The organism is Clostridioides sp. ZZV14-6154, assembly GCF_020657785.1.
Taxonomy (GTDB): domain Bacteria; phylum Bacillota; class Clostridia; order Peptostreptococcales; family Peptostreptococcaceae; genus Clostridioides.
In genome coordinates, this window is the sequence record NZ_JAGWCY010000001.1 from 863,794 (window position 1) to 1,094,479 (window position 230,686).

At 27.8% G+C, this 230,686-nt stretch carries 214 protein-coding genes, 1 pseudogene, 1 riboswitch and 1 other annotated feature (1 of these 217 cut by a window edge); of the genes and pseudogenes, 56 read left to right on the forward strand and 159 right to left on the reverse strand.

What is annotated here, in order from left to right; translation table 11 throughout:
- A protein-coding gene (locus KGF45_RS04295; RefSeq protein ID WP_227841899.1) for a lactate utilization protein crosses the window boundary here: on the forward strand, nucleotides 1-605 show its 3' portion. The gene continues 43 nt to the left of window position 1, outside the view; only the last 605 of its 648 coding nucleotides appear in the window; its start codon lies off the left edge, out of view; it ends in the stop codon at nucleotides 603-605.
- A gap of 371 nt (nucleotides 606-976) precedes the next feature.
- Entirely contained in the window at nucleotides 977-1,819 is an 843-nt protein-coding gene (locus KGF45_RS04300; RefSeq protein WP_227841900.1) for a creatininase family protein, read from the forward strand.
- A gap of 164 nt (nucleotides 1,820-1,983) precedes the next feature.
- On the opposite strand, the gene KGF45_RS04305 is transcribed toward KGF45_RS04300, so the two are convergent.
- From KGF45_RS04305 to KGF45_RS04320, 4 genes are read right to left on the reverse strand one after another with little or no spacing between them, the layout of a single operon-like run.
- On the reverse strand, nucleotides 1,984-2,535 hold the full coding sequence (locus tag KGF45_RS04305) for a hypothetical protein (RefSeq protein WP_227841438.1): 552 nt from the start codon (nucleotides 2,533-2,535) through the stop codon (nucleotides 1,984-1,986).
- Between the two features lie 4 nt (nucleotides 2,536-2,539).
- Nucleotides 2,540-3,439 carry a 4Fe-4S binding protein gene (locus KGF45_RS04310; protein ID WP_227841901.1) on the reverse strand — a complete coding sequence of 300 codons (900 nt, stop codon included), beginning with the start codon at nucleotides 3,437-3,439 and terminating at the stop codon, nucleotides 2,540-2,542.
- A gap of 10 nt (nucleotides 3,440-3,449) precedes the next feature.
- On the reverse strand, nucleotides 3,450-3,599 hold the full coding sequence (locus KGF45_RS04315) for a CD1871A family CXXC motif-containing protein (protein ID WP_227827366.1): 150 nt from the start codon (nucleotides 3,597-3,599) through the stop codon (nucleotides 3,450-3,452).
- Nucleotides 3,592-4,176, reverse strand: coding sequence for a TlpA family protein disulfide reductase (locus KGF45_RS04320; protein WP_227827365.1), 585 nt, complete (start codon nucleotides 4,174-4,176; stop codon nucleotides 3,592-3,594). Before KGF45_RS04320 ends, KGF45_RS04315 begins: the two co-directional genes overlap by 8 nt.
- Before the next feature lie 420 nt (nucleotides 4,177-4,596).
- Between KGF45_RS04320 and KGF45_RS04325 the strand changes: the two genes are divergently transcribed.
- On the forward strand, nucleotides 4,597-5,922 hold the full coding sequence (locus KGF45_RS04325) for an MATE family efflux transporter (RefSeq protein ID WP_227841902.1): 1,326 nt from the start codon (nucleotides 4,597-4,599) through the stop codon (nucleotides 5,920-5,922).
- A 175-nt stretch (nucleotides 5,923-6,097) separates the two neighbouring features.
- Here KGF45_RS04325 and KGF45_RS04330 read toward each other — a convergent pair whose 3' ends face one another.
- The 7 genes from KGF45_RS04330 to KGF45_RS04360 form a co-directional block, all read right to left on the reverse strand.
- Nucleotides 6,098-6,889, reverse strand: coding sequence for an ABC transporter permease (locus tag KGF45_RS04330; RefSeq protein WP_227841303.1), 792 nt, complete (start codon nucleotides 6,887-6,889; stop codon nucleotides 6,098-6,100).
- Complete coding sequence (locus tag KGF45_RS04335) at nucleotides 6,890-7,765, reverse strand: ATP-binding cassette domain-containing protein (protein ID WP_227827362.1); 876 nt, start codon at nucleotides 7,763-7,765, stop codon at nucleotides 6,890-6,892.
- Nucleotides 7,766-7,768: 3 nt separating this feature from the next.
- Nucleotides 7,769-8,137, reverse strand: coding sequence for a GntR family transcriptional regulator (locus tag KGF45_RS04340; protein ID WP_227432872.1), 369 nt, complete (start codon nucleotides 8,135-8,137; stop codon nucleotides 7,769-7,771).
- Between the two features lie 187 nt (nucleotides 8,138-8,324).
- Complete coding sequence (gene deoC / locus KGF45_RS04345) at nucleotides 8,325-8,984, reverse strand: deoxyribose-phosphate aldolase (protein WP_227841903.1); 660 nt, start codon at nucleotides 8,982-8,984, stop codon at nucleotides 8,325-8,327.
- Between the two features lie 35 nt (nucleotides 8,985-9,019).
- On the reverse strand, nucleotides 9,020-10,564 hold the full coding sequence (gene murJ, locus KGF45_RS04350; RefSeq protein WP_227827360.1) for a murein biosynthesis integral membrane protein MurJ: 1,545 nt from the start codon (nucleotides 10,562-10,564) through the stop codon (nucleotides 9,020-9,022).
- 695 nt (nucleotides 10,565-11,259) lie between these two features.
- Entirely contained in the window at nucleotides 11,260-12,144 is an 885-nt protein-coding gene (locus KGF45_RS04355) for an RNA polymerase sigma factor RpoD/SigA (RefSeq protein WP_227841904.1), read from the reverse strand.
- A 290-nt stretch (nucleotides 12,145-12,434) separates the two neighbouring features.
- On the reverse strand, nucleotides 12,435-12,911 hold the full coding sequence (locus KGF45_RS04360; protein WP_227841905.1) for a type I restriction enzyme HsdR N-terminal domain-containing protein: 477 nt from the start codon (nucleotides 12,909-12,911) through the stop codon (nucleotides 12,435-12,437).
- A gap of 266 nt (nucleotides 12,912-13,177) precedes the next feature.
- Between KGF45_RS04360 and KGF45_RS04365 the strand changes: the two genes are divergently transcribed.
- Nucleotides 13,178-14,341, forward strand: a complete 1,164-nt coding sequence (locus tag KGF45_RS04365; RefSeq protein ID WP_227841465.1) for a DUF1002 domain-containing protein — start codon at nucleotides 13,178-13,180, stop codon at nucleotides 14,339-14,341.
- Between the two features lie 78 nt (nucleotides 14,342-14,419).
- Here KGF45_RS04365 and proC read toward each other — a convergent pair whose 3' ends face one another.
- The 8 genes from proC to KGF45_RS04405 all read right to left on the reverse strand — a co-directional run bounded on the left by proC (nucleotide 14,420) and on the right by KGF45_RS04405 (nucleotide 23,930).
- Complete coding sequence (gene proC / locus KGF45_RS04370; protein WP_227827357.1) at nucleotides 14,420-15,223, reverse strand: pyrroline-5-carboxylate reductase; 804 nt, start codon at nucleotides 15,221-15,223, stop codon at nucleotides 14,420-14,422.
- A gap of 36 nt (nucleotides 15,224-15,259) precedes the next feature.
- Complete coding sequence (locus tag KGF45_RS04375) at nucleotides 15,260-15,850, reverse strand: helix-turn-helix domain-containing protein (RefSeq protein WP_413840640.1); 591 nt, start codon at nucleotides 15,848-15,850, stop codon at nucleotides 15,260-15,262.
- 1,077 nt (nucleotides 15,851-16,927) lie between these two features.
- On the reverse strand, nucleotides 16,928-17,536 hold the full coding sequence (locus KGF45_RS04380) for a DNA-3-methyladenine glycosylase (protein WP_227840998.1): 609 nt from the start codon (nucleotides 17,534-17,536) through the stop codon (nucleotides 16,928-16,930).
- Between the two features lie 114 nt (nucleotides 17,537-17,650).
- Nucleotides 17,651-20,389 carry a PAS domain-containing sensor histidine kinase gene (locus KGF45_RS04385; RefSeq protein ID WP_227841906.1) on the reverse strand — a complete coding sequence of 913 codons (2,739 nt, stop codon included), beginning with the start codon at nucleotides 20,387-20,389 and terminating at the stop codon, nucleotides 17,651-17,653.
- Between the two features lie 148 nt (nucleotides 20,390-20,537).
- Nucleotides 20,538-21,329, reverse strand: coding sequence for a MetQ/NlpA family ABC transporter substrate-binding protein (locus KGF45_RS04390; RefSeq protein WP_227827354.1), 792 nt, complete (start codon nucleotides 21,327-21,329; stop codon nucleotides 20,538-20,540).
- Nucleotides 21,330-21,366: 37 nt separating this feature from the next.
- Nucleotides 21,367-22,023 (reverse strand): methionine ABC transporter permease, encoded by a 657-nt coding sequence (locus tag KGF45_RS04395; RefSeq protein ID WP_227432857.1) that lies wholly within the window; start codon nucleotides 22,021-22,023, stop codon nucleotides 21,367-21,369.
- Entirely contained in the window at nucleotides 22,016-22,981 is a 966-nt protein-coding gene (locus KGF45_RS04400) for a methionine ABC transporter ATP-binding protein (RefSeq protein ID WP_227827353.1), read from the reverse strand. The genes KGF45_RS04395 and KGF45_RS04400 overlap by 8 nt, the downstream gene beginning before the upstream one ends.
- A 118-nt stretch (nucleotides 22,982-23,099) precedes the next feature.
- A riboswitch (SAM riboswitch) is annotated at nucleotides 23,100-23,206 on the reverse strand.
- A 124-nt stretch (nucleotides 23,207-23,330) separates the two neighbouring features.
- The gene (locus KGF45_RS04405; RefSeq protein ID WP_227841907.1) at nucleotides 23,331-23,930 is read right to left on the reverse strand and encodes a hypothetical protein; all 600 of its coding nucleotides are present in this window, start codon (nucleotides 23,928-23,930) and stop codon (nucleotides 23,331-23,333) included.
- Nucleotides 23,931-24,175: 245 nt separating this feature from the next.
- Between KGF45_RS04405 and KGF45_RS04410 the strand changes: the two genes are divergently transcribed.
- Nucleotides 24,176-24,772 carry a DUF3793 family protein gene (locus KGF45_RS04410; protein WP_227841908.1) on the forward strand — a complete coding sequence of 199 codons (597 nt, stop codon included), beginning with the start codon at nucleotides 24,176-24,178 and terminating at the stop codon, nucleotides 24,770-24,772.
- A 99-nt stretch (nucleotides 24,773-24,871) separates the two neighbouring features.
- Here KGF45_RS04410 and KGF45_RS04415 read toward each other — a convergent pair whose 3' ends face one another.
- The 14 genes from KGF45_RS04415 to KGF45_RS04480 all read right to left on the reverse strand — a co-directional run bounded on the left by KGF45_RS04415 (nucleotide 24,872) and on the right by KGF45_RS04480 (nucleotide 35,225).
- Nucleotides 24,872-25,834, reverse strand: a complete 963-nt coding sequence (locus KGF45_RS04415; protein WP_255611362.1) for an NrtA/SsuA/CpmA family ABC transporter substrate-binding protein — start codon at nucleotides 25,832-25,834, stop codon at nucleotides 24,872-24,874.
- A 33-nt stretch (nucleotides 25,835-25,867) separates the two neighbouring features.
- Complete coding sequence (locus tag KGF45_RS04420; RefSeq protein WP_227827349.1) at nucleotides 25,868-26,599, reverse strand: ABC transporter ATP-binding protein; 732 nt, start codon at nucleotides 26,597-26,599, stop codon at nucleotides 25,868-25,870.
- Nucleotides 26,592-27,362, reverse strand: coding sequence for an ABC transporter permease (locus tag KGF45_RS04425; RefSeq protein ID WP_227827348.1), 771 nt, complete (start codon nucleotides 27,360-27,362; stop codon nucleotides 26,592-26,594). The genes KGF45_RS04420 and KGF45_RS04425 overlap by 8 nt, the downstream gene beginning before the upstream one ends.
- A gap of 88 nt (nucleotides 27,363-27,450) precedes the next feature.
- A complete protein-coding gene (locus KGF45_RS04430; protein WP_227827347.1) occupies nucleotides 27,451-28,161 on the reverse strand; it encodes an AIM24 family protein in 711 nt (236 codons plus the stop codon).
- 180 nt (nucleotides 28,162-28,341) lie between these two features.
- Entirely contained in the window at nucleotides 28,342-28,494 is a 153-nt protein-coding gene (locus KGF45_RS04435; RefSeq protein WP_227827346.1) for a FeoB-associated Cys-rich membrane protein, read from the reverse strand.
- Between the two features lie 25 nt (nucleotides 28,495-28,519).
- Nucleotides 28,520-30,676: a ferrous iron transport protein B gene (gene feoB / locus KGF45_RS04440; protein WP_227841909.1), complete on the reverse strand. Its 2,157-nt coding sequence runs from the start codon at nucleotides 30,674-30,676 to the stop codon at nucleotides 28,520-28,522.
- Nucleotides 30,677-30,774: 98 nt separating this feature from the next.
- Nucleotides 30,775-30,996 carry a FeoA family protein gene (locus KGF45_RS04445; protein ID WP_227432844.1) on the reverse strand — a complete coding sequence of 74 codons (222 nt, stop codon included), beginning with the start codon at nucleotides 30,994-30,996 and terminating at the stop codon, nucleotides 30,775-30,777.
- A gap of 12 nt (nucleotides 30,997-31,008) precedes the next feature.
- Entirely contained in the window at nucleotides 31,009-31,218 is a 210-nt protein-coding gene (locus KGF45_RS04450; protein ID WP_227432843.1) for a FeoA family protein, read from the reverse strand.
- A gap of 519 nt (nucleotides 31,219-31,737) precedes the next feature.
- Nucleotides 31,738-32,346: a dienelactone hydrolase family protein gene (locus KGF45_RS04455; RefSeq protein WP_227841910.1), complete on the reverse strand. Its 609-nt coding sequence runs from the start codon at nucleotides 32,344-32,346 to the stop codon at nucleotides 31,738-31,740.
- A 324-nt stretch (nucleotides 32,347-32,670) separates the two neighbouring features.
- Nucleotides 32,671-32,820 carry a helix-turn-helix domain-containing protein gene (locus tag KGF45_RS04460; protein WP_227841911.1) on the reverse strand — a complete coding sequence of 50 codons (150 nt, stop codon included), beginning with the start codon at nucleotides 32,818-32,820 and terminating at the stop codon, nucleotides 32,671-32,673.
- 166 nt (nucleotides 32,821-32,986) lie between these two features.
- On the reverse strand, nucleotides 32,987-33,592 hold the full coding sequence (locus KGF45_RS04465) for an ABC-2 transporter permease (protein ID WP_227841912.1): 606 nt from the start codon (nucleotides 33,590-33,592) through the stop codon (nucleotides 32,987-32,989).
- A gap of 1 nt (nucleotide 33,593) precedes the next feature.
- Nucleotides 33,594-34,448: an ABC transporter ATP-binding protein gene (locus tag KGF45_RS04470; RefSeq protein ID WP_227841913.1), complete on the reverse strand. Its 855-nt coding sequence runs from the start codon at nucleotides 34,446-34,448 to the stop codon at nucleotides 33,594-33,596.
- Between the two features lie 4 nt (nucleotides 34,449-34,452).
- Nucleotides 34,453-34,827 carry a GntR family transcriptional regulator gene (locus KGF45_RS04475; protein ID WP_227841244.1) on the reverse strand — a complete coding sequence of 125 codons (375 nt, stop codon included), beginning with the start codon at nucleotides 34,825-34,827 and terminating at the stop codon, nucleotides 34,453-34,455.
- 212 nt (nucleotides 34,828-35,039) lie between these two features.
- A complete protein-coding gene (locus KGF45_RS04480) occupies nucleotides 35,040-35,225 on the reverse strand; it encodes a hypothetical protein (protein WP_227841914.1) in 186 nt (61 codons plus the stop codon).
- Nucleotides 35,226-35,660: 435 nt separating this feature from the next.
- Between KGF45_RS04480 and KGF45_RS04485 the strand changes: the two are divergent.
- A pseudogene (locus tag KGF45_RS04485) lies at nucleotides 35,661-35,993 on the forward strand (tyrosine-type recombinase/integrase); the annotation flags it as partial.
- A gap of 174 nt (nucleotides 35,994-36,167) precedes the next feature.
- On the opposite strand, the gene KGF45_RS04490 reads toward KGF45_RS04485, so the two are convergent.
- The 3 genes from KGF45_RS04490 to KGF45_RS04500 form a co-directional block, all read right to left on the reverse strand.
- Complete coding sequence (locus KGF45_RS04490) at nucleotides 36,168-36,713, reverse strand: NADH peroxidase (RefSeq protein WP_107594844.1); 546 nt, start codon at nucleotides 36,711-36,713, stop codon at nucleotides 36,168-36,170.
- 118 nt (nucleotides 36,714-36,831) lie between these two features.
- Nucleotides 36,832-38,655 carry an ABC transporter ATP-binding protein gene (locus tag KGF45_RS04495; protein WP_227841915.1) on the reverse strand — a complete coding sequence of 608 codons (1,824 nt, stop codon included), beginning with the start codon at nucleotides 38,653-38,655 and terminating at the stop codon, nucleotides 36,832-36,834.
- 12 nt (nucleotides 38,656-38,667) lie between these two features.
- Nucleotides 38,668-40,443 (reverse strand): ABC transporter ATP-binding protein, encoded by a 1,776-nt coding sequence (locus KGF45_RS04500; protein WP_227841916.1) that lies wholly within the window; start codon nucleotides 40,441-40,443, stop codon nucleotides 38,668-38,670.
- 291 nt (nucleotides 40,444-40,734) lie between these two features.
- On the opposite strand from KGF45_RS04500, the gene KGF45_RS04505 reads away from it, so the two are divergent.
- Nucleotides 40,735-42,963, forward strand: coding sequence for a YhgE/Pip domain-containing protein (locus tag KGF45_RS04505; RefSeq protein WP_227841917.1), 2,229 nt, complete (start codon nucleotides 40,735-40,737; stop codon nucleotides 42,961-42,963).
- Between the two features lie 207 nt (nucleotides 42,964-43,170).
- Nucleotides 43,171-43,740: a TetR/AcrR family transcriptional regulator gene (locus tag KGF45_RS04510; protein WP_227841919.1), complete on the forward strand. Its 570-nt coding sequence runs from the start codon at nucleotides 43,171-43,173 to the stop codon at nucleotides 43,738-43,740.
- 284 nt (nucleotides 43,741-44,024) lie between these two features.
- Here KGF45_RS04510 and KGF45_RS04515 read toward each other — a convergent pair whose 3' ends face one another.
- The gene (locus KGF45_RS04515; protein ID WP_227827333.1) at nucleotides 44,025-44,324 is read right to left on the reverse strand and encodes a rhodanese-like domain-containing protein; all 300 of its coding nucleotides are present in this window, start codon (nucleotides 44,322-44,324) and stop codon (nucleotides 44,025-44,027) included.
- Nucleotides 44,325-44,531: 207 nt separating this feature from the next.
- Between KGF45_RS04515 and KGF45_RS04520 the strand changes: the two genes are divergently transcribed.
- Nucleotides 44,532-47,576 (forward strand): serine hydrolase, encoded by a 3,045-nt coding sequence (locus tag KGF45_RS04520; protein WP_227841920.1) that lies wholly within the window; start codon nucleotides 44,532-44,534, stop codon nucleotides 47,574-47,576.
- Between the two features lie 189 nt (nucleotides 47,577-47,765).
- On the opposite strand, the gene KGF45_RS04525 is transcribed toward KGF45_RS04520, so the two are convergent.
- From KGF45_RS04525 to KGF45_RS04550, 6 genes are all read right to left on the reverse strand, one after another.
- Nucleotides 47,766-49,040 (reverse strand): 4Fe-4S dicluster-binding protein, encoded by a 1,275-nt coding sequence (locus tag KGF45_RS04525; RefSeq protein ID WP_227841921.1) that lies wholly within the window; start codon nucleotides 49,038-49,040, stop codon nucleotides 47,766-47,768.
- Between the two features lie 224 nt (nucleotides 49,041-49,264).
- On the reverse strand, nucleotides 49,265-51,829 hold the full coding sequence (locus KGF45_RS04530; protein WP_227841922.1) for an ABC transporter permease: 2,565 nt from the start codon (nucleotides 51,827-51,829) through the stop codon (nucleotides 49,265-49,267).
- On the reverse strand, nucleotides 51,830-52,507 hold the full coding sequence (locus KGF45_RS04535) for an ABC transporter ATP-binding protein (RefSeq protein WP_227827329.1): 678 nt from the start codon (nucleotides 52,505-52,507) through the stop codon (nucleotides 51,830-51,832).
- Nucleotides 52,508-52,586: 79 nt separating this feature from the next.
- Nucleotides 52,587-53,837, reverse strand: a complete 1,251-nt coding sequence (locus KGF45_RS04540; protein WP_227841923.1) for a sensor histidine kinase — start codon at nucleotides 53,835-53,837, stop codon at nucleotides 52,587-52,589.
- Nucleotides 53,824-54,528, reverse strand: coding sequence for a response regulator transcription factor (locus KGF45_RS04545; protein ID WP_227827327.1), 705 nt, complete (start codon nucleotides 54,526-54,528; stop codon nucleotides 53,824-53,826). The genes KGF45_RS04540 and KGF45_RS04545 overlap by 14 nt, the downstream gene beginning before the upstream one ends.
- A 268-nt stretch (nucleotides 54,529-54,796) precedes the next feature.
- Nucleotides 54,797-55,252: a hypothetical protein gene (locus KGF45_RS04550; RefSeq protein ID WP_227432827.1), complete on the reverse strand. Its 456-nt coding sequence runs from the start codon at nucleotides 55,250-55,252 to the stop codon at nucleotides 54,797-54,799.
- A gap of 205 nt (nucleotides 55,253-55,457) precedes the next feature.
- On the opposite strand from KGF45_RS04550, the gene KGF45_RS04555 reads away from it, so the two are divergent.
- The 3 genes from KGF45_RS04555 (at nucleotide 55,458) to KGF45_RS04565 (ending at nucleotide 57,532) form a co-directional block, all read left to right on the forward strand.
- Complete coding sequence (locus KGF45_RS04555; protein WP_227827326.1) at nucleotides 55,458-55,847, forward strand: GntR family transcriptional regulator; 390 nt, start codon at nucleotides 55,458-55,460, stop codon at nucleotides 55,845-55,847.
- Complete coding sequence (locus KGF45_RS04560) at nucleotides 55,840-56,937, forward strand: DUF5808 domain-containing protein (protein ID WP_227827325.1); 1,098 nt, start codon at nucleotides 55,840-55,842, stop codon at nucleotides 56,935-56,937. The genes KGF45_RS04555 and KGF45_RS04560 overlap by 8 nt, the downstream gene beginning before the upstream one ends.
- Before the next feature lie 118 nt (nucleotides 56,938-57,055).
- Nucleotides 57,056-57,532, forward strand: a complete 477-nt coding sequence (locus KGF45_RS04565) for an HD domain-containing protein (protein WP_227827324.1) — start codon at nucleotides 57,056-57,058, stop codon at nucleotides 57,530-57,532.
- A gap of 118 nt (nucleotides 57,533-57,650) precedes the next feature.
- On the opposite strand, the gene KGF45_RS04570 is transcribed toward KGF45_RS04565, so the two are convergent.
- On the reverse strand, nucleotides 57,651-58,202 hold the full coding sequence (locus KGF45_RS04570; protein ID WP_227827323.1) for a tryptophan transporter: 552 nt from the start codon (nucleotides 58,200-58,202) through the stop codon (nucleotides 57,651-57,653).
- A gap of 170 nt (nucleotides 58,203-58,372) precedes the next feature.
- Nucleotides 58,373-58,639, reverse strand: a binding site (T-box leader).
- A 146-nt stretch (nucleotides 58,640-58,785) separates the two neighbouring features.
- Between KGF45_RS04570 and KGF45_RS04575 the strand changes: the two genes are divergently transcribed.
- Nucleotides 58,786-59,253 carry a pyridoxamine 5'-phosphate oxidase family protein gene (locus KGF45_RS04575; protein ID WP_227841924.1) on the forward strand — a complete coding sequence of 156 codons (468 nt, stop codon included), beginning with the start codon at nucleotides 58,786-58,788 and terminating at the stop codon, nucleotides 59,251-59,253.
- Between the two features lie 152 nt (nucleotides 59,254-59,405).
- Nucleotides 59,406-60,125 carry a hypothetical protein gene (locus tag KGF45_RS04580; protein WP_227827321.1) on the forward strand — a complete coding sequence of 240 codons (720 nt, stop codon included), beginning with the start codon at nucleotides 59,406-59,408 and terminating at the stop codon, nucleotides 60,123-60,125.
- Nucleotides 60,126-60,226: 101 nt separating this feature from the next.
- On the opposite strand, the gene KGF45_RS04585 is transcribed toward KGF45_RS04580, so the two are convergent.
- From KGF45_RS04585 to KGF45_RS04710, 26 genes are all read right to left on the reverse strand, one after another.
- Nucleotides 60,227-60,748, reverse strand: coding sequence for a GNAT family N-acetyltransferase (locus KGF45_RS04585; protein ID WP_227841925.1), 522 nt, complete (start codon nucleotides 60,746-60,748; stop codon nucleotides 60,227-60,229).
- A gap of 154 nt (nucleotides 60,749-60,902) precedes the next feature.
- A complete protein-coding gene (locus tag KGF45_RS04590) occupies nucleotides 60,903-61,484 on the reverse strand; it encodes a flavodoxin family protein (RefSeq protein ID WP_227827319.1) in 582 nt (193 codons plus the stop codon).
- Between the two features lie 62 nt (nucleotides 61,485-61,546).
- Nucleotides 61,547-62,644 carry a Nif3-like dinuclear metal center hexameric protein gene (locus tag KGF45_RS04595; RefSeq protein ID WP_227841926.1) on the reverse strand — a complete coding sequence of 366 codons (1,098 nt, stop codon included), beginning with the start codon at nucleotides 62,642-62,644 and terminating at the stop codon, nucleotides 61,547-61,549.
- A gap of 13 nt (nucleotides 62,645-62,657) precedes the next feature.
- Nucleotides 62,658-63,347, reverse strand: coding sequence for a tRNA (adenine(22)-N(1))-methyltransferase (locus KGF45_RS04600; protein ID WP_227827317.1), 690 nt, complete (start codon nucleotides 63,345-63,347; stop codon nucleotides 62,658-62,660).
- A gap of 148 nt (nucleotides 63,348-63,495) precedes the next feature.
- A complete protein-coding gene (gene rpoD / locus KGF45_RS04605; protein WP_227432810.1) occupies nucleotides 63,496-64,662 on the reverse strand; it encodes an RNA polymerase sigma factor RpoD in 1,167 nt (388 codons plus the stop codon).
- A gap of 17 nt (nucleotides 64,663-64,679) precedes the next feature.
- A complete protein-coding gene (dnaG, locus tag KGF45_RS04610) occupies nucleotides 64,680-66,506 on the reverse strand; it encodes a DNA primase (RefSeq protein WP_227827316.1) in 1,827 nt (608 codons plus the stop codon).
- 228 nt (nucleotides 66,507-66,734) lie between these two features.
- The gene (gene aroF / locus KGF45_RS04615) at nucleotides 66,735-67,520 is read right to left on the reverse strand and encodes a 3-deoxy-7-phosphoheptulonate synthase (RefSeq protein WP_227827315.1); all 786 of its coding nucleotides are present in this window, start codon (nucleotides 67,518-67,520) and stop codon (nucleotides 66,735-66,737) included.
- On the reverse strand, nucleotides 67,501-68,007 hold the full coding sequence (folK, locus tag KGF45_RS04620) for a 2-amino-4-hydroxy-6-hydroxymethyldihydropteridine diphosphokinase (protein WP_227827314.1): 507 nt from the start codon (nucleotides 68,005-68,007) through the stop codon (nucleotides 67,501-67,503). The genes aroF and folK overlap by 20 nt, the downstream gene beginning before the upstream one ends.
- Nucleotides 68,000-68,365, reverse strand: a complete 366-nt coding sequence (gene folB / locus KGF45_RS04625; RefSeq protein WP_227432804.1) for a dihydroneopterin aldolase — start codon at nucleotides 68,363-68,365, stop codon at nucleotides 68,000-68,002. Before folB ends, folK begins: the two co-directional genes overlap by 8 nt.
- Nucleotides 68,366-68,375: 10 nt before the next feature.
- On the reverse strand, nucleotides 68,376-69,167 hold the full coding sequence (folP, locus tag KGF45_RS04630) for a dihydropteroate synthase (RefSeq protein WP_227827313.1): 792 nt from the start codon (nucleotides 69,165-69,167) through the stop codon (nucleotides 68,376-68,378).
- 66 nt (nucleotides 69,168-69,233) lie between these two features.
- A complete protein-coding gene (folE, locus tag KGF45_RS04635) occupies nucleotides 69,234-69,806 on the reverse strand; it encodes a GTP cyclohydrolase I FolE (protein WP_003429416.1) in 573 nt (190 codons plus the stop codon).
- Nucleotides 69,807-69,831: 25 nt separating this feature from the next.
- A complete protein-coding gene (locus KGF45_RS04640) occupies nucleotides 69,832-70,533 on the reverse strand; it encodes a hypothetical protein (protein WP_227841927.1) in 702 nt (233 codons plus the stop codon).
- A gap of 36 nt (nucleotides 70,534-70,569) precedes the next feature.
- Nucleotides 70,570-71,310 (reverse strand): aminotransferase class IV, encoded by a 741-nt coding sequence (locus KGF45_RS04645; protein ID WP_227841928.1) that lies wholly within the window; start codon nucleotides 71,308-71,310, stop codon nucleotides 70,570-70,572.
- A complete protein-coding gene (gene pabB / locus KGF45_RS04650) occupies nucleotides 71,300-72,649 on the reverse strand; it encodes an aminodeoxychorismate synthase component I (RefSeq protein WP_227841929.1) in 1,350 nt (449 codons plus the stop codon). Before pabB ends, KGF45_RS04645 begins: the two co-directional genes overlap by 11 nt.
- Before the next feature lies 1 nt (nucleotide 72,650).
- Nucleotides 72,651-73,235 carry an anthranilate synthase component II gene (locus KGF45_RS04655; protein WP_227827309.1) on the reverse strand — a complete coding sequence of 195 codons (585 nt, stop codon included), beginning with the start codon at nucleotides 73,233-73,235 and terminating at the stop codon, nucleotides 72,651-72,653.
- Between the two features lie 26 nt (nucleotides 73,236-73,261).
- The gene (locus KGF45_RS04660; RefSeq protein WP_227827308.1) at nucleotides 73,262-73,981 is read right to left on the reverse strand and encodes a polysaccharide deacetylase family protein; all 720 of its coding nucleotides are present in this window, start codon (nucleotides 73,979-73,981) and stop codon (nucleotides 73,262-73,264) included.
- A gap of 27 nt (nucleotides 73,982-74,008) precedes the next feature.
- Nucleotides 74,009-75,073 carry a CAP domain-containing protein gene (locus KGF45_RS04665; RefSeq protein ID WP_227827307.1) on the reverse strand — a complete coding sequence of 355 codons (1,065 nt, stop codon included), beginning with the start codon at nucleotides 75,071-75,073 and terminating at the stop codon, nucleotides 74,009-74,011.
- A 159-nt stretch (nucleotides 75,074-75,232) separates the two neighbouring features.
- A complete protein-coding gene (locus KGF45_RS04670) occupies nucleotides 75,233-76,042 on the reverse strand; it encodes an MORN repeat-containing protein (RefSeq protein ID WP_227827306.1) in 810 nt (269 codons plus the stop codon).
- Nucleotides 76,043-76,288: 246 nt separating this feature from the next.
- Entirely contained in the window at nucleotides 76,289-77,155 is an 867-nt protein-coding gene (locus KGF45_RS04675) for a YitT family protein (RefSeq protein ID WP_227827305.1), read from the reverse strand.
- A 511-nt stretch (nucleotides 77,156-77,666) separates the two neighbouring features.
- Nucleotides 77,667-78,356 carry an LrgB family protein gene (locus tag KGF45_RS04680; RefSeq protein ID WP_227827304.1) on the reverse strand — a complete coding sequence of 230 codons (690 nt, stop codon included), beginning with the start codon at nucleotides 78,354-78,356 and terminating at the stop codon, nucleotides 77,667-77,669.
- Nucleotides 78,349-78,720: a CidA/LrgA family protein gene (locus tag KGF45_RS04685; protein WP_227827303.1), complete on the reverse strand. Its 372-nt coding sequence runs from the start codon at nucleotides 78,718-78,720 to the stop codon at nucleotides 78,349-78,351. Before KGF45_RS04685 ends, KGF45_RS04680 begins: the two co-directional genes overlap by 8 nt.
- Nucleotides 78,721-78,900: 180 nt before the next feature.
- Entirely contained in the window at nucleotides 78,901-80,247 is a 1,347-nt protein-coding gene (locus tag KGF45_RS04690) for a tetratricopeptide repeat protein (RefSeq protein ID WP_255611364.1), read from the reverse strand.
- Nucleotides 80,248-80,428: 181 nt separating this feature from the next.
- Entirely contained in the window at nucleotides 80,429-81,022 is a 594-nt protein-coding gene (locus tag KGF45_RS04695; protein WP_227432784.1) for a GAF domain-containing protein, read from the reverse strand.
- A 64-nt stretch (nucleotides 81,023-81,086) separates the two neighbouring features.
- Nucleotides 81,087-82,556 (reverse strand): VanW family protein, encoded by a 1,470-nt coding sequence (locus tag KGF45_RS04700; protein WP_227827301.1) that lies wholly within the window; start codon nucleotides 82,554-82,556, stop codon nucleotides 81,087-81,089.
- Nucleotides 82,557-82,679: 123 nt separating this feature from the next.
- Nucleotides 82,680-84,071, reverse strand: a complete 1,392-nt coding sequence (locus tag KGF45_RS04705; protein ID WP_227841932.1) for a UbiD family decarboxylase — start codon at nucleotides 84,069-84,071, stop codon at nucleotides 82,680-82,682.
- Between the two features lie 164 nt (nucleotides 84,072-84,235).
- The gene (locus tag KGF45_RS04710) at nucleotides 84,236-84,484 is read right to left on the reverse strand and encodes a hypothetical protein (protein WP_255612780.1); all 249 of its coding nucleotides are present in this window, start codon (nucleotides 84,482-84,484) and stop codon (nucleotides 84,236-84,238) included.
- 264 nt (nucleotides 84,485-84,748) lie between these two features.
- Here KGF45_RS04710 and KGF45_RS04715 point away from each other — a divergent pair, with 264 nt between their 5' ends.
- A complete protein-coding gene (locus KGF45_RS04715) occupies nucleotides 84,749-86,872 on the forward strand; it encodes a peroxiredoxin (protein ID WP_227827298.1) in 2,124 nt (707 codons plus the stop codon).
- Nucleotides 86,873-87,056: 184 nt separating this feature from the next.
- Here the strand turns inward: KGF45_RS04715 and KGF45_RS04720 are convergent, their stop codons facing one another.
- Complete coding sequence (locus KGF45_RS04720; protein WP_227827297.1) at nucleotides 87,057-87,656, reverse strand: ribonuclease H family protein; 600 nt, start codon at nucleotides 87,654-87,656, stop codon at nucleotides 87,057-87,059.
- A 17-nt stretch (nucleotides 87,657-87,673) separates the two neighbouring features.
- On the reverse strand, nucleotides 87,674-90,793 hold the full coding sequence (locus KGF45_RS04725) for a helicase C-terminal domain-containing protein (RefSeq protein WP_227841933.1): 3,120 nt from the start codon (nucleotides 90,791-90,793) through the stop codon (nucleotides 87,674-87,676).
- 222 nt (nucleotides 90,794-91,015) lie between these two features.
- On the opposite strand from KGF45_RS04725, the gene pdaA reads away from it, so the two are divergent.
- Nucleotides 91,016-91,840 carry a delta-lactam-biosynthetic de-N-acetylase gene (pdaA, locus tag KGF45_RS04730; RefSeq protein ID WP_227827295.1) on the forward strand — a complete coding sequence of 275 codons (825 nt, stop codon included), beginning with the start codon at nucleotides 91,016-91,018 and terminating at the stop codon, nucleotides 91,838-91,840.
- Between the two features lie 95 nt (nucleotides 91,841-91,935).
- On the opposite strand, the gene KGF45_RS04735 is transcribed toward pdaA, so the two are convergent.
- Both KGF45_RS04735 and KGF45_RS20045 read right to left on the reverse strand, forming a co-directional pair.
- Nucleotides 91,936-92,721, reverse strand: a complete 786-nt coding sequence (locus KGF45_RS04735; protein ID WP_227827294.1) for a GNAT family N-acetyltransferase — start codon at nucleotides 92,719-92,721, stop codon at nucleotides 91,936-91,938.
- Between the two features lie 195 nt (nucleotides 92,722-92,916).
- On the reverse strand, nucleotides 92,917-93,051 hold the full coding sequence (locus KGF45_RS20045; RefSeq protein ID WP_255287760.1) for a hypothetical protein: 135 nt from the start codon (nucleotides 93,049-93,051) through the stop codon (nucleotides 92,917-92,919).
- Between the two features lie 312 nt (nucleotides 93,052-93,363).
- Between KGF45_RS20045 and KGF45_RS04740 the strand changes: the two genes are divergently transcribed.
- From KGF45_RS04740 to KGF45_RS04750, 3 genes are all read left to right on the forward strand, one after another.
- The gene (locus tag KGF45_RS04740) at nucleotides 93,364-93,642 is read left to right on the forward strand and encodes a winged helix-turn-helix transcriptional regulator (protein WP_413926581.1); all 279 of its coding nucleotides are present in this window, start codon (nucleotides 93,364-93,366) and stop codon (nucleotides 93,640-93,642) included.
- Nucleotides 93,643-93,720: 78 nt separating this feature from the next.
- On the forward strand, nucleotides 93,721-94,275 hold the full coding sequence (locus tag KGF45_RS04745) for a cysteine hydrolase family protein (RefSeq protein WP_227827293.1): 555 nt from the start codon (nucleotides 93,721-93,723) through the stop codon (nucleotides 94,273-94,275).
- Nucleotides 94,276-94,495: 220 nt separating this feature from the next.
- On the forward strand, nucleotides 94,496-95,170 hold the full coding sequence (locus KGF45_RS04750; protein ID WP_227432770.1) for an MgtC/SapB family protein: 675 nt from the start codon (nucleotides 94,496-94,498) through the stop codon (nucleotides 95,168-95,170).
- A gap of 43 nt (nucleotides 95,171-95,213) precedes the next feature.
- On the opposite strand, the gene KGF45_RS04755 is transcribed toward KGF45_RS04750, so the two are convergent.
- Both KGF45_RS04755 and KGF45_RS04760 read right to left on the reverse strand, forming a co-directional pair.
- Nucleotides 95,214-95,900, reverse strand: a complete 687-nt coding sequence (locus KGF45_RS04755; protein ID WP_227827292.1) for a hypothetical protein — start codon at nucleotides 95,898-95,900, stop codon at nucleotides 95,214-95,216.
- Between the two features lie 447 nt (nucleotides 95,901-96,347).
- Nucleotides 96,348-97,157, reverse strand: a complete 810-nt coding sequence (locus KGF45_RS04760; protein WP_227827291.1) for a MerR family transcriptional regulator — start codon at nucleotides 97,155-97,157, stop codon at nucleotides 96,348-96,350.
- 411 nt (nucleotides 97,158-97,568) lie between these two features.
- On the opposite strand from KGF45_RS04760, the gene KGF45_RS04765 reads away from it, so the two are divergent.
- From KGF45_RS04765 to KGF45_RS04775, 3 genes are all read left to right on the forward strand, one after another.
- A complete protein-coding gene (locus KGF45_RS04765) occupies nucleotides 97,569-99,803 on the forward strand; it encodes an EAL domain-containing protein (protein ID WP_227827290.1) in 2,235 nt (744 codons plus the stop codon).
- Between the two features lie 439 nt (nucleotides 99,804-100,242).
- Nucleotides 100,243-101,976, forward strand: a complete 1,734-nt coding sequence (locus KGF45_RS04770) for a sensor domain-containing diguanylate cyclase (RefSeq protein ID WP_227841934.1) — start codon at nucleotides 100,243-100,245, stop codon at nucleotides 101,974-101,976.
- Nucleotides 101,977-102,311: 335 nt separating this feature from the next.
- Entirely contained in the window at nucleotides 102,312-103,667 is a 1,356-nt protein-coding gene (locus KGF45_RS04775) for an MATE family efflux transporter (RefSeq protein ID WP_227841935.1), read from the forward strand.
- A gap of 108 nt (nucleotides 103,668-103,775) precedes the next feature.
- On the opposite strand, the gene KGF45_RS04780 is transcribed toward KGF45_RS04775, so the two are convergent.
- Together KGF45_RS04780 and KGF45_RS04785 are read right to left on the reverse strand one after the other, a co-directional pair.
- The gene (locus KGF45_RS04780; RefSeq protein ID WP_227434322.1) at nucleotides 103,776-104,426 is read right to left on the reverse strand and encodes a diphthine--ammonia ligase; all 651 of its coding nucleotides are present in this window, start codon (nucleotides 104,424-104,426) and stop codon (nucleotides 103,776-103,778) included.
- Between the two features lie 90 nt (nucleotides 104,427-104,516).
- Nucleotides 104,517-104,945 (reverse strand): DMT family transporter, encoded by a 429-nt coding sequence (locus tag KGF45_RS04785; RefSeq protein WP_227827286.1) that lies wholly within the window; start codon nucleotides 104,943-104,945, stop codon nucleotides 104,517-104,519.
- A 152-nt stretch (nucleotides 104,946-105,097) separates the two neighbouring features.
- Here KGF45_RS04785 and KGF45_RS04790 point away from each other — a divergent pair, with 152 nt between their 5' ends.
- Together KGF45_RS04790 and KGF45_RS04795 are read left to right on the forward strand one after the other, a co-directional pair.
- The gene (locus KGF45_RS04790; RefSeq protein WP_227827285.1) at nucleotides 105,098-105,646 is read left to right on the forward strand and encodes a DUF308 domain-containing protein; all 549 of its coding nucleotides are present in this window, start codon (nucleotides 105,098-105,100) and stop codon (nucleotides 105,644-105,646) included.
- Between the two features lie 118 nt (nucleotides 105,647-105,764).
- Entirely contained in the window at nucleotides 105,765-106,706 is a 942-nt protein-coding gene (locus KGF45_RS04795) for a TIGR01212 family radical SAM protein (protein WP_227827284.1), read from the forward strand.
- 188 nt (nucleotides 106,707-106,894) lie between these two features.
- Here the strand turns inward: KGF45_RS04795 and KGF45_RS04800 are convergent, their stop codons facing one another.
- Complete coding sequence (locus KGF45_RS04800; RefSeq protein ID WP_227841936.1) at nucleotides 106,895-107,839, reverse strand: DMT family transporter; 945 nt, start codon at nucleotides 107,837-107,839, stop codon at nucleotides 106,895-106,897.
- Between the two features lie 325 nt (nucleotides 107,840-108,164).
- On the opposite strand from KGF45_RS04800, the gene KGF45_RS04805 reads away from it, so the two are divergent.
- Both KGF45_RS04805 and KGF45_RS04810 read left to right on the forward strand, forming a co-directional pair.
- Nucleotides 108,165-109,586, forward strand: coding sequence for a sigma 54-interacting transcriptional regulator (locus tag KGF45_RS04805; protein ID WP_227841937.1), 1,422 nt, complete (start codon nucleotides 108,165-108,167; stop codon nucleotides 109,584-109,586).
- A gap of 199 nt (nucleotides 109,587-109,785) precedes the next feature.
- On the forward strand, nucleotides 109,786-110,370 hold the full coding sequence (locus KGF45_RS04810; RefSeq protein ID WP_227827281.1) for a zinc dependent phospholipase C family protein: 585 nt from the start codon (nucleotides 109,786-109,788) through the stop codon (nucleotides 110,368-110,370).
- Between the two features lie 192 nt (nucleotides 110,371-110,562).
- On the opposite strand, the gene KGF45_RS04815 is transcribed toward KGF45_RS04810, so the two are convergent.
- Both KGF45_RS04815 and KGF45_RS04820 read right to left on the reverse strand, forming a co-directional pair.
- Nucleotides 110,563-111,342 (reverse strand): HAD family hydrolase, encoded by a 780-nt coding sequence (locus KGF45_RS04815; protein ID WP_227827280.1) that lies wholly within the window; start codon nucleotides 111,340-111,342, stop codon nucleotides 110,563-110,565.
- Nucleotides 111,343-111,411: 69 nt separating this feature from the next.
- Nucleotides 111,412-112,668, reverse strand: coding sequence for a competence/damage-inducible protein A (locus tag KGF45_RS04820; RefSeq protein WP_227841938.1), 1,257 nt, complete (start codon nucleotides 112,666-112,668; stop codon nucleotides 111,412-111,414).
- Nucleotides 112,669-112,927: 259 nt separating this feature from the next.
- On the opposite strand from KGF45_RS04820, the gene KGF45_RS04825 reads away from it, so the two are divergent.
- The 4 genes from KGF45_RS04825 (at nucleotide 112,928) to KGF45_RS04840 (ending at nucleotide 118,108) form a co-directional block, all read left to right on the forward strand.
- A complete protein-coding gene (locus KGF45_RS04825; RefSeq protein WP_227827278.1) occupies nucleotides 112,928-113,827 on the forward strand; it encodes a D-alanine--D-alanine ligase in 900 nt (299 codons plus the stop codon).
- 23 nt (nucleotides 113,828-113,850) lie between these two features.
- Complete coding sequence (ddlR, locus tag KGF45_RS04830) at nucleotides 113,851-115,299, forward strand: transcriptional regulator DdlR (protein WP_227827277.1); 1,449 nt, start codon at nucleotides 113,851-113,853, stop codon at nucleotides 115,297-115,299.
- An 81-nt stretch (nucleotides 115,300-115,380) separates the two neighbouring features.
- Nucleotides 115,381-116,163 (forward strand): M15 family metallopeptidase, encoded by a 783-nt coding sequence (locus KGF45_RS04835; protein ID WP_227827276.1) that lies wholly within the window; start codon nucleotides 115,381-115,383, stop codon nucleotides 116,161-116,163.
- A 25-nt stretch (nucleotides 116,164-116,188) separates the two neighbouring features.
- The gene (locus KGF45_RS04840) at nucleotides 116,189-118,108 is read left to right on the forward strand and encodes an ABC-F family ATP-binding cassette domain-containing protein (RefSeq protein ID WP_227827480.1); all 1,920 of its coding nucleotides are present in this window, start codon (nucleotides 116,189-116,191) and stop codon (nucleotides 118,106-118,108) included.
- A gap of 146 nt (nucleotides 118,109-118,254) precedes the next feature.
- On the opposite strand, the gene KGF45_RS04845 is transcribed toward KGF45_RS04840, so the two are convergent.
- From KGF45_RS04845 to KGF45_RS04855, 3 genes are all read right to left on the reverse strand, one after another.
- Nucleotides 118,255-118,608 (reverse strand): PqqD family protein, encoded by a 354-nt coding sequence (locus tag KGF45_RS04845; RefSeq protein WP_227827275.1) that lies wholly within the window; start codon nucleotides 118,606-118,608, stop codon nucleotides 118,255-118,257.
- Complete coding sequence (locus KGF45_RS04850; protein WP_227827274.1) at nucleotides 118,595-120,523, reverse strand: OPT family oligopeptide transporter; 1,929 nt, start codon at nucleotides 120,521-120,523, stop codon at nucleotides 118,595-118,597. The genes KGF45_RS04845 and KGF45_RS04850 overlap by 14 nt, the downstream gene beginning before the upstream one ends.
- 410 nt (nucleotides 120,524-120,933) lie before the next feature.
- Nucleotides 120,934-123,123, reverse strand: a complete 2,190-nt coding sequence (locus KGF45_RS04855) for an amino acid adenylation domain-containing protein (protein WP_227841939.1) — start codon at nucleotides 123,121-123,123, stop codon at nucleotides 120,934-120,936.
- 336 nt (nucleotides 123,124-123,459) lie between these two features.
- On the opposite strand from KGF45_RS04855, the gene KGF45_RS04860 reads away from it, so the two are divergent.
- Together KGF45_RS04860 and KGF45_RS04865 are read left to right on the forward strand one after the other, a co-directional pair.
- Nucleotides 123,460-124,191 carry a glycerophosphodiester phosphodiesterase gene (locus KGF45_RS04860; RefSeq protein ID WP_227827272.1) on the forward strand — a complete coding sequence of 244 codons (732 nt, stop codon included), beginning with the start codon at nucleotides 123,460-123,462 and terminating at the stop codon, nucleotides 124,189-124,191.
- Nucleotides 124,192-124,270: 79 nt separating this feature from the next.
- Entirely contained in the window at nucleotides 124,271-124,909 is a 639-nt protein-coding gene (locus tag KGF45_RS04865) for an isochorismatase family cysteine hydrolase (RefSeq protein ID WP_227827271.1), read from the forward strand.
- Between the two features lie 222 nt (nucleotides 124,910-125,131).
- Here the strand turns inward: KGF45_RS04865 and KGF45_RS04870 are convergent, their stop codons facing one another.
- Together KGF45_RS04870 and KGF45_RS04875 are read right to left on the reverse strand one after the other, a co-directional pair.
- Nucleotides 125,132-125,725 carry a DUF3867 domain-containing protein gene (locus KGF45_RS04870; protein WP_227434304.1) on the reverse strand — a complete coding sequence of 198 codons (594 nt, stop codon included), beginning with the start codon at nucleotides 125,723-125,725 and terminating at the stop codon, nucleotides 125,132-125,134.
- A gap of 70 nt (nucleotides 125,726-125,795) precedes the next feature.
- Complete coding sequence (locus tag KGF45_RS04875; RefSeq protein ID WP_227827270.1) at nucleotides 125,796-126,659, reverse strand: S66 peptidase family protein; 864 nt, start codon at nucleotides 126,657-126,659, stop codon at nucleotides 125,796-125,798.
- Nucleotides 126,660-126,826: 167 nt separating this feature from the next.
- Between KGF45_RS04875 and KGF45_RS04880 the strand changes: the two genes are divergently transcribed.
- The 5 genes from KGF45_RS04880 to KGF45_RS04900 all read left to right on the forward strand — a co-directional run bounded on the left by KGF45_RS04880 (nucleotide 126,827) and on the right by KGF45_RS04900 (nucleotide 130,808).
- The gene (locus KGF45_RS04880; protein WP_227841940.1) at nucleotides 126,827-127,996 is read left to right on the forward strand and encodes a M20 metallopeptidase family protein; all 1,170 of its coding nucleotides are present in this window, start codon (nucleotides 126,827-126,829) and stop codon (nucleotides 127,994-127,996) included.
- A 97-nt stretch (nucleotides 127,997-128,093) separates the two neighbouring features.
- On the forward strand, nucleotides 128,094-128,570 hold the full coding sequence (locus KGF45_RS04885; protein ID WP_227827268.1) for an SAM-dependent methyltransferase: 477 nt from the start codon (nucleotides 128,094-128,096) through the stop codon (nucleotides 128,568-128,570).
- A gap of 182 nt (nucleotides 128,571-128,752) precedes the next feature.
- Nucleotides 128,753-129,115, forward strand: coding sequence for a hypothetical protein (locus KGF45_RS04890; protein WP_227827267.1), 363 nt, complete (start codon nucleotides 128,753-128,755; stop codon nucleotides 129,113-129,115).
- 432 nt (nucleotides 129,116-129,547) lie between these two features.
- The gene (locus KGF45_RS04895) at nucleotides 129,548-130,342 is read left to right on the forward strand and encodes a M55 family metallopeptidase (protein WP_227827266.1); all 795 of its coding nucleotides are present in this window, start codon (nucleotides 129,548-129,550) and stop codon (nucleotides 130,340-130,342) included.
- A 22-nt stretch (nucleotides 130,343-130,364) separates the two neighbouring features.
- Complete coding sequence (locus KGF45_RS04900; RefSeq protein WP_227827265.1) at nucleotides 130,365-130,808, forward strand: regulatory YrvL family protein; 444 nt, start codon at nucleotides 130,365-130,367, stop codon at nucleotides 130,806-130,808.
- A gap of 78 nt (nucleotides 130,809-130,886) precedes the next feature.
- Here the strand turns inward: KGF45_RS04900 and KGF45_RS04905 are convergent, their stop codons facing one another.
- Together KGF45_RS04905 and KGF45_RS04910 are read right to left on the reverse strand one after the other, a co-directional pair.
- On the reverse strand, nucleotides 130,887-132,173 hold the full coding sequence (locus tag KGF45_RS04905; protein WP_227827264.1) for a Gfo/Idh/MocA family protein: 1,287 nt from the start codon (nucleotides 132,171-132,173) through the stop codon (nucleotides 130,887-130,889).
- A gap of 189 nt (nucleotides 132,174-132,362) precedes the next feature.
- Nucleotides 132,363-133,262: a DMT family transporter gene (locus tag KGF45_RS04910; protein ID WP_227827263.1), complete on the reverse strand. Its 900-nt coding sequence runs from the start codon at nucleotides 133,260-133,262 to the stop codon at nucleotides 132,363-132,365.
- A 301-nt stretch (nucleotides 133,263-133,563) separates the two neighbouring features.
- Between KGF45_RS04910 and KGF45_RS04915 the strand changes: the two genes are divergently transcribed.
- Nucleotides 133,564-133,908, forward strand: a complete 345-nt coding sequence (locus KGF45_RS04915) for a RidA family protein (protein WP_227434296.1) — start codon at nucleotides 133,564-133,566, stop codon at nucleotides 133,906-133,908.
- A 96-nt stretch (nucleotides 133,909-134,004) separates the two neighbouring features.
- Here KGF45_RS04915 and KGF45_RS04920 read toward each other — a convergent pair whose 3' ends face one another.
- The 3 genes from KGF45_RS04920 to KGF45_RS04930 are packed head-to-tail and all read right to left on the reverse strand — an operon-like array spanning nucleotide 134,005 to nucleotide 138,361.
- Complete coding sequence (locus KGF45_RS04920; RefSeq protein ID WP_227827262.1) at nucleotides 134,005-136,101, reverse strand: CocE/NonD family hydrolase; 2,097 nt, start codon at nucleotides 136,099-136,101, stop codon at nucleotides 134,005-134,007.
- A 12-nt stretch (nucleotides 136,102-136,113) separates the two neighbouring features.
- Entirely contained in the window at nucleotides 136,114-137,274 is a 1,161-nt protein-coding gene (locus KGF45_RS04925) for a DUF819 family protein (RefSeq protein ID WP_227841942.1), read from the reverse strand.
- A 19-nt stretch (nucleotides 137,275-137,293) separates the two neighbouring features.
- On the reverse strand, nucleotides 137,294-138,361 hold the full coding sequence (locus KGF45_RS04930) for a dipeptide epimerase (protein WP_227841943.1): 1,068 nt from the start codon (nucleotides 138,359-138,361) through the stop codon (nucleotides 137,294-137,296).
- A gap of 340 nt (nucleotides 138,362-138,701) precedes the next feature.
- Here KGF45_RS04930 and KGF45_RS04935 point away from each other — a divergent pair, with 340 nt between their 5' ends.
- Nucleotides 138,702-139,268: a helix-turn-helix domain-containing protein gene (locus KGF45_RS04935; protein WP_227841944.1), complete on the forward strand. Its 567-nt coding sequence runs from the start codon at nucleotides 138,702-138,704 to the stop codon at nucleotides 139,266-139,268.
- Nucleotides 139,269-139,469: 201 nt separating this feature from the next.
- Here the strand turns inward: KGF45_RS04935 and KGF45_RS04940 are convergent, their stop codons facing one another.
- The 4 genes from KGF45_RS04940 to KGF45_RS04955 are packed head-to-tail and all read right to left on the reverse strand — an operon-like array spanning nucleotide 139,470 to nucleotide 143,241.
- Nucleotides 139,470-140,456, reverse strand: coding sequence for a biotin-dependent carboxyltransferase family protein (locus KGF45_RS04940; RefSeq protein WP_227841945.1), 987 nt, complete (start codon nucleotides 140,454-140,456; stop codon nucleotides 139,470-139,472).
- Nucleotides 140,457-140,485: 29 nt separating this feature from the next.
- Nucleotides 140,486-141,181: a 5-oxoprolinase subunit PxpB gene (pxpB, locus tag KGF45_RS04945; protein WP_227841946.1), complete on the reverse strand. Its 696-nt coding sequence runs from the start codon at nucleotides 141,179-141,181 to the stop codon at nucleotides 140,486-140,488.
- Between the two features lie 19 nt (nucleotides 141,182-141,200).
- The gene (locus KGF45_RS04950) at nucleotides 141,201-142,421 is read right to left on the reverse strand and encodes an NRAMP family divalent metal transporter (RefSeq protein ID WP_227827256.1); all 1,221 of its coding nucleotides are present in this window, start codon (nucleotides 142,419-142,421) and stop codon (nucleotides 141,201-141,203) included.
- Nucleotides 142,422-142,449: 28 nt separating this feature from the next.
- Nucleotides 142,450-143,241 carry a LamB/YcsF family protein gene (locus tag KGF45_RS04955; protein WP_227827255.1) on the reverse strand — a complete coding sequence of 264 codons (792 nt, stop codon included), beginning with the start codon at nucleotides 143,239-143,241 and terminating at the stop codon, nucleotides 142,450-142,452.
- Between the two features lie 587 nt (nucleotides 143,242-143,828).
- On the opposite strand from KGF45_RS04955, the gene KGF45_RS04960 reads away from it, so the two are divergent.
- Nucleotides 143,829-144,458: a TrkA C-terminal domain-containing protein gene (locus KGF45_RS04960; RefSeq protein WP_227827254.1), complete on the forward strand. Its 630-nt coding sequence runs from the start codon at nucleotides 143,829-143,831 to the stop codon at nucleotides 144,456-144,458.
- Nucleotides 144,459-144,572: 114 nt separating this feature from the next.
- Here the strand turns inward: KGF45_RS04960 and glpK are convergent, their stop codons facing one another.
- Nucleotides 144,573-146,087, reverse strand: a complete 1,515-nt coding sequence (gene glpK / locus KGF45_RS04965; protein ID WP_227839535.1) for a glycerol kinase GlpK — start codon at nucleotides 146,085-146,087, stop codon at nucleotides 144,573-144,575.
- Between the two features lie 260 nt (nucleotides 146,088-146,347).
- On the opposite strand from glpK, the gene KGF45_RS04970 reads away from it, so the two are divergent.
- The 3 genes from KGF45_RS04970 (at nucleotide 146,348) to KGF45_RS04980 (ending at nucleotide 150,242) form a co-directional block, all read left to right on the forward strand.
- Complete coding sequence (locus KGF45_RS04970) at nucleotides 146,348-146,890, forward strand: TetR/AcrR family transcriptional regulator (protein ID WP_227827252.1); 543 nt, start codon at nucleotides 146,348-146,350, stop codon at nucleotides 146,888-146,890.
- A gap of 13 nt (nucleotides 146,891-146,903) precedes the next feature.
- The gene (locus KGF45_RS04975) at nucleotides 146,904-149,402 is read left to right on the forward strand and encodes an MDR family MFS transporter (protein WP_255647184.1); all 2,499 of its coding nucleotides are present in this window, start codon (nucleotides 146,904-146,906) and stop codon (nucleotides 149,400-149,402) included.
- 432 nt (nucleotides 149,403-149,834) lie between these two features.
- Nucleotides 149,835-150,242, forward strand: coding sequence for a helix-turn-helix domain-containing protein (locus KGF45_RS04980; RefSeq protein ID WP_227827250.1), 408 nt, complete (start codon nucleotides 149,835-149,837; stop codon nucleotides 150,240-150,242).
- Nucleotides 150,243-150,473: 231 nt separating this feature from the next.
- On the opposite strand, the gene KGF45_RS04985 is transcribed toward KGF45_RS04980, so the two are convergent.
- Together KGF45_RS04985 and KGF45_RS04990 are read right to left on the reverse strand one after the other, a co-directional pair.
- A complete protein-coding gene (locus KGF45_RS04985) occupies nucleotides 150,474-150,683 on the reverse strand; it encodes a hypothetical protein (RefSeq protein WP_227827249.1) in 210 nt (69 codons plus the stop codon).
- Between the two features lie 37 nt (nucleotides 150,684-150,720).
- Complete coding sequence (locus KGF45_RS04990) at nucleotides 150,721-150,930, reverse strand: helix-turn-helix transcriptional regulator (protein ID WP_227434281.1); 210 nt, start codon at nucleotides 150,928-150,930, stop codon at nucleotides 150,721-150,723.
- A 298-nt stretch (nucleotides 150,931-151,228) separates the two neighbouring features.
- Here KGF45_RS04990 and KGF45_RS04995 point away from each other — a divergent pair, with 298 nt between their 5' ends.
- Together KGF45_RS04995 and KGF45_RS05000 are read left to right on the forward strand one after the other, a co-directional pair.
- A complete protein-coding gene (locus KGF45_RS04995; protein WP_227827248.1) occupies nucleotides 151,229-151,648 on the forward strand; it encodes a helix-turn-helix domain-containing protein in 420 nt (139 codons plus the stop codon).
- 227 nt (nucleotides 151,649-151,875) lie between these two features.
- The gene (locus KGF45_RS05000) at nucleotides 151,876-152,331 is read left to right on the forward strand and encodes a hypothetical protein (RefSeq protein ID WP_227434279.1); all 456 of its coding nucleotides are present in this window, start codon (nucleotides 151,876-151,878) and stop codon (nucleotides 152,329-152,331) included.
- Between the two features lie 214 nt (nucleotides 152,332-152,545).
- On the opposite strand, the gene KGF45_RS05005 is transcribed toward KGF45_RS05000, so the two are convergent.
- The 14 genes from KGF45_RS05005 to KGF45_RS05070 all read right to left on the reverse strand — a co-directional run bounded on the left by KGF45_RS05005 (nucleotide 152,546) and on the right by KGF45_RS05070 (nucleotide 164,041).
- Complete coding sequence (locus KGF45_RS05005) at nucleotides 152,546-152,803, reverse strand: phage holin family protein (RefSeq protein WP_227841947.1); 258 nt, start codon at nucleotides 152,801-152,803, stop codon at nucleotides 152,546-152,548.
- A gap of 129 nt (nucleotides 152,804-152,932) precedes the next feature.
- Complete coding sequence (locus tag KGF45_RS05010) at nucleotides 152,933-153,745, reverse strand: phage tail protein (protein ID WP_227841948.1); 813 nt, start codon at nucleotides 153,743-153,745, stop codon at nucleotides 152,933-152,935.
- Nucleotide 153,746: 1 nt separating this feature from the next.
- Entirely contained in the window at nucleotides 153,747-154,364 is a 618-nt protein-coding gene (locus tag KGF45_RS05015; protein ID WP_227841949.1) for a putative phage tail protein, read from the reverse strand.
- Nucleotides 154,361-155,413 (reverse strand): baseplate J/gp47 family protein, encoded by a 1,053-nt coding sequence (locus KGF45_RS05020; RefSeq protein ID WP_227841950.1) that lies wholly within the window; start codon nucleotides 155,411-155,413, stop codon nucleotides 154,361-154,363. The genes KGF45_RS05015 and KGF45_RS05020 overlap by 4 nt, the downstream gene beginning before the upstream one ends.
- Complete coding sequence (locus KGF45_RS05025; RefSeq protein ID WP_227841951.1) at nucleotides 155,406-155,837, reverse strand: DUF2634 domain-containing protein; 432 nt, start codon at nucleotides 155,835-155,837, stop codon at nucleotides 155,406-155,408. The genes KGF45_RS05020 and KGF45_RS05025 overlap by 8 nt, the downstream gene beginning before the upstream one ends.
- Nucleotides 155,837-156,163, reverse strand: coding sequence for a DUF2577 family protein (locus KGF45_RS05030; protein ID WP_227841952.1), 327 nt, complete (start codon nucleotides 156,161-156,163; stop codon nucleotides 155,837-155,839). Before KGF45_RS05030 ends, KGF45_RS05025 begins: the two co-directional genes overlap by 1 nt.
- Before the next feature lie 14 nt (nucleotides 156,164-156,177).
- Nucleotides 156,178-157,662: an NlpC/P60 family protein gene (locus KGF45_RS05035; protein WP_227841953.1), complete on the reverse strand. Its 1,485-nt coding sequence runs from the start codon at nucleotides 157,660-157,662 to the stop codon at nucleotides 156,178-156,180.
- A gap of 270 nt (nucleotides 157,663-157,932) precedes the next feature.
- Nucleotides 157,933-158,355: a hypothetical protein gene (locus tag KGF45_RS05040; protein ID WP_227841954.1), complete on the reverse strand. Its 423-nt coding sequence runs from the start codon at nucleotides 158,353-158,355 to the stop codon at nucleotides 157,933-157,935.
- A complete protein-coding gene (locus KGF45_RS05045) occupies nucleotides 158,355-160,667 on the reverse strand; it encodes a hypothetical protein (protein WP_227841955.1) in 2,313 nt (770 codons plus the stop codon). The genes KGF45_RS05040 and KGF45_RS05045 overlap by 1 nt, the downstream gene beginning before the upstream one ends.
- A gap of 193 nt (nucleotides 160,668-160,860) precedes the next feature.
- Nucleotides 160,861-161,307, reverse strand: a complete 447-nt coding sequence (locus tag KGF45_RS05050) for a phage tail assembly chaperone (RefSeq protein WP_227841956.1) — start codon at nucleotides 161,305-161,307, stop codon at nucleotides 160,861-160,863.
- A gap of 87 nt (nucleotides 161,308-161,394) precedes the next feature.
- Nucleotides 161,395-161,823, reverse strand: coding sequence for a phage tail tube protein (locus KGF45_RS05055; protein ID WP_227841957.1), 429 nt, complete (start codon nucleotides 161,821-161,823; stop codon nucleotides 161,395-161,397).
- A 13-nt stretch (nucleotides 161,824-161,836) separates the two neighbouring features.
- On the reverse strand, nucleotides 161,837-162,901 hold the full coding sequence (locus KGF45_RS05060; RefSeq protein WP_227841958.1) for a phage tail sheath subtilisin-like domain-containing protein: 1,065 nt from the start codon (nucleotides 162,899-162,901) through the stop codon (nucleotides 161,837-161,839).
- Between the two features lie 4 nt (nucleotides 162,902-162,905).
- Entirely contained in the window at nucleotides 162,906-163,349 is a 444-nt protein-coding gene (locus KGF45_RS05065; protein WP_227827233.1) for a DUF6838 family protein, read from the reverse strand.
- A 251-nt stretch (nucleotides 163,350-163,600) separates the two neighbouring features.
- Nucleotides 163,601-164,041 (reverse strand): hypothetical protein, encoded by a 441-nt coding sequence (locus KGF45_RS05070; protein ID WP_227841959.1) that lies wholly within the window; start codon nucleotides 164,039-164,041, stop codon nucleotides 163,601-163,603.
- Nucleotides 164,042-164,510: 469 nt separating this feature from the next.
- On the opposite strand from KGF45_RS05070, the gene KGF45_RS05075 reads away from it, so the two are divergent.
- From KGF45_RS05075 to KGF45_RS05085, 3 genes are all read left to right on the forward strand, one after another.
- Nucleotides 164,511-164,831 (forward strand): XRE family transcriptional regulator, encoded by a 321-nt coding sequence (locus tag KGF45_RS05075; RefSeq protein WP_227434265.1) that lies wholly within the window; start codon nucleotides 164,511-164,513, stop codon nucleotides 164,829-164,831.
- Between the two features lie 82 nt (nucleotides 164,832-164,913).
- Entirely contained in the window at nucleotides 164,914-165,420 is a 507-nt protein-coding gene (locus KGF45_RS05080; protein ID WP_227841960.1) for a hypothetical protein, read from the forward strand.
- 709 nt (nucleotides 165,421-166,129) lie between these two features.
- Nucleotides 166,130-166,885, forward strand: a complete 756-nt coding sequence (locus tag KGF45_RS05085; RefSeq protein ID WP_227827479.1) for a peptidylprolyl isomerase — start codon at nucleotides 166,130-166,132, stop codon at nucleotides 166,883-166,885.
- Nucleotides 166,886-167,033: 148 nt separating this feature from the next.
- Here the strand turns inward: KGF45_RS05085 and KGF45_RS05090 are convergent, their stop codons facing one another.
- The 3 genes from KGF45_RS05090 to KGF45_RS05100 form a co-directional block, all read right to left on the reverse strand.
- Nucleotides 167,034-167,462: a CBS domain-containing protein gene (locus KGF45_RS05090; protein WP_227434263.1), complete on the reverse strand. Its 429-nt coding sequence runs from the start codon at nucleotides 167,460-167,462 to the stop codon at nucleotides 167,034-167,036.
- A gap of 422 nt (nucleotides 167,463-167,884) precedes the next feature.
- Nucleotides 167,885-168,085: a cold-shock protein gene (locus KGF45_RS05095; protein WP_227434262.1), complete on the reverse strand. Its 201-nt coding sequence runs from the start codon at nucleotides 168,083-168,085 to the stop codon at nucleotides 167,885-167,887.
- A 182-nt stretch (nucleotides 168,086-168,267) separates the two neighbouring features.
- Nucleotides 168,268-169,422 carry an amidase domain-containing protein gene (locus tag KGF45_RS05100; RefSeq protein WP_227827229.1) on the reverse strand — a complete coding sequence of 385 codons (1,155 nt, stop codon included), beginning with the start codon at nucleotides 169,420-169,422 and terminating at the stop codon, nucleotides 168,268-168,270.
- A gap of 250 nt (nucleotides 169,423-169,672) precedes the next feature.
- Here KGF45_RS05100 and KGF45_RS05105 point away from each other — a divergent pair, with 250 nt between their 5' ends.
- On the forward strand, nucleotides 169,673-170,494 hold the full coding sequence (locus KGF45_RS05105) for a pyridoxamine kinase (protein WP_227827228.1): 822 nt from the start codon (nucleotides 169,673-169,675) through the stop codon (nucleotides 170,492-170,494).
- 74 nt (nucleotides 170,495-170,568) lie between these two features.
- Here the strand turns inward: KGF45_RS05105 and KGF45_RS05110 are convergent, their stop codons facing one another.
- From KGF45_RS05110 to KGF45_RS05145, 8 genes are all read right to left on the reverse strand, one after another.
- A complete protein-coding gene (locus tag KGF45_RS05110; protein ID WP_227827227.1) occupies nucleotides 170,569-171,960 on the reverse strand; it encodes a sensor histidine kinase in 1,392 nt (463 codons plus the stop codon).
- A 132-nt stretch (nucleotides 171,961-172,092) separates the two neighbouring features.
- Nucleotides 172,093-172,848 carry a lantibiotic immunity ABC transporter MutG family permease subunit gene (locus KGF45_RS05115; protein ID WP_227827226.1) on the reverse strand — a complete coding sequence of 252 codons (756 nt, stop codon included), beginning with the start codon at nucleotides 172,846-172,848 and terminating at the stop codon, nucleotides 172,093-172,095.
- A gap of 1 nt (nucleotide 172,849) precedes the next feature.
- A complete protein-coding gene (locus tag KGF45_RS05120; RefSeq protein ID WP_227827225.1) occupies nucleotides 172,850-173,569 on the reverse strand; it encodes a lantibiotic immunity ABC transporter MutE/EpiE family permease subunit in 720 nt (239 codons plus the stop codon).
- A gap of 1 nt (nucleotide 173,570) precedes the next feature.
- Nucleotides 173,571-174,278 carry a lantibiotic protection ABC transporter ATP-binding protein gene (locus KGF45_RS05125; protein ID WP_227841961.1) on the reverse strand — a complete coding sequence of 236 codons (708 nt, stop codon included), beginning with the start codon at nucleotides 174,276-174,278 and terminating at the stop codon, nucleotides 173,571-173,573.
- Nucleotides 174,279-174,405: 127 nt separating this feature from the next.
- Nucleotides 174,406-174,936, reverse strand: coding sequence for a hypothetical protein (locus KGF45_RS05130; RefSeq protein ID WP_227827223.1), 531 nt, complete (start codon nucleotides 174,934-174,936; stop codon nucleotides 174,406-174,408).
- A 101-nt stretch (nucleotides 174,937-175,037) separates the two neighbouring features.
- Nucleotides 175,038-176,111, reverse strand: coding sequence for a DUF4097 family beta strand repeat-containing protein (locus KGF45_RS05135; RefSeq protein WP_227839603.1), 1,074 nt, complete (start codon nucleotides 176,109-176,111; stop codon nucleotides 175,038-175,040).
- The gene (locus KGF45_RS05140; RefSeq protein ID WP_227827221.1) at nucleotides 176,104-177,030 is read right to left on the reverse strand and encodes a DUF1700 domain-containing protein; all 927 of its coding nucleotides are present in this window, start codon (nucleotides 177,028-177,030) and stop codon (nucleotides 176,104-176,106) included. The genes KGF45_RS05135 and KGF45_RS05140 overlap by 8 nt, the downstream gene beginning before the upstream one ends.
- On the reverse strand, nucleotides 177,017-177,349 hold the full coding sequence (locus KGF45_RS05145) for a PadR family transcriptional regulator (RefSeq protein WP_009889116.1): 333 nt from the start codon (nucleotides 177,347-177,349) through the stop codon (nucleotides 177,017-177,019). The genes KGF45_RS05140 and KGF45_RS05145 overlap by 14 nt, the downstream gene beginning before the upstream one ends.
- Nucleotides 177,350-177,538: 189 nt before the next feature.
- Here KGF45_RS05145 and KGF45_RS05150 point away from each other — a divergent pair, with 189 nt between their 5' ends.
- A complete protein-coding gene (locus KGF45_RS05150; protein WP_227827220.1) occupies nucleotides 177,539-178,669 on the forward strand; it encodes an MGDG synthase family glycosyltransferase in 1,131 nt (376 codons plus the stop codon).
- 143 nt (nucleotides 178,670-178,812) lie between these two features.
- On the opposite strand, the gene KGF45_RS05155 is transcribed toward KGF45_RS05150, so the two are convergent.
- The gene (locus tag KGF45_RS05155) at nucleotides 178,813-180,711 is read right to left on the reverse strand and encodes a glutamine synthetase (protein WP_227841962.1); all 1,899 of its coding nucleotides are present in this window, start codon (nucleotides 180,709-180,711) and stop codon (nucleotides 178,813-178,815) included.
- A gap of 313 nt (nucleotides 180,712-181,024) precedes the next feature.
- Here KGF45_RS05155 and KGF45_RS05160 point away from each other — a divergent pair, with 313 nt between their 5' ends.
- A complete protein-coding gene (locus KGF45_RS05160; RefSeq protein WP_227827218.1) occupies nucleotides 181,025-181,801 on the forward strand; it encodes a 3'-5' exonuclease in 777 nt (258 codons plus the stop codon).
- Nucleotides 181,802-181,893: 92 nt separating this feature from the next.
- On the opposite strand, the gene KGF45_RS05165 is transcribed toward KGF45_RS05160, so the two are convergent.
- Nucleotides 181,894-182,646, reverse strand: coding sequence for an exodeoxyribonuclease III (locus KGF45_RS05165; protein ID WP_227827478.1), 753 nt, complete (start codon nucleotides 182,644-182,646; stop codon nucleotides 181,894-181,896).
- 135 nt (nucleotides 182,647-182,781) lie between these two features.
- On the reverse strand, nucleotides 182,782-183,732 hold the full coding sequence (gene galT, locus KGF45_RS05170) for a galactose-1-phosphate uridylyltransferase (protein ID WP_227827217.1): 951 nt from the start codon (nucleotides 183,730-183,732) through the stop codon (nucleotides 182,782-182,784).
- A 374-nt stretch (nucleotides 183,733-184,106) separates the two neighbouring features.
- On the opposite strand from galT, the gene KGF45_RS05175 reads away from it, so the two are divergent.
- The gene (locus tag KGF45_RS05175; protein ID WP_227827216.1) at nucleotides 184,107-185,303 is read left to right on the forward strand and encodes a pyridoxal phosphate-dependent aminotransferase; all 1,197 of its coding nucleotides are present in this window, start codon (nucleotides 184,107-184,109) and stop codon (nucleotides 185,301-185,303) included.
- Nucleotides 185,304-185,390: 87 nt separating this feature from the next.
- Here the strand turns inward: KGF45_RS05175 and KGF45_RS05180 are convergent, their stop codons facing one another.
- The 3 genes from KGF45_RS05180 to KGF45_RS05190 all read right to left on the reverse strand — a co-directional run bounded on the left by KGF45_RS05180 (nucleotide 185,391) and on the right by KGF45_RS05190 (nucleotide 188,651).
- On the reverse strand, nucleotides 185,391-185,843 hold the full coding sequence (locus KGF45_RS05180; RefSeq protein ID WP_227827215.1) for a MarR family winged helix-turn-helix transcriptional regulator: 453 nt from the start codon (nucleotides 185,841-185,843) through the stop codon (nucleotides 185,391-185,393).
- Between the two features lie 310 nt (nucleotides 185,844-186,153).
- On the reverse strand, nucleotides 186,154-187,599 hold the full coding sequence (purB, locus tag KGF45_RS05185) for an adenylosuccinate lyase (RefSeq protein ID WP_227827214.1): 1,446 nt from the start codon (nucleotides 187,597-187,599) through the stop codon (nucleotides 186,154-186,156).
- Between the two features lie 140 nt (nucleotides 187,600-187,739).
- Nucleotides 187,740-188,651, reverse strand: coding sequence for a tyrosine-type recombinase/integrase (locus KGF45_RS05190; protein ID WP_227827477.1), 912 nt, complete (start codon nucleotides 188,649-188,651; stop codon nucleotides 187,740-187,742).
- Between the two features lie 255 nt (nucleotides 188,652-188,906).
- Here KGF45_RS05190 and KGF45_RS05195 point away from each other — a divergent pair, with 255 nt between their 5' ends.
- Both KGF45_RS05195 and lepB read left to right on the forward strand, forming a co-directional pair.
- Nucleotides 188,907-189,731 (forward strand): undecaprenyl-diphosphate phosphatase, encoded by an 825-nt coding sequence (locus tag KGF45_RS05195; protein WP_227827213.1) that lies wholly within the window; start codon nucleotides 188,907-188,909, stop codon nucleotides 189,729-189,731.
- 39 nt (nucleotides 189,732-189,770) lie between these two features.
- Nucleotides 189,771-190,301, forward strand: a complete 531-nt coding sequence (lepB, locus tag KGF45_RS05200; protein ID WP_227827212.1) for a signal peptidase I — start codon at nucleotides 189,771-189,773, stop codon at nucleotides 190,299-190,301.
- Nucleotides 190,302-190,378: 77 nt separating this feature from the next.
- Here the strand turns inward: lepB and KGF45_RS05205 are convergent, their stop codons facing one another.
- From KGF45_RS05205 to KGF45_RS05345, 29 genes are all read right to left on the reverse strand, one after another.
- Nucleotides 190,379-192,166 (reverse strand): UvrD-helicase domain-containing protein, encoded by a 1,788-nt coding sequence (locus KGF45_RS05205; protein WP_227827211.1) that lies wholly within the window; start codon nucleotides 192,164-192,166, stop codon nucleotides 190,379-190,381.
- A 381-nt stretch (nucleotides 192,167-192,547) separates the two neighbouring features.
- Nucleotides 192,548-194,887 carry a diguanylate cyclase gene (locus KGF45_RS05210; protein ID WP_227827210.1) on the reverse strand — a complete coding sequence of 780 codons (2,340 nt, stop codon included), beginning with the start codon at nucleotides 194,885-194,887 and terminating at the stop codon, nucleotides 192,548-192,550.
- Between the two features lie 536 nt (nucleotides 194,888-195,423).
- Nucleotides 195,424-196,965 (reverse strand): ribonuclease Y, encoded by a 1,542-nt coding sequence (gene rny / locus KGF45_RS05215; protein ID WP_227827476.1) that lies wholly within the window; start codon nucleotides 196,963-196,965, stop codon nucleotides 195,424-195,426.
- Nucleotides 196,966-197,140: 175 nt separating this feature from the next.
- On the reverse strand, nucleotides 197,141-198,187 hold the full coding sequence (gene recA / locus KGF45_RS05220; RefSeq protein WP_227827209.1) for a recombinase RecA: 1,047 nt from the start codon (nucleotides 198,185-198,187) through the stop codon (nucleotides 197,141-197,143).
- A 289-nt stretch (nucleotides 198,188-198,476) separates the two neighbouring features.
- Nucleotides 198,477-199,019, reverse strand: coding sequence for a CDP-diacylglycerol--glycerol-3-phosphate 3-phosphatidyltransferase (gene pgsA / locus KGF45_RS05225; protein WP_227827208.1), 543 nt, complete (start codon nucleotides 199,017-199,019; stop codon nucleotides 198,477-198,479).
- Nucleotides 199,006-200,340 (reverse strand): 30S ribosomal protein S12 methylthiotransferase RimO, encoded by a 1,335-nt coding sequence (rimO, locus tag KGF45_RS05230; protein WP_227841963.1) that lies wholly within the window; start codon nucleotides 200,338-200,340, stop codon nucleotides 199,006-199,008. Before rimO ends, pgsA begins: the two co-directional genes overlap by 14 nt.
- Complete coding sequence (gene mnmH / locus KGF45_RS05235) at nucleotides 200,334-201,392, reverse strand: tRNA 2-selenouridine(34) synthase MnmH (protein WP_227827206.1); 1,059 nt, start codon at nucleotides 201,390-201,392, stop codon at nucleotides 200,334-200,336. Before mnmH ends, rimO begins: the two co-directional genes overlap by 7 nt.
- Nucleotides 201,393-201,394: 2 nt before the next feature.
- On the reverse strand, nucleotides 201,395-203,806 hold the full coding sequence (locus tag KGF45_RS05240) for an FtsK/SpoIIIE family DNA translocase (RefSeq protein WP_227827205.1): 2,412 nt from the start codon (nucleotides 203,804-203,806) through the stop codon (nucleotides 201,395-201,397).
- 122 nt (nucleotides 203,807-203,928) lie between these two features.
- Nucleotides 203,929-204,663: a ClpP family protease gene (locus KGF45_RS05245; protein ID WP_227827204.1), complete on the reverse strand. Its 735-nt coding sequence runs from the start codon at nucleotides 204,661-204,663 to the stop codon at nucleotides 203,929-203,931.
- A gap of 111 nt (nucleotides 204,664-204,774) precedes the next feature.
- Nucleotides 204,775-205,998, reverse strand: a complete 1,224-nt coding sequence (gene dapG / locus KGF45_RS05250; protein WP_227827203.1) for an aspartate kinase — start codon at nucleotides 205,996-205,998, stop codon at nucleotides 204,775-204,777.
- Nucleotides 205,999-206,007: 9 nt separating this feature from the next.
- Nucleotides 206,008-206,253 carry a YlmC/YmxH family sporulation protein gene (locus KGF45_RS05255; RefSeq protein ID WP_003419503.1) on the reverse strand — a complete coding sequence of 82 codons (246 nt, stop codon included), beginning with the start codon at nucleotides 206,251-206,253 and terminating at the stop codon, nucleotides 206,008-206,010.
- A 34-nt stretch (nucleotides 206,254-206,287) separates the two neighbouring features.
- Nucleotides 206,288-207,535 (reverse strand): M16 family metallopeptidase, encoded by a 1,248-nt coding sequence (locus tag KGF45_RS05260; RefSeq protein WP_227827202.1) that lies wholly within the window; start codon nucleotides 207,533-207,535, stop codon nucleotides 206,288-206,290.
- Nucleotides 207,536-207,691: 156 nt separating this feature from the next.
- Nucleotides 207,692-208,435 (reverse strand): polysaccharide deacetylase family protein, encoded by a 744-nt coding sequence (locus KGF45_RS05265; RefSeq protein WP_227827201.1) that lies wholly within the window; start codon nucleotides 208,433-208,435, stop codon nucleotides 207,692-207,694.
- 384 nt (nucleotides 208,436-208,819) lie between these two features.
- Entirely contained in the window at nucleotides 208,820-210,220 is a 1,401-nt protein-coding gene (locus KGF45_RS05270) for an MDR family MFS transporter (protein ID WP_227827200.1), read from the reverse strand.
- Nucleotides 210,221-210,267: 47 nt separating this feature from the next.
- On the reverse strand, nucleotides 210,268-210,684 hold the full coding sequence (locus tag KGF45_RS05275; RefSeq protein ID WP_227827475.1) for a MarR family transcriptional regulator: 417 nt from the start codon (nucleotides 210,682-210,684) through the stop codon (nucleotides 210,268-210,270).
- 251 nt (nucleotides 210,685-210,935) lie between these two features.
- Nucleotides 210,936-213,047: a polyribonucleotide nucleotidyltransferase gene (gene pnp / locus KGF45_RS05280; RefSeq protein WP_227827199.1), complete on the reverse strand. Its 2,112-nt coding sequence runs from the start codon at nucleotides 213,045-213,047 to the stop codon at nucleotides 210,936-210,938.
- Between the two features lie 124 nt (nucleotides 213,048-213,171).
- On the reverse strand, nucleotides 213,172-214,017 hold the full coding sequence (locus tag KGF45_RS05285; protein WP_227827198.1) for a DegV family protein: 846 nt from the start codon (nucleotides 214,015-214,017) through the stop codon (nucleotides 213,172-213,174).
- Nucleotides 214,018-214,255: 238 nt separating this feature from the next.
- Entirely contained in the window at nucleotides 214,256-214,513 is a 258-nt protein-coding gene (gene rpsO / locus KGF45_RS05290; protein WP_227434225.1) for a 30S ribosomal protein S15, read from the reverse strand.
- 103 nt (nucleotides 214,514-214,616) lie between these two features.
- On the reverse strand, nucleotides 214,617-215,546 hold the full coding sequence (locus KGF45_RS05295) for a bifunctional riboflavin kinase/FAD synthetase (RefSeq protein ID WP_227827197.1): 930 nt from the start codon (nucleotides 215,544-215,546) through the stop codon (nucleotides 214,617-214,619).
- Between the two features lie 130 nt (nucleotides 215,547-215,676).
- The gene (gene truB / locus KGF45_RS05300; RefSeq protein WP_227827196.1) at nucleotides 215,677-216,582 is read right to left on the reverse strand and encodes a tRNA pseudouridine(55) synthase TruB; all 906 of its coding nucleotides are present in this window, start codon (nucleotides 216,580-216,582) and stop codon (nucleotides 215,677-215,679) included.
- Nucleotides 216,583-216,594: 12 nt separating this feature from the next.
- Entirely contained in the window at nucleotides 216,595-217,578 is a 984-nt protein-coding gene (locus KGF45_RS05305) for a DHH family phosphoesterase (RefSeq protein WP_227839921.1), read from the reverse strand.
- On the reverse strand, nucleotides 217,559-217,939 hold the full coding sequence (rbfA, locus tag KGF45_RS05310; RefSeq protein WP_227434221.1) for a 30S ribosome-binding factor RbfA: 381 nt from the start codon (nucleotides 217,937-217,939) through the stop codon (nucleotides 217,559-217,561). Before rbfA ends, KGF45_RS05305 begins: the two co-directional genes overlap by 20 nt.
- 42 nt (nucleotides 217,940-217,981) lie before the next feature.
- Complete coding sequence (gene infB, locus KGF45_RS05315) at nucleotides 217,982-219,922, reverse strand: translation initiation factor IF-2 (protein ID WP_227827194.1); 1,941 nt, start codon at nucleotides 219,920-219,922, stop codon at nucleotides 217,982-217,984.
- A 21-nt stretch (nucleotides 219,923-219,943) separates the two neighbouring features.
- The gene (locus KGF45_RS05320; RefSeq protein ID WP_227434219.1) at nucleotides 219,944-220,255 is read right to left on the reverse strand and encodes a L7Ae/L30e/S12e/Gadd45 family ribosomal protein; all 312 of its coding nucleotides are present in this window, start codon (nucleotides 220,253-220,255) and stop codon (nucleotides 219,944-219,946) included.
- A complete protein-coding gene (gene rnpM / locus KGF45_RS05325) occupies nucleotides 220,245-220,526 on the reverse strand; it encodes an RNase P modulator RnpM (protein ID WP_227434218.1) in 282 nt (93 codons plus the stop codon). The genes KGF45_RS05320 and rnpM overlap by 11 nt, the downstream gene beginning before the upstream one ends.
- A 6-nt stretch (nucleotides 220,527-220,532) precedes the next feature.
- Nucleotides 220,533-221,687, reverse strand: a complete 1,155-nt coding sequence (gene nusA, locus KGF45_RS05330; protein ID WP_227827193.1) for a transcription termination factor NusA — start codon at nucleotides 221,685-221,687, stop codon at nucleotides 220,533-220,535.
- 29 nt (nucleotides 221,688-221,716) lie between these two features.
- Complete coding sequence (rimP, locus tag KGF45_RS05335; RefSeq protein ID WP_227827192.1) at nucleotides 221,717-222,178, reverse strand: ribosome maturation factor RimP; 462 nt, start codon at nucleotides 222,176-222,178, stop codon at nucleotides 221,717-221,719.
- Between the two features lie 212 nt (nucleotides 222,179-222,390).
- The gene (locus tag KGF45_RS05340) at nucleotides 222,391-226,689 is read right to left on the reverse strand and encodes a PolC-type DNA polymerase III (RefSeq protein WP_227827191.1); all 4,299 of its coding nucleotides are present in this window, start codon (nucleotides 226,687-226,689) and stop codon (nucleotides 222,391-222,393) included.
- Nucleotides 226,690-226,901: 212 nt separating this feature from the next.
- Nucleotides 226,902-228,719: an SH3 domain-containing protein gene (locus KGF45_RS05345; RefSeq protein WP_227841964.1), complete on the reverse strand. Its 1,818-nt coding sequence runs from the start codon at nucleotides 228,717-228,719 to the stop codon at nucleotides 226,902-226,904.
- A 314-nt stretch (nucleotides 228,720-229,033) separates the two neighbouring features.
- On the opposite strand from KGF45_RS05345, the gene KGF45_RS05350 reads away from it, so the two are divergent.
- Together KGF45_RS05350 and KGF45_RS05355 are read left to right on the forward strand one after the other, a co-directional pair.
- Entirely contained in the window at nucleotides 229,034-229,771 is a 738-nt protein-coding gene (locus KGF45_RS05350; protein ID WP_227841965.1) for an NAD-dependent protein deacylase, read from the forward strand.
- 118 nt (nucleotides 229,772-229,889) lie between these two features.
- Nucleotides 229,890-230,210 carry a MazG-like family protein gene (locus tag KGF45_RS05355; protein ID WP_009905401.1) on the forward strand — a complete coding sequence of 107 codons (321 nt, stop codon included), beginning with the start codon at nucleotides 229,890-229,892 and terminating at the stop codon, nucleotides 230,208-230,210.
- 213 nt (nucleotides 230,211-230,423) lie between these two features.
- Here KGF45_RS05355 and KGF45_RS05360 read toward each other — a convergent pair whose 3' ends face one another.
- Nucleotides 230,424-230,573 carry a hypothetical protein gene (locus KGF45_RS05360; protein ID WP_227841966.1) on the reverse strand — a complete coding sequence of 50 codons (150 nt, stop codon included), beginning with the start codon at nucleotides 230,571-230,573 and terminating at the stop codon, nucleotides 230,424-230,426.
- Nucleotides 230,574-230,686 lie beyond the last annotated feature (113 nt).

The window sequence follows — 230,686 nt, forward strand, 5'->3', positions numbered from 1 at the left end:
GTCCAAACATAGTTAAAGCTCTTAAAAAACGCTATTTTGATGCTTATTATTGTAAAACCAAAAACGATGCTTTACAACAAATCTTAGATTTAATTCCTCAAAATCACACAGTCTCATGGGGAGGTTCTGAAACGCTTAAGGAAATGGGAGTGCAAATTGCTGTTAAAAATAAAGGATATGAAGTTATTGATAGAGATTTGGCAAAAAGCCCAGAAGAAAGAACAGAAATTATGCGTCAAGCACTTTTATGTGATACTTTTTTAATGAGTAGTAATGCTATTAGTGAGGATGGTCAGCTTTTTAATATTGATGGAAATGGAAATCGAGTAGCTGCAATGATTTTTGGACCAAAAAATGTTATAGTTGTTGCTGGCATGAATAAGATTGTAAAAAATATTGATGATGCAATACAAAGAACTAGAACAATTGCTGCACCAGCAGTTGTACAGCGTTTTCAAGATGTTAATACTCCTTGCTATATTAATGGTAGTTGTATAGATTGTACAAGTCCTGAAAGTATTTGTGCATATATGGTAACTACAAGGATTAGTCGTCCAGCAAATAAGATAAAAGTAATATTGGTTGGAGAAAATCTTGGTCTATAAAATACATCTGTAAACAAAAATAATTACATAAATAATAAAATAATGTTACATAGTCTACTTACATACGTGATAGAGAGAAAATTCTATATGGAATTTTCTCTCTATCACTTTTACCTTATCCTTAAATTTTCTATATTCCAATTTTCTTACATACTATTTACCTTAATAATCAAAATATCTACTACTTTTTTTGTTTAACAATTATTAAAAAATCGTCATTACTTTGAAAAACAAAATTATTTCTTTCTTGACATCATTATGCATATATAGTACTATTTATATAAAGTAGTATATATACATATTAATATCAATTATTATGCCTATAAAAAATAGCATCACTAATAAAATAAATTTTCAGGAGGTTCAAGACTATGAATTATAACTTACTTACTCTTTCATGGGAAGATATTTTAAATTTAGACAAAGAAAAACTAGTAGTATTTGTTGGTATAGCTCCAATTGAGGAACATGGTAGACATTTACCAATAGGAGTGGATATTTATGAAACAGATGAGTGGATTAACCTTGCAATTGATAAACTAGACTCAATTTTACCTAGTTATTGTTATGGAAAACTTCCTATAATACCTTTGGGATTTGCAGATATGGGAACTTTCCCAGGTAATATTCATGTTAGCCGTGAATTAATTTATAAAATAATTTATAGTACATTAGAGAATATAGTTAAATGGGGTGTTAAAAATATCATTGTTATATCTGCTCATGCTGACCCATTACATACAATCGCTGTAGAACAAGCCTGTGAATCAATCAACAAAGAATATGGTATAATTTCCATTGCACCTATGGGCTCAATTTTTAATTATGAGCAAAAAAGAGTTTTGAAAAAACTTTCTAATTCTGTTGAAGAAAAAATCAAATTATTTCCAAACGATTTTCACGCAGGCTGGATTGAAACATCAAATATGTTAGCACTATATCCTGAATTAGTAAGTGATAATTATCAAGAGCGACCTGATATATCTATTCAAGATAATGAAATGATGAACATTCAACAAGTTATTAATACAATTAAAAATGAAGGTCATATTGGATTTCCTAAAGAAGCGAGTAAAGAATTAGGAATTGAATTAAACAATGATACTGGAGAACAAATATGCATAGCTACACATAAATTTATTCTTCGTTCTAATTATGAAAAATATATGAACCATCCTTTATACCATATATCAAGCCTAAAACTTAAAATCTAAAACTTATAATTACTATAACACTTAATTTTTTAAACCAATACAATCTATTTATAACATATAAAAAAAACTGCATAAACTCTGATAAATAAATATAAATAACATAATAAACATCTACATATTGACCATAATTTTAATAAATTATGGAGTATATTTTATCTAGAAATTTAATTTTTTTGTTCTCCATCAAGTTTTTTAAAATAATCTTTATTATATTCAGCTAGATAATCTGTACCTCCTCCAGTGATTACATTTAAAAGTTTCATTGCAAACTCAGGACTAGCTTTACATATATAATTATCCCCAGACTTAACGACTTCTAAAGCGATTGTAAACTCTTTTTTATTTGCAGAATCAATATCCTTCATAGTTGGATTAGGCATCATTTCTCCTAGTTTAGGAGGATTCTTTTTTAATATAGAAACCATATCTGTATTATTGACTTTTAAATCTACAATAACTTTATCGTCTTTTTTCTTTATATTTTCAATTTTCCAAGACATATTTTTAGAGTACATTTTAAATCCTTCTTTGTCGCTATATATAAAACTACCTAACCCTGATTCTGGAAAATATTTATCTACTTTATCAGAATCTTGAGTCTTTATTGCATTAAACATATTATCTACTTCACTTTTTATTTTATTGTCATTATTACACCCAGTTAATACTAATACTGAGATTGCAAACATTATAATACATATAGTAATTTTCTTCATTAAATTATTTCTCCTTACATTTTTTTAAAAATATTGATTTATCCTTTATATTCTTTGAAAAAGTTGTAGTAATTGCATTTTGAGGGCAAGCTTTTATACAATCACCACATCTAATACATTCTAAACTATTTACATCTTCATATATTGGAATATCAAGTTTACATTTTGCCTGACATGCTGTGCAATTTGTACATTTATCTTTATCAATTTTAAATCTATATATTGAAATAGGATTAAAGAAACTATAAATTGCACCTAAAGGACATAAGTACCTACAAAATGGTCTATAAATCATTATTGACATTAATAAAATCAATATCAAAATACTTAATTTCCAGCTAAATAAGAATCCTATGGATTCTTTTAAACTTTCATTTTCTAAAATAAGAGGTACCCCACCTAATAGTGTTCCTGAAGGACAAATCCACTTACAAAACCAAGGATTCCCACCACCTGCTACATTTACAATAGTAATTGGTAAAATAATTACAAAAACTATTAAAACTATGTATTTTAGATATTTTAAATATTTATCACCATAAACTTTTTTTACTTTTAATGGAAATGGTATTTTATATAATAAATCTTGAATAAGTCCAAAAGGACAAAGCCATCCACAAACAAAACGTCCAAAAAAAGCTCCAAATGCCATTAAAAAACCCACAACATAAAATGAAAATTTATAATCCCTACTTGATAAAACGGCTTGTAGTGAACCTATCGGACATGCACCTAGTGCCCCTGGACAAGAATAACAATTTAATCCAGGTACACACAAGTTTTTGCTTTCTCCACCATAAATAGTCCCTTGCAAAAAACCATTTATATATCCATTTGTTAATGCTGTAAATGCAACCTGAGTAATAAGTCTTATATTATTGTTTATTTTTGATAATAACTTCATAATTGCTCTCCTAACCAATACCAATACATTCAAGGCAAATCATAATTGCCTTAGTTAATACTACATTTGCTTCTCCACGATATACGCCCAATACAATAAATGAAATACCAATTACAATAATAGAAATACCTTTTTTATTTTCTTTAATAAAGTTACTCATTACTTTTTACCATCTTTAATCTTTCGTCTATAATTTTTTTCCATTCTTCTTTGCTATTTGCACCTGCAACTTTATCACCTACAAATTTTCCGTTCTTGTCTACAAAATAAGTTGTTGGAAACTCTATAATTCTTTTAAAATCAGTCTTTTTCAAACCTTCAGATACTGTTAATTGTTGATAGGTAGCATTTGATTTTTTCATAATATCTTTAACTAAGTCTCTCTCTTTATCTGAAAGACCAGTTTTCATATCAGCTCCATCAACTTCTACAACTAATCCCTTTATAGCTACATTTGAATTATTACTTTCATATTCTTTTGATAAAGCTTCAAGTTCTGGCATTTCACCTACACATGGACCACACCAAGTAGTCCAAACATTAATAAGTGTAAGGTCTTTACTTGAAAACACCTCCTTTGTTACCTTATTTCCATCTACATCTTTTGTTTCTAGATTAGAGAACCATTCACTATTCTTTTTGCTTGTGTCTATAGGCTTAGACTCTTTTTTACTACAACCAGAAAGTATACCTAAAGCAAAAACACATCCTAAAACTAATACAAAAAACCTTTTCATACTTCACACTCCTAATATCTATATAATATATAAAATTGTTGATTGAAATAAGAGTAACCCATCCTCTATACTATAGTTATTATATTTAATAAATAATAGTTAACCTAAAGAAAACTATATTGAAGATATATAGTTACTAAAATATACTTCTTATCAAACAAAATCTTATATATATGATAAACTGTAAAACTTAAGATTATATACCTATATTTCTAAAGATTTTCTTAAGATATAATTATCTTTTCAATAGAATATAATTATTCTTTCAATAAAAGTTCATTAATCGCTATTCTATAAATCCTACTTAACATAAGTTATTATTGATTTAAAGCCATTTATAGTATTAACAAAGTTTTTCTTGACTATATAGTTACTATATACCTTATTATATATAGAGAGTAATAAAAGGAGGTAAAATTTATGGAAAATTTATTTACAAGAAAATTCACTACTTTTGAATTTCTAAAATTTGTTTCTCCTGCAATTATATCCATGGTATTTATATCTTTATACACAATAATAGATGGTATATTTGTGTCAACATTAGTTGGCTCAGATGCTCTTGCCAGTATAAATATTGTACTACCCATAATCAACCTTGTTTGTGGTTTTGGAATAATGATGGCAACTGGTGGAGGAGCTATAGTTTCTATACGTATGGGGGAAAATAGACAAGATGAAGCCAATTCTACATTTTCTTTTATAGTTTTATTTTCATTGATTATTGGAATTTTATTCACAGTAATCTCGTATTTTTTTGTCAAAGAAATATCTATTTTACTTGGAGCAACTGATAAACTACTACCTTATTGTATAACTTATGGTAAAGTCATGATTTTATGTACACCTTTTTATATTTTAAAATTTATATTTGAATATTTTACAAGAACTGATGGAAACTCTAAATTTAGTTTATTTCTATCAGTAATTGGAGGTGTAACAAATATAATATTAGATTACGTGTTTATTAAATATTTTGGAATGGGTCTTCTAGGTGCTGCTGTTGCAACTGCTATAGGTATCATTTTAACTTGTATTTTAGGTGTAGCCTACTTCTTATCAAGTAAGTCTACATTAAAACTAAAAAAACCGAAAATTGATTTTAGACTTATAAGAGATACAATGATAAATGGTTCTTCTGAAATGGTTACAGAATTATCTACAGGAATTACAACATTCTTATTTAATATAGTTGTTTTAAGATTAGCAGGAGAAACTGGACTTGCAGCTCTTACTATAGTACTTTATGCTCACTTTTTGATGACATCGGTTTATCTAGGTTTTGCTGCTGGAGTATCACCATTGATAAGTTATAATTTTGGTGCTGAAAATAGCGATAAGTTAAAAGAAACATTTAAACATTCTTTAAAATTTATATTTGTTTCTTCTATTTTAGTTTTTATTGTAGCGTTAGTTTTTGCACCACTTATTGTTAGAGTTTTTGTAAATCCTGATAATGGAGTATTTGGTTTAGCTTTACAAGGTCTAAAAATATTTGCTTTTGCTTTTTTATTTGTTGGCATAAATATATTTGCATCAGGATTTTTCACAGCATTTCACAACGGAAAAATTTCAGCTATTATATCTTTTAGTCGTGCCTTTGTTTTTGTAATTATAGGAATTATAATTCTTCCTCCTATATTGCATCTAAATGGATTGTGGCTTACTGTTCCATTTGCTGAAATTATAACTATATTTATATCTATATTGTTTATAAAAAAATATAAGAGTAAATATAAGTATTAGTAAAATATACTTGTTAAAGTTAATAAAGCTAGCTTAAAGTAACCGTATTCAAATTTCACTTTAGAAACTTTATATTTGCAATGAAATTAAAGCCCTTAAAATCCAAAACAAATGGTTTTTAAGGGCTTTTTACTAGTACTATTTAAATCTACTTTTAAGGTAATTTTTATTTTAACTATAATAAATCATTTGCATAATCCTTGATTGGAGCTCTTCTAAGTAGTAATATTATTAAGGCTATACAAATAAATATGGCTCCTACTTTTAACCTTAATAATACAGAAGGATTTGCAAATAAAATAATAATTTTATCTAAATGTATAAGCATTTTTTGTGTATGTTTAATTGCAAAGTTAACTACATAAATTAATATCAATATTGGTAATCCTATCAATAGAGTAAAGCTAGTAGCTTTTCTAACTCTATATGTAAAAGCACCCAACAAAGCACCTATCAAACCTATACACATTTCACTAATACATAAATTTATAAAATAATTTAAGTAAGCTAGTGGCATATTTGCTGTTGATGATTCTATTATTGTGGGTATAGAAATCCAAAGTAAATCTTGTTTCAGTAAAGATAATATATCCACCTTATAACCTGTTATAAACTCCATAGATAACTTTGATAAAAATATTAAAACTATACTTATAATAGAAAGAACAAAAGCCAAAATAATTAAGGTTAGTATAATAGCTTTTATACAATTCTTTCTATCTGCCCTTATACTTAAAGCCCCTGAAAAATCTTTATTTACTATGGATATTCCATATACAAATATTAGTATGCTTATATAGTTTAAAAGTGGCGTTGTGAAAGATGATAAGTCTTGTTTAGGCAAATTAGCAAAAGTTACAATAATAAGTGGTAAAACATTTAAAAAAGCACCCATTACCAAAAATAAAATTATATATAGTTTTGTATTTTTATTAAAAAATTTCATATATGGTCTTAATTCATTCAATTACAAAACCTCCTTTTTAGTCATACTTACAAACATATCTTGTAATCCTATGTATCCTACATCTATATTTGAATTTTCAATTATATTTTCATCGTTTTTACTAAAGTCACCATAGTAAAAGTAGGCAACTGTATTTCCAAATGATTTCTTAGGCTTTACATTTCTTATTGCTTCTAACTTTTCTACTTCTTCTCTGCTTCCAGTAATATAATGAGCTTTTTGTTTTATAGTATCAATATCTTCATCTATAATAATCTTACCTTCATTTAATATTATTACATGCTCTAATAAATCATCTATTTCATCAATCAAATGAGTTGATATTATTATCGTTCTTGGATTTTTTATATAATTATCTAAGATTACATTATAAAATTCTTGCCTGTTTACTGCATCTAGGCCAATTGTTGGTTCATCAAATATAGTGATGGCTGAATTGGAACAAATTCCTATTATATTTGAAAGTATAGTCTTCATTCCCCTAGACAATTGTCTATACTTTTTCTTTATATTTAAATCAAAATATTTACATAGTTTTTCTTCTAATGCCTTATCATAATTTTTATAGAAGCTAGAAGAAAACTCGAATATTTGACCTACTTTAAAATCTGAATTATAAAATTCTTTTTCTCTTACAATACAAATATCTTCCAATACTTTTAAATCTTCTTTTATATTTTTTCCTGAAATTTCTATCTCTCCTTCATTCTGAATTAATTGATTTACTATTATATTCAATAATGTAGTTTTCCCAGCACCATTTTTTCCTAATAAACCATATATTTTATTTTCTTCAAAATTCAGAGACACGTTATCAAAAATCTTTTGTTTTTTAAAGCTATGAGATAAATTTTTTATCCTAATAGAACTACTCATACATTACTCCCCCTTAAAATTTATTATAATATCGACTAATTCTTCTCTGTTTATTTCTAATTTATCTGCTTCTTGAAGTAGATTTTTTATAAAATTATTTTTAAAGTTTTCTTTCCTAACTTCTTTTATGATACTTCTTGCTCCCTCTGATACAAACATTCCTATCCCTCTCTTCTTATATAAAATATTCTTATCAACTAATGTATTTATTCCTTTCAAGACTGTAGCAGGATTAATTTTATAAAGCTTTGAAAGTTCAGTTGTTGATGGAACCTGTTCTTCTTCTTTTATACCATCTGATAATATTTCATCTTCAATTGCTCGTGCTATTTGAATAAATATGGGTTCTTCATTATTTAATATTAATTTCATAGATTCCTCCTTCCTAAGTTAGTTAATTACTTAAGTAACTAACTATATGACTATAGTATATTATAAAATCTTCTCTGTCAATACTAAATAAAAAAACAGAGGGAAATTTCCCTCTGTTTTTTTATTTTATAAATTTATAATTAAACTAGTATCTAATTGTTATTGATTTATCCATAAATCAATAGTTTTAATAACCTGTTATATCTTCATTTTTTAATATTTTACATATTGAACTAGTACCTAATCTTTCAGCACCTGCCTCTATAAATTTTTCTGCATCAGAAATCGATTTAACACCTCCAGCAGCCTTTATCTTAACATTTTTTCCAACATGCTCTTTCATAAGCTTTATATCTTCCAAAGTAGCTCCACATGTTCCCATTCCAGTAGATGTCTTTATAAAATCTGCACCAGACACTGTTACTATCTCACACATCTTTACTTTTTCACATTCCTCTAAATAACATGTTTCTATAATAACCTTTAATATTTTCTCTCCAATAATTGCTTTTATTTCTTTTATCTCATTTTCTATCTTATCATAGTCTCCATTTTTAATGTCTGAAATATTTACAACCATATCAACTTCATCTGCTCCATTTTTAATTGCATCTTCAGCTTCAAATACCTTTGTTGCAGTAGTTTGATATCCTAGAGGAAATCCTATTACTGTACATACCTTTATTTTACTATTTAAATATTCTGCTGCTCTTTTTACATATGATGGTGGTATACAAACTGATGCTACATTCATATTTATAGCCTCATCACATAAAACCTTAATATCTTCCCATGTCGTTATAGCCTTTAAAATAGTATGGTCTACCGTTTTTAATATGTGTTTCATAAAATCCTCCTAAATATATAATTAATATAGTTAAACTAGTTTTTTAAGTGTAACTTTCTTTTGGCAATATTTAATATCATATCAACTTCTTCAACTTTAAAAATGGTCATTAGTAATGTATAAATTCCACCTCCAACTATTACTGAAATGGTTAATGATACTAATTCGTTAAGTCTACCTACTCCTAAAAGTCCAAATATAAATTTATACGTAAAATATGATAAAATTCCCATAATAACTGATGCTACTAATGATTTTAAGGTTGCTTTTATTATCTTATCTTGTCCAAAATAACCTACTTTCCTTCTTAAATTTAGGAAAAGTAACAATATACATGCAATTGATGATGAACTAGTTGCAAGAGCAAGACCACCATGAGCCATAGGTTTTATTAAAATTAAATCTAGCACTATATTTACACAAACAGATATAATACCATTTACCATAGGTGTTTTTGTATCTTGTAATGAATAAAAAACTTTACCTAATATATCTCTAAGTCCGAATGCAGTCATTCCAACTGCATAGAAAACTAAAGCAGTTGCTGTCATTTGAGTTGCTCTAGCATCAAAAGCTCCTCTTTCAAATATAATTCTAACAACTGGATTTGCAAAAACAATAGACCCAACTGAAATAGGAATCATAGAAATTATTATCATATTGACACTAGATTTAACTGAACTTGTAAATTTTTTTTGATTATTCTCTGCACTTAATTTCGACAGCATGGGATACATAACAGACACTATTGAGGCTGTAAATGTCCCTGTAACAAAACCATTTAGCCTATCTGCATAAGTAAGTGCTGGTATGCTACCTTTAACTAATGTAGATGCTAAAGTTGTATCAACTAATGAGTTTACTTGATTAACAGCAACACCTATAAACACTGGTGAAAGTAATGCCAGCAATTTTATAAGACTATCATCTTTAAAGTCTAAGTAAAATGAATATTTGTAATCTGTTTTTTTAACAAAAAACAGGTAAAAAAGTAGCTGAACTATCATAGCAACTACAGCACCAACTGGAAGTACATATGGTCCAAATACGGTACTTATCATTATTGAAATAATTATTACTATATTATAGGGGATACTACCAAATCCAACTATAATAAAATTTTCTTTTATTTGTAAAAATGCTGACATAACACTAGTGATACCTATAAATATTATTCCTGTTATAAGTACTTTAGTAAATTTTACAGTAAGCTCAAATCTTTCGCCTTCAAATCCTATAGCAAATATACTCACAAGTTGTTTTGAAAAAATCACACCCAGTATAGCTACAATTATGCATATACCAACTATTATATTTAAAACATTGTTTAAAAATTTTACTGCTTGTTTTTCACCTTGTTTACTACTTATATCTTGATACATTGGTATAAAAGTAGTAACTATAGCAGTTCCTATTGCTGCAAATATAATATTTGGTATATTCATAGCTGTCAAATAACTTTCTGTATACAAACCTGTTCCATAAATTGACGATAAAACTAATTCTCTACCCATGCCAAGAATCTTAGATATTACAGTAACTATCATCAAGTAAAAAGTTGCTTTAGCTACCTTGCTCATTTTATCACTCCACTTCTAACACACTTCTTTTAGTTCAGTAAAAGCCAGCCTATTATATATAATTTAATATATTATTCCTACATTTTACAAAGATAATAGTAGTTGTTTATTTTTTAATATATCATAAATAATATTACCTTCATGTTTTTTATTTCTACAACATTTTCTATAATTACAATTTAAATCTAATAGTATAAATTTAATTGAGCTCACAGAAATGGAGTTATTATTTTCTAATCTTGGTAAAACAAAAACACTTATATTGGTTATATATTCAAATTTCATTTTATTCATTTCTTATAACTTAATAATCTCCACATAAGGAAAATATATAATCATTTTTAAGTTATATTTTAACATATTTTATCTATTTTGAAAAATTTTAATCACTTTTACTAAATAACTATTCATTTAAAGAAAATTTAAAAAAGTATTCTCCTCAATGAAGAATACTTAACAGAAATATATAAGTGCATTTTAAAGAAAATATATCAATATGATTATTAATAATCGTCACTAAGCTAGTAAAAACTCAACTTTTCTACAAGTTAAAGTAATGTAGAAGTAATTTTTATTTTATTAACTTCATGTTTTCCTATTGAAAAACCATTATTGACTATGCGTAAGTATAACAAAAGAAAAAATAAAAGCAGGAGAATCTTTCTCCTACTTTCTTTTATATTAGCTTTAAAATATTAATAAAAATGCTTTAATTGTTTTAATTTACTTGGATGTCTTAATTTTCTTATTGCTTTAGCTTCTATTTGTCTTATTCTTTCTCTAGTAACTCCAAACACTTTTCCAATCTGTTCTAATGTCTTAGGGTCATCATCATCAATGCCAAATCTCATTCTCAAAACCTGCTGTTCTTGTTCTCCAAGACCTGTAAGTAATTCTTCTATTTTTTCTTTTAAATTATGTTGTTCCACTTCATACATTACAACATCTTTAAAATCAGCATCTGATGGTATAAATTCAACTAAACTACTATCTTCATCTTCTTTTAATGGTGTATCCAAAGATACAACATTTTTATCTCGTTTTAATAATTCCAATACTTTCTCAACCTCAAGACCACAAGCATCTGCAATCTCATCTACAGTTGGTTCTCTTAATAATACATTTAAAAGTTCTTGTTTCTTTTTCTTTACAAAATTTATTCTTTGGTGAAGATGTATAGGTATTCTAATAGTATTTTCGCAATCATCAATATATCTTGTTATGCTTTGTTTTATCCACCATGTGGCATAAGTGCTAAATTTGTATCCTTTTTTATAATCGTACTTCTCTACTGCTTTTATAAGTCCTATATTTCCCGCTTGAATTAAATCTAGCATATCAATACTATCTCTTTTATATCTTTTTGCTATGCTCACTACCAACCTATAATTTGAATTTATAAACTTTTCCTTTGCTACTGAAGATGAGTTGATTATTTCCTTTGCCAGCTCTACCTCTTCTCCCGCTGACAACATTTTGTATTCCTCAATTTCCTTTAAATACATTTTCATCGCATTTGATACATTTGATGAACCCACACAAATATAATTTTCATAATTATTTTCTTTTTTAGTATCCATAATCAAACCCCTTCTATTCATAGAATTTGCTAAAACAAAAATAAATAATTTAAAACTACATAATCTGCAATTACATAATATCCTCTTCTTCAAATAAGTTGTTTTGTATATTATGTATACAAAGTTATAAAAACTATACCTATAATATTATTCTACTTCTAACCCTAATATCCTTCTTATATATATAATTTATTTTATTATATATTGTTATATCCTAAGTTTTTAAATTGATATATGTCTAAAAAAAGACTGTTAATTAAACAGTCTTTTTATATATATATGCTTGTTATTTACTTTTCATGATGATTGCATCCACATCCACAATTTTCATCGTGATGATGATGTTCTTCTTCTAAAGCTTTAACTTGTTGTTCCATCTCATTAAACTCTTTTACCATTATGTCATAAGTTGGAAGTGCTGCCTCAGTATCATACTCTTCGCCTCTCCAATCAGCATACATCATAGCATCACCATTAGTTAAAACCAATCTACCTGACATAGTTATGTTATCTACTTCTTCTAGAAATTCTATTTGTTTTTGTAAAACTTCCCCTTCTAATTCTACATCTTCATCTAAACACTGTACTATCATTACTGGAGCGTAATAATCCTCATCATCTTTAACATTTACAATAATATCTAAAGTTCCCTCTGCACCTTCTTCAAATTCTGCTAATTCAACATTTGTATCAATCATATCCTGAGGTACTAATAAATCTTCTATTAAATATTTTATTACTCTATCTTTTACTAATTCTTTTGACATTTATTTTTTCTCCTTCCGATTCTATAACATTATCATAATCATTTCTATATTATAGTATACTACATTAATTGTTTTTTCAATCTCTTATAAAAATTATTTTTTTATTATTTACCTTATATTACCTTTTTTATTACAAACTTGTAATCGCATTGATTTAAAAAATAGTTTATATTTAGTATAATAGAAATGTAGCACATATTTTTATTCAATATATTGATAAAATATATATTGAAAATGTAATGTATGTTAAATCTAGGAGGATTATTATGAAGTTTAAAAAACAAATTAGCTCTATTATTATATCTACTATGCTTGTGTTTGGAAGTTTAAACCTTGCTTATGCAGATGGTACAAATGTCGTTACACTTGGAGCTAACTTATCAGAGTCTCAAAAGCAACAAATGCTTAATTATTTTGGAGTTAAAAAAGACCAAGTCTTAGTTTTAGATGTAACAAATGCAGAAGAAAGACAATATTTACAAGGTGTTGCAACAGAGAGCCAACTTGGTAAAGTTACTATTTCTTGCTCATATGTTGAGCCTACAACAAAAGGCAATGGCATTAATGTTAAAACAGCAAATTTAACTTGGGTAACTAGCTCAATGATTGCTTCAACACTTACAACAGCTGGTCTTGAAAATGCAAATGTTATTGCTGCTGCTCCATATCCTGTAAGTGGTACTGGTGCATTGACAGGAATTATGAAAGCATTTGAAGATGCATCAGGAAAAAAACTTGACGAAACAAAAAAGGAAATTGCTTCTGAAGAGTTAGTAGTTACAGGTGATTTAGGAGATGATATAGGTCAAGAAAAAGCAACTGGTGTAATGAATGATATAAAAACAGAAATTGTAAAAAATGGTACAAAGGATACTAATCAAATAGCCAACACAATAAATAATGTTGTAAATAATTACAATATTACTATTACACCAGAACAAAAAGAGCAAATTCAAGGTGTAATGAAAAAAATAGCTGACCAGGATTATGATTACAACAACATGAAAAATACATTAGACAATGTATCAAATAATGTAAATGAACAATTAAAAAAATTAGGTGAAAGTGTTAAGGGCTCTGGAATACTAGATACTATAGGTGGATGGTTTAGTGGAATAGGAGATTGGTTCTCTGGTTTATTCTCAGGAGGAGATAAAAAAGATCTAGGAATCTTAAATAACACTAATGATGAGTCTCTTGGCTCAAATGCTGTGATAAACTCTACAGATGGTGTTCAAATAGATCCACAAGATAATACTAACTCTAATGATAATAGCAATACAAATAATTCAGAAAATAATAGTGAAAATAATGGTAACTCTCAATCAGGTGAAAATAACACAACTAATAATTCTGAAAATCAATCCAATACTGACGACTCAGTTGGTTTCTTTGAAAAAATAAAAAATTGGCTTTCAGGCTTATTTTAAAAATTAAGTAAAAAAAGAATTGCCTAACATAGAAATTTTCTATAAAAGGCAATTCTTTTTATTTCCAATAAATTCTTATTACTCACTCATTTTTTGAGATTTTTCTATACATGCACATATAGCTTTTATAACAGATGCTCTAAAACCTTCCTCTTCAAGGACTTTAACTGCTTCTATAGTAGTCCCTCCAGGTGAGCATACCATATCTTTTAGTTCACCAGGATGTTTTCCTGTTTCAAGTACCATTTTTGCAGAACCCATAACTGCTTGTGCTGCAAATTTATATGCTTGTTGTCTTGGCATTCCTGCAATTACTGCTGCATCTGCAATAGCTTCTATAAACAAAAACACATAGGCTGGTGCAGAACCACTCGCTCCAATCACTGCTTCTATAAGATATTCTGGTACGACTTCAGTGTTTCCAAAAGAACTAAATACTTCTACCACTGCTTCTAAGTCTTCATCTTTTATATTTTTATTTATAGATATTGAAGACATAGCCTCATTTACAAGTGCAGGAGTATTAGGCATAGTTCTAACTATTTTTTTATTTTCACCTATAATTGCCTCTATATCTTTTATAGATTTTCCTGCTGCTATTGTAACTATAATTTTACTATCATCTACAAAATCTTTTATCTCTTCTAAAATATCATCATATATGTCTGGCTTAACAGCTACAATTACTATATCAGAAGTTCTAGTAACCTCTTTTGAATCTTTTGTAGTATTTATACCAAAATTTGCATGTATTCTATCAAGAGTTCCTTGAGTATATGCTGATGCTGTTACCATATTAGGTTCAACTAATTTTGAATTTACTATACCACCTATCATAGCACTGGCCATATTTCCTGCACCTATAAATCCAATTTTTTTCACTGTAATACTCCTCCTTAAATAGGTAATAACTAAATTTTAAGCTTCTTTAACTGTATCAGAATTTTCAAATGGATTTGGTATACTTACCACTAAAATTCTTACCATCTTATTAGTATAGTTAACCCAATTGTGATTGTTCTTTTCACTATTGTAGTGTATTGTATCACCTGGATACATTTCAATTTGCTCATCACCCAAAAACACTGTAAGAGTGCCCTCTAAAACATATACAAATTCTTCACCACTATGTACATAGCAACAAATTTCTTCACTACTTTTACTTGGAAGAATTTCAATTAATCTTGGTAACATAGTTTTTTCTTTTAAATTAGATGATAAATGATAATGTATAAATGTTGAATTTTCTACATCAAAAACTTCTTTTTCATAACTTCTTAATACAGGTCTCTTATGCTCCTTTGGTTTCATAAAAAAGTAAGTCAAATCTACATCCAATACATTTGCTATTTTACCCAATGAATCTGTTGCCACACTTGTTAATCCTCTTTCAAGTTGTGACAAAAATCCAATTGATAAGTTTGTTTTCTCACTCATATCTTTCAGTGTCATTTGTTTTTGAGTTCTAAGTTGCTTTATTTTTGCTCCTATGTCCTTATTCAAAACCATCACCCCTAAATAATTTTAATTTTTTCATAATATAAATATAAGAATATAAATATAGGCTATTATATCTATAATATTTCACCTCAAAAAAACTTTATTAGTATAAATATAATTTATTCACTTTCTTTTGTCTACACATTTATCATTATTTATAATTTATTATTGTATATATCTCTACCTAATTTAGCAAAAGTTATTAATTATTTTTCTATTTTTTAATATATCTGATTATGATTACTTTTTTTATATTATAAAACTTAAGTTATTCATATAATTTGCTTTATTATTTATATAGTTCATAATATATAAATCTTATTAGTATAATTTTTATCAGATTACTATCTTTAATTTGTGTACATTGCATTATATAGTTTATTTGAATTTAACTATTAAAAATTAAGCTTATTATATTGCTATTTCTACAGATTCTTACATCCTTTATAATAATTATAACATAATTTTACAATTTAATAGTATCTATTCAATGCCTTTTTTTATTTATACAACATCTTATATTTTATAGTCCAAAACTATACATATTTTTCTAATGTTTATACAGATACAGCCTTGTTATTTCCTAATTTAGCAATCGTTATCAAAATATTTATCATCTTTTTAAATTCCATTTTTAATTTTTCTGTCTAACAATAATTTTCATAACAAAGCATATGAAATCATCTTATAACCTCAATCATACGATTTTAAATATATCTCTATTCTAAAGATACTTTCTTTTTTTGTCAAAATTTTTCTATTTTTTATAAATAATTATTCGTTGTAATAAATAATGTGTTTAATATAAAATAAACTAACTTTATGTATAAACACGACTATTCTTAATAAAATGCGTCCAAAAGTTAATATTCATTTATTTTATAGTATAATATTATCATACTTATTTTGTTGAAATATATCTTTGTTTGTATAAACAAAACAATTGAAAATAATTATAAAAATCTACTAAAAATACATCTTCTGCTCTATAAATTTATTTATACTAAAATAAAAATTCTGTAAAAAATAAGATATATATTTATAAAAAATAATTTTTATAAATATATATCTTATTGATATCAGTACTTATTCTATATAAAAACGCCATAAAAAATCTTTTGCTTCTTCTGCATAATCTATATTTATACGTTTACTAGTTTTTATATCCAATTCACCTTCACTAAATACCTTTTTTCCTTCATTATCATAATAAAAGTCACTTATATATAATTCTTCACCCATTATACTCTTACTATTTAAGCTTCTATCTATTTTTAAAGCCTTACAAAGTTTTCCTGGTCCATTAGTAATATTTTTTATTTGATACTTACTCAAATTATCATACAATTTATTATATCTATTTATAGATATCTCATCTAAAGAAGTTATTGGTTCGACACCTCTTATCAACACACACTCTGGTACATTTTCTATATTCGCTGATAGATTTAGACAATTGTACATACCATAAATTAAATAAACATATATATGTCCACCATCTAAATACAGAGGCTTAGTTCTCTCAGTTCTTTTATCACCATATACATGTGCACCTTTGTCATTTATACCCATGTATGCCTCTGTCTCTACTATCTTGGTAACAATTGTTTTGTTTTCATACTTTCTTATTAAATATTTACCTAATATAGATTTAGCTAAATCAATTCCATTTTTCCTAAAAAAATCCTTTTCCAAAATTTCACCTCATAAAGTTTATTTATAGTCAGTTAAATACAGCTAAAATTATAAGTAAAATTAGTCTGCTTTTAATTGTATATTAATATATAAAATAATGGATTTCAATATTTACTACTTATATATATCAAAAAATTCTATCTCGAATTTTTCAATATTATCATTGTAATTTGATTTATCATAGACTTCTTCAACTACTTCTTTAATTGGGAATATGATTTTCACCTCTGTTCCTTCTCCTAATTTACTATCTATATAAATTTCTCCATTTTGAATTTCAATTAACGATTTTGCAAGACACAATCCTATTCCACTGCCGAATTCATTTGATATACCACTATTTTCAATTTGTTTAAATCTATTAAATATGTCATTTAATTTTTCCTTTTCTATACCTATTCCAGTATCTTTTATAAGTATTTCTACATTTTCACCTTCTTTATATATTCCTACAAGTATTTCTCCATCTTCTAAAGTAAACTTTATAGCATTTGATAATATATTCAATATTATCCTTTCTATAGATTCTGGGTCAAGACCTACTCTCATAGTTTCCTCATTTGTATCAAAAACTAAGTCGATTCCCTTAGATTTTGCATAACTGCTAATGGATGTAACTATTCTTTCTGTTATATCGATAATATCAAAGTTAACTGCTTTAATCTTATATATTTCTGATTTAACTTGAGAAATATTTATTATATTATCTATTAATCTTAATAATCTAAACATGTTTTGTTTAGTTATTTTTATGTGTTCTCTTAATATATCTTGACAGTCAATTATCTTGCTTTTTTTATAAAGATTCTCGATAAGCTGAACTGAGCTATAGATATTATTTAAAGGAGTCTTGAGTTCATGAGATATATTAGCATAGAACTCCATCTTCATCTGGTCATACTGTCTTTGTTTTATTAATGCTTTTTTAAGTCTCTCAGACTCTCTTTGTACACTTAAATCTTTAATGATTCTCACTCTACTTCTCTTTTGTCCAAAGTATAAGGTTCTTGATATCATATTTACTTCTTTAATATGATTGTTTTCATTTACTATATGAATACTTTTTTCTCTTTCACCTATATTTAAATTGTTTATGTATTTTTTTACTAAGATATTTCTATATTTTTGTGTTGTTACTCCTAGTACATCACTTGATATTCCAAATAATTCTCTAAAAGCTCTATTTGTATAAAGTACTCTTGATGTACTTAAATCTTCAAGAAAAATAGCCTCTGGTATAGCATCTAATAATTTTTCATATATTATTTTTTGTTCATTTACTGTTCTAAGTATATTTATTTCTTTGGTTATATCTCTAAATGTAAGTAACTTAAATAATTTATTATTTGACCAATAATCTCCAACTCTCACTTCTTCAACATGTTCTTCACCATCTGAATCAGACATTACAAAATTAACTATACAATTTGCTGTATCATTATAACTTACTATTTCAGCTTTCTTTTCTTTTGTTAGATTTAATCTTTTAAAGTCTCTATTATCAAAGAAATCTATGTTAAAAGTTTCAAAATATTTTTCTAATGTCATATTAACTAGCTCTTTTGATGTACATTTAAAACTCTTTTCATATTTTTTATTTATGCTTATTACTTTATTCTTCTTTATACCACCTTCTGCACTTCTTACAAGTATAGGAGAGGGTATATTTAATATTATATTTTCATAATCTTTATTTATAGCCCTTATCTCTTTATCCATTTTTATTTCATTTGTAATATTATTTAAGCTTATTAAATAATTACTTTCTTCTTCATTATTACTTAAACTTAGCAAATATATTTTATTATTTAGCTCTACTTGTTTATCAATTATACTTATATCCTTATCAAATTTTTTTAGCTTTTCAGCTACACACTCATCTTCTTTTATAAAATTTAATATGTGATAAAAGTTTTTCATGTCCTTTGAAAATTCATCTTTAAATGCATTATTTGTATAACTTATATTAAAATCATAATCTGTTATTATCCATACATTTGGTATAGTATCAAGTGCTTGTCTTAATAACTCTTTTCTTTCATCTATGTAATTTTTTAATGTTTTCTGTATAGTCATATCCTTTTCTATTGCTAGATTTATCTTACTTAATTGTTCTGACTTTTTACTTAACTTCTTATTTATTGAATTTAATTCATAATATGGATATACTATTCTATTACTTAGACTGTATACATACACATAGTAAGTATGATTACATAACAATAAATACACTACTCCTATTAATCTATCTGTATCTACTATACTAATTTGACAAGTTGTTATAAAACCTATAATAGTTGCAAATAAAGCAAAGTATGATAAATTTTTTATTAAGCTATAATGTTCAGCTTCACTATTGATTTTGTTTAATACAAACAATAAATTGAACAAAGATATGACAATATTAATTGACATAATAATCATATTCAAATAAAAGTTATTAAAAATACTTCGTAGAAAATAATCTACTATTACAAAAGTACTGTTGAAAATCAACAAATGACTTATTCTCAGTTTTTTTATTTTAGAAATTGTTAAGTATATAAATGTAGATATATTAATTATACTTAAATTGAGTATCATAACTTGGAATTTTTGAATCTCTAATTCTGCTATGCCTAAAATCCCCACAAAAACTAATACAAGGCATCCTAATTTTAGTATATTTATAAATTCATCTTTTTCAAAACTAGTTATATAAACTATAGAATATCCAAATATCCAAAGTAAAATTATCCTATACATATTTATGGAAACTGTATACAAATTTATATTCAAAAGTGCAATAATTAAAAATAACCCATTAGCCAATATATAGACCTTATTCTTCCTTAAAGTTCCCTTAGATTCCATATTCCCCACCACTTCTTCATTTTTATATAGTTTTATCTATAAATATGTTACCACAATTCTCCCAAAAAATTTGTCACTTTCTAGTTATAAAAAAAAATGAGTAAAGTTTTTAAAATTTTACTCATTTTATAGATTTTGTATATTTAATTTAAAAAGCTGGAACGATACTTCCTTTATATTCATCTTGTATAAACTTTTTAACTTCTTTACTATTCATAGCTTCTGATAAAGCTTTAATCTTATCACTATCCTTATTATCTTCTCTACAAGCAATTATATTTACATATGGAGAATCACTTGATTCTATTACTATTGCATCTTTAGTAGGATTTAAATTAGCTGTTAAAGCATAATTAGAATTTATTACTGCTCCATCAACATCTTTTAATACTGTTGGTAATTGTTCTGCATTCATTTCTTTTATTTGTATATTTTTAGGATTTTTAGTTATATCTTTTTTAGTTATAAGTTCGCCATCTTTTACTTCTATTAATTTATGTTTTGCTAATAATTTAAGTGCTCTAGCTCCATTAGTCGCATCATTTGGTACAGCTATAACTGCTCCATCTTTTACTTCATCTAATGATTTAACTTTTTCTGAATAGAATCCCATTGGCTCTATATGAACTTTAGATGTATAAGTAAGTTTATATCCTTTTTCCTTAACAGTCTCCTCTAGAAATGGAATATGTTGAAAGAAGTTAGCATCCAAAGAACCTTCATCTAAGGCTGTATTTGGAAGCACATAATCATCAAATATCTTTACTTCTAAATCATATCCTTTTTCTTTTAATAAAGGTTTTGCAACTTCCAATATTTTTGCATGTGGATTTGATGATGCCCCTACTAATATTTTTTTATCCTCTTTGTTTGAACATCCTACTGCTGATATTGCTATTGCTGACACTAATGCTACTGATAATAATTTTTTTAATTTCATTTTTTACTCCCCCTTTAAAAATGTTTTATTGATTAAATTATTTTAGTTTCTTATACGCTAGATTTCCTAAACCTTGTATTATTTGAACTAGTATTACAAGTGCTATTACTGTATAAACCATTACTGCTGTATCAAATCTTTGGTATCCATAAATAAGTGCTATATTACCTAGTCCACCAGCTCCTACTGCACCTGCCATAGCTGTATAACCAAGTATAGAAATTACTGACAATGTAATTCCAGATACAATTGAAGGCATTGCTTCTTTTATCATAACTTTAAATACTATTTGTTTTTTTGTAGCCCCAAAAGATTTGGCAGCTTCTATTAGTCCCTTATCAACTTCATTTAATGAACTTTCTATAATCCTAGCGATAAATGGTGCTGCACCAATAGTTATTGGTACTATTGCAGCAGTTTCTCCTATACTTGTTCCAACAATTAATCTTGTTATTGGAATCATTGCAACTATAAGTATCATAAACGGGAAACTTCTAAATATGTTTACTATAAATCCTAGTGCACTATTAATCGTGCTATTTGGTTTTAATCCATCTGGTTTTGTCACTACTAATATAATTGCTAGTATAAATCCTAATATTGTTGCCACTACAGTTGGTACTATGACCATATATAAAGTTTGTAGTAATGCATTTGGAAATAGTGTTGTTAAAAAATCAATTAGACTATTCATTTATCATTTCCTCCCATCTTATGTCCTTATCTGTAAGATACTGTTTTACTTTCTCTCCGCTTTTATCTGAAACATTTATAATAAGTGAACCTAAAATATCCTCTTTAAATTGTTCTAATTTCCCAAATATTATAGATACATCTATGTTTAACTCTCTTGCCATTGTTGTAATAATAGCATCATTAGAAATGTCTTTAGGGAATAGTATTTTTATATTTGTTCCTTTTGGTAAAATTATACTTTCTTCACCTATTAATTTTCTAAGTCCCTTAGTATTTCTCAAGAAAATTTCTTCTGTATCTCCTACTTCTAATACCTCTCCATTTTCCATTATTGCCACTCTTCCGCAAATTTGTTTTATAACTTCCATTTGATGAGTTACAACTATTATTGTTATTCCTAGGTTTTTGTTTATATCTTCAAGTAATGAAAGAATTGATTTTGTAGTATTTGGGTCTAGTGCTGAAGTTGCTTCATCACAAAGAAGTACTTGTGGGTTTAGTGCTAAAGCTCTAGCAATTGCAACTCTCTGTTTTTGACCACCACTTAAGTTTCTTGGTTTATCATTTTTCTTTTCAGATATACCAACCACTTCTAGTAACTCTAAAACTCTTTTTTTAATTTCTGCCTTTGTATATCCAAAACACTCTAAAGGTAATGCTACATTATCAAATACTGTTTTTCTTTCAAGTAATGAAAAGTGTTGAAAAATCATTCCTAACTCTTTTCTTAAATCCCTCATTTGCTTTTCATTTAATGACTTTACTTCCTTATCAGATACAAGCACACTACCTTCTTGATATTCTTCTAGCCCATTTATGCATCTAAGTAGTGTTGATTTTCCAGCACCACTATGACCTATTATCCCAAAGATTTCTCCAGATTCTATCTCAATACTTACATCTTTAAGTACTTGAGTCTTTCCATAATACTTATTAACATTTTTTATGCTAACCATAAAATTTCCTCCCCACATATTCTGCTCAATTTGTATGTTTATTTTTATTTATGTATTTTAAATTTGTATCTAACAAAATAAAAGCCTGAGTATAAACTCAGGCTTAAAAAGCTATTTATACTCATCTATCAACTATATCAGTTGCAGGATTTAGCACCAATGTATATAAAATATACTGGTTGCCGGGTTTCAAAGGGCCAGTCCCTCCACCACTCTTGATAAGACGTTATTTAATTTAATTCGATTATCATTTGTTGCTATGTTATATATAATATATTTATTAATAATATTTGTCAATAAATTTATTTAAAATTTTTATTTTTTATTATTCCTAATTAAAGATAAATAACTATTTTTTATTGTTTCCTGTTATTCCTAATCTATCATTCATATCTTTTATCATTTTTCTAAAACCACTACCTATATCATTTCCAACATCTTCTGTTCCATGAACTAATTTCATAAAGTCATTTTGACCTTTTTTCATATCTTCGTTAGATACTTTATCTAATTTTGCTAGTCTAGAATCTATATCCTTTACTAATCTTTCACCTTCAGTTATTAATTCATCATTCATTTTCTTTAATTCAGCATCTTCTGTTTTACCATCTTTTTTAAGAGAATCTACAAATGATTGTATTTTATCTCTACTGTCTTTATATGCTGCCTTTACATCACTTAAATATTTTTCATTTCCTGGATATTCTTTATCCTTAAACTGATTATTTATACTTTCTGGAGTATCATAAATAGAATATCTATTTAAACCTGCTATATAATCATTATAGCTTGTTGAATAATAATTCATATAGCCTTCATTGTTATTTACTGATTCGTTTGGATTTTTTCCTGCATTTTCATCTGGTTGTTCAGTTTTTTTAGTACATGCTGTCATACCTATAGCTAATACTAACGCAAGTCCTACAAATAAAGTTCTTTTTAATTTCATTTTTATTACCCTCCTAGATGTTTTATATTACAAAAAGTTTTAATAATTCTCTTTCTTACATTTAGTATTTCTATATTTTTATTTTTTATTTACTAAAATTAAACAATTTATAATTTATTTTTTGGGAAATTATAATAGATAAGTAATTAAATAAAAAAATATAATTTTATTATTGATATTGATTATCATTCATAGTATAATTTAATTAATTGATATTAGTTTTCATTTGAAGGAGGTTATCTTTTATGCATTGTTGCAATTCACAATTTTGTTGTAAGAATAAAATTGAATCATCATATATAAAATGGCTTTTAGAAGTTTTAGGTCCAGTTTTTTTAGGCTCTAAACCTGCTGAAATAATAAATATTTCATTTACTGACGTAAATAGAAAGGAAAAAATTAGTGATATTTACAAATATTTATATAAGTGTAAAAAGATAGATTTTATAGCTATTGATAAAGAAAAAAAAGGATTAAAAATATTATTTGTAAATAAAACTGCATTGTCAGAAAGATTAAAATGTAAAAAAACAGTAAATTTTTTGAAGTTTTTAGGATACAAACAAAATACTAATGTAAATGCTTATTTAGAGCATCTAGTTGAAAAACTTAAAACTGATACTTTTCCTGATGAAATAGGTATTTTTTTAGGATATCCCCTTAAAGATGTGATTGGATTTATGGGATATAGTAACTGTGAAGTTTCTATGATTAAATATTGGAAAGTTTACGGTGATCCAAAACAATCAGAAGACACATATTCTAAGTTTTTGCTTCATCGTAAAAAAATGAGAAAATTGCTTGACTACATAAGTGTAGATAAAATAGTAAGCTGTTTCTAATTAGATTTAATTCTATAAAATAATTAAAAATAAAAATACATCCTTTTTTATCATGTTATTACCACAATAACTTAAGGATGTATTTTCTATTTTAATATACTAATTTTGATTATATAACATATCTTTAATATTTATTTTCTTTTCTTGCATTCCATTAGACATCAAGAATTCTTGTGTATCCTCTAACTCTTTTATATCCTTATCTGTTATCTTAGAACTAAAATCATACCAAGAATACATTTCCTTTGTTTCATCTAAAGTTAAACCAACTTCTTTTGATACATCTTCCATTACCTTATCTTTATTTTCATCCATATATTTTAAAGTTTCTTCATGAACTTTCATAAATCTTTTTACTAATTCAGGATATTTTTGAGAAAAATCATCACTTACTGCAGTAACTATTATTCCACTAACTAAACCTTCTCCATTTACTATCATTTTGCTACCTGCATTTATTGTTTTTAGAGCTACTGGACCTGCAAGCATTGCAACATCAGCACTTTTACTTTCTAATGCAGAGGCAGCGCTAGGAATATCCATGTTTACATATTCAACATCATCTATAGTATAACCTTCCTTAGCAAGTGCAGCAATCAATAATTGATGAAGTATAGTCCCTTTTGGCCCTACAATTTTCTTACCTTTTAAATCTTTTATAGATTTGATATTTTCATTGTTAGTTATAAGCATATATCCTTTTGGTGATCTGCTATAGATATTTGTAATTTTAAGCCCAACTCCATTAGAAGCAGCTATTATAGCAGATGTTCCACCTAATGCATGCAAAAAGTCTAATTCTCCAGCAGCTAGTGCCTGAGTTTGTTCTGGGCCTGTTGTTAGTTCATGAAAATTAACTTTTATATTATCCTTTTTAAATTCCTTACCAAATGAATCATCCTTCTTTTCCAGTATACTTGGAACATTAAGTGGAGACTTTACATAGGTTAAATTTATTTCCTTAGGTAAACTAGTCTCTTTTTTTGTAGGAACATCTTTATTACCCTCTTCTTTTGTTGAACATCCCACAGTACCAACCAATACCATTACTAAAGATGTCATTACTGCTAAAATTTTTTTGTTTCTTTTAATCACTTAAAACTCCCCCAATTCCCTTAATATTTCTTTTTTTAAGCTTATATAATAGCTTTTAGTTAAATCTCTATTATATTCATCTTCGACACTAAATTGTTTAATCCCTTTATTTTTACTAAAAACAATTATTTTCTTTGCTATTTCCATAGCTTCTTCGATATTATGAGTTACAAATACTACCCCTTTTTTAGTATTTTTATGGATATTTACTACTTCTTTTTGCATTTTTCTTCTTGTAAAATAATCTAATGCAGCAAATGGTTCATCCATCAATAGAATATCTGGGTTAAAAGAAAGAGCTCTTGCAATACTTACTCTATGAGCCATTCCTCCTGAGAGCTCATTTGGATATGAGTTTTTAAACTTTTCAAGTTTCATCATCTTTAAATACCTATCTAAATCAACCTTATTTCTATTATTTTTTTCAGTATGTAAAAGTATATTTTCACTTACATTTAGCCATGGCATTAGTCTACTTTCTTGAAAAACAACCCCTACTTTTGGGATACACTTTTTATCATTATAAAAAAAATATACATTTCCACTAGTAGCACTTTCAAGACCTGCTAAAATTCTAAGCAAAGTTGTCTTCCCACAGCCACTTTCCCCTAATATAACCGTTATTTCTTCGCTAGATATACTCAATGATATATCATCAAGCACTAAATGTTCTTTATTATCAACTAAATACTTTTTATGTATATTCTCTAATAAAAATCCATTTCTAACCATTTAAATCAACCTGCTTCCCTTTGCTAAATTTTGCTATTGCCATTGAAAATAGATAATCTGAAAGTATACCTAAAAAACCAATAACAAAAATTCCAACCAGTACAATATCAGTTCTTGACATATCCTTACCATCAGAAATCAAGTATCCTAAACCAGAAGAAGCCGCAATAAGTTCTGCACCAATTATAGCTCTAAAGCTATACCCAAGACCTAGACTAAGTCCAACAATAATATCTAACATAGAATTAGGAATTATTATTTTGCAAAAAATTCTTTTCTTAGATAAATTAAAAGACTTTCCTACTTCGATTAATTTACTGTCACAATTTTTTATCCCTTTTAGCGTATTTAAAAATATTGGGAAAAACGATGCTAAAACTATAATTATAATTTTAGACTCTTCACCTATACCAAACCATAAAATCAGCATAGGTATTAAAGCTAGTGGAGGTGTACTTCTCATAAATTCAAATAGTGGCTTGAAATACTCATACATTTTTTTATTTACACCAAATACGATTCCAAGTGGTATTGCTATCAATGAACTTATTAAAAAACCTATAAATATCCTCTTAACACTAGCATAAACATTTAAAAAAATAGAACCATCATTTATCATTTTTATAAAAGTTTCGAAAACTCTTTCAGGTGGAGGCAAAATATAGCTACTCCATATACCTAAAACACATACAATTTTCCATAAAATTAAGATTAGTAAGAAAATGTAATATCCTTTAAACTTTTTATGAATTCTCTCCAGCATCTAAAACTCCTTTTTAATATACCTACCCCTGCTACCATTTTTATTCTTTAAATATATTTTAAATCACAATTAAAATGCACTATAAAAATTAATCTATGCCAATTCTTACTCCACCTGACCTCATTCTGTCAGAAGGTGTTGCATCTGTATTCAGACTAGACAATCTCTCCGATGGTTGTATAATAACTATTTGGCCAGGTTCAACAAACTCCATATGATAAGATTCCCCTGAAGTCTGACCAACAAAAGTTTTCCATGATAGTTTTGCTACTTTAGGATATGGTTCCCTTCCAGTCCATGCTACTAACGCATCTGGGTCAACACAACAAGGCCCTTCAAGTATCAGAGGGTTACCATCTGTTATTATGGCAATATCTTGATTTTGGCTTGTTTTATTTATTAAATGTGTAGTAAAAAGTCCTTTTTGAGATATTACTCCTGAACCAATTAATTTTACACTATAATCTAGTTGTTCTGAAAATGCTAATAAGTTTTCGCTCTCAACACAAATCGAGTCACCTGGGTCAATTGATATTACATCTACATGATAAGCATTTTGTGCTAGGTAAATTTCACCTTCACCTTCAACAACCATTATTGGCATTTGTTCTCCTGTCAATGACCTTTGAACATGTCCTAGTAATGCTCTACCTAAACCACCGCCATTGTTTGGGCCTAATATTAATTTTTCAAAGTTAAAATTTCCTTTAAATGCTACCATAGCACCTTTTTTAGCAAAAAATTTACCACTTCCTCTTGCTATACACATAAGTTCGTTTGTCACATCAAATTTAAACATAATAAACATTTATATTGCTGTATTTAGCAATAATCCCTCCTAATCATATATTTGTCTATAATTATACAGTAAAAATATAATATAGTCTAATTGACTTCAAATATGAAATTTATTATTTATATAAAAAATAAAAGCCTGATAATAAAGTAATTTAAACTTTTTATCAGACTCTTATTTTATCTATCTTTTAGTATCATGGCAACTCTTACTACTTGAGCATCCAGAACAACCACATCCACAACTACTGCCATTCTTTTTTTTGTTATTAACCATATGCATCACAGCCAATGCCATTAATATTACCACAATAGCTGCTATAACAAATGTAGCCATAATCATCACTCCTTATTTATATGAACTAATTTTTCATATAGCTCAAATTACCAATTTTATCTTTTTTTATTGTTCGATTTGAATAAGTTAAAACTCCAAATACTACAGCTATTGCTATAACTATAGATATTATTGCCCCAGCAATACTTCCACCAGTTCCTAAAAGTACACTTCCAACTTGATTGATAAGAAGAGCAACTATATAAGCTGTTAAAGTTTGGAATCCTAATGTAATCCATGTCCATTTCCATGAACCCATTTCTCTTTTTATAGCACCAATAGCTGCAAAACAAGGTGCACAAAGCATGTTAAATGCCATAAATGAAAATGCACTAACTACTGTAAACATACTTGCAACTGAACCAAGAAGTGTTGGGTCTTGTTCTGTTGCATCTGATATACCAAACAAAACACCAAATGTTCCAACTACATTTTCTTTTGCTACTAGACCTGTAACTGTTGCTACTGATGATTGCCAGTTTCCAAATCCAAGAGGCACAAATATTGGTGCAACTATATTTCCTAGACTAGCCAATATACTATCTCCTGCATCTACCATTTGTAGTGACCAGTTAAATGATTGTAAGAACCATATTACTCCACAAGCAACAAATATAATTGTACCTGCTTTGATTATAAATGCTTTTCCTCTATCCCACATATGAATTAAAACACCTTTTGCACTAGGAACATGATATTGAGGTAGTTCCATAACAAATGGAGATGGTTCTCCAACAAATAAAGAAGTTCTTTTTAATATAATTCCACAAACAATTATCATTACAATTCCTAAGAAATACATTGATGGTGCTACCCATGAAGCCCCTCCAAACAGTGCTCCTGCAAATAAAGCTATTATTGGAATTTTAGCTCCACATGGAATAAATGTAGTCAACATGATAGTCATTTTTCTGTCTCTATCATTTTCTATAGTACGAGTTGACATAACACCTGGAACTCCACAACCTGAACTTATAAGCATTGGTATAAATGACTTTCCTGAAAGACCAAACTTACGGAAGATTCTATCCATTATAAAAGCCACACGTGACATGTATCCACAATCTTCAAGTATTGATAATAGTAAAAATAAAAGCATGATTTGTGGCACAAATCCTAATACAGCTCCAACTCCACCAATTAAGCCATCAACTACAAGACCTTGTAACCAATCAGCTACATTTACGGAAGCTAGGAAATTACTTACATTACCTTGAATAATTTCTCCAAACAATACATCATTTGTCCAATCAGTTGCTATAGCACCCAATGAACTTACCGCTATGTAGTAAACTCCCCACATTATAAGTGCAAAAATAGGTAGTGCTAATATACGGTTTGTTACAATCTTATCTATTTTATCTGAGACAGTTTCTTTACCTTTTCTATTTTTCTTTATTATGCTTGAAATTATTGAACTGATAAATTCATAACGATTTGCTGTGATTATACTTTCACTATCATCATCCAATTCATCTTCACAGCTTCTAGTTATTTCTTCTATATCATTTAATATTCCTTTAGAAATATCAAGCTTTTGTATAACATTTTCATCTCTTTCAAATAACTTGATCGCTAACCAACGTGTTTCCATATCTATATATGGAGTTTTTTCCTCTATTATCTTTTCGATTTTTTCTATTGCTCCTTTGCTTTCATCAACAAAAGGTAACTTAAAATCTAATTTATTGTTACAACTTGCAATTTCAATTGCTTTTTGAGCAGCTTCCATAATTCCTTGCCCTTTAACAGCTGTTACTTCTACTACAGGGCAACCTATAACCTCTGATAATTTTTTAATATTTATCTTATCTCCATTTTTCTTAACAACATCCATCATGTTAAGAGCTATAACAGTAGGTATACCTAATTCCAAAACCTGAGTTGTTAAATATAAATTTCTCTCTATATTTGATGCATCTACAATATTTATTACTGCATCTGGTTTATCATCAAGCATAAAATTACGTGTAACAACTTCCTCTAATGTATATGGTGATAGAGAATAAATCCCTGGTAAATCTACTATTTCTACATCTTTATTTCCTTTTAATTTTCCACCTTTTTTTTCAACTGTTACTCCTGGCCAGTTACCAACATATTGCGATGAACCTGTAAGTCCATTAAACATTGTTGTCTTGCCACAATTAGGATTTCCTATGAGACCTATTTTTATTGACATTTCCATTCCCTCCATTAATATTTAGATACATAATTATTTTTGATACAGAAAATCATTCTCACTATATAATTGCATTAACCCTACTATAATTAAGTTTATTATTCCACAATAATTTTTTCTGCATCTGATTTACGAATTGACAGTTCATAATCTCTAACTGTTATTTCAATTGGGTCTCCAAGAGGAGCTACTTTTCTCACAAACACATCAACACCCCTTGTAATCCCCATATCCATTATACGTCTTCGTGTAGCTCCTTCTCCTTCTAATTTTTTAACTTTTACAGTTTCCCCACACTTAATATCCTTTAGCTTGTTCATGTTACTACCTCCCTATATTATTATCCTACTTGCCATTTTTTTATCTAATGCAATTCTAGTATCCTTTACATCTATTATCAAATTGCCATCTATCTTAGAAATTATTTTAACATTTGTTCCTACTACAAATCCTATGCTATTTAAAAAGGTTCTTGTCTTATCACTTCCTGAAATCTTCTTTATAACTACTTCTTCTCCTATATTTGATAATACTAATGGCATATGATTTTCCTCCTCCTTATACTAATTTAAATTTATGTGTAGACTTTTCATTCTATTTAAATTCTAGTATCTTATTTTTAAGTTGTGACTCATTAAAATGATTACCTATTTTTTTCCTTCTTTTTACAATTCTTAATTTTGATTTAAGTCTATCACAATAGTATAAGTTTTGCAAGTGATTATTGTATTCTTTTGATTTTTTTTCTCAATTAAGCTTCTTCCTCATATAAATATTATTCATTTTAGCATAATTTCTATAAAATAAAGATGCTTTTAGATAGTATCTTTGACTATCTAAAAGCACCTTTATTTTTCATCTATTCTATATTTATTTATATATTTAATTCTTCTTTAGAAACATTTTTTTATTATTACTTTCATCTTTTTCTGTAAAAAATGCTCTATCTAATTTTAAAATATCAATAGACAAATATATTTTGACATACTCTTTTCTTCTATGCATGAGTGTGTTACAAACAAAAAATTTTTAAATTCTCTTATAAGTAATTATAGTCTCTATTAACTTGAATGTTTAGATAGAAACTCCATTTGTTGAAGATTAAATGTTTGTGCATGAGTATTAGAATAATTTTTTGAATATGTATCAATAAAACCATGATTTGCCTCTGCAATTTCAATTTGAATGTTTTGTTTTTTAACAAGTTGAGAGGCAACAAAATCAACATCAAATGAATCGTATTTTGCAAATACCAATAAAACAGGACATTTTGGAATTACATCTATATAATCTCTAATTCGAGAACCATAACAGCAAATTATTCCATCACACAATGAATTTTCACTGCATCTCCATGCAATTGTTGCACCTACACTATACCCAATAACGAATACATGCTTATATTTTAATTTTAAATCATTTATAAGTTTTTCTACTTTTTCATAAATATTAAATCCTATATTAGTTATAAAAAAATTATATGCATCTTGGGCTTTTAAATAAGAAAAAACTTTCCCACTACCCAAAAGTTCAGGACAGAATACATCATATCCATCTTGATAGTATTTTTGACAAATATCCTTTATAAAGTTATTAATTCCATAAATTTCATGTAGCACTACAATAGCTATCTTACTTTTATGTGTATACTTAATCAGTTTATCCACCACCTTTATTAAACAGTCAATATTTTTATACTTAGTTTAATGTATTCCTATATGTATGTCAATTTACTGTTTTAGAATCTAATTTACTCTTTAATTCCATATTTTTATATTTGAATACTTCCTATTAGCTTTAATTGACCTAAGGGAAATTCCTAATACCCTAAAAAAAGCACTCATTTTACCACGATTGAATGAGCCTTGACATGACGATAAAGAGACAAGGAAGATAGCACAAAAGCTGTACATTTCCCTTTCTTCATTCATACAACTAGACTATTTTACTTTGATTTCAAACATAAAAATAGCTTTTATCATCTGTGTATGAATTTATCCTTTTAGTTCTTCATCAACTTGCATATTGACCGAACCACTCTCATTGTAACACGGACGTAGGCATAATTTGGATATATAAGTGTTATAGAATTTCAAAATTTCCTTGATTGCTTTTTCATCTCCGTCAGATGCCTTACATATCAACTCATAAGATGGATAATAATAATCATTAAAGCATTAAACTGTAATCTGACGATATGCTCAAAAGAAGATAACCTCGTGTTTATTCACCTTTTAAGATTGTTTCATATCTCTTTTTTTAAAACTTTCATAGCAGTTATATCTCCCTAACTTCATCATTGCCATTATATCAAATATCTTTAGTTGATACATGTTTGCAAACCAGACACCATGAAATTATAAATATAATAATCGAAACTAGAATACTTATTGCTATTGACAAAGTACCGTTATCAATCAATTTACTCATGCCGAATACAAATCCTGCTGCAAGTGGATATGCTATTATTGCACCAACCACACTTTTTTCTTCATCAAGTAAATAAAAGCATGGAAGCATAATTCCGCCAGAAAAGAATGTCATAACTATACTCAAGCATGTAAACAATGGCAAAAAGCTAAAATTCATATCATTTATAACAAAAGATACCATTGTACTGAAAATTATTCCAAACACTATGCCAAGCAAACATAGTAGCACATACATAAGATATTTACTGCTTATAATTGTTCTTTTAGGTGTTGGAAATGTTACAGCTGTTTTTAACCAACCACATTTTTTGTCAATATTAATTATCGTTGCTACACTCATACCTAGTACAGTTGTTGCTATAACAATCAAAACTTGTGGAGTTGCAAAAAAAGATACTCCAAACCCAATAACAGCAAAAGTAATCAGTAGTGTAATAATTGATGACTTGATAATGTAATAATCTTTTAAAAGCAAACCTTTCATACTATTTATCCCCCTTTACATACATAAGCATAATTTCATCTATACTCGCTGGTACAATCATAATTTTCGGATATTTTCTTTCTGTCTGCTGCCTATTAGAAATCAATATTTGCCATTCATAATCTTGTTTTCTATATGCAATAATATCAGCTTTATCTATTTCATTAAATTGCTTTGAATTACATTTTATAATTCCATATTTTTCTAATAACTCGTCTTTTGGTTTTGAAAATAATACTTTTCCTTTATGTATGAATACAATATAATCTGCAATTTTTTCTAAATCACTGGTAATATGAGATGAAACCAATATTGAGTGTTCTTCATCTTGAATAAAATCTAAAAACATTTCTAAAATATCATCTCTTATTATTGGGTCAAGACCACTTGTAGCCTCATCAAGAATTAGCAATTTTGAATTATGAGATAATGCTACCGAAATAGAATACTTCATTTTCATTCCTTTAGAATACTCTTTAAGTTTTTTATTAACTGGAAGTTCAAATTTATTAAGTAGTTCTAAATATTTTTGGCTATCCCATTCTTTGTAAATGTTTTGAAATACCTTTCCTAACTTTTTAGGAGTTAAACTGTCTGGATAATTACTTCCGTCAAAAACAACACCTATATGTTCTTTTGTTTCGGCATTTACACTTTTTCCGTTAAATACAGATACTTCTCCTTGTTCGGTAACAGTCAATCCTAGAATAGCATTGATTGTAGTGCTTTTTCCAGCACCATTTTCGCCAATCAGACCTACGATACTTCCTTGTGGTACTTTAAAAGAAATGTTATCCAGTTTAAAATCCTTGTATTGTTTCGTTATTCCTTTAAGCTCTAATGCAATTTTTTCCATAGTATCATTCCTCCTCGTACAATAATGTTAATAGCAATTGTAATTTATTAAGTTTAATTCCACTTACTTTAGCTATTTCAATGGCTTCTGAAAAATGGCTTTCTATTTTTTTCTGTTGTTCTTCTAAATAAAAATCTTGATTTTGAGCAGAAACAAAGCACCCCTTTCCAGCCGTTGTTTCTATAAAACCGTCTGTTTGAAGTACATCATAAGACTTTTGTACTGTCAAAACACTTATATGCAGAGATTTAGCCAGCCCTCTTATGGATGGCAAAGCTTCTCCAGCTTTCAATTCTCCATTGATAATCAGTGCTTTTATCTGTGAAGAAATTTGTTCATAAATAGGAACACTAGCATGATTATTGATAAATATTTCCACTATTTTCCTCCTTTCGTATTATACTGTATTACTTATGCAAGTACAGTATAATACGAAATAGTACAGTTGTCAATAAATAAAAGACTTGCATAACACTTTATGCTATACAAGCCTTTTATTATTTATCCCATATTATTCTAGTTGCTATCCTTATGCAGTAATAAGCTCAAACTATAATCCATTGTAAAAGAACTGTACAACATACTTTCCCTTTATTCCTCTTGATAACCCTTTAACAGTTCATCATAACGGTCAATACTATGCCATACCTTATAGCATTTCATCAGCCTGTCCATTTTTTGACGCTGAATTAACTTCTTTATCTCCAATAATTCATCAATAGATGTTTTTATATCGCTCATATAATTGTTGATATATTCCGATAGCTTGACTTTCATATAAAACTGCCACTCCTCATGACTTTGGAAAAATTCATCATGGCCATATTTTCCAGCGTTTCAAAGGTAGGAAAATTCAATCCTCTTTCAATCTTGGAACGGCTCTACATATTGATACTGATAGCATCTGCAAATTCCTGCTGTTTCATTTTTCTGTGCTTTCTGATTATCTGGATATTCTCTCCCAAAAGTTTGTATTTCATGGCATAACCCTCCACATTGTTTCGTTACTTGTTATTTATAAGCCTATCGTACTTAATTATTTGTGCAAAATCAAGAAAAATTCATTGACAGATAAGCATGTAATGATTCTTATGTATTCGTAAATATAAATAATCACAATAGATTGAAATATACAATCATTTTAAGCTCTATTTGTTGATTATTAAACTTATGAGAATGAATAATGGTTGAAATGGGTGCTGGATAGATACTAAGAATCGCTCTAAGACAGAGCCAATAGTAATAGACGGATGGGGAAATTTCCTATTTGTCAATCAGAATGGTAATCCAAAGGTTGCGATTGATTACAATGGGTTATTTAACCATATTGTGAAGAAATACAACAAGCAACATGATACAGCCTTACCACATATCACACCGCATACATTACGCCATACATTCTGTGCGAAACTGGCACAACGGAACATGAACCCGAAAGATTTACAGTATTTCATGGGACATTCGAGTATCGGTATCACAACAAACTGGTGCGCTCATTCGTCTATTGACAGTGCCAAGACAGAGGTTAAGCGTCTGATTGCATAAAAGTATTTACCACGATATTTACCACGTTTGATGGGAAAAATATAAGAAGATAAACCTATAAACATGAGTATTGATATAAAGTAAAATGCCCGAATAGCTTATAAAATAAGGCTATTCGGACATATAAGAAGATTAAAAAGATAATCAAAAATCTATATATAATTTTTTATAAATTTATTTTCCAAAATATCTATTTAATAATCCTAAGAATGCTTTACCATGTCTAGCTTCATCTTTACACATTTCATGTACTGTATCATGTATAGCATCTAATCCTAATTCTTTAGCTTTTTTAGCTAATTTTAATTTTCCATCAGTTGCACCATATTCAGCATCAACTCTAACTCTTAAGTTTTCTTTTGTATCTGCAACTACAACTTCTCCAAGAAGTTCTGCAAATTTAGCAGCATGTTCTGCTTCTTCAAAAGCTATTCTCTTATAAGCTTCTCCAACTTCTGGATATCCTTCTCTATCAGCTTGTCTACTCATTGCTAAATACATTCCTACTTCTGTACACTCTCCAACAAAATTAGCTCTTAATCCTTCGATTACTTCTTCATCTACACCTTGAGCTACTCCTATTCTGTGCTCATCAGCCCAATTCTTTTCGCCTTTCATTTCTTCAAACTTGTCAGCTCCAACTTTACATACTGGACATTGTGCTGGTGCAGCATCCCCTTCATGTATATATCCACATACTGTACAAACAAATTTTTTCATAATTAATTTCCTCCTAATATTTTATATATCAAATTAAATTTTTTATTTTCTAAGTTAGTCTATATATACCCGCGTCATATACCTTTAAACAATTTTTTTTAAATTTTTTTATTAATTTTTAATTTCGATTTGTTAACAGTATATTTCTGTGATAATGACCTTTTAGTTTTATTAGTTCTTTATGGTTTCCAGACTCTACAATTCGCCCATTTTCTAAAACTATTATATTGTCACAATTTGATATAGTACTTAGTCTATGAGCTATAATTATACTAGTCTTTCCATAAGTTATATTATTTATTGCATCTTGAATCTTAGCTTCAGTTGCTATATCTATATTACTTGTAGCTTCATCTAAAATAAGTATTGGTGCATTTTTTAATACCGCCCTAGCAATACTAATTAGTTGTTTTTGCCCCTCACTTAAATCCTCACCCCTATCCGATAAAACAGTCTCATATCCTTCACGCATCTTAATTATAAACTTGTGTAAATTTGCTATTTTACTAGCAGATATAACCTGTTCATCAGTTGCTGTTAGATTTCCATATCTTATATTTTCCATAACAGTGTCATTAAATATATAACTTTCTTGTGGAACTACTCCAAAATAATTTCTTAAACAATTCCTATCAACTGAATATATATCATTCCCATCTAAAAATATCTTCCCTTTTTCTACTTGATAGAAATTTGTAATCAGATTTATAATTGTCGTTTTTCCACTACCAGTTTCTCCTATTATGGCATTTGATGTTCCAGCCTTGATTTTTAAGTTTATATCACTTAAAATATTCTTTTTTGAGTCATAAGAAAAACTTACATCTTTAAATTCAATATCTCCATTTATAAAAGATTTTTTTAAATTACTATTTTTATTGTTGTAAATATCACTTTTAGTGCTACTATTTATTTGTGCTTCTTCTTGCTCATCCATAATTTCAAAGACTCTTTCACATCCTGCTACAGCTGAAAGCAGTGTATTAAATAAGTTAGCTAATTCATTTAAAGGTCTTGTAAATTGTCTTACATAACTTAAAAAACTTGCTATAACTCCTATAGTTATAACGTCTTTAGACGCAAGTACTCCACCTATAATACATATAATTGCAAACCCTATGTTACTAATTACGTTCATAATAGGCATTAAAAGAGATGTATAAATCTGTGATTTAAGTGAAATACTCAAAAGCCTATCATTGACTTCTTTGAAGTCACTTACAGATTTTTTCTCATAATTAAAAGCTTTTACTACATTTATATTTGATATCATTTCCTCAATATGAGAATTTAGCTTTCCTAGCTCCACTTGTTGTTGCTTAAAAAAAACTCTAGTCCTCTTTGCAATAAAATTACTCAGAAGCATTACTACTGGTATTAATACAATACTGCAAAAAGTTAAAATAGGACTTAATATAAACATCATAATGAAAGTTAGCAATATGTTTAAAATTCCTGTAATTAATTGTACTAATGAAGTTGAAATACCTGTACTAATATTATCAACATCATTTGTTACTCTACTCATAATATCTCCAGTGGGACTCTTATCAAAGAAAGTTATTGGTAAATTCCTAAATTTTAGAAATAAATTACTTCTCATATCTCTAACTATACTTTGAGATAATCTAGCTGTAAATACCCCCTTGGACAGCTTAACTAAAAATTCAATTATATAAAATAAAAGTAAAATAAGTATTCCTTTTAAGAAAACAGACTTTGAATATATATCAATATTTATTATGTCAACTACTTTTCCAAGAGTATATGGTATTATAGTTGATATAATTGAATCAATTATTACTAGTAAAAAAATCAATCTAGTAATTTTTTTATCTTTTTTAAAGTACATAAAAACTCTTTTAAATGTTTTTTTAAAATCTTTAGGCTTTGCTTTTTTCTTTAGTCTACTCACCTTTTGATTTCCAGTACTCAAATTCAATACACTTCCTCCTTAATTTACATCTTCATTTACTAGATTTTGCAACTCAAAAATCTTTTTATAAGTTGGAGAACTAACCAGTAAATCTTCATGTGCAGCAAATCCAACCACCTCTCCCTCATCTAAAACTAAAATCTTATCACAGTCAATTATAGAACTAATTTTTTGTGAAATAGTTATAATAGTACATTTCTTGTTTTCATTTTCTCTTAAATTATTTATATAATATTTTATATTTTTCCTTATAACTGTTTCTGTATTGATGTCCATCGCACTAAAACAATCGTCAAGAATTAATATTTGTGGTTTTTTTGCTATAGCTCTAGCTATTGTAACTCTTTGTCTTTGTCCTCCTGATAGGTTTTTACCCCTTTGAAACAAAACTTCATCATAAGAATCTTCAAGCTTTGTTATAAATTGATTTGCATTTGCTATTTCGCATGCTTTTACAACATCTTCCTCACTTATATCTTTATTTCCCATAATTATATTTTCTGATATACTCTTTCCAAACACACTGCTATTTTGAAAAACTACACCTATTTTTTCTCTTAAACTTTCTTTAGATATACTATATATGCTATGCTCTCCTATCTTAATATCTCCTTTATCAACCATATATAATTTTTGGATTAAATTGATTAAAGAAGTCTTTCCTGAACCAGTTTGGCCAATCACGCCAATATTTTGCCCTTCTTTTATTTTAAAAGATATGTCTTTTAATATCTTCTCATCTATATTTTTATTATACGAAAAGTCTACATTTTCAAAAATTATATCACCATTTATAAATTCTAATTCTCTTTCTTTACCATCTAAATCAGTATTTTTGATAATCACTTCTTCATTCTCATCAAGCAAGACTTCACTTATTCTTTCATAAGAAGCTTTTGCTCTCACAAAAACATTAAAAACATGTGAAATCATTATAAGTGATGTTAATATTCTAGTCATGTAGTTTACATAGGCAACTATAATTCCAATTTTAATTTCTCCAGAATAAATTAAATATCTCCCAATCAGCAATATTATTATTATAGCAATATTAATAATTATTGTAATTGTTGGTCTAAAAAATGACATCATTGTTGTAGCTTTTCTACTATTTTGAAAAAGTTCATTATTTAATTCTTCAAAACGTTTATTCTCATAATCATACCTACAAAATAATTTAACTACCTTTATTCCACCTAAAAACTGTCTCAATTTTGAGTTTATTTTATCTGTACTTTCTTGTACTTTTTTAAATAACTTATATCCAATCTTCATATTAAACAATATTATAATAAATATAATTGAAACTGCAATTAAAATAATTATTGACATTTTTAAATTTAATTTTATTGCTATAATTAAACTTCCTATACACATAATTGGTGATTTTATAAAAACTCTCATCATTCCATGAACAAATAATTGTATCTGATTAATATCATTAGTAATTCTTGTTATTAGTGAGGCTCTACCAAACTTATCTACTTGCTTCAACGAATATGTATTTATCTTTTCAAATACATCCTGTCTTAAATCATAAGAAAAACACTGAGAAACTCTTGCTGAGATTATACTCCTTATTATTGAAAATACTGCTCCTAAAAAAGTTATACCTATCATTAAAGCTCCTGTTGATAATATGTAGTCTAAGTCCTTATTTGAAACCCCTATATCAATTATTTTAGCCATTATAGTTGGTTGTGCCAAATCACAAAAAGCTTCCAATGTTAAGAAAAATATTGCTGTTAAAAACAAGACTATATATTTTTTTATATATTTTTTAAAATACCTCATTCAATCATCCCTTCATAGCATTTTCTCACTATTAAAAGTATATCACAATCAATAATTTAATTGATTATATCAATTATAAATATTTGATTTATTCTTAATTTTTATACTATATATTTTATAAATTATTTGTTTTTATTTCCCATATTTTTATATATTTATAGCATACTATTATATATAATATATATGTATTAAAATTAAGACAAAACTTTAACTTTACTATTTGTGTAAAAAGTAATATAATTTAAAATTGATTATAAATCTAACTTTTTTATCTATTAAAATATTCAGGAGGTGAGACATTTGAAAAAAACAAATGCTTTAAAAGAAGTTTTAAACTGGAATAATATGAAAAATTTAAGACCTTCAAAGGGTTTAAAAAATATATTAGAAATTTTTAAAAGCGACCTAAAAGATATACGTGGAAATTATGCAGTACTTATAATAGTTGTAGGACTTGCTTTTTTACCATCTTTATATGCTTGGTTTAATATAAAAGCATCTTGGGACCCATATGGGAGTACTGCTAATATGCTTGTAGCAGTAACAAATGAAGATAAAGGTAATGAGATAGCAGGACAGAAAATTAATATCGGAGACCAGTTAATTGAACAACTTAAAGATAATAAAAGTTTAGGTTGGCAGTTTGTAGATGAGAAAACGGCTCTTGAAGGTGTTAAAAAAGGTACTTATTATGCATCACTTAAGATTCCAAAAAATTTCACAAAAGATTTAACTTCCCTAATTACAGATGATGTTAAAAAGGGTGAGCTTATCTATACAGTAAATGAAAAGATAAATGCAGTTGCACCAAAGATTACTGACAAAGGAGCTTCTGCAATACAGTTACAAGTTAATCAAACAATAATAAAGACAGTGAGTGAAATAGTTCTTGGGGTATCAAATGGAGTTGGTGCAGGAATTGAACATGGGCTTCCAAAACTAACAAAGGTTGAAAGTTCTCTTATCGACCTTCAAAAAAGATTTGACCATATAAATAAGACTGTCGATTTAGCTGCTGATGCTACTTCAAAGCTATCAGGTACAGTTAAAGATATTAAAGCTGATTTACCTACAATTAAAAAGACTTTAAACGATACAAAATTATTATCAAGTGATGTAAAAAAATTCTTAGAGGATACAAATAACAATGTAGATGAACTTTCTCCTCTTATAAAGTCTGATTTAAATTTAATGGTTGACCTTTCATCCTCTGCATCTTCTCTTACATTAAATTTAATTGATGCAGTGAACAGTGGAAGTGAAGATGTACCTAAATTGATAGACAATTTATCAGAAAAACTTTCTAACTTACAATCTTTAAATGATACTTTAGAAGATTTTTTAACTAAATTGAATCAGCTTACATCAAACAATAGACTGGATGATGTAATAAATAGCCTTGAAGATTCCAGCAATAAAATAGATTCTTCTATATCAACATTAAATGATATTAAAGATAAAGTTATATCTGGGCAACAGCCATCTATAAGTGCCTTAAATAACGTTTTAAGCTTATCAAATGGTATAGGAAGAATTAATTTAAATATTTTAAATAATTTTGACTCAAAAATATCAAAACCTATAAACAGTATATTTGAAAAAAGCATAAATGTAGCAAATGATATAATTACTGTTTTAGATAAAGCAGAAGCAAAACTTCCAAAGGTTGAAGAGATTCTTACTACTTCTTTAAGTCTTTCAGGAAATGCACAAGAAAGTATATCATTAATAAGAGAAAAACTTCCTTTGGCAAAAGGAATGTTAGATGACTTAGTTGATACTTTAAGTAAAATTAGCAATGGTGAGGATATGAAAAAGCTAGTTAACTTACTTGAAAGTGATATATTGACAAAATCAAACTTTTTAAAGGAACCTGTTGAAGTAAAGACAGAAAAATTATATCCAATTGCCAACTATGGTTCTGCAATGACACCATTTTATAGTGTTCTTTCTACATGGGTAGGTATATTACTGCTTTCAGCATTATTATCTACATCTGTACATGGAAACTATAAGCCTTATGAGATTTATTTTGGAAGAGGACTTACTTTTTTAAGTATAGCTCTCGTTCAAGGATTTATAATTGGAACTGGAGATATATTATTATTAGGAGTAACAGCAGAGCATCCAATTTTACTAATAATTCTACTCATGTTTACTAGTATGGTGTTTAATTTTATAGTTTACTCTTTGGTGTCTGTATTTGGAAATATAGGAAAGGCAATTGCAATAGTACTACTAGTCGTACAAATTGGCTCTTCTGGTGGTACATTCCCTATACAAGTTACACCTACATTCTTCCAAAGAATAAATCCTATAATGCCATTTACTTACGCAATAGGTGCCACAAGGGAAGCTGTTGGTGGTATATATCCTCCAAATTTAATTAAAGATATATTAGTATTACTATTATTTATGATTTTGTTCATCTGCTTAAATGTACTTCTAAAAGGTCCTATAAATAGAGTTATAAAACCATTTAACAAAAAATTTGGTGATAGTAATTTAACTGGACATTAGACACTTTATTATATCTTTAAAAATCCTATAAAAATAATCTATAGTTTAAGTTTATATTAAAGGTAGTAGCTTCTCAGTTACTACCTTTTTCTAGTTTCTAGTTAATAAGCTATCCCTCATAATTACTTATAAATGACTGATATTCATTCATTGACTTTCAAAATGCCATATGCTATTATGTACTTGAAATCAGAAGGAGGATGCTATATGCCACGTATTACTAAAGAACCTAATGAGCGTAGACAAGAAATTTTAGATACTGCAATGAAGTTATTTTATGAAAATGGATATGAAAAAACTTCTATTACTGATATTGCAAAATATATGAATGTTGCACAAGGTTTGTGTTATCGTTATTTTCCATCAAAAGAAATCTTATTTGATAGTGCTATAGACCAGTATGCACAAACTTTAGTAGATAAAATGCTACCTACACTAAACAATAAAAATAAAACATTGAAACAAATAATTGAAGAAGCACCAACATTTATTGATATAGAAACTGATGATAATCTTTATTACAAAGTATGTCATGGAGAACAAAACAAAAAAATTCACGACCAGTTATCTTTGAGAGTCTGCGAGAAGCTTGTGCCAATTGTAAAAAAACAAATTGAACTAGCTAATTCTCGAGGAGAAATTAATATTCCTGATTCCGATACAACAGCATACTTTTGTGTATATGGTCAACAAGGTATATTACTACGTAATGACATTTCTAATGATGAAAAGATAGAAAGAATTCGTTCTTTCCTAACTCATCTTATGAATGTTTAAATATATATCTGCTCAACAATCAGAGATACATATATTTTACAAACATAATTTAGCATTACATTCTATCTTTCACTTCTATTCTAAAGATATACAGATTGACACTTTTTATATCACTCTGTATATCTTTAGATGAACTTGCAGTTACATTAATCCTTTGTAGTTCTCTCCCTCTAAAAAATAAATATCACTTTTACAGATATTCTAGCTTTATTTTCTTTATAATTTATAAAAGCATATCATAGAAATTTAATATTAAATTACTTCACCTAACACAACCTAAGCATTTAATTCATATAATCAGTTATTCCAGATTTTAAGTTATACAAATTCTTAAAACCTTCTTCAGCTAACAAATTACATGCAGTAACACTTCTATGGCCACTTCTACAATAAACTATTACCTTTTTATCCTTATAGTCATAAATTTCATCTATACTATTAATTAACTCTTGTAAAGATATGTTTATCGCATTTTCTATTTTACTTTCATTAAATTCATCTTTAGTTCTTACATCTAACAATAAAATATCTTTTTCATTTTTCATCATTTCCTCAAGTTGATTTTTATTTATAGTCTTGTACATAATTTAAGATTCCTCCATTTTATTTATATATTACTTATACCCTTTATTTTTTATCAGATAACAAAATATTATATTTTTATTTTTCTCATATATATAAAATGTATACTTATCATAAATACACTTTTCTCAAACAATAATCTGTTGATTAAAACAATTAAGAATGTTATGCTAATTATAATTATTAAAAGGGAAAAGAGGTAATTTAATATGTTTAAGCAAAGATTATGTAAGTTATTATCTAGCACATTAGTACTTAGTATGCTATTTACAGCTACTCCAAATATTACTTTTGCTGATAATGATACACAAAATAGTTCCAATAAGTATCAAAGCTCTGATATAGAGTTAAATGATTATAGTAAAGGTTCGGAGTCTTACACAAAAACTAGAGCTCTTGCTAAAGAAAAAATTCAAACTTTATTATCTAAATACGGCGCTGTAAGTGCTCAATATGCTTTAATTGATAATGGTAAAATTGAGATTTCTGGAAATGGTGGAGTATACAGCAAACAAGATAATAAAAATTTAACTAAGGATAATATGTACAATATTGCATCTATCAGTAAAGTATTTACTACAACAGCTGTTATGAAGTTGGTTGAAGAGGGAAAATTAAATTTAGACACTCCTGTAGTAAATTATATACCTGAATTTAAAATGGCTGATGATAGATACAAAGAAATCACTCCAAGAATGTTATTAAATCACTCATCAGGGTTAATGGGAAGTAGTTTAAAAAATGCCCTTTTATTAGGAGACAATGATTCTTATGGCCATGATAGTTTCTTAGAAGAATTAAAGAAACAAAGATTAAAAGCTAAGCCAGGAGCTTTTTCTGTTTATTGTAATGATGGATTTACTTTAGCTGAAATTTTAGTAGAAAGAGTATCTGGTATGTCATTTACTAATTTTCTTGATAAATACATAAATAATCCGCTTAACTTACAAAATACAAAAACTCCAGAAAATAGTTTTGACAGTTCAAGACTTGCAAAAGCCTATGTACCTTATTGGGAAGATGCAGTTCCACAAGATAACTTTAATACTATAGGTATGGGTGGTTTATATTCAAGTGCAGAAAACTTATGTACATTTGCACAAACATTTATGAAAAAATCAAATGGGATTCTTTCTCCTACTTCAGTAAAAGCTATGGAAAATAAAGAATATTTAAATGGTCTATGGCCTGAAGGAGAAGACTCTATACTTGGATATGGTTTAGGATGGGATTGTGTCAACACTTATCCATTTAATCAATATAATCTAAAAGCACTTACAAAAGGTGGGGATTCCTTATTATTCCATAGTAATCTTACAGTGCTTCCAGATGAAAATATGGCAGTTGCAGTTGTTTCTTCTGGTGGAAGTAGTCAACTTAACGAAGTAATTGGGCAAGAAATTTTACTATCTGCATTAAAAGAGAAAGGTAAAATTAAGGAAATAAAACCTGATAAAACATTTAGTAAGCCACAACAAGTCAAAATGCCAAGTTATTTAAAAGAAAATAGTGGACTTTATGCTTCTTCAAATATGCTAAAAGTTGATGTTAATGATAATGGTACTCTAACAGTATCTTCTCCTTACATAGAAAATGGACCTGAAGATAAATATGTATACATAGGTCAAGATAGATTTGTATCTGAAAAAGGTAATAGTTGCCTAAAATTTGTAAAAGAAAAAAATAATATCACATATTTAAATATGAGCTCTTATGATGATGTTCCTGGATTAGGTCAGACAGCAAGTTTATACTATGTAGCTCAAAAGGTAGATAGCAATAATATATCAAATAGTGTCAAAGAAGCATGGGAAAAAAGAGGTGAAAAAGGTTACTATCTAGTAGATGAAAAATATACTTCTCAACACTATATGTTTGGTTCTGTTAAAGCAATTCTTGGTATTTCTGATAAAACTCCAGGTTTTTTAGCTAATACTAAAATAGTAGATGAGAATAATTCAAATGCTTTTATAGAAATCCCTGGTGTAATGGGTCGTGACTTGAGTGATATTAAACTGTATAAAGAAAATGGTACAGAATACTTAAAATTCGCAACACAAACATATGTAAGTGAAGATTCCCTAACTAGTTTATCATCAGAAAAATCTTCCACATATCAACTAGATTCAAATGGCTATGCAAAATGGTACAAAATTGGTGATGATATAGCAAACAAAAAAATAGAAGTTAATCTTCCTCAAAATTCATCTTTTGCAGTTTATGATGATAAAGGAACTCCTGTAAACTACTCTTTAGTAACAAAGAATAATAGAGTTAGATTGCCAAAAGGAGGAGTAATAGTTTTCTTAGGAAGTCCAAATGCTAGATTTGAAGTTACATACCAAGATGAAGTAAATGCAAATGCACTAACAGGAACTGATAGATATGAAACTTCTATCAAAATAAGCCAAGCAGGTTGGGAAAATGCTGAAAACGCCGTTTTAATAAATGACTCTGCAATTGCAGATGCTTTGGCTGCAACACCATTCGCATATAAAAAAGATGCTCCTATCTTGTTGACTGGAAGCTCTCAAATAAATGAAAAGACTTTAGCTGAATTAAAGAGATTAAAAGTTAAAAATGTATATGTAATTGGTGGTGAAGCTTCTGTAAACGAAAAATCTTTAGATACTATAAAGTCAGACAATATCTCTGTATCTAGAATTTCAGGAAATGATAGATATGAGACTTCTCTGAATCTTGCTAAAGAATTAAAAGGAATTAGTAATGTATCAAAAATATCAGTAGTTAATGGTGAAAAAGGATTAGCAGATGCAGTAAGTATTGGTGCAGCATCAGCTCAAAATGATATGCCTATAATACTTACTAATGAAAATAGTAATATAACTGAAATAAATAATTTATTCAAAGATAAAAAAATAGATAAGTCTTATATAATTGGTGGAGAATACACAGTTTCTAAAAATATAGAAAGTAAACTTAAAAATCCACAAAGAATATCAGGTAGCACTAGAAATGAAACAAATGCAAAAGTAATAAAAGAGTTTTACAAAGATTCTACTATAAGCAATCTATATGTTGCTAAAAATGGAATCAATAAACAAGATGATTTAATAGACGGTTTATCTGTTGGGGTTTTAGCTGGAAAAACTAAATCGCCTGTAATACTAGTAGGAAATTTACTAGACTATAGTCAAAAAGAACTATTTAAAACTATGAGATTTAAATCAGTAACACAAATCGGTGGAAATGGAAATGAAAATTCATTTAAACAAATTAAAGAAATAGCTTAACATTTTGAAATGGGCTATATTCAAATAAAATTATTTGAATATAGCCCGTTTTTATTTCAATTATAAAATGTATATCTATAAAAATAAAGCTTAAATATTTCATTCTTTTTACTACTGATAATATACCTCATGATAAGTTTCTTTAGTCATAGATAAGTCAAAATACTTTGAGTATTTTTAAATTAATCTTTATTTATCATTCATACTTAGTAATTTATCTAAGTATACTGACTTTAATTGCTTACTAGCCAAAACTTTTTTAGCTGGTTCAAGTTTTAATATGGCTGATAGTATCGCTCCCATAGCTCTGTGACTAGCTAAGGCATTATTATCAAAAATTAAATTTTGTAATTGCCCTTTCTCGATTGCCATGAGAACTGCTCTATGTACTGAATTTGCAGGAGTTATTATTTTTTCATTTCTCTTTAATAGCATAATACTATTTTTGTGACAATTTCTAACACAAACTCCACAACCTAGACATCTATCCTCATCAATTTTTATATATTCTTTATCATTTTCTTTTACTTTACTTATTGCATCTATTGGACATGCAGTTATACATTTACCACACTTTACACAGCTTTCATGGTTTATATTTGGTATAAAACTAGTTGTTTGCACTGGATGAAGATTTCCAAATCTTTTTGCTGCTACTAATGCCTCACAACAGCAACCACAACAATTACATATAAATGTAACTCCTTTTCGAACATTTTCTCCACATTGAACTAAATTATGTTCATATGCTTGATGAAGTAATTCCTTACATTCTACTTTATCTACACGTCTTGCAAATTTATTGTTTATTAAAGAATTAGCTACATTGTCAAATGTCATACATATATCCATAGGAGCATCACAGGCTTTTCCAACATGTTGCATTCTATGTCTACAATAACACATACTTATACCTATCTGAGTCGATTCATCAATTATATGAGTGGCTCTTTCATAATCTAAAATACTTACTTCATTATCATTAGTCAATACTTCTTCTTGAACATAAACTCTTCCAAGTTTTGTTTCTGTTGAATAAAATAAATCTTTAATAAAGTCTTCTTCTACATTCATATACTGATAGTAAAGTTCTGATAAAAGTTTTTGGTCTATATCATGTCTTGTTCTCATCATGGCAAATTCAAAAAAACCAGCCATTGGAGGAGGCATTATATATTTTTTACCTTTTTTATCTTCTATATCTAGTATTAGTGCCCTGCTAGCTAACTTATCTAGCACCCTATATGCTTCACTTTCACTTATACTCCAAATTTTAGCTGCTGTTTTTACTCTAAAAGGCTTTATTGGAAGTTGTGCCACTAATTTTGCCTCTTGCTCTGTAAAAAGTACATTTAAGATTTTGTATAATGTATCGGATGGTGCAGCACCCTGTGGAAATTTATTTATTCTCTCTTCTAAGCTTTTATACATGTTTTTAGCAGTTATATGAGAAATAGTAATCACCTTCTTTTTCTTTTGTTTTCCAATAGAATCAAATATCTTTCCTTATTATCTAAACTCCTACTTTATATAATACCAATTCTTTCTAAATAGTTAAATACCTCTAGCAATTTATTTATTAGATTTCTTATATAAATAAAAACCGTTTAATCAGCATAATTATAGTTTATACCAATTAAACGGTTTTAATAATAATTTATATATCTATAAATTATTTTTATAGTATTTTATATACTTTCTTTTCTTATATTATCTATTATATTCTCCTTATTTAATTTATTCATAGGTATATATGCTGCTATAAAGGTTATTATAAAAACACTCACTATACATATGCCAATTGCTGCCCATGGTATAACTGTAGAAAATTCAATTACACCTGAAACTAATTTATTCATAATTAATATCATCCCAATACCAATTGGTACGCCAAACAATAAAGATAAAATACCATAGATAAAACTTTCTAAGTATATCATTTTTCTAAAGCCTACAGGAGTAACACCTATTGATTGTATTATCGCTAGTTCTCTTTTTCTTAGATTTATACTTGTACTTACTGTATTTAGTATATTTGTAACACTTACTAGAGATATCACTACTATAAACCCATATACAAAAACTTTAATAGCTTTTAAATTTTGCTTTGCACTTTTGTCACTTGTATTTTCATCATGGAAATTGACATTATTTTTCTTAGCCAAAGACTCTATACTCTTCCTAGTCTGAGCGCTCCCCCCTGAGTCAATAAAGACAATACCTTTCTCTAACTTTAAATCCATATTTTCAGCAACCTCATCATAAGTTATAAATTGCAACCCCATATTTTGATAACCCATTCCTAGACGTTCTTCATCTGTTATACCAAGAATTTTTATGTTTACTTTTTTCTTTGAATCATTTTCGCCAGTATATTCACAAATTATAGTATCTCCAACTTTGTAATTAGTTAGCTCTACTACTCCTTTCTTACCCTTTGTTTCAAAGTAACTTTTTCTAACAAATATCACTCCATTTTCTTTAATCGCTCTTTCTTTGTCAAAAGAGCCTTTTATTAAGTTTTTTGTTTTATTTTGTATCGCAGTTTCTCCAGGAAAAATTAATTCGTTGTTGTTAAACTCATATTCATAACTATCTCCAACCTTACGTTGTTGATAATAATCCTTAATTAGATTTTCTTTAGATTTATTTATTTTATCCTTATCTACTCCTATAGAAATATACTCTCCTACAGCTACTTCAAAGTTTTTTATTCCAGATATATTTTTTAGTTTATTTATAGTATCATCCATAGACTTGGATATTTGTCTTGAACTTAAATATAAATCGTAGTTTCTTTGAGAATTTCTGATTTCTTCACCTTTTAAGAAATTCGCCATAAATCCGCTAAAAGATATAAATATTACTATACTTACTATTAAAGAAAAAAGTGTCACAATAAATTTCTTTCTATTTCTTCTTACACTTTTATATGCAAGTACACCTTCTGTTCCAAAAACTAATCTAATAAGTTTCGAATTTTTAACCTTACCTACTTTGTAATCTCCACTGCTCCTTATTACACTAAGAGGAGAAATATTAGAAGCTGTTATTGCAGGTAGGAGAATTGATATGAAAATTGTAAGCAAAACAATTATTATACTGATAATTATTATTAATGGATTATATACTATTTGTAAACCCATCTGTGATACAACTGATTCCGTAAGATATTTATTTATAGCTTTAAATACTAAATCTATAGCTACTGTTCCAGACAATAGACCTATTGGTATACCAATACAGCTAATTATAATACCTTCAATAAAAACTAATCTTTTAATTTGGTTAGTTGTAGCTCCTATAGAATTTAATATTCCAAACTGCTTTTTTCGTTCAGTTATAGAAATACTAAAAGAATTATATACTGTAGCAATTGTACATATAATTACTAAAATAGTTACCATAGTAATTATAGCTTTTATAGAACTATTTATATTTGCATACTTACTAGCTCCTTGTAATCTCAATAAATGTTCATTGTATTTTATCATTTCAGAGTTTGATGCTTTATCTTTATTTGTATATATATTATTACTTATTTTTCTTGTTATTTCATATATATCTTTAGGATTTTTTGCTGTTATTGATATATTCACTGTCTCTTTCTTATTATCTATAGGATTAAAGTAAGTTAAACCAGTAGCAATTTGGTCAGTGAGTTCAAATCCTGGTCTTTTAATTATACCTACAATTTTAAACGTCTTTTCTTTTTCATTTGCAATATAATCTCCTTCATGAAATACACTCATATCATCAATTTTTTTGTTATTTCTATCAAGCACGTCACCTACTTTTAAGGTTATATTATCTCCTATTTTTAGCTTTTTCTCCATAAGATTAACTATATTTTCACTTAAAATAATTTCTCCACCTTTAGCTGGGAATCTACCTTCTTTTATAGAAACTCTATATCCTTCCATAGCATTTTTATCATATTGTTTAATGCTTAATATACCGTTTACAGTATCTTCTATTCTAGAGTATCCAAGTTGATTAGTAAGTGCATAACTTTTTATCTCAGCTGATTTTGTTACATAGTCTATATTTTTTTTGTTTACATTGTAGAATTTAGCATGATAACTTCCATCATTTTTTATGGTCTCTCTTATTTGATAATCCATAAAACTTTCAAATATGTTACCTATACCACAAATTAATGCAGTTGAAAGTATTATTCCAATTATAGTCACAATAGTTCGTCTTTTATTTTGTTTTAGGTATCTAAAAGTTAGGGATGTATATAGATTCATTTACATCACCTCATCACTTTTTATAATTCCATCTTCTATGCCTATAATTCTATCCGCCTGAAGTGCTATGTTTTTGTCATGAGTTATCATTATTAATGTCTGATTGTATTTTTTTACTGATACTTTTAATAGTTCTAGTATTTCTTTTGAGTTTTTGCTATCTAGATTACCTGTTGGCTCATCTGCTAATACTATAGATGGTCTATTAATTAAAGCACGCCCTATAGATGTTCTTTGTTGCTGACCTCCTGATAATTGATTAGGAAGATGATTTTCTCTGTCGCTTAGACCCAATGTTTTCATTAAATCATTCAAGTATTCTTTATCAATCTTTCTATTATCGAGCTCTGCTGGAAGTAATATATTTTCTTTGACATTTAAAACAGGAATCAAATTATAGAATTGATATATAAGACCTATATTTCTTCTTCTAAAGATTGCCAAATCCTTAGTTTTTAGATTATATATATCTACATCATTTATATAAACATTACCACTAGTAGGTCTATCAACACCTCCCAATAAGTGTAATAATGTACTCTTTCCGCTTCCACTTGGCCCTGTTATTGCTATAAACTCACCTTTTTCGATAGACAAGCTTACATTTTTTATTGCATCGACTTTTGTTTCATTTTTACCATAGCTTTTGGTTAGATTTTCTACTCTTAAAATTTCCATAACAACCTCCAATATTTATCTTCTATACTTCATATATTAGACTCAAGCTATTACTATAAAGTGAATTAAATATTACAGATTAGTCACTATTATCACCATATATCTTATGAAATACTATATGAAATTCCGTTCCTTTACCTTTTTCACTATTTACATAAATATCTCCATTTTGGCTTTCTATTATGGATTTTGCCATTGCAAGCCCTATGCCTACACTATCCTTTTTTGAACTACTTTTCCCTCTATAGAAACGTTTAAAAATATGTTGTATATCTTTTTTATCTATTCCTTCACCATCGTCTTTTATTATTAACTCTGAAAATAATGGATTTTCTTTGTAAATTATAATTATATTTCCAAAATCAGGAGTATGTTCTATACAGTTTTTTATTATATTTACTAAAGCCTCTACTGACCAATCAATATCACCAACATAAGATACATCACCATTTCCTTCTATACTTAACTTTTGTTTTTTAATCTCCATAGGTATTTTCATTGGTTGCATTGCTCTATGTATAAGCTCACTAAATTTTATTTTTTCTTTCTTAAACTTTATAACTTTAGCTTCCACTTTTGATAATTTAAGCATACTTTTAATCAACCAGTCCATACGATTTAGTTGATTTTTTATCTTGTCTAAAAAGTCTATTTTTACTTCATATGGTACATCATTATATAATAAATCGCTTAGTATAATTAAGGAAGTCATAGGAGTTTTCAACTGATGTGATATATCTGAAATTGTATTATTTAAAAATATTTTTTCTGATTTTAAAAGTTCAACTTTTTCATTGAGAATTGTTGTCATCTTCAATAACTCTGTTTTTAAAAGACCTATCTGTCCTTCTTGATTTCTATTTTTCATATCAAATTCTTTTCCCTCGGAGCTGTAGTAAACATACTTAGTCATATCTGATAAGTCATTATACATAGCTCTAAAATATTTAAGTATCAACATAAATATCAACATAAAAATTATGCAAACTAAGATTATATTTATTTTTATAGTGTTTGAAAGTAATTTAGAAGTAAGAGGCTCAGAATTTATTTTAATAGTTTTGTCATAGTTATACTTACTTAATATTTTCTCACCAAATTCTACATTTTGCATGGACTTTCCTTGTGTTATTATATCTACGATATCACTTTCTAGTTTGGGATACTTGTTAACTAAGGTTCCTATTATCGCTTGATTATTTTTTACAATCATATTTTTAGTTGTATTTATATTGATTATGCTAAATCCAATTGATATAAGAATTACCATCAGCATTAAAATAATGTATCTATTAAAAAATTTCTTTACTTCAGGATTATATAGAAACATTATTTTCACTTCCTATCCATTTATAACCTAGTCCTCTTACAGTTTCTATGTAAATTGGTTTACATAAATCATCTCCTATTTTTTCTCTAAGTCTTTTTATATAAACAGTTAAAGTATTATCGCTAACAAAATCATAAGTTACATCCCAAAGCTTTTCTAATATTTGAGTTCTACTCAAAACTGTATTTTTATTCTGTATAAGAATTAAAAGAAGCTTATATTCAACAGATGTCAGAAATATTTCTTTGTCATTTTTATATACTCTAGCTTCTAATGTATATATGTTTAAATCTCTAAATTTAAGTATCTTCTTATTTTCTTCTATAGCGTCACCTTTTCTTCTTAAAACAGCTTTTATCCTCGATATTAATTCTCTAATTCTAAAAGGTTTTGTTATATAATCATCTCCACCTATATCAAGCCCCATTACAATATTTACTTCTTCATCACAAGCAGTTAAAAATATTATAGGAATCTGAGAAAACTTTCTTATATACTCACAAAATTCATATCCTGTTCCATCTGGTAACATTACATCCAGTAGTACCATACTATATTCATTAGAAGATATCATTTCTCTTCCACTCGATAAATCCTTTGATATATCTACACTAAATCCCTCTTGCTCTAATGCATACTTTATTCCAAAAGAGATAGTGCTGTCATCCTCAACTATCAATAACTTTAACATAACTATTTCCCTTCTTCACATTTTAATTTTAAACTATTTACATATACAACTTTTATTATACACAATTGTTTTAAATACTAAAATATATTTAGAATTACAAAATAGTCACAAACAATTACTAACAAACATAAAAATAAAAATGCAAGTTGACACTTAACTATTTTAGAAATGATATTTTTTTTTCTCAAGTTAAGCTACAACTCACATTTTAGATATTTAATTTTATATAAACTGGTATTCTCCTCTTTTTCACTATTTAAAGCTTACTTTATTCTTCCTCATATTTTTTATATTCTTCTTCTTTATAGATATTATTTTTTTTGTCATCTTCATGTAAATCAATGTCTTTTTTATCATTTTTAACACTATTTACATAATGCATCATTTCTTCTTGAGAAACATGTGGACAATTTTCACAATTTATTCTTCTTGAATTAAATTCTCTTACTTTTTTTTTTAATTCTTCATATTCATAATCTTGTTTTTTATCACTACAATCACATTCATAACCAAATTCATCATATTTATAGTCATTGTATTGATTATTTCCATAATACTCTGTATCAATCATTTGAGACATTTGAGATTTAGACTTAATGTTTTTTATCATCCTATAAGTTGCATATGCACCTACTCCTGTAATCACGGCTCCTGCAAACATCATTGGCTTACTCATTCCATCATCTTTTTTATTCATTTGTCTTTTAATTAAATATGTTAACATATTTTTTCTCCTTTCTGATTTCTATTTATAGATAGTATCTGTATTATTTTGATAAAAATTATGTTATTTTTAAATTACAATTTTTACAAGTAATATATCTCATCTTGTAGAATATAAATTTATATTTTGTACTTGATAACGCTTTTTGTGTTATACTATATATATAACAAGTATTTTTATTTAAACGATATTATGGAGGTTTTTTATGATTTTAAATTTAGATTTTAATAGCGATAAGTCTATTTATGTACAAATTAAAGAAGAGATAACTAAAGCTATAGCTTCAGGAGAATTGAAAATAAATGAATCACTTCCATCTGTAAGAAGTATGGCTGAAAATATTGGTGTAAATCTACATACTGTAAATAAATCTTATAATGAACTAAAAGAAGAAGGATTTTTAAATATTGATAGAAGAAAAGGTGCAATCGTAGCTCAACTGCCAATAGAAACAGAAAACTCAACTCGCCAAAAAAATAGACTTGATTTAGAACTTTTAGTAGCAAAATCTTATTTATCAGGTATTAATAAAGAAGAGTTTTTGACATTAAGTAAAAATCTATTTGATAAGTATGAGGTGAAATACTATGAATAAGATTGAATGTCTATTTACAATATTTTCAGCCTTAATTTTGATGTATGCTACTTTTTATTTTATGCCACATCTTATTGGCAAAAATCATATTTATGGTGTTTCTATAAACCAAGAACATAGAGACTATCCTGATTTTATAACACTTGATAAAAAATTTAAAAAACTTTTATTTATAGGATTTATTGTAATTTTTATTTTAGTTTTAGCTCTAGTTTTTATGTTTGATAAAATAGAATTTTCTTATTCTATTAGTATTATAGGTTTTTTACTATATGAAAGTATATTATATATCTATATTCATAAAAAAGTTAAAATGACTAAATCAAAGTTTTGCACTGAATTAAGCCAGATAAGTGTAGATTCAAAATTGGTAATAGACATGGATTTTATAAATGAAAAAAATAAAATAATAAAAAAATTTAAGATATTGTATTTAATACCAGTATTACTTACTTTTGGAATAAGCATTTTTATATTGCTTAACTATAATCAATTGCCAGATTTAATTACTACACACTCTACTATAACAGGAAAACCTGATGGATTTATGGAAAAATCCTATCTTAGTGTGTTTAAATTAATAGGTCTTGAGTTTTGTATAATGGTTTTATTATATATAACATCTATTGGAGCTATAAAAGCAAGAATTAAAGTAGATACAAATAAAATTGAAGAAAGTAAAACTAAAAACATTAAATATCTAAATAAAATTGGTTATTTATTTTTTATATTGATGATTATGATGATAGTACAATTTTTTATTGTTTTTTTATCATTAAAAATAAATCCAAATTTATTAACTGTTATAAATATAATAATGCTTTTAGTTATAATTTATTTAATGGTAACATATATTAATTCTCCAAATTTAAAATTCAATTCCTCTTATACTCCAGATAACGATGAAAAGTACTGGATAGGAGGTATTATATATAATAATCCAAACGACCCATCATTTATGGTTGATAAAAGATTTGGCATAGGCTGGACTATAAATTTGGGAAATCCTATTGGAAAGATATTATATATTCTTATAGCTATATTTTTAATCTTTTCACTTTTTAGTGTTATAAAATCTCTTTTACTTTAAATACCATAAAAGGTATCTTACTTGTATTATTGGGTATTATATTTTGTAAGATAAGAAATATTTCATATTATCATTGAAATATAGTATTTATATATTACTAGGAATGGAGATTTGCATAATGTTGTCAAAAACTGAAATTAAATACTTTAATGATTGTGCTTCTGAGATACTTTCATCTGAAAAAGTACAACTTATGAGAACATTTCCTCATCATGGCAATGTTTCATGTCTTGAACATAGTTTATCAGTAGCATATTATAGTTATCTATTATGTAAAAAATTACATTTAAATGTTGATATTCAAAGCGTTATTAGAGGGGCTCTACTGCATGATTTTTTTCTTTATGACTGGCATTATAAAGGTGATAGAAAAGGATTACATGGTTTTACTCATCCTAAAGAAGCACTAAAAAACGCAAATTTATTCTTTCAAATAAATGAAAAAGAAACAGACATTATTTTAAAACATATGTGGCCACTTACTGCTAGACCTCCTAGATACAAAGAAGCATTAATTGTTTGTTTATTAGATAAGTTTTGTTGTCTGGTTGAGACTCTAAAGATACACTCACTACTATCTCCTTACCACATATAAAATAAGTCTTTGATATTGTTATAATTCAATTTAAAAAGAGGTATTAAGATTAAATTTAACTTAATACCTCTTTATTAATTTATTATTTATTTTTGTCATATGCTTATAAAACATAACCTTAGCCTTGATAACTTACTCTTCTTATAGACATACTTACAACTTTAAATAATAGCATACCAGCTATTAAGTTTATCAATATTGCTGGTGCCACTGCTACCATAAATAATGCTGTGAATGAACCTCCAGGAAGACCTACTATAGCTTGAGCAATTAGTAAAAATAGAGTTCCACTTATAACCGTTCCTACTGGGAATATTATTGTTGCTGCTATTAAATCTTGTTTTTTACTACTTAATCTTTTCATAAATGGTAATTTATAAATTATATACATTATCATGAACATTATATTTATTGTAATAGTCTTGTCAAATATATTTGGAATCTGACCACCTGGAAATTTAGTTGTTAGTGCTGCAAATATTCCTGTTACAATTCCTGCTACCAAACAAATCTTATAATCATCCTTATTTAATATCATTATTATAAACATCATTGCTAGTGATATATCTGGTTGCATTGGAAGTCCTATGGCAGGTGTAAGTTGATGTATTAATAATCCCATAGCTAAAAGTATCGCATTTAAAGTTAATTTTTTTGTATTTGTTTTCATTGTAATATTTCCCCCTAATTTGTTTAATATTTATTTCATTTTCGTGCCAATTTTCCATATCATTCTCTTTAGCTTTAGAAGTTCATAACATCTCTTTCACCACCTTTTACTTTAAATTATATATTTTCTTTATTAATAGTTTTTGCAAAATAAAAAACTCCGTCCTAAATCAATAGGACGGAGATTATCCGCGTTGCCACCTAAATTATATAAAAAATAAGCTTAAAACTTAATTCTTATACATCTCATTATAAGGTACTTACATACCCAATTCGCTGTAACGTGCGACCGACGATAAAGTCTACTCTCATAAAAATATGATTTCAATTTATTCCTCTAAGGTCCATTCACTATATTCCTTCTTGCTAAGATTCCACCATCCTCAGCTCTCTATGTTGAAGCTAAACATAATTACTCTTCCTTGTCATAGGATTTTTAATTTGCTCTTGCTATTATAATATTCTAAATTTTTATAATTGTCAACCGTATTTTTTATTTTATTTAAAATTTACAAAAAATGTAGAATAATTTTTATAAATGTTTTAAACTTTTATTTAAATATTAAATTAGGAAGGATGATATTATGTTTAGAGAAATAAGATTAAAAAAGAGAGAAATGACAAAAGAAGATACTATAGAAGTATTAAAAAATGGTGAATTTGGTACTTTTTCTACTATATGTGAAAATGGCTACCCTTATGGAGTTGCTGTAAATTATGTATACTTTAATGATTCTATATATTTTCATTGCGCAAGAAATGGACATAAATTAGATAATATCTCAGCAAACAACAAGGTTTCTTTCTTAGTAGTTGCTAATGAAAGTGTTATTCCAGACAAATTTAGTACTACATATGCTAGTGCTGTAGTGTTTGGAAAAGCGTCAACAGTAGACAATGAGGAAAAGAAAAATGCTCTTGTAGAAATAATAAAAAAATATTCTAAGGGCTTTATTGAAGAAGGTATGAAATACATAGAAAAAGATATAAATTTAACAACTGTAGTTAAAATAGAAATAGACCATATTTCTGGTAAAGCTTCTCGTTTATAATAATATATACAATATAACAAAGTGGCTATAGGTATGGCCATTTTGTTATATTTATTTCTCATTATTTTTATTAATTGAAAATTCTTAAAATATTTTAAAGAACTTCCTCAATACCTATATAAAAATTATTGAAGGAAAGGTTGAAAATAATTATGAAATCCAAGAAAAAACCAAAGTTTTTACTTATTAGTACACTTGTAATAATAACTATGTTATCAACAGGAGCAACAGCTTTAGAAATCCATACATCTTCACAAATACATAATTATAGTGATATCAGCAATAGAGGAAATTTCAATACCTCTGCTAATTCCAAGGTAGGTGCAGACTCACAAAAAAGCAGTGATAGTTTACCTCACAATACACAAAACCTAAATGTTTCTTTGGATATCTGCAATGGAGGTGTAGAAATACTACCAACCTCATCCAACAAAATAATAGCAAATTACAACAGCCAATACTACAATATTAAAATGACAAAACAAAATGGAAAATGGGTTATATCTATATCAGGAAAAACAGCTAAAATGGGCAATTCTAGCTATGTTCAACTCCATATTCCAAATATAAAATGCAATATGGATGTAAATGTGCTTGATGGTAGCTTTAGTTATGATTTCCCCGAAAATTGTATTGATGCAATAAATGTTACTGCCAAAGATTCAAGTATTGAATTTACTTCAAAAAATCAATACAAAAATAGCACTATTTCTCTATCCGCAACAGATAAAGAATTTCTTGAATATGGTCTAATTAATTATCCAGATTATTTTACTAAGACGCATAAAGGATTTGAGTATAAGAATGGTACAAGAAAAAATCAAATTGACATTTCGCTAACAGGATTTACTAATGTTGATTTTAGAGATTAAAATATAAGAAATTGAGGGCTTTAGCCCTCTTTTTCTTTGCCTCCCTGTATCCATCTTTATATTTTATTGTTTATTTTTCCTTTTGGTCTACTGACTCTTAATCAGAGCCCCATTACTGTTGTTCTTAAATACTGGTTGAAATTACCATACTCAACTTTTGTCAACATTTCTGGATAAGACATCACAATTAATTGATGTCCATTACATTCTTCATGGTATGGAGGGTGAATATGTTCAAAATCATTTGCCTCATATCCAACTCTCTCATAAAAACCTTGTCGCTTGATGGAAATTTTATTAATGGGAGGGTCGATTTCTAGAATAACAGTTTTCCCTCGCTGGTTTAGCAGCTCCAAAGCTCTTTTTCCGTACTTTTTATTGCGCATCTCAGGATTGATACAGAAATGTTCCACATAAATAAAATTCTCTGTTTCCCAACATAAAAGGATACCAACCATGTCATTTTCATCATAAATCAGGTTAAATTGATATTCCTCATGACCCATAATTTCTGCTTGTAAAGACGGTTTTCTCTGTTCATGAAAAGGAAAACTTATGTTGTACAACTCTATTGCCTCTAAATACAATTTATCTTCATATGTTCTTAGCCTCTCAAAGCGCATTTTGCTATCCTCCTATTATAAAACAACCTTCGATTTACCACACTGCATCTTTTTAGCCTAATTCTAATGAAACTCTAATTAGCTCTTATTTAGATTATAATATCTGTCCAAATATCAAATAAATCATAATGTTAAACCATGGCTAAATGTATATCTATTTTTTATATATACTAAGATTGTTTAGATAATCTCTTATACCAAACTTAACATCATCACTTGGTCTTATATCAGAGTTATCTCCTGCTATATGAAGTATTCCATATGCTGGATGACCTCCTCTTACCGTACATGGAACTGATAATAGAGTCATCCCCATATGTTGAGCAAATATATTCATTGATTGTAAAGCCAGTTCTCCTCCTCCACGTTGTGAGCCTGCTGTAGCAAAACAACCAAATATTTTTCCACTTAAAGGGGCTCCTACCCATACATCAGAAAAACTATCCATAAACATCTTCATTTGCCCAGATACATTTCCATAATATGTTGGTGAACCCATAAATATTACATCATAATCTAGTAATTCTTTTCCAGATTTAATTACATTTATACTTTCAAATTCATCTTTATATTCCTTTGAATTTATCAAATAATACTGAGGAAGTGTTTTTGCAACTTCATCACTTACTTTAAATATATCCACCTCTATATTCATTTCTTCAAGTACCTTTTTATACTCCCTTGCTAATAAATATGTACTCCCACAAACGCTATGAAAAATTACTGCTACTTTCATTTTTATCCCCCTAATCAAAATCAAATTTATTTTTTATATAGTACTTTTATTATCAAGTACCATTAAATGATGCTAAATGGATTTAAATATACATTGCTTTTTATTACTTCAATCTCTTCAAATTCATCCAAAAATCTCTTCATAACATGTTTAAATATATCTTCTGTATCAAAATGCCCACAATCAACTATACACATTCCCATATCAAGTGCATCTTGTGCCTCATGATATTTTACATCACCAGTTATTAGAACATCTGCTCCTTGTCTCTTAGCCTTTTTCACAAACTCAGAACCAGCTCCTGTTACAACAGCAACTTTTGTTATCTCTGTATTGAGGTTTCCAACTACCCTTATATGCTTCATATTTAATTTTTCTTTTATTTTATTAGAAAGATTCTCTAATGTCGTACTTTCATCAAGTTTACTTATTCTACCTAATCCAAATGTTTTTCCTTTATTTTCTAGCTTGTACAAATCATAAGCAACTTCTTCATAAGGATGTGCATCTAGCATAGAACTTATCACTCCACCTAAATGCTTCTGTGGTACTACAGTTTCAATTTTAACCTCATTTACACTTTCTATATCATTTATACTTCCAAGGAACGGATTGGAATCTTCTAATGGCTTAAATTGACCTTCTCCTTCTATCGAAAATGTACAGTTACTATAATTTCCTATATGACCTGCTCCTGAATTACTTAGAGCCTTTCTCAATACTTCTGAATAATTACATGGAACATATACTGCAAGTTTGTATAAAGTCTCACTTTCAGTGACATCTAAAACTTTTGAGTTATTAAATTCCATAATTTCCATAAAATAATCATTTAAACCATCAAATGCTATGTCAAAATTGGTATGCATAGAATAAAGGGCTATATCATTTTTAATAAGCTTTTGTATAAGTCTACCTTTTAAGTCTGCACTATTAATCTTATTGATTTTTCCAAATATAAAAGGATGATGTGTAACAATTAAATCAATATTTTGAGATATAGCTTCATTGATTACATTTTCATTGGCTTCTAAGGATACCAGAATCTTCTTTACATCCATATCAAAATCTCCAACTATAAGACCTACATTATCCCAATCTTCAGCTAAGCTTAGAGGATACTTTTTTTCAATTTTTCTAGTAAGACTCTTCAGTAACATATTTACCTCCTATTTATTTTATTAAATTTTCAAGTTTTCTTATTGCCATTTTACTTTCTTCTCTCTTCTTATCTATTTCTTCTCCATTTTTACCTTCTAATTGATTAACTATAGCACTATATGTTTTTATTTTTTTTTCTATAAAGTCATGAAAAAGAGAATCTTTATTTTCTAAAAGTTTTATCCCAACTTCAAATTGTATCTCATCTTCTATTATAGTATTTTTACCTGTATATTTGGCAACTATTATTTCATATATCCTAAAATCTTCTCTCACTAAAACCTCTTTTAAAATTTCATAACCATTATTCAGAAGATAGCGTCTAAGCTCTTCTTGTGCCTGCATAGGCTGTAATATCAATTTTTCTACACTATGTGCTACTTCTTTTTTAGCCTCTAGAAGTTCACTTATCAATATACCTCCCATACCAGCAATTATTACTTCTTCAATTTCACCTATTTCAAGTATCTCTATACCAGAACCCAATCGTAAATCAACTTTCTTTAAAAGATTGTTCTGTATGACCTCTTTTCGTGCATTGTCAAGAGGTCCTTTATTGACATCTGCTAACACTGCAAATGGGACTCTTCCCTCTTTTAGCAAATAAACTGGTATGTATCCATGGTCCGTTCCTATATCAGCTATCTTTTTACCCTCTGATACCAATGATGCTATTTTTAATAATCTATCTGTTAGTTTCAAAGATATATCTCCTTTCAATTCTTTTATTTGCTCTTGATTTTAGACTAAAACCAAGATAAAAAATAATATAAAATCTCTACCACAAAATAGCCATGAGATATCACTTATCCCATGGCCTTTATTACAAAAACATTAATGATGTATCTTTTTAATCTAAATAATCTCTAAGTTTTTTTGATCTACTTGGATGTCTTAATTTTCTTAGTGCTTTTGCTTCTATTTGTCTTATTCTTTCTCTAGTTACATCAAACTCTTTTCCAACCTCTTCAAGAGTTCTAGCTCTTCCATCTTCAAGACCAAATCTAAGTTTTAATACTTTTTGCTCTCTATCATTTAATGAGCCAAGGACATCTTCTATTTGTTCTTTAAGTAGAGAATATGCTGCTGCCTCAGCTGGAGCTGGTGCATCATCATCTGGAATAAAGTCTCCTAAATGACTGTCCTCTTCTTCGCCTATTGGAGTTTCTAAAGACACTGGGTCTTGAGCTATTTTCATTATCTCTCTTACTTTATCTTCTGTCATTTCCATTTCTTTTGCAATTTCTTCTGGTTTTGGGTCTCTTCCAAGTTCTTGAAGCAGTTGTCTTGATACTCTTATTAATTTATTTATAGTCTCTACCATATGCACTGGTATTCTTATAGTTCTAGCTTGGTCTGCTATAGCACGTGTTATAGCTTGTCTTATCCACCATGTTGCATAAGTACTAAACTTGTAGCCCTTTGTATAATCAAATTTTTCAACAGCTTTTATAAGACCTAAATTTCCTTCTTGTATTAAGTCTAAGAAAAGCATACCTCTACCTACATATCTTTTTGCTATACTTACAACTAGTCTTAAGTTCGCTTCAACTAATCTTTGCTTTGCTATCTCATCGCCTTCATGCATTCTTCTAGCAAATTCTACCTCTTCATGTGGCTTAAGTAGAGGAATTTTTCCTATTTCTTTTAAGTACATTCTAACAGGGTCATCTATACTTATCCCTTTTGGTAATGATAAATCCACAGTTTCTATTTCTATTGCAGAAGAGTCCTCATGTGAAATTACTTCTGCATCTTCATCTATGTGGCTCATATTTAAATCGTCATCAGTAGCCGAAAAGTCTATATCAGCTTTATAGTTCTTTGTTTCTGTTATTTCTATTCCCAAATTACCTAAAGTTTCATAAAGATTTTCTACCTGATCCTTATCAAGTTCAGTTTCAGAAAAAGCTTCCATTATTTCTGCAAGCGTCAATGAACCTTGCTTTTTTCCTTTTTCTATTAATGTCTTAGCGGTAACTTTTTTTAACTCTTTTTTATTCGACTTATTTTCCACACTCAAACCTCCTTTCTCTACAAGCTTTTTAAAATTTTATTTATCTCAACTATTTTTAAAGCAATTTCCATAACTTTACCATCTACCTCTTTCATATCATTATTATTTTCTAATTCTTGTTGTTCTTTCAACAAGTTATTAATTTGTTCTTCTAATGAGTTCTTTCTGATATTTGTTATTATTCCTTCTATTTCTTTTGTGCTCTCTAAGTTTATACTATTCAAAGAAATTGAATTTAATTCTTTTAAGTATTCTTCGGATATGTTTAAACTTTTCAATTTGTCAATAGTTATTTTGTCCAATTCTTGATTTTTAATCATGTAATTTAAAATTTCTTTACTTTCATCCAATAAAAAATCACTTTCTTCTACCTTAAGTAACGCTATTTCTCTAATTTTTTTGTCTTCTAACATTATTTTTATTAGAGTTTCTTCAACTAATTGTTTTCCATCTTGTCTAACTTCGACTTTTTCAATTACTTTTTCTTCTATCTTTTTCTGGTTTTTGTTATTATATGGTTTATTGTAGTTTTTACCATATACTTCCCTTTTTATAGACTCGACATTAATATCTATTTTATTGCTTAAATATTTTGTATAAAAATCAATTTCTACAGGACTTGTCAATTGTTTTATAATCTTAGAAGCTTCTTTTGCAAACTTCACTCGTTCTTCATCTTTTTGAATATTGAATTCTTTTTTAAGATGATCTATTTTATATTTTATGTAGTGAGTAGAAACATCCATTGCCTTTTTATAATCACTAAGTCCGTATTTTCTTACAAATTCATCTGGGTCTTTAGAATCTTTCAAATCCAAAACTTTTACAGTAATACCTAATTTAATAAGTATATCTATAGCTCTTAAAGTCGCTTTTATTCCAGCTTCATCAGAGTCATAAGATATAATAGCAGTATCCGCATATCTTTTTATTAAAATACCTTGTTGTTCAGTCAAGGCTGTTCCAAGGGTTGCTACTACATTTCTTATACCATACTGATAAAGTGAAATTAAATCCATATATCCTTCAACTAAGACTATAGTTTTATTATCTAAATTTTTTCTAGCAAAATTTAATCCATATAAATTTTGTTTTTTATTGAAAATTAATGTGTCTGGAGAATTTAAGTATTTTGGTAAAGAATCATCTAGTACTCTTCCTCCAAATCCAATTATGTTTCCTCTATAATCAAATATAGGAAACATAACTCTATTTCTAAATTTATCATAGCAATTAGTTCCATCTCTATTTCTTGCAATTAGACCGCACTCCAGTAAATCTTGTTTTGTATACCCTTTATTAATAAGAGTATTCATAAGAGAATTCCATGAATCCAAAGAAAATCCTAGACCAAACTTTTTAATTATTTTATCATCTAGCCCTCTAATCCTTAAATATTCATACCCAAGATTTTTACTTCCTAATAAGTTTGAAAGATAAAATCTAGCAGCTTCTGTATGAATATCTTGAAACTTTTTAGATTTCTCTATTTTCATTCTAGTTTCTTCATTCATGTTGGTATTAATTTCTATACCGCATTTATTTGCTAAAATTTTTACAGCATCCATAAAATCTAAATTTTCCATTTTCATGACAAAATTTATCACATCTCCACCTTCACCACAACCAAAACACTTATAAATTTGTTTTGACGTATTTATATAAAAAGATGGAGTTTTTTCCCCATGAAATGGACATAATCCTTTATAATTAGCTCCAGATTGTTTTATACTCATATATTCAGATATTATACTTGCTATATCACATCTAGCTTTTATTTCTTCAATAATGTCTTTTATATCATTCATATTATCACCTTCTGGTGTAATTTTTTGTGTTAACATTTCTATTCTACACTATATTCTAAATTTGTCAATCACTCAATATACAGAATTCGACTTTTTTTATTGATATCCTTCTTATTAATCAAAAAATTTTTATTTTTTATGTTAATTCCATCAATATTAAATTTTTATTTATATCAAATATTCTAACTATTAAATTATATATCTATTATCTTATAAATTCACATCAAAAACTATCACGAATAAAAAAGAGGCTCTTGCCTCTTTTTAATAAACACTAATTGATTTCATCAAATCTTCAAATTCATCAAAGCAGAGAGATTGAATCCCATCTGATAGAGCATTTTCTGGGTCTGGATGAACTTCTATCATTATTCCATCTGCTCCACATGCAAGTGATGCCATTGACATAGGTTTTACTAAATATCTAACTCCAGTAGCATGACTTGGGTCTACTACAACAGGAAGTCCCGTTTCTTTTTGAATAATCGGTACAGCAGCTAGGTCTAATGTATTTCTAGTATAATCATTGTATGTTCTTATACCTCTCTCACACATTATAATATTACTATTTCCTTCTATTGCTATATATTCTGCTGCACCTATCCATTCAGTAATTGTTGATGCGATTCCTCTTTTTAACATAACAGGCTTATTCTGTTTTCCGACTTCACTTAAAAGAGTAAAGTTTTGCATATTTCTTGAGCCAATTTGAATTATATCACTGACACTATATAATTCATCCATATCTCTTATGTCCATAAGTTCTGTAATAACAGCTATACCAACCTCTTCTTTAACTGCTTTTAATATTTCAAGACCTTCTTTTTTTAATCCTTGAAATGAGTTTGGTGATGTTCTTGGCTTATATGCTCCTCCTCTTAAAATATTTGCACCATGACTTTTTACAAATTTAGCAGTCTTTAAAAGTTGCTCATAACTTTCTATTGCACATGGTCCAGCTATTACAAGTTTATCTTCTTTTACAGTTATTTTTTTATTATTTGTATTTATCACTATCTTTGAATTATCATTAAATAGGTTTTTTCTCATAACCTACAAGCTCCTTTACTTCTTCTATTTCTTTAGCAGATAGGAGGTTTAAATATTCTTTTATTGATTTTTTATTTATTAAAAGTTCCTCATTCAAATCCATAAGTGGTATCAAAACAAAAGCTCTATCTTGAATCCTTGGATGTGGTATTAGTAATCTTTCATCAGTTAAAACTACATCATTAAAAAATAGTATATCTACATCGATAGTTCTTGGACCCCAATGTACTATTCTCTCTCTATGCAATTCTTCCTCTATTTTTTGACAATATTCTAACAACTCATAAGGTTCAAACTCTGTTTCTATCTCTACACACATATTAAGAAAATCTGCTTGTTCTGTATATCCCCATGGCTTTGTTTCATATAATTTTGATTCTTTTACTTCATATATAGAATCACTATCTCTCAAAAGTTCACATGCTTTTGATAAATTATCAAATCTATTGCCCATATTAGTCCCTATTCCCAAATAAGCCTTATTCATCTCTTGTTCTCCTTATCTCAACACCAAAGTAGTCATAAATTCCATTTACAGGAGCTTCTGGCTTTCTAACTCTAACCATAACTCCATTTACAAGGTTAAATTTATTTAGGACTTCTTCAGCAATATTCTCTGCCAAAGCCTCCAAAAGATTAAATTGTTTATTTTCTGTAATATCCTTAACAACACTATAAACTTCAGCATAGTTTACAGATTTATTTATATCATCACTAAGTCCTGCTTCTCTTGAATCAACATAAAGTTCCATGTCGACAAAAAATTTCTGACCTAGAAAATTTTCTTCTTTAAGCACACCATGATATCCATAGAATCCTAGATTACTAAGTAATATTTTATCCATCATACTACACCTACTTTCTATATATTGCATCAGTCATTTTAGCTGCCATTAAATTTTCATAAACATCATGCACTCTAACTATATCTACACCATCTCTTATTCCAAGTACAGTAGTAGCTATTGTGCCTTCCAATCTCTTTTTAGGTTCAACTGGAAGTACTTTTCCTATTACTGATTTTCGAGATGTACCAAGTAAAATAGGATAGTCTAATTCTTTTAATTCTTTTAATCTTCTTAATACTTCTATATTTTGCTCAAATGTCTTCCCAAACCCTATCCCTGGATCAAGAACTATTTTTTCTTTTTTTACTCCACAGCCTATTGCCATTTTTATGCTCTCTTTAAAGAAGTCTTTTATTGACTCCATTATATCTTTGTCATAGTTTGTCCCATCTTGATTATGCATTATACATACTTCTGCATCATATTTTCCCACTACAGAAGCCATATTCTTATCTTTTCTAAGACCCCAAACATCATTTACCATAGTGACACCTAATTTTAGGGCTTCTTCTGCAACATCTGCCTTGTAAGTATCTATTGATATTGGTATATCTAATTCTTTTTTAAGTTTTTTTATCACAGGGATTACTCTTCTTAGTTCTTCCTCCGAATCCACATAGATATGACCTGGACGTGTAGATTCACCACCTAAGTCAATTATATCAGCACCTTGTTCAACCATTTCTTTTGCATGTTTTATTGCTATGTCTAAATTACTAAAGTCTCCTCCATCTGAAAAACTATCTGGAGTTACATTTAATATACCCATTATATAAGTTCTTTTACCATAATCAAACACAGTTAATGACACTCCCTTAAATTAAAATTTATATCTTATCAAGCGATTATTATCTACAATAATTCACTACTTCATAGTAATTAAACTCATAGCTTCAGCTCTTGATGCAATATCTTTTTCAAATATACCTCTAACTGCTGATGTAACAGTTTTTGAACCAGGTTTTTTTACACCTCTCATTGTCATACACATATGTTCAGCTTCTACTACTACTAAAACACCATATGGCTGCAATTCTTCCATTATTATGTCTGCTGCATTTTTAGTAATTCTTTCTTGTAGTTGAGGTCTTTTTGCTAATGTATCTATTACTCTAGCAAGCTTAGAAAGCCCTGTAAGTCTTCCACCTTTTGGTAAATAAGCGATATGTGCCTTTCCAAAAAAAGGAACTAAATGATGCTCACAGCATGAATAAAATGGAATATCTTTTACTAATACTAATTCTTCATGCTTTTCATCTGCAAAAAGAACTTTTAAGTGGTCTCTTGGTTCTTCACTAAGACCAGAGAATATCTCTTCATACATTCTAGCAACTCTATTTGGAGTCTCTATTAGACCTTCTCTATCTGGGTCTTCACCAATTGCTTCTAATATTTCTCTTACTGCATGTTGTATTTTTTCTTTATCTACTTTATTCATTTAAACTCCCCCCATTGACTCGTGACTAGAAGATTAATTTTATAATCTTTTTTGTCTCAATTTCTTTAAAAATATAATTATAAACATCTAAAAGTTTTTGATAGTCATAATTTTCACTTACCTTTGATACTAGGTTAAAAAGTTCATTATTTTCTTTTTTCAAAACTTTTAGCAATTTTTTATCTTTTGGTACCCATTTATCATTTGTATTAAAGTACCCAATTATTATATCTTTTAAATATAAATTCGTCAAAAAATGATATTCAAAAACATCAAATTTTTCTTTATTTTTCAACTTTGATATCTTTGTTCCAATATCTTGTTTCAAAAAAGACTTTTCTTCTAAAGATAATTTACTAGGACCCTTTAAGTAAATATCTCTACTTATATCTTTTATGGTATCGGATATATTCTCCATATCAAATAGAACCTTAGCATCTTTCATCTCTTTCACAAAGAAGTACTCTCTATCTGATAATAATTTTTTTACACCATCTTTTGAAAAATAATTTATATCAAATTCTATTCCCTTTTGTTCAAACAGTACTCGCTCTTGTTTTTCCCCTTCTTTTACAAAAACAAATACATCAATATCATTAATTTCTAAATCATAAAAACTAAAATCTACATCTTTACTAGAACCCACTAGAAATACTGCTAACGTATTTGGATTGTCTATTATTTTTTTTATATTTTCACTATATACTTTATAAGTATGACTTACCATCTCTTATCTCCAATAAATTGTTAATATTTTAATTTATTACAAACGCTCTATTATTTTATTAAAAATAACATTTTCTTTGTTAAATTCTGTCTTGTCAATTTCTGTAACTTTCATTGCTCCCATAAGACTATTTGTGACAAAAACAAAATCAAAACTACTAATTTCTGATATATTAATTTCATTTTCCACCAACTCTATATGTAATTCGTCACAAATCTTTATAATCCTTTTTTTTATTGTTCCATTTAAAATTGGTAATTTACTACTTGGTGTATATACTTTACTTCCTCCTATAAAGAATATATTGCTCATAGAACACTCTAAAATGACACCATCTGAATTTATAAATATCCCATCATTGTATCCATTCTTATTTGCAATATTTTTAGTATAAATATTTTCAAAATAATTAGTAGTCTTATGTCTATAGATTAGGCTATCACCCCTGACTATAGGCGATATAGTCAATTTCAAACCTTTATTATATGCTTCTTTATTGTATGGAATTTCTCTAATAGATATATTGTAACCTTCATCAAAAACGGTAATCCTAAGTGCTTTATTAATAATATTTTCTTTTTCTATGTATTTAACAATTTCATCTATTAGGAATCGCTTTTCATAATTTATATTCAAATCCAAACATGTTATCGAATTAAGCATCCTATCTATATGTGTATTTAAATCTATAGCTATACCATCTTTAACTTTAATAGTCTCAAATAACCCAATTCCAAATTTACTCAAGCTACTATTAAAGCTTAAATTATTCTTCATAATATCCCCTCAAGGCTTTCATTATAGATTTTGCTTTATCTAGTGTTTCTTGGTATTCTTCATCTGGGTCAGAATCCCAAGTCATACCTCCTCCAACTTGAAAATATACTTTTTTATCTTTTTTTATTATAGTTCTAATTGCTATATTAAAATCCATATCACCATTAAAACCTATATACCCAATTGAACCAGTATATACATTTCTCTGTGTTGGTTCCAGTTCATCTATAATTTCCATTGCTCTAATTTTAGGTGCTCCTGTTATAGAACCACCTGGAAAAGTTGCTTTTATTATATCAGTAGCATCCTTATCATCTTTTAGTTCCCCTACAACTGTTGAAACCAGATGGTTTACATTTGCATAAGGTTCAATTACAAACAACTCTGGAACTTTGACACTTCCAGTTTTAGATATTCTACCAATATCATTTCTTTCTAAATCCACTATCATAAGTAGCTCTGCTCTATCTTTTTCACTATTTTTAAGCTCCTCTTGAAGCTTTAAATCTTCTTCCTTATTTTTACCTCTTGGTCGAGTGCCTTTTATTGGTCTTGCCTCTATTTTTTTATCAATACATCTTATAAATCTCTCTGGAGAATTTGATAAGATATGTGCTTCTTCAAAATTTAAAAATGCTCCAAATGGTGCTGGACTAAATCTTCTTAAATCTCGATATAACTCAAAACTTGTCAGTTCTGTTTCCCCACTAAACCTTTGTGTCAAGTTAGCTTGATATATGTCACCTTGTTTTATGTACTCTCTAACATTTTCAACTGCATTTTTAAATTCTTCCTTTGTAAAATTAGATTTAAGTTGAATAGGTTTTACATCTTTTTCCTGATAACATATACTATCTATTCCTTTTTTCTCTTCTCTTAATATTTTTTCTTCTATATCAGCTATTATTTTTTCTTCTACTTTTATATCTATATCTGGAGTAGCTATGTAAGTTTTTTCCTTTAAATGGTCTATTACTATAACATGGTTATAAAATCCAAAATACATATCAGGTATCTCAATATTATCTATAGCAGTTCTAGGTAATTTTTCTATATAATTTCCCAAATCATAAGACAAATATCCTACAGCTCCACCTATAAATGGCAAATTAGTTTTATTTATAACTTTATATTTATCTAATTCTTTTTTCAAATTTTCTAATGGATTTTCATCAGTATTTTTATATCTTAATACTTTAAATGGCTGGCTACTTATAAAAGAATATCTTCCTAATTTTTCTTTGTCCATAGCACTATCTAATATAAAACTATCATTTTCATTTCTAAAAATAGTAAATATCTCAAAAGAATTTAATTTAGTTTTTATTTCTCTTATCATCTTATATATCCATCCTTTCCCTAGCTTCTTTTATAAAGTTTTTCAGCATTTCATGACCATACTCTGATAAAATAGCTTCTGGATGAAATTGTACTCCTTCTATTAAATACTTCTTATGTCTAATTCCCATTACTTCACCTATATTTGTTGTTGCAGTAACTTCAAGTTCTTCTGGAACTGTATCAGAATCAATTATAAGCGAATGATACCTAGTAACATTTAAAGGATTTTTAAGACCACTAAAAACTCCCTTATTAATATGGTTTATACTATATACTTTTCCATGAACAGGCTGTTGTGCTTTTATTATATTACCCCCAAAAACATGTCCAATAGTTTGGTGCCCTAAACAAATTCCTAGTATAGGCTTCTTACCTTTAAAATATTCAACAATATCTATACAAATCCCAGCTTCTTTTGGAGAACATGGACCTGGAGATAACACAATTACCTCTGGATTTAGTTCTTCAATACCTCTTAATGTTATTTCGTTGTTTCTTTTTACTATAACTGTTTCCCCCAATTCTTCTATATATTGTACTAAGTTATATACAAAAGAATCATAATTGTCTATCATGAGAATCATACTATAAATCTCCCCCCCAAAAAAAATTATTTCATTAATTCAGAAACTGTAACAAACTTAAAGCCTTTTTCTATCATCTTTGGAATAAACATGTCCAAAGCTTTAACTGTATCATTAGTTGCATAGTCATGTAAAAGTATTATATCTCCATTTTGTACTTTATTAATTATTTTATCTGCGATACTATTAGCTCCAGGATTTTTCCAATCCTTCACATCTACTCCTGTCCATAAAACTACTTTATAATCATGCTTTTTTGCAATTTCTAATAAATCCTTTTCTCTGTAACTCCCAAATGGTGGTCTAAATAATGTAGGTTTCTTTCCAGTAACTTTCTTTAAAATTTCTTCACACTTAACAATCTCTTCTTCAATTTGACTAGAAGTTAAATTGCTTATATCAGGATGATTAAAAGTATGATTTCCTATTTCATGCCCTTCTTTACTTGCTCTTACCAATGGTTCTTTATACCACTGTGCATGTTTTCCAGCTATAAAAAAAGTAGCCTTTACGTTATACTTCTTTAACACATCTAAGACTTGACTAGTTTCTTTAGGATGAGGTCCATCATCAAAGGTAATTGCTATTAGTTTCTTTTCCCTTGAACCATGTTTAATTAAAATATTTTCATTTGTGTCCGTCATTAAAGCAGAAACCTTACTAAAATTGGCTATTAGTATTATTCCACAAAACAAGACTACTGCTATTAAGCACTTAAATATTGTCTTTTTTTTCCCTGGTGTCATTTTTAAACTTCCTTTCAAATATTTTAGTTATTTATAAAAATTTTGAGTGTAATACGTTTTATAACTTCCTCCAAATATTACTCCAACTCCAATATTATTATAATTCCCCAAAATATTTTTTCTATGTCCTTCTGAATTCATCCAAGCTTCATGTGCATATATTGCATTAATCTGTCCTGCTGCTATGTTTTCTCCTGCTGAGGTATATATTATTCCTTCTCTTTTCATTCTATCAAATGGAGTTTCATCTTTTTTGTTTATATGGTCAAAAAAATTATTATCTCTCATATCTTCACTGTGTTTTCTTGAACTTAAAGTAGCTTGTTCACTATATCTTAGTGAATTCAATCCTCTTTGATTTCTAACACTGTTTACAAGGTCTATAATTTCAAATTCAAAACATTTTTTAAGCTCTTCTTTATCGGTTGGATATAATTCTTTGAACTCATCTTCTGTAGTTTTATCAATTATTAAATATGAACAAACTCTATTTTTTTCATGAATATCATAGAAAATTGTAATATATTTACCTCCCTTACTTATTATATCATATTGATTTTCTGAATTTATTATATATCTAGTATTTCCTTTTTTCTTATATTTTAATGGCGTAATCTTGTTTCTCACTGTCTGTCTATCTTGATTTATTTTTATATCTTGATTTTCACATGAGTCCATAGAGTTGCTGTAAAGTGCAACTACCTCATCACTTTCAATACCAACCATTGCAAAATCTTTTCCATATTGGTTGTATACATACCAGTCAAATCCATATTCACTAGTATCAATTCTGCCAGGCTTTCCAATATTAGCTAAAACTTGAGTTAAGTTTTCTCCTAAATTTAGTTTTTCAAAATTTTTTATATTAGTCTCGTTTAAATTATTCTCTCCATTATCATCTGGTTGTGAGTTTTGATTTTTCTCATCTTCCTTTTTCTTTGAATTATCACCTAAGTTTATTTTATCTAAAAACTCACTCCATATTTCGCTTTGAAAAAATTCTTCTTTCAAATCATCTACTTCTCTCAATAATTCAGGACTATAAAATAAAACAATAAGTATTACTAATACTAAAGCAATTAATTTTTTCAATATATTCCTCCTTTAAAAAACTTCACTAAAAATTTCTAATATATACATTATCATGTATTAATACTGATAATATATACTGATTAAATCCTATTAACATCTGTTTATATTTTTTTTATTTAATAAGTATTATAAAAAAGCTTTACCTATTAATAGATAAAGCTACAATCTTAATGAAAATATTTCATCTAAAGTTCTGTCAAAGATAGATGGCTTATCAAATTTCCAAGTTCCTTCATAAACTAATTCATTATTTAGATAAAAAGTACCTTGGCCATGCTTTTTACCATGCATAAATTCTCCTACATATTTCTTTCCTTTTGCCCATATGTAAGTTCCTTTTCCATGAATCAAATTATTTTTCCATTCTCCTTCATAAAGTATTTCTCCTTCACTATTATAACAAATACCATATCCCTCCATCTTTCCACCTTTAAATTCTCCTGCATATATACATCCATCATTCCATTTATAGATGCCTTTTCCATCTTTTTTGCCATTCTTCCAAGTTCCAATATATTCATCTTTACTGTTATAGAGCATATTCCCAATGCCATTCATCATGTCTTCCTCAAAATAACCTATATACTCATTACCGTTTGAAAATACAAAATTTCCTTTTCCATTTTTTTTATCTTGTTTAAACTCTCCTATGTACTCCATATCAGTTCCTTCATCCACAAAAAAAGTATATGAACCTTGACCTTCCATCTTTCCTTCTAAAAACTTTCCTACATATACATCTCCATTAGAAAATTTATATATTTTATTTTTTGGCTTTTTTGTGTCTACATCATCTATATCTCGAATTGTTTTTCCTTCTAATTCCAAGACTTCACTTTCTGATGCAAAATCACCTTTTTTTAAAACACGTTTTTTCATATTTTTTATGCTTCTAATCTCTTTGTTTACTTCATTTATATATTTTAAATAATTATCATACAAATCAACATATTCTTTAGATAAATTCATAATGCCATTCCTCCAACGTTATTCATAGATATTTTATTAAATCTATTAAATTTATTATATCCTAATATTGGTCATGTTTTCTACACATTGAGTAATTTTTTCAATTTTAATTTTAAAATAATCTCTTTGAAAGTGATACACAAATAGTAAATAAGCCATAGTTTATTATATTTTAAAATAAATGAAGCTGAGGACTATAATATATAAATTTACATATTACAAACCCTCAGCTTATATTTTTATAGTTTATAAGTCTTTTGCTTTAAATCCTCTTCCTTTTACCTCTGTAACATCATTTACAGATATAAATGCTTTTTTATCATATTTTAAAGCTATATCCTTTATCTTTGGTATCTCATTTGATGAAACTATTGTATATATAATCTTCTTTTTTTGATGAGTGTATGCACCCTCTGCATCCAAGAAAGTTACACCTCTAACTAAACTTCTCATTATGTCTTCTGCTATTAAATCGACTTGAGTTGACATTACCATAACAGATTTTTGATAATTCATTGCATCTTTAATAAAATTCATTGAATATGCATTTAGAAATAATCCTATGAGAGTATATAATGCTAAATCTAAACCAAATAAAAAACTTCCTGTAAGTACTATTAAACCATTGATTGCTAAAGCAGTATCTTTCATTTCTATATTTTTCTTAATTTTCAGTATTGCAGCTATGATGTCTGTACCACCTTGAGAAGACCTAGTTCTAAATACAATACCAACTCCTAAACCAGATAATACACCTCCATACACACTTTGAAGTAATATATCATTGATAGGTATGATATTACTTACTTCCTGAGTTGCACCTAATAATAATGAAAATACAATCATATTGAATAAACTTGAAATACAAAATTCCTTTTCTAGGTATATAAAACCTAAAATAAATATTGGAATATTGATTAAAAATGTTAATAGACCCACATTGATATTTGTCAAATAGTTTATAGATGTTGCTATACCTGTAGCACCTCCACTTAATAGATGTGCTGGTCTTAAGAACCCATTTATTCCTATAGATGTCATCAACATCCCCAGTAGCATTGTTAAATATCTTAAAGCTGGATGTTTCTGTAGGGTATTCTTAACTTCACTCATTTCTTTCTCCCTTCAATTCTTCTAAATCCTTAGAATTTTAAAAACTTACTTATATATATATTATTACTGATGTAATAGATAATATTTCAAGCAAATTTTTTCATAGAATTTCTTGAACTGTCATCTATTACATCATCTATTATAGTATCTTTTTTATATATGTCTAGTGTATTTTTTTATATTCCAAAATTTCAAAGTACTTAAATTCTCTCATTTATGCTTCAAATTAAAATTCTTCTAGCACAATATGATACTATATATTATGTAACTTGCAATATAGTAAATTTATAGTATTTTTTCTTAAATATTTATTTTTATAGTATTTTAGTAAACTTAACCATATAATGCTTTATTCATAATTAATTTTTAAATGAAATTTTTGTTTTTATAATTTCAGCACATGATTTTTTTATTTCATTATTTGCATTTTTTTAATTTAGTTTTTATTTTAAAATTTTTTTATTTTATTTTTGTTTTAAGAATTCAAGATACCTATTGTTATTTTATATTTTTATATAAAATTCATTATAATCGGGATTAATATTACTGTAATTGTACCAGAAACCCCAATAGAAACTCCACTCATCGCTCCTTCCACTTCTCCAAGTTCAAAAGCTTTAGTTGTTCCCAAAGCATGTGCCGATGTCCCAAGTGCAATTCCTTTAGCAATTGGATGATTTATATTTCCAAGTTTAAATACAGTAGAAGCAACCATCCCCCCAAAAATACCTGTAAAAATTATAGCTACTACTGTTATTGACTCTACACCATTTAAAGAATTTGCTAAAGATATTCCCATTGGTGTTGTTATAGATTTTGGAATAAGTGAATTTATTATACTTACATCTGAATTAGCTATTTTACCAATTATTAATACAGATACAAAGGAAATTATTATACCACAACCTATTCCTATAACAATCTCAAGCATATGCTTTTTAAATAATTCAAACTGTTTATAAAGTGGAACTGCAAGCACTACTGTAACAGGTCCTAAAAAGAAATTTATGCTATCTGCTCCTATCTTGTAGTTTTCATAAGGAATTTTTGTTATGCTTAGAAATAATATGATTCCTACAATAGCAATTAACATAGGATTGCATATAGGATTATTTGTTTTTCTCTGAATGTATCTCCCTAAATTAAAAAACACGATTGTTACTATTATGCCAAATACTGGCGTTTGTAATACATTATACATTCTTTTGCCCTTCTTCCTTCTTTTTTATCATTTTTTCCACTATAATTCCAGTGGTATACATTACCACTAGTGTACTTAGACATATAACTAGCAAAAGTACTAATACATTTTCTTTTATTAGGTCTAATGATTTTATAAGTGATACTCCTGCTGGTATAAAAAATACAGCCATATTATCAAGGAAAAATCCACTTATATTTTCTATACTACTTAAATCCAACACTTTAAATTGTAGCAATAGGAATAATAATAGCATGCCAACTATACTCCCAGGAATAAGTATAACACCTTGTATAAATGAGCTTATATACTCTCCTATTACCCATATACATAAAATTATTACTAATTGATTGAAAACTTTCATTTTCCACCTCCAAAAACTAAAGAGATTGTTTCAAACCATATATTTGTAGTTTTATCAACAAGCAAATATCCTTCTTCAAACAGAAAGTTATGATTTAATACAATCTCTCTTTAAATTTATTTTTATTTTAATTTAATAAAATACATACTTGGTTGTTTCAAAAAACTTAATTATATAAATCTATTTTTTGCTTAAAATTTCTTTTATTTTTGAATTGTTATACATACTATCTGGAACTTCACTTCTTAAACTATAAAAAGTTTTTTTTGCATTTTCTAAATCTCCATTATCATAATAAAGCATGCCTAACTCATAGTATGAATCATCATAGTATTGGTCATTTTTAGTATAAGTATTTATATACTTCTTATAATACTTTATGGCTTCATCCTTATTTCCCAATGCTTTATTTGTTATTGCTAATTGATATATTGATTCAGAAATATATTTTTTAGTTTTCCCTGAGGAAACTATACTTTTGAAACTATCTATCGCTTTTTCATATTCTTTATTTTTCTTTAAATCCAAAGCCTCATAGTATAAATCTTCCTCATTAGCTACAGTTATTTCTTTTTCTGGTTCTTTATTTTTAGCTTCATCTAACTCTTTATTTGTTTTTTCTAATTCTTTATTTGTTTCACCCAGTTTTTTATCAGTTTCAGTTAACTTCTCATCTTTCTTACTTATTTGATTATTCAAGGTTTCTATTCTCTTTTTACTTTGAATAAAATATACACCCATTGCAATTACAATACAAGCAAGTACAATATATGGTAAGCTATTTTTCTTCTTTTTAACTCGTTTTTCTTCTTCTTTTTTACTTGTATCTTCTTGTTTTTCTTCTTCTTTTTCAAATACTGGATTATCTTTATCTATCTCTTTGAGTCTGTCCAAATATCCTTCTCTCTTTTTTACATTACCTAGTTTATCATACAATAAAGATAAGATTACATATGGTTCTATTAGTTGTGGTTCTTCCTCTACTATATTCTCCAAAATATGTATTGACTCATAATTCATTTCTTCATTTATAAACCTTATAGAATGATTGTATCTGCCTAAAAATGTTTTGAAATCTTCAGATGAAATTAAATTAACATATTTTCTTGATATATGATTATTTTCATAACATAGAGCAGTATAAAAACTCTCAAATGCTTTAGCAAAGTCACATTTTAATAACTTTAGAAGCCCTCTAAGATTTAATATATCAATATCTTTAGGATTTATTTCTAAAGCTTTATTTACCATATTAATAGCACTAGTTATATAGTCTTTATATGCTAAATCCAATGCATTATTGTATCTCTTATATGATTCTAATTTTAACTCCTTTGATGTTGTGTCTGACTTTGACTTCAAAGCTCCTTGTAAATTTAAAAGAGTCTCTTCTTTATAATTGGTAGTCACATAACTTTGCTTTAATGCTTTTAGTGTCTCATCACCATCTTCTTCTTCTATGTTAAAAAAAGTCAAATCGCTTTTATTTTCTTCTATCAAAGATATATCTAAAATTTTTCTAGGCATGTTTTCTATATCTTGTTTTATATCTTTCACTAAAATAATACTCACCTCCACTTCAAAATATATATTTAAGATAACATATTTAATATGTCAAGTCAAAACTATACATTTTTTACCATTATTCTCATAATAAAAAAGGTAACCCCATTCTTTTTATGAAAAGGTTACCTTTTTTACAATATTACTAACTTTTAATGTTGAACTTTTTTACTTTCCTATAAAGTGTAGCTATGCCTATATTCAATGCTTCTGCTACTTTTTTCATTCCTTCTGTATTACTTCCATATTTTTTGATAGCATTTTCTATAGCTTCTCTTTCAAGGTCATCCATAGTCTTAACCTCTTGTTTGTATAGTTCATCCAATTTAAAAGATATTAAATCAGACATACTCCTTACAAAAGCAGTTAACTCCTTATCTTTTGAAAGTATCTTTTCTTTTTGCTCTTCATTGAATGCAGCTATACCCAAGATTCCAAGTATATGTTCTCCCATTTTAACAGGAGTACATATATCCGCTAACTCTTTACAGTTTTCTCTATTTGCACATTTATTGCAGTTCTCTTCTATTTCCTTATTTATAACATAGGATTTTCCATCTTTTAAAACAAGAGAATACACAGATTTCTCTGATATTGTTTCTCCTATTTTACCTCTGAATATTCCTGTTCCTGCTATCCTAGTTAAATCTTTTGTAACTAAAGTAACATCTACATCTAACACATTAGAAATATTCTCGCAAATACTTTGAACGTAATTAGTTATATTATTTAAATTCAAAGTAATCCCTCCTATTTAGATTTATATTTTTTAATACTCTACATAAATCCTATTCTTGAGAACTTTAAGCTTGTGGTTGTGGTTGTGTCTCACTAGGTTTATTATCAGTTGGTGGTGTTTCTGGTTTTGGTTTATTATCTGTATTTTGGTTATTTGTATTTTGATTATCTTTATTTTCATCTGTCTTTGGCTTTTCTTCTGGTTTTGGTTCCATAGTTCCAACTAATATAATACCTTCCTTCTTAGGATAATATGAATTAGCTATTTTTTCAGTTTTAATTTTCTTGCCATTTGCATCATTAAATGTTCTATATGTTGATACAGAGTATGCATTTCTTCCACTCTTATCTACTTTTTCTTTTCCTTTAGGCATTGAAGAATCATTGACCCTCTTCATTGTAGTTTGTGAGACACCATCTAATTTTGTTGATATTGTTATATTCTGTTTATCCTCTGCACTTCCATATATATTGCAAACAAGTTGATTTCCTGAAACGTAATTTTTTATGTAAATTGGATGCTTAAGATTGTTTTTAAATAGGAAATCTATTCCACTGTCTGCAACAGTAGCATCTCTTCCTTTTGGAACATAACTTGATGGTATCGTATGATTTTTTACATTAGTAATTTCTAAGCCTGCATATAAAACAGAATTATATAGTGTCGATGAAACTTGGCAAACTCCTCCACCATAATCATCTTCCATTTCTCCCTCTACTATAACAGGAGCACTTTTATATCCATTTGCTTTGCTTCTTTTTCCTGTATGTTCATTAAACGAAAAAGTTTCTCCTGGCATAAGTAAAATGTTACTTATACTATCTGTTGCTAATTTTATATTTATACTTCTATTTACTTGAGAAGTTTTAAATGTTGTTGCATATTTACCTAAATTTGTGTCTATATTAGCAAGTTGCTCTTTTTTTATTTTTGCTGAAGTAGCTTTTACTACTAACTTATTTGTATACTTTCCTTTTTTAACCTGACTATCAAAACTATTCATACTCTTAGAAATATCCATTTTAAGTCCATCAGAATCTGGTACAACCTTTACCTTTTCACTACTTATATCAATCGTTGCATCTTTTACCTCTACATCTATTTCTTTAGCTATCTTTTCCATTTCTGCTTTTAATTTATTTTTATCATAATTTGTTACTACTACTAAATCACTCTTTTTACCAAAATTTGCTGAAATAGTTTTTGATAAGTTGCTAAAGAAACCATTCTTTCTATTTAGATTATATGCATTTTCTACAGTTTTATCCAAATCAGCAGATAAATTTAAGTCTTGACTTTTAACTTTCCAATTTCTATTGTTGTAGTTAAATTCAACATTATCTAAATTGTATTTTTTAGCTAACTCCTGCTTAGCCTGCGATTTAGTTAATCCTCCAACACTTATGCCATTAACATATGTGTTTTTTGCTATTTTCTCCCCTTTGAACTGCATGCACATTATACCTACAAATATTACTAATAATAATGCTACAGCTCCAATAGCTATAACTAGCTTTTTGTTCACATTAATCATCCCTTACTTCTCCTTACAATAAAATTATTTATATACACCTACTATTATATTACTACATAATATGCCTTAAAAAACCAAAAACTTTTTAATTATATAATAATTTAACATTATTGATATAAATAACTAATATTCACTTAATCCTTTTTCTGATATGGAATATATTTTTTCATTGTATATGTTGATAGCATAAACTTCTTTTCCTCTAAATAATCCTTTGTTTACTACAGCATAATAATAAATATTTTTTTGTTTTCCAAATAATTCTTCTAAACTTTTTTTACTTTTCACATATTTATCAGCTTTTTCTATATCCAATATATCAACCTTTTTATATTTATTTTCTTTCTCATCAAGGGTATTAGTCAACACAAATTTAGCTTTATCTTTAGTAATACCAAATTGATAACTTCCATCTTCTAATATTCTAAAATATCCTTCTCCATAATCTACCTTATAATCTTTTTTACCATCTTTATATGAATATAAATCTTTAGTTTTTGCACTTATTAAAACTTCATTTATTAATTTATCGTACTCATATACCTCAGCATAATAGTATTTATCGTTTTTTACCATTTGTGGAAGTGAGTTTATAGATAGATTTGCCTTTTCTTTCCCACTTTTTTTAGAGATTATATTTATAATGTCATCAGATGTTAAAGTATACAATGATAAATTCTTTTTATACTTCTTCTCTAAACTTTGTACCTTTTCATCGTCTGAATAGTCTTCTTTTAGATAGTCTATATACTGTAATGCCTTCTCATAATCACCAGAAGTGTTTGCTTCTTCTGCTTTACTCATATAGTAATCATACATTTCTTCAACACATTGTTTTTTAGCGTTTTGAGCTAGATTGTAATATTTTTCGTCTTCTTTTAATACTTTATTATATTTTTCAATAGCATCATAATACTTATATACTTTTTGGTCTTTTATTGCAGAGTCATAAACATCTCTAGATTCTTTAATTGTTTCTACATTTTGCTTGTATACATCTAGGTTACCACCTATACCATTTAAAATTGAAATAGTATTTATGTAAGCAATTGCCACATTGTAAGTAATATTTTCTTCTTTATACATTTCTCCAACTCTATCAGCTTGAGTTATTAAATCATCTACATTTATATTTATTTTATCTAATGATTTTACTGTATTTATTAGTCCAATAAAACTTTCTTGACTTATATCTCCATCTAAATATTTGTCACCACTATTTAATAATAATTTATTTATTTTTTTAGAAACGGATTTATTAAATCTTTCCATTTTTGAATCAGAAAACTTTTTATCTACACTTGCATAGTAATCCACAGCAATAGAGTATTGTCTTTTCTCTACAATTTTTAACAGCTCATTTGCTTCATTTCCTACACTAAATTCATTACTACTTAAGAAAAATACTATGATTAAAACAAGTATGCCTAATGCTGATAATGAAACTGCTACTATAGATTTTCTTTTTTCATCAATAAAATCTACAGTTTTTTCAAATAAATCTCTAAAATTCATTATAGTTCCCTCTCTATTTAGCAATATTTATATTTATGATAAACTAAATTTCTTATTGGTTATTATATCATAATTCCTGAAAAAAAATAAAAACACAAGTTAAATCGTGTTTTTATTTTACCTACCAATCATTATTTTATACATAAATATTTCCTTTACATAAATTATGATATCTTTCTTTTTATATCCCTAGAATGACTTTTTTGTTTTTTATTAGCACTGACATTTTTCATTCTTGTTGTATGTATAGTTTTGTTAGCAAATATTTTTCTAGCATTGCATAAAACAACTCCTGTAGTCAAGCATACTGTAAGCACACTCGCCATTAAAAAGTAATAATCCAATCCTACATGTACTCCCATAACTGAATTTATTAATACTAATGCAAAAGTCATTGCAAAACATATCATCATGGAGATAACTAAAATTCTTAGAATTTTTTTCAATTCAATCACCTCGTATAATCACTAATATTGACACTACCCCTTATCCATTACTATACCAAATTAGTAAAAAAATAGCAATTATTATTGTCATTTATATTACGAAAATATTAAATATTTTTAATAAATATCTTTTTTTGACATTAGTATTCATTCATTTTAATAAAATAGTAACACTAATCTGTGCTAATTAATAGAATGAAATAAATGATAATTTATTGAGGGGTGATTTACATGCCAAATTTGCCAAGTTTAGGATCCAAGGCGCCTGATTTTAAAGCCAATACAACAGATGGCCCTATTAGACTATCTGATTACAAAGGTAATTGGGTTGTTTTATTTTCACATCCTGGTGATTTTACACCAGTTTGTACTACTGAATTTTTATGCTTTGCTAAATATTATGATGAATTTAAGAAAAGAAATACAGAATTAATCGGCCTAAGTGTTGATAGCAATAGCTCTCATTTAGCTTGGATGTACAATATGTTTTTACTTACAGGTGTAGAAATCCCATTCCCTATCATAGAAGATAGAGATATGAGAATTGCCAAATTATATGGCATGATATCAAAACCAATGAGTGATACATCTACCATCCGTTCTGTCTTTATTATAGATAATAATCAAATATTAAGAACTATTCTTTATTATCCATTGACTACAGGCAGAAATATACCAGAAATACTTAGAATAGTAGATGCTCTTCAAACTAGTGATAGAGATAATGTAGTTACTCCTGCAAACTGGTTCCCTGGAATGCCTGTTATTTTGCCATATCCTAAAAACTATAAAGAGTTAAAAAATAGAGTAAATAGTTGTAATAAAAAGTATTCATGTATGGATTGGTATCTATGCTTTGTGCCAGATAATTACACAGATGAAGAATATACTAAAAATATTGATGATACTTACAATTGTAAAAAAGAACATACTAAAAATATTGAAAATGATTACGAACAAGAAAATGTTAAGTGTATAAACAAATCTCATGACCACAAACAAGAATACAATAAGGATGTTAAAGATAGTTGTGATTGCGAACAAAAACATACTAAAAATACTAACAAAATTCATAACTCCAAACAGAATAAACTTAAAGATAAATCCTGCGATGAAATAAAATACAAATATGATAAATGTAGTAAAGAGGATAATAGCTATGATAAATGCGATAAAGAAGATAGTAGCTATGAGGATTTCTATAAACAAAATTACAAAAATTATGATTATACAAGTGAAAAAAATTCTAAAAAAATAGCTATGAAAACATTAAAAGACTCAAAAAAGTTAGTTAGACCACAAATAAATGACCCATATAATCCAATAGTTGAAAATATAAATTGTCCAGATATAAATCCGATTGTAATGGAATATGTTCTTGGTAATCCAACTAATGTAGATGCACAGCTATTAGATGCAGTTATTTTCGCATTTGCTGAAATAGACCAATATGGTAATTTATTTATTCCTTATCCTAGATTCTTAAACCAATTACTTGCGCTTAAAGCTGAAAAACCTAGCTTAAAAGTAATTGTAGCCATTGGCGGTTGGGGAGCTGAGGGATTCTCTGATGCAGCTTTGACTCCTACATCTAGATATAACTTTGCAAGACAAGTCAATCAAATGATAAATGAATATGCTTTAGATGGAGTAGATATAGACTGGGAATATCCTGGAAGTGGTGCAGCTGGTATAAAATCAAGACCTCAAGATAGAGAAAATTTCACACTTTTACTAACAGCTATAAGAGATGTTATAGGAGATGAAAAATGGCTTAGTGTAGCTGGAACAGGAGATATGGGATATATAAACTCAAGTGCTGAAATAGATAAAATAGCTCCAATAATAGATTATTTTAATCTTATGAGTTATGATTTCACAGCAGGTGAAACAGGACCAAATGGTAGAAAACATCAAGCAAACCTTTTTGATTCAGACTTATCCTTACCAGGATATAGTGTTGATGCAATGGTCAGAAACCTTGAAAATGCTGGAATGCCTTCTGAAAAAATCCTTCTTGGTCTACCATTTTATGGAAGATTAGGTGCTACTATAACAAGAACTTACGATGAACTTAGAAAAGATTATATAAATAAAAATGGATATGAATATAGATTTGATAGAGTTGCTCAGGTTCCATATTTAGTTAAAGATGGAGAATTTGCAATGTCATATGATGATTCATTATCCATATTCCTAAAAACTCAATATGTGCTTAGAAACTGTTTAGGTGGTGTATTCTCTTGGACATCAACTTATGACCAGGCAAATATATTAGCTAGAACTATGTCTATTGGTATAAATGACCCTGAATTGTTAAAAGAAGAACTTGAAGGTCTTTATGGCCAATTCTAATTAGACATAATATAAAATTTTATAATTTTGCCATATAAAAAAGCAGATTGCATTATATTAAATGAGCTTTACTTAATTGATAATAATATCAATTATTTTGAAATCAGAAACTTATCTTATTATAATACAATCCTGCTTTTTTTGTTATAAGTCAATAAATTTTTAACGGTATGCTAATTTCTAATTATATACCAATAGCTTTTTTAGCTAGCTTATCAGCTTCTTCATTGTATTTATTTCCAGAATGAGCTTTAACTTTCATAAATTTGACATTTAACTTAGTTTTGATACTATCATAAAAGTTTTTATATGCTATAGTTCCTTCTTTGTTTGTTTTCCAAACTCCAGTACACCACTTTTCAATACCTTCATAATCAAAATATAAAATCAGGTTTTGAATATTATTATCAATGCAGTACTGCATTGCAATTTTAGAAGCTTCTATCTCACCAGCCACATTTCTCATACCTACTAGAATTTGCTCATTTCCCTTTTTACTATAAGTTTTTATGACTTCATTACTCTTTAGAATTACAACACCTGAACCATACATCTTTATTGAATGCTCATAACTACCATCAACATATGCCTCTATAAATTCTTCATCTTCTTTAAATATTGTTTTTGTTGCTCCATAAACATATTCTTTTGCTTCCTGTAATGTAGCAAAACTCTTGTATTCAGCTCCTGAAAATCCATTTACTTGTTTTTTACACTCATCCCATGTATCATATATTCCAATTTTTTTGCCCTTTTTCACAGCATAAAACTTTTGTTTTGCCAAATATATCACTCCCACCATTAGTTTTTATGTTTTTCTCTCATAAATACATCTAGATTTATCAAATAATTTTTATCGAAATATTTTACTTTCATATCTTTATTTTCAATATCTATATGATATACCTCTCCTTTTACAGCTCTTTGCCTTATATTTTCATTGATATCTTTTTTTATAGTATTTTTATCAACGTCATCATTATCTATTTTAGTATTGACCTGTAATGCTTTTATAGTATCAAATATAACAGATTTTAGTATTAGGCTTCTAGATTTATTTAAGTGTTGTTTTGCATAAGTATAGAAGTCATTACTATTCATCTTTAAAATTTTACAACCATGCAAATCTTGCTCTAGCCTTTTTAATGTGCTTATATTAGTGCCAACATCAAAAATCACAAAACATCCATAATCATATTTACTTCTTAAAAGTCTTCCCATAGCTTGCTTTACTTTTATAGTCATCTGCGGATAATTTATACTATAATAATCTACATTATACTTCTTCATTATAGTATAATACAAAGGGTCTTTAGGGTTTAAATTAGGAAGTTTGTCCAAAGTTACACATACCAAACCATCGCCTGGAATATCAACTCCTTCAAAACAGCCTTTTGAACCAAGTACTACACACTTTCTATTTAAATCATTAAGATGTCTAACACCTTTTTTATTAGCATAAATTTCTAAATTTAAACCATGCAAATATTTTTTTAATATCTCATAAGTTTTTTCTTGTCTATTTTTACTATTAAACAGAGCTAATGTATGCCCTTCTGTAATGCGTGATATATTCGATATAATTTTACTTATCTCATTTGGAAATTCAGTATTCTTATACTCACAAATATCAGAAAATGCGACTACAGAAACCATATTCTTATAATCAAAAATTGGTTCTATAATTTTTTCTATATTCTTAACCCTATCTATTCCCAATGTATTTTTAAAATAAGACATGTTTTCAGATAAACTTAAGGTTGCTGATAAAAATATTCCTTTCTCTAACTGCGATAAAATATTTTCTTCAAACAAATCTGCTATTTTTAATGGAACTACTCTAAATTCAAAATCATTATAATTCTTTTCAATTTCAACTATTCTTGCATAGTCGTCATTCTCATCATACTCCAAGAAAATTTCAAAAACAATTTTTATATCCTCTAAATCTCTTGTCTTTGCTTTTCCAAACTTATATATATCTGCTTCTTTATCTATACTATCATCATCAATATTCCTATAAATTACAATTATTATTGAAACTAAATTTTTTATTATTTTTTCACAACTTAGTTTTATCTTTTCACTATATAATCTATAGCTAACTTCAGCATCTATATCATCTTTTTTTATTTTTCCTGCTACTTCATCTATTTGTAAATTTAATTCCCATCTTAGGTTATAATTGCTTACATTATTATATTCGCTACAGTTACCAAATGATAATATTGAATCTATTTCTTCAATAATAAGATTTATACTCCTAGCAATCTTTTGTTTATCTTTTCTTTCAATTTTTAATATATGATAGAATTTATCAAAAGCCTTTATTTTCTTCATGTTTCTATTAGTTTTTTTATAAATAAAACTACTCTCTTGTATAAATTCATAAGGATAAATTTCTTGCAATAAGTATCTTAAAGACTTTGAATTTATGATACTTGAAAAAAAATCATATCCTTTTTCAGTTAAATTGTGAGCCTCATCTACTATTATGTTTTCTAAAGGCTTTTCATCTTTATATGGCCATTTAGCCAGTAAAGAGTGGTTTATTACTGTTATATGTTCATCTTTTAACTCTTCTGTCCTATTTTTATATAGACAATCTTTTTTACATTTTTTAGGTTTACACATGTTTGGGTCACAACTTATATTTCTTAAGTGAGTATTTATTTCCTTGAAGTTATCCAACACCCAATAGTTTATTTCTTCTATATCTCCATATTTGCCACCTTCAACTAATCTTTCTAAAAATATTAAAGATAAGATTTCTTCTTTAGTAGGTTCTTGAGACTCATAATCTACTATATATGCTTCTAATCTGTCTATACATATATAGTTGTTTTTTCCCTTTATATATCCATAACCTACTTTACCATTTAACCCTAAAGAATTTAACACATTTGGAATATCTTTATTTATCAATTGTATCTGCAATTCTTTTGTATCGGTAGAAATTAGTAATCTTTTTTTATTAATTCTGGCTTCTAATATAGCTGGCAATAAGTATCCAACACTTTTTCCTATCCCTGTTGGTGCCTCTATGCACGCAATTTTTTCGTCATCTTCATTATTTCTAAACAATTCTCGTATTGCCTTAGTAAGCTCATACTGACCTGGTCTATATTCATATGTAAATCCTTCTTTACTTTCCCAGATATGCTTATATTTTAATAATTCTTCATATTTCTTTTCTTGCTCACGTAAAATTTTTAAAGTTTCTTTTTCCTTTACATTTTCTCCTTTTGGATTAAACTCTTCATGTTCTTTTATAATACTTACATCATGAAATAAATCATAGTTTGCTTCTTCTAAGAATTTACTCCATTCCCATTTTCCAAGATTAAACTTATTTAGATAGGAATTTATTTTAAAACTTAATGGCTCTAGACTAGCTTTCTCATGATTATTAAATCTTATTAAAAGAGAATTTACAATATTTATAGTATCAATAGCATCTGATAAAGCTCTATTCTTGGTCTCAGATTTATCGCTAGTTAAAATACTTTTTAAATACCCCAAACTATAATCCTTATGATATGGCTCTAAAATAACTGCTAACTCAATTGAATCAATCAATTTATTTTTTAGCTTTGGCATATAGTACTCAAAAAACTTTCTTTTAAAACTTAAATCATGACATATAATCAGACTATCTCCTACAAAATTTCTTAACTCCTCTTCTACCATTTCTAGATTAAAAGCGTCTTCTAAATCAATTTTCTTAAGATTATCACATAGAGAGAATACTTCTATAGGCACTTCAGCTTTATTTTTTATTAACGATTGATATGTCTCAGCTTTCCAATCTTCAATTTTAACAGCTCCAACTTCTAAAATTTCTGAATTTAAATAGTCTATTCCACTAACTTCTATATCTAAAAAAACAACATCATTTAATATACTTATTATATTATCCATTTTTATATCCCTTCAAGTTAAACCAATTTAACTTCTACACAATAATTGCTCCTTATATTTTATCATTTATATGTATTTTGTTTAAGATAATTAATATTATTTTATATATCTTAAAAAAACTTCTTTAATTTATTATTTGTATATATGAATATTTTTAACTATAAATATTCAAACTATATTGTAAGAAAGATTTACTTGAAATTTTAAATAAGAGGTGACATTGTGAAAAAAGATAGCCTAAAAAAATACATTATGATAGGGGCATTTGCTCTAATACTTTTTGGAATTGCTAGTATGAACTTTAAATCACTAGATAAAACAAAAACTCAAATTTCTAGTCCAACACTTGATACACATGAATACGATTGGTATTTTAACCCTAGAGAGGATGGTAAACAACCCTCCCCTATAAAAGAAGCCAATTTTTTTAAGAAATATGACTCATATTATGTAGGAAACCCTAATGAAAAAGTTATATACTTATCATTTGATGCTGGATATGAAAGTGGGAACACTCCAAAGTTACTAGATACACTAAAAAAACACAATGCAAAGGCACAGTTTTTCGTAGTTGAAAGTTATATAAAAAGTAATCCAGATTTAATAAAACGTATGGAAAAAGAAGGTCATTTGGTTTGTAATCATTCAAAAAGTCATCCATCAATGGCTGGAATTACAGATTTTGAAAAATTCAAAGAAGAAATTGTAAGTGTAGAAAAAGCATATAAAGATGTTACTGGAAAAGAAATGCCTAAATATTTTAGACCACCAATGGGTAAATTTAGTGAACAATCTCTAAAATACACACAAGACTTGGGTTATAAATCTATATTTTGGAGTTTTGCTTATGTAGATTGGTATGAAAAGAAACAACCTACTCATGAGTTTGCTAAAAACAAAATTTACTCTAGAACACATCCTGGTGCAATAGTTCTATTACATCCAAATTCTTCAACTAATACTGAGATATTGGATGAAGTACTTACACATTGGGAAAAAGAAGGTTACAAGCTTAAAACGCTTGACTATTTAAGCAGTAAAAAATAACATTTTAATTAAAATAAAACTCCCTCATGAATTATAGTAAAAATAAATCTATTTATAAATACTTTAATTCTTGATGGAGTTTTGTGTTTTTAGAATTATTTAAAAAGTATTGTCCATTCATTTGTCTCTTCATATCCTATACTATGATATATTTTTCCTGCTATTTCATTATTATAAAAAAGACATGGTATTTTCCCTTCTGACAATAGTTCTTTACTTAAATTGTACACCATATAACTAGCAAGCCCTTTTTTTCTATGCTCTTTGTCTGTACTTACAGAAACTATCATTGCCAAAAAACTAGTTTCCATACCAGTTGATACAGTACTAATCATAATATTATTATCTTTTATGAAATATCCTCTTACATTACCTTCTTTTAAGTATTCTTTTCTTGCTTCTATGTATTTTGGACTTACCTTATATCCTGATTCATTTAAAAGTTTTCCTACTTCATCAATGTCTTTTTCATATGCCTTTTCTATCCTATATTCATTCATAGTAGAAAAATCCAACTCTTTTATTTTCTTTAATATACAAAATTTATTATCCAATTTTTCATAAAAATCTTTGTATATACTCACTAGTCTATCTATTACACACTTTTTTCCACTTATACTTTCTATATCTAATCCTTTTATATGGCTTTCCATTTCTTCTACATCAAAATTATTTTCTAAACTATAGATTATAAATGTTGATTTATTTTTTAATATTATAGAAGTTATACTTCCTTCTTTTGTCTGAGACCACACTTCTTGAGAATCAGAACTAAATCCATAGTTTTCAACATATCCAATTATAAATAAGTTTAAACTTTCTTCATGTGATACATATTGCCAGAATTTTTTTTCTAAAGTATTATCTATTTTTACAATCAAGTGTACATCCTCCTTTTGTGTTAATAATGATATACCTTATAATTTATAGTATCATTTAAAGTTATTAACTTCTACTAAATATTCTAAATTTTTTAAAATAATTTAAATTTGTAAATTCATAATTTTTTCAGAAAAATCAATCAGTGATTATATGATATTTTCTACTTTACAAAATTGAACTATATTTGTAAATTTCTATGCAATATGTTGGTATTTCTGTTTATATTCTTTTAATGCCTCATCCCAAGCTTCCTCTACTGAGATACCTCTTTTAGTTGCAATCCTTTGTGCTAATTCTATTATTCTCATAGCTTTTCTTGATATATTCATATATTTTCCTCCTCTAAATTATCATAAATTATTTTTAAATTATTTAATTTGTATCAAATATATTACTTACTTATATATTACTAACTATTTATGTACTAAGTGTGAACTATATTAGAAGAAATTTAGAACTTAATAAAACACAAATTTTATATATACTTCATATAGATTTGTCCTATTATAAAAGCAGTGATATAATTTATTATCATTTTATGGAGGTGATATATTATAAAAATAAGAGATGAATATACATGCCCTCTTGAAATTGTACATGATATCATTAAAGGAAAATGGAAGACTATAATTGTATTTAAATTGAGACAATGTAATAAAACATTCTCTGACTTAGAGCATAGTATAGATGGAATAAGTCAAAAAATGTTAATCCAACAGTTAAAAGAACTTCGAGAATTTGGTATTGTTGATAAAATCAGTTCAACTGGATATCCATTACATACTGAATATTTTCTTACTAATCGTGGCAAAAAAATGTTACAAGCCGTAGAGATAATGCAAGAAATAGGTATAGAATATATGCTTGAACATGGACAACAAGAATTTTTAGACAATAAAGGAATCTGTTATAATAAATAGTTCTATACATACCAAAAAGTAAGTAATTTACATTTCATTTAGCAGTATTATAATAAAAACATATAAGGAGGTATAAATATGTCTATAGCTTTAATTTTAATTGATATTCAAAATGATTATTTTAAAAATGGGAAATGTGAATTATTTAATACAGAAAAAACTGCTGAAAATGCTAAAAAAATACTGACACTCTTTAGAAAAAATAACTTACCAATTATTCATGTACAGCATATATCAATGAGTTCAACTGCATCATTCTTTCTACCTGACACTTATGGTTCAAAGATAAATAAAATTGTTTTTCCACTTGAGAATGAAGAAATTATCATTAAACATACACCAGATAGTTTTTTTAAAACGTGTTTACAAAGTTGTCTTGAAGAAAAAAACATAGATAAATTAGTGATTTGTGGAATGATGAGTCATATGTGTATTGATACAAGTGTAAGGACAGCAAAGAAACTTGGATACGATATTACTCTTATAAGCGATGCTTGCACAACAAAAAATTTATTTTGGGATGACAAAGAGATTTCTTCTGAAACTGTACATCAAGTATTTATGGCATCCTTACAACATAGTTTTGCAGATATAAAAAATACAGACATTTTTTTGTCTAATTATTGTAAATAAAAATATTTACTATTATAAAGAGTAATCTTAATTAATTTAAGTTTGCTCTTTAATCATATAATCTTATATATCCCTTATACCATTTTTATATACATAAAATACTTTTTCATATTTTAGATTTAGATGCAACAATCATATAATTTTCAAATGTTACTATATCCACATAAAAAATGTAGTGTTATAGTATATATAATATTACATAAAAGGGGGTGCTAGATAGATGAATAATCATATACTTATTCAATTTGAATATATAGCAAGAATCATTATTGCTGGTTTATGTGGAGCTTTGATTGGATATGAAAGAAAGAATAGGCTAAAAGAAGCTGGAATCCGAACTCATTTTATAGTAGCACTAGGATCAGCACTTATAATCATTGTTTCCAAATATGGATTTGATGATGTAGTAGGTACTCCAGGTATTGGTTTAGACCCTGCTCGAGTTGCAGCACAGGTTGTCAGTGGAATAGGTTTTTTAGGAGCAGGATTAATATTTATCAGAAATCAATCAGTAAGCGGACTTACTACAGCTGCTGGTATATGGGCGACAGCAGGTACAGGTCTTGCAATTGGTTGTGGATTATACTTACTTGGTATTGTTTCAAGCATTATTATCGTTATCACTCAAATACTACTTCATAGAGATAGGAAATGGATGAAACTCCCTACAGCAGAACAGGTTTCTCTTAAAATTTCTAACAGCACCGATTCAATCTCATATATTGAAGAAAAATTTAAACAGTCTAAAATTGAAATTATAAATATGAATATTAAACGCATTGATGGAGATTGGCTAGAAGTAATTATCTATACTAAATTACCTAAAGGATATAAAAAGACGAATCTGTTAAAGTTGTTTAGTGATAATCCTCTTATAGAATCTTTAGAGATATAATATAAAAAATAGACTAGCTAAACACTAGTCTATTTCTTTGTTACTAATAACATGTTTTACAAGCTACATATCCATTTGCTTCTGCTTCTTCTCTACTCATTGAAATTGCACCTTCCATATTATGTGCAGTAGGAGAAGAATGATATTTATTTGATTTAGATTTTCCTCCATTTGCATATACAGTTTCAGATGTTTTTTGGTTGGTTGGATTTGATTCTTCAGTCTTAGGATTTGGAGCTTGAGCGTTTTCTGTTGACTTGTCAGCATTTTCTTTAGCAAGTTTTTCTGCTTTTTCCTTTTCTTCCTTTTCATTCTGAGTTAACTCTAAATCCTCTTGTTTTTTCTTTTCTTCTAACTCTTTTTTCTTTTGTTGCTCTAATTTATCTTTTTCTTCTTTTGCTTTTAATTCTTGTTTTTCTTTTACTTCATTGTCTTTTATATCCTGTTCTTCTTCTTTTCTTTTTATTACTTGTTGCTCATTCAAATTAGGTTCTGTTACTACTTTGAGCGTTGCTCCCCACCATACCCAATTGAACATTAAGAGTATAAATACCACAAATAAGCTTATAACAACTTTTAATGTTTTTACTAATTTATTACTATTTTTATTTATACTTTTTACTAAAAATAAAATAGAAAATAATAATAATGTTAATGGTAATAATAAAATTCCTATAATAACAATTAATATCTTTTGCCAACTTTTTAATACTTTAAACTTCTCAAACATAAATTCCCCTCCAAAACATTAAGTTAACTACTTTATCATCCATAACTATTAATCTAATAAGATTTATGTCTGATAAATGTTGATATTAATTTTTAATAATTCCTTAATTTTCATCCTATATCCCCCTCTTTATACATTACTAATTAAATTATATAGTAAACAAATAATAAATGTTGTCGAAAATCAAAATTATATATTCTTAACTGGATATAAATATAAAGATAATTATTACTAATTTTCAATCTAAGCACTATATACTTATACTTTAACTAATATAAAATATAATTAAGACTTACTCTTATGTCACTCATAAAATGAAAAATGAAACAGTAAATATTTTAGAAGGTCTTAAAATATAATTTGCCACCGATTTTATAATACGGTGGCAAATTAGTGGTAAATTTACATTTTTTTATATTATTTATTGTCTAATCCATTAAAATTTAGCTATTTAGTTATAGGAACTTGAATTTCAGTTACAAATTCATCTACAATTCCAGTTTCATGTATATCTATTTTATATATCTCTATTGGTGCCGCATTTATTTTATAGTTATTTTCTTCTATAAATCTAAATACTTTTTCCATATATATTTTATTATTGGAGTTACTTCCAGTATAATTTAATGTTACATAATACCCTTCATCAAAAACTATATTATATATCTCCTCATTATCTTCCAAAAAACAAAATACAGACTTAAACTCATTAAAGATACCATTATTGATTGCTTCAATAGAAAAAGCAGAACCAATATTATTATTTCCAAGTATATTAAATCTGTCTTCATATTCTTTTTGAAGCTTTTGAATTAAGAAATCAAAATCTTCATCTCTTTCTATATCAGCATTTAATTCTAAGGCTTTCCTTTTTTCTATATATACAACTTCTATCTCGTCTATTTTAGTATTTTGAATCACACTTTCAATTGAACTTAATCTTGTTATGATATTTTCCTTGTGACTTACAAGCTCAAGCATCTTTTTGTCAATTAAATCAAGTTCTTCATTTAATATAGTTTTTGTAGATTCTATACTTCTATCATCTAAATATTCTTTTATCTTTTTCATTGGAAAATTCAAACTTCTAAATTCTTTTATCAAATTCAATTTCCATATATCAGATATATTATACATTCTATATCCATTGGTATCTCTAAATGGTTTTAGAATTCCTATTTCTTCATAGTACATTAAAGAATCTCTACCTATACCATATATTTTAGATATTTCTCCTATTTTATAATAATCTTTCATTTATATAATAAAGTCCTCCATAATTATATTTTTTCTTAAAAATAAATAACTCGTCTATTTTCCTAATTCTATTTTAGAATATACTAAAAAATCTTCTAAAACAAGGTTTCAAAAATAAATTGTATTTAGTTAACTATCTAAATATATCTATACTTTGTTCATTATTCTATTATAATATTGATTATGACATTTCTGACTTTAAGCTTTTTAAAAGATATATTTGACTTTATATTTACACCTATGCCATTATATTTTTATACACTATTTTTTATTTCCGAAATATCGCTTTATAAATTTAATGATATTAATATATTATTTCAGTATATTGTTCAAATATTAATTAACATTTAAATATTTTTAGTATAAACACAGTTATTATCAAAAAATCAAAGTATCTTATGGGGGAATACTATGCCAAATTATGATTATATAAAAATGTTAAATAAAAAAGTAGAACTATTGTCTAAAGATTTAGAGAAAAGAAATTGTAAATTAAAAGTCTCAAACGAAATAGATTTTTTTACTAAAATACCAAATAGAAAATTTATATATCAATATATTGATAATTGTATTTCAAAAAATACTTCTATTGGAATTATGTTATTAAATATTGATAACTTTAAATTATTCAATGATATATATGGATACCTAGTGGGAGAAAATTTATTAATTAATCTTACTCAAAAACTATTGTATTATGTTCCAGAATCTAAAGGAATAGTTGGCCATTTAAAAGGAGAAGGATTTTTAATTGCTATCCCAAATGTATCGAAGGAAGAATTAGATGATATGGGAACATCTATTATAAAATGCGCTAGGGAATTAAAAATACAACTTCCTAATGAAAAAGAAATCTATTCTAATGTTACATTTAGTATTGGTAGTGCAATTTGGGATGGTAAATCAGATATAACTACTTTAATACTTTTAAATCAAGTATATAGCGCTTTAAAGAAAGCTAAAAGTGAAGGTAAGAATAGATACATTTCATTTGATTTTAAAGATAATAATTTTTATAATAAATTAGAAAATGATAAAGAATTTTTATCAGAAATATCATACGCTTTATTAGATAAACAAATTGAGGTATTTTATCAACCACTTTATAATATAAAAAGTAATACTATAGTTGGATGTGAAGCACTTGCACGCTGGAGACATCCTCTTAAAGGGCTTCTCACTCCAGATAAATTTATACCTTTATTTGAACAATCTGGATTGATAATAGAATTAGATTTATATTTATTCGAACAGAACTGTATAAATATAAGAAGATGGATTGATAGCAATGATGTGTTTGTTCCAATTTGTTGTAATTTTTCTCGTCTTCATTTTTTTAGCCCTAATTTTCCAAGCACTTTAAAAAGTATCGCTGAGAAATATAATGTAGCTACATCAAATTTTAGCATTGAAATTACAGAAAATATATTGATAGAAAATACAAATACAATTATTCAACAACTAAATGAATTGCGTTCTTTTGGTTTTTCTGTATCAATGGATGATTTTGGCTCTGGATATTCATCTTTTGGTATGTTACAAAACCTTCCTTTTGATGTAATAAAAATTGATAAAATATTTTTATCTCATAACTTAAACGATTTTAAAAATACAACAATTTTATATTCTATAATAAATATTGCAAGAGCTCTTGGTATACTTACAGTGTGTGAAGGGGTTGAAACAGAACAACAAGTAGAGTTTATCAAAAGCATAAACTGTGACATTGCTCAAGGTTTTTATTATGCAAAACCTATGGAATGTAAGCAATTTGAAAAGTTACTATCTAAAAAAAATACTTCAGGCAAAATGTCTATTGAATATTCTGATATAGGAAAATCTTTAATAGAAAAAATCTTTGATGCATTTTTTATTATGCAAGATATGCAAAAACTAAGAGCAAATGTTATTGAAAATATTAAATGGTTTGATTTTTATAACAAAAAAGAACTTACATCTTTTCCTGAGGTAATAGAATACTTTGAAAAACATATCAAAGGTAAAAAATTTTCTATTCTTTATAAAAGTATAACTCCACATGATGTTAGTTCAGATTCATTACTAATTAGTGGAGAAGCTGTTTTATCTGATGAAACTACAGGTTGTCAAAATTATAGTAATTTCTATTTTAGTGCAAATTGTATTATTTCAAAAAATAAATTAATCTTAACAAAAATACATTTAGATTTAATTAAAACTGCTGGCTATATAAATGAATTTGAATCATATTCAATACCTAAAATGACAAATACTCATCTAGATGAAAGTAGTACTTTATCACAATTTTATTCAATGCTACCTGTAGGTATCATTCGCTATGATTTATTTGGTGATATGATTATTACATATATGAACGAAGAAATGTTTGATATTATAGGTTATACAAAAGAACAATTTTTTGGTGAAATGAGTGGCAACTTAAGAGCAATTGTTCATCCAGATGATTTAGACTTCGTTTATAAAAAAAGCTTAGAAATGATTGATACAAATAAGATTGAACCTTTTTTATACAGATTTATAAAGCGTAATGGTCAAATTGTTACAGTTATGTATAAACAATGTAATCTTTCTGCAATTGATGGAAGGTCTATTGCACAAGGTATGTATATAGATGTTGATAAAATAAAAAATTTAATAGATATTTAATTTTAAATGTGTCAACTATAAATAAATTATAAGTACCTTTATAGATTTATTAAATTAAAACTCCAATTTATGTATAATTAATAACAAGCATTCTACTATATAATTAATCACAATCGTTCGACAAATTGATGATAAAATTCCCACTATGTGCTATAAGTTAATATATAATGCAATAAAATTAATTTAATTTTAGGGCACTAAGCTATTTAGAGTAACTACTTTTAATTTATTTGTGTTTTTATAATAAAATCATTTGATGCTATAAATCAGAGTTAACACAGATAAATTAAGTTTTTATATAAAAAACCTACTTTTACTTAAAATATTGCATAAAATTTTCTTATTTCATAAAAAGGTCATAGTTCAACAAAGTTTTCTAATTTAAAAGTATTAATATATAATATAATTAATTTATATAATAGTAAGAAAGGAGAATATCATGAGCACACTCTCAAAAAAAGCACCAGAATTGGTAAGACATATTTTAATGAGTTTTTATGTAAATCGAGATATTAATGAGGTATTAAGATATATGTCAAAAGATATTACTTGGATTGGTCCAGGAGAACAAGAATTTCTCACTTCTTTTAATGAAATAAAAGACTATTTTTATGCTGGTCAAAATGAAGTTCCTTCTTGTGATATGAATAATGAAACATTTGAAGTTGTAAGTGAAGATAAATATAGATGTATCGTAGTAGGAAAATATACTATTCGTACTAAAGAAAATGACCAAATGATTTTAGAGGTATGTCAGCGTTGTACATTTGAAATAATTGAAAACAATGGACAATTATTGGTGAGACATATGCACATATCAAACCCATACAGTGAAATGCAAGTTGATGAATTCTTCCCTAATAAAATAGGAACACAAAGTTATGATTATTTGCAAAGATTACTAAAGGAAAAGACAGAAGTAATTGAAATGATTACCAATAATATCAATGGTGGATTAAAAGGAAGCAATGATGATGATACATATTCATTTTTCTATGTCAATGAGGGATTACCTAAAATATTAGGATATACATATGATGAGTTTATGGAAATGAGTGGTGGCTCTGCAGTAGGTGCTGTATACCCACCAGATTTACCTAAAGCACTAGAAGATTGTGAACGATGTTTTGCAAAAGGCTCTACCTATTCATCTGAATATAGAATACGTAAAAAAGATGGAACATTAATGTGGGTATTAGATTCTGGAATGAAATCATTAAATAGTGATGGTATTGTAAAAATTAATAGCATTATTACAGATATCACCCAACTAAAAAATATAGAATCTGAATTAAAGTTAGAAAGAGAACGATATCGTATTGCTTTACAAAATATTACAGATATTATGTTTGAATATGATATTGAAAATGATAATTTTGTAAGATATCAACGAGTTGAAATAGACCGAAAAATTGAACTAGAAAATTTTGAAACAAGAAATTATTCCAACATATTAAAAGATGGGAAAAGTATTCATCTTGATGATATTGGTAAATTATTAGAAGTACTTCGTGGAAACCTTCGTGAAACAATTGAAATACGAAAGTTAGAATCATTAATTAAAGATGAGTGGAGATGGATTCGTGTTCAATGTTCAGTTATCTATGATGGTGATCATAATCCAATCAAAACAATTGGTGTTTTGAAAGATATAACTGAAGATAAATCTAAATTAGAAAAATTAATTGCTCAAACTCAACGAGATCCATTAACACAGCTTTATAATCAAAAAGCATCAGAAAATTTTATAGATGAGTATCTCATCAATACTGAACAAAAAAATAGTGAAGCTTTAATGGTTATTGACATTGATGACTTTAAAACTGTAAATGATACTTTTGGACATTTAGAAGGAAATGAAGTTTTAGTTGCTGTTTCAAAAATATTAATGCAAAATACAGATGATAAGGATATAGTTGCTCGTATCGGCGGAGATGAGTTTATGATATTTATGAAATCGCTATCAAATGATTCTGTAATAAAAAGCATTAATGATATTTTAACTGATGTAAGTAAAGTAAAAGCAAAAAACAATCATCAAATAACATTGAGTATTGGCATTGCTTTTGCTACAGATTCAAGTAAATCATATAAAAACTTATTTTCTAAAGCAGATGAAGCTTTGTATTTAGCAAAAGCAAGTGGTAAAAATTGTTACAGAATATGTGAATAATATACTTATTTAGTATATTCCATATTAATATAACCTAACTATTTTTATTACAATATTACATTATAAACTATTCTATTATAATTATATTTTTTTATTATTTTTTTGAAAATGATATTATAATTATAATAATCTCAAATAACAAAAAGGGGTTATCTCAAAATGAAAATTTGAATCATCTCCTTTTACTTTTATAAAACCTTTGAAATTACTATTATTTATTATTTGCTGTTGACATTGGTACTATACCATAGTTTATCATCTATATTAGTAATAAATAAAATTATTAATTAATAGTTTCATAATTTTTATAATAGCTTTACAAGGAGTGATAATAAATGGATACAAAAATATCTATAGACGAAAACATAAGTTTGGGCAAGAGGTTTTTTAAATACTTAGCTCCATCTGTAGTTGCAATGTGGGTTTTCTCATTGTATACAATGGTTGATGGAATATTTGTAAGTAAAGGAGTTGGAGAATTAGCCTTAGCTGCTGTTAATATATCTATGCCTTTTATTAATTTTATATTTGCAGTTTCTTTGTTATTTTCAACTGGTGCCTCTACTATAATTGCAATTTATCTGGGCAAAAAAGATATCAAATCTGCAAATGAAGTTTTTTCATTTAACTTAGTATCAATAATTATACTATCATTAATTATATTGGCAGTAACCTTTTTTAACTTAGATAAATTGGCACTATTTTTAGGTGCCACAGAATCTACAATCGGTATGGTTAAAGACTACCTAGGAATAATAATATTTTTTAATGGTTTTTTTATAGTTTCCTATTCTTTAGAAGTTATAATAAAAACTGATGGATTCCCAATATTGGCTACTGTTGGTGTTATAATATCAGCCCTTACAAACATCATACTAGATTATTTATTTGTAATAGAGTTTGGATGGGGCGTAAAGGGTGCTGGTATTGCGACTGGTTTGTCTCAAGTTTTTTCTACTGTTTTTTTCTTAATACACTTTTTGAGAAAAAACTCAACTTTGAATTTTTCTAAATTTAAGGTTAATTTTAAGACACTTAGAAAAATTCTATTTATAGGTTTCCCTGATTCAACTACTGAATTAAGTTGTGGTATAGTTGTTTTACTTTTTAACTTGAGCCTTACTAAATATATAGGAGAAAATGCTCTTATTTATTATAGTGTTATAAACTATATAAACACATTGGTTCTTATGACTATGATGGGTATAACTCAGGGTATGCAACCACTTACTAGTTTTTATTATGGTGCAGGCAACATCGATAATGTAAAGAAATTATTGAAGATGGGAGTAAAAGCTACAATAATAGCTTCAATAGCTGTATTTGCAATCTGTATGACTTTTTCAGAATCAATAGTTTCTCTGTTTATTCACCCAGAAGAGACTCTATTATTCAATGAAGGAGTTCGTGTATTTAAAATATTCTCCATATCATTCTTATTAGTTGGATTTAATGTAATAATTTCAGGATTCTTTGTTTCAGTAGAAAAACCATCAATTTCTACAGTTATATCTCTTGGTAGAGGACTTGTAATTGTCTCTCTAAGTTTAATTGTAATGATACTAATGTTTGGTGGTCAAGGAATATGGATGACTACTATTGTTTCTGAATTTATATGTCTTATTGCATCAATGATTTTCCTAAAAAAGAATTTTTCTACACTAGATTCTAGTCTAAAAAAAATAGCTTAAACAAAAGTAATAATAATATATAAAATAAAGAATACCTATTATACAATCTTGCAAATATCGATACTTTGCATACATTAAGATTGTATAATAGGTATTTTATTTATGTACTTATTTTATTTCTAAATAGCCATAACCATCTTTTATTACATTTCCTTTTACTTCATATTCTACAGGAGTTCTAAATACTGGTCCATCTACTACAAATGTATGATATTCTCCATGCTCTCCACATGGGTCTGACCCTGTTTCTTTTATCTTTTTCACAAGTTCTCTAGTTAATTTTTTTCCTAAAAATTCCTCTCCTAAATGCTTTAAGTTTACTTTTGTTATGACACTACAAAATCCACTATCTATAAATTCATATACCAATTCCTCTCTGCTTTCTTGCCACAATGGTAGTTCTACCTTCATACCAACTGCATCACATCTGTCAGAGTCCCATTTTTTGTGACTTTCTATATCTATATCTCCATATGCACATATTGTTGCTCCCATGTTTTTAGCTTTTATTAAAGCTCTCTCAAAACTCTCTTCATACCCTTCTACTCCACATTCAGCAACTAACAGAGGTAGTCCGATACTATCACTTACTTGTTTAAGCATCTTATGCTCTAAGTTATGAGTCCATGATTTTCCATGTTCTTCACTTATAGTTGTCAAGAGTGCCACAGGCTTATATCCTTTTTCCAACATTCTATTTAATGCTAATATACTATCTTTACCACCACTAAATGACATTACAAATTTTTCATCAGCCATTCCTAACACCTCTTTCTTTTAACTTTACTTGCTATCCTAATTATACCAAATTTTTAAGTTATATAGCAAATTATATGGTATTTTAAATCATTAGTTTACTATAAAGAATGTACCTAAAATTAAAAGTATAACCCCTATGTATTTGTATAAATGCATTGTTTCTTGTCCCAAAATCACGCTATCAATAAAAAAACCGATTAGAACCTGAGACACAAGTGTTAATATAAGTGTATTTGATACCCCTAAGTTTGGAATTGCTTTTACTGTAAAATATATTATTAGCCCTCCAAATACTCCTCCTAACAATAACTTATAATTAAAATCATTTAAAGATACTAAACATTTTAAATCCCCAGCAACTATTATGCTTGCTAAAAAAAATATTGCTCCTACAGTCAAACTTATAAAGGTGGCAACCAATGCTGTTGTACTCTTACCTAGTTCTCCATTTATAAAAGCTTCAAGAGCAGTAGACCCACCTGCCAATAATGCAAATATTATTGCCCATAATTTTGTCATGGACAAACCTCCTCCTGTATAATTCTATTAATAAGAGTTTATGATACAACCTATTAATTAATTACTAAGTAGAGTTTTATTTTTATACTATGTGGCTTTATTTGAATATAAATTTCTGTTATAATTGTTCTATTGATATTGGAGGTGATTTTATGTATACAAATTTTAATATCAATTTTGATAACTTTAATAAAAAAGAAAATGCTACTAAATTTATGATAATGGGAGTGTTACTTGTTATATTGGGATTCTTGTGCCTTACGTTTAAGACTCTAGGTATAAAATTAATCTCTTGGACTTTTGGGGTTGCACTTTTATTCTTTGCATATTTAAATCTTAAAAACATCAATGAGTTAAAAAGATATGCTACTAAAGAAGAGATTAAACCATCTACCAATGTTCAATGGATTCTAATAGTTACATGTATACTACTTTTTGTATTTCCTCAAAAAATACAAAGTATTTTCTCATTACTTTTGGGATTTTATTTAATTTTTAATCAGCTTGTAGTATTTGTAAATAGTAAAAATAATCCATATTCTAAGTTTACAACTTGGAATATAGTTAAAACTTTATTTGGTATATGCCTTATATTGTCACCACTATTTTTATCTAGATTTATAGTCTCAATAATGTCATTTTTCATAATATTATTTGGACTTGCTCTATTTTTTTCTGGAAACAAATCTAGAAAATATTAATTATTTTATTGCTTTATTTTGCCTTACTTAAAATAGAATTTGTTTAAGTCACCTATTTGTGGTAATATGTTTTTTGTACAAATTTAATGTACAATTTTATTAGAAATAGGTGATTACTTTGGATAAATTTAAATATGCTTTTGATAATAAAAGATATCATACTTGGAATTACTACCTTAGAAATACATTTGGAGAAAAAGTCTTTAAAGTATCAATAAATGCAGGATTTACTTGCCCAAATATTGACGGAAGTATTGGCTATGGTGGTTGTACTTATTGCAGTAAAGAAGGTTCAGGCGACTTTGCTGGAAATCCTAAGGATAATCTTATTAATCAATTTTATAATATAAGAGAAATGATGTTAAAAAAATGGCCTCATGCTAAATATATTGGCTATTTTCAAGCTTATACAAATACTTATGCACCTCTTGAGATTTTAAAAGAGAAATATGAAACTATACTATCTCTTGATGATGTTATAGGTCTTTCAATCTCAACAAGGCCTGACTGTTTGCCAGATGATGTAGTCGATTATCTATCTGAACTTAATGAAAGAACTAATCTATGGGTTGAACTTGGACTTCAGACAATTCATGATTCTACATCTAAAATTATAAATAGAGGACATGATTATAAAGCATTTGTTGAAGGTGTGGAAAAATTAAAGGCTAAAAATATAAAAGTAGTTGTACACATTATAAATGGTCTACCTGGTGAAGATTATAATATGATGATGGAAACTGCTAAGGCAGTCGGAAAAATGAATGTAGATGGTATAAAAATACATCTATTACATGTTATAAAAGATACTCCGATGGAGAAAATGCTTCAAAATGGGATGTTAACTCTTATGAGCCAAGATGAATACATTAATCTTGTTTGTGACCAACTAGAAATATTACCTGAAACTATGATAATTCATAGACTTACTGGTGACGGTAAAAGAGATGAACTTGTTGGACCTTTATGGAGTTTAAAAAAATGGGAGATTTTAAATCAAATTGATGATACATTAAAATCTCGAAAGTCCTATCAGGGATGTAAATTTATTCAAGATTAAATAATGATTAACATATTAAATAGTGATTAAAGATAACATAATAACTATAGATATATTTATAGAAAATATAAATCTATCTATAGTTATTTTATTCTATAGTTATTTTATTGTTCACAAATCAAATTTCATGTTAAAAATTACAATAAAAAATACCCCTATACAAATGTACAAGGGCAAAATATATAGTCTTAAATACTTTCTGTTTTTTCAGTTTGTTTTAATTTATTAGACTTATAAAACATTTTTATTCCATCATAAGAAAGATTAAGTGCTGTTACAGCTGATATCAACATTAGCATCACTCCAAACAGCTTTCCTATAGAAAAACTTTCTCCTAACATAGTGCATCCAATTATAACAGAACCAACTAATTCTACTGATGCTACAACACCTGCAACAGATAGCTCTACACCTTTAGATATGCCTGCTGCATAAAAAATATATGCAAGTGCTGCTGGAACAACTCCTAACATCAACATACAAGATAAAATATTTAAATCTTTAGCATAATTTAATATTTCCCATGGTCTAGCAGAAGGAATCATAAATATCGCTCCAAATAAAAAGCTGTAAACTAATATTGTTGAACTTGAAAATTCCTTTAAAGCATTCTTACTAATAGTTGGCATAAGTGCATACGCTATTGCAGATAATATTCCAAGTAACAAGCCCATAGTACTTAAGTTTTGAAAATTCAAACTTCCACCAGTTACTGCCATAATAGCACCAATAAAGCAAAAAATCAGCGAAAATATTTTACTTTTAGTAATACTCTCTTTATAAAAAAATTTTGAAAATACAGCTAAAAACAATGGCGATGTATACAATAAAACTGCTGATACAGATACACCTACAGTATCAATAGCTTTAAAGTAACATAAATTAAACATAGCTTGACATATAATTCCTATTATTACTGAATAAATAATTCCTTTTTTGTTTATTTTTAAAATATGTGGTGTTCTTATAGCTGAATAAACACCTAAAACTATAAATCCAAAAAATAATCTTGTAAATGCTACTTGTTCTGATGTCAGTCCATTTCCCATCAAAAACTTTCCAAACAACCCAAGTGTAGCCCATAAGATTCCTGCTGTTGCTATAAATACATACCCTTTACTTTTTTCTCCCATCTTAAATACCCCTCTACTATTATTTAGTCAATACACATCATTTTTATCAAGCAAAAAACATGCCAATTTTATTTTATTTATATCGACACTAAAAACTTAGAATTTGCAACAATATTACTAGTTTTTCAACTTTTCTATAGTAATTTCAAGTATATTTTAAGTTGATTTAGACTCGTTTTAACTGTAAAATAAGTTATATATAACTTATTTAAAGTTAAAATAGACTGAAATTTATGTATTATATAAAGATTATACTTTTAATTATATTTAATAAATTAAACCTATTTTAATATATCAGTAAAAATTTAGGGGGTAAATAGGGAAAATGGATTTAGATTTAGAGTTTTATAAAAAAATATTAGAGGCTTCTCATGATGAAATATGTGCATCTGATGATAAAGGTATAATAATATATTGTAATAAGGCATTTGAAGAAAATTATGGTCTAAAAAAAGAAGATATTTTAGGAAAAAACGTTTCTTTCTTAGAAGAATCTGGATATTCAACAAAAAGCCCCATACCAGTGGTATTGAGAACAAAGTCTAAATTTTCACTTGAACAGGATACTCAAACAGGAAAAAAACTTATTATAACTGCAAGCCCTGTATTTGATGAAAATGGCGAGCTAGAATTCACTGTTGAAAATTGTAGAGATATAACCGAGCTTAATAATATAAAAAATAAACTTGAAGACACAAAAAAACAAGTAAAAAGATACAAATCTGAGGTGGAAACACTATATAGAACAGCTCTTAGGATTGAAGATACAGTAATTATGGATGGTGTAGTTATGAGACCTATTATGAATACAGTTAACCATGTTTCTAAAACTGATGTAAGCGTACTATTATTAGGAGAATCTGGAACAGGAAAGAGTTCACTTGCTAGATATATACATCACAACAGCAACAGGGCAAGTGGTTCATTTATAACTATAAACTGTGCAACCATATCTCCACAACTACTTGAATCTGAACTTTTTGGATATACTTCAGGTGCTTTTACAGGTGCAAGTACCAAAGGTAAAGTTGGTCTTGTGGAATTGGCTAATGGAGGAACTCTTTTTTTAGATGAAATAGGTGATATACCACAAAATCTACAGGCAAAATTTTTACAATTGATACAAGATAGGACTTTTACTCCTGTTGGAAGTTTAAAAAATAAAAAAGTTGACATAAGAATTATATCTGCTACAAATGCTGACTTAATTTCTAAAGTAAAAGAAAAAAAATTTAGAGAAGATTTATATTATAGATTAAATGTTATAGAAATAAAACTCCCTCCACTTAGAGAAAGAAAAGATAATTTAGTAGAGATTATAAAATATTATTTTAATAGATATTCAAGTGACTTTAATCTAAACAAGACAATTTCAAAAGAAGCTATAAGTATTATTGCAAATTACAGATTTCCAGGTAATATAAGAGAGTTACAGAATATAATTCAAAAAATCTTACTTACTTGTAGAGATAATCATATAACAACAGACGATTTACCAAGTATACTCACTAAAAATGTAAACACTGTCAATAGTGGAAATAATTCTCCAACATATACAACTGATGTAGATAATTCTCTACCTATTGATTATAAAAACAAAAACTTTAACACTTTAATTATGGAGTATGAAAAAAATGTAATTTTGGATGCTTATGAAAAATTGGGCAGTTCTTATAAAGTAGCTAGACTCCTTGAAATTTCTCAATCTAAAGCTAATAGACTAATTAGAAAGTATACTAATACTTAATTTTAAATTTGATAAATAAAAACTTAACATTATTTACATATTGTAAATTTCGCCAATTACTGGTATTATGAATATGGTTGAAATTATTTAAATAAATGTGATTGACTTAATTTCATATATTTACCATTAAACTTTTATCATAAATATCATATCATAATAATATATTTAATAAGTCTAATAAACTATACGAGGTGTAAATATGTTAATGAATACCCATTTTATTATGGCAAAATCGATACTTAATAATATAGATGAAAATAAAACATTCTTTATAAGCGAAAAAAATTTTATATATGGCAATATAAAACCAGATGCTTTTTCTAAATACAAATTAAAAAAACATTATATGGATGAATCATTTAATATGGTTGCTTCTAAAATAAAATATCTGTGCAGTCTTACTATAGACAGCGTTTCTAAATATTTTTCAGTAAGTAGACTTAGTCAAGAACTTGGTGTTATCTGCCACTTTTTATGCGATTTTTTCTGCTTAGCTCATAGTGAGCGCTGGGAATTTAAGCATAGTTTGAACAAACATGTCACTTATGAAAGAGAACTTGGAGCATTTGCAAAGGATGTTGATTTATCTAAAATTAAAGGTAGTACTATAAATAACGGATTTGAAAAATTTTTTGTTAAACTTTACAATGAATACAAAAATAAAAGCGACTATATGAATGATTTAAAATTTTCAGCATATACTTGCAATAGTGTTATAAATTATATATTAGATTCTATTTTAGCTAATACAATAAAATCATACCATATAGCAAATTGTGGTTAACTTAAGAATTTTAAACTGACAATTAATACAATCAAAATGACTGCTCTACAGAATATAAAATCTAGTTTTATAATTCTCTTGAACAGTCATTTTTTATACTGAATAGGTAATACCTTATAAAATTTATTACTTAGTAAATCAACATACAAAAATAACTTACTAGTTTTTTATTACTTAACATCAATCTTATATCTAATTATTTATTTTTATTATAGCATCTATAGCACTTTTTACACTATCTACTACATAATTTGCACTTTGTTTTACTTCTTCTCTTGCCTTTGACATTACAAAACTGTATTTAAAACCTTCTAACATACAAATATCATTTGGAGAATCTCCAATAGTAGCAACTTCATCTGGATTTACATTCAGAGTTTTTATTACATGTTCTATACTACCTCTTTTTGATACACTTTTAGGAACTATGTTTAAAGTATAAGTACTAGAAAAATATATTTCCAACACTTCCCTAAACTCACGTTTTAAATATAACTCTATTCTAGACAACTCTTCTAAATTTTCAGAGCATATACCAATATTACCTATAAGATTATCAAAACTATCTCTTTTCTCAAAATCAGGGTCCACTATAAAATCACTAGAATAATGTCTAAAAGCTGTCGTATCACTATCTACAATTACATCTCCTTTATATTTAAAATACAATTGTGCATCAGTTGATTCAAATCTATCAATAACTTTTTTTACTAATTTATCATCTATAGTTTGCTTAAAAATCACATTATAATCTTTATCATGTATAAATGCGCCATTTTCACATATATAATAGCCATTCATATCTAAGCTCCCTTCAATAATATCACGAGCTTGTTTAAAAACCCTACCTGTAGCAACATTAAACTGTACTCCGCTTTTTTCTATTTCCTCAATTGCTGCTATGTCCTCTTTTGTTATAGCTCCATTTTCATATAAAGTTCCATCTAAATCACAAAATATATGTTTTATCATAAATTAAAAGCCTCCAAAAATGATTTTATATTATATCAATACTTTAAATATACCCAATATCATAATAATTTAAAGTTTTTCTAATTGTATTCTCAGTTCATTAAGTAAATCTCTAGTAGCTCTTAATCTTATCTTTCTTCTATCTCCATTAAATATATTTTTCTTCACTATTGTTTTTCCATTTATATATATTGCAGTATAAACAAGTCCTACAGGCTTTTCCTCGGTCCCTCCACCAGGTCCAGCTACTCCAGTTGTAGATATGCCTATATTAGCTCCAAGCCCTTTAGCAATGCCCTCAGCCATTTCTATTGCTGTTTGCTCACTTACTGCTCCAAAGTCTTCTAAAGTTTCTTTTTTTACTCCCAATCTTTTCATTTTGGATTCATTAGAATATGTTACACATCCTTCAAGAAATACAGAAGATATTCCTGGATAGTTTATAAGAGATGAAGATACCAAACCTCCAGTACAAGATTCAGCCACTGCTATTGTTAAGTTTTTTTCTACAAGAAGCTTAGAAACAGCATCCTCTAATGCAGACTCTCCTTCAGATACTGAAATATCTCCTTCAGTATATACATATTTCCCTACTCTATCCTTTATCTTTTCTTCTACTGGTTTTATCAATTCAAAAGCTAGTTCTTCATTTTCAGCTTTTGCAGTTATTCTTATTGTAACTTCTAATTCCTTTGCATACAAAGCAACTGTTGGATTAGTTTGCTCATCAATTATATCTAAAATTTCCAATTCTAGATTTGACTCACCTATTCCATACAATCTTAAAGTTTTTGATACTAGCATTTCCTTTGTAAATTGTTGTAGGTAAGGTTTGACACTCTCATTAAACATTGCCTTCATTTCTCTTGGAGGTCCAGGTAGTACTATTATACTTTTATCATCTTTCTTTAAAATTGCTCCTGGTGCTGTTCCATTATTATTTTTTAATACTATAGCATCCTTTGGAAAATATACCTGTTTCATATTATTTTCAGCCATTTTCTTTCCTGTTTTAACAAAGAATGATTCTAAGACTTCTAATGATGGTTTATGTAATTCTAATTCTTGTCCAAAATACTCTGCTGCAGTTTCTTTTGTCATATCATCACCAGTTGGTCCAAGACCTCCTGTAGTAATTACTAAATCACTTCTTTTTAAGCTTTCATCAAAACATTCTAAGAGTCTCTGCTTATTGTCTCCAACTGTACTTTGATGATATACTTCTATTCCCAATGCTGCAAGTTCTTTAGCTAAAAATTGAGAATTCGTATTTACTATATCTCCCAACAATATCTCTGTTCCTACACTTATTATTTCTGCTTTCAAATTTTATCACTCCTTGATTTATAGCCATTAAGACTAGTCTTAAGTTCATACCACTAATTTTAGCAAAAATAAGAACATAAATAAAGTTAAAAAATCATTCAACTCTATCTGTAAGTTAGATTATCACTCTAAAACCACACATAATATAAACTTAGCATATAGTGGTACTTTCATCATCAACCATTAATTCATATAATTAAGTAAGTAAATTAAAAAATTTAATTTAAAAATAATAAAATTTAAAATAGGAGTGTATAATATGAAAATAGCAGTTATAATGGGTGGAATATCATCAGAGAGAGAAGTTTCTTTAAATTCAGGAAAAGAAATATATAATAACCTTGATAAAAGTAAATACGATGTTGTAAAGGTAATAATAGATGATAAAAGAGATATATTTACAAAAATACCAGAAGATACAGATTTTGCAGTACTAGCACTACATGGAAAATTTGGTGAAGATGGATGCATTCAATCAGTACTTGAGACTATGGATATACCATATTCTGGATGTGGACCTCTTTGTAGTGGAATGTGTATGGACAAAAATATCACTAAAAAAATGCTTAGAGATTCAGACCTTCCTACTGCTCCATGGGCTTTAGTAAAATCAGTTGATGAAATAAATTATGATGAGATAGATAAAATAGGATATCCAGTATTTATAAAACCAAATTCAGGAGGTTCAAGTGTTGCTACATTCTTTATTCATTCCAAAAATGAAGTTGAAGAAGCAGTTCGTAAAGGTTTAGAGGTTGATGAGTTTGTAATGATTGAAAAATATATACCAGGTGGAGAATATACTTCATTTATATTAAATGGCGAAGTATTTCCTACTATATCTATAAAATCAGACTCAGGATTCTTTGATTATGAAGCTAAGTACTCACTTGAAAAAGGAGCAAAAGAAGAAGTTGTTTATTTAGATGATGAACTCCAAAAAAGAGTAAATGAGATTTCTGAGACTTGTTGGAAAATTTTTAATTGCAAAGCATATGTAAGAGTTGATATGATTATAAGTGAAGGTATTCCTTATGTTCTTGAGCTAAATACTCTTCCTGGCATGACTAAAACTAGTTTAATACCTAGAAGTGCTGCTGCTAAAGGTCTTGAGTATAGCCAATTATTAGATAAACTTATAGAATACTCTTTAAATTAGATAATACAATTTGAGGTGGTAATTTGATATTTTCAAATCTAAGATTAAATGATAGTGAACCAATTTATATACAAATTAAAAATTATATAAGTGATATGATATCAAAAGGATTAATTCCAGACAATAGTAAGCTCCCTTCTACAAGGGAGCTTAGTCAGCTTTTACAAGTTAGTAGAAATTCCATAGTCTTAACTTATGAAGAACTAAAATCAGAAGGCTTAATCTACTCTGTTTCAGGAAAAGGTACATTTGTTAATTCAAAAAATAAATCTTCGAACACTACATGGTCTTTAAATTGGGATTGTTTAGAGAATACATACTCTAAAAAAGCTAATGAATTAGATATTATAAAAAGTGAAATACCTTGGAGCTCTAACCTAATATCATTTAAAAGTATATCTCCCGATGGAGATTTATTTGATATGGAGGAATTAAAAAAATCTTTTTTAAATAGAATCTCATTAGAAGGTCACAAACTACTTAACTATGGATATGCACAAGGTTATAAACCTCTTATTGACTATTTGCTGGAATATATGACAAATAAGGGGGTTGATATTAATAACAAAGATATATTAATTACAAATGGATTTACAGAAGGCTTTGATATTATTATGTCCTCTTTCACTCAAGAAAAAGACTATATAATCTGTGAAAATCCTACTCACAACACAGCTATAAAAATTATGAAGTCACACAATCTCAATATTTTAGGTGTGGATATATGTGAAAATGGTTTAGATTTCAATATTCTCGAAAATCGTTTAATTGAGTACAAAAATAAAATAAAATTTGCATATATTACTCCTTCTTATCATAATCCAACGGGAATTGTAATGACTCCTGAAAATAGATATAGATTCTATAACCTTATGAAAAAATACAATATAGCAATTATAGAAGATGGCTTTAATGAAGAGTTACTCTACAATAGTTCTCATATATTTCCCATCTGCTCTCTTGATAATATGAATAATGGCGTTGTGTATATTGGTAGTTTTTCAAAAATTTTATTTCCTGGAATGAGGATTGGATGGATATTTGCAGATAAAAAAGTTATAGATAAGTTAGAAAGTGTAAAAAGGTGCAGAAATATACATGTATCTTTTTTAGACCAAGGTATTTTATTTGATTATTTAAGTAATGGGGGATTTGAAAAATACGTAAAAAAAATACGTAAATTCTATGGGGATAAATTTAACTTCGCCTATGAATGTGTAAAAAAATATATACAAACGGAATATATCTTAGGTGATGGTGGCTTGCATATATTTATAAAGCTTAAGAATATAGATACTAGAAAGTTACTAGAAAAATGTTATAAAAAAAATGTTATCTTCATGCCTGGAGATTTATTCTTTACAGATGGCTCTGGTTCTGACACTTTAAGACTTGGATTTTCGAGACTCTCTTTTGAGGATATTGAAACTGGTATAAAAATAATAGGAGAAACTATATATGAAATGTCCTAGGTTAACTAAATATTGTTAGCCTAGTTTATTTTTATGAGGTATAATATATATAGTTTATATGAATCTAACATGGGGGATAATATGAGTAAAAAGTCAAAACGAAAGAAGATTAATAAATTAAAACTAACAATTGTAATAACTGTATTATTTCTTGCCTTACTATCTATATATGAGATATTTTTCTCTAAATCCAACAAAAAAGATAATATAAAAAGTCAAGAAACTATGCAAGATAAAAATAATACAACAGATGATTCTAAAAATAATCAAAACTCTACTAAAAAGCAGGAAGATAACAATATTAAGCCTACTTTTTCATCTTCTTCAATACCAGATAATATAAAAAACAAAATGATTGGTAAATCTATGCCTTCTGATGAACCTATAAGCTTTGATAGTTTATCTTACTTGAAACTTACCTACTACGGATTTGATGAAAAAACTCATCAAGGTGAAATGATAGTAAATAGTGAACTAGCTCCAGAAGTTGTCGATATTTTTAAAGAATTATATGAAAAAAAATATCCAATTGAAAAAATTAAATTAATAGATGATTATGACGCTGTAGATGAAAAATCTATGTCTGATAATAATACATCTGCATTTTGTTATAGAACTGTAGCTGGTACAAATACTGTCTCAAATCATGGTAAAGGACGAGCCATAGATATAAATCCATTGCAAAACCCACATGTTTCTGGAGACAATATTAGCCCTAAGGTAAGCACTGTTTATGCAGATAGGTCTACTTTAAAATTTGGAATGATAAAAAAGGGTGATGATTGTTATAATGCTTTTGTAAGCAGAGGTTGGAGTTGGGGCGGATATTGGAAAAACCCAGATTACCAACATTTTGAAAAATAATAGATTAGAAATAAAGGTGAATTATATGAATTTAATGACATTGGAAAACATAAGTAAAAGCTATTCTGAAAAAAAATTACTTGAAAATATATCTCTTGGTATCAATGATGGAGAAAAAATAGGACTTATTGGTGTAAATGGTACTGGTAAATCTACTTTACTTAAAATTATTGCAGGAGCTGAAGAAAGTGAAACTGGCAATATAACAAAGGCTAATGGTACTAGAGTAGAATATCTTCCTCAAAACCCAACTTATAATGAAAATTCAACTGTTCTAGAACAAGTATTTAATGGGACTTCAGAAGAATTAAAACTACTTGGTAAGTATCAAGAAACTTTAGAAAAACTTAATTCTAATTTTACAGATGAACTAAATAAAAAGTTATTATCTATACATGAGAAGATAGATGCTTTAAATCTTTGGGATTTAGAAAGTGAAGCCAAATCTGTACTTACTAAGCTTGGTATAAATGATTTTAATCAAAAAATAATAGAGCTTTCTGGTGGTCAAAGAAAAAGAGTTTCTCTAGCCTCAGCTCTTATTACTCCTTGTGAGCTTTTAATACTAGATGAACCAACAAACCATCTAGATAATGATACCATCGATTGGCTTGAAGAATACCTAAATTCAAGAAAAGGTTCATTGCTTATGATAACTCATGATAGATATTTTTTAGACCGTGTTACAAATAGAATAATTGAATTAGATAAAGGTAGATTATTTAGCTATGATGGTAATTATTCAATATTTTTAGAAAAGAAAATGGAAAGACTTACATTAGAATCAAGTATGGAAGATAAACGACAGAATTTAATTAGAACAGAGCTTGCTTGGGTTAGACGTGGAGCTCAAGCTCGTAGTACAAAACAAAAAGCTCGTCTACAAAGATTTGATGAACTCGTAAATAGAGACTCTTTCAAACTTGATGAAAATATCGATATATCTGTTGCCTCAAGTAGACTTGGAAATAAAATAATAGAAATACACAATATATCTAAATCTTTTGAAGAAAATACAGTCATAGATAGCTTAGAATATACTTTAGCACGTACAGATAGAATTGGTATAATAGGTAAAAATGGTATGGGTAAATCAACTCTAATAAACATAATAAATGGGAAATTGGCCCCTGATAGTGGATATATCTCAATTGGAGAAACTGTAAAAATAGGTTGCTTTTCTCAAGATGATTCTCATATGGACATTAATATAAGGGCTATAGACTATGTAAAAGAAGCTAGCGATTATATAGAAACTTCTGATGGTACTAGGATTACAGCTTCTCAAATGTGTGAAAGATTCCTTTTTAATGGTACTATGCAGTATACTTTGATAGGTAAACTATCTGGTGGTGAAAGAAGAAGACTACACCTTCTTAGAATTCTTATGACAGCTCCTAATGTACTTCTTTTGGATGAGCCTACAAACGACTTAGATATTGAAACACTAAAAATATTAGAGGAATATCTTGATGAATTTAAAGGTGTAGTAATTACAGTATCACATGATAGATACTTCCTAGATAGAATCTGTAATAAAATATTCGCATATGAAGGAAATGGAAAAATTCATATTTATACAGGTAATTATAGTGACTATCTTATTTATAGAGAAATTCAAGGAATTGAATTTGAAGAGTCTAAAAAAGAATCACTTAAAAATGATGATTCAACTACTCCAAAAAAAGAAAAACCTAAAAATGATAAAAAACTTAAATTCTCATATAATGAGCAAAGAGAGTTTGAAAATATTGATTCTGACATAGAAAAACTTGAATCTAAAATTGCAAAACTTGATGAAAGTACTTCAAAATTTGCAACTGATTTTACTAAACTTCAAGAAATTTTAGATGAAAAATCAAAACTGGAAAAAGAACTTGAGTACAAATATGAAAGATGGGAATATCTAAATAATTTAGCTGACGAAATAGCTAATAATAAATAATATTAAAATATCTAAGTTTAGTGACCTTTACTTTAAGTTTATAAGTTATAAATATTTAAAAGAGCTATATGTCTTTAAAAACATATAGCTCTTTTATAACTATCTTCTAATTTTTATATTCAGATATATCCTATAATAATTCTTTCTTATATGTCTATATCCATTCTTTCAACATAGTGACAATTGACATCAATATGATTTAAAAAAACCAACAACCTTTCATAAAGTGGATGAGATTCTTCTCCATATTTGGATTCTAAGTTTTCACCTATTTCTCTAACAGTCTTTTGACCATCAATTTGTAAAAATACGAAACTAGAATATTCATCTAGCTCTATTTTTTTATATTTAGGTATTCTAGCTTTTAACTTTCTAAAAAATCTTTGAATCTTATGGTCCTGTTTTTCAAGTATAGTTACAATACTATTTTCATCTACTTCATATTCAAGTCCATCAGTAATTTTAAATACAATATCTAAAACATCATTACTCTTGCTCATTATTTTTTACTTTAGATAAAATAATAGGTAATGCTGTAAGTACAACTAGAACTACTAGTAAAGCAATTGCCATTGAATTTGTCGCAGCAAATCCACTTGGTACTTTTGGAGTTATAACTCCAGTTACTTGTAATATTATACCTATTAAACCAATGATAGATCCACCTGCAACAAGACCAGAAGATAAACTTATACCATTAGAAACTTTAGCTTCTTTTTCTTTTTCAGATTTAGATACTAATTCAACAAATAGACGAATTAATGCTCCAACTAATATTATAGAAGTTGTTGCTATTGGTAAATAGAATCCTATAGCTATAGTCATTATTGGTAATTTTAATGCATATAACACAATTGCCATAAATACTCCAACAATAATCATAACCCAAGGTAAACTACCTGACATAATACCAGAAGTTAATGTTGACATTAAGTTTGCTTGTGGTAATGCAAATTGTACATTATCACCAGTAGCTTTAAGTTGGTCAGAAAGTAATAAGATTACTCCTACAACAACTATAACACCAACTATACTTGCAATTGTGAAGTAACGTTGCATTTCGTTTTTACTACCACCAATGATGTAAGTTACTTTTTGAGATTGAGTATATCCTCCAGCTATAGCAATAGCAACAACTATAAATGACCCAAATAAAAGTAATGATTTATTAGCTTCTAAATCAGTCCATCCCATTACAACAAATACTAATGTTACAATAACTAAAGAAGCTATAGTCATACCAGAAACTGGAAGATTTGATGTTCCTATTGTTCCTGTTAAACGTCCAGCTACTATGACGAATAATAAAGATAATAAAAGAGATATGATAGCTCCAATAATTGCCATAGCAATGTTACCAGAAATTAAGAACGCTGCTAAGAATCCAACTACTACTCCACCTAATAAAAGTATCATTTGTATAGATGAACCTTCTTCTGCATCTCCAGTACTTGATTTAGCTTTAAGTGTTTCTTTTATAGAAGCGATTATAGTTGGAATAAGTTTTATTGCACCAATAATACCTCCACAAAGCATCATACCAGCACCTATATATTTTACATAACTACTAGATATAGCTCCAACATCCATTTGATTAAGAGGCATCGCAGGATTATTCCATACCATAGCTCCATCTTTAGCCATATCAGTAAAGTAACCTATTAAAGGTGCAATACCAAAGTTTGATAAGATACTTCCTGCAAACATTGTTAAAGAAACTTCAAGTCCTACTATAAACCCAATTCCTAAAAGTAGAGGGTTTACTTCAATATCAAATTTCCATTTGTAGAATTTACTTCCTACAAGACTCATTACATTGTTTGCTACATTTAAAAATGAACCAGTTAATACAGTGATAAATCCACTTATTACAAATCCAATTCCCATGTATTTAATTGAGTCTCCACCAGCCTCTGAAGCAACAAGTGTTTCAGATATAGCCATTGATTCTGGGTACATAAGTTTACCATGTTCTTCAACTATTAAATAATTGTGAACTATTGCTGCAACTCCTATACCAAAGAAAACACCACCAACTCCAACAGCTAAGCCTTCTAAAAATGTAATTTGGCTTCCAATTAAGATAACTGCTGGTAATACGAAAATGAATCCACTTGCAACAGATTCTCCACCACTTGACATACCTTGGATTAAATTCTTACCAAGAATACCCTTTTGACGAGCAAATGCTCCAACAAAAGCAGAACCTATTATAGCTCCTGGAATACCTGCTGCAACTGTAAGACCAGCTTTCATTCCAGAATAAGTTGTAGATGCGGCAAAAATGGCAGCTAAAATAATACCGATAATCAGTACAGCTACATTTCCACCGGTTCTGGACTTATCTGTGATGTATGGAACGTAATCTTTTCCACTAACCTCACCATAAGCTCCCTTAGGTAATTTTTTGTTCATAAAATTTTCACCCCTTTTCAGTTTGTATATATTATAACATATATACATATAAAACTTAACTTTTTATTATTTTACAAATAGCGAGTAAAAACTACTAAAATTTAATACCATATTATTAATTTCTACTTTTAGATATTTTTATGCTAATTTTCTTTTTATTTTTCGATTATACTAAAAATAATTAAGATAAAAAGTAAAAAAAAATTTTATATTAAAATTAAATTTGTTATAAAAACACTTTAAAACACGGAAAAGTATAAAAAATACAATAATCATCCCTATAAACAGATTTTCACCACAGTAAAAATGTACAGAAAATTCTTTCTTTTATGTCAATTGATTAATTCTTAAAAATAGGTGTCATAAAGAAATTTTTATAGTCCCTTTATAACACCTGTCATAATACAAAATCACTCTGGCAATGCCCTTTTATTTACTTTTCCAATTGGGGTAACTGGTATTTTATCTATCCTCATTATTATCGTTGGAATCATATATGGAGGTAAATGCTCATTTAAATATTCTCTAACTGTTATGTCATTTATTTTTTCGCTATCATTATCATCAATCACATAATATGCACATATATACATATCTCCGTCCTCATTTGTTCTTGATATACAGACAACACTTTTAATTTCTGCAATATTGTTTATTATGTTTTCAATCTCATACAACTCTATTCTAAATTCATCAATTTTTACTTGATTATCCATCCTACCAATATAATCTAAGTTTCCATCATCTAACCATCTTACCAAATCACCAGTCCTATACATTAATTTATTGTGTTCACAAGTTTTGTAAGGATTTTCTACAAATACTTGCTCTGTTAACCCTTTTTTATTTAAATAGCCTCTTGATATTTGGATTCCTGATAAACAGAGTTCTCCTGGAACTCCAATTGGACATAGTTTATTTTTTTTATCTAATACATATGCATAAGTATTAAAGATTGGCTTACCTATTGGTATTTTCCCATACTCTTTATCCACATGAAAAGAAGTTGATACAACAGTAAATTCTGTTGGTCCATACTCATTATATAACTCATAGTTACGTTTTCTATATCCTTTTAATCTTTCTCCTCCAGTCTGCACAACCCTAAGTGAACTATTGTTACAGTTTTGTATAAATAATCTTGCAAACGCTGTTGGTAATGCTAATATAGTTATATCATTTTCCTCACAATACTCATTTACTGTATATTCATCAAATTTTGCTTCTTCTGGCATAATGTTTATTGAAGCACCCATCAATAGATATGGAAATAGTTGTTTCATTACAGCATCAAAACTAAAACTTAAATATATTCCACATCTATCATTTTCTGTAGCACTTATAGCTTCTATACTATAATAACACATGTTTACTAAACTCTTATGCTCTATAGCTATAGTCTTTGGCCTACCAGTTGACCCTGATGTAGATATTGTATATGCACAGTTTGATGGTGTTATTTTTTCAGTTAAGTCATATCTGTTTTTAAATATGTCTTCATCATTTATATCAATTACTATTGTGTTTTCATTTATAACCTTACATCTAAGTTCGTCTGTAGTTATTACTACTTTTGCATTACTGTCTTCAAGAAGGTAATTTAATCTTTCTTCTGGATTACTTGTGTCTATCGGAAAGAATGCTCCTCCTGATTTCATAATTCCTATGGCTGTAACAATTATATTAATGTCTCTTGGCAACATTACAGCTACTATATCTTCACTTTTTACCCCTATATGATTTAAATAACCTGCAAGTCTATCAGTTAATTCATCAAGTTCTCTATATGTCAAATTTCTATTTTCATCTCTAGCACCTACATTATTAGGTGTTCTCTCAACTTGTTCCCTAAATAAATCAATATAACTTCTGTCATATGGTATCTCACATTTATTATCATTAAAATCTTTCAATAATATTCTTTCTTCTTTTTTACATACAAATTCCAAATCTTCTATTAAAATATTGTTATTCCTTATTATCTGTTCTATTATATAATCAAATTGATTTAATATTCTTCTAATAGTTTCTCTTTTATATATAGATGGCTTATATTTTATTTTTATTTTTAATGCCCTTTTAGTATAAACTATTACAGATAAATCATATCCTTTTTTTTCTATGTCATAGTCATATGATAAATCAAAACTTTTAGCTACAAATATTGTATTTATAAGTTTAGTGTTCAAATGATTTTTATTCTCTATATCTGATAGTAAATAATATCCATATTCTAAAGACCTACTCCATTGCCTTTTCAATTTTTTTACAACATCTATAAATTTTTCGCTTTGTCTAACCTTAACTCTTATTGGAATTATATTTATTGTTTTTCCAAAAACTACATCATCTTCATATGTATACTTTTGTAATATCAGTCCATAGATAGTTTCTATAATAGAACTTATGCTTATATTATTCATTTTAGAATACTGAATTAATTTTTCATGTTTTTCAATATCAATCTTAAAAATTTCATCTACAACTTCGTCAGAACAATCTTTATAAAAAAAATCATTTGGAATTTTTGCTAGATTGGTATAATCATCTAGCAAATCCATCCAATAATTCATAGCTCGTTCTAAATTAACTTCATACATATCAAAATTCCCCCTTACTACTAAATCTATAGAAAAAATTCTTTTGGAATTTTATTTTTTTAAGTACAGAAATATATTAATAATACATATGCAAGCTCTAAACACATGAGCTTGCATAAACTTATACTTATATATTATGACTATTAAATTCGTAATATTTATAATGTTTAAAATATATTATAACACATATATGATTTTATTTTCTTACATTTATATAATATATAAATTATAAATTGTTATTTAATTAATGCATAATTATATTGTTTAGAATATGATATATTATATTAATTAAAATTTTATAAGAAGAAGTTATATTTATTGAAAGGAGTTTTACAAATGAACATTTATGCTCACAGAGGTTTTAGTGGAAAATATCCAGAAAACACTATTCTCGCTTTTAAAAAATGCTTAGATATGGATATATACGGAATAGAACTTGATGTTCACAAGACTAAAGATGGAAAAGTTGTAGTTATTCATGATGAAACAGTCGATAGAACTTTTAATGGACATGGTTTTGTAAAAGACCTTACTTTAAGAAAACTAAAAACCTTAAACTCATCCTTTGAAGGTTACCAAAACAATAAAGAATGTAAAATTCCAACTTTAGAAGAAGTATTAATTTTAATTTCGCCTACAGACTTAATCTTAAATATAGAACTAAAAACTGACAAAGTAAATTACACTAACATAGAAAAGGATGTTTTGAAACTTATTTTAAAATACAATATGAAAAATAGAGTTCTTATATCTAGTTTTAATAGTAATAGCTTAAAAAATTTTCATAAATTAGACCCCAGTATAAAAACAGCTTTATTGTGCTACTTGCCCATAAACAATGTAGTTGAATTTGCTAAATTTCTAGGAAATAGCTATCTTCATCCTCCTTTAATTCTAGTAAATGAATCTCTAGTTGAACTTTGTCACAAAAACTTACTAGGTGTCAATGTATATACTGTAAACGAAGAAGAAGATATGCTACACTGCCTAGCCCTTAATGTAGATGGTATTTTTACTAACTATCCAGATATAGCTTTAAAACTTTTACAATCAAAGCAATACAGCTAGTTATATAGTAGTTTATACTCCTTGACTTTTATATGATTAATATGTACAATTTTATTAAATTTAGCTTGGAGGTATACTTATGGATAACTTATTAAATGAATTTGAAGCTTTAAAAAGTAATTTAGATAATTTACCAATAGAAAAAATAGAAAATTACGATTTGAGTAAGACAGCTTTATTTATAATTGATGTAAATAATGGTTTTGCAAAACAAGGTGCCTTATACTCCCCTAGAGTAGAATCTTTGATAAAGCCAATTGAAATTTTCACAAAAAAAATATCAAATAAACTAAATAAAGTAATTGCATTTACTGATTGTCATACCCCCAAATCTATAGAACTTTTAAGTTATCCAGTTCACTGTTTAGAAAATGATGTGGAAAGTGAATTGGTTGATGAACTTAAATCTATAGAAAATCTACAAGTTCTACCTAAAAACTCTACTAACGGATTTTTCGCACTAGAAAATCTGAACTTTGATGGTATAGATAATATAATTATAGTTGGTGATTGCACAGATATATGTATATATCAATTTGCAATAACACTAAAATCTTATTTTAATCAATATGATATGAAAAAAAACATAGTTGTTCCTATGAATTTAGTAGACACTTATGACATTCCCAATGTTCATCCTGCGGAGATTTTAAACCTAGTATTTTTTAATAGTATGCTTCAAAATGGAGTTAATGTATTAAAAGAAATTCGTTTATAATAAATACTTTATATATTTGTATAGAGATACAGTTTTGATAATAAGATTATTCTATACAAATATTACTTAATACAATTAATTTAACATAACTAAAGTATGTAAATATAGAAATCGCAATTTAAATGTTCTTCTACATGTCTTCTGTAAGAGAAATTAAATTGCGATTTCTATTTTTTACATAATACTAATCAACTATACTGCTTCAATAGTTAAATTTATTTTTTAATAATCGTATTTATTTGTAGTTTCACACATAACTACTTTTATCTTTTTATTAAACATATTCTTATATTCTAATAAAAACTCATTTAATTCTGAGTCCATAAGATTTATTTTTTTATCACTACAAAGCATTATTTTTTCTTGATCTATTATTACATTAATATCATTTAAATCATTTTTTATGAATGTTGTTATACAACTCTTAGGTTGAATTTTTTCACCATATTTCTCATAAAATCCTGCACTCTTTTTAAACGATTCTAAATCTTCTGTAGATACTTTGCTGGAAGTATTATTACTCATAAAACCTGCTGTAGAAGGGTCGATTCCAAAGTTTCTAAGTTGTTTTTCTACTTCTTCAGTGTCCATACCATATCTTTCCATGAACTGTTTTTGTATTTTCATAAACTTTTCTTGAGATATGTCATTATCTTTCATATAATCAAATATTTTTCTTGAAAATTCAGCCATCGACATCTTTCCATCCATAACAGAAAAATATAAGTTATATATGTATTGCTCAAATTTATCTACATCAGAATCTTTAACTTTGTTTTTTAATTCGTTAAAGTCAATTATTCTATCATCAGACATTTTTTATCCTCCTAGCTAAATTTTTACTTGTATAAGATTATACCATACTTCTAATATATTTATATACACACTATTTTTTTAATTTAACCATTTTTTCTGTTGCATCTAATTCACACATTCTTCCTAAAGGAATAGTTATCATTGGTATACAGTGCCCAGATTGTAGATTATATATAGCTGGCTTATTAACCTTCTGTGCAAATTCCTCCAATAGTTCTATTAAATCATCTTCTTTGATACAGTTTTTAAAATCTCCAAAAATTATACCATTACATTCATCCAGTTTTCCTAAAGAATACAATTGAGTTAACATCCTGTCTAATTTATATTGACATTCTCCAATTTCTTCAATAAATAAAATTTTATCCTTTGCATCTATTTCATATTTAGTTCCTATTGTAGAAATTATTAGAGATAAGTTTCCTCCCATTATTATTCCCTCTGCTTTGCCTTCACATACAGTATAAATCTTTTCTTCTTTTGGATTTTCTAAATATAGCTCATCTTTAAATTCTAAAGCATCTACTAGAGATTTATAAGTAAATTCATCCCATTTTGCTACATCTGCTGCCATTATTCCATGATATGGTAAAAGACCACAATTTTTATAAAAAGCTAGATTTAAACCTGTTATATCAGAAAAACCTATAAATGGTTTAGGATTTTGTTTTATTATTTCATAATTTATTTTATCTAGTATTCTTGTTGTTCCATAACCTCCTCTTAAACACATAATCATATCTACTTCTTCATCTAGGAACATCTCTTCTATATCTCTTACTCTAATATCATCATTCCCAGCTAAATAACCTTTATAATTTAGTCCACAACTTTCAGAAAATTTAACTTCATAACCATACTTCTCTAAATTAAATTTTATTTCTTCTAGACTTGTATTTCTCAATGGTCCAGAAGGCGCAATTACTCCTAACATCTAAACACCTCTTATTCTAAAATGATATATTCTAATTTATGCTAAACCTCTCTACTATAATTATAAGACATTTTATTTATACTTGATACAGAATAATGATTTATATAGAATAATATAATTATAATAATGAAGAAAAATAAATTTTTAATATAGTTAGGATGTGTTTTATGATTAATATTAAAGCTCTTTGCCATGATATAAATGATTGGGTTATAGATATTCGAAGAGATTTACACAAAACTCCAGAACTTGGATTAGAAGAATTTCAAACTAAGAAAAAAATTATTAAGTATTTGGATGAAATAGGTATAAGTTATATTGAATATGAAAATCACACAGGATTGACTGCATATATAAATGTAAATCCAAACTTTGAGACAGTTGCTATAAGAGCTGATATAGATGCTTTGCCTATAACAGAAGAACTCAATCCACCTTATAAATCCATTAATCTAGGCAAAATGCACGCATGTGGCCATGATGCACATACTGCTATTTTACTTGGTACTTGTAATATACTATTTAAATTAAAGGATTATTTAAATGTAAATGTAAAGTTTTTTTTCCAACCTGCTGAAGAAACTATTGGTGGTGCCAAACTTATGATAGAAGATGGATGTATGAAAAATCCAGATGTAAATTATATATTTGGTCTTCATGTAAATCCCAATATTGATAAAAGTTTAATTGAACTAAAATACAATACTTTAAATGCATCAACAGATACACTTTGTATAACTGTATATGGCTCAAAATGTCATGGAGCTTATCCACATCAAGGTGTTGATGCCATAGTTATCTCTGCTCATATCATAACTGCTTTGCAAACAATTGTTAGCCGAAATACAAACCCTACTGATTCCGTAGTTATTTCTTTAGGAAAAATTGAAGGCGGAATTAAAGAAAATATAGTTTGTGATAAAGTTGTTATAAAAGGAACCTTAAGGACTTTAACCCAAGAAACCAGGGACTTTTCAAAAAAACGAATCAAAGAAGTTTGTGATTTTACTTGCAAAACATTTAGAGGAAAGATTGATGTTGAAATTGAAGAAGGTTATCCTGCCCTTATAAATTCAAATTCTCTTGTGAATTATGTTAAACAAAATGCAGTAGAATTATTTGGAAAAGAAAATATTTTGATTAAAGATACACCTACTCTTGGTGCTGAAGATTTTTCATATTTTTTGAAGTATTGTGAAGGTGCTTTTTATCACCTTGGTTGTGCAAATCAGGAAAAAAATATTAATTCTCCTCTTCATACAGCTACCTTTGATATTGATGAAGATTGTCTTATCACTGGCGTTATGCTTCATGCGAAAAATGTATTATCCTTTTAATCATATACTTCTATCTCCTTTTTATATTGACTCTCACATGGTGTTAGGGTTTACTCTAAAATTACAAATGACAAACCAAATAATTGGAGGTAATATTATGAAACAAAGTTTAGTAAATCCTATAGGAAAAATACGTGTTCAAGGTGAAGAAATTTCTATCGAATTGGATAAAAAGTATATACCTGCATTAAAAGAGCTTGATGAATTTAGTCATTTAAATGTAATCTGGTGGTTTGATGGATTTGATAACGTTGAAGCAAGAAGTATCTTAGAAACTCCAAAGCCTTATAAAAAAGCACCTGATGTTATGGGAATATTTGCAACAAGGTCACCTATTAGACCTAATCCAATAGCATTAACTACTGTACAAATTATTAGCATCGACCATGAGCATGGTACAATAAAAATTCCATATATTGATGCTAATGATAATAGCCCTGTTATCGACTTAAAACCATATACTCCAAGTATTGATAGAATTGAAAATCCATCAGTTCCTGAATGGTGCAATCATTGGCCTAAATGTGTAGAAAAATCAGAAGAATTTGATTGGGAAAATGAATTTGAATTTTAGTTTATTTAAAGTAGAGTATTAAATTAAGAGATTTTAATTTAATACTCTACTTTATTATATTTTAATTATATAAAGTATTCGTTGTATTTAATTTTCTTGAATTATATAATTGCTTTTATCCACTTTCATATTGGCAAATTATCTTGTATACTTAATGTAAATAATTATAAAGGAGAATACTCATGACAATATTTAGTCTACAAGCAGCAAATTTATTTGGATGGATAGCTATGGTTCTTGGCGTTATTATGTCAATTAATGATAGTAAAAAGCATTTGCCAAAATTTAAGAACTTAAACTATATTTTCTTTGCTTTTATGGGCTTATTCTATGCATTTACTTTATTTGCACTTGCCCAAAGTTTTACATCACATATATTTAGAATAGTAAATTGTATCATTTATATAATAGTTTTAATTGCATGCAATAAAGTTTCTACAAATAAAAATCTCAACAGTAGTTTTTGGACATTAGTAGGATTTTCAATAAATCCTATTTTAGCAATAATCATTGTATTTTTTATAAAAAACAAAAAATATAATTAGAACAAAATATTTTATTAAGGGTTATTTGATAACTACAAAATATACTTGAGTATATATTATTAGTTTATTATAACCCCCTAAATATCTTCTTTCTTACTAATTCTATAGAATGATTCTATAACTCAACTCTTTCTACTAATGTTAAAACGCTACAATCATTAAACAAGCTTAAAAATAATATCTATCAATGTTTTAAGTATGTTAAACTAGTAAATGTAGCTACTTCTATGTTACAATCTTATATAAATATTGTATATAGCAAAACTGGTCTAATAGATACTAATAGCGTTATATTTTTAATATCAGTTATTTTTCAGTTACAGATTTAATAATAATTAATAATGAGACATAATATTTTTCTGCCTTTTATTAATTGTATATTTACTGTTATCTATTGTTATCATTAATAATAAATTTAAGGGGGATTATATTATGAAGTTATATTTAAGTGCCGATATAGAAGGTACTTGTGGCATTGTAAATTGGGATGAAACAAAGCTTGAATGCGAATTTTCAGAGCACTATAGAACACAAATGAGTAAAGAAATAGCTTCTGCATGTAATGGAGCTACTCAGTCTGGTATGCAAGAAATACTTGTTAAAGATGCACATGATAGTGGCAGAAATATTAATCCAGATATTTTGCCTGAAAATGTCAAAATACTTAGAGGATGGACTAAAGACCCACTAGTTATGATGGCTGGGATTGATGAAAGTTTTGATGCATGTGTATTTACTGGTTATCATTCTGGAGCTACTTGTAATGGTAATCCACTTTCTCATACTATGGATATTGACTATGACTACTTTAAAATAAATGATGAGATAGCATCTGAATTTACTATAAATGCTTATGCTGCTGCATACTATAATGTTCCTGTGGCATTTTTAAGTGGAGATGAAATGCTTTGTGAAAGTGCAAAAAAACTAAACCCAAATATAATCACTGTTCCTGTTTCAAAAGGAATTGGAAATGGCTCAATTTCAATTCATCCAAATCTTGCACTAAAAAAAATAGAAGAAGGTGTTAGAGAATCTTTATCTGGAGATTTATCTAGACATTTAATAAAATTACCAAACAAGTTTAAAATTGAAATAAAGTTTAGAGAACATTACAAGGCTTTTAAAGCTTCTTTCTACCCAAATATGAAGAAAATAGATTCTCAAACAATACTATTTGAAACAGAAGATTATTATGAATTTTTAAGAATGTTGTTATTTATATAAATTTCATGTTATACATAAGGAGTTGATTGAGATAAGTAATAAAAGAAGGATTCCTTTAGGCGAATTTATTTCTGTATTTTTATTTTTTGCTGTTTTTTTTGGTATAACTTTTTGTATTTTCACTGTTATAGGAATTGGCTTCTTATCATTCTTAGGTTTTGAATATAAATCTCTTGGGTCTGTACTAATTTTCTTTTTAATATATTTTTGTATAACTACCCCAATTGATTTTCTATGCACTACCATTTTAGATATATTTAGATATGTAAACAAATTGCCGTATTCAATTTACAAATTTTGCGAATTTATAATTTATTTTATACTAACTTTTTTAGCTATGAACATAATTGATACATTTATGGGTTCAATAACGATTCCTTTAAGTACAGAAATTTTATTTGCCTTACTTTCTTATCTCTTATCTGAATGCATGGATTTTTTTGATAAAGATAAGAAAAAATCTTAATAAAAAGATAGATTACTTAATAGAAGATTTATATATTCCTATTATCTAATCTATCTTTATTTGTGTAATCTTTTATATTTAAAATATAGTTTCTTCTATTTCTTTAGTCATCTTTATAGCATCATCGAAAAATTTATCTATATGCACCACTTCATCACTCACTCTTGAATACTCTGCTGCAAATGCCATTATATGACTTTCTATAGCATCTTTTGCTGCTACTTTTCCTTTTTCTAAGTTTTTACTTGAAACTAATTTAATGAACTCAGCTATGAGATTTCTATCATATTCTTCTACCATATTTTTCTTATTTGATGGATTTATAACTACTTCTTCATTTTTTCCAAATTCTTTAATTCTTATCTCATTTTTATTTAAATCTCCACCAACTTCTCCATGACTAAACATCATCTTTATAGTTCTTCCATTTTCTTTAGTAAATGCACATAGATTAAAAGTAGCTGTTACTCCATTTTCAAATTGTAATATATTTACCATGTTATCTACAACATTATTATCACATCTGTAAACACATCTTCCATATGGGCTTGTTTCAAGTATCTTTAAAAGATTCTCTTTTGTAGGATTTATATGTACAGCTCTATTTATATTTCTGTCATTTTCTAGATAAATTTGTTTTGAAGAATATGGACATTTCTTTTCTACTAAACATTGAAGGCAATTCTGTGCCATTTCTCCCCCAGCATTTTCATTGTTAAGATGCTTTAAACTTCCAAATGCAGAGATTTTTTTACATCTACTACCTACCAAATATAATAGAATATCCATATCATGACAACTCTTCGCCAAAATCAAAGGGCTTGTCTCATTACTATTTCTCCAATTTCCTCTAGTAAAACTATGAGCAAAATGCCAATATCCTATATTCTCATTATATTGTATACTAACTAACTCTCCTAATTTTTTGCTTTCTACAATTTCTCTTAATTTATTGTAAAATGGAGAGTATCTAAGTACATGACAAATCATAAAAATCTTATCTTTATATTTATCACACAGGTCATTTATATGTACTAATCCATCTAAACTATTAGACATTGGTTTTTCCAATAATATATGATAACCCTTTTGAAGAGCTAAACTTGCTACGTCATAATGTCTATCATCATTTGTAGCTATTATGACTGCATCTGCCATTTTATCCTGTTTAAAGAATTCTTCTAGAGTTTCAAATACATTTTTGCTATTTAAGTTATACTTTTGTGCAAACAATTCACGTCTTCCTTCTTTAGGTTCTGCTACAGCAACTATCTCACATATATCAGAATTTTCATAAACATATGGAGCATACGCATATGTACCTCTATTACCTGCTCCAATCACAGCAACTTTTACTTTTTCCATACTTTAAATTATCCCCTTTATATTATTTCTACTACTTTATTATATTCTATTTTTATATATATTTGGATATTTTTGATAAAAGAAACAGCAGTTATAGTTTTTTACTTTTAACTGCTGTTTTGACTTAATATGCTATACCTTTTTAGCTTAATATTATTTATTTTTAATATAAACTTTGATACTATTTGTTCATTTATTTTGCTTGTCAATTTCTTTATCCAATTTGTCTAATTTTTTATTGTATAAAAACATATAAAATGCTGCTGAAAATACTATTACATATCCCACAATACTTAGTGTATCTGGATAAACATTAAACAAGAATATACTCAAGATTGCTGAAAATATTATATTACTATAGTCAAATATAGAAATTTCTTTGGCTGGCGCATACTTATATGCTAAAGTTATACCAAATTGACCTAAACTTGCAAATACTCCACCCAATAACAAATACACAAGTTGCATAAGAGTCATTGGTTCATACACTGCAAAAGCTATTGGTCCTACAGTAACTAATGAAAAAACTGAAAAGAAAAACACAATTGTATAATAATCTTCTCTATCTCCGAGAATTCTTAAACAAGTATATGCCATTGCTGCAAATACAGCTCCTGCAACGCCTCCTAGATATGGAATTACTTCAACACTAAATGTTGGTTTTATTATAAATAAAGCTCCTATAAATGCAATTATAATTGCCCCTATCTGTTTTATGTTTATTTTTTCTTTTAGAATAATTGCACAAAATATAACTACGAGAAAAGGACTCATTTTATTTAGCATATTAGCATCTGAAAGCATCAACTTATCAATTGCATAATAATTAAATATAACTCCTAAAGTTCCAAAGATTGACCTATATAAAAGAACCTTCATATTTTCTTTTTTACCTGTTAAACTTCCTTTATGTTTTATAATAAGCCAAAACGCTATTATAGCCGATACCAAGTTTCTAAAAAATACTTTTTGAAAACTTGGCAAATCGCCTGCCAGTTTTACAAATGCAGACATCATTGCAAAACCAAGAGCTGATGCCATTATAAACATTATACCTTTTATTCGATTTGATTTGATTGTACTACTCATATTTACCTCTTTTCTATAAAAATACATAAACCTATATTTAAAAACTACTTAAAAACTAAAATTTATAAATTGAAATAATAATTATCTAAATATTCCAATTTATACTATAATTAAAAGTATAAATTATGTCAAGTAACTAATAAACCTTTTCAATTAATAACAATAATAATTATAAGTAAAAAGTTATATCTTTTTATAGATTATTCTCCAAATATATAATATAATTCTATATAGTATAGACTTTTTTTAATTTATTATTTAGATTTTTAGTGGATTTTTTAATTATGGAGGTATTTAAAATATGGAAATAAAAAGATATGAAGGAACTGGAAGAATGAGTAGAGCTGTAGTTCACAACAATACAGTTTATTTATGTGGACAAACTCATGCTGAAGGAGGAGTAGTTGAGCAAACTACTGAAGTTTTAAATAAAATAGAAGATTTATTAAACAAATACGGTTCAGACAAACAACATTTACTATCTGTTACTATTTATTTAAGAGATATGAAAGACTTTGAAGCTATGAACTCTGTATGGGATGCTTGGGTTGAAAAAGGATTTGAACCTGCTAGAGCTTGTGTTGAAGCTAGACTTGCTAGAGAGCACTTATTAGTTGAAATGAGCGTTGTTGCGGCTACAAAATAATTTCTTTAACTTTAATAAGTAAATATAATCACTTTAACCTATAAGGAGATATAGTATTGATTTATACTATATCTCCTTATTATTTAATTTATTAATTTAATTATTTTCTATTGGCACTATCAATCTAGATGGGTATTTACTTCCATGATAAATTGTATTTTTTGCTTTTATATACTCAATACTGTTATAACCATCTTTAGTGTTACTATTTTGGAATATAAAGTTTTTTGCACTAGATGTTATATCTAACCTAATTCGATGTCCAGTTTTAAATGTATTTGATATTTTTGAAGTTGTTATTGTGAACTTATAAATTTCTCCTTCTTCCATAAATTCTGACTTATAAAAACTATTTCTGAATCTAGCACTTAGTATACCATCAGCTAATTTAATTGAGTTTCCATCTGAATCCACATCCATAATTTTTATGACCCAATCAGTATCTTTTGCAGAACTTGATGCAAAGAATTCCAACTTTATATCACCTGTTATAGTAAATTCTTCACTAAAAGCATCTGATGTATAACACAACATATCACTTCTTTTCTCCAAATCTTTATAATTATTTGGAACTCCCACTTCATTTTCTGACATATCAATCAACTGTATTGAAGGGTCTTTTGGATTATATATGTAGCTATCATAACTATATTTTGAACATTCTTCAAAAGATAGTTTTCCATCCCCTAAAGATGTATTAGCATTTCCACCACTTATTAAATAGATGCTTTTATCTATTTTATTTTCTATTGGCCAATTTTCTGCCATCTTCCATTCATTCGAACCTACTGAATAATACTCTATTGGAGCAGTCTTATCTATATCATTTTCTATTCCTTTTAAGTATTTATCAAACCATAATAGATAGTTATAGTCTACATCATACCTCAATGAATTATCTCCAAAAGGAATATCATTTATATCCCTTATAGTGTTTGAATTATGCATCCATGGACCTAATATAGCCTTTCTCTTTCCTCTTTCATAATTTTTTATTACATCCAAAGCTTCTGTAGTACCCATACCATTATCATCATACCATCCAGATATGACTAATGCAGGCACATTTATTTTATCTTTTTTTAGATGCCAATCCATCCTATCCCAATATTCATCCTTTTCTACTCTTTTTATCCACTCTTCTAAAAATTCTATTCTATATCCAAGTGCTTCAATAGGTATATTTTGTATTGGTCTTATATTTAAAACATCATCCCAGTCATCTCTTATCATTTTACTTCTATCAACTTTATTTCTTGATACCATAAATGCCCATGCAAGCATTCCAGATACAAAAGCTCCACCTTTTCTTGGTATATCAATGAAAGGGCTACCTGCTGTAACTATACTAATTAAAGCTTTTAGGTGTTTGTTTCCTGAAGATGCAGCTGCCCATTGAACATAACCAAGGTATGATGCTCCCAGCATTCCAACAACTTCATTTGACCATTCTTGTGCTACTATCCAATTTATAGTACTATCTCCATCTTCTCTTTCATATATCATAGGCTCCCACTTACCTTCTGATTCATTTCTTCCCCTGACATCTTGTATTACAACAGCATATCCCCTTTGTACATACTTATAATATATTTCTTTATCATTTTCTTTTCCATATGGAGTTCTCATAAGAATTGTGGGTACTTTTTTAGTAGAGTCTTCAAACTTAGGAAGATATACATCTGTAGAAAGTTTTATTCCATCTTTCATATCAATCATGTAATTTCCATCAAATTTTATAGGATATATCTCTTCATTTTCATGTGTTTTTTTCCACTCTTTTAATATCGTATAATCCTCATATCCATCCATAATTAATATAGTACAAGTTTCCCTAGACAAACATATAAATCCAACTACTTTATTATCCAAAACAATTACATCTAAAGGAAATTTTTTATTTCTTTGAACCCAGATATAGTCATTAAACTTAGAATATGTTTCTCCTAACTCATTTACAACTATACTTTTGTCTGTGTTTATTAAACTATTGCTATAAACATTAAATTTTTCAAATAAAAATTTCAAATCTATTTTTGTAAGATTTAAATAATATGTGCCTTCCTCTTTACTCATAGGTTTTATTTCTTCTATTTCATTTGTAAAAGGATTCAGCTTTTCAATAAGTAAAACTTCGTCAAATACTACATTACCACTATATAAACCAGATATATATAACTTAAACTTTCTCAATAAAGTCACCTCCTATAGACCAAGAAACATTTTTATTGCATATGCCACCGATATGCCTGCATAATTTCCTAATACTCCACCAATTACCCCCATAACTACAGCTACACTTACAAGCGAATTCCATTTTGCTGAAGCAGCTACTAAAGCTGATGTTGGACCATCAGCAATTGCTCCTACTATAGAAAGTATTACATATTGGTACTTTATCTTTAACATTCTAGTTACAAATAGATGGAAGGCAAATGAAGCAAATATTATGCTAAAGCAGTAAAACGTTATAGTAAAAGTTGAACCTAAAAACTCTTTTATATCTACTGAAAATCCTATTGTACATAAAAAGAATAATGCAACAAATAATCCTAAATCTAAATTACCCTTTAATTTTTTTACTGGTTTTAACTGAGCAATTATAATCGAAATTGTTGTAACTAAAAGAATTCTTGCTGCACTACTAAAACTTGAACTAAAATATCCTGAAAGTATTGTTGCAATCTCTGTAACAACAAAACCTATAGCCAACATCCAAGCAATATCTTTTATACTCCACTCTTTTGATTGCATAAATTCTTCGTTCTGGCAATCTTCTAATTCCGATTCTTCTACATGATATGGCCAAAACTTTTGAAATTTCTTCGAATTTTTTAATACTGCTGGAAGTGCAAACATAAATATTAATGTTGGAACTCCAATTACATAATCTGCTGCATTTGCTGCTGCTAGAGTCTGCCTACTTACATTAAGACCAGTTCCAATAGCTGTAAGATTAGCGCTTCCTCCAGTATATGTACCTACAAACATCCCTGCGACTTTCCATCCTTCTGATATTTCGCCTGCAAATACCAATCCAAATAAAAACGCCATTATGCTTACTGTCAATACTGCCACAAAAATTGCTATTAAAGGCTCTCTTGATAGCTTTGTCATTTCTTTTAAGTCAACACTCATCAACATTATAGTCATGGAAACTGGTATAGCATATGTAGAAATAGTTCCATATAATTCTGTACTTACTGGAACTACTTTTAAATTTGAAAGTATTATTCCCATTATGATTATTGTAAGTGCTGGTCCTAAGCTTTTAGTTACTTTATATTTTTGTAAGTAAAGTCCAAATGCAATCATAGCTGTCATTATTGCAAGTATACTACCTGTACTTGAAAAAAGTGTATTCATATTTAACCCCCTAATTTCATCATAAGTTCACTTCTATTCCTAAACCTGGTTTATTTACAAGATTCATAATATCTCCATCCATTTCAAATCCTCCAGATATACTTTCTAATTCTTCACAAAACATAAAACTATCAAGGTCAGCTTCTGTTATATTCTTCTTAGATGCTATTAAATTGGCTGCTGCTGTTATACCAATCCTTGTTTCAAGCATACATCCTAACATACAATTAACCCCACTTGCTTCAGCTATATTGTTGATTTTTATTGCAGGATAAATTCCGCCAGATTTCATTAACTTGATATTAAACGTATCAACTGCATTTTTCTTTATAGCTTTAATTGCATCTATTGGTGAATGTAATGACTCATCTATCATAATCTTGGTATTACTCTTATTTCTTATGTAGGCAGTTCCATCTAAATCCCAATGTGGAAGTGCTTGTTCAATCGCATCAACACCAAATTTTTCTAGTTTTTTGATAGTATTTATACTACTATTTACATTCCAACCTTGATTTGCATCTATTCTAATTCTTATATTATCTCCAACAGCTTCTCTAATTAATTTTACAGCTTCAATATCTTCTTCAGGTCTTATTCCAGCTTTAAGCTTCAATATTCTAAAACCTTCTCTAACTCTTCCCAGTGCTTCTTCCGCCATTTTCTCTGGTTTATCTATACCTATAGTTACATCTGTTTGAACTTTGTTATCATATCCTCCAAGAACCTTATAAAGAGGTACATTCATAATTTTACCTTTAAGGTCATACAAAGCTATATCAATTGCTGCTTTAGCAGAAGTATTACCTATTATGATTCCATCCATAATTGTATGTATAGTTTCAATATCCAATGGGTCTTTACCTATAAGTTCCTTCTTAAACATAATTAATATAGAAAGTACAGTATCTAAAGCTTCACCTGTAACTGCTGCAAGAGGAGCAGCTTCTCCAAATCCATAGTAACCTTCATCAGTCTCAATTTTTAAGATTATGCTCTCTCCATATTCAATTGTTCCAAACGAAACTACAACAGGCTTTCTTAATTTAATTCTTAATTTCTCAAATTTAATATCTGTTATTTTCATGTTAACCTCCTTATTTTTGAAGTAATAATTTAATTTTTTTACTTTTACACTTCAAATTATATTATTACTTCAATACTTCTGTCAATATAATTTACTGAAAATTTACTTTTTTCTAAAATATTCTACAATACCACCCTTTAAATTAATAATCATAAATTAAATTCTTCTGCATTATATTAATTCATCAATAATTTATTTTTATAAGATTTTATTTGCATCTCACTAATTGCTAATTCTTAAAATCTTCCATGCATCTTTCTTGCTACTACTTCTATGTTATGCTATAATTACTTTGTTTTAATCGAATATTTTGTATAAATTTTATTATTTGGAGGTTCTTATGCTAGGGGAAAAAATGAGAAATATAAGAAAAAACAAGAAAAAAACACTAAGTGATGTTTCCAAATTGACAGACTTATCTATAAGTTATATATCTCAAATCGAAAGAGATGCTATCGAACCATCCCTGTCTTCATTAAGAAAAATCGCTGAAGTTTTAGATACTCCTTTATATATGTTTATGGATGATAATAATACTGATGATTTAGTCATCAGAAAAGAAGATAGAGTTATGATGAAGTTTCCAAAAAGTGAAATGTTTTATGAGATAGTATCTCCAATGCCAACAGCTGATTTTGCACCTTCAATTTTACTTGTAGAATTTGAACTTAATCCAGAAAGTGAAGATGCTAAAGATTGTATCTATCATGCATCAGAGGAAATCATGGTAGTAACAAGTGGTATAGTTGATATTTGTATGGGTGAAAAAATAGTAAGATTAAATCCAGGGGACTCAACATTTATAAAAGCCAATGTACCTCATAAAATCATCAATCCAAGTAAAGATACAATAGCTCGTGGATATGGTGTTATATCACCTCCCATTTGGCCGATAAAGTCCAAGTAAATATCTATAATACAATTGTTTAATACTTAAAATGTTTAATACATAGAACCAAAACGTAAGCTCTTTTAAAATTAATGTATCTACTCAAATAAAAATAGCTATTTGACTAATTCAAACCATTTTAATAATGGCAAATAGTAAATAGCTATTTCTAAATTGTATTTTAAATTGTAACAAAAATTAATATTAATTAAATTTAAATTAAACCGCTATATCATTTAATACTTTGGCTTTAACAACTCTTATATTTTTCATACTTTTATATATATCTTGAATCTTATCTTCTTGTTCTCTCAATAATCTATGAGCTTCATATATATCTACAAACTCAAACTTTACTACATCATTTGGTTTTGCTTGTGACAACTTATATAAATCTACACTTATAACATTCCCTATTTTAGTATAGCCACCACTAGTCTGTCTATCTGATAGCATTATAATAGGTTTCCCATGTCCAGGTACTTGTATAGCTCCATAAGAAATACCATCAGAGATAATATCTGCTCCATTAAGGTGCTTTATACTCTCTCCATCTAGTCTACAACCCATTCTATCTATTTCATTTGTAACTTTGTATTCATTTGATAAGAATTTTTCTACTTCATCTTTAGAAAAAGCATCAAATTGAGGGCCTTTTACAATTCTCAGTACTATTTCTGAACTATAATTTGGAATATATTTTGAATTTAATTTTTTATTTATTGTAAAATCTTTTTCCTGAGCAAAAGTATTTATATAATCGCCTTTTTTAAGTGCTCTACCTTCAAATCCACCAATCTTAGCTCTTGTATAAGTTGATTTACTTCCCATTGCAAGTGGCACATCTATTCCACCAGCTATTGATACATATGCTCTAGCTCCTGATTTTACACCTCTAAATGATAATATGTCACCAGGATTTATTTGATATGACCTCCAATTTTGAATCTCTTTTCCATTTATTCTAGCTCCTAAATCTCCGCCAGTTACTGCTATTTGTGTATATTCATCAAAGGTAATTGTAGGACCTAACATTAGAACCTCCAAAGAAGCTTCATCTTCAGAATTTCCAACTAATATATTTCCTACTCTATGTGCATATTCGTCCATTGCTCCACACCCAGATACACCATATTGTCCATATCCAACTCTACCTCTGTCTTGTATTAATGTTTGGAAACCTCCTAATTCTACTTTAAATCCCATATATACCACTCCCTGCATTATCACTATTTTTAAACACTTAAATTATTTTTTTCAATTTCTATAAATTCATCTAAAGTTATTGGAACAAACTTTATAAAATCTCCAGCTCGAAGTAAAATTTGCTCTTCTCTATTTTCATCATATAGTTTTAAAGGTGTTCTCCCAATTATTTGCCATCCACCAGGGCTATCTATAGGATATACACCTGTCTGAGAACCAGCTATTCCCACACTTCCACCGTAAATTTTAGTTCTTGGTACTTCTAATCTAGGTGTAGCTATTCTTTCATCCATTCCACCTAGATATGGAAATCCAGGAGTAAATCCTAACATATATATTAAATACTCTCTGCCTGTGTGTATATTTATGACTTCATCTACAGTCAGATTATTGTAGCTTGCAACAGTTTCAATATCTATACCAAATACCTTATCATAACATACTGGAATTTCATGCATTTTAGGTTTTGGTAGCTCTATACTTTCTAAATTATTTTCTATTTTTTTTAAACTCTCAATTAAACTATCAAAATCTATTTTCAAGGGATTGTAACTTATCATAAGTGACCTGTATGTTGGCACCATTTCTGTAACAATACCTTTAAGATTTGATATTTCTATCGCTCTCATAAACGAAATTACTTTTTTATTTATATCTTCTGATATCTCATTTCCAAATTCAGCAACTACTGCTTTGTCTCCTGATAGCAAGTATCTAGTTTCCATAAATGTCACCTCTTCTAAATTAAGCAAATAAAGTACTTAGACTACTAAGAGAAGTTATTCCTGCATAAGCAGATATTAAAACTACTATTAATCCAAATATCAAAAGCCATGTAGGATGTTTATAATCACCAACAATATCTTTTCTCTTAGATGCTATAAGCATTATTCCTAAAGTTATTGGAAGTATTAAACCATTTAAAGCACCTGCTAAAATTAATAGAGTTGCTGGTTTACCTATAAATGCCATTATAAGTGTTGATATAGCTATAAATGCTATTATAAAGTACTTTTCATTTTTTGCTATAAAAGGATTTAGCGTCTTTAAGAAGGAAACTGATGTATAAGCAGCTCCTATAACTGATGTAATTGCAGCAGACCATAATACAAGCCCAAAGAATTTATATCCTATCGCTCCTGCACTAAACTTGAAAGCTGAAGCTGCTGGATTTTCTGGGTCAAGTTGAAGCCCTTTTGAAACTACTGCTAATATTGCTAAAAATAGAAGTACCCTCATCATAGTTGCAACCAATATCCCTAAAAGAGATGATTTAGTTATTTCTTTTATATTTTCTTCACCTGTTATTCCAGCATCTATTAATCTATGTCCTCCAGCAAATGTTATATATCCTCCAACACTTCCTCCAAGTAGAGTTATTATTGGAAATATCAATGTCTTTGGATTTTCTGGTTTTACCATTCTATAAACTGCTTCTCCAACAGGAGGATGATTTGATATTGCTACATATCCAACTATAATTATCATGCCTAATGCTAAAAACTTAGTTATCTTATCTACTAAAGAATTTGAATTCTTTGACATAAATACAAATATTGCTATTAACCCACTTAATATAGTTCCTAATGTCATATTCATATTAAACATTACATTCATACCAAGTGCAGCTCCACCAACATTTCCTATATTAAAAGCTAATCCACCAAGGCCTACTAAAAAAGCTACAAAGTAACCCAAGCCAGGTACTATTTTATTTGCTATATCTTGACCTCTAAGCCCTGATACACCAATTACTCTCCATACATTTACTTGAGCTCCTATAAAAAGGATAGTTGTAATTAATACTACAAATGAAAAACTTGGCCCAAAATCTTGAGTAAACTGTGCTGTCTGAGTTAAAAACCCTGGCCCAATTGCTGATGTTGCCATTATAAATGCGGCTCCTATAAGTGCCCCAACGTCTTTTTTACCTTTTTCTTTATCAGTAATATTTTTTGTACTCATATTTTATTTCCCCCTCATATTATCAACCTTACAATATGTCCTCTGATGAACAAACTTCCATATTTTCTAATGGACAAACTTCTATACTTTCTAATTCAAAACGTTTTCTTATTTCTTTAACAAACTCTATTGCCTTTGGATTGTCTCCATGCACACATATAGAGTCTGCTTTAATATGTATAATTTCACCAGTTATAGTTTCCACTGTTCCTTCTTTTACCATCTTAACAACTCTATCTATTGCAGTTTCTGTATCATGTATAACGGCTCCTTCTACATTTCTTGGAACCAAAAAACCGTTGCTATCATAGGCTCTATCTGCAAATACTTCATTTGCAAACTTAAGTCCAATCTCTTTAGCTGAACTTATCATTTCACTATTATATAGCCCTAACAAAGTAATATCTTTATTAACTTCATATATAGCTTCACAAATAGCCATGGCTAAATTTTTATCTTTTGCAGCCATATTGTATAAAGCTCCATGTGGCTTTACATGCTGTATATTACATCCATTTGAACTTGCAAATGCCATTAATGCTCCCAATTGATACTTTGTATAATCTTTAGCTTCTTGTTTTGTTATTTTCATCTCACGTCTTCCAAATCCTATTAAATCTAAAAAACCTGGATGTGCTCCTATTTTAACTCCATTTTCTTTGGCAAGTTTTACTGTTTTATCCATGTGACTAGGATCTCCTGCATGAAATCCACAGGCTATATTAGCTGATGAAATATATTTTAAGACTTCTTCATCTAAACCAATCTTATATGTTCCAAAACTTTCTCCTAAATCGCTATTTAAATCTACTTTATACAATTTATGACCCCCCTTGCTAACATTTTGATAGAATAAGTAGTTTTAATTTTTAAATTTTGTTTATTATATATATTGCATGAAATATTTTATTACTTGTATGCATTTTTATTTTTCCAACTATTTCAATACATTTAATTAATATAATTTTACCATTTAAGGAATTTTTTTGCAATTATTTTAAATCGACATTCATTTGTAGTTCTTTTTCAAAAAACATTTTTCCTATTTTTTAGTTAATAATTAATTATTTATAGATAAATTATAGCTTTTGACTTTCATTTTTAAAGCATTTTTCAATTTTAATAACTTTATATGCAAGACAGAAGTGTTTTTTTTCATTCATTTGTTTATTTCATCTATATAATTATTTATTTTTCTCCATAGAATGTCTTTACATTCCCTTAAATACTTCATTACATACTTTGAAGAGCAAAATAAAAATATGTATACTAAATGCACGTTAAAATATTATTTTAAAAAAACGACAATATTTGTACATAATGTAGACATATAAATTTATAAATTATACAATAGTATTATTAAGATTATATATTTTTTAACATAAATTTTATATTGGAGGAAAAACAATGGAAAAAAACTATACTATGCCAATATACCAAAAGATAGCTTTGGATATTGCAAATAAAATATATACAGGTGAAATACAGGAAGATTCAGTATTGTTTGGACGCTCTGTTTTGGCTGGTAAATACAACGTATCACCAGAAACTATAAGGAGAGCTGTTAAAATTTTAGAAGATATTGGTGTTGTTAAAAGCATAAAAGGTAAAGGTGTTATTGTATTATCACCAGGCAAAGCTTCTTCTTTTATAAAAAAATATAGAGACATTACAAATATATCATCATATAAATCAACACTTTACAATTTAATAGATACTAAATCAAATCTAGAAAATGAAATCTTAGATACTATAAATAAAATTATAGATTATTCTAATAGACTCGAAATAATAAACCCCTTAGTGCCCGTTCAGTTCACAATAAATTCTAATTGTAAGTACATTGGCCAAACAGCTGCACAAACTAAGTTTTGGCAAAATACAGGGGCTACAATCGTTGCAATTAAAAGAGGTGAGGAACTTATAATCTCTCCTGGTCCATATATTGAATTTTTAGAAGGAGATATTCTTTTGGTTGTTGGAGACCAGCATATTTATAATTCTATACCAATGTTTTTATACGAAAATGAAAAATAGATTATACTACTTGGTTACAACTATACAAAAATATAAATTTGAGAATAAAAAAGTAAAAATAAAAAAGTAGAGCTTTACAAAAGCCCTACTTTTAAATTCAAATGCATCTAACCTTTAAAGGTCTTGCTCATCTTCTTTTTCCCAACTTAAAGCTCTTGACACAGCTTTCTTCCAACCTTTATATAATCTACTTCTCTTCTCTTCACTCATATTTGGATTAAACTCTTTTTCGACTGACCATTTTGATGTAATTTCATTTCTTCCAATATAGAATCCTACACACAATCCTGCTAAATAAGCAGCTCCCAAAGCTGTAGTTTCTACTATTTTAGGTCTATCTATATCTACATTTAGTATATCTGACTGGAATTGCATTAAGAAATTATTATTACTTGCTCCTCCATCAACCTTTAATGACTTTAATTTTAATTTTGAATCGTGTTGCATTGCTTCTAATACATCTTTTGTTTGGTACGCAATTGATTCCAATGTTGCTCTAATTATATGCTCTTTTTTTGCACCTCTTGTAATACCCAATATTGACCCTCTAGCATACATATCCCAATATGGAGCACCAAGACCTGTAAATGCAGGTACTACATACACACCATTAGTATCTTCTACTCTATTTGCATAAATTTCACTATCGCTTGCAGATTCAATCATTTTAAGTTCATCTCTAAGCCATTGGATAGATGCCCCTCCAATAAATATACTTCCTTCTAATGCATAAGTTACTTTTCCATCAACACCCCAAGCAATTGTTGTAAGCAAACCATGTTTAGATTTAACTATATTGTTACCTGTGTTCATAAGTAGAAAGCAACCTGTTCCATAAGTATTTTTTGCAGTACCTTCTTCAATACAATTTTGACCAAACAAGGCTGCTTGTTGGTCTCCTGCGCATCCAGCAATAGGTATTTTAGCTCCTGATAGCATACGTTCATCTGTATGACCATAGACATAGCTAGAAGGTTTTACTACTGGTAACATACTTATTGGTATATCTAGTTCTCGTAGTATGTCTTTATCCCACTCTAAGTTATTTATATTGTACATCATCGTTCTAGATGCATTTGAATAATCTGTTATATGTACTTTTCCACGCGTTAAGTTCCATATTAACCATGTATCTATAGTACCAAATAATAATTCGCCTTGTTCTGCTTTTTCTCTAGCACCTTCTACATTATCTAGTATCCACTTTATTTTTGTTGCTGAAAAGTATGCATCTATCAAAAGACCCGTTTTTTCCTTTATCGATTCCTCTAATCCTTTACTTTTGAGTACATCACAGATTTCTGATGTTCTTCTACATTGCCATACTATTGCGTTATAAATCGGTTTCCCAGTATACCTACTCCAAACAATGGTAGTCTCTCTTTGATTAGTTATACCTATTGAAGCAATTTCTTCTGGTCTTATACCTGCTGTTTCTATGACCTCTCTCATTACCCCACTTTGTGAACCCCATATTTCCATAGGGTCATGTTCTACCCAGCCAGCTTTTGGATAAATCTGTTTAAATTCCTTTTGCGCAATTTTTACTATTTCACCTTTTTTATTAAATAATATAGCTCTTGAACTAGTTGTTCCTTGGTCTAGTGCCATTACATACTTCTTTTCCATCATTTTACTCTCCTTATCATATAATAATATTATTAACTTATTAAAAAGAAAAATCTAATATTACATAATTTTAGTACATATTCCTGTTTAAATATAAAAAATATAAATTTAATTAGATTAAATACTTATATAATAAGACATTTATTTTACATCATATCTATATATTAATATTATACATTATAGCTTTCATATTGATTAATAAATTTTAAAGGTTTATAATAAACAGTGTTCATAATAATTTTAATAGAAGAGGTGGTCATATGCCTAAGATTTTAGAAAACGTTAAGGAAGATATACTAAAAGTGTCTCGAGATATGATTTTGGAAGAAGATTACTCAAATATTAGTATAAGAAAAATAGCTCAAAGGTGTGGTATAAGCGCAGGTACAGTATATAATTACTTCAAATCAAAACAAGAAATAATAGAATATATTACAAAATCAGAATGGGATTTATTGATAAGGCGAATTGAATACTCTAATAAAAATAGTGATAATTACATTGAAAAACTAAATATTATCTTTACAGAAATAAGAAATTTTATAAACAAGGTTCATAATATTCAATATGATGATTTTTTAGATACTTTTGGAGTGGAAAGATTTATCGAAATGAAAAAACATAAAAATGATTTTCATGAGCAACTTTCAAATAAAGTATATGAAGCTTTAGAACAAGAAAATTTCTTTAATAATGATAAATTAGTATGTAATATCATAATCAAAATGTTTTTTTCATACTCAACATATCTTCATATAGAATTTGAAGATTTAAAGCCATATATTGAAAAATTAATACATTAAGGTGGTGTTTACCTTGAATTCTAATACTAGTGTTCAAAGCAAAGATAATAATCCAAAGTTATTTTTAGTACTCACTCTCTATCTTCTAGGTATATTTATGGGAGCTATTGATACTGGAATAGTATCACCAGCAAGAACAATTATACAAAATAGCCTAGGTGTAAATGAAAAAACAGGAATTTGGATGATTACTATATATACACTAACATATGCGTCTGTAATCCCTATCTCTGGTAAATTAGCAGATAAAATAGGAAGAAAATATGTATATTTAGTTAGTATATTTCTATTTGGTAGTGGTTCATTAATCTGTGGATTATCATCATTATTTTCCAACTTTTATATTTTACTAATTGGCCGTGTTATACAAGCTATTGGTGGAGGCGGAATTATGCCAATTGCTACAGCAGAATTTGGAACCACTTTCCCAGAAAACAAAAGAGGCATGGCTTTAGGTTTAGTTGGAGCAACCTATGGTATTGCAAATATTTTAGGCTCAAGTATAGGTAGTACAATACTAAGTATATTTGGAACTCAAAATTGGAAATGGTTGTTTTTTGTTAATCTTCCAATATGCTTGGTTATAATTATTGGAGGAATACTATTTATTAAAAATAATAAGTCTCCATCTACAGAGAAAATAGATAAATTAGGAACATTAATGTTGATATGTATAATAGTATCTTTGTTATATGGTCTTATGAATATAGACTTTTTTAATTTTAAAAATTCTATACAAGATACATCAGTTTATCCTTATTTATTGACATTTATAATACTTATACCTATTTTTATATTTGTTGAAAATAAAGCTAAAGACCCTATTTTGAATTTCGAATATTTTTTAAATCCAAGAATACTAATAGTACTCATTCTATCTTTAATTGTTGGCATTGGAATGATGGGTATGGTATTTGTTCCACAATATGCTGAAAATGCATTAAAAATAAATGCTGGTTCTGGTGGATATTTTGTTGCCATATTAGGATTATTTGCAGGTATCGCTGCCCCTCTGAGTGGAAGACTTATCGATAAATTTGGTGCAAAAAAGATACTATTACTTGGATTTTCAGTATCTATGATAGGCTCTCTTTATCTAGTTTTAATTGCACTAAAAACCAATACAGTATTTAGTGTATGTGTAAGTCTAATATTTATGGGATTAGGAATGGGATTTACTATGGGAACACCTTTAAATTACATGATGCTTTCAAATACAAAAATAGAAGAATCTAATTCTGCACTTGCAACACTATCTCTGATACGCTCAATTGGAACTTCAATTTCGCCTGCAATAATGATTGGATTTATAGCACATGCGGGATTATCTGTACAGGATAATATTATGGATATAGTTGGTAAGCCATCAACACCTAAAATAGTTCAACTTGAAGAACTTGAAACTATGATAGATGATTTAAAGTCAGACCCAGAAATGGCTAAGAATTTAAAAAATATTTCTATACCAAATATGAACGATTCATCAAGTATTAATATGGATATGACAGATGGCAAACTACCAAAATACTTACTAGACAAAGTTCAATCAGCAGATACAACCAATATTACCAACATCACAAAAGAAATATCAACAACAATGTTTGATGAAAAAGTTCCTTCTGTAATTACAAAAATAGAATCAAATGTTCAAAAAGGAATAGATGGTACTCAAAGTGGAATAAATGGTATTGAGAAAGGTGAAAACAAACTAAACAGTGGCATCAAAGGAATTCAAACTGGTATTGACAATATGGTAAAAGCTAGAACTGGTATTAATCAAGGAATAGCTGGAATAAAAAAAGGTATCGCTGGAACTGATAAAGGCATAAAAGGTATGGAACAAGGTATAAAAAAACAAGATAAAGCTATAAATGAAATGACACTTGCTTATAATAAAATACCTACAATACCACAAGGTACTACTCCTCCTGATAACGAAAATTCATCAAATAATCAAGAACAAAATAACACTAGTAATTCTGACTCAAACAGTAATAAAAATGATTCTACAGAAAATAAAAATAATAATTCTAGTGAGAATAAACCAAATTTAAATGAAAAAAAAGAAGCTCTAGATGCTCAAATACAACAACTTAAAAAAGCAAGAGCTGAGTTAAATACCAAATTACAAAAAACTAAGTCTCAAAGAAAACAATTAGGTAAAAAACTTAAAAACATGGAATCTCAAAAGAAAGAACTTCAGACAAAATTAAATGATTCCATGAATAAAAAACAAGACATGGAAAAAGGTTTTGACACAATGGAGCAACAAAAAAAATCGCTTCAATTAGTTCTAGCAAAGACACAGGAAGTAAAAGATGAAATACCAAAAGCTTTTAATAAGTCAAAACTCGATTATATAAATTCTATAGAAAACAATAAAATAAAAATAGAAAATACACTACAATCTACTCTAAATTTAGGATTTAGACAGATGTATATAACAGTTTTTTGTGTAAATTTACTTGCATTCATAATATTGTTATTCTATAAAGAAAACAAAACTAGATAAACAAGTCCAATAGTATTATATTGTAAGCTTATGCTATATTTTAAATATTTGAAATTCTTTATCTTTAACTAATATAAACTACAATATAATACTATTCTCTTCCTAATATCTATTCTTAATATAATTTTTATATATTCTTCATTATTAGAAAATTATATTTTCATATCCAAGTATACTTTAAAAGTAATCTATAAAATATATTATTAAAACTACTTTATTTTCAATATCTACTTTTGCCTATTAAAAGATATCTATAAATCAAAATAAACCATATATTTTCAATTATAATATGTTAAAATCATAGTATGAGTATATTAATTTAAGCAAAATGTCATTTAGACTTTATTTTAGTAATTTTATAGAACAAAAGGAATATATCTCGATTTTTAATGTCATTTAGACTTTTATTTATGAAAAGAAAGGAGTGTGTTCATGGATACTTTAGGAAAAAGAATTGCTTATTTGAGAAACTCCAGAAAACTTACCCAGCGTAAACTTATGGATATTTTAAAATTTGAAAACTTAGGTAAGTTTGAAACTGGAGGTAGGAAGCCTAATTGCGATATATTAATGTCAATAGCTGATTATTTTGATGTTAGCACTGACTGGCTTCTATATGGAAAAGAAAAAGTAAACTCCAATAATAGTGTTGAAGAAAATAAGGAAGATTATTTGTATAATCTACATGTAACTGATGACGAAATGATGATATTAAATCTCTATAGGCAATTGAATGAACGTGATAAAATAAAAATAGAAGGAATGCTAGAGTTTAAGATATCTGAATATAATGAATTAGAAAAACATTCTCCTTCTGATAGTAACGATAAACCAGTTTAAACATACATAACTTGATACGAATTTACATCATTTATAAAGATTCTTTTTTTGTGCTAAATTGACAACTAAAATATGGATATTAAGTTGCTCAAATAAACTATAATTTAATTACAAACACATTTATTGTAGTTAGATTAACATATCCATATTTTAGTTTATATGTTTTTTATATGTTTTTAAAAATATTCTATCTCACTATGTAATTCTTTCTATCTCTAATTAATATATTATTTATGTCTTTAATTCTTCCAACATCTTTTTATATACAATTGTACATCCTTTGTAATTTTCCTCTCTAAGAAGGATTGAACATGAAGTAGAATATTTAGTTAAAATATCCAGTTTTTCCATGTTTAAACTTCGTACACCATTGAGAGCTGTAATAAAATCATCAATTGCTCTACAGCACTCTATTACCCCTTCTGAATCTAATTTACACATAATAATATGCCCCTTCTTCATATATTAGTTATTAATATTAATCTTCTTCTGAATATTCTATATTAAGCAATTGATAAATTGATGATTTATATTTTTTTCCTGTTCTTCTGCCATTTAAAATAGCTGACAAATAGTTTTCATTAACACCGACTTTTTTTGCTAATTCTCTTTGAGTCATGTTTAATTCAATAAGCCTTTGCTTGACCTGTATTCCCAAAAAAGGTATCCATTTTTTTCGAGTATCCATTTAATCAAGTTTCCTTTCTAAGTGGATTTATATTTAATTTTATTATTAAATTTATACACCTCCCTCTGTTTAGTATATTTTTTAAATATGTACAAATATTAAGTACATGAATTTATTTAATACTAAATAAGATTTTTTGATTACTTTGTGCTAAAATTAGGATGTAATTTCGTATCATTAAATTAATTATAAGGTCACTTTGACCTTAAGTCAATATTTTTATGTCATTTTGACCTTAATTTTGCAACTATTTATATTTTAAAAAGTCTTTCTGACATTAATTGAATGGAGAGTGTTTATGGATACTTTAGGAGAAAGAATTGTTTATTTAAGAAAAACAAAAAAACTTAAGCAATATGAATTAGAAGAAATGTTAAACTGTGATAATTTGAGTAAATTTGAAAGAAATATTAGAAAACCAAATTATGAGATATTAAAATCCATAGCTGATATATTTAATGTTTCTGTAGACTGGCTATTAAATGGAGATAATATATCACAAGAATCAAATTTAATTTGCGATTCCTCACCAAACTATCCATTTAATAGCATAAGTTCTGATGAAATAAAACTTTTAAAAAACTTTAGAAAACTAAGTGATTATGATAGAGCAAAAATAGAAGGTATGATTGAATTAAAACTTCATGAATATGAAAAAGAGAAAGACTTTGAAAAAACTGAGTATAATAAAAATAAAGATAAAAAAATAGATGAATAATTTTTATGTTGCTTTTGATACGATTTTACATCATTTCTTTGCTCTAATATTTTTATTTCATTTATTTTCTTTTTTATAGTTTTATGATAAAATAATTAGTATATTTTGCTTTACTTGAATGTAATTATTTATACAAAAGTCAAACATAATATAAATGTAGTAAATTTTTAGTTTCAAGTAATCTCTCGTTATTATAACTAAATATTTATTAAAATTAGGAGGATAAAATGGGCTTAAAAGACAAATTCGCGCAATCATTTGCTAGATCAAAAACTATGAGTGGCCCTGAGAAAAAGGCTAATGAAATAATGGGTAAATTACTTCTTAAGAAGGCTATATTACCTATCGTTTTAATGTTCGTGATAATAATCGCTGGAGCTATGCTGAAAATCAATTCTTGGGTTACACTTGGCATAAATTTAGTTATTGCTGTTGGTGCTTTCTTCTACATAAGAAATTCTAGTAAAAAGTATCAAAACTTTAAACCTTATGTTGGCAATTTGATTAGTTTAGAGAAAAAAGGTAAAAAAGAGTATGTTGCTATCATAAAACAAGGTAAATTACCAGTTAAATTACAAATTGCTTATGGTGGTGAAGACCTTGAACATATTAAGAAAAATCAAATGGTTCAAATAAGTTATAATCCAGATGCTAAGATAGCTATTTTAGTTAACAGACAATAATTTTATAGTTTAATTATAAAAAGAGGTAGCATTTAATGCTACCTCTTTTATATTTGTTCATTTTTTCAATTTTACCAATATATGTTGTTGCTCCTCCTAGTTTTAGCCATTTTACTATTAGGTCTATTAGGATTCTGTTTTCTTTTCCTTCGTATATATATCCAACTGTTCCTTTCCTGACAGTGTATGTCCTGATACTATTGCAACTTTCATACTATTTATCACCATCCCTAAATTGTTTGTAAGTTTGGTTTAAGCCTATTGCAACTCCCCAGCAAATCACTCCTTGTAGTACTGCACTAGCATTTAATCCTAGTATCCATATTGAAAAACATATTCCAAGTGCCAATAACACAATTGGAATATATTTATTATTTAGTTGTTTATATCTTTTACAACCTTCTCCTATAATATAAAGAGCAGCTACTAAGATTAGTAACTGCTCTGGTATAAAGTTCATTAAATTATCCATATATCTTCCTCACATTAAAATAACCTTGCTTGAATTGCAAAGACAAAGAATCCTACTAACATGGTAATTATTTCTCCTACTAACCATTTTGACATAGTACTAATTTTTACTTCTTTAAAGCTATAAACTTTAAATTGGTAACATATCTTTTATATCATTTATTAAACTAACTCTAGCAGTATTTACACTAACACATAACTCATCTATTGCCCCTTGGACATTAGTAGAATTAAGTTTACTTACTGTATTATCATAACTTGTTTTCTCTGCTGTTGTTTCTATACTATCAAGTCCTTGTTTTACCTCATTTACTGCATTTACAAGATTTGTTTTGTCTGTCGTATTGAGTAGTGTTGTATCTCCTATTTCACTATTAATTTCTGTCTTATTATCATCAATTTTAGTATTTAACTCTGTTTTAGTAGTTTCTATATCATCTGTCAAAGATATTTTAGTTATATCTATTTTTTTATCTAATTCTTGTATGTCTTTTAAAGTTGCTAAAATAACAGTTGGGTCAACCTTTAAATTTACACTTGATGTATTAGAAACTACCAAAATAATTCTTATAATTAAATCTTTTACACTTCCAGAATCAGCAGTTGGTTTATAAGTCTCTGGATATTTAGATACAGCTATAAGCTTATTATCTGAATCAAATATCCCAACTTCCCTTATCATAAATCCACCAATACTACCTGGTATTACAGTTTCTATAACTATCCAATTAGAATTTTCATCATCTATTTTTACATTACTTATATCACCTTCCCAAACAACCTTTTTAAGAGATGTTTGTTCCTCTGTTGGATTGTATTCATTTCCGCCACTATCTCCAAGTTGTAACTTCACTAAATCTACTTTCTTGCCAAGAGCAGTAGCATTTGCAATGGATGCTTTACCTGCTTTAGTCAAAATAGTATAGTATTTTTGCTCTGCCAATTTATATCGCCTCCTGTTTAGGATATAATATTACTTTTTCCATACTTCTATCATTTCCTGTAGTAATACTTATTTCTCCAAATATATCTATGTTTGATGGTGTCCATGGATATACAGTAACTGTTTCTCCTGTATTTACAGCAGTTCCACAAAATAATTCATTTTTATTCAACAAAATCATTTTAAACCTATGTTCTAAATGACATGGCTTTACATTTTCTAATACTTTATCCAACTCTACAATTGAATTATAACTACAATTATTAACTACAAATTCTAGTATAAATATAAATTCATTGCTAAGAACTTCTACTTCAACATTAGTCTTTGTATAGGCCTCACAGATGTTTTTTATAACCTTTATTTTAGTTGTTCCTAAACTTCGTATTTTGGCTTTTATGTTACTTCTTCTAGTTTCATAATTTAAATCTTCATTATTTTGAATACAAAGTATTTGTTCCCACATATCAAGACCCCATGTGGATGTATCAACAAACATTTGATTTATAGTATCATCAATATTTTCCTTCAATAAAGATAATTCAGCATCATAAGAGTTTTGTATTGCTTCAACTATATAATTTTTATAAAATGATGGAAGTTTATCAATTAATTTCATAAAACTTCCACCTCACTAAAATTTAAAGTTGTAACACTAGGTATTTTATCATCCTCAATTTCTATGTTATCTGTTGAATTATTTACAAGTAAATTACTTAAATCATGGACTCCAGAAGTACTTATTAAAATACCCAAAATTTTTGTATAAACAATTTCTCCAGTTATGGTTCTAAAATATTGATTTATATTTTCCAAAAAGCTATTTTTTACCATATCCAAAGTGTATCCACCTTCTAATTCCATAGAAGCACTTATACTTATATTTAGAGGTACTGGAGTAGTTACTGTTAGGGTTGGCCCTATTGGCATTTCTTCTTCAATATGTTCTCTACATTTATTTATTATTTCTTCTTCAACAGACTGATTATTTTGACCAAATAGAAGAACTTTAACCGTTCCAGCACCATTCCATCTTGGATATACCTTTGCATTATATACACCATCAACCTCTAAAGCCCATTCTTCATAATGAGCTTTATTTCCACTTGTTGCTTGATTCTTTTGTATTTTGAAAAATCTTTCTCTCAATTCTTCATCAGTTTCAATTTCTGTGCCACCTGAAAATTTATTTATATTTGTTATCTTTTCAACCCCAAATATAGTATCATTTAACTTAAATTCACAGTCAGATGGTAGATTATATTTAGTTCCAATTTCTAATGCTTGAACTGGACTTATATTCCCTTCTTCATCACCAATTACAACATCCTTTATTACTACAAATAATAAATCTTTATAAGAGATAATTGTTCCATTTGCTATTTCTACACCATTATCTCCTATAAACTCAACTTCCCCAGTAGCTTCACTACCAAGTTTTCTATATACACCAAACTCATTTACTCTTTTATCTAGTAATTGGTCATAAGTATCTTCAATAAAGGCCATTTTATGTATATTAGAAAGTTCAACATACATTTTAGCAAGTTCAAAGTTATTTCCAGAAACCATACCATTTAAAAAAGAGCCTTCTCCTTTATAAACATCTAGATTTATATTTTTAAGAGTTCTATTCTTTATTACTTCATAGGTTTGTTCACTATACATTTATTTCCACCTCCCCATAGATAGTGGATATTTTTATATCTGCACTTAATATATCTTTTTTAAAGTTAGTGTTTACTACATTTACTTGTAAAATGTATGGATTCATCAATAAAGCTTCTTTTATATATCTGGATGCTTCACTTTCTGTAAGGCCTTTGCTGTACTTTTGTCCTATTAAATCAGTCAATTCAGTTCCATAATCATCTGAGTAAATTTCATGTTCGTATTTATTTGTTTTTATACATTTATAAACCCAAACTCTTATGGCCTCATTTTTTTCAACAGTCTTAAAATCACCATTTTCTAATATTGGTTCATCTTTTTCAAAGTCCCATGCTACCTCACGGAATAACCCTAATTCTTCTTTTTTAGGGATTTCATAATCCTCTGGAACACCTATAAATGGAAATATTATATTAGACATTATAAACTCACCAACTTACTTACTATTGCAAATTTTTCTCCAACTTTAAACATTATTACTGTATCTCCTTTATTGAGTTGGCTAGTAAGTGGTTCCTTCAATTCATGGGTATGATTATCAAACTGTTTTGTTATAAAATCCTTTGTTGCTCTATCAAACAACCAACAGTCTATAAGTAAATTGTCTTTATCTAAAATTATATTGTTCATTGATACTTTTAAATCAGGCAATTTATTTACTATTATTCCAATAAAAAAAGAAGGTTCATTATGAAATTTACCTTCTTCTCTCATTATTCCAATAAATTCATTGATTGGATTAGCCACTATATCACCACCTTTTATAGAACTCTTTTTGCATTATGAAAATCTTTTCTCTTACTTAATTTACTTATTTTTACCACATCTCCAGTACTTGGAGCATGTATAAATTCTCCATTACCTATATACATCCCAACATGATGAACTTCTTTTCCAAAAAACACTAAATCTGAGGGTTGTAAATTATTTTTACCTACATCTTTTCCATGTCTAGATTGCTCTTTAGATGTTCTTGGTAATTTTACCCCTACTTTATTAAAACAATATACCATTAGACCAGAACAATCAAACCTATTTGGCCCAGTGGCACCCCACTTATAAGCTTTTCCTCTATGCTTCATGGCCTCATCTATAACTGTCTTAGCTCTTCCTGATGCATTGATAGAATATGTGCCATCTCCTATAACTGCTTTTCCATTCTTTTTACCCCAAACATTACATTCTTTGTTACTAGCCATCAATATATCAAAGTGATACACTCCATCTTTTATATTTATTGCTCCTCCTCTATCAGTAACAGTATAGACTTTTCCATCTCTAGATGTACCAGTTCCCTTTACTTGTATCTTTGTTCCAAATTTGATACTCTTTGGTGCTGCGCAAGTATTCTTTTTAGGGTCTAGTCTATTACCTTGTGCATCATAAAGTCCACCTTCCATAGAATTATTTGCAGGGTAATATGCAGTAAATAAGGCTTTAACCTCATTCCCATTCATAATACCATCACCACTATCAACAAGTTCCTTTTGCTCATCTTGCCCTACAGACTTTTCATCCATAATATTTTGAAAATTAAGTTCTAGTTCAATTTGATAATCTCCATTTTGCCATGTATGTTTATCTGTATCTATATAAAATAACCCTACTAACTTAGTATATGAATCTTTTACTTTTACACCTCTACCAGTTACACAACTTGTATCTCCATATCCTTTTAGAGAACAAGTCCTTTCAATTCCTTTAAACTCACTTTCTATATCTGTTGTACTATTTTCTTGTTGTTGTATAACTTTTTGCATTATTACATTTACTTCTTTAAATAGTGAATCATTAACCTTTTCACTAATCTTATTTCCATATTGGTCAACTACCAACACTTTATTTTTTACATTTTCCATACTTTCTGAAAAAGTTGTATTGATAAGGTTAAATCCTTCTTCAAAAGTAACATTTAATGTAACAGTTCCTTTCTCAATAACATTAAATTTATCAAGATTAGCTTCTATCATATATTTTTTCTTTGTAGTCTTACTTGCTTCTGTATAAGCACTCATTATGGTATCATATCCATTTACAGATATAAACATTTTAGTATATTTTACATTTGTCTTTGGTATATTCCCAATTGCAAGCTTATTATCTGCAAATACTTGCTTTGCAATATCCTCTACTAACTTGTCCTTAAAATTATAGGACACTTCACTTTGTAAAAGTAAAAATCCCATATCTTTAGCTGTAAAATTGATGTTAACACTACTTGAGTCTTTAGACCTATTAATTATCATTCCTCTAAAAAGTTCTTTTTCATCTACATAAAAACAAACTGTACTAGCTATTGGAATATCAATCTGTTGAAAATTAATATCAGAAGCTGACTGTACTATAGAAAACTCTAATGTTCGTGATGGAGACTTATAATCTCCAGACCAAGAAACTGTATCTACAATATTACTTATATCATATATATTTCCGTTTTTTATGTGTACCCAAATCTTTATAATAAAAAATCACCTACCTTTTTATTTAACTTTGAGTAATTTTTTATAACAATTACACTACTTTTTAGGATTTGCTCTAGGTATCTGTAGTCTTTTATATTCTCTTAAATCCAATGAAAAGTACACATCTCTTGTGCCATCTTTTTCTTCATAGCTAAAACCTTCTATTATCACTTCCATATTTATATTTGTTTCTGTAACTGTAAATCTCAATATGAAACCTTCATTCATCCATCTTTGGATTTTATTTACACAATCATAAGGTGATGGAAATCCGTTATAATTACAGAAAGAATATTCTTTATTTGGAAAAAAACTAGATATATTGATACTTCTAAGGGCTACTCCTCCAAAGGTTGCTACTTCTCCAACTTTAAGTATATTTGATGAGTTTATAGTTGCTTTTCCATTTATACTTATTGATGCTGGTATTACTGGAAATCTAAACCTATCTTCAGCTTGTCTAAGCCACATTTCCATTATAGAACACCTCCTAGTTGTGCCATTTGTATGCTTGCAACTAATTTTGATGTTACTTTTTCAATATCAGCTTCTTCTCTAATTACTATTGTATCAGCTAATTTGGCTATGCTTATATTTCCACCATTTTTTCCACTTCTATATTGATTTGCTTCTTGCTTAGTTAAAACCATTTCACCTTCATGAAGTCTTGCTGAATATTCATTGTAAGGTACATAGTTTAATCCAAATGCAACTCCTGCTGCATCCCCAGCCTTTGTTCCAGCAGATGGATTCTCTTTATAATTTTTTTTGCTTTTTTCCACTAAATTTAAAACAGTTCCTGTTATACTTCCATTTTTCATCTTATTAACCATAGTTTGCCACCACTTGCATATATCTTTAACTATTTTACACACTTTATCTAGTATGTTAAAGAAAGCTCCTAATATAGGCTCTATAATTTTCCATCCAGCTTCTAACAAAGGTCCAAGTGTCTCCCATACTGTTTTCCATATAACTCCTAATGTTTCTATAAAGTTATTTATTTGAGGAGCATATTCTCCTAAAAAAGTAAAAATTCTTGTAATAATAGGACTAACAGCTTCTACAACAGGTCCAATCAATTGAAATGCAGTTGTTACCACAGTACCAAATATACTTATTATACCTTGTGCAACTGGTGATTTATTATTTATACTGTCTAATAATCCATTAACTAGATTTACTATAGGAAGTAATGAATTTGTTAATGCTGTAAAATCAATATTTTGAGCAAGCATCTGACCTGTATTACCTATTGCTCCTGGAATATGCCCTAACGCTGTAGCTGTCTGAGTTTCAATCGGATTTTGTTTATTTTCAGCAATCTTTCTTCCATTCATTACATCTGCTACTTTTTGAGAAAATCCACCCAAACTTTGTGGTACCTTTTCTAAAAATGAATTTATCTTTTTTAATCCACCTTGTAATATAGTATCAAATGGTTCAATCATGTTATTCAATCCCATATCAATATAAGTTGATGCACTAGACAATAAACCAGGAATTGTACCAGCCATTTCACCAGCTAATCCATTTTGCTTCTCCTTTATACCTTTAAGCGCATCATCAAATGTTTTATAATTTTCTCCAACCAAAGTATTAAGAGCATCCATATTTCCTTTTGATGCACTTACAAAAGCTGCTGACACATCTTGTTCACTACTAGTATCCATATTTAGTGCTCTGACATCTACCATAGCCTGAGTTATATCCTTTGATTTACTAGTATCTCCTCCACCAATCATCATTGCCTTAGTACTCATTGAGATAACTTCACTAGGATCAAAAGGTGTTTTTAATGCAACATCTTTTACTATATCATCATAATACTCATTAGCTTCAGACTTAGCTTTAACCTTATCTTTAATTCCTGTGGTTCTTTGAACAACATTAGTTAAAACAGCTTTTTGATTTTGTCCTTTACCTACTAAATCTACACCTTTTTTTACAGCTTCGCCTACTGAAAATCCATTAGTAATATCAGATATTTTGTCTTTTATTCCTCCTAATACACTACTTGCTTTATCTTTTATTGAAATAGCCCCACTCCATACTCTCCCAGCAAATTGCTTTAATTTTGATAAAGTACCTATTAAAACATTTTTAGCTAAGTCTTTAACTGAAATGGCACTAATCCATTTACTATTTTTAATTTTATTTAATATATTTAGTGTATTTTGGACGAAGTTACTTCCTTTTACATCCATCACTAATCTACTATTAAAAATTTTATTCTTAAATCCAGGTAATTTATCAGTAACCATTTTTTTAGGAACATCTAGTGTTCTAGTTTTGACACGCTGAACAATATCTTGTACAGTTTTTATTTTTGTAGGTTTATTACCTCCTGCTTTCTTAACCTCAGAATTATCATTTTGTGACCTTGCATTTGGATGTGTATTTCTTCCTTTTTTACTATTTGCAACTTGTGATAATCTAACTAACTTACTTCTAGCCTTTTCTGCACTGCTTCCAATTATCTCTAAGTCTTCACTAAAGTCTTTACTTGCTGAATTTGTATTATTCATACTTACAGTCATTTTTTCTATGGAAGAATTTACACTTTTTATACTGTCTTTCATTTTTTTTATAGAAGAATTTACACTACTTATACTATTACTTGCGCTAGCCATAGAACTCTTAATATTATTTGCCATTGCATTTGTTGAAGGAGAAACAGATACAGTAACTCTTCTAAAAGTTTCAGTAACTGCTATGATTTGTTTCATTTTAGGAGTGTAATTATCTGTAAGATACATATTTATACTTTCTTCCTTTACATTACCCACTATATACCACCTCCCGTCAAAGGACAAACTCCATATCCATTCTTCATTTTCTCAACTTCTTCCTCAATTTCTAAGGCGAAAAAAGCTTCAATAAGCTTTAATTCGCCTTTATCCATTGCATAAAAAAGGGACGGTCTAATACCTTTTTTCTTCCAATAATAATACATTATTGTCGTTTTAGTATCCGTCCCTATTAGTTTTTTACCTCTTCTATTACTGCATTTTTACCATAACCCATTACATCTTGAAGGATTCTGTATAAATTAGTAATTTCACCTGGTAACAATAGCTTTCTCGCTAATTCCTTTGGAGTTGGAGCCTTAAATTTATCCATTAACTCCTTATTTTTAAATAAAAGATTTCCATCTAAATCACATATACCTTCTATAACTGTAAGCATCTGCATTTCTGGTAAATCTATATCTGTTTTCATATTCTCATCAATTTTAAGACATGTATTTTGTATCTCTTCATCTTTACTTATCGTTAAAGCTCTACACATTACTTTAAACTCTTGACCAAATACATTAGATAGTCTTTTTAGTTCAACTATTGTACTTGGTCTTTCTAAATTTTCTGTATCTGCATTTAAAAGTAAGTCTACTATATTTATATTTTTTTGTAATCCATTTTCACTCATTATTATTTACTCCTTTATCAATAAATTTCTATTCACTGACTATTTATATTTATTAACTATCTATATTTATCAACTCTTCACACAAAACTAAATTATATCAAGGAAATCATACTCAGTAAATGTAAAAGGAGCTTCTATCTCTCCTTTTACTCCAACTTCCCAATCAGCTAAAGTTAAGTCATCAAAAGCTATATTTTTCACTGCTATTCTTTCCGCTCCATAAGAATCTGGGTCATTTAACTTAGATATAGCTACAAATCTAGGTTCAGAACCTCTTTTTATTTTTTCTCCAATTAGCTTATGCAATCTTGAGCTAACATGATATAAAGTTATTGAACCTTTCCCTTTGTATCCCATATACTTCGTATCAGTTCCCATTTGACCTGCTATTATAATGTCTTCTTTTGTAAATTCCATCTTTGCTTGAAATTTCTTTACTTCTGCTACTTTATCTCCATCAAGCCAAAGTTCTCCCCAAGTACCACTCATTACATTTCTAGCTTCCATATTTGCCATATTAATAATCCTCCTATATTTCTATTGATAAATCTATATCTTCCATAGCATCTAACATCTTTATTTTTGCTATTAAGAATACTTTTGAGCCTGTATTAGCTTCTCTTATTTCTTGCTCTTTCATATTAGATATGTCTATATTTTTAGATTTTAAATACTGTTTTTGTGATTCTATATCAATATCTATAATTGAACCAGCTTCTATTAATTCTTCTTTTTCTAATTCCTCTAGATATTCTTTTATAGCCACTATTAATATACATTTATTATCATAACTATTAGGAATCTTGCCTATATAATCATCTATTATTACTTTCTTTATATCATTATTTATAATATCCAAAGTGTCAACTATCTTGATTTTTTGGAACATCGCTCCTTTTTCTTCAGTTAAATCAGTTAAAGAATTTATTCCTCTAGCAATTCTTATAGCTCCAGCTTCTTTAATAAGAATAAGCTCTCCATTATTAACTTTTGACTCTGCATCGGCTTTAGTAATTTTAGGTATATCAACAACATCACTAAGCTTAGTATAAGTTATTGATTGACTTAAAGGTGTCCCTGTTATAATACCAGCTATCCTACTCGTAAACTCATCAGCACTATACTTTTTTGTTCCAACTAGTGCATCTTCTGTAGTAAAATTAATTATTCCCTCATGATTTCCTGCAACTTTGCCCAATATAGCTTTAACTTTAACTTTGTCTGTATCTCTAAGTTTAATTATCCAGCTTTTGATAACAGTCTTATCAGCTTCTATTGCTTTAGGCATGCATAAATAATTAAATTCTTTAGTTTCTAAAAAGTCTAAGGCACTTTGAACCTCTTCCTCTTCTCCTAACACATAAACTAATACTTTATTTGGTGCATTGACATTTCCCATCAAAGCCATATTTATATAGTCTTTATTTTCAACAGATAAATCAGCTGGTATATCTTCTTTTTCATGTATTTCATTGAATCCTAGTGCTTTGGTATCTTTAAGCACTATTGCAATTATTCCTCTAGCTGAACGCTCTTTAACAGTTGTAGCTAGCTCCTTAAATGATATATTGATACTTGGTAATCCTATAGCCATACTATCACTCTCCTAAGTTTAAATTTATTTCTTCCATATTTTCATATACTTCTTCTTCCTCATATATACTATCAAGAAAGTTTAATGTAATTGAAAAGTTCAATGTATAAATTGACTCTTCTTTTTTAATACTTTGTTCAATTTTAGTTATATTTAATTTTCTATTTCTTACATTTACAGTTCTATTAAATAGTTTATCAAGTTCATCTGAAACTTCATACATTCTTATATTATTTGATTGTGGTCTTGGTAAATATTTTATAGACATAACAACATCTTTGTTGTTTGTCTTTAACATTATGGGTGTGCAAAGAGCTGATACCATACTTACAAAAAAACAAGACCCTTCAGAGCCTTGCACACTTTCATCATCAATAAAAATACTTTCATCAAAACTTTTTTTAAGTATATCAATAATTGTTTCTAATATTTCTTTGTATTTAAGCAAATAATCACCACTCTATCACTAAATATTTTTTTACTTAATGTGACAATCTTCTTATGAGTAGCATAAGTAATTTTTAAAGATACATCTAATTTCTCTATTGTTATGTTCCCTCTATATTTTTAGGTAATATCATATTTTTCAATTCCTCACCTCCCTCACTATAGATTTCTTTCACAATAACATTATCTCACATATTTTAGGGGCTGTTGTTGCTATAGTGTGTATAAAGTGTTGTAAAAGTGTTATGTTTTTTATAATATTTCACTTAGCTTACAAATCATCTTTTTCTTTAAGTTGTAGCAAGAAGTTCTATCTAAATGCAATTTCATAGAAATATAGGTCATGTTATTTTTTGTCTTACTATTATAGAATAGATTAAAAAATTCCATTTCCATATCATTTAGACAAGTTAGAGCATTTTCTATTTTTTCCTTTTCTATTTCTATATCATCTTTTTCCATTTTTAATTTTCTTAATCTCTCCTCTTTTTTTACAACTTCATTTTCAACAGAAGAGCTTATATTATATGTAGTACTAGTCTTTTCAGTATAAACTACAGCTCCACATCCAAAGTATTCATTTTCACATCTTTTTATATCTAGGTTAATATTCTTTATTTTTACATCCAAATACTTGTAGTTATGTAATCTTTCATCTATTTCCTTAAGTAATATATCTTTTTTATTATCCATTATATTTCTCCTTTTTATATTTTATTGTCTTTAGCTTTAACTTTATAATGATAGTTTCTAATCAATAGTCTTATTGCAAATTCCACAACCTTTAAAGAACATTTTGTTCTATATATATTTAAAAAATTTTATCTATATTTTGTTCTAAAATAACAGAATTTTTTTATGCAAAATGAATCATAAATTTTTATGTTTCTTTCTATTCTTGATACATAATTATTTGTAATTCCTACTTTTTTCAAGTTTAGCTTGTGCCAGACTCATAGACTCTCTGTAATCTTTTAAATTATTTTTAAACATGCTTTTCTCCTCCTAGTATAATTAAGAATATTTTGTTCTTATCTATTACCATTATATAGAATTGTTTGTTCTTTATCAATATTTTTTTAGAAAAAATTATTCTTTTTTATTTTATCAGTTTTAATTTTTAGAACAATTTGTTATAATTTATACATAAGGTGGTGTTATAATGTTTGCCAAAAGATTAAGAGAACTTAGAAAGGAATTTGGATTTACTCAAAGAGAACTTGGTGAAAAAGTAGGAGTTTCTCAAAGAGTTTTAGGATACTATGAAACAGAAAACAGATTTCCTGATGAACATATTTTAAATAAATTGGCTGATGTATTTAATGTATCAGTTGATTACCTTCTTGGAAGAACCTTGGTTAAGGAAAATATTGACACTGTTGCGGCACATAGAAAAAATCCACATGAAGACTTGCCTGAAGAAGCTCAAGAACAACTTAATGATTATATAGAATTTTTACTAAATAAATATAAAAAAAAATAAACTATATAATGAGCAGATTTATTTCTCTGCTCTTTTAATATAACTTTTCATCAAACATACATTCTATATTAGGGGGATTTTTATGAATAATTTGGATAAACTTTTTGAATTAGCTTCTCAAGAAGAGATAGTAATTCATTATACCACTCATATTGCAGGTGACTTAGAAGGATTATATATAAACAAACATGGTATAAAAGTTATATCATTACTCAATAACTTAAAACAAAATACCAATAAACTTACATCCATATTAGCAGAGGAGCTTGGACATCATTTCACTAGTTTTGGATACTATATATCCTCTTATAACGATTATTACACAAAAATCATTATAGACAAATGTGAAAATAAAGCTTTAAAATGGGCTTGTGAATTTTTAATTACAGAAGAAGATATAATAAATATAATTAATTCTGGTATTACTTGCGTTTATGAAATGGCTGACATACTTAATGTAGATATCAAATTTTTTCAAAAAAGATTGGAATTCTTATCATTAAAAAAACAAGCTTTACCACTTGGTAATAATAAATATCTTGTATTAACTAATTTGCCATATTTCTACATATTTGATCCAATTTCATAATAAAATGGTAGTAATTTTAATTGACTTAATAGCAAAAATCTATATATTTATTTTAGCAAATTTTGGTTTCTATAAACTCAATATTAATATATAATAATGATAGCACATTATTTAAAATTCTAAAAACAAATACATGCTTTTTTAAGAAAGGTTGTTTGGTGAATGTATAAAGAAAAGTTTTTTGATAATTATTTTAAGTTCTTAGCACTATTTTTTTGGCCAATTATGTGGTATAAGTGGATAGTAATTTCAAATGGTACTCTTGAAAATACATTATTTACTGCTTATACAATTGTTGCAATTATTTACATCATTTTATACTCAATATTTATAATAAAATATAAAGACATTACACAAATAGATTTCTTTTACAGGATAAGCACTTTACTTGCATTTATATTTACTCTTTTTAGTTTCTTGATATATCCAAAGAGTTTATTTTTCTTGTATCTAAAGATAGTTTTTACTGGAATATATTTTTATTATTCAATAGTAAAAACACTTAAATTTAAACATGAAGAAGGAATAGTGGGAATTATGGCCTCAATTCTATTGATTGTAATCACCTTGTTCTATTAAATCTAAGTCTATTTGACTTAATATGACTTTAAATGTTAGACATATACATCGTTTTCTGATATTATTTAAGTTGGTAGCTTTATATTAATAATGAAATACACTATAAAAGGAGTTAACTATTATGGAAAATATGGAAAAACAAGTTTTAGTAACAGTTGGAGAAAAAGAGATAACTAATATCGATATTGAAAATGCATTAAAATCATTAGACCCTTATCAAGCAATGCAATTTAAAACTGAAGAAGGAAAAAAACATTTATTAAATGATTTAGTAAACCAAGAACTATTCTTCTTAGATGCTAAGGAAGAAAAATTAGATGAAGAAGAAGTATTTAAATTAGAAATGAAAAAGATAGAAGCAAATGTATTAAAGCAATTTGCTATAAATAAAGTTTTATCTAGTGTTGATGTAACAGAAGATGAAAAAGTAAAATTCTTTGAAGCTAATAAGAGCTCTTTTTCTAAACCAGAAAGCGCAACTGCTAAACATATACTAGTAGATAGTGATGAAAAAGCTAAAGAAATACTTGCTCAAATAAAATCAGAAGAAATATCTTTTGAAGATGCTGCTATTAAACATTCTTCTTGCCCATCTAAAGATATGGGTGGTGATTTAGGAACATTCGGTAGAGGACAAATGGTTCCTGAGTTTGAAGAAGCTGTATTCTCTATGGCTAAAGGTGAAGTAAGTGAGCCAGTTAAAACTCAATTTGGATACCATATAATAAAGTTAGAAGACCTTCAAGAAAGTACAGAATCTACATTTGATGAAGTTGAAGCTGAAGTTGAAAAAAGTTTATTATACCAAAAACAAAATGAAGTTTATGGAAATAAAATAAATGCTCTTAACGCTAAATATGGAAATCTTGTAAAATACAACGACTAATAATAAAACAACAGATAAAAAAAGCTGTCTTATCTATAATTCTTAGAAAAGACAGCTTTTATATTAAAGTTTAAGAATTTAATTTCATATTATTATTCTTTTATTACAAAGAATAGAAGTAGAAACTTGAAAAGTTTCAAAAAATTTTCTAATTATCATCTGCTAAATTTTTATATCCACGTATTATCTCATAACAATAACCTATTACATCTCTTCTTTTTATTATTCCAATAAATGTATCTTGGTCATCTATAACAGGAATAAAATTTTGATTTAAAGATTTTATTACTAAATCTTCAATGTCTGCATTGATGGAAACAGGAGAATTATCCATTTTTCTATTGATATCTGTTACTGGAACATCTTCCAATCCTTTTAGGTCCAGATTTAAGTCGTTTTTTAATGTCCATAAAAAATCACCTTCTGTTATAGTTCCAATATATTTACCCTCTTTGCTTATTATTGGAATCGCAGAGTATTTGTGATATTCCATTTTTTCTAGGGCTTGCCTTATAGTGTAGTCTTCATATATATATGCTACTTCACTTTTTGGTGTTAGAAAGAATAATATGTTCATTACACTACCCACCGTTACCGAAAACTTACAAATATTATCCAATATTTATAATGTTACTTTTTTGCAGTAACTTTCTCCTTTCTCATTTTCTAAGTATTTTTTAGATACTATACGCTGTAACAAGCGTTTTTCTTTTAATAGCTTTAAATGTCTATGCTTTATTAATATTTTTGTATGGTCTATCAGCGTCACTTATTCTTTTTATAGAAAATTAACTAGAGATTAATTGACTTAAACTTAGCCATAATAATTTTACTCTACACTATTAATTTTAACATATTTATCTTATTATTAATGCCTTTATTTTAATAATTTTAATTTATTTTGAAATTAATTTAGTTTCCAAAAAACTGAAAAAACCGCTAAACGATTAGCGGCTTATCTGTCATATTACTAGAATACTAATATATATGAATTTTTAATTATAATCTAACTACATTAGCAGCTTGAGGACCTTTAGCTCCATCTACTACTTCGAATTCAACACTTTGTCCTTCTTCTAATGATTTGTATCCATCTCCTGTTATAGCTGAGAAATGTACGAAAACATCTCCTTCACCTTCTACAGATATAAATCCAAATCCTTTTTCATTGTTAAACCATTTAACTACACCAGTTTTCATTAATAAATCCTCCTAAAAAAACACAATTATTTAGCTACTATTTCCTGTAACCTTATTACTACTTTATCACATATAGCTATGTTTGTCAATTATTATTATTTTTATACATTAATAAGCATTTTTTTTAATTTATAATATTAAATCATTGTTATCTTTTATACTTTATTTTTCTTTATACATTTTTAATAGTTTATTTTTATTATATGGAATCTTATAGATTTATCACTCCAACCTAAATCCCATGGCACAAGCATTCTATCAGTATTATGACAGGTTACCAAAGGATATCCTCTTGAATCCAATCCTGTTACAGTTGAAACATGTGTTATTCTACCTTTTTTTTCATATCCTACAAAATCTCCAGGACGTAGATTATAAGCTTCTTTGTAAACATCTTCGTAAGAACCTTTAGCTATTAATGAGCCTCTTCCACTATAGAGAGCATAATTTTTAAAAGCTTGTGCATTTACCCATGCTTTTGTTCCTGCTCTTTCACTATAATTCCAAATTGAATTTTTCTTAAACTTTCCACTTTCAAACATTATCTGTGATGCAAAGTTGGCACAATCTCCACCTTCTGGATTATAATCTCTATAATTTGGATTAAACTTCATACCATGTTCTTCGTCTGCTGCTGCTCCACAGTATTTATGTGCATAATCTATAGCCTTCTTTTGCTCCTCTGTGAGCTGTAGCTCTACAGCATTTTGTTGACCAATATAGCTTCTTATATCATCAGATTTTATATTTTCTAAATTTAAAGAATCTGCAAAAGGGTCTGTATACCACTCTTTAGTTATGACATATTGATTATCTATGATTTTTACATTTAGATAATGATATGTACCTATTCTAAATGCATTTTCTTTGTCCTTTTGATTTTCATATGAGTACTTATACTCAGTTGATACAGAACATATTATGCCATATAAGTCTTTTTCTTTTTCTTTTATTTTTTTAACTTTGACTCTTGTTTTTATATCTTTAAACTTTACACCTTGTTTACTAGACCAATTTTCTAAATACTTCATCTTTTTTACTTCATTTTCATAAGCCCAAAGACCAAACTTTTTTTCTGTCTCATAAAGGCCTTTTAAAATATTTTCATTTTTCTCCAATATTGCCTTATTTCTGTAGTCAAATAAATTTTCAAGCAATAGCTTATACTGGTCTTTTACATCATCACCTTCAACAGTAGCAGATTCTATAACTTTTTCTTTCATATTTTTCATACTTAAATCATTAATTAAAAATACACCTGCTGTAGTAGCTAAAGATAAAAATACAAATGCCATTATACCTTTGATGTACTTATTTTTATTTTTCAGTATTTTCAAAGCTACACCTCCCAAATAGTACACCTTACGAATAAATTCACAAAAAAGCTGTTATTATATACAATAATTTTCATATTTAATAATTCTCTATCTTATTATGTCCAATATTAAAAATTAATTGTATTGATACACTGTTTTTTTTACAAATTTTTATTTTATAATCTACTTTTTTCTTTTTTTTATAGTAATATATATGTATATAAATATTTTGTTATCATTATGATTAATACATACTAATGGAGGGTTTTTTATGCAAAAAAAAGTCGCAGCAATTAATGACTTATCTGGAATAGGAAAATGTTCATTATCAGTTGCTATACCTATACTTTCAGCATTAAAGGTTCAATGTTGTCCATTTCCAACAGCTATACTTTCAAGTCAAACTGGTTATCCTGAGTTTACATTTTTAGATTGTACTGATGAGATGGTAAAATATTCAACTGTTTGGAAAAATTTAAAAGTCAACTTTGACAGTATATATAGTGGTTTTTTAGGTTCAAAACATCAAATTGAAATAGTGGCAAATTTTATAAATGATTATCCAAATGCTTTTATTGTAGTTGACCCTGTAATGGGTGATAATGGAATTATGTATCCAATCTTTACAGAAGAAATGAGACATGAAATTAAAGAATTAGTTAGACATTCAGATTTAACTACTCCTAATTTAACAGAAGCCTGTTTCTTAACTGGAAATGACTATACAAAAAAGGATTATAATAGAGATGAACTTATAAATATTGCAAAGTCTGTATCTTCTTTAGGACCTAGTAAAGTTGTAATCACAGGCATATTAGAAGATGATAATATATTAAATTTAGCTTATGATAGAGATACTGACCATGTATTTTTTACATCAGTTAAATACAATAATTGCTCTTATAGTGGAACAGGAGACATATTTACATCTATACTTTGTGGTATGTTAGTGAATAAACATGATTTGGGAATGGCTGTTAATACAGCAACTGACTTTATATATAAAACTATAAATTACACATCTCAATTTGATACCAATAGAAATGATGGGGTTATGTTTGAAAACTTTTTATCAGATTTAACTAGTATATAAAATTCAAAAAAATTATCCATTTTGCAAATACCTATAATATAAAATTTAGGTATTTAAAAAATGGATATTATTTATTAAATTATTGGTATTTCAATTGTTACCATGGCACCACCAGTTTTTATAGAGTTTTCAATATACAAAGTCCCATCATGTTTTTGGACAATATTATTTACAATGTATAGACCCATACCGTAATGAGATTTAGAGTTCCTACTTAAATCACCTGTATAAAATTGTTCTTTAGCTTTTGATAAATCTTCCTTAGAAAAACCTCTTCCACAATCTGTAATTACAAATTTTAAGTATCTTTGATTTACTAATACATCAAAATATAAATTACTTTGATTTGTTGAATAATCAATAGCATTTGAAATTATATTCATAATAGCTCTAAATAATAATTCTCTATCTATTATTATATTCTTAGGTAAATCATCTTGCTTATAAAATTCCACACTTAAACTTTTTGTACTGGAGAGTGCTTCTATTTGCACCAAAACATCCTCTATAAATTTATCAATATTAATACTTTCTTTATTAATCATATAACCTTTATCTGCTTTAGATATGTATATTAGAGTATTAATATATTTTTCTATCTGAGTAGCGCTATTTGCTATATATTCCATATATTCTAATAGCTCAGCATTTTCATTTATTTCAATTAATAAATCAGTATTTCCATGTATAATGGTTAATGGTGTCTTTATATCATGTGCTAATGCAGATATCTGTTCTTTTCGAGTTTCTTCCAGTCTCCACTGCTTTTCTAAAGAATCTTTTAATGCTAACTTCATTTTTTCTATAGAAAAAAGAACATTGTCAATTTCATAAATATCACTAGACTCTATTGTAAAATCTAAATCTTGCTGTTGTATTTTTTCTGTAGCATTTTTCAAAAGGTCCATTTTTGCATTAATTTTTTTACCAAAGGATTTTGATAGTATAACCATTTCAATAAAAAATGCTATAACAAAAATAATAATCCCTAATACTTCTGGTTTTGGTAAATATTTTCTTAAAGCTGGAGAATTAAATTCTGATACTATATCATATCTTATTATACATACTTCATTTGGTCTAAAAAGTTTTATATAATTGTCTGACGAATGGCCGCTTTTTACTTCGATACCTTTCATTAAATTCCAGGTTTCTTTTGCTTCTTCATTATTAAAAGTTCCTGAAGTTAATCTACCATCTAAAGTATAGATTCCATAATCACAAAAATCTGGTATTATATCTTTAGTTACTTTTTCACTTGAAATAATTTCATCTTTATATTTATAGATTTGCTTTTCTGCATAATTGGATGGCAATACTACTCCTAATGATAATAACACAGAAAACAAAAATACTAAAAGAATTCCCAAAGTAATTGTTATAACAAAGAATACAGATAAATATCTTACAAAAATAGTTCTTAACTTTACAACTTTTTTATTATTAAACTTTTTTTCCCAAAACATTCGTATCATATCCTCCAAACAGTTTAATTAACAAATAAACAACTATGTATCTGATTATTTTTATCTCTTTTATGCTATCAAATTATACTATAATATAATAATACAAATAATCTAAATAAACAATTAGTTATTTTATTCTTCAGATTTCTTACCTTCCCATTTAGAAAACCAAATACATAAAATTACAAATGCAAAAATAGTTGCAAAACCACAAATTAAACCTATTAACTGAAACTCTTGAATGGATTCAATTTCTTTAGAACTTGAAAAAGATGCCCAAACACTTACAAATCTAACGCCCCATGCACAAGGAATATATTGCCATATACCATCTCCTAGTCCAGTTAGTAATAGTGCTGAGAGTAAAGTTTCCACTATACCTACTCCAATTGATGCTCCTTTTCCAAATCTCAAACTTAAGAATAAATGTAATATATATTCAAATAGATTACTTCCAACTAAAATTAAAATTGAAATCATATAAAAACTTAGTGTAAAAAGATTATCATTAAAAATAGTATTTATACCAAATTTAAAACCTAAAACAGAAACTAATGTTGCTCCAAAACCAAGGCATATTAAAATTATATATTTACTCATGAGTGTAAGGTATTTTGGATTAGATGCTGTTAGTATATGCTTATAATTTCCTGAGTAATATTCTTGTTCAACACACATTGAACACATAATACTTGATAATAAAGGAAAAGCTATAGCTATAACTTGTAAATATACTACTATCTTTGATATACTATCATAACCTGAAATATTGTAATATCCTAAAAATAAGCCTATTCCTACTAATACAATACAAAAGTGTATTAGTACTATGTAAGTTCTTTTTAGTTTTATCAAGTCAGAATTAAATAGTCTTATTAGTTGTGCCATATTATTTCACCTCTCTATTTTTAAACCAAACACTTGTAGCTAAAGTAAATAATATAAATAAAACAATAGATATTAATATCCCTGGTAAAATAACATTAGTACTTAAAAGTTCATTCCCTTCTGGTACAGGAAGCCCATTTGGTAAAATATGCAATACCGCAGCCATTAATCTTGATGGAATTGAATATGGAAATAAGTACCATGAACTTGTAGTTGAAAAAACAGCTACTCCAAGCACAGTGAAAAACATATTTATTAAAACTGTAATAAACAAACCAAATTTTGAAGCTAAAAACATACAAAGTGGAATTTGCCACATAAATAGTAAGATAAGTACTATAGTTCCAATAATATTTTGATTTATTAAAATAGTTTTCTTATAAACTACTCCAATAAAAACTATCCCTATCATGAAAATAATTGAAGATATACAAAGTATAATGGTACAATAAAGTATTTTTCCAGTCCAGATATTTTTTTTGTCAACTGGCAATGACAAGACACCTTGATACTTCTTTTTTTCATCTTTTTGTACTACTAAAGAACAAATTAAAGTTATTGCTCCTGGAAGAAACATAGTATACCACCAATTGTAAGTACCATTTTGTCCTCCACCTAGTCCAAAACAGATAAGTATAGAAAATATTGGGGCTATCCAAGACAATCTCATTCCAAAAGTTCTTTTCATCTTTTGGAACTCTGCTCTAACAAATCTTTCCATCTTACTTACCTCTCTTTCTATTTTCAGCTACAACTTTCATAAAAAGTTCTTCTAAATTTTGTTCTTTTGATACTTCTCCTTGATACCCTATTACTCCATTAGAAATTATTCCAATTTCATCTACAACTTGCTCAACCTCAGACAAAATATGACTTGATAAAATAACTGTAATTCCTTGCTTTGGAAAAGAACGAATCAATTCTCTAAGTTCTTCAATTCCAATAGGGTCAAGTCCATTTGTAGGCTCATCTAAGATTAAAAGTTTTGGGTGATTTAATAATGCGATAGCAATACCAAGACGCTGCTTCATACCTAGAGAAAACTGACCTGAACGCTTTTTAAAAGTATCTCTTAAATCAACAATCTCTAAAACTTCTTCAATGCGAGAGTCAGGAAGACCAAGTAATGTAGTATGAACTTTTAGATTCTCTCTTGCTGTTAAATTCTCATATATAGCAGGTGATTCAATAAGAGACCCAATGTTTGCTAAGTCTTTTCTAGTCCATCTATTACCTTCAAATAATATCTTTCCAGAAGTGGGGTTTAAAATCCCTGTTATCATTTTTAATAAAGTAGATTTCCCTGCTCCATTTGGTCCTAATAATCCATAAATAGAATTATGTTTAATTGCAATTGAAATATTATTAACTGCAGCCTGCTCCTTAAATTTTTTAGAAACTCCTTTTACCTCCAAAATATAATTACTCATAATTTTCATCCTTTCTTTTGTCAAACTTATTTACAAGAATCATTTTAAATCATAAATATAAGGATTTTATAAGGATTAAAAAATTATAAAAAAAAATGATGTGCTTTTAAATAAAACACATCATTTCTTATGTTAACTCTATTAATTCTCCATTGTAGTATATCTCTACTTCTTCAACCCAAATACTATTATCATCTTCTTGAATGACATTTTTGATAATATTATTTATAGTATATATTATATTTTGTTCATTTAAATAATCCTCTTTCCAAGAAACTCTCCCCTTTTCATCAGGTTCAACTAAGTTTATCTTTACTAGACTATCTTTTTCCTGAACTTCAACTTCCATATCTAAACCATTAAAATACTCATGTGATAAAGTATCTAAGATTAACTGTAGTTTATCTTTTAATGTACTTTCTTCATCTATTTGCAAGTATTTTACTATCTTTTCATCCTTTGAAACTATCTCTATAGGTATTTTAGCTGTTTTTTTAGGATTAATTGTATCAGTTTCTTCTTTGATGTCTTCACCTTTCTTTACAACTGCAGAATCTCTAGAATCAACCAATTCTACTTTGTCAACTTTATAATCCATACATGCTGTACTCAATAAAGTAGTAGCAATTATTAAAAAACTTACTGCTATTTTATTCATAAGTATCCCTCTCCCAATTCTATTTCGATACTTATTATACCATAGTATAGACTATATTTTTATACTTTTAGGTCAATTTATTAATTATAGTAATAAATTATTTACATTTCTAATTTATTTGAATTTATTTTTATAGTATACTCTTGTTCTAAATTCGACAAGTTTTCATTTAAAAGCCCTTTTATTTCTCTTATATTTTTATATGAGTTATGATTTTCTTCACTGTGTTCATATCCATCTGAACTATCACTGTATTCTTCTGCTTCATCATTAATATCTTCTATTCTTTCTTTAGACTTTATGTCGCAATTAAACTTATACTTATTTACTGGTAGAGTAAGACTTACTTTAGAATTTGGAACATCTATATCTAAATTTTTAGCAATTGGAAAATCACAATATATGCTAAAGTTGTTATCATAATGCGAATTCCTACCTATTTTTTCCTTTATGTTTATATTTTCAGGTATATATTGTTCTACATTATTGACAAATATGTCTTCATATTCTGAAGATATATCTAATGATTCTGATTCTATATTTACGTTTTTAACACCTAAAACTGATTTTGTAGATAATTCAAGATTATTACTAGATATTAAATTTAATGTATCTAGCTTATTTATATTATTTTCAGTTATAACTCTCTCAAATCTTCCATAAGAACTCTTATATGTTATATTATTTGAAGCTACATTATCATATACTAATAGAGATGAATCTACACTTGATACATTTATATCTACATTATTTGGTACATAGATTACTATTTCCCTATAATCTCCTGAAAACATACTATTTATAGATGTATTAAATAATTGGTCAAAATTTTTAATTTTTTTAACACGATTTTCATATTTTCGTTCACCTTTTACAACTAATGTCTTATCCTTTAAAGTTACATTATATTTGTAAAACTCATTATTTCCCCTTGTTGTCACACGTACATCTTCACTTGAGTGTCTCTTTATCGTAACATTTATATTGTCAACAGATACATCTAACTTGTCAATATTTACTTTTTCTTGATAAAGTTTATTTTCTTTTTTAAATTCAGCTTCTTTTTCGAGTCCAAAGTTTATTAAACTTGGCATAACTAAAATCCCTGACCATGTTGTTCCAATTATACCTATTACTAATAAAACCGCAGCAAATATGGCAAGTTTCTTATTCATGTTTATCTTCTCCTTTCTTATCATCTATCTCTTCAAAATCTTTATACATTGACTCAAAATTTATGCTATCATCATTGTAATTATCAGATTCCTTTATATCTTCTTTTTCTATATTGTAATAATCATCATATAAATCTTCATCACTATCTTTATTCAAATCTTTCTCACTTAAAGTATCTTTATTTCTTTTTTCCATCTTTTCATTTGCATTTATATAAATGTTTTTTCTCTTTATCCAATTTATATAACTACTTAACAATTGTTTGCCTAACTTTATAACAAACAGTAAAATTTGCCATGCCAGTATCTCTAAACCTATAAATGCTATAGTCGCAAATATACAAAACATTGTAACATCTGGAACCATTGAAATAAATTTAATTACAAATGGAATTGATATGACAAAAGCAATCAATGTACATACTAACCCAATAGCAACTGAAATAATAGCACATACAAATGCAAATGCTGGAATAATCAATAATAAGGATAAAAATACTAATAAAATCTTTATAGCTTCTCTAGATACTCCTACAACACCTTCTTCTATACTTGGAGTAAGTTTATCATTTACTCTTTCTTTCGATTTATTGTATTTTTCTTTAGCTTCATCTTTTAAAATAGAATATCCCTTTTTCATATCTAACTTGAATTTACTAAACTTATCATTTAAAATATCTGTGTTTATTATTTTTTCATCTTCAATGTTTTTTTCTTTCGTCTGTAGAATAAGTTCTCTTGCTATAGATTTTGGTGAACCAAGTGATGATATTATCTCCATATCACTCTTTCCTTCTATAATCCCATCTACAAAATATTCTTCATAATCTCTCAATATATCATTAACTTCGCTCTCAGAAAAATCCTTTCTTAGATAATCCTTTAAAATTTCCAGAAACTCAGTTTTATTCAAGTTCATTACCTCCCTCATCTTCACTTATTAAAATCTCAACAGCCTTTACAAATTCTCTCCATTCTTCCATCAAATTGGATAAGTTTTCTTTTCCTAGTGAAGTTATTCTATAGTATTTTCTAGCAGGACCCTCATTAGATTCTAGTATATATGTTTCAAAATACAAATCTTTTGTCAGTCTTCTTAGAATAGGATATATCGTTCCTTCATTTACATCTATTACTTTAGAAATATTATGTACTATTTCATATCCATACATATCTTTTTTAGATATTAGCGCGAGTACACAAATTTCTAAGACACCCTTTCTAAATTGTGTGTTCATATACTCCATCCTTTCTTTAAATACACAGTATTGTGTTTTACAAGGTACTATGTTAAAACTTCTTATGCTTTCATAATAACACAGTACTATGTTTTACACAATAGTTATTTTTTAATATTATTATTGATTAAATTCTTCTGTAAATGTATAATACTCTAATCAGATATATTTTATGAAAGTGGTGATAAATTGTCTAAAACAAAAGAAGATAAAACTATATTAATCTTAACAGCTCAATTTGGTGCTGGTCATATAAGTGCTGCAAAAGCAGTTAAGGAATGTATCATTGAAAAATATAGTAATTACAATGTTGTTATACAAAACTTTATAAATGCAAGTATCCCTATGATGAATAAGCCTATGGTGAAGCTTTATGAAAACAATACAAAATATACTCCTGGATTATATAATTATTATTACTATTTTAAGAAATCGTTTGACTCAAGACATGATTTCTCTCATAAATTATATACACCTAAACTTTCTGAGTATATTTCTGATATAAATCCAGATTTGATTATCTCTACATTTCCACTAGCAGCTGCTTGTGTAAATAATTTTAAGATAAAAAATCCTGACATAAATATACCCACATTGACAGTTATTACAGATGTTGTAGACAGTATGGAATGGGTTTTTGAAAATACAGATTTATATTTTGTTCCATCTCCAGAGATAAAAAATAGATTTTTTCAAAAAGGAATAAACCCAGATTCCATAAAAGTTACTGGAGTTCCTGTAGATAAGAGATTCCAGATTGAAAGTAAAGAACCTTGTTATGGAAAATATAGATTATTGCTTTTAGGAGGAGGAAGAGGTCTATTTGATATAGATGAGGATTTTATGCATTGGATAGATGACTTTATTGAAGAACATATTAATTCCATAGAGATTACAATAGTTACAGGTAAAAATAAAAAACTATATGATAATTTAACTCATAAAAAACCTCTAAAAAATATAAAAGTACTTGGATTTGTAAATGATATGTACAATCTAATAGAAGAATGTGACTTAATGTTGACTAAACCTGGAGGAGCAACTATATTTGAAGCAATCCAGTCTCAAACTCCAGTGCTCGTAAAAATGCCAAAAGTTGGTCAAGAAATTGAAAATGCCAAATTTATAATAGATAAGGGTCTTGGAATGATTTACAGCGATGACCTAGACCTAAAAAATATATTTTATAAGTTAGTGTCAAATGAATTTGATTCTATAATAAATTTTATGAAAAAGAATCTAGAAGAATTTAAAACAGTCATTCATCCAGATGAAATTGCTGATTATATATCAGAATTAATAGATAATCAATATAATTAATTTAGATTAATTTTATTGTAAAACTTAAAATCAAAAATTAAAGGCAATTGAGTATGGTTTTTACATTTGAGATTTAACTCAAAATGATTTAATCATACTTAATTGCCTTTATAATATCAAAATCAAATTATTATCATTTTATCTTAGTATATATTTTTCTTGTATTGCATATATAATTGTTGTATTTCTTCCATGCTTCTCTTTAGTTCTATTTGTAAATCCGAAGCAGTTTGATAATCTTTATTTTCTACAGCTTCTCTTACTCTAGTAAATAGTGATTCTCTAGTTAAAGTGTCTTTCATAATATTAAACTTTAAGTCTGATATTGAATTCCAAACTACTTCATCAAGTGCATCCATATTTTCTTTTGTGTGTACTTTTACAATACTTCTTATCTTTTGAATTCCCGCTTCTATTATTCTAGTTTTTAATTTTTTTTGCCACTTATCTATTGCCCCAACTTTAAATGATTCTATTATGCTATCAGTAAATACATCGCCTTGTTTTAAAGATTTTAATTTAGAAGCATATATCTCTAGATTTTTCATATTTTCATAAACTGTTGCTGGAGGTGTTCCAAATCTTGCATTTCTTTCTTCTAAATTATAATGTTCAAATACATCATTTTCATCTCTATATGCTCTGTCTTTTTCTAAATAGAAACTTTCTTCTCCCACATTTTTAGATAATTCTTTTTCTAGTTCTTTAGTACTAAGTCCACTCTTAGCTGCTGCTTTTATACCATCTAACATTGTTTGATAACATCCTGCTATTACTAGATAAGTATTAGATAGAGGACTTGGTGATCTTAACTCAAATCTTACAGTCTTTGGATTCTTTATATCTCTTATTAACCCAACAAGTACTGACCTATTTCTAGATGGCATTTCATAACTATGACCTAAAGATGTAACTATACATACAGGTGCTTCAAATCCAGGAACTAGTCTATTAAATCCATCATTAGAAGCTGTTACAATTGGATTTAATACTTCATAATTATAAAGAAGTCCCATAAGAGCTCCATACCCTAATTCACTTAGATAATCTTCTTTTAAATCTTTTGGAGCAAATAAGTTTTTGCTACTTCCATCTTTTAATTTTGCACTTACTCCTACATGTGTATGACCACCACTTCCTGCAACTCCATGAATTGGCTTTGCTTTAAATGTGACTTCTAATCCATGTGATGTAAATACATCTTCTATAACATCTCTTACTAATAATTCATTATCTGCCGCTTGTAATGGTGTAGAAAACTTCCAAGAAACCTCTAATTGCTCCATAGCATGGTTTGTCTTTCCATCTATACTTATAGAACTTTGAATTCCACCAACCTCTTTATGAGCCATTTCAGGGCTTACACCTAGCTTTTGAAGTATTATTAAACTTTGTTCTAGACAAGTTCTTATAATACCATGAGTTCTTTTCCAGTATTGTTCTTTTAAGCTTTGTGATACATATAATTTTTCTAAGTCAGCCTTATCTTCAGGAGTATTAACCCAAAATTCAAGTTCTGTAGCTACTGTTAACATTATTTCTTCTATATCATCTACTGAGTTTATTCCTATATTGTTTATTACATGTGGATATTCTCTAAATATTTCAAACATAGATTTCTTAAAATATTTATCTGCTTTTTGAAGAATTCCCCTAGAACATACTTTTTTATTATCATGTATTAGAAATGCAGGTATCTTTAATGTTCCTACAGGTAATCCTGCTTCTTCATCTATGTATTCCATATTGTAATCTACATACCAATGACAACTTTTATCTGGCATTAAGTCTACTTTTGCATTATTTAGTGTTGCTATATTATAAAGCTCAACACTTGAACCATCAGTTTGTATAGCTGATTCTAAGAATTTATCTATATCCTCTAAAAATAATTCTACAGGAATTTTTTCGTCTGTTGCATTTCCTCCTAAGTCAACACCCATTAAAGAAACGAATCTTATGTTTTTATTGCTCTTTAGGATTTCTCTTATCTCTTCATTGGTATGCTTATCTTTCTCTATTACATATAATAAACTCTCCATCTTTTCACTCTCCTATGATTTTTGTGTAAATTTTATTTTATTAAATATACAAGATAAAATTCATTTTTCCTTATGTTTATGAATTTTTCTTGCAAAACATTCGTGTTTTATTCGTGTTTTTATTTATATTATTATATATCAAGTACAAAAAGTTCGCAATATTTTTTCTTGGAAAAATATTATACATACAATAGTTTAACATTTTTATAAATATGGGGTATACTAAAATAAAAGTATTTTTGTTTAAAAATTTAATTTAGCTTATAATATAATCTATACTAGTAATAATACAAAAATTTAGGAGATAAACTTTATGGAATACATAATTTTCGATTTGGAATTCAACCAAGGCTTTGACAAAAAACTCAATAAAACTGTGTCCAATGAAAAATGTCCTTTTGAAATTATACAAATAGGAGCAATTAAACTGGATTCTAAATTTAATATAGTAGATACATTTAATAGCTATATTAAACCTACACTATACAAGGCAATGCACCCTTTTATTAGTCGTATGACTAATATTAAAGACTCTGATTTTAACAATTCGCCTACTTTTCCTGAGGTTTACAACAATTTCATAAAATTTATAGCATCACACGACCCTATACTATGTGTTTGGGGAGTTGGAGATTTAAAGGAATTATACAGAAATATCAATTATCATAAGCTAGCATCAGATATTTTACCTAAGTCTTATATTAATATTCAACAACATGCATCTAAATATTTTAATAATCCAGCAGGAAAAAGTATTGGCTTGCAAAATGCTATTTCTATATTGGAACTTGATGAAAAAATGTCTTATCACAATGCTTTAAATGATGCATACTATACATCGAAGGTTTTTATTAAGATATACAATCCAAGTATAGTACCTGATATATATGTATATACAAATATTAAATCTAAATCTATAAAGTATTCTAATAAAAAAAGAGTTGACTATGATAAATTGTTTGATGAGTTCAAGAAAATTCTAAATCGCGATTTGACTAAAGATGAGAAAAAAATTATTAATTTAGCTTACAACATGGGAAAAACAAATCAATTTGAATTAGAAAATTGTAAACAAGGAAAAAATAAGTGAAATTTATCTAGGTTAAAAACAGGCATGTAGATTAAAAGAATAATTAACTTTAAATTTACATCTACAGCCCAATTTTTATCCTTATGAAACTTCTATCTTATCTCTAATTCTACTGGACAATGGTCTGACCCCAATACCTCAGTGTGTATATTTACATTTGTCAATCTATCTTCTAATTTTTTAGATGCACAAAAATAATCTATTCTCCATCCAGCGTTATTTTTTCTTGCATTAAATCTATATGACCACCAACTATACACTCCTTCTTTATCAGGATTAAAGTATCTATATGTGTCTATAAATCCACTATCTAATAATTTAGAGAATTTTTCTCTTTCTTCCTTTGTAAAACCTGCGTTCTTTGTGTTGTTTTTAGGATTTTTCAAGTCTATTTCTTTATGTGCCACATTCATATCTCCACACACTATTACAGGCTTATAATTATCTAATTTAACCAAATAATCTATAAAGTCATCTTCCCATCTAGTTCTATATTCTAATCTCTTTAACTCAGATTGAGAATTTGGAGTATATACAGTAACAAAATAAAAATCTTCAAATTCTAAAGTTATAACTCTACCTTCTTTATCATGTTCTTCTATATTTATTCCATACATTACTTTTAAAGGCTCTTTTTTGGTAAATATAGCAGTACCTGAATAACCTTTTCGCTCTGCATAATTCCAGTATTGAAAATAACCCGGCAAATCTAACTCTATTTGCCCTTCCTGTAATTTAGTCTCTTGTAGACAAAATATATCTGCATCAATATCTCTAAAAAAGTCTAAAAATCCTTTCCCTACACATGCTCTTATCCCATTAACATTCCACGATATAAATTTCATATTCCACTCCTCATCTAAATAGTAATTTTCTATTAGTTTTTTCATTTATTTTTCTATTTGTTTTTATTTTAACATTGATATACTATAATTTTATTTTAAAATTATTATTTCTTTAATACCTAAAAAGTACATCCTTTAATCAAATTTTAATTTTTTTGTTAATTCTTCAGGATTCATTGAAGAAACATACATATTTGTTCCAAGTTCAAATCCTCCAAGGTTATACTTTCTTGGTATTATGTGCATATGAACATTAAAGTATGATTTTGTTTCAATTTTTGTTGGATGAGTATGGATACACAAGTTAAATGGCATATATCCATTTATATTATATAATTTTTTAAATAACTTTTCGAATATCATAGAAAGCTCTTTTATATTGTTATCTGTTAATTCATCAAACTTTATGCTGTCTTTAAATATTACTCTTACTTCTCCACTGTACTTAGTTGCATATGGTATAATTACTAAAAAAGCATCTCCATTATAAACCACTCTTTTATTTAAACTTATTTCATTTTCTACCAAGTCATTATACAAAGAGCTTTTATTGCTATCATAATACTCTTTTGAAACCAACAACTCATTTGTAATTTCAGGTGGAATAAAAGACATAGATAGTATTTGAGCATGTGGATGCATCAAAGATGCTCCAGCCTTTCTCAAGAAATTTTTAAAAATACTCACATATTCTACTTTGTCATCTTTCGACAAACGTTTAAATCTATTTCTATACATAAAAAAAACATCTTCAAATTCTTTTTGATTCATATTGTAAAAACTGCTGTTATGTTTATTACTTTCTATCATTACCTCATGAATACCATATATATCTCTTGCCAAATCATCAATTATAGGAAATTTATTATATATGGATTTTACAAGCCAACCTTCATCACCTTTTATTTCAAATAGTGTATCCGTTGCATAAACTTCATTTCCCTTACAAAATGGGCATCCTTCATCGTATTCATTAGTTTCTTCTTCATCATTTGGTACATCAATTGTATCTAATGGCCTTTTCAACCTATCAGTAGCAAATATAACAACATCATTAGTAATTGGATCTATTCTTAATTCTCTCATAATTAACACCTCTTAGTTAATAGCCTTTAATATAATTATATGATATTTATTGTATCTGTTAAATAAATTTATAATATTTTTTATAATTTTACATATTTAGTATTATGTATTTTAATTTTGTAATACAAAAAAATTATAACTAATATATACATATATTATCATACTATAAATAAGTTTATGTACATATAATTTATTAGTATAAATACGAGTATTTCACTCTAATTTGTTAAAAGTTTATTTTAAAGCTATATTAATTTTTTTTGATGATTTTTACCTATAAGTATGTTATTATTATCTTGTAAAGATGTCTTGTATTCCAATATACAATTTACATAATACAATATACGTATTTAAATTAAATAGGGGGTATTAAAATGAATTATTCAAACAGAGTTAGTGCAATGCAAGCCTCTCCAATCAGAAAACTTGTTCCATTTGCACAAGCAGCAAAAGATAAAGGAATCAAAGTATATCACTTAAATATAGGTCAACCAGACATAAAAACTCCTCAAGGGTTTTTTGATGCTGTTAAAAACTTTGATAGCGAAGTTTTAGAATATGCTACTTCTGAAGGTATTCCAGAATTATTAGAAGCACTTCAAAATTACTACAAAACTTACAATATGGATTTTGAAAAAGATGAATTATTAGTAACTAATGGTGGTAGTGAAGCTTTACTTTTCACTATGATGGCTGTTTGTGACCCAGGAGATAATTTATTAGTTCCAGAACCATTCTATACTAACTACAATGGATTTGGTCAATGTGTAAACGTAGAAGTTAATGCTGTTACAACAAAAGCAGAAAACGGTTTCCACCTTCCATCAAAAGAAGAAATAGCTTCTAAGGTAGATGATAGAACTAAAGCTATAATTCTTTCTAACCCAGGAAATCCAACTGGTGCAATTTATACAAAAGAAGAACTTAATATCCTAGCTGAAATAGCTAAAGAAAAAAATCTATGGATAATAGCAGACGAAGTTTATAGAGAATTTGTTTATGATGGACTTGAATACACTAGCTGTGGTAACTTAGAAGGTGTACAAGACAGAGTTATAATAATAGACAGTGTTTCTAAGAGATACAGTGCTTGTGGTGCTAGAATTGGTTCTATCGCTTGTAAAAATAAAGGTCTTATCGCTCAAATACTTAAATTATGCCAAGGAAGACTTTGTGTTCCTACATTAGAACAAATAGGAGCTGTTGAATTATACAAAACTCCAGTTTCTTACTTCAAAGAAGTTAATGAAGAATACAAAAAAAGAAGAGATGTATTATACAATGAATTAATGAAAGTTGAAGGTGTTATCTGTAAAAAACCAACTGGTGCATTCTATATAGTTGCTAAATTACCAGTTGAAAATGCAGAAGATTTCACAATCTGGATGTTAAAAGAGTTCAGTAAAAATAATGAAACTGTTATGGTTTGCCCTGCTGAAGGATTCTATGCTACTCCAGGTTTAGGACGTGACGAAATAAGATTAGCTTACATCTTAAATGAAACTGACCTTCATAGAGCTGCTACATTATTAAAAGAAGGTTTAGAGCAATATGTAGCTTTACACAAATAAATTTTAAAAGTTTACCTTATGTAAATTTTATTAGATAAAAAATCCCCTTTTCAACCAATATTTGAAAAGGGGATTTTTCATAGTTTCCTATTTAAATTCATCTTTATTTAATATATACTGAAGAGTATTTATTGCTCCTAGATAGTTCTTTCTATCTTCTTCAGTTAGTCTAGAAAGCTTTTCTTCCAATCCATCACTTAATTTATCCATAAAATCAGAAGCTATCTTATCTCCTTCTTCTGTAATGTCAATTAAATACTTTCTTCTATCAACTAAATCTCTTTCTCTTGTTACATATTTTTTTTCTGTTAAATCATCTACCATACTAGTTAGACTGCCTTTTTCTATATTTAATTTAGAGCATAAATCAGTCATGCTTATTACTCCATAATTTCTTATAAATACTAATGCTCTCAATTGTGTTTTATTTACATTATAGTCTGGTGCGAATTTTTTTAGGTCTTCTAAATATAAACTAGAATAAATCTTAGGAAATGTTTTTACCAAAAAACTTATAGTATCTTTTACTACGTATTTCATACAATCACCTCGGTTGTTTTAAAATTTATTAAATTATCTAACTAACTTTATTTCAGTTTACATTAAAAATATTGCAAGTACAATAGTTTTTGAATAATGATTAAATTTAATTAGTAATCTTATTATTTTTCTTGTTTTTAATTATATTTTTCTGATTAAATATTATTTATATAGCTATTTTATTGAATTCATGATATAGTAAATAAGGAAGAACTCTTCACAGCGGTGAAGAGCAGACGCTAGCCCATTAAAATGGCTATCTTATTTATAAATAAGATAGCCGTTTTTAATTATATTTTATCTATAAAACTTACACTCTTAAATCCACATCTACTTTTCCTAAATCTTCTTTATAATCTTTTATAGTTGGTTCTACAACTTCATTTACAAATTCTACAACTTGTTCTGGAGCTCTACCTATAAATTTTTTTGGGTCCATTATAGATAATATTTCTTCCTTGCTCATTTTAAATGAATCATCATTCATTATAAGCTCAATTAAATTATTATCTTTTCCTTCATGTTTAACTCTATAAGCAGCTTTCATAGAATATTCTCTTATTATCTCATGTAATTCCTGTCTATCTCCACCTCTTTTTACAGCTTCCATAAGTATTGTTTCTGTAGCCATAAAAGGAAGTTCTTCATTTACACGTTTATTTATCATATTTTCATATACTACTAACCCATCAGTTACATTTATACCTATTTCAAGTATAGCATCTGCTGCCATAAAAGCTTGAGGTATAGCTAATCTTTTATTGGCTGAGTCATCTAATGTTCTCTCTAACCATTGAGTAGCCTGTACCATTGCAGGGCTTATAGATTCAGATATTATATATTTAGATAAAGAAGCTATTCTTTCACTTCTCATTGGATTTCTTTTATAGGCCATTGCTGATGAACCTATTTGATTTTTTTCAAATGGCTCTTCTAATTCTTTTAGACTTTGTAAAAGTCTTATATCATTAGTCATTTTATGCATACTTTGAGCTATTCCTGATAATACACTTATTACTTGATAGTCTAGCTTTCTAGTATATGTTTGTCCACTTACTGCATAAGAAGAACTATATCCCATTTTTTTACAAATTTTCTTATCTAACTCTTTTACTTTTTCATGGTCTCCTTCAAATAAACTTAAAAAACTTGCTTGAGTCCCAGTAGTCCCTTTAACTCCTCTTAATTTCATATTATCTATTCTATAATTTAAGTCTTCTAAATCAAGGATTAAATCTTGAGCCCACAAACAAGCTCTTTTCCCTACTGTTGTAAGTTGTGCTGCTTGAAAGTGCGTAAAACCAAGAGCTGGCATATCCTTATACTTAAGTGCAAATTCTTTTAAGTTATTTATTAAATTTACAAGCTTTACTCTTAGAAGTTTTAAGGCTTCATTCATTTGTACAACGTCTGTATTATCTCCAACATAAGCAGATGTTGCTCCTAGATGGATGATTCCTTTAGCTTTTTCACATTGTAAACCATACGCTTTTACATGAGACATTACATCATGTCTTACTTCTTTTTCTATTTTTCTAGCTTCATCAAAATTTATATTATCTATATTAGCTCTTAACTCATCTAATTGTTCTTCAGTTATATTGATTCCTAACTCATGCTCACCTTCAGCAAGAGCAACCCATAATCTTCTCCATGTAGAAAATTTAAATTGTGGAGAAAATATATAACTCATATCTTTACTACAGTATCTATCTGTAAGCGGATTTGAGTACGTAGTATATTTGTTATCTATCATTATATTAGCACCTTCCTTAAATCTTTTGTTGTATAGTTATTATGTACATATTAGTACATAAATAATTATATATAATTTTACGAACTATAACAAGACTTTTTTATTTTTTGTTCATATTTATATAGAGTATTTTTTACGTGCTAATACTTTTTATTTATATCTAGATTATCTTTCTCAATTAAATAATCCACAATCTCGCTATCAACAAAATTCAATACATATTTATATCTAATTGCATAGTATTTATCACTCCAGCCAAGTTGATTTTTTACGTCACTCTCATCCGCCCCAAGTCTTAAACTTATTGCTGCAAATGAATGTCTAAAGTCTCTTGCTGAATATTGAGAAAGCCCTGCTAAATCTAATGCTTTTTTTACTATCAATCTGACATTTCTATCTGTTATAGAATTGCTTTTTTGAGTTGTAAAAATAAAATCATCATTAGGTATTATTACTTCTGGAAGTCCAGAATAATTTCTGTAGTCTTCTAAAAGCCTAAAAAAGTATGGATGTAACTTTACTACTCTCTCTTTTCTTCCCTTTCCTAGTCTAACATACGAGTTATCGTTTTCATCTACCATAAGGTCTTTCCACTTTAAGCTAACTAATTCATTTAATAAACACCCAGTAGTAACTAGACAGACTATTATCACTCTATCTCTTATATTCAGTTTTGGTAAAATACCTATAAGCTTATTTATTTCCTGTATGCTTAAAACATCATCCTTTGTCTTTATTCTAGTTACTGTTGGTTTTTCTACATGCCTAAATGGATTTATATCTATATATCCTTCTTTTTTTAAAAAGTTATAAAAACTATGTAAATAACTATATATCTTTTCACAAGTTGATTTTGCATATTTGGTTTGTATATAGTCCACAAAATTTTTACAATCTTCTTTTGTTACATAAATTAATTCTTTTCCTTTTAGAAACTCTTTAAATAACATAACCTTTGATAAATAATCGTGTTTTGTACTTGGGTTTAATTTTGTAGAAAAAACATTAAAAGTTTCATACTCATAATCATCCAATATTTTCGTAATATACATAATAACTCCTTTCCTTTTCATAAAATAAAATAGTTATACTTTTACTATACCATATATTTCCCCTTCATATATACCCCTTATTCAATAGACAAGTTTCAAGTTTATTTTTTTAAATTATGAAGGTTTTATGAAAATATCAATCTTCCATTGTGCACTACACAGTACTGTGGTATTATAAGTTAGTAAAAGGTGGCATATTTTATTAATATTTGAGTAAAATATGCTACTATAAATTTGTATTGGAGGTATTTAAATTTGGAAACATTTAGTTTGCTTGAAGTTTTTAAAGCAGTCATTTTGGGAATAGTTCAAGGAATTACAGAATGGCTACCAGTAAGTAGTACAGGGCATATGATATTAGTTGATGAATTTATAAAATTGAATTTTTCATCTACATTTATAAATACATTTTTAGTTGTAATTCAATTTGGTTCAATATTAGCTGTACTTGTTATATTTTTTAGGAAGTTAAATCCTTTTGATAGTGCAAAGAATACTAAACAAAAAAAAGAAACAGTTCGCTTATGGCTTAAGGTTATAATTGCAGTTATACCATCTGGAGTTATTGGTATACTGTTTGAGGATGATATAGACAGATTATTCTTCAATTCAACAGTAGTTGCAATTGCTCTTATTGTATATGGTATAATAATGATAGGACTTGAAAGTAGAAATAAAAGACCAAAATATAAAGATTTTTCTCAAGTTACATATAAACTAGCTCTTTGTATAGGTTTATTCCAATGTCTAGCTCTTATTCCAGGTACATCTAGATCTGGTTCAACTATAATTGGTGCAGTATTACTTGGTACTTCTAGATATGTAGCAGCAGAATTTTCATTCTTCTTAGCTATTCCTACAATGCTTGGAGCTAGTGCATTAAAACTTTTAAAAGCTGGATTTGGATTTACTGGATTTGAATGGCTTATTTTGGGTGTTGGCTCTGTAGTAGCTTTTATAGTTTCAATCGTAGTTATTAAGTTTTTTATGGATTATATCAAAAAACACGATTTCAAAGTCTTTGGTTATTATAGAATAATTTTGGGTATAGTTGTTCTTGGTTATTTCTTTTTATTCTAAAGTATTTTAATTTAATGACAAATGATAAGGAGAAAAATTATGAGTGTTAAAAAGGAAATATTTGATTGGATTAAGTCAATAGCCATGGCTATTGTACTTGCATTTGTAATATTACAATTTATAAGACCTTCTATTGTTAGTGGAGAATCAATGTATCCTACTTTAGACGATAAAGACTATTTAATTTTAAATAGAATATCATATAAAGTTGGTAAACCTGAAAAAGGTGATATTGTAGTTTTTAAAACTGATTTAGTTGATGGAGATACTGGAAAGAAAAAAGATTTAATAAAGAGAGTTATAGCTACTGAAGGTGATAGTATAAAAATATCCAATTCTAAAGTATATGTAAATGGCAAATTAATAACTGAACCATATATACATAATAATTATACTTCTGGAGATGTAGACACAGTCGTTCCAAAAGGAAAGTTATTTGCAATGGGTGATAATAGAGAAAATAGTAATGATAGTAGATTCCCAGATGTAGGTATGGTTGATGAAGATGAAATTATTGGTAAGGTCATGGTAAGATTATTACCTTTTGATAATATTGGAAAAGTAAGTTAAAAAAATAAGAGACTGAATTGGTAATATTTATTCTACACAATTCAGTCTCTTTTAATTTTTTGAATTCAAAATACGTTTTATTCCCTATCCTCTTTTGATTCTGTAATAATTCTTATTATATCACTTGCATCTTCATTAAAGGTTGTTACTATACTTAGATAGTCAGTGGCCCTACTCATAGCCAAATAAACCTTATTTAAATCACCTACAAAGTCATTTACTTGATAATCTTGCTCTGTATCATTTATTGTTTGATTATATAACATTTCTAACTCACATATTATTATCGCTTTATATTCTAAATTCTTTATTGTATATATATTTGCTATTGTCGTTCCTACCTTCTTACTTATGTTTGTTAAGTTATCTTCTGCACATATATAAGGAATTTGTGCTTCTTCTAATGCCTTTTTTAACATGTATTGAAAATAAATAGTTTTTCCACTTTTTAATTTCTTCTTATTATAAGGATATACAATAGCAACTTCAGAATAATCAAGACCTTTTTGGCTTATCAAATATTCGATTTCCCATATTACAGAACTTATTTGGTCATCTAAATCACTTACTTTTATTATATCAACCGACTTATTACCACCTCTAAGTGCTTTTGTATTAAAAAAAGTATTAAACTTTGTATTAGGTCTTAATTCATTAATATAAGCATTAGAATTATTTGAAAAATTATTTGTAAAATCAACAATTTCTTTAGCTTGCCTATAATTTTTATTTAATATGATTTTATCATCAAACTCTATATTACTATATAGTTTCCTAAATATATTTAATCTATTAAAGATATTTAAAGAGTTACAAGAATACACATTAAATATGAATTTTGTTTTATATAAAAACTCTCTTATAAAATCTATTTCATAATCTAAAAAACTTTCTGCTTCATCAATAAAAATAGCCTTAAACATGTTTTTATTCTTTATAATGTTTTGTGCTTGCTTTACAAGATTATTAAATGTTTTTTCATAATCATTTTTTAACATATTGTAGTCAATGATTAGATTATATTTTTTAGCTAATTTAAATATAAAAGAGCTAAATGTATGAACTTCTAAATTGTTGTTATCTTTATATAATAATTCAATTCTTTCTCGAAGTTCATTACATAGTTGTTTTGTATGTGTAAATATTAGTAATTTATGATGTGGATATACTTTTGCCAGTTTTATAGCTCTAGAAAGCATATTTGCCGTTTTCCCTATACCAGAACCGCCTTCAATAAGTGTATTTCCATATTTAATAGAAATAGCATCTTTAATTTGAATTTCTTCCATCATAGTTGCTGTATATTTATAGTCATCATTGTAGAAGGAAATTTTTTTAAATTTTTCGTTTAGGTGAAGTGTGTCATTTATTATATAGTATTCTGAACATATATCTAATAAAAATAAATTTAAATTTATTTCATCATTTTTTTCCTTAAGATATTCATCCAGTGAAGCACTAGCCATTATATCTTGAAGCTTATTTTTATCTATTATATTATTATTCACAAATTCTTCAAACTCATAAGCTTCGTCTACTTCAACATATGGCATAATATAAACATAATTATAGCTTATATTTCTATTCTTTTGTCCCATTTTTAGTTTCAAAAGCTCATATTCCTCATGCATAACTTCAAGTAACTCTTCTTCCAAAATAAAATATATATCTTCTGTTGTATCCATAAATTTTATAAATAAAATTTTTCCATCTTTTACATACAACAAGTCAGTATTTATTCCTTTAAAAGGAGTAACTTTTGGCACTACTTTAACGTCCTCATTGATATTTTCGTAAAATACTTTCTCGAATTCTTTCAATTTCAGGGCGTCTAACTGAGAGTTTATATTTATGTATTGGCTCACTTACATTACCTCCTTCTGTTATAATTAATTATACCATTTTAAACTATATTTTTATATATACTTTTTATAGGCAAATTTAGCAAACAAATTCAAAATAAGTACAAATAAATACAAAACTATTAAAGAAAATTTGCAATAACTATAGATATTTATTGTTATAAAATATTTTATGTAGATAATAAATTGATAAATTTCATAATTAATGTTTAAAATAATAAGTAAAATCTTTAAAATGGCGAATCTTCTCGTCTAGAAACATAAAAACTTAGTACTAAAAAATTTAAAAACCTGCTAATAAAATAGATTGATTTTTAGCAGGTTTTATTTATAATCTTCGTATATTGATGCTATTATATTAAATTTTATATTTTACTGTAACATTTAATTTTTATTTTCTGATATGATACTAAGACTTGATATATCTGTATAAATCGCATAAAAAACAGGATAACGATTTTGATATAACTCGTTTACAAATGTACCTTGCATTCTTACAGGAAAAATATGACCATCTGTATGACACAAACGGAAAACCACTTCAAAAGTCTCTCTCTTAGAAATTGCTTCTCGTAATGTATTAAGTACTATTTGTAAGTCATCTTGTAATACCGGTGAAAGAACATCAAAGTTTGCAGATGAAACAACGTGTGCAGAATATCCAGTGAATTCAAGCATTTTTTGATTAAAATAAAGTAATTTCAAATTTTCCATACAAGCAAATTTGACAATACCATCAGTAGCCATTTCCAATAATACTTTTATATCTCTAGGATTTATGTGAAATGACATACTATCCATAGAATCATCCGAAAATACATGATAAGAATTTTTCCCATGGCTTTTTGCATAATAAAGTGCTTGGTCTGCTTTTTCATATAACTCAGAATATACGCAACCATGTTCAGGATACATTGCTACACCAATACTACATGTAATAGAAAACTCCGCTTGCTCAGCAAATTTCTTCTGATTAATTTTAGAACATAAACGCTCTAATTTATCTATAAGTACATAGTTATTGCTATTAAAATTTTTTATCAATACTACAAACTCATCTCCACCAATACGTCCTACAATATCATCCTCTCGAAATTGAGATTTCAATTCTAATGCAAATTCATTTATAATAAAATCTCCAAATGCATGACCATATTTATCATTTACATTTTTAAAATCATCAATATCAAATATTAGAAAAACATGTTCTGAATCTTGATTGTTCTTGTTTTCTAGAAATGAACTAATAAATTCCTCTGTTACCCCCTTATTGTAAAGGCCAGTAAGAGAATCAAGTTGTGAGCGTTCAAGTAGTAATAATTCTCTATTTTTTTCCTCATCTATATTTTTACGATAAGATATCATACGAACAGATTCATCTGATGTCCAAAAGAAAATTCGTGCATTAATTCTAATCCAGTGATAATTTTCCCCATCTTTCTTAATTAAAAAATCATAGCTTATATTATTAATTCCGCTATTATAACACTTAAGAACATTTTCTGGTAAGAACGTCTCTAAATAACCCTGTGCATACTCTCCTTTGATTTGTTCTTTAGCAATTGTATATAGTGCTTCATCATAGGGTGTATTAAGCCCTAAGCCAAACTCATGAAAATATCTATTTGAATCTTCACAACCAGCTCTATTATTAGTAACATCAATCTCAAAAATATTTTCATAAAGTTCTTCAGTAGATTGACTTAACAACTTTTGATATTCTAATTTCTGAGAAACACTAAGCTTCATTATTTGACTTTTATACTTCTTAAGTACACGTGTAATTGTAAAAAGTACAAATATTATAATCAAAATTATAACTGCAATTCCTTTTAAAAATTGTATCTGAAGTTGCTTACTCATTACAGTCAAATCAGTCTCTAAAACAAGATGCCATTTTAAACTAGGTATATACTGACATACAACATAACTTTTTGATTTTTCAGATGAATGCCAAAAACTCCTCTGCTCTTTTTTATTATTTAATATTAACTCCTTTGAATCAGATAAATCACTACTAGAATTTTCAAAGAAATTTATATGCTCATAACCAGTTTTTTCTGATGTTAATTGTACAAATCCCTTATCATCAATTAAATGTGCTACAACATCAAATTTATCATCATATTCTTTAAGCAACATTTGTAATGAATTAACCTTTAATCCAACTCCTATAATTCCCATAGTTGATCCATCATCATCTTTTATCTTACAATTTACAAATACTGTAATACTATTATTGCTTGCTTCATCATTATCAACATTTAATGAATATTCATCATTACTCTTTAAGAAATTATAATACCATTGATTCTCTGAATTATTAACACTAAGATTTCTATCAAGCCCATTAAAATGATAATAGTTATTTGTTTTAGCAGATACTAGAAAAATAGAATCATATGAGTATTTATTCTTGTATGCATTCAAGTAATCTTGTAATTTATAAGTAAATTCCTCATCATTTATATGTTCTTTCTCACCATCTAAAAAGTTTTTTAATAAACTATCATTTGCCATGGTAAGAGATACATTTATAGGTTCTGAAAGGAGTTTATCTATCTGATAATAGATACCTTCAGCAGCCAATGTGGATACATGCTCAATATCATTTTTAAAAATATTAGTATTAGATTGGTATCCAATTACAGAAGTAGCTACAAAACCAAGAGTAATAATAGTGCAAACAATAACATTTGTATGTAAAAGTGTATTTTTTTTCATAGTATGTCCCCTCTTTAACCCTCACTTTGGCTTCATTGTATTTTCACCTTCTTTAAATATAATTATTTCAAGTAGTAAACTCTTTAAAACTTTAAATTTTTATATTCATCTGTTACTTTTTATAAAACAACAGAAATATACAAATACATCATATAAAGAACATCATCAAAATTAAAAGTCTAAAAAGATTTATATTTTTTTCAAATATATTATTTATCGTTCACAATAACGTTGATTAAAAGTTTTTTGATATGACATTCCTGTAGTCAATTCTGCCTAACTATAATTTGTCATATAATAGATTATTTTATCACTTCATTATATCAAACAAACTTAAATAATTATACAAACAATGTGTATATAAGGATTAATTTTATTAATTCTTTATAATTAATTAATCTTTATCCCCTTTATACTTATTTCAAATTGTATCATTTTAAGCCCTAAAAATTAAAAAACCACAGGATAAATCATTCTATCCTGTGGCAAATTTAAATTTTTAAAAATATTTTTGTTATCATTTAGATATTTATATTTTATTTTGCATATTCTATAGCTCTTGTTTCTCTTATTATACTTACTTTTATTTGTCCAGGATATTCAAGCTCATCCTCTATTTTCTTAGTCATATCTCTCGCTAATAAGTGTATTTCTTCATCATTTATGGCTTCTGGTTTTACCATTATTCTAATCTCTCTACCAGCTTGTATAGCAAATGATTTTTCTACACCTTCGTATGAATTAGCTATTTCTTCTAATTTTTCAAGTCTCTTAATATAAGCTTCTAAAGTCTCTCTTCTAGCACCAGGTCTAGCAGCTGATATCGCATCTGCTGCTGTAACTAATACAGCTTCTACGGTCTGAGGCTCATAATCTCCATGATGTGTACTCATAGCATGTATAACTTCTTTAGATTCCTTATAACGTCTAAGTAAATCCATACCTATTTCAACATGTGTACCTTCCATTTCATGGTCTACAGCCTTACCTATATCATGTAATAAACCAGCTCTCTTAGCTAATCTAATGTCTGCACCTATCTCAGCAGCCATTATACCAGCTATATGAGCAACTTCTATAGAATGTTTAAGAACATTTTGTCCATAACTAGTTCTATAATTAAGTCTACCTAATAATCTTATTAATTCTGGATGAATTCCATGTACACTAGTTTCAAATGCAGCTTGTTCACCATATTCTTTTATAATATTGTCAACTTCTTTTCTCGCTTTTTCAACCATTTCTTCAATTCTAGCTGGATGTATTCTTCCATCTGCTATTAATTTCTCTAGAGCAATTCTTGCAATTTCTCTTCTTATTGGATCAAATCCTGATAAAATTACTGCTTCTGGAGTGTCATCTATTATAAGGTCTATCCCTGTTAAAGTTTCTAGAGTCCTTATATTTCTACCTTCTCTACCTATTATTCTACCCTTCATTTCATCATTAGGTAAGCTTACTACTGTAACAGTAGTTTCAGCTACGTGATCTGCTGCACATTTTTGAATTGCATATCCTATAATTTCTCTTGATTTCTTATCAGCTTCTTCTTTAGCTTGACCTTCTATCTCTTTTATCATTATAGACATTTCACGTCTTACATCTCTCTCAGCATTTGTTAAAATAATTTCTTTAGCCTTATCAGATGTAATTCCTGATATGCTTTCTAATTTTTCCAATTGTTGAGTTTTTATTACTTCGACTTCTTCTTCTTTCTTTTCAACTGTCTTTAATTTTTCACTTAGATTTACTTCTTTAGATTCTAAATTTTGTAATTTTCTATCTAAGACTTCTTCTTTTTGTACTACTCTTTTTTCATACTTTTGTACTTCTGTTCTTCTTTCTTTGTTTTCTCTTTCAGCTTCTGTTCTCCACTTATGGATCTCTTCTTTAGCTTCTAATAACTTTTCTTTCTGTACTGTTTCTGAGTCGTGGTGTGCTTTATCTATTATTTCTTTGGCCAAGTTTTCAGCTTGTCCAAGTTTTGCTTCAGATATATTTTTTCTAACAAAATATCCAGCTATAATACCAACAGCTGCACCTATTACAATCATTACTACACTATCTATGACATCCACCTCCTTCGTTAATAATCCCAAAATGTCATCACTATGATTAAAAAATATTCCTAATAATTAAAATTAAATTTAGATATTTTATCCTCACTTAATTTTATAATTTTTTCAACATTGTGTCAAGCTAATAGGGAGCGTGGTATGTCCTTATTTAATAGTTATTTTTTTATATTTTCACTTATTTTTCAACAACGTCTTCTGATACCAAAGTACCGGCTTCTTCACTAACCTCATTTAAATTGTAAAATGTTCTAACTTTTTCATCTATTTCATTAGTTAAATCCATATTATCCTCTAGGAATTTTTTTACATTTTCCCTTCCTTGTCCAAGTTTAGTATCATTGTAACTATACCATGAACCTGATTTTTTAACTATATCTATGTCAGCAGCTATATCTAAAAGATCTCCAATTTTTGATATACCTTCTCCATACATTATATCAAATTCAGATTGTTTAAATGGTGGTGCTACTTTGTTTTTAACAACCTTAACTCTTGTTCTGCTTCCTATAACCTTGTCACCTTGTTTTATTGTGTCTATTTTTCTAACATCCAATCTAACTGATGAGTAGAACTTTAATGCACGTCCTCCAGTAGTCGTTTCTGGATTTCCAAACATTATTCCTACTTTCTCTCTTAATTGGTTTATAAATATAGCAACACAATTTGATTTTTTAATCGAACCAGTTAATTTTCTAAGTGCTTGAGACATAAGTCTAGCTTGTAAACCTACATGAGAATCACCCATATCTCCGTCTATTTCTGCTTTTGGAACCAATGCTGCAACTGAATCTATTACTATTATATCAATTGCACCACTTCTTATTAATGCCTCTGCTATTTCTAAGGCTTGTTCTCCTGTATCTGGTTGAGATATGATTAGATTATCAACATCCACACCTAATGCTTTTGCATATACTGGGTCAAGTGCATGTTCAGCATCTATAAATGCAGCTATTCCTCCATTTTTTTGAGCTGATGCTACACAACTAAGTGCAACAGTCGTCTTACCAGAAGATTCTGGACCATATATTTCAACTATTCTCCCTCTAGGTAGACCTCCTATACCAATAGCTATATCTAAACCGATTGCTCCTGTTGATATAACATCTATAGACATAGACGTTGCTTCTCCCAATTTCATTACTGAACCTTTACCAAAATCTTTTTCAATTTTACCTAAAGCTTCATTCAACGCTTTTAATTTTTCTTGATCTACACTCATCTCTATACCATCCCTTCATTTATCTACAAACATTTGTTCTCTTGTTATATATTAATTATATAACATAAATCAAACCTAGTCAATTTAAAAACGCTCCTAATGATTATATTTTTATTTGCTACATTTTATTTATAAACCATTATCAATAATTATATACACAAAAGAAAATATTACCGAAAAAGAAAAGAGGTATACTATAATAGTATACCCTTTTTTACATTTTTAAAGTTTTAAGTTGCTATTTTTTATTTATTAATCAATCAATTTATGTTTTTTAAATGATAATATTCTATTTTGAAGACATGAAAAGTTCTTTATTTTTATATAGGTATTCCCATCCAGAATATAAAGTAAGCAGTGTTGCTATAAGTATAAGAATTCCACCTATATTTAGTATTAATTCATTTTCAAACTGAGCTCCTAACAATAAAATCACTACTGATACCATTTGAGTTATAGTTTTAAGTTTTCCACTGCCACCAGCTGCTATTACTTTTCCATCAGCAGCTGCTATAGCCCTCAATATACTAACTGTAAGTTCTCTAGCTACTATTATAATTACCATCCAACTACTTACTAGACCATCTTCTATCATACATGTAAGTGCTGAGATTACTAATAATTTGTCTGCTAATGGGTCCATAAACTTCCCAAAATCAGTGACTAAGTTATACTTTCTAGCTATTTTTCCATCTAGTGCATCAGTAATTGAAGCTACTATAAAAATAATACAAGCTAATAAAAACTTGTTTGGTACATTAAATAACATTATTAAAACAAATACTGGAATTAAAAATATTCTAAACAAAGTTAATTTGTTAGGCAAGTTCATATACAACATCTCCCATTAAATCGTATTCCATTGCATCATTTATTTGAACACTTACGAATTCTCCTACTTCAAGATTATCTACACTTTTTACATATACTATACTATCAATTTCTTCTGCATCGCCCTGTGTTCTTCCTGTATATACATTATCTTCTATTTGCTCTTCTATTAGTACTTCATATGTTTTTCCTATCTTTTTATCATTAAGTTCTTCAGATATTTTTTGTTGAATCATCATTAAAGTATCTCTTCTTTGTATTTTTACTTCTTCATCTATATGATTTGGTAATTTATCTGCTGGTGTATCTTCTTCTCTTGAATATGCAAATGCACCCAACCTATCAAATTTAACTTCTTTGACAAAATCTACAAGCTGTTTAAAATCTTCTTCTGTTTCACCAGGAAAACCTACTATTATTGTAGTTCTAAGTATAGCATCTGGTATATTCTTTCTTATAAGTTTAATTTTATTTAATATATCCTCTTTACTAGTTTTTCTATTCATTAACTTTAAAATACTGTTACTTGCATGTTGTATTGGCATATCAAAATAGCTACATATATTATCATGTTCTTTTATAACTTTAATCAATTCTTCTGTTATTGATTCTGGATATGAGTACATGACTCTTATCCATTTAAGCTCATTTATCTTTGCAAGTTCTTCTAAAAGTTCTGGTAATCTCTCTTTACCATATAAATCAAAACCATACTTTGTAGTATCTTGAGCTATAACTACAAGTTCTTTTACTCCAGATTCAGCCAATTTATTTGCTTCTTTAATTATATCTTCAAATCTTCTACTTCTATATTTACCTCTAAGCTTAGGTATTATACAATAAGTACAATTATTGGAACATCCTTCTCCAATTTTTAAGTATGCCATATAGCTAGGCGTAGATAGATATCTTGGTAAGTCCTCATTAAATACAAACTCTATATCATCAAGACTTACAATTTGATGTTTCTCACTCAAATCTTTAAGTATATCATCTATATTTTGGTAGCTTCCTGTACCAACTATTGCATCTATTTCTGGAATTTCAGTTTTTAATTCCTCAGAGTATCTTTGAGCTAAACATCCTGTTACTATCAACACCTTTAGATTCCCAGTCTGTTTTAATTCTGCAAATTCTATTATTGTGTCAATTGATTCCTGCTTAGCTGACTCTATAAACCCACAAGTATTTACTATAATTACATCAGCTTCTTCAAAATCTCCTATCAATTTATAACCTTTTTTATTTAAAATTCCCATCATTATTTCTGCATCCACCAAATTTTTTGAGCATCCTAATGATTCTAATGCTATCTTTAACATTTTTTCTCTCCTTCCAATATGCTCTCATATAAGCCTATAACATATTCTAGGGCTTTTTGTGTGTCATCAAAATTTACAATTTTATTGTACTTATATTTTTCCACTGAATGCATATAAAGTGGGTCGTAATATTCTATAAGATATTTTTTTACAAGTTCTTCATATTTGCCTAATTCTAATAAATCAACATATTCATCTACTGCTTTATGACCCAATCTTTTTCTGAATTTATTTATACACTCTTTTAAAACCAATATATTATCTTCATCTTTACCATAAATATAATCTCTACAAAGTCTATTGACTCTATTATCAATATCACATTCCAGTAGTATATGATACCCATCTCGTATCATTGCATCGAAGATTTCATTAGGAACTGTGACACTTCCAACTCGCTTACTTTCACTTTCAACAAATATATAATCCTTTTTTGAGAAAAATATACTTTCAAATAATTTAGTTTCAAAGTTCTTTTGAGATGGTGGCTTCTCATCAAATGTTATAAAACCAAAAGTTGAACCACTATTTTTAGCTATGCCCTCTAAATCTAATACATCTATTTCTTTTTTCTTCAATAAATGCAACAAATCAGTCTTTCCTGAGCCAGTTAATCCATGCACAGATATAAAGTTCTTTGTATTCATTATATTTCTTAAGTAATCCAATACAAAGTTTCTATAAGCCTTATATCCACCTTCAAGTTGATAAACATTTACACCTAATGATGACAATACATTTACTATACTTCCACTTCTCATTCCGCCTCTTGCACAATATATGACAATATTATCATAATTTGCTGTAAGCTCTGCTGCTTGTAAATATATATCCTTTAGCTTATACGATACATAATCAAATCCCTTTTGTATTGCTTCATGCTTTCCCTGCATCTTATAAATAGTTCCAACTTCATTATGCTCATTGTTTTTAAAAAGAGGCATATTAAAAGCATTTAATATATGGTCTTCTTCATATTCCCCTTCTGTTCTTACATCTACAAAAACTACTTTTTCTAGCTTAAGTGCCTTTTCTATTTCTATAACCGACAATTCTATTCACCTTCTAAATTCTGCAAATCTTGTTTGCTTATTAGTACCTTTCTTGGCTTACTTCCCTCGCTAGCTCCAATTATACCTCTTTCTTCCATAGAGTCAATAAGTCTAGCTGCTCTATTAAATCCTATTTTAAATCTTCTTTGCAACATAGAAGCAGATGCTTGACCACTTTCTACAACAAATTCTATTGCCTCACTTAAAAATTCATCCTCATCGCTAGATTTTGATGTATTAACTTTAGATATAGTTTCAATTATATCTTCCTCATACTTTATTCCATCCTTAACCTGGTCTTTTACAAAATCAATTACTCTTTCTGACTCACTTTCTGATATAAATGCACCTTGAAGTCTAACTGGTTTTGCCGCTCCAAGTGGATAAAATAGCATATCACCTTTACCTAAAAGTTTCTCTGCCCCACCCATATCAAGTATTGTTCTTGAATCAGTTTGAGATGACACTGCAAATGCTATTCTAGACGGTATATTAGCTTTTATAACACCTGTTATAACATCAACGGATGGTCTTTGTGTAGCTACAATCAGGTGCATTCCAGCAGCTCTGGCCATCTGAGCTAATCTACAAATATAATCCTCTACATCATTTGCGCTTGCCATCATTAAATCTGCTAACTCATCTATTATTATTACTATTTTAGGTAATTTTTCCTCTGATTTTTCATTATAACTTGTTACATCTTTTACTTGAGCATCTGCAAATAGTTTATATCTTCTATTCATCTCTGTCACTGCCCAGTTTAAGGCATTAGCAGCTTTTTTAGGGTCTGTAACTACAGGTATCAGAAGATGTGGTATTCCATTATAATTTGCAAGTTCAACCACTTTTGGGTCTATTAAAAGTAATTTTACTTCATCAGGGTTTGCCTTATATAATATACTACTTATCAAAGTGTTTACACAGACACTCTTTCCTGAACCTGTAGAACCAGCTATAAGTAAATGTGGCATCTTACCTATATCTCCAATTATAATTTTGCCTGCTACATCTTTCCCAAGCCCCATTGCAAGAGGAGAATCAAAATTATTAAACTCTTCACTTTCTAGAACTTCTCTTACTCCAACCATTTGAGCTTCCTCATTTGGAACTTCTATTCCAATTGCACTTTTCCCAGGAATTGGCGCTTCAATTCTTATACTTTTAGCTGCTAAACTTAAAGCTATATCATCAGTTAAGTTTACAATTTTACTTACTTTAACCCCTGGACTTGGCTGTATCTCATATCTTGTTATAGTTGGACCAACTGTAACTTGATTAATCTTTGCTTCTACTCCAAAATCTGAAAGTGTCTTTTCTAAAAGAGAGGCATTTTTTAAAACCTTCTTTTTGCCATTTTCATCAGATTTTTTATTTACTTTATTTAAAAGTTCAACACTAGGTTTTTTATAATTTGAATAGTCTTCATTATTTGACTCTGATACAATGCTTATTGGTTGAGTTTTTTCTACATCTAAATTAGATTTGCTTATATCAACTTTCTTTTCTGGTTTAGTCTCCACAACTGAATTTTCATTTGTAGCTTTCTGTAACTCTTTTAAAACATCTAGTTCTGGCATACTTTGAGTTCCTTCTAATATTTCTAAATATTCATCTTCTGCCTTGTTAAAACCAACTATTTTAATAGTCTTATCGTCTACACCATCACCATTTTCTTCTTCTAAATATTCATCTTCTTCATCTTCATTGTCACGGCCTTTTGACATTAACCCTTTAAAAAATCCAGGCTTCTTATTTACAGTAGTATCGTCCACTTCATCAGTTATCATATCTATTGCAGATTTTTTCATATTTGAAATTTTATCTTTAAAAGTTAAATTACTGTCTTTTGATGCTTTAGATTTTGACTTTGCATTTGATACCAAATCTTTTATAGAAATATTAAATATAAACATTATAGAAAGTATAAGAGCAAATATACTTATTAGCCATCCACCTGCTATACCAAATATTTTACTCATATAATACGCAATGGTTGTTGCTATTAAGCCACTACCTTGTCCACTTACACCCAATTTCATAACATCATCAAACATATTACCTTTTAGTGGGCTATCTACAGGAAGAGTTCCTGCATTTAACAATCCATAAAATACAAAAATAAATAAAATAATTATGTAGTATAATTTAGTCTTTCTCAATCTATATATATATTCATTTCCATCAAAAAACCCTAGAAGTCCTGTTATAATTACTATAAATGGTATTGCTATGGAAAGTCCTCCAAATAATCCTTTAAAGAGATTTTGCATTATCACAGGTATCCATCCCATAGAATTAGAATTTAAACTATATAATAAAAATACACCTATAAATATTGTTATCAAATTATGATATTCTGCATTAAAGCTTAAGGTATTTACCTTCTTTTTTTTCTTCTTTTTCGTGGCCATTAATATCACTCCTTATTTTTAGCAAGTTTTACCCCTTCATAGCAAAAAGTGCTAATGCCTTAACACTAACACTCCTACTTTATTACATCATTATATCATAAATTTTATTATTTAAACAAATTTTAATCATTATTTTTTTCTTCCTCTGATTCTTTTATAAGGTCTTTTAATTTTTTAATAGCATCTTTTAATCCACCAACTTCATCTATAAGCCCGTAATCTACAGCTTCTTTTCCTATTAAAACACTACCAACATCACTTATAAGCTCATCTTTCTCATGCATAAGTTTATCAAGTATATCTCTTTCGATATTAGATGTTCTTATGATAAATTGAATTATTCTCTCTTGCATCTTTTTAAAATACTCGAAAGTTTCATTTATACCTATTACAAGTCCAGTTGTTCTTACAGGATGTATAATCATTGTTGCAGTTGGAGCTATAAATGAGTAATCACCTGCAGTAGCAAGAGGAACACCTATACTATGACTTCCCCCTAATACAAGAGTAACTACTTTTTTGGATGTACTATTTAAAAGTTCTGCAATAGCTAGACCTGCCTCAATATCTCCTCCAACAGTATTTAAAACAACTAGTACTCCTTTAACATCATTACTTTCCTCAATTGAATAAAGCATTGGAATTATATGTTCATACTTTGTAGCTTTTTTCTGAGGATTTCCTATAAAATGACCTTCAATTTCTCCAATTATAGTTATACATTGGGTATCTTTAGGAGGCTGAGGAGGCATCTCACTAGTGCCAAATTGTTTTATACATTCTCTTTCCTCACAGCTAGAATCTCTTCTACAATTATCTTTATCAAATGTTTCATTATCATCTTTATAATCTTTCATAAAAAAACTCCTATCAAAATATATTTAACTTAGTTTTGCCAAATAAATCAAATATATTAAGATATACGAAAAATTATTAAATTTTGAATAAAAGTAATTGCATTACGATTCTTATTTTACATAAAATTGTTGGTGTATTGCATGTACTGCTGTATGCATATCTTCTTCACTAACTAAACAAGATATAGTCATATTTGAATCTGATGTTTGTAAAAGAGATACTCCTGCTTTTGATAAACCTCTAACTACTTTTGACATGATACCAGACATTTCATCAGCTATTCTTGAACATATCAATGTTACTTTAGCACAATCTCTATTTACTTCATAATCTAATTCAAATTTATCTAGTATTTCTTTTAATTCTTTTATATCAGCATCTTCAATAACAAAGGCTTTTTCTGATATAAAGAAATTTATCATATCTATATTTATAAGTTTCTTTTCTATTTCATTTAATACTTCTGTAAACACTTCTTCTGCTGATTTAATCTTAACTTGAGCAACACTATCTTTATTTGCAACAGCAACTTTAAGGTCTTTTTCTTGTTCATATTCTATATTTTGTTCTAAATGCTTACATAAAGAACCTATTTTTGTACCTTCAAAAGTTGGATTCATTGTATTTTTTATTGCTAGAGTTATATTTCCACTTTTAGCTAACTGTACTGCTCTTGGATGTATTACCTTAGCTCCTTTATCTGCCATTTGAAATACTTCTTCATAATCTATAAAACTCAATACTTTAGCATTTGGTTCTACTCTAGGGTCTGCAGTCATTATACCATCTACATCAGTGTAAATTTCAACTGTCTCACATTCTAAAGATTTACCAATAGCAACTGCTGATGTATCACTTCCACCTCTTCCAAGAGTAGTTACTTCACCATCATCTGTTACACCTTGAAATCCAGCTATAACAACAACTTTGCCATCATCTAATGCTCTTTTTACCTTTTTAGGGTTTATATATTTTATTTTAGCATTAGAATACTCATCACTTGTAATTATACCTGCTTGTTGACCAGTAAAGAAAACAGATTCTATACCTTTTGCATTTAATAAATTAGCAAGAATTGTCCCTGATATTATTTCACCACAAGACATTATTAAATCAAGTTCTCTTTTATTTGGTTCATCATTTACTGAATTACACAGATTTATAAGTGTATCTGTTGCATATGGAGCGCCCTTTCTACCCATTGCTGAAACTACTAATACTAATTGTAACTCTTCATCATTATCTCTGTATGCTTTTACTATCTTACATACTTCATTCATTTTTTCATATGATTCTACTGATGTCCCACCAAACTTTTGCACTAAAATACTCATTTTTTCCTCCTAAATATATCCCTCATATTCTATAATTATCATATCATTGCCTATTTTTTTTACATTTCTCCATGGAACTTCTAAAAATGACTTATCTTTTCTTCTGGCAAAAAAGCCTTTTTCTTTTGGAATTAAAAGCGCCAATATCCCGCCTGTAGTTTCATCTAGTATAAGGTCACACTCTCCAATAACTCCTAATCTTTCTCCTGTGACTAAGTTAACTATTTCCTTACCTGCTATTTCAGATAAATTCATATTTTATACCTCCAGAGATTCACTTTTTAAAATATTAATCCAAATGCAGAATATCTTCTACATCTCTTCCAACTATACATGTACCAATATTTTCTATATTGAATACCTTATCAACAACTTTTTTTACTGAATTAATATCAACATTATTTATACATTCAAGTATTTCATCTGTAGTTTTTACTTTTTTACTCAACAACATAGATTTACCAGTAGACATCATTCTACTGCTAGTACTTTCTAAATCCAATATATAATTACCTTTTAGTTGTTCCTTACTTTCAAATATTTCTTTTTCTGTAAGATAATTTTTTCTTATATTTTCAATTTCTTCTTTTATTAAATTATAAACATCTTGCAAATTTTCTGTACTCATACTTGCGAATATACCTAATTCACCACATTTTCTGTATAGTGTTTGTGACGAGTATATTGAATATACTAAACCTTTTTCCTCCCTTATCTTCTGAAAAAGTCTTGAGCTTATACTTCCACCAAAAATATTGTTTACCACCGCCATTGAATAAACTTCATCATCATTTTCAAATGGAATACCTTTTAGACACATAGCTAAGTTTACCTGTTCAGTATCTTTGTTTTTTGATATAAAACAAGGATTAAACTTGGCCTCAGTTATGTCTATACTTAAGTTTCTCTTTTTCCAGTTTCCAAATTTAGATTTAAGTTTATCTACCATATCATCAAAATCAAAGTTTCCAACTATAGAAATAACAGCATTATTTGGAATATAATATTTGTTTAAGTACTCTAACATAGACTCCTTAGTTATATTGTATAGAGAATCTTTTGTCCCAATTATATTCATCCCTAAACCATCATTAGCATATATATTTTCGACTAATAAATCATAAGATAAATCGTCTGGAGAATCTTCATACATCTTAAGTTCCTCCAATATTATAAGTCTTTCCTTATCTATATCATTTTTATCAAATCTAGAATTTAGTATCATATCACTTAATACATCTATTCCTGTATCTATATGCTCATCTATTAATTTTACATAATAACATGTACATTCTTTACTTGTAAATGCATTGATTTGCCCACCTAAATTGTCAATTGTGCTAGCAATCTCTTTTGAGGTTCTATTTTTGGTTCCTTTAAACATCATATGTTCTATAAAATGAGAAGTTCCACTTACCTCTTCTTCTTCTATTCTAGACCCTGCATTTATCCAAATACCTAACGTTATTGACTTTAGATATGGTATTTCTTCCCCAATTATTGTAAGCCCATTTTCCAGTATTTTTGTCTTATACATTACATTCTCCTAAAAATTTATTCTTTATGTTACATTGGATTATTGAAAACACTATGTTCTAATTCTATTTATTTTTATATGTATTACATTATAAGTCAGTCTTTTAATTAATTCAACTACAACTTATACAATCTTAATCAAATATTTATACTTTGTCTACTTAAATACATCACTAAGTTTACCTGGTTTTAATCCTTTTTCTCTTACAATTGCTATAATATCATCTATACATTTTGTCGTTGCATCAGTTGGGTGCATTAAGATTATACTACTATCTTTAATATCTTTTTTCTTCATTCTATCTATAATTACTTCTGGTTGATCTTTATATTTCCAGTCTATAGTGTCAGCATCCCATTTAATTGAAGTATATCCTAATTCTTTAGCAGCCTTTACTGTTTCTGCTCCAAAAGAACCTGCTGGAGCTTGAAAAAACTTAGTCTTCTCATTTATAATTTCTTCAATTATCTTTTTAGAGGTTTCTATTTGTTCATAGTTATCCTCATATGATAGTGTCGAATAATCTAAATGTTTGTATCCATGATTGCCTATTTCATGCCCTTGTTTCTTTATCTTCAATAATTCGTCTTTATTTTTTTCTGCCCACTTCCCAGTTACATTAAAAGTAATCTTTACATTCTCTTTTTTAAGAGTTTCCAAAATAGATTCTATGTACTCTGTTTCCCATCCAAGGTCTACGTTGCATGTTAATGCAACGTATCCACTTTTATCTTTTGTACCTCTCTCATATGGTAAATCTACTCCATTAAACAAGTTAAAAACGGGCTTATTGTTAAACAATTTTAATACCATTACCCCTCCTGATAATCCTAATAATATCACTAAAATTAGTATTATAATTTTTTTGAGCTTACTCTTATTAAGTACCATCATTATCATTAAAACTCCCCCTAATTATGTACAAATTGTTTCTTATTTAATACTATTAAAGGAAAGCTCTATTTATGCACTAAATATAACATAAACCTTTCTCTGTATATCAATAAAAAATTCTATTAAAAATCTCTTAAATAAACCTATATTATTAAACAGCTTTTTAATTAGCTCTTTACTTTTCCTATCATTTTAGAATTTCCTACAGTACTTTCTACTGTTACTTTTAATACAATAGTATGTAATACATTTTATATAAAAAGCCTCTGTTAGAAAGAGTAACAGAGGCTTTTTATTTCATGTTCAAAAGTTTAATTTCATACTTGAAAATATATTATAATAACTAGAATATGTTTATGTAATTGTACTTTTGAAATCTATAAATAATCTTTAATTTGTTGATTTCTTTAAACTTTTTCTTTCTATAAAAAAGAGAGCCACTAAAAGCTGAACTACTGCAACAATTGAAATACAAATAAATGCAACATCTATTCCAAATACATTTGCTGTAGTATTTGTCATACCTCGTGATGTTACTGTAGCAGTTGTCATTACTGCAACAAAAACTGCTGAGCCAATAGCACCAGCTATTGTACGCAGTGAAGTAAGTAATGCTGTTCCATGAGCAATATTTTTTTCCCCAAGCACACTCATTCCCCAAGTAACAATAGGCATCATAATTAATCCAATAGCTATCAGACGTATAATATAAAAAGCAGAGATATACAATACTGAAGTATCTTTTCCTACAAAAGATACACCAAAACAACTTATTGCCAAGAATATACTTCCACATACAACTAGCTTTCGTATTCCAAACCTATCATAAAATCTACCTGCAAAAGGACTTATAAGTGCCATTACAAGAGAACCTGGCATCATAATGAGACCACACTTAGTTGCTGAAAATCCTCTTACTGTCTGGATATATATTGGAATTAAAGTGGAACCTGCCATCATTACAACATATAGAAGCATACTTATAATTACAGCAAGTCTATAACTTTTATTCTTAAGAATACGAAGTTCTAGGAATGGCTCTTTTGAGTGAATCTGACGCAAAGAAAATGCTATAATTGATACTATACCTACAAATAATGGTAAAGCAATATTTATACTGAAAAACTCAGTTGTTCCAATATTCCCAAGTCCAATCAAAAGACCACTAAATCCTACTGCACATAAAATCATAGAAAACGTATCAAATGATTGTTTTTTTGTCTCTATTACATTTTGTAACACTCTAGATGCTATAATAATATCAATAATACTTATAACTAAAGAAAACCAAAAAATAGCTTGCCAATTAAAAATATCAATGACAATTCCTGCTAGAGTTGGCGCAAATATTGGAGCAGCCCCAGCAGCCAAGCCGTATATACCCATTATGGAACCCATTTGCTCTGCAGGATAAATTGTTAAAATTATTACTTGTGTCATAGATAGCAACACTCCATTACCCATTGCTTGCAATATACGTCCAAACAAAAGAGGTGTAAATGAAGATGCACTAGCAGAAAGCAACAATCCTACCGCAAAAAGACTCATAGCACTAATGAAAAGTGGTTTTGTTGGAAATCTCCTAATCAAAAATGCAGTGGCAGGAACCATAATTCCCATAGCAAGTGTATATGCACTAGTAAGCCATTGAGCTGTTGTGGCTGATATATTTAAATCCCCCATCATAACTGGCAATGCAGTAGTAAGAGATGTCTGAAGTAATGAGCCAACTATAGATCCAATCAATAGTACAGCAAAAATCATATTTCTAGATTGCTTATTTAAATTCATGTCTTTACCTTCTTTCTGTTTTTATTAGCAACGCTTAAGAAATATCTTTATTTTTTATCTTCAAAAAACTTTATAATCTTTTTTTGAATACGTATATAAGCAATAGCATCTTCTGGACCTAGTGCTTTTAAAAATTCAACTGTATACTCTAAAAATTCTTTTTCATTTATTTTCTGCTGTTGTATTCCCTTAGGCATTAATTGAACTAGTGTCTGTCTACCATTTTGTGGGTCAACACAGCGCTCAATCATTTCCTTTGATTCTAACTGATTAAGAATAGCAGACATTCTAGCAGTACTAACATTCATAGTACTACTTATTTCTTTTGGGTTTACTTTTTTATTGTTTTTAGATAAATAACCCAATACAAATTTTTCACCACTTTGTATATCTGCAATTTTATCTTTATGTGGTATTTTTACCATCAACGTCTTAACCTTTCCAAGTTCAAGTGCTAATTCCATATAGTCCACATTATCACCTCCTTAATTGCTAACACTATTAGTAATTTACCATATATTGTCAATAAAATCAATATTAACATGATGTTTAATAGTCATTATCACATTAGCAATAAAATATTATAATAAGAGATTATATATTCGCAATGATACTTAATTATTTAGCACTTAAACTTCTCAAATATTTGTACTAAGTATATTTATACAATAAAAAAAGCAAAACCCTAAGATTTTGCCTTTAATTATTTAATATATTATTTATTTTTATGCTCTGGTTTTGGTAAAAGAACTTTTCTAGATAAGTTAACTCTTCCTTTTTCATCTATTTCTGTAACTTTAACTTCAACTTCATCTCCTATATTTAATACATCTTCAACCTTAGCGACTCTTTCATGAGCTATATGAGATATATGAAGTAATCCTTCTTTTCCTGGAAGTATTTCAATAAATGCTCCAAAATTCATTATTCTACTTACTTTACCTTTGTAAGTTTTTCCTACTTCTGGTTCAATAACTATATTATTTATAAGTTCTTGAGCTCTATTAATCATATCAATTTCAATACCTGATATGAATACTTCTCCAGTTTGTTCAATATCTATCTTAACTCCAGTTTCATCTATTATCTTAGTTATTATCTTTCCACCAGGTCCTATTACATCTTTTATTTTGTCAGGATTTATTTGCATTTTAACAATCTTAGGTGCATATGGTGAAAGCTCTGGTTTTGGTTGAGATATAGTTTTTCTCATTTCTCCTAGTATATGGATTCTACCTTCCTTAGCTTGTTTTAAGGCACGTTGTAGAACTTCTTTATCTATACCATCTATTTTTATATCCATTTGTATTGCAGTTATACCATGTTCTGTCCCAGCCACTTTAAAGTCCATGTCTCCTAAGTGGTCTTCCATACCTTGTATATCTGAAAGCACTGCTACCTTGCCATCATGCTTTATAAGTCCCATTGCTATACCTGCAACCATGTCTCTTATAGGTACACCTGCATCAAGCAGAGATAATGTTGAACCACATACACTCGCTTGAGATGTAGAACCATTTGAACTCAATACTTCAGAAACTAATCTAATAGCATAAGGGAAGTCTTCTTGAGATGGTATCACTGGTAATAAAGCTCTCTCAGCTAAAGCACCATGTCCTATTTCTCTTCTACCTGGACCTCTTGATGGTCTAGCTTCTCCAACACTATATGCTGGGAAATTATAGTGATGCATATATCTTTTGTTTTCTTCTTCATCTAATCCATCTAACTTTTGAACATCTCCTAAAGCACCTAAAGTAGCTACATTAAGTACTTGAGTTTGTCCTCTAGTAAATATAGCTGAACCATGAGCTCTAGGTATCATACCAGTTTCACACCATATAGGTCTGATTTCTTCTAATTTTCTATTATCTGGTCTTACATTTTCATGCACTATAAGTTTTCTTACTTCTTCCTTTATTATATCTTGTAATACTTCCTCTATATCACCAATAAGTTCTTCAAAATTTTCAATAGTTTCTTCAAAATGAGCTAGAGTTTCTTCTTTAACTCTATCCATCTTTTCCATTCTTTCTAATTTTTCAAAAGTTTGAACTGCATCTTTCATCTTAGCAGTTGCAAATTCACGAACCAATTGAGTTATTTCTTCCCCTGCATGGTATAATTCAACAACAATTTTTTCTTTTCCAACTTCTGCAACTATACCATCTATAAATTCAACCACTTTTTTTATTTCTTGATGAGCAAATAAAATAGCATCTAGCATTATATCATCTGGAACTTCATCTGCTCCAGCTTCAACCATCATTATTGCTTCTTTTGTACCTGAAACAACTAGATGCATTGAACTTTTCTCTCTTTGCTCTGCATTTGGATTTACAACGAATGCACCATCTACAAGACCAACACATACTGAACCTGTTGGGCCATTAAATGGTATATCTGATATAGAAAGTGCTATAGATGAACCTATCATTGCTACTATATCTGGTGTGCAGTCTTGATCTACTGATAAAACTGTTGCAACTACCTGAACATCATTTCTAAATCCTTTTGGAAATAATGGTCTTATTGGTCTATCTATCAATCTTGATGTAAGTATCGCTTTTTCTGAAGGCTTACCTTCTCTCTTTAAAAAACCTCCAGGTATTTTACCTACAGAGTATAATTTTTCTTCATAATCTACACTTAAAGGGAAAAAGTCTATTCCGTCTCTAGGCTTAGCTGACTTAGTTGTATTTACCATTACCATACTGTCGCTGTATCTAACTATACAGCTACCGTTAGTCATTTCACAAATTTTTCCTATTTCTACAGAAAGTTCTCTCCCTGCGAAATCCATTTTAAATATTTTATGTTCAAACATTAATGCTTGTCCTCCTCTTATTAAAAACACGTATATCACTCTATTTACTATATTATCAAAAATACTATAAATTAACAATATAAAAATTATCTTTGCCTATATATGCAAGAAGCTTATATTTCTGCTAATTAGAACAACTTATAGCTAATATATCCGGCCCTGTATGAGAGCAAATAGAAACTCCACCTCTAGTAAACAAGACTCTTCTTGCTTTTATTCTTTTATTTACTTCTTCTTTTAATATTTCATAATCATGTAGATTATCTCCACAACCTATTGTTACTATTTTCCCTTCTAAAGACCCTTCATTCATTTCTAAAATTATATCTACTAGTTTACTTGCTATATTTTTTACTCCTCTAACCTTGTTTACCAACTTAGCTTCCCCATTATCAAAGAAAAATATAGGTTTTATATTCAACATATTTCCTATTAAAGCAGTTGCTACTGGAACCCTTCCACTTTGTTTTAAGAAATCAAGGGTATATGGAGCAAAAAGTAATCTTATACTGCTACGAATGTTTTCTAACTCATTTATTATTTCTTCAAACCCCAAACCTTCTTCAACAAGTTCACAGGCCTTTATAACATATTGCCCACTACCAAGTGATAAGTTTCGAGTATCAAATATATGTATTTTTTCTTTTTCATTCATATCATTTTTAGCTATTACGGCACTTTGAAAAGTTCCTGAAGCATTTGATGCGCCTGTTAAACAGATTATATGGTATCCCTCTTCTATAAACTTATCAAATACTTCTTTAAACTCCATATATGTAGCTTGTGAAGTCTTAGGTATTTGTTTTATTTCTTTTACTTTCTTGTAAAACTCTTCTTTATCTATATCCACTCCTTCTATATATTCTCTATCATTAAAAATAACTGTAAGTGGAACTATTTCTATACAATCTTTCTCTGATATTTCATCTGGAATATCGCACAAACTATCACATACTAACTTTATTTTCAAAATAATTTCCTCCTTATTCTAACTAAATATTATAGTATAAAATTTCTATATTTATCTTGTCTTTCCTTTTTAATTGATTATGTATTTATATATTACCTTATATTCTTACCCAATATTATTCATTTTATAATTTTTTATAATGTATAAATTACTTTTATTATTAACTATTTTACTCTATAATAAATTAACTATAAAAAAGCAGGTATACACTATACCTGCTTTTTTATAAAGAATGAAATTACTTTCTTAATCCTAATTTAGCTATTAATGCTCTATATCCTTCAAGATCTTTTTCTTTTAAGTAAGCTAATAAGTTTCTTCTTCTACCAACCATTTTTAATAGTCCTCTTCTTGAATGGTGGTCTTTCTTATGAGTTTTTAAATGTCCATTTAGATCATTTATTCTAGCTGTTAATAAAGCTATTTGTACTTCTGGAGAACCAGTATCTCCTTCAACTCTTCCATATTCTTTGATTATTTCTGTTTTGTTTATCATTTAGATTACCTCCGTATTTTTTTAGAAACGCCTATTACTAAGCATTGATTGGAGTATTCAAAAGCTGAGTAATGGTTATTTTCCTTAATCATTTTATCATACATTACTTGTTTTTGCAAACATAGTTTTCATATACATAGTTTGTGTCATTAGACAATTGATTTTTTAAGTCATTTATTGAATTAAATTTTCTCTCATCCCTTATTCTTTCCAAAAATTCAACAATTATATTTTTACCATAAATATCTCTGTCAAATTCTAAAATGTTTGTTTCAATAGACAAAGATTTTCCATTAACTGTCGGGTTATAACCTACATTTGTAGCACCAAAATAAACCTCATCTCCAATATGTACAATAGAAGCATAGATACCTCTCTTTGGAACGAGCATATTATTCTTAAGGTCAATATTTGCTGTTGGGAATCCCATAGTTCTTCCAAGGTGTTTAGAATGTATAACACACCCTTCTAACTTGTAATTACGGCCTAAATACTCTTTAACATTAGTCATATCACCTTGGGATACTAAACTTCTAATATAAGTACTACTCACTCTTACATCATTTATTTTGATTGGTTTTATTACTTCCACCTCAAAACCAAATTCATCTTCTAAGCTTTTTAATAGATTGACATTCCCTTCTTTAGCTCTGGCAAACGTAAAGTCATGTCCAATCACTATTTTTTTAGCCTTTAATCTTTTTACTAGTATCTCCTCTACAAAATCATTTGCAGGTATTTTAGTCATATACTCATCAAATGGTATAATTACAACTATATCTATTCCCAATTCTTCTAATAAATTTATTTTGTCCTCATTACTTATAATATTTTTTGTTGAGTTTGGTCTAAAGTAGTTTACAGGATGATTTGCAAATGTAAATACAATACTCTGTATATTTTCTTTTTTTGCATATTCAACTGCTTTTTTTATAAGAACTTGATGTCCTTTGTGTATGCCATCAAAGTTCCCTATGGTAATGACACTTTCTTTTATGTTTGCTATTTCTGCTATAGATTTTATAATCACCATAATAAATTTTCCCCGCTAAAATTATAATTTACTCTTAACTTATTCACAAACTATTATAGCATAAGTAAAAGAGATAGACTATAGAAGTTATTATAGCACTATCTCTTTTGGTGTTTTTCAAATACATTGATTATATAAACATCTTATCGCTTTTAACACTTACTGTATTATTATGTTTTGATAATTTTCCTAATCCTAAGAAGTTATCTTTACTATATACTCTTACAAATTCATCATCTTTACTGAGATTGTTCTTTAAAAATCTCTTATCATCTATTGAACCACCATTACTATAATATTTTATAGCATTAGGGTTTAATACAATATAATTAAACGAATCCAATACATAATCTATATCATATAAGTGTTTATCCAGAGTTTCATTTGCATAAAATAATTCTAATTCTTCTAGCGTTATCGAATTTTCCAAGTTAAATTTACCAGAAGATGTTCTATTTAAAAATGACATATGTCCTCCACACCCTAGATATTCTCCTATATCATGGCAAATGCTTCTCACATAAGTCCCTTTAGAACATTCAACATAAAACATTACTTTATTACCTTTTATACTAAGGATTTTTATATCTTTTATGTTTATTCTTCTAGTTTTTAAAGTAATCTCAGAGCCTCTACCACTTCTTACTAAATCACACATTCTCTTTCCATTTACTTTTAAAGCTGAGTAAATTGGAGGAAGTTGGTCTATTTCACCTTTTTGTGTATCAAAAGCTCTTTCTATATCTTCATTACTTAACTTAAAATCATCAATTTTTTTTATAATTTCTCCAGATGAATCATAGGTATCTGTACTTATACCTAAAGTAAGTTCACATATATACGATTTATCTTTGTTTAAAATAAGTTCACATACTTTTGTAGCTTTTCCTGTGCATATTGGTAAAACACCTGATGCATCTGGGTCAAGAGTACCTGTATGCCCAACTTTTTTCATATTTAAAATCTTTCTTACCCTACTTACAACATCATGAGATGTCATACCTGTGGGTTTCAATATATTTATAATCTTATTCATTTTATTGTCACCTTAAATTGATTTTAACACTGCCTCTAATACCATTTGTTTAGCATTATCAATACTATCTTTGATAGTACATCCAGCAGCTCTTATATGACCACCGCCACCAAATACTTTAGCTATTTCACTTACATCAACATAATTTTTTGACCTAAAACTCACTTTAATTTCATCTTGTTTTTTTTCTTTAAATAAAATTCCAACTTCAATACCTTTTATATCTCTAGTATATGTTGTTATACCATCAACATCATTGAAACTCATGTTATTCCTATTCATCATATCCTGAGTTAAAATTATACTAGATACCTTTGAATCAAATATCTCCAAAGATTTTAAAGCTTCACCTAATAATTTGTAATAATCAGAAGAATTACTTTGATATATATTTTGTATTATAGTGTTTTTTTCTGCACCTAAAACAAGTAAATTCTTTGCCATCTCAAAACTACTTGCATGCACATTTGAATAGGAAAAATTTCCAGTATCAGTCACAAGACCTGTATATAAACATGTTGCTATATCTTTATTCATAATCTTAATGTCTTTTATTTCTTGAAATCTAACTAATAAATTATACACTAGTTCACAAGTAGAAGATGCATCAATATCTACATAGTTTAAATCTCCATATGAATCATTACTAGCATGATGGTCAATACAGATTACTTTTGATGCATTATTTTTGATTTCATCACTTACACATATTCTCATCTTATCTCCGCAGTCAAGTGCAATTAGAGAATACTTATTTATATCAAATTCATGAGACTTATAAATTTCTACACCTTCAACTAAAAACTTCAAATTCAATGGGGCTTCATCATCAAGTACATAATATACATTTTTCCCTAAACTTTTTAGTGTATAATACATTGAAAGTGTTGAACCAATATTATCTCCATCTGGACTAATATGAGAGGTAACTATAAAATAGTCACCCTCATATATATAATTTATAATACTATCAATATTATTCATCATAATTTTCATCCTCATTTTTTTGAGTATTTTTTTCATTTACTCTCTTTATAAGGCTATCCATATACATTCCTTTTTCTATTGAATCATCAAGTTTAAATATTATCTCAGGAATATATCTAAGCTTTATATTTTTTCCTACTTCTCTTCTTATATACCCTCCAGCACTCTTAAGTCCTGCTAATGTAGATTCTTCATCTCCACCTAGAATACTTACATATACATAAGCATATCTTAGGTCATTTGTAACTTCTACATCAGTTACACTTACCAAAGATGTTATTCTAGGGTCTTTTACTCCATTTATAAGCATAGTGCTTACTACTTTTCTTATTTCTTCTGCAATTCTTCTTGTTCTATTATATGATGCCATACCATCGACCTTCTTTACTAACTGATTTTCTTTGATACGAATTTATAATTTTCTTTCTACTTCTTTAGTTATATAAGCTTCTACTATGTCGCCTTCTTTTATGTCATTATAATTTACAAAACTCATACCACATTCGTATCCAGAATTAACTTCTTTTACATCATCTTTAAATCTCTTAAGTGCTGCAAGTTCACCTTCATGTATTATTATACTATCTCTAACTAATCTTATTTTACAGTTTCTAAATATTTTACCATTAGTTACATAACATCCAGCTACTGTTCCAATACCAGATATTTTATATATTTCTCTTATTTCAGCTTTTCCTGTTTCTTCATCAACATATTCAGGGTCTAACATACCAGTCATAGCAGCTTGTATATCTTCTATAGCCTTGTATATTATAGTATATGTTCTTATATCAACATTTTCCTTTTCTCCTAGAGATTCTGCGCCTGGAACTGGTCTTACATTGAATCCTATTATTATTGCATTAGAAGCTGCTGCAAGTAATATATCTGATTCTGTTACAGCTCCAACACCTCCATGTATTACTTTAACTTGTACTTCTTCATTTGATAATTTTTCTAAAGATTGTTTAACTGCTTGTACTGAACCTTGTACATCTGCTTTTATAACTATGTTAAGGTCTTTTATAGCACCTTCACTCATTTGACTAAATAAAGCATCTAGTGATAATCTTTGAGTTGATTTTAACATCTCATCTCTAGCTAATTGTTGTCTTCTTGCTGCTACACTTCTAGCAATTTTATCTGTTGGAACCTCAACGAATTGGTCTCCACCTTGTGGAACTTCTGATAGCCCTAATATTTCTACTGCTGTAGATGGTCCTGCTGTCTTAACTCTTTTACCTTTTGCATTTATCATAGCTCTAACTTTACCACATGCAACACCTGCAACGATTGGATCACCTACTGTTAGAGTACCACCTTGAACAAGTACTGTTGCAACTGGACCTCTTCCCTTATCAAGCTCAGCTTCTATAACAGTTCCTACTGCTCTTTTATTTGGATTTGCTCTTAATTCTTCTATTTCAGCAACCAACAATACCATTTCTAAAAGTGTATCTATTCCTTCTTTTTTCTTAGCTGATACTGGAACTGCTATTACTTCTCCACCCCAGTCTTCAACTAATAATCCTTGGTCTGCTAATTCTTGTTTAACTTTATCTGGGTTTGCACCTGGTTTATCTATTTTATTTATAGCAACTATTAAAGGTACTCCTGCTGCTTTAACATGGTTTATTGCTTCTACTGTTTGAGGCATTATACCATCATCTGCTGCAACAACTAATATTGCTATATCTGTAACTTGTGCTCCTCTTGCTCTCATTGATGTGAAAGCCTCATGTCCTGGTGTATCTAAAAATACTATTTTTTTGTCATTGATTTTAACTTCTGAAGCACCTATATGCTGAGTTATTCCTCCAGCTTCACCTGAAATTACATCAGTTTTTCTTATTGCATCTAGTAAAGATGTTTTACCATGGTCAACATGTCCCATAACCGTAACAACTGGTGGTCTAGATTTTAAATCCTCTTCATTATCTTCTTCAATTTCCATTAAAGCTTCTATTTCTAAAGCTTCTGTATCATCACTTTCTGCTACTGTTAATTCAAATCCATAGTCTTTGGCAGCTAAAGCAGCAATCTCAAAATTTATCTCTTGATTTATTGTTGCCATAGTTCCCATTTTCATAAGCTTCATAATTATTTCTGATGGAGATTTATCTAATTTAGTTGCTAATACTTGTACTGTCAACTGTCCATCTATTTCTATAACATTTCCATTTTCTTGAGATGAATCTTCACTTAACACTTCAAGTGCTAATTCTAACGCTTCACCTTCTAATACTGAATCTTTGTCAGTTACATTAATATCTAATTCAGCTAACTTATTTATAAGCTCTTCATTTGATATATTTAATTTTTCTGCTATTTGGTATACTCTTGTTTTTGACACAAGATCACCCCCTATTTTATTTTAAATTTCTATTAGTTCAATTATCTTTTTAGCGAAATTTTCATCTTTTATTCCTACGACTGCTCTTGGAGATTTTCCTATTGCAAATCCTATTTCATCTTTTGTTGAAAAAAATAGATATGGAATATTTCTAAAAGTTGATTTATCTTTAAAAAGTTTTTTTGTGTTATTTGATGCATCTTCTGCAATTAAAATTAATTTTACTTTTCCTTTTTTTAAGTCAAGCAAAGTTGAATCATCACCAGACACTATTTTCCCTGCACGAGTTGCGAGTCCTAAGAACGAGTGTATCTTTTCTTTATTATTTTTCATATTCTTCTAACTCCATAAGTAGATTATCATAGACTTCATCAGGAACATCAATTTTAAAAGCTTTATTTAATGCTTTGCTTTTTATAGCTTTTTTTAGACATTCAGAGCTTTTGCATACATATGCTCCTCTTCCATTAGCTCTTCCTGTTGGGTCTAAAAATATTTTTCCTTCTTTATTTTTAACTATTCTTATAAGCTCTTTTTTAGAGTCTCTATCTTGACATGCTATGCATTTTCTTTGAGGCACTTTTTTTACTTTTTTCAAAGCCATCCCTCCTTACTCTTCTTCTTTGAAATTATCATCTGAGACATCTAACTCATCTTGATTGATAAATTCAACTTTAATACCCTCATCTTCTATTTCTTTGGATTTTTCAAGATTTATCATTTCTTGTTCTGCTTGAGATTCGCTCTTAATATCTATCTTCCAGTTTGTCAATTTTGCTGCAAGTCTTGCATTTTGACCTTCTTTACCTATAGCAAGTGATAACTGATAATCTGGAACAATAACTAAGGCAGATTTTTCATCTTCATTTATATCTACTTTAACAACTTTTGATGGGCTAAGTGCTGCTGATATAAACTCTGCTGGATTTTCACTATATTTTATTATATCTATTTTTTCATCACCAAGTTCATCCACTATATTTTTTACTCTAAGTCCTTTTGGACCTACACAAGCTCCAATTGGATCTATTTTTTCATCTATAGATCTTACTGCCATTTTAGTTCTTGACCCAGCTTCTCTTGCCACTGATTTTATTTGAACTATACCCTCATATATTTCAGGAACTTCTTCTTCAAATAATCTCTTTACTAGACCTGGATGACTTCTTGATACAACTATTTGAGGTCCTTTGTTAGTCTTTTTAACTTCAAGTATATAGAATTTTATTTTTTGACCTGCTTTGTAATTTTCAAATGGGATTTGCTCACTTTGAGTCATTATCCCTTCTATTCTTCCAAGATTTACATAAACAATATTTTTATTTGCTCTAGCAACCTCTCCTGTAACTATTTCATTTTCTTTTTCTATAAATTCATTATACACTATTTCTCTCTCAGCTTCTCTTATTCTTTGAACAACTACTTGTTTTGCTGTCTGAGCTGCAATTCTTCCAAAGTTTTTAGGTGTAACTTCATGCTCTATAATATCACCCAATTCATAATTAGGGTTTATCTCTCTAGCATCTGCTAACTCTATTTCTAAGAAAGTATCATATAGGTCTGATTCATCGACAACTACTCTTTGAGAAAATACTTTTATATCTCCTTTGTCTCTATCAAACTCAACTCTAACATTTTGTGCTGAACCAAAGTTTTTTTTGTATGCAGTTAAAAGAGCTTGCTCTATAGTATCTATAAGTATTTCTTTATCTATACCTCTATCAACTACTAATTCGTTTAGTGCTTCCATAAATTCATGATTCATTTTTTATTTCCTCCCTATTTAATATACCACTAAAACTTTATTGCTAATCTAACAATAGCAACATCTTTTCTATTAAATTCCATTTCTTCACCATTTATAATGATTTTTATATTATTATCTTCTGTTAATCCTACAAGTTCACCTTCAAATTGTTTACATCCATTTAATGGTTTATATAATTTTAAATCTACATCTCTACCTTGGTATCTAACAAAATCTCTGTCTTTTTTTAATGCTCTATCAAGCCCTGGAGAAGATACTTCTAAAAAATAATTCTCTTTTATAGGGTCTTTTTCGTCTAATATTGGGCTTAGTTCTCTACTAACTAATTCACATTCGTTTAAAGATATTCCTTCTTCTTTATCTATGTATACTCTTAAGTAGTATTCTCCCGCTTCTTTTACATATTCAACATCAACCATTTCAAATCCATGTTCATCCGTTATTTTAGTTACAATTTCTTCAATTGCTGCTTCTAAATCTTTTTTCATTAAATTACCTCCTATTCAATTGTAAATGACTAGTTTAATTTTATTAAATAATTTTTAAATTAAATGTATTCAATAAAATTAAACTAGTTCTTAATAATATATTTAAAATAAAAGAGTGAGAACAGCTGTCTCACTCTTAGTTTCTGCAAAGTATACTATTTTCTATACTATGATATCATAAAATTCTTTTATTTGCAACTTTTTGAACTAACCTAAAACAGAGACAATTGGTTTTCATCGCTCATATTTTCAAGTGAGCCATGATTAGTAAGTGTTTCTATTACTGTTTTTGATACTTTTGCTCTCTTTCTTAAATCTTCTTTTGATATAAATTCACCATTTTTTCTTTCATTTTGAATATTTAAAGCTGCATTTCCTCCAAGGCCTTGTATTGCTGCCATTGGTGGAAGTAATGTTTTTTCTCCAACAACTATAAAGTCACTTGCATCTGATTTATATATATCAACTGGTAACAACTTTATCCCCCTTGCATACATTTCAAGAGCAACTTCTAATACAGTCAACATACCTTTTTCCTTTGTAGTTGCATCATTTCCCAATGATTCAATCTCATTTATTTTTGATTTTATAGTATCCAAACCCTTAACAATTAAATCTGCATCAAAATCTTCCACCTTTGTAGTAAAGTAAGTTGCATAAAAGGCTTCTGGGTAATGTACTTTACAATATGCAATTCTAAATGAGGTCATAACATAAGCAACAGCATGTGCTTTGGGGAACATATATTTAATCTTTTTACATGAACCTATATACCATTCTGGAACATTATTTTTCTTCATTTCTTCAATATGTTCTGGTTTCAAACCTTTCCCTTTTCTTACACTCTCCATTATTGTAAAACTCATCTTAGGAGGTAAGCCTTTAAATATTAAGTAGTTCATTATGTCATCTCGTGTAGATATAACATCTTTTAATCCCACTATATCTTCTCTAACTAAATCTTGTGCATTGTTTACCCAAACATCCGTACCATGAGAAAGACCAGATATACGTACGAGCTCTGCAAATGTAGTGGGTTTTGTGTCAAGAAGCATTTGTCGTACAAACTTAGTTCCAAATTCAGGTACAGCAAGACATCCTATAGGACAATTTATCTCTTCTGGTGTAACTCCTAACGCTTCTGTAGATGTAAATAAAGACATAGTTTCTTCATCGTCTAGAGGAATTTCTGTTATATTTATTCCAGTAATATCTTCAAGCATTCTTATGATAGTAGGACCGTCGTGTCCAAGTATATCAAGTTTAAGTATCCTACCACTTATTGAATGATAATCAAAGTGAGTAGTTATAACACCACAAGAAGTATCATTTGCTGGATATTGTATAGGTGTAAAATCATATACATCTTTATAGTCTGGTATAACCATAACTCCACCAGGATGCTGTCCTGAAGTTCTTTTTACACCAGTACACCCATTTGAAAGTCTAAGTACCTCTGCATTTGGTACACTTATATTATTTTCTTCTACATATTTTCTTGCATATCCAAAAGCTGTTTTTTCTGCTACAGTACCTATAGTTCCTGCTCTATATACATATCCCTCTCCAAATAATTCTTCAGTGTATTTGTGGATTGTAGGCTGATAATTTCCTGAGAAATTTAGGTCTATATCTGGTTCTTTATCACCTTCAAAACCTAAGAAGACCTCAAATGGAATATCATGACCATTTTTAGCAAGTTTTCTTCCACATTTTGGACAATCCTTATCTGGCAAGTCAACACCTGACCCCCATTCACCTATTTCATAAAAAAAGGAATATTTACAATCTTCATTTTCACAAATATAGTGAGCTGGTAGAGGATTAACTTCTGTTATATCACTCATAGTAGCTGCAAATGATGAACCAACAGAACCTCTTGAACCAACTAAATATCCATCTGAGAGAGATTTTGCAACTAGTTTTTGAGCTATGATATACATAACTGCATATCCATTACTTATTATTGAATTTAATTCTCTATCCAATCTCTTTTGAACTATTTCTGGTATTGGCTCTCCATAAATCCGTTTAGCTTTTTCATAGCACATTTCCCTTAATTCTACATCTGAACCTTCTATAATTGGTGGATATGTATCATCTGGTATAGGTTTTATATTTTCAACCATATCAGCAATCAAATTACTATTTTCAACCACAACTTCATATGCTAACTCTTCTCCAAGATAACTAAACTCCTCCAACATTTCATCTGTTGTTCTAAAATGTAAATAAGTCTCTTCTTCATCTACCTTAAATCCTTGAGAATACTTTAGAACTTTTCTTAAAACAGCTTCATGTTTATCTAAAAAATGAACATCTCCAGTAGCTACTGGAATTTTATTAAACCTCTTAGCTGTATCAATTAATTTTCTATTTAATTCTCTTAACTCTTCTTCATCCTTTACTTCTCCTTTATCAATCATAAACCTATTGTTATCTATAGGCATCACTTCTATATAATCATATAAATCTATTATTTTTTTCATTTCTTCATCAGGTACATTTTTCTTTACAGCTTGAAAAACAACCCCGGCTTCACAAGCTGAACCAATTATGAGACCTTCCTTATACTCATTTAAAATACTTCTAAGGATTCTTGGTGCTCTAAAAAAATGATTTACATGTGCATCTGAAATTATCTTATATAAGTTTTTTATACCTACAGAATTTTTTGCTATCAAAGTTATATGGTTTGTACTAAGCTTTGTATAATCAATTTTTCCAAGAATATTATTCACATCACTTAAAGTTTTTGCACCTTTTTCTGTAAGCATCTGTAAAAATTTATTAAATATAAGTGCAGTTGCCTCTGCATCATCAACTGCTCTATGATGGTTTAAAAGAGGTATACCAAGCTCTTTAGCAACAACATTTAACCTATGTCTTTTTAACTTTGGAAGCATTACTCTGGCTAACATAAGTGTATCTACCTTTTTGTGATTATACATTATCCCCTGTTCTCTACACTTCTGTGATATAAACCCAGTATCAAACTCTGCATTATGTGCAACTAGTACACTATCTCCAACAAACTCCATAAATCTTGGAAGAACTTCTTCAATAGTTGGCTTGTCTTTAATCAATTCATTAGTTATTCCCGTTAATTCTTGTATCTTATACGAAATATCTTTTTCAGGATTTATCAGTTCACTAAATCTATCTACAATTTTAAAATTTTCTATTTTTACAGCACCAATTTCAGTTATTTTATCATTTGTATTAGAAAATCCAGTAGTCTCTATATCAAATACAACAAACGTCTGAGAAAGTTCTTTATCATTTGCATCTTCTATAATAAGAGAATCATCTTCAGCTAAATACCCTTCTACTCCATAAAGTATTTTTATGTTGTTTGCCTTACCAGCATTCATAGCATCTGGGAATCCCTGTACAACACCATGGTCTGTTATAGCAATCGCTGGATGTCCCCATTTGGCTGCACGTTCTACAAGTTTTTTAACAGAACAAATAGCATCCATAGAGGACATCTGAGTATGTGCATGAAGTTCTACCCTTTTTTCTTCTGAAATATCTTTTCTCTCTGGTCTATTTTCTTGTCTAATTCCACTAATCATCATACTAATTTCTCTTTGATATGTATCATAAACTATGTCACCTTTAAGTTTTAAATAAGCTCCTTTTTTAACATTTTCAAGTACTCCATCTTTATTGGTATCTGTTAAAAATAGCTTACAACTTATTGAACTAGTATAATCTGTAATCGATGCTATCATAAGTATTTTTCCATTTTTAAGTTCTTTAGTCTCAACATCAAATATATCCCCAACAACTGCAACTGTTCCAGAAGATGCATTTAATCCAGATATATTTTCAATCATAGCATTTGCATTATCTCCATAGACTAAATTTTCATCAACTTCTGATTTAATAACATAACCTTCTTCTTCATTTTCTTCACACTTATTAATTTGTCCAATTTCCAATGCTCTAATTTTTTCTTCCATTTCCCTATCATTTATTCTTATGAGTCTTTCTACATTTACCTTTTCATCAACAGCTTTTTCAATAGTTATATCTAAGTCCAATCCCAATTCTTCACTAAGAACAGTTTTAAGTACATGAACTACATTTTTTCTTATTAATCTCTCATAAAATATACCCTTTGGGAGTTTTATTTTTAATTCTTCATCTAAACAAAGAAATTCAACTTGCTTATACCATCCTGCAATGGACGGACACAAGTACTTTAATATATACAAGATATTATTCCAATATTTTTTTATAACATCTTTGTTAGATTTTCTTTCAAACCCAGTAAATCTTATTTTCATCTTTATATCTTTAAAATAATCAAGCTTATACATCAATTCTTCTCTAAATTTATCTAAAAGTTCATGGGAAACAATCTCTTTAGACGTTAGGTAAAAGTAAACAATTTTATTTTCTTTAAAATAAACTACTCTATTTATGTAAACTTCTTTAAGTTGTTTTCCAAGGCCACTGTTATTAATTTCTAATTTATCTAAATATTCCTTAACACTTTCCATTTATATCCTCCTTTCCTAACATTATATATATATTATTACCACTTTTTCTCTATTTCTATCTATTACTCACTTATATTTACTTAGAATTAATATTATAACATAAAAATTTTACTAATATTAAGGTTTATATCTAGTAAATTATATACAAAAAGACTACAGATAATTTAAACAAAATGAAAAACTACCCATAGTCTATATTTTTTACTTATGTATTACTTATATTGTGGTACTTCAAAGACTAAACTACTTCCACCACCATAAAGTCCAATTAAATTTTCCATAATTCCAGAAATTCCATTAGCCCAATTTACATCAGTTGCATATTGGTGCCATGTATAATCATAATTCCACTTCATCTTGTAAATAGTATTTTGATTGTACTTAGAACTATTTACATAGTTTTGAGATATCCATTTTGCAGAACCATCTATTGTAGCTTCAATACTAGTCCATCCATTAGAATATGCTGCCTCTGCTCCTGAAACATTAGCACTTTTATCTATTGCTCCTATTCCAAAAAAATTATACACTTTAACTGGCTTGCTAAGAGCTTGACCTTTATAAGAAGTCAATGTCTGGCCTTGTGCAAGTGTAGATTTACCATAAGCAGTTTCCCACATAGCATGAGATACTAGATATACTACATCTATATTATACTTCTTAGCAGCATTTATAAATGCAGCTCCTTGATTCTTAAATACACTAGAAGATAATCCGTTAAGGTACGAATTTAAACTTGACTCTGATATACCACTTCTATAACTATTAATCTTCAAAAATTGCATCATACCTTTTGTAGTATTTGTAAAGTTTTTAGGATTTAAATAATATTCTATATCACTTGAACTAGCATTTACAAATGAACTTGTTCTTTGTGCTGAAAATGTACTAAATTCAGGACTTGGAGTACTTTTTCTATTACCTGGAGCTATTACATTCCCTCCTGCTGTTGCTTTCTCAACTTGTTTACTTATATGAGAAGCTAACGTATAGCTTAGAGATTTGTAATCAATCTTAGCCCCACTTATATTTGCCATACCATTTACTTGTCCTGATGTTGTAGAATCATTATTTCCATTATTGTTAGAATTGTTATTTGAGTTATTATTATTTGATGTATCTGTTGAATCAGATAGATAATTTCCCACAACAAATGCTTCTTTATTATTAAAATTAATTTTAGCCCATCCACTACTTTCTGATATCACAGTTACTTTGCTTCCCTTATAGACCTTTCCTAATTTACTATATGTAGAACCTGGACCACTTCGTACATTTAAAGAAGCTGTATTTACAAATTTATTAGTATCTTTTTTATCAGTACCTTGGCTAGAATCATTTGTATCGCTCTGACCTGCATTTGATAAATACATACTAGATACATATCCATCTTTTCCATTATACTTTATTTTTGACCATCCATTAGATTCTGATATTACTTCTACCTTACTTCCTTTTTGTAACTTACCTAATACACCATAGCTTGTATTTGGACCACTTCTTACATTTAGTGAAGTTGTATTTACCTGCTTAGTTTTTGATTTATTAGTTGAGCTTGATACATCTCCTAGATAAGAACTCGATACATAACCTAGTCTTCCATCATATTTGATTTTTGACCAGCCATTACTTTCTGATATTACTTCTACTTTTTGTCCCTTTTTTAATACAGTTATAACTCTATAGCTTGTTCCTGCTCCATTTCTCATATTTAAACTATTTGAAGTAACTTGTTTTTCTTTATTTGTAGATGTTCTTAAAAAATCACCATTAGATTTTGCTATATATTTTGATGAAGCCCAACCTTCTTGTCCAGATTCAGCTTTTATTTTATACCATCCATTAGAAGAGTCTTTTATTAAAACTTTATCATCTTTTTTAGCAACAAAAGATATACTACTTTCGGCAGTTGGTTCATTTCTTACATTTAAATAATTTATAGTCACTATACCTATTTCTCCATCAGCATGTGCATTTACCATAGTTAATGGTAATACAGCTAATGTTGCTAAAGCTGCTCTTTTCTTCACTTACTTCCCCCGCCCTTCTTTTAACACTAAAACAATTTTAATATAATTATACGACAACTTATGATTTTAGTAAATATTGTCTATTTATATTATGTATACATTTTATTTATACTTTCTTTATTTTTATTTCTGATTTTAATCTATATATTTATATATTGAAAAATATAAATTTTTTTAGCTCGTATAATTTTATTTATGCCCACTCTTTAAATTGATTTTTAAAACATTAAGAAAATACTCAGAATCTAATAAAGTAACATAAACTTTATATTATGTAGTACAATCTATATATAATAATTTTGGAGGTGTAGACTATGGATGCAAATAACCTAAAAGACTTAATATCTAATCATAATAATATAGTATTTTTTGGTGGAGCAGGTGTTTCAACTGAATCTAATATACCAGATTTTAGAAGCTCTACTGGACTTTTTAATCAAAAACTTAATAAACAATTTACTGCTGAGCAATTAGTTTCACATACTTTCTTTGTTAAATATCCAGAAGAGTTCTTTGAATTCTACAAAGATAAACTAATATATCCTAATGCAAAACCTAATAATGCCCACATAGCTTTGGCAAAGCTAGAAGAAATGGGTAAACTTAAAGCTGTTATAACTCAAAATATTGATGGGCTTCATCAAATGGCTGGAAGTAAAAATGTTTTAGAACTTCACGGTTCTGTACATAGAAATTATTGTACTAACTGTGGTAAATTTTTTGATTTAGAAGCTATGCTAAATCTAGGAGGTAATATTCCTCATTGTGATGATTGTGGCTCTATAGTAAAACCTGATGTAGTGCTTTATGAAGAAGCTCTTGACAGTGATGTTATTACTAAGACAATTTCTGCTATAAGTAATGCTGATTTACTGATTATAGGAGGTACATCATTAGCTGTATATCCAGCAGCTAGTCTTATAGATTATTACAAAGGTAAATATATTGCTCTTATTAATAAGGCAAACACAGTTTATGATAAATCTGCATCTCTTGTAATTAATAGACCTATTGGAGAAGTTCTATATGAAGCTGTATTAAGACAAATATAGATTTATTTTACTATTTTTATTATATATATGAGTTTTTATGTTGAATTTAAAGTTTCTTTTTAGCATTATTTTTGTTATAGTATTTTAGTATAAATATATAATTTGAAAGGAGCTTTTTATGAAACTAAAAACTATATCTTTACCAGAACTTAATAATTTAGACCCAACACTGGAGTCTACATTTATCAAAATGGGTGAAGAACAAGGCGAATTAGCTGAATGTATAGGCAAATTCAGAAATCTAAGTGGAGAAAATAATGACTTAGATGAAGTTGATATCATAAAGAAAACTGCTAAAGAATTGATGGATGTGGCTCAAACATGTGTAACTATGATGTTTAAACTAGAAGAGCAATATGGCATTAATCTTGATGAAATACGCAAAGAACATATAAAAAAACTAGAAAAAAGAGGTTACATAAAAAACATAGATAAGTAAACCTTCTATCTCTAAATATTTATTAAAATAAATTTAAAGTATGAAATATTTAATTTCTGTGTAAATTTGCTATTAAATGGTATCTCAAAATGATTTTTTTAGATTGTAATTGAGATACCATTTTTTGTTTTATTTGCATATATTATTTAATATTTTCATAAACGATTAAATTTTATCCAGTATAACGAGTTTTTTGTCAGCAAAATTTTATTTTTAACTTCTATATTGTTCTCTCTTATTTTCATAAATTTTACTATATTCTTCTACTGCTTCCTCCCATGCTTCTATATCTGTTATCCCATTTTCAATTGCTAATAAATGAACTATCTCAGCTAACTTTGATGCTGATTCTATTATTCCCATTTGTTACACCCTCTCTATTGTCAAATACTTACAAAAACTGTTAATTAGTTCTAATATTTGTTATTATTATTCCCAAAAACTTTAATAAATAAAAATATTTTTATTTTTTGACA

Coding starts and splice junctions, on each gene's coding strand:
- KGF45_RS04675 (WP_227827305.1), bottom strand. CDS start 77,155: ATGAGTGAAGTTAAGAATACCCTACAGAAACATCCAGCTTTAAGATAT.
- pnp (WP_227827199.1), bottom strand. CDS start 213,047: ATGTTTGAACATAAAATATTTAAAATGGATTTCGCAGGGAGAGAACTT.
- KGF45_RS05120 (WP_227827225.1), bottom strand. CDS start 173,569: ATGGAAAGATTTGTTAGAGCAGAGTTCCAAAAGATGAAAAGAACTTTT.
- KGF45_RS04545 (WP_227827327.1), bottom strand. CDS start 54,528: ATGTTAAAGTTATTGATAGTTGAGGATGACAGCACTATCTCTTTTGGA.
- folE (WP_003429416.1), bottom strand. CDS start 69,806: ATGAATAAAGTAGATAAAGAAAAAATACAACATGCAGTAAGAGAAATA.
- KGF45_RS05135 (WP_227839603.1), bottom strand. CDS start 176,111: ATGAATAAGAAACTTGCCATATTTGCTGCGGTTTTATTAGTAATAGGT.
- KGF45_RS05275 (WP_227827475.1), bottom strand. CDS start 210,684: ATGGAATTAGCACTTGAACTTGGAAAGGTTAAGACGTTGATGGTAAAA.
- KGF45_RS04640 (WP_227841927.1), bottom strand. CDS start 70,533: ATGGTAAGTCATACTTATAAAGTATATAGTGAAAATATAAAAAAAATA.
- KGF45_RS04825 (WP_227827278.1), top strand. CDS start 112,928: ATGAAAATAGCAGTTATAATGGGTGGAATATCATCAGAGAGAGAAGTT.
- KGF45_RS04450 (WP_227432843.1), bottom strand. CDS start 31,218: ATGCCATTAGTATTATCAAATATAGGAGAAGAAGTAGTTATAAAGAAG.
- KGF45_RS05105 (WP_227827228.1), top strand. CDS start 169,673: ATGCAAAAAAAAGTCGCAGCAATTAATGACTTATCTGGAATAGGAAAA.
- purB (WP_227827214.1), bottom strand. CDS start 187,599: ATGATAGATAACAAATATACTACGTACTCAAATCCGCTTACAGATAGA.
- nusA (WP_227827193.1), bottom strand. CDS start 221,687: ATGAATCATGAATTTATGGAAGCACTAAACGAATTAGTAGTTGATAGA.
- KGF45_RS05360 (WP_227841966.1), bottom strand. CDS start 230,573: ATGGGAATAATAGAATCAGCATCAAAGTTAGCTGAGATAGTTCATTTA.
- KGF45_RS05040 (WP_227841954.1), bottom strand. CDS start 158,355: ATGGAAATGTGGCTTAGACAAGCTGAAGATAGGTTTAGATTTCCAGTA.
- KGF45_RS04990 (WP_227434281.1), bottom strand. CDS start 150,930: ATGGATACTCGAAAAAAATGGATACCTTTTTTGGGAATACAGGTCAAG.
- KGF45_RS04535 (WP_227827329.1), bottom strand. CDS start 52,507: ATGGAAATTTTAAGAGTAGAAAATCTAACCAAAAGCTATGGTAAAAAT.
- KGF45_RS05155 (WP_227841962.1), bottom strand. CDS start 180,711: ATGGAGAGTTTATTATATGTAATAGAGAAAGATAAGCATACCAATGAA.
- rbfA (WP_227434221.1), bottom strand. CDS start 217,939: ATGGCATCATATAATAGAACAAGAAGAATTGCAGAAGAAATAAGAAAA.
- KGF45_RS04335 (WP_227827362.1), bottom strand. CDS start 7,765: ATGAGTAGTTCTATTAGGATAAAAAATTTATCTCATAGCTTTAAAAAA.
- dapG (WP_227827203.1), bottom strand. CDS start 205,998: ATGAGTATTTTAGTGCAAAAGTTTGGTGGGACATCAGTAGAATCATAT.
- feoB (WP_227841909.1), bottom strand. CDS start 30,676: ATGTCAATAAAAATAGGTCTCATAGGAAATCCTAATTGTGGCAAGACA.
- KGF45_RS04970 (WP_227827252.1), top strand. CDS start 146,348: ATGCCTAAGATTTTAGAAAACGTTAAGGAAGATATACTAAAAGTGTCT.
- pxpB (WP_227841946.1), bottom strand. CDS start 141,181: ATGGAAACTAGATACTTGCTATCAGGAGACAAAGCAGTAGTTGCTGAA.
- KGF45_RS04815 (WP_227827280.1), bottom strand. CDS start 111,342: ATGATAAAACATATATTTTGTGATTTAGATGGAACTTTATATGAAAAT.
- KGF45_RS04470 (WP_227841913.1), bottom strand. CDS start 34,448: ATGGAAAAAATTGCATTAGAGCTTAAAGGAATAACGAAACAATACAAG.
- KGF45_RS05340 (WP_227827191.1), bottom strand. CDS start 226,689: ATGGAAAGTGTTAAGGAATATTTAGATAAATTAGAAATTAATAACAGT.
- KGF45_RS04885 (WP_227827268.1), top strand. CDS start 128,094: ATGAAACAAAGTTTAGTAAATCCTATAGGAAAAATACGTGTTCAAGGT.
- aroF (WP_227827315.1), bottom strand. CDS start 67,520: ATGAGAAAAAACCTATTTAATGATAATTCAAAGATAGTGATAAATACA.
- deoC (WP_227841903.1), bottom strand. CDS start 8,984: ATGAAACACATATTAAAAACGGTAGACCATACTATTTTAAAGGCTATA.
- KGF45_RS04550 (WP_227432827.1), bottom strand. CDS start 55,252: ATGTTAACATATTTAATTAAAAGACAAATGAATAAAAAAGATGATGGA.
- KGF45_RS05265 (WP_227827201.1), bottom strand. CDS start 208,435: ATGATAATGATGGTACTTAATAAGAGTAAGCTCAAAAAAATTATAATA.
- KGF45_RS04755 (WP_227827292.1), bottom strand. CDS start 95,900: ATGTTTGAGAAGTTTAAAGTATTAAAAAGTTGGCAAAAGATATTAATT.
- KGF45_RS04910 (WP_227827263.1), bottom strand. CDS start 133,262: ATGAGTAGTACAATCAAATCAAATCGAATAAAAGGTATAATGTTTATA.
- KGF45_RS04880 (WP_227841940.1), top strand. CDS start 126,827: ATGATTAATATTAAAGCTCTTTGCCATGATATAAATGATTGGGTTATA.
- KGF45_RS04915 (WP_227434296.1), top strand. CDS start 133,564: ATGGAAATAAAAAGATATGAAGGAACTGGAAGAATGAGTAGAGCTGTA.
- KGF45_RS04950 (WP_227827256.1), bottom strand. CDS start 142,421: ATGAGTACAAAAAATATTACTGATAAAGAAAAAGGTAAAAAAGACGTT.
- KGF45_RS05130 (WP_227827223.1), bottom strand. CDS start 174,936: ATGAATAAAATAGCAGTAAGTTTTTTAATAATTGCTACTACTTTATTG.
- KGF45_RS04660 (WP_227827308.1), bottom strand. CDS start 73,981: ATGACACCAGGGAAAAAAAAGACAATATTTAAGTGCTTAATAGCAGTA.
- dnaG (WP_227827316.1), bottom strand. CDS start 66,506: ATGTTAACACAAAAAATTACACCAGAAGGTGATAATATGAATGATATA.
- KGF45_RS04895 (WP_227827266.1), top strand. CDS start 129,548: ATGAAGTTATATTTAAGTGCCGATATAGAAGGTACTTGTGGCATTGTA.
- KGF45_RS04860 (WP_227827272.1), top strand. CDS start 123,460: ATGAACATTTATGCTCACAGAGGTTTTAGTGGAAAATATCCAGAAAAC.
- lepB (WP_227827212.1), top strand. CDS start 189,771: ATGAGTGTTAAAAAGGAAATATTTGATTGGATTAAGTCAATAGCCATG.
- KGF45_RS05305 (WP_227839921.1), bottom strand. CDS start 217,578: ATGAAAATTATGATGAATAATATTGATAGTATTATAAATTATATATAT.
- KGF45_RS04500 (WP_227841916.1), bottom strand. CDS start 40,443: ATGAGGTATTTTAAAAAATATATAAAAAAATATATAGTCTTGTTTTTA.
- KGF45_RS04320 (WP_227827365.1), bottom strand. CDS start 4,176: ATGAAAAGGTTTTTTGTATTAGTTTTAGGATGTGTTTTTGCTTTAGGT.
- KGF45_RS04705 (WP_227841932.1), bottom strand. CDS start 84,071: ATGAATTTTAGAGATTTATTTGAAAAAACTGTAGATTTTATTGATGAA.
- glpK (WP_227839535.1), bottom strand. CDS start 146,087: ATGGAAAAGAAGTATGTAATGGCACTAGACCAAGGAACAACTAGTTCA.
- KGF45_RS04790 (WP_227827285.1), top strand. CDS start 105,098: ATGTATACAAATTTTAATATCAATTTTGATAACTTTAATAAAAAAGAA.
- KGF45_RS05320 (WP_227434219.1), bottom strand. CDS start 220,255: ATGAAAAATAATAAAGAAAAGATACACTCGTTCTTAGGACTCGCAACT.
- rimP (WP_227827192.1), bottom strand. CDS start 222,178: ATGAAAAAAGATTTAGAAGCAGCAATTGAAGAAATTGTAACTAAAATA.
- KGF45_RS04835 (WP_227827276.1), top strand. CDS start 115,381: ATGAGTAAAAAGTCAAAACGAAAGAAGATTAATAAATTAAAACTAACA.
- KGF45_RS04390 (WP_227827354.1), bottom strand. CDS start 21,329: ATGAAATTAAAAAAATTATTATCAGTAGCATTAGTGTCAGCAATAGCA.
- KGF45_RS04770 (WP_227841934.1), top strand. CDS start 100,243: ATGAGCACACTCTCAAAAAAAGCACCAGAATTGGTAAGACATATTTTA.
- KGF45_RS04520 (WP_227841920.1), top strand. CDS start 44,532: ATGTTTAAGCAAAGATTATGTAAGTTATTATCTAGCACATTAGTACTT.
- KGF45_RS04865 (WP_227827271.1), top strand. CDS start 124,271: ATGGATAACTTATTAAATGAATTTGAAGCTTTAAAAAGTAATTTAGAT.
- rimO (WP_227841963.1), bottom strand. CDS start 200,340: ATGTTAAAGATAGCATTAGAATCATTAGGATGCTCAAAAAATTTGGTG.
- KGF45_RS20045 (WP_255287760.1), bottom strand. CDS start 93,051: ATGAATATATCAAGAAAAGCTATGAGAATAATAGAATTAGCACAAAGG.
- KGF45_RS05125 (WP_227841961.1), bottom strand. CDS start 174,278: ATGAGTAATTATATTTTGGAGGTAAAAGGAGTTTCTAAAAAATTTAAG.
- KGF45_RS04310 (WP_227841901.1), bottom strand. CDS start 3,439: ATGAAGTTATTATCAAAAATAAACAATAATATAAGACTTATTACTCAG.
- KGF45_RS04435 (WP_227827346.1), bottom strand. CDS start 28,494: ATGGCTACATTTGTTATAGCAGCTATTGTGGTAATATTAATGGCATTG.
- KGF45_RS05020 (WP_227841950.1), bottom strand. CDS start 155,413: ATGTATAGTGAACAAACCTATGAAGTAATAAAGAATAGAACTCTTAAA.
- KGF45_RS04940 (WP_227841945.1), bottom strand. CDS start 140,456: ATGGGATTTAAAGTAGAATTAGGAGGTTTCCAAACATTAATACAAGAC.
- KGF45_RS04760 (WP_227827291.1), bottom strand. CDS start 97,157: ATGAAAGATTATTATAAAATAGGAGAAATATCTAAAATATATGGTATA.
- KGF45_RS05085 (WP_227827479.1), top strand. CDS start 166,130: ATGGAAAAACAAGTTTTAGTAACAGTTGGAGAAAAAGAGATAACTAAT.
- truB (WP_227827196.1), bottom strand. CDS start 216,582: ATGAATAAGATTATAAATATATTGAAACCCACAGGTATGACATCTCAT.
- KGF45_RS04395 (WP_227432857.1), bottom strand. CDS start 22,023: ATGAATAGTCTAATTGATTTTTTAACAACACTATTTCCAAATGCATTA.
- KGF45_RS04805 (WP_227841937.1), top strand. CDS start 108,165: ATGGATTTAGATTTAGAGTTTTATAAAAAAATATTAGAGGCTTCTCAT.
- KGF45_RS04765 (WP_227827290.1), top strand. CDS start 97,569: ATGCCAAATTATGATTATATAAAAATGTTAAATAAAAAAGTAGAACTA.
- KGF45_RS04685 (WP_227827303.1), bottom strand. CDS start 78,720: ATGAAAGTTTTCAATCAATTAGTAATAATTTTATGTATATGGGTAATA.
- KGF45_RS04490 (WP_107594844.1), bottom strand. CDS start 36,713: ATGAAAAAATTTGTTTGTACAGTATGTGGATATATACATGAAGGGGAT.
- folB (WP_227432804.1), bottom strand. CDS start 68,365: ATGGATAAAATATTACTTAGTAATCTAGGATTCTATGGATATCATGGT.
- KGF45_RS04985 (WP_227827249.1), bottom strand. CDS start 150,683: ATGTGTAAATTAGATTCAGAAGGGGTAATAGAGTGCTGTAGAGCAATT.
- KGF45_RS05095 (WP_227434262.1), bottom strand. CDS start 168,085: ATGAAAACTGGTGTAGTTAAATGGTTTAACAATGAAAAAGGATTTGGA.
- KGF45_RS05295 (WP_227827197.1), bottom strand. CDS start 215,546: ATGGTGATTATAAAATCTATAGCAGAAATAGCAAACATAAAAGAAAGT.
- KGF45_RS05015 (WP_227841949.1), bottom strand. CDS start 154,364: ATGAAATTAATTGATAAACTTCCATCATTTTATAAAAATTATATAGTT.
- KGF45_RS05160 (WP_227827218.1), top strand. CDS start 181,025: ATGGAATACATAATTTTCGATTTGGAATTCAACCAAGGCTTTGACAAA.
- KGF45_RS05175 (WP_227827216.1), top strand. CDS start 184,107: ATGAATTATTCAAACAGAGTTAGTGCAATGCAAGCCTCTCCAATCAGA.
- KGF45_RS05260 (WP_227827202.1), bottom strand. CDS start 207,535: ATGTATAAGACAAAAATACTGGAAAATGGGCTTACAATAATTGGGGAA.
- KGF45_RS04875 (WP_227827270.1), bottom strand. CDS start 126,659: ATGTTAGGAGTAATTGCGCCTTCTGGACCATTGAGAAATACAAGTCTA.
- KGF45_RS04445 (WP_227432844.1), bottom strand. CDS start 30,996: ATGAACAAGCTAAAGGATATTAAGTGTGGGGAAACTGTAAAAGTTAAA.
- KGF45_RS05005 (WP_227841947.1), bottom strand. CDS start 152,803: ATGGATAATTTAATGAACTTTATACCAGAGCAGTTACTAATCTTAGTA.
- KGF45_RS04355 (WP_227841904.1), bottom strand. CDS start 12,144: ATGGATACTAAAAAAGAAAATAATTATGAAAATTATATTTGTGTGGGT.
- KGF45_RS05060 (WP_227841958.1), bottom strand. CDS start 162,901: ATGGCTATAGGATTACCAAGTATCAATATATCATTTAAGGAGCTAGCT.
- KGF45_RS04530 (WP_227841922.1), bottom strand. CDS start 51,829: ATGAATCTATATACATCCCTAACTTTTAGATACCTAAAACAAAATAAA.
- KGF45_RS04750 (WP_227432770.1), top strand. CDS start 94,496: ATGAATAATCATATACTTATTCAATTTGAATATATAGCAAGAATCATT.
- KGF45_RS04575 (WP_227841924.1), top strand. CDS start 58,786: ATGTTTAGAGAAATAAGATTAAAAAAGAGAGAAATGACAAAAGAAGAT.
- rpsO (WP_227434225.1), bottom strand. CDS start 214,513: ATGATAAACAAAACAGAAATAATCAAAGAATATGGAAGAGTTGAAGGA.
- KGF45_RS04775 (WP_227841935.1), top strand. CDS start 102,312: ATGGATACAAAAATATCTATAGACGAAAACATAAGTTTGGGCAAGAGG.
- KGF45_RS04780 (WP_227434322.1), bottom strand. CDS start 104,426: ATGGCTGATGAAAAATTTGTAATGTCATTTAGTGGTGGTAAAGATAGT.
- KGF45_RS05165 (WP_227827478.1), bottom strand. CDS start 182,646: ATGAAATTTATATCGTGGAATGTTAATGGGATAAGAGCATGTGTAGGG.
- KGF45_RS04560 (WP_227827325.1), top strand. CDS start 55,840: ATGAATAAGATTGAATGTCTATTTACAATATTTTCAGCCTTAATTTTG.
- KGF45_RS04420 (WP_227827349.1), bottom strand. CDS start 26,599: ATGGTTAGAAATGGATTTTTATTAGAGAATATACATAAAAAGTATTTA.
- KGF45_RS04305 (WP_227841438.1), bottom strand. CDS start 2,535: ATGAAGAAAATTACTATATGTATTATAATGTTTGCAATCTCAGTATTA.
- KGF45_RS04595 (WP_227841926.1), bottom strand. CDS start 62,644: ATGTTACTGAAGAGTCTTACTAGAAAAATTGAAAAAAAGTATCCTCTA.
- pgsA (WP_227827208.1), bottom strand. CDS start 199,019: ATGAACTTGCCTAACAAATTAACTTTGTTTAGAATATTTTTAATTCCA.
- KGF45_RS04960 (WP_227827254.1), top strand. CDS start 143,829: ATGGAAAAAAACTATACTATGCCAATATACCAAAAGATAGCTTTGGAT.
- KGF45_RS04930 (WP_227841943.1), bottom strand. CDS start 138,361: ATGAAAATAACAGATATTAAATTTGAGAAATTAAGAATTAAATTAAGA.
- KGF45_RS04405 (WP_227841907.1), bottom strand. CDS start 23,930: ATGAAATTAAAAAGAACTTTATTTGTAGGACTTGCGTTAGTATTAGCT.
- folK (WP_227827314.1), bottom strand. CDS start 68,007: ATGAATAAGGCTTATTTGGGAATAGGGACTAATATGGGCAATAGATTT.
- KGF45_RS04410 (WP_227841908.1), top strand. CDS start 24,176: ATGCATTGTTGCAATTCACAATTTTGTTGTAAGAATAAAATTGAATCA.
- KGF45_RS04800 (WP_227841936.1), bottom strand. CDS start 107,839: ATGGGAGAAAAAAGTAAAGGGTATGTATTTATAGCAACAGCAGGAATC.
- KGF45_RS05090 (WP_227434263.1), bottom strand. CDS start 167,462: ATGAACATATTATTCTTTCTAACACCAAAAAGTGAAGTAGCATATATA.
- KGF45_RS04670 (WP_227827306.1), bottom strand. CDS start 76,042: ATGAATTTATCTAAAGAATATGTTGATTTGTATGATAATTATTTAAAA.
- KGF45_RS04325 (WP_227841902.1), top strand. CDS start 4,597: ATGGAAAATTTATTTACAAGAAAATTCACTACTTTTGAATTTCTAAAA.
- KGF45_RS04725 (WP_227841933.1), bottom strand. CDS start 90,793: ATGGATAATATAATAAGTATATTAAATGATGTTGTTTTTTTAGATATA.
- KGF45_RS04580 (WP_227827321.1), top strand. CDS start 59,406: ATGAAATCCAAGAAAAAACCAAAGTTTTTACTTATTAGTACACTTGTA.
- KGF45_RS05110 (WP_227827227.1), bottom strand. CDS start 171,960: ATGTTTTGGGAAAAAAAGTTTAATAATAAAAAAGTTGTAAAGTTAAGA.
- KGF45_RS04680 (WP_227827304.1), bottom strand. CDS start 78,356: ATGTATAATGTATTACAAACGCCAGTATTTGGCATAATAGTAACAATC.
- KGF45_RS04375 (WP_413840640.1), bottom strand. CDS start 15,850: ATGGTTTTGAATAAGGACATAGGAGCAAAAATAAAGCAACTTAGAACT.
- KGF45_RS05080 (WP_227841960.1), top strand. CDS start 164,914: ATGAATAATTTGGATAAACTTTTTGAATTAGCTTCTCAAGAAGAGATA.
- KGF45_RS04690 (WP_255611364.1), bottom strand. CDS start 80,247: ATGCCTAGAAAAATTTTAGATATATCTTTGATAGAAGAAAATAAAAGC.
- pabB (WP_227841929.1), bottom strand. CDS start 72,649: ATGATAAGAGAAATAAAAACTAAATTAAATTCTTTTGAGATATTTACT.
- galT (WP_227827217.1), bottom strand. CDS start 183,732: ATGAGAGAATTAAGAATAGATCCAATTACTAATGATGTTGTTATATTT.
- KGF45_RS05035 (WP_227841953.1), bottom strand. CDS start 157,662: ATGATAATTAATAGGTCTAAAGACTCAAGTAGTGTTAACATCAATTTT.
- KGF45_RS05000 (WP_227434279.1), top strand. CDS start 151,876: ATGGGCTTAAAAGACAAATTCGCGCAATCATTTGCTAGATCAAAAACT.
- KGF45_RS04840 (WP_227827480.1), top strand. CDS start 116,189: ATGAATTTAATGACATTGGAAAACATAAGTAAAAGCTATTCTGAAAAA.
- KGF45_RS04360 (WP_227841905.1), bottom strand. CDS start 12,911: ATGTCAAAAGAATTAGTAAAAGATAGAGTAATAAAATATTTAATAGAA.
- KGF45_RS04430 (WP_227827347.1), bottom strand. CDS start 28,161: ATGTTTAAATTTGATGTGACAAACGAACTTATGTGTATAGCAAGAGGA.
- KGF45_RS04365 (WP_227841465.1), top strand. CDS start 13,178: ATGAAGTTTAAAAAACAAATTAGCTCTATTATTATATCTACTATGCTT.
- KGF45_RS04935 (WP_227841944.1), top strand. CDS start 138,702: ATGCTAGGGGAAAAAATGAGAAATATAAGAAAAAACAAGAAAAAAACA.
- KGF45_RS04855 (WP_227841939.1), bottom strand. CDS start 123,123: ATGTATGAAGTTAATTTAGAACGAGCTATGAATTATTGGATGGATTTG.
- KGF45_RS04810 (WP_227827281.1), top strand. CDS start 109,786: ATGTTAATGAATACCCATTTTATTATGGCAAAATCGATACTTAATAAT.
- KGF45_RS05050 (WP_227841956.1), bottom strand. CDS start 161,307: ATGAGTGAAAATGGATTACAAAAAAATATAAATATAGTAGACTTACTT.
- KGF45_RS05055 (WP_227841957.1), bottom strand. CDS start 161,823: ATGGCAAATATGGAAGCTAGAAATGTAATGAGTGGTACTTGGGGAGAA.
- KGF45_RS04400 (WP_227827353.1), bottom strand. CDS start 22,981: ATGGTTAGCATAAAAAATGTTAATAAGTATTATGGAAAGACTCAAGTA.
- murJ (WP_227827360.1), bottom strand. CDS start 10,564: ATGAGCAAGGTAGCTAAAGCAACTTTTTACTTGATGATAGTTACTGTA.
- KGF45_RS04645 (WP_227841928.1), bottom strand. CDS start 71,310: ATGAAGAATAATTTAAGCTTTAATAGTAGCTTGAGTAAATTTGGAATT.
- KGF45_RS04480 (WP_227841914.1), bottom strand. CDS start 35,225: ATGAAAGTCAAGCTATCGGAATATATCAACAATTATATGAGCGATATA.
- KGF45_RS04540 (WP_227841923.1), bottom strand. CDS start 53,837: ATGTTTCTATATAATCCTGAAGTAAAGAAATTTTTTAATAGATACATT.
- KGF45_RS04890 (WP_227827267.1), top strand. CDS start 128,753: ATGACAATATTTAGTCTACAAGCAGCAAATTTATTTGGATGGATAGCT.
- KGF45_RS04515 (WP_227827333.1), bottom strand. CDS start 44,324: ATGTACAAGACTATAAATAAAAATCAACTTGAGGAAATGATGAAAAAT.
- KGF45_RS05145 (WP_009889116.1), bottom strand. CDS start 177,349: ATGAACACACAATTTAGAAAGGGTGTCTTAGAAATTTGTGTACTCGCG.
- KGF45_RS05115 (WP_227827226.1), bottom strand. CDS start 172,848: ATGGCACAACTAATAAGACTATTTAATTCTGACTTGATAAAACTAAAA.
- KGF45_RS04425 (WP_227827348.1), bottom strand. CDS start 27,362: ATGCTGGAGAGAATTCATAAAAAGTTTAAAGGATATTACATTTTCTTA.
- KGF45_RS04710 (WP_255612780.1), bottom strand. CDS start 84,484: ATGATGATATGTTTTGCAATGACTTTTGCATTAGTATTAATAAATTCA.
- KGF45_RS04315 (WP_227827366.1), bottom strand. CDS start 3,599: ATGAGTAACTTTATTAAAGAAAATAAAAAAGGTATTTCTATTATTGTA.
- KGF45_RS04555 (WP_227827326.1), top strand. CDS start 55,458: ATGATTTTAAATTTAGATTTTAATAGCGATAAGTCTATTTATGTACAA.
- KGF45_RS05075 (WP_227434265.1), top strand. CDS start 164,511: ATGTTTGCCAAAAGATTAAGAGAACTTAGAAAGGAATTTGGATTTACT.
- KGF45_RS04570 (WP_227827323.1), bottom strand. CDS start 58,202: ATGAAAACAAATACAAAAAAATTAACTTTAAATGCGATACTTTTAGCT.
- KGF45_RS05180 (WP_227827215.1), bottom strand. CDS start 185,843: ATGAAATACGTAGTAAAAGATACTATAAGTTTTTTGGTAAAAACATTT.
- KGF45_RS04925 (WP_227841942.1), bottom strand. CDS start 137,274: ATGAATACACTTTTTTCAAGTACAGGTAGTATACTTGCAATAATGACA.
- KGF45_RS04565 (WP_227827324.1), top strand. CDS start 57,056: ATGTTGTCAAAAACTGAAATTAAATACTTTAATGATTGTGCTTCTGAG.
- KGF45_RS05350 (WP_227841965.1), top strand. CDS start 229,034: ATGGATGCAAATAACCTAAAAGACTTAATATCTAATCATAATAATATA.
- KGF45_RS05210 (WP_227827210.1), bottom strand. CDS start 194,887: ATGAAAAAAAATACACTTTTACATACAAATGTTATTGTTTGCACTATT.
- KGF45_RS04700 (WP_227827301.1), bottom strand. CDS start 82,556: ATGATTAATGTGAACAAAAAGCTAGTTATAGCTATTGGAGCTGTAGCA.
- KGF45_RS04745 (WP_227827293.1), top strand. CDS start 93,721: ATGTCTATAGCTTTAATTTTAATTGATATTCAAAATGATTATTTTAAA.
- KGF45_RS04785 (WP_227827286.1), bottom strand. CDS start 104,945: ATGACAAAATTATGGGCAATAATATTTGCATTATTGGCAGGTGGGTCT.
- KGF45_RS04995 (WP_227827248.1), top strand. CDS start 151,229: ATGGATACTTTAGGAGAAAGAATTGTTTATTTAAGAAAAACAAAAAAA.
- KGF45_RS05025 (WP_227841951.1), bottom strand. CDS start 155,837: ATGTCTAATATAATATTTCCATTTATAGGTGTTCCAGAGGATTATGAA.
- KGF45_RS04300 (WP_227841900.1), top strand. CDS start 977: ATGAATTATAACTTACTTACTCTTTCATGGGAAGATATTTTAAATTTA.
- KGF45_RS04655 (WP_227827309.1), bottom strand. CDS start 73,235: ATGATTCTCATGATAGACAATTATGATTCTTTTGTATATAACTTAGTA.
- KGF45_RS05070 (WP_227841959.1), bottom strand. CDS start 164,041: ATGGATAATAAAAAAGATATATTACTTAAGGAAATAGATGAAAGATTA.
- KGF45_RS04980 (WP_227827250.1), top strand. CDS start 149,835: ATGGATACTTTAGGAAAAAGAATTGCTTATTTGAGAAACTCCAGAAAA.
- KGF45_RS05255 (WP_003419503.1), bottom strand. CDS start 206,253: ATGAATTTATCTGAAATAGCAGGTAAGGAAATAGTTAACTTAGTCACA.
- KGF45_RS04385 (WP_227841906.1), bottom strand. CDS start 20,389: ATGGAATCTAAGGGAACTTTAAGGAAGAATAAGGTCTATATATTGGCT.
- KGF45_RS04870 (WP_227434304.1), bottom strand. CDS start 125,725: ATGTCTGATGATAGAATAATTGACTTTAACGAATTAAAAAACAAAGTT.
- KGF45_RS04415 (WP_255611362.1), bottom strand. CDS start 25,834: ATGACATCTTTAGTAATGGTATTGGTTGGTACTGTGGGATGTTCAACA.
- KGF45_RS04465 (WP_227841912.1), bottom strand. CDS start 33,592: ATGAAAGGTTTGCTTTTAAAAGATTATTACATTATCAAGTCATCAATT.
- rnpM (WP_227434218.1), bottom strand. CDS start 220,526: ATGGCTTTGAAAAAAGTAAAAAAAGTGCCTCAAAGAAAATGCATAGCA.
- recA (WP_227827209.1), bottom strand. CDS start 198,187: ATGAGTGTAGATCAAGAAAAATTAAAAGCGTTGAATGAAGCTTTAGGT.
- KGF45_RS04510 (WP_227841919.1), top strand. CDS start 43,171: ATGCCACGTATTACTAAAGAACCTAATGAGCGTAGACAAGAAATTTTA.
- KGF45_RS04340 (WP_227432872.1), bottom strand. CDS start 8,137: ATGAAATTAATATTAAATAATGAAGAACCCATATTTATTCAAATAGCA.
- KGF45_RS05245 (WP_227827204.1), bottom strand. CDS start 204,663: ATGAAAGATTATAAAGATGATAATGAAACATTTGATAAAGATAATTGT.
- KGF45_RS05140 (WP_227827221.1), bottom strand. CDS start 177,030: ATGAACTTGAATAAAACTGAGTTTCTGGAAATTTTAAAGGATTATCTA.
- KGF45_RS05190 (WP_227827477.1), bottom strand. CDS start 188,651: ATGTATATTACGAAAATATTGGATGATTATGAGTATGAAACTTTTAAT.
- KGF45_RS04715 (WP_227827298.1), top strand. CDS start 84,749: ATGCCAAATTTGCCAAGTTTAGGATCCAAGGCGCCTGATTTTAAAGCC.
- KGF45_RS05270 (WP_227827200.1), bottom strand. CDS start 210,220: ATGAATTTAAATAAGCAATCTAGAAATATGATTTTTGCTGTACTATTG.
- KGF45_RS04585 (WP_227841925.1), bottom strand. CDS start 60,748: ATGCGCTTTGAGAGGCTAAGAACATATGAAGATAAATTGTATTTAGAG.
- KGF45_RS05355 (WP_009905401.1), top strand. CDS start 229,890: ATGAAACTAAAAACTATATCTTTACCAGAACTTAATAATTTAGACCCA.
- KGF45_RS04590 (WP_227827319.1), bottom strand. CDS start 61,484: ATGAAAGTAGCAGTAATTTTTCATAGCGTTTGTGGGAGTACATATTTA.
- KGF45_RS04845 (WP_227827275.1), bottom strand. CDS start 118,608: ATGAGCAAGAGTAATGATGTTTTAGATATTGTATTTAAAATTACTGAT.
- KGF45_RS04850 (WP_227827274.1), bottom strand. CDS start 120,523: ATGAACAAAAAATTACCTAAGGGAGCTTATGGTGAGGTTAGTGGAAAA.
- KGF45_RS04905 (WP_227827264.1), bottom strand. CDS start 132,173: ATGGAAAAAGTAAAAGTTGCTGTGATTGGAGCAGGTAATAGAGGTACA.
- KGF45_RS05240 (WP_227827205.1), bottom strand. CDS start 203,806: ATGGCCACGAAAAAGAAGAAAAAAAAGAAGGTAAATACCTTAAGCTTT.